At 71.2% G+C, this 230686-nt stretch carries 166 protein-coding genes and 1 pseudogene (2 of these 167 running past the window's edge); 90 read left to right on the top strand and 77 right to left on the bottom strand.

Features of this window, described 5'->3' with window-relative positions; translation table 11 throughout:
- Positions 1-1935, bottom strand: the 5' portion of a protein-coding gene (locus WMF26_RS44335; protein ID WP_437997649.1) for a hypothetical protein. Its footprint begins 2115 nt before the window's first position; the window shows 1935 of its 4050 coding nt (coding positions 1-1935); it begins with the start codon at positions 1933-1935; the stop codon falls past the left edge of the window.
- A 364-nt stretch (positions 1936-2299) separates the two neighbouring features.
- On the opposite strand from WMF26_RS44335, the gene WMF26_RS44330 reads away from it, so the two are divergent.
- A complete protein-coding gene (locus tag WMF26_RS44330) occupies positions 2300-3136 on the top strand; it encodes an NAD(P)H-binding protein (protein ID WP_437315853.1) in 837 nt (278 codons plus the stop codon).
- Positions 3137-3172: 36 nt separating this feature from the next.
- On the opposite strand, the gene WMF26_RS44325 is transcribed toward WMF26_RS44330, so the two are convergent.
- Together WMF26_RS44325 and WMF26_RS44320 are read right to left on the bottom strand one after the other, a co-directional pair.
- Positions 3173-3643 (bottom strand): MarR family winged helix-turn-helix transcriptional regulator, encoded by a 471-nt coding sequence (locus WMF26_RS44325; RefSeq protein ID WP_437315852.1) that lies wholly within the window; start codon positions 3641-3643, stop codon positions 3173-3175.
- A gap of 167 nt (positions 3644-3810) precedes the next feature.
- Complete coding sequence (locus WMF26_RS44320) at positions 3811-4977, bottom strand: PAS domain-containing protein (RefSeq protein ID WP_437997648.1); 1167 nt, start codon at positions 4975-4977, stop codon at positions 3811-3813.
- Positions 4978-5491: 514 nt separating this feature from the next.
- Here WMF26_RS44320 and WMF26_RS44315 point away from each other — a divergent pair.
- Positions 5492-5647 (top strand): annotated as a pseudogene (locus tag WMF26_RS44315) (DUF6210 family protein); the annotation flags it as partial.
- A gap of 52 nt (positions 5648-5699) precedes the next feature.
- On the opposite strand, the gene WMF26_RS44310 reads toward WMF26_RS44315, so the two are convergent.
- Both WMF26_RS44310 and WMF26_RS44305 read right to left on the bottom strand, forming a co-directional pair.
- Positions 5700-6473, bottom strand: a complete 774-nt coding sequence (locus tag WMF26_RS44310; RefSeq protein WP_438002514.1) for a hypothetical protein — start codon at positions 6471-6473, stop codon at positions 5700-5702.
- 692 nt (positions 6474-7165) lie between these two features.
- Positions 7166-7753 carry a hypothetical protein gene (locus WMF26_RS44305; RefSeq protein ID WP_437997647.1) on the bottom strand — a complete coding sequence of 196 codons (588 nt, stop codon included), beginning with the start codon at positions 7751-7753 and terminating at the stop codon, positions 7166-7168.
- Positions 7754-8334: 581 nt separating this feature from the next.
- Between WMF26_RS44305 and WMF26_RS44300 the strand changes: the two genes are divergently transcribed.
- Both WMF26_RS44300 and WMF26_RS44295 read left to right on the top strand, forming a co-directional pair.
- Complete coding sequence (locus WMF26_RS44300; protein WP_437997646.1) at positions 8335-9309, top strand: FG-GAP repeat domain-containing protein; 975 nt, start codon at positions 8335-8337, stop codon at positions 9307-9309.
- 288 nt (positions 9310-9597) lie between these two features.
- Positions 9598-10293 (top strand): hypothetical protein, encoded by a 696-nt coding sequence (locus WMF26_RS44295; protein WP_437997645.1) that lies wholly within the window; start codon positions 9598-9600, stop codon positions 10291-10293.
- A gap of 122 nt (positions 10294-10415) precedes the next feature.
- On the opposite strand, the gene WMF26_RS44290 is transcribed toward WMF26_RS44295, so the two are convergent.
- Positions 10416-12221 (bottom strand): carbohydrate binding domain-containing protein, encoded by a 1806-nt coding sequence (locus WMF26_RS44290; RefSeq protein WP_437997644.1) that lies wholly within the window; start codon positions 12219-12221, stop codon positions 10416-10418.
- Between the two features lie 216 nt (positions 12222-12437).
- Positions 12438-13064 (bottom strand): hypothetical protein, encoded by a 627-nt coding sequence (locus WMF26_RS44285; protein ID WP_437997643.1) that lies wholly within the window; start codon positions 13062-13064, stop codon positions 12438-12440.
- Positions 13065-13082: 18 nt separating this feature from the next.
- On the opposite strand from WMF26_RS44285, the gene WMF26_RS44280 reads away from it, so the two are divergent.
- Complete coding sequence (locus WMF26_RS44280; protein ID WP_437997642.1) at positions 13083-14147, top strand: DUF4423 domain-containing protein; 1065 nt, start codon at positions 13083-13085, stop codon at positions 14145-14147.
- Between the two features lie 81 nt (positions 14148-14228).
- Here WMF26_RS44280 and WMF26_RS44275 read toward each other — a convergent pair whose 3' ends face one another.
- From WMF26_RS44275 to WMF26_RS44245, 7 genes are all read right to left on the bottom strand, one after another.
- Positions 14229-15353 carry an LLM class flavin-dependent oxidoreductase gene (locus WMF26_RS44275; protein WP_437997641.1) on the bottom strand — a complete coding sequence of 375 codons (1125 nt, stop codon included), beginning with the start codon at positions 15351-15353 and terminating at the stop codon, positions 14229-14231.
- Between the two features lie 367 nt (positions 15354-15720).
- Positions 15721-16194 carry a cupin domain-containing protein gene (locus WMF26_RS44270; protein ID WP_437997640.1) on the bottom strand — a complete coding sequence of 158 codons (474 nt, stop codon included), beginning with the start codon at positions 16192-16194 and terminating at the stop codon, positions 15721-15723.
- A 65-nt stretch (positions 16195-16259) separates the two neighbouring features.
- Entirely contained in the window at positions 16260-16724 is a 465-nt protein-coding gene (locus WMF26_RS44265; RefSeq protein ID WP_437997639.1) for a hypothetical protein, read from the bottom strand.
- Positions 16725-16799: 75 nt separating this feature from the next.
- Positions 16800-17585, bottom strand: a complete 786-nt coding sequence (locus WMF26_RS44260) for a hypothetical protein (protein ID WP_437997638.1) — start codon at positions 17583-17585, stop codon at positions 16800-16802.
- A gap of 62 nt (positions 17586-17647) precedes the next feature.
- Positions 17648-18349: a hypothetical protein gene (locus tag WMF26_RS44255; protein ID WP_437997637.1), complete on the bottom strand. Its 702-nt coding sequence runs from the start codon at positions 18347-18349 to the stop codon at positions 17648-17650.
- Between the two features lie 115 nt (positions 18350-18464).
- Positions 18465-18746, bottom strand: a complete 282-nt coding sequence (locus tag WMF26_RS44250) for a hypothetical protein (RefSeq protein ID WP_437997636.1) — start codon at positions 18744-18746, stop codon at positions 18465-18467.
- Positions 18747-18855: 109 nt separating this feature from the next.
- Positions 18856-19380 carry an alpha-ketoglutarate-dependent dioxygenase AlkB gene (locus WMF26_RS44245; RefSeq protein WP_437997635.1) on the bottom strand — a complete coding sequence of 175 codons (525 nt, stop codon included), beginning with the start codon at positions 19378-19380 and terminating at the stop codon, positions 18856-18858.
- Positions 19381-19654: 274 nt separating this feature from the next.
- Between WMF26_RS44245 and parA the strand changes: the two genes are divergently transcribed.
- From parA to WMF26_RS44225, 4 genes are all read left to right on the top strand, one after another.
- A complete protein-coding gene (gene parA / locus WMF26_RS44240) occupies positions 19655-20338 on the top strand; it encodes a ParA family partition ATPase (protein ID WP_061624607.1) in 684 nt (227 codons plus the stop codon).
- Complete coding sequence (locus WMF26_RS44235) at positions 20289-20951, top strand: hypothetical protein (RefSeq protein WP_437997634.1); 663 nt, start codon at positions 20289-20291, stop codon at positions 20949-20951. Before parA ends, WMF26_RS44235 begins: the two co-directional genes overlap by 50 nt.
- A gap of 573 nt (positions 20952-21524) precedes the next feature.
- Positions 21525-24419, top strand: a complete 2895-nt coding sequence (locus WMF26_RS44230) for a PAS domain S-box protein (protein ID WP_437997633.1) — start codon at positions 21525-21527, stop codon at positions 24417-24419.
- Positions 24420-24696: 277 nt separating this feature from the next.
- Positions 24697-25119 carry a response regulator gene (locus WMF26_RS44225; protein ID WP_020740846.1) on the top strand — a complete coding sequence of 141 codons (423 nt, stop codon included), beginning with the start codon at positions 24697-24699 and terminating at the stop codon, positions 25117-25119.
- A gap of 79 nt (positions 25120-25198) precedes the next feature.
- Here the strand turns inward: WMF26_RS44225 and WMF26_RS44220 are convergent, their stop codons facing one another.
- The gene (locus WMF26_RS44220; RefSeq protein WP_437997632.1) at positions 25199-28168 is read right to left on the bottom strand and encodes a HEAT repeat domain-containing protein; all 2970 of its coding nucleotides are present in this window, start codon (positions 28166-28168) and stop codon (positions 25199-25201) included.
- 424 nt (positions 28169-28592) lie between these two features.
- Between WMF26_RS44220 and WMF26_RS44215 the strand changes: the two genes are divergently transcribed.
- From WMF26_RS44215 to WMF26_RS44195, 5 genes are all read left to right on the top strand, one after another.
- Positions 28593-29015: a winged helix-turn-helix transcriptional regulator gene (locus tag WMF26_RS44215; protein WP_437952061.1), complete on the top strand. Its 423-nt coding sequence runs from the start codon at positions 28593-28595 to the stop codon at positions 29013-29015.
- Positions 29016-29243: 228 nt separating this feature from the next.
- Positions 29244-30932 carry an ATP-binding protein gene (locus WMF26_RS44210; protein WP_437997631.1) on the top strand — a complete coding sequence of 563 codons (1689 nt, stop codon included), beginning with the start codon at positions 29244-29246 and terminating at the stop codon, positions 30930-30932.
- The gene (locus WMF26_RS44205) at positions 30929-31369 is read left to right on the top strand and encodes a response regulator (protein ID WP_044986901.1); all 441 of its coding nucleotides are present in this window, start codon (positions 30929-30931) and stop codon (positions 31367-31369) included. The genes WMF26_RS44210 and WMF26_RS44205 overlap by 4 nt, the downstream gene beginning before the upstream one ends.
- A gap of 116 nt (positions 31370-31485) precedes the next feature.
- On the top strand, positions 31486-35817 hold the full coding sequence (locus tag WMF26_RS44200; RefSeq protein WP_437997630.1) for a HAMP domain-containing protein: 4332 nt from the start codon (positions 31486-31488) through the stop codon (positions 35815-35817).
- Positions 35818-35833: 16 nt separating this feature from the next.
- Positions 35834-38023, top strand: a complete 2190-nt coding sequence (locus WMF26_RS44195) for an ATP-binding protein (RefSeq protein ID WP_437997629.1) — start codon at positions 35834-35836, stop codon at positions 38021-38023.
- A gap of 853 nt (positions 38024-38876) precedes the next feature.
- Here the strand turns inward: WMF26_RS44195 and WMF26_RS44190 are convergent.
- A complete protein-coding gene (locus WMF26_RS44190; protein ID WP_061629686.1) occupies positions 38877-40118 on the bottom strand; it encodes a VWA domain-containing protein in 1242 nt (413 codons plus the stop codon).
- Positions 40119-40386: 268 nt separating this feature from the next.
- Here WMF26_RS44190 and WMF26_RS44185 point away from each other — a divergent pair, with 268 nt between their 5' ends.
- On the top strand, positions 40387-42756 hold the full coding sequence (locus tag WMF26_RS44185) for a DUF4215 domain-containing protein (RefSeq protein WP_437997628.1): 2370 nt from the start codon (positions 40387-40389) through the stop codon (positions 42754-42756).
- Positions 42753-43772, top strand: a complete 1020-nt coding sequence (locus tag WMF26_RS44180; RefSeq protein ID WP_437997627.1) for a hypothetical protein — start codon at positions 42753-42755, stop codon at positions 43770-43772. The genes WMF26_RS44185 and WMF26_RS44180 overlap by 4 nt, the downstream gene beginning before the upstream one ends.
- 98 nt (positions 43773-43870) lie before the next feature.
- Here WMF26_RS44180 and WMF26_RS44175 read toward each other — a convergent pair whose 3' ends face one another.
- From WMF26_RS44175 to WMF26_RS44155, 5 genes are all read right to left on the bottom strand, one after another.
- Positions 43871-44566, bottom strand: a complete 696-nt coding sequence (locus tag WMF26_RS44175) for a UPF0158 family protein (protein WP_437997626.1) — start codon at positions 44564-44566, stop codon at positions 43871-43873.
- A 230-nt stretch (positions 44567-44796) separates the two neighbouring features.
- On the bottom strand, positions 44797-46182 hold the full coding sequence (locus tag WMF26_RS44170) for a sigma-54-dependent transcriptional regulator (RefSeq protein WP_437334062.1): 1386 nt from the start codon (positions 46180-46182) through the stop codon (positions 44797-44799).
- Positions 46179-47642 (bottom strand): sensor histidine kinase, encoded by a 1464-nt coding sequence (locus tag WMF26_RS44165; RefSeq protein ID WP_437997625.1) that lies wholly within the window; start codon positions 47640-47642, stop codon positions 46179-46181. Before WMF26_RS44165 ends, WMF26_RS44170 begins: the two co-directional genes overlap by 4 nt.
- A gap of 254 nt (positions 47643-47896) precedes the next feature.
- Positions 47897-48259 (bottom strand): hypothetical protein, encoded by a 363-nt coding sequence (locus tag WMF26_RS44160; protein WP_437997624.1) that lies wholly within the window; start codon positions 48257-48259, stop codon positions 47897-47899.
- A gap of 835 nt (positions 48260-49094) precedes the next feature.
- Entirely contained in the window at positions 49095-49415 is a 321-nt protein-coding gene (locus WMF26_RS44155) for a putative quinol monooxygenase (protein WP_437997623.1), read from the bottom strand.
- A 153-nt stretch (positions 49416-49568) separates the two neighbouring features.
- Here WMF26_RS44155 and WMF26_RS44150 point away from each other — a divergent pair, with 153 nt between their 5' ends.
- The 3 genes from WMF26_RS44150 to WMF26_RS44140 all read left to right on the top strand — a co-directional run bounded on the left by WMF26_RS44150 (position 49569) and on the right by WMF26_RS44140 (position 52949).
- A complete protein-coding gene (locus tag WMF26_RS44150) occupies positions 49569-50498 on the top strand; it encodes a LysR family transcriptional regulator (protein WP_437997622.1) in 930 nt (309 codons plus the stop codon).
- Positions 50499-50688: 190 nt separating this feature from the next.
- A complete protein-coding gene (locus WMF26_RS44145) occupies positions 50689-51609 on the top strand; it encodes a hypothetical protein (RefSeq protein WP_437997621.1) in 921 nt (306 codons plus the stop codon).
- Between the two features lie 419 nt (positions 51610-52028).
- Positions 52029-52949, top strand: coding sequence for a transposase (locus WMF26_RS44140; RefSeq protein WP_438002485.1), 921 nt, complete (start codon positions 52029-52031; stop codon positions 52947-52949).
- A gap of 738 nt (positions 52950-53687) precedes the next feature.
- Here the strand turns inward: WMF26_RS44140 and WMF26_RS44135 are convergent.
- The 3 genes from WMF26_RS44135 to WMF26_RS44125 all read right to left on the bottom strand — a co-directional run bounded on the left by WMF26_RS44135 (position 53688) and on the right by WMF26_RS44125 (position 57937).
- Positions 53688-56102, bottom strand: a complete 2415-nt coding sequence (locus WMF26_RS44135; protein WP_437997620.1) for a DUF5682 family protein — start codon at positions 56100-56102, stop codon at positions 53688-53690.
- An 11-nt stretch (positions 56103-56113) separates the two neighbouring features.
- A complete protein-coding gene (locus WMF26_RS44130; RefSeq protein WP_061626934.1) occupies positions 56114-57199 on the bottom strand; it encodes an ATP-binding protein in 1086 nt (361 codons plus the stop codon).
- 111 nt (positions 57200-57310) lie between these two features.
- Positions 57311-57937, bottom strand: a complete 627-nt coding sequence (locus WMF26_RS44125; protein ID WP_437952046.1) for a LysE family translocator — start codon at positions 57935-57937, stop codon at positions 57311-57313.
- 384 nt (positions 57938-58321) lie between these two features.
- On the opposite strand from WMF26_RS44125, the gene WMF26_RS44120 reads away from it, so the two are divergent.
- Complete coding sequence (locus WMF26_RS44120) at positions 58322-58933, top strand: hypothetical protein (protein WP_437997619.1); 612 nt, start codon at positions 58322-58324, stop codon at positions 58931-58933.
- A gap of 104 nt (positions 58934-59037) precedes the next feature.
- On the opposite strand, the gene WMF26_RS44115 is transcribed toward WMF26_RS44120, so the two are convergent.
- Positions 59038-61341 carry a sulfatase-like hydrolase/transferase gene (locus tag WMF26_RS44115; RefSeq protein ID WP_437997618.1) on the bottom strand — a complete coding sequence of 768 codons (2304 nt, stop codon included), beginning with the start codon at positions 61339-61341 and terminating at the stop codon, positions 59038-59040.
- A complete protein-coding gene (locus WMF26_RS44110) occupies positions 61338-62501 on the bottom strand; it encodes a tyrosine recombinase XerC (RefSeq protein ID WP_437997617.1) in 1164 nt (387 codons plus the stop codon). Before WMF26_RS44110 ends, WMF26_RS44115 begins: the two co-directional genes overlap by 4 nt.
- A 668-nt stretch (positions 62502-63169) precedes the next feature.
- Here WMF26_RS44110 and WMF26_RS44105 point away from each other — a divergent pair.
- The gene (locus WMF26_RS44105; RefSeq protein WP_437997616.1) at positions 63170-64693 is read left to right on the top strand and encodes an MFS transporter; all 1524 of its coding nucleotides are present in this window, start codon (positions 63170-63172) and stop codon (positions 64691-64693) included.
- Between the two features lie 67 nt (positions 64694-64760).
- On the opposite strand, the gene WMF26_RS44100 is transcribed toward WMF26_RS44105, so the two are convergent.
- From WMF26_RS44100 to WMF26_RS44080, 5 genes are all read right to left on the bottom strand, one after another.
- Positions 64761-65654 (bottom strand): hypothetical protein, encoded by an 894-nt coding sequence (locus tag WMF26_RS44100; RefSeq protein WP_437997615.1) that lies wholly within the window; start codon positions 65652-65654, stop codon positions 64761-64763.
- Between the two features lie 169 nt (positions 65655-65823).
- Complete coding sequence (locus tag WMF26_RS44095; RefSeq protein WP_437997614.1) at positions 65824-66444, bottom strand: hypothetical protein; 621 nt, start codon at positions 66442-66444, stop codon at positions 65824-65826.
- The gene (locus WMF26_RS44090; RefSeq protein WP_437997613.1) at positions 66441-69473 is read right to left on the bottom strand and encodes a hypothetical protein; all 3033 of its coding nucleotides are present in this window, start codon (positions 69471-69473) and stop codon (positions 66441-66443) included. Before WMF26_RS44090 ends, WMF26_RS44095 begins: the two co-directional genes overlap by 4 nt.
- The gene (locus tag WMF26_RS44085; protein WP_437997612.1) at positions 69470-73120 is read right to left on the bottom strand and encodes a protein kinase domain-containing protein; all 3651 of its coding nucleotides are present in this window, start codon (positions 73118-73120) and stop codon (positions 69470-69472) included. The genes WMF26_RS44090 and WMF26_RS44085 overlap by 4 nt, the downstream gene beginning before the upstream one ends.
- Positions 73121-73360: 240 nt before the next feature.
- Positions 73361-76900, bottom strand: a complete 3540-nt coding sequence (locus WMF26_RS44080; protein ID WP_437997611.1) for an AAA-like domain-containing protein — start codon at positions 76898-76900, stop codon at positions 73361-73363.
- Between the two features lie 521 nt (positions 76901-77421).
- On the opposite strand from WMF26_RS44080, the gene WMF26_RS44075 reads away from it, so the two are divergent.
- The 6 genes from WMF26_RS44075 (at position 77422) to WMF26_RS44050 (ending at position 87834) form a co-directional block, all read left to right on the top strand.
- Entirely contained in the window at positions 77422-79419 is a 1998-nt protein-coding gene (locus WMF26_RS44075) for an alpha-amylase family glycosyl hydrolase (protein WP_437997610.1), read from the top strand.
- 43 nt (positions 79420-79462) lie between these two features.
- Positions 79463-80542 carry an ABC transporter ATP-binding protein gene (locus tag WMF26_RS44070; protein ID WP_437997609.1) on the top strand — a complete coding sequence of 360 codons (1080 nt, stop codon included), beginning with the start codon at positions 79463-79465 and terminating at the stop codon, positions 80540-80542.
- Positions 80543-80550: 8 nt separating this feature from the next.
- Entirely contained in the window at positions 80551-82815 is a 2265-nt protein-coding gene (locus WMF26_RS44065; protein WP_437997608.1) for an extracellular solute-binding protein, read from the top strand.
- A complete protein-coding gene (locus tag WMF26_RS44060; RefSeq protein ID WP_437997607.1) occupies positions 82812-83672 on the top strand; it encodes a sugar ABC transporter permease in 861 nt (286 codons plus the stop codon). Before WMF26_RS44065 ends, WMF26_RS44060 begins: the two co-directional genes overlap by 4 nt.
- A 203-nt stretch (positions 83673-83875) precedes the next feature.
- Entirely contained in the window at positions 83876-86917 is a 3042-nt protein-coding gene (locus WMF26_RS44055; RefSeq protein WP_437997606.1) for a response regulator, read from the top strand.
- A complete protein-coding gene (locus tag WMF26_RS44050) occupies positions 86911-87834 on the top strand; it encodes a response regulator (RefSeq protein ID WP_437952033.1) in 924 nt (307 codons plus the stop codon). The genes WMF26_RS44055 and WMF26_RS44050 overlap by 7 nt, the downstream gene beginning before the upstream one ends.
- A gap of 304 nt (positions 87835-88138) precedes the next feature.
- Here the strand turns inward: WMF26_RS44050 and WMF26_RS44045 are convergent, their stop codons facing one another.
- Positions 88139-88597 (bottom strand): hypothetical protein, encoded by a 459-nt coding sequence (locus WMF26_RS44045; protein ID WP_437997605.1) that lies wholly within the window; start codon positions 88595-88597, stop codon positions 88139-88141.
- Between the two features lies 1 nt (position 88598).
- On the opposite strand from WMF26_RS44045, the gene WMF26_RS44040 reads away from it, so the two are divergent.
- From WMF26_RS44040 to WMF26_RS44030, 3 genes are all read left to right on the top strand, one after another.
- Positions 88599-91409, top strand: a complete 2811-nt coding sequence (locus WMF26_RS44040; RefSeq protein WP_437997604.1) for an outer membrane protein assembly factor BamB family protein — start codon at positions 88599-88601, stop codon at positions 91407-91409.
- A 451-nt stretch (positions 91410-91860) separates the two neighbouring features.
- Positions 91861-95133, top strand: coding sequence for a hypothetical protein (locus WMF26_RS44035; protein ID WP_437997603.1), 3273 nt, complete (start codon positions 91861-91863; stop codon positions 95131-95133).
- Between the two features lie 78 nt (positions 95134-95211).
- A complete protein-coding gene (locus WMF26_RS44030; RefSeq protein ID WP_437952029.1) occupies positions 95212-95445 on the top strand; it encodes a hypothetical protein in 234 nt (77 codons plus the stop codon).
- 172 nt (positions 95446-95617) lie between these two features.
- Here the strand turns inward: WMF26_RS44030 and WMF26_RS44025 are convergent, their stop codons facing one another.
- On the bottom strand, positions 95618-96046 hold the full coding sequence (locus tag WMF26_RS44025) for a DUF6184 family natural product biosynthesis lipoprotein (RefSeq protein WP_129579747.1): 429 nt from the start codon (positions 96044-96046) through the stop codon (positions 95618-95620).
- Between the two features lie 641 nt (positions 96047-96687).
- Here WMF26_RS44025 and WMF26_RS44020 point away from each other — a divergent pair.
- Both WMF26_RS44020 and WMF26_RS44015 read left to right on the top strand, forming a co-directional pair.
- The gene (locus WMF26_RS44020; protein WP_129579746.1) at positions 96688-97248 is read left to right on the top strand and encodes an NADPH-dependent FMN reductase; all 561 of its coding nucleotides are present in this window, start codon (positions 96688-96690) and stop codon (positions 97246-97248) included.
- An 80-nt stretch (positions 97249-97328) separates the two neighbouring features.
- Positions 97329-97802, top strand: a complete 474-nt coding sequence (locus WMF26_RS44015; protein WP_437997602.1) for a hypothetical protein — start codon at positions 97329-97331, stop codon at positions 97800-97802.
- Positions 97803-97830: 28 nt separating this feature from the next.
- On the opposite strand, the gene WMF26_RS44010 is transcribed toward WMF26_RS44015, so the two are convergent.
- The 4 genes from WMF26_RS44010 to WMF26_RS43995 form a co-directional block, all read right to left on the bottom strand.
- Positions 97831-98577: a class I SAM-dependent methyltransferase gene (locus WMF26_RS44010; protein ID WP_437997601.1), complete on the bottom strand. Its 747-nt coding sequence runs from the start codon at positions 98575-98577 to the stop codon at positions 97831-97833.
- An 87-nt stretch (positions 98578-98664) separates the two neighbouring features.
- Positions 98665-99426 (bottom strand): SDR family oxidoreductase, encoded by a 762-nt coding sequence (locus tag WMF26_RS44005; protein WP_437334032.1) that lies wholly within the window; start codon positions 99424-99426, stop codon positions 98665-98667.
- A 151-nt stretch (positions 99427-99577) separates the two neighbouring features.
- Positions 99578-101965 (bottom strand): hypothetical protein, encoded by a 2388-nt coding sequence (locus WMF26_RS44000; protein WP_437997600.1) that lies wholly within the window; start codon positions 101963-101965, stop codon positions 99578-99580.
- 111 nt (positions 101966-102076) lie between these two features.
- Positions 102077-103243 carry a serine hydrolase domain-containing protein gene (locus WMF26_RS43995; protein WP_437997599.1) on the bottom strand — a complete coding sequence of 389 codons (1167 nt, stop codon included), beginning with the start codon at positions 103241-103243 and terminating at the stop codon, positions 102077-102079.
- A gap of 194 nt (positions 103244-103437) precedes the next feature.
- Between WMF26_RS43995 and WMF26_RS43990 the strand changes: the two genes are divergently transcribed.
- Positions 103438-103911, top strand: coding sequence for a MarR family winged helix-turn-helix transcriptional regulator (locus tag WMF26_RS43990; RefSeq protein WP_437997598.1), 474 nt, complete (start codon positions 103438-103440; stop codon positions 103909-103911).
- A 17-nt stretch (positions 103912-103928) separates the two neighbouring features.
- The gene (locus WMF26_RS43985) at positions 103929-104438 is read left to right on the top strand and encodes a DUF3291 domain-containing protein (RefSeq protein WP_437997597.1); all 510 of its coding nucleotides are present in this window, start codon (positions 103929-103931) and stop codon (positions 104436-104438) included.
- 58 nt (positions 104439-104496) lie between these two features.
- On the opposite strand, the gene WMF26_RS43980 is transcribed toward WMF26_RS43985, so the two are convergent.
- The gene (locus tag WMF26_RS43980; RefSeq protein WP_437997596.1) at positions 104497-105426 is read right to left on the bottom strand and encodes a LysR family transcriptional regulator; all 930 of its coding nucleotides are present in this window, start codon (positions 105424-105426) and stop codon (positions 104497-104499) included.
- Positions 105427-105494: 68 nt separating this feature from the next.
- Here WMF26_RS43980 and WMF26_RS43975 point away from each other — a divergent pair, with 68 nt between their 5' ends.
- Positions 105495-106088 carry an NAD(P)H-dependent oxidoreductase gene (locus WMF26_RS43975; protein WP_437334026.1) on the top strand — a complete coding sequence of 198 codons (594 nt, stop codon included), beginning with the start codon at positions 105495-105497 and terminating at the stop codon, positions 106086-106088.
- 27 nt (positions 106089-106115) lie between these two features.
- Here the strand turns inward: WMF26_RS43975 and WMF26_RS43970 are convergent, their stop codons facing one another.
- From WMF26_RS43970 to WMF26_RS43950, 5 genes are all read right to left on the bottom strand, one after another.
- Positions 106116-106736, bottom strand: a complete 621-nt coding sequence (locus WMF26_RS43970; protein WP_437997595.1) for a DUF1349 domain-containing protein — start codon at positions 106734-106736, stop codon at positions 106116-106118.
- A 118-nt stretch (positions 106737-106854) separates the two neighbouring features.
- Positions 106855-107229, bottom strand: coding sequence for a response regulator (locus WMF26_RS43965; protein ID WP_437997594.1), 375 nt, complete (start codon positions 107227-107229; stop codon positions 106855-106857).
- Between the two features lie 14 nt (positions 107230-107243).
- Complete coding sequence (locus tag WMF26_RS43960) at positions 107244-108713, bottom strand: sensor histidine kinase (protein ID WP_437997593.1); 1470 nt, start codon at positions 108711-108713, stop codon at positions 107244-107246.
- Positions 108714-108886: 173 nt separating this feature from the next.
- Complete coding sequence (locus tag WMF26_RS43955; RefSeq protein ID WP_437997592.1) at positions 108887-110188, bottom strand: c-type cytochrome; 1302 nt, start codon at positions 110186-110188, stop codon at positions 108887-108889.
- 5 nt (positions 110189-110193) lie between these two features.
- Complete coding sequence (locus tag WMF26_RS43950) at positions 110194-110877, bottom strand: hypothetical protein (protein ID WP_437334021.1); 684 nt, start codon at positions 110875-110877, stop codon at positions 110194-110196.
- 231 nt (positions 110878-111108) lie between these two features.
- Here WMF26_RS43950 and WMF26_RS43945 point away from each other — a divergent pair, with 231 nt between their 5' ends.
- From WMF26_RS43945 to WMF26_RS43870, 16 genes are all read left to right on the top strand, one after another.
- On the top strand, positions 111109-112143 hold the full coding sequence (locus WMF26_RS43945) for a BMP family lipoprotein (protein WP_437997591.1): 1035 nt from the start codon (positions 111109-111111) through the stop codon (positions 112141-112143).
- Between the two features lie 27 nt (positions 112144-112170).
- Positions 112171-113268, top strand: a complete 1098-nt coding sequence (locus WMF26_RS43940; RefSeq protein ID WP_437334019.1) for an ABC transporter permease — start codon at positions 112171-112173, stop codon at positions 113266-113268.
- Between the two features lie 9 nt (positions 113269-113277).
- Entirely contained in the window at positions 113278-114360 is a 1083-nt protein-coding gene (locus WMF26_RS43935; protein ID WP_061621958.1) for an ABC transporter permease, read from the top strand.
- Positions 114357-115946 carry an ABC transporter ATP-binding protein gene (locus WMF26_RS43930; RefSeq protein WP_437997590.1) on the top strand — a complete coding sequence of 530 codons (1590 nt, stop codon included), beginning with the start codon at positions 114357-114359 and terminating at the stop codon, positions 115944-115946. The genes WMF26_RS43935 and WMF26_RS43930 overlap by 4 nt, the downstream gene beginning before the upstream one ends.
- Complete coding sequence (locus WMF26_RS43925; RefSeq protein ID WP_437997589.1) at positions 115943-117871, top strand: DUF1585 domain-containing protein; 1929 nt, start codon at positions 115943-115945, stop codon at positions 117869-117871. The genes WMF26_RS43930 and WMF26_RS43925 overlap by 4 nt, the downstream gene beginning before the upstream one ends.
- Positions 117871-118620: a hypothetical protein gene (locus tag WMF26_RS43920; protein WP_437997588.1), complete on the top strand. Its 750-nt coding sequence runs from the start codon at positions 117871-117873 to the stop codon at positions 118618-118620. Before WMF26_RS43925 ends, WMF26_RS43920 begins: the two co-directional genes overlap by 1 nt.
- Positions 118621-119010: 390 nt before the next feature.
- The gene (locus WMF26_RS43915; RefSeq protein WP_061624434.1) at positions 119011-119283 is read left to right on the top strand and encodes a hypothetical protein; all 273 of its coding nucleotides are present in this window, start codon (positions 119011-119013) and stop codon (positions 119281-119283) included.
- Complete coding sequence (locus tag WMF26_RS43910; protein ID WP_437997587.1) at positions 119280-119675, top strand: type II toxin-antitoxin system VapC family toxin; 396 nt, start codon at positions 119280-119282, stop codon at positions 119673-119675. Before WMF26_RS43915 ends, WMF26_RS43910 begins: the two co-directional genes overlap by 4 nt.
- 245 nt (positions 119676-119920) lie before the next feature.
- The gene (locus tag WMF26_RS43905; protein ID WP_061624437.1) at positions 119921-121288 is read left to right on the top strand and encodes a DUF1501 domain-containing protein; all 1368 of its coding nucleotides are present in this window, start codon (positions 119921-119923) and stop codon (positions 121286-121288) included.
- The gene (locus WMF26_RS43900) at positions 121285-122508 is read left to right on the top strand and encodes a c-type cytochrome (RefSeq protein WP_437997586.1); all 1224 of its coding nucleotides are present in this window, start codon (positions 121285-121287) and stop codon (positions 122506-122508) included. The genes WMF26_RS43905 and WMF26_RS43900 overlap by 4 nt, the downstream gene beginning before the upstream one ends.
- Before the next feature lie 96 nt (positions 122509-122604).
- A complete protein-coding gene (locus WMF26_RS43895; RefSeq protein WP_437997585.1) occupies positions 122605-124296 on the top strand; it encodes a metallophosphoesterase family protein in 1692 nt (563 codons plus the stop codon).
- 136 nt (positions 124297-124432) lie between these two features.
- Positions 124433-125209, top strand: coding sequence for a BPTI/Kunitz domain-containing protein (locus WMF26_RS43890; RefSeq protein WP_437997584.1), 777 nt, complete (start codon positions 124433-124435; stop codon positions 125207-125209).
- A gap of 324 nt (positions 125210-125533) precedes the next feature.
- Positions 125534-126355, top strand: a complete 822-nt coding sequence (locus WMF26_RS43885; RefSeq protein ID WP_437997583.1) for a BPTI/Kunitz domain-containing protein — start codon at positions 125534-125536, stop codon at positions 126353-126355.
- 265 nt (positions 126356-126620) lie between these two features.
- Complete coding sequence (locus WMF26_RS43880; RefSeq protein WP_437997582.1) at positions 126621-128324, top strand: DUF1592 domain-containing protein; 1704 nt, start codon at positions 126621-126623, stop codon at positions 128322-128324.
- Positions 128321-129730 carry a DUF1552 domain-containing protein gene (locus WMF26_RS43875; RefSeq protein ID WP_437997581.1) on the top strand — a complete coding sequence of 470 codons (1410 nt, stop codon included), beginning with the start codon at positions 128321-128323 and terminating at the stop codon, positions 129728-129730. Before WMF26_RS43880 ends, WMF26_RS43875 begins: the two co-directional genes overlap by 4 nt.
- Positions 129731-129920: 190 nt before the next feature.
- On the top strand, positions 129921-130937 hold the full coding sequence (locus WMF26_RS43870; RefSeq protein WP_437997580.1) for an aldo/keto reductase: 1017 nt from the start codon (positions 129921-129923) through the stop codon (positions 130935-130937).
- 148 nt (positions 130938-131085) lie between these two features.
- On the opposite strand, the gene WMF26_RS43865 is transcribed toward WMF26_RS43870, so the two are convergent.
- From WMF26_RS43865 to WMF26_RS43855, 3 genes are all read right to left on the bottom strand, one after another.
- Positions 131086-131337, bottom strand: coding sequence for a hypothetical protein (locus WMF26_RS43865; RefSeq protein WP_437997579.1), 252 nt, complete (start codon positions 131335-131337; stop codon positions 131086-131088).
- 475 nt (positions 131338-131812) lie between these two features.
- A complete protein-coding gene (locus WMF26_RS43860; RefSeq protein WP_437997578.1) occupies positions 131813-132781 on the bottom strand; it encodes a D-2-hydroxyacid dehydrogenase in 969 nt (322 codons plus the stop codon).
- A 291-nt stretch (positions 132782-133072) separates the two neighbouring features.
- A complete protein-coding gene (locus WMF26_RS43855; protein ID WP_437997577.1) occupies positions 133073-134938 on the bottom strand; it encodes a protein kinase domain-containing protein in 1866 nt (621 codons plus the stop codon).
- A gap of 460 nt (positions 134939-135398) precedes the next feature.
- Here WMF26_RS43855 and WMF26_RS43850 point away from each other — a divergent pair, with 460 nt between their 5' ends.
- On the top strand, positions 135399-137936 hold the full coding sequence (locus tag WMF26_RS43850) for a DUF6531 domain-containing protein (RefSeq protein WP_437997576.1): 2538 nt from the start codon (positions 135399-135401) through the stop codon (positions 137934-137936).
- A 24-nt stretch (positions 137937-137960) separates the two neighbouring features.
- Here the strand turns inward: WMF26_RS43850 and WMF26_RS43845 are convergent, their stop codons facing one another.
- Positions 137961-139385: an IS110 family transposase gene (locus WMF26_RS43845; RefSeq protein ID WP_437996646.1), complete on the bottom strand. Its 1425-nt coding sequence runs from the start codon at positions 139383-139385 to the stop codon at positions 137961-137963.
- Positions 139386-140255: 870 nt separating this feature from the next.
- Between WMF26_RS43845 and WMF26_RS43840 the strand changes: the two genes are divergently transcribed.
- From WMF26_RS43840 to WMF26_RS43825, 4 genes are all read left to right on the top strand, one after another.
- A complete protein-coding gene (locus tag WMF26_RS43840; protein WP_437997575.1) occupies positions 140256-141599 on the top strand; it encodes an RHS repeat-associated core domain-containing protein in 1344 nt (447 codons plus the stop codon).
- A 10-nt stretch (positions 141600-141609) separates the two neighbouring features.
- Positions 141610-142521: a hypothetical protein gene (locus tag WMF26_RS43835; protein ID WP_437997574.1), complete on the top strand. Its 912-nt coding sequence runs from the start codon at positions 141610-141612 to the stop codon at positions 142519-142521.
- Between the two features lie 314 nt (positions 142522-142835).
- Entirely contained in the window at positions 142836-145136 is a 2301-nt protein-coding gene (locus WMF26_RS43830; protein WP_437997573.1) for a helicase-related protein, read from the top strand.
- A 210-nt stretch (positions 145137-145346) separates the two neighbouring features.
- A complete protein-coding gene (locus WMF26_RS43825) occupies positions 145347-145979 on the top strand; it encodes a glutathione S-transferase family protein (protein WP_437997572.1) in 633 nt (210 codons plus the stop codon).
- A gap of 165 nt (positions 145980-146144) precedes the next feature.
- Here the strand turns inward: WMF26_RS43825 and WMF26_RS43820 are convergent, their stop codons facing one another.
- Positions 146145-146648 carry an SRPBCC family protein gene (locus WMF26_RS43820; protein WP_437997571.1) on the bottom strand — a complete coding sequence of 168 codons (504 nt, stop codon included), beginning with the start codon at positions 146646-146648 and terminating at the stop codon, positions 146145-146147.
- Positions 146649-146940: 292 nt separating this feature from the next.
- On the opposite strand from WMF26_RS43820, the gene WMF26_RS43815 reads away from it, so the two are divergent.
- From WMF26_RS43815 to WMF26_RS43800, 4 genes are all read left to right on the top strand, one after another.
- Positions 146941-147705 carry a hypothetical protein gene (locus WMF26_RS43815; RefSeq protein WP_437997570.1) on the top strand — a complete coding sequence of 255 codons (765 nt, stop codon included), beginning with the start codon at positions 146941-146943 and terminating at the stop codon, positions 147703-147705.
- 595 nt (positions 147706-148300) lie between these two features.
- On the top strand, positions 148301-149377 hold the full coding sequence (locus WMF26_RS43810) for a TauD/TfdA family dioxygenase (protein WP_437997569.1): 1077 nt from the start codon (positions 148301-148303) through the stop codon (positions 149375-149377).
- Positions 149378-149383: 6 nt separating this feature from the next.
- Positions 149384-150610 (top strand): MFS transporter, encoded by a 1227-nt coding sequence (locus tag WMF26_RS43805; RefSeq protein WP_437997568.1) that lies wholly within the window; start codon positions 149384-149386, stop codon positions 150608-150610.
- Positions 150594-151988, top strand: coding sequence for a hypothetical protein (locus WMF26_RS43800; protein ID WP_437997567.1), 1395 nt, complete (start codon positions 150594-150596; stop codon positions 151986-151988). Before WMF26_RS43805 ends, WMF26_RS43800 begins: the two co-directional genes overlap by 17 nt.
- Before the next feature lie 131 nt (positions 151989-152119).
- Here the strand turns inward: WMF26_RS43800 and WMF26_RS43795 are convergent, their stop codons facing one another.
- Positions 152120-152830 carry a glycoside hydrolase family 11 protein gene (locus tag WMF26_RS43795; RefSeq protein ID WP_437997566.1) on the bottom strand — a complete coding sequence of 237 codons (711 nt, stop codon included), beginning with the start codon at positions 152828-152830 and terminating at the stop codon, positions 152120-152122.
- A gap of 1394 nt (positions 152831-154224) precedes the next feature.
- Between WMF26_RS43795 and WMF26_RS43790 the strand changes: the two genes are divergently transcribed.
- On the top strand, positions 154225-155328 hold the full coding sequence (locus WMF26_RS43790) for an alpha/beta hydrolase family esterase (protein WP_437997565.1): 1104 nt from the start codon (positions 154225-154227) through the stop codon (positions 155326-155328).
- Between the two features lie 217 nt (positions 155329-155545).
- On the opposite strand, the gene WMF26_RS43785 is transcribed toward WMF26_RS43790, so the two are convergent.
- Positions 155546-156424, bottom strand: a complete 879-nt coding sequence (locus tag WMF26_RS43785; protein ID WP_437997564.1) for a hypothetical protein — start codon at positions 156422-156424, stop codon at positions 155546-155548.
- Positions 156425-156935: 511 nt separating this feature from the next.
- Here WMF26_RS43785 and WMF26_RS43780 point away from each other — a divergent pair.
- Positions 156936-159929, top strand: a complete 2994-nt coding sequence (locus WMF26_RS43780; protein WP_437997563.1) for a penicillin acylase family protein — start codon at positions 156936-156938, stop codon at positions 159927-159929.
- 54 nt (positions 159930-159983) lie between these two features.
- Here the strand turns inward: WMF26_RS43780 and WMF26_RS43775 are convergent, their stop codons facing one another.
- Genes WMF26_RS43775 through WMF26_RS43765 form a run of 3 tightly spaced genes read right to left on the bottom strand, consistent with a single transcriptional unit; the run spans position 159984 to position 162830 of the window.
- Positions 159984-160973 (bottom strand): HvfC/BufC N-terminal domain-containing protein, encoded by a 990-nt coding sequence (locus tag WMF26_RS43775; RefSeq protein WP_437997562.1) that lies wholly within the window; start codon positions 160971-160973, stop codon positions 159984-159986.
- Positions 160970-161830: a DUF692 domain-containing protein gene (locus WMF26_RS43770; RefSeq protein WP_437997561.1), complete on the bottom strand. Its 861-nt coding sequence runs from the start codon at positions 161828-161830 to the stop codon at positions 160970-160972. Before WMF26_RS43770 ends, WMF26_RS43775 begins: the two co-directional genes overlap by 4 nt.
- A 7-nt stretch (positions 161831-161837) precedes the next feature.
- Positions 161838-162830: a c-type cytochrome gene (locus WMF26_RS43765; RefSeq protein ID WP_437997560.1), complete on the bottom strand. Its 993-nt coding sequence runs from the start codon at positions 162828-162830 to the stop codon at positions 161838-161840.
- A gap of 346 nt (positions 162831-163176) precedes the next feature.
- Here WMF26_RS43765 and WMF26_RS43760 point away from each other — a divergent pair, with 346 nt between their 5' ends.
- Positions 163177-164040 (top strand): hypothetical protein, encoded by an 864-nt coding sequence (locus WMF26_RS43760; protein WP_437997559.1) that lies wholly within the window; start codon positions 163177-163179, stop codon positions 164038-164040.
- 121 nt (positions 164041-164161) lie between these two features.
- Complete coding sequence (locus WMF26_RS43755; RefSeq protein ID WP_437997558.1) at positions 164162-165172, top strand: DsbA family protein; 1011 nt, start codon at positions 164162-164164, stop codon at positions 165170-165172.
- 72 nt (positions 165173-165244) lie between these two features.
- Here WMF26_RS43755 and WMF26_RS43750 read toward each other — a convergent pair whose 3' ends face one another.
- Positions 165245-166543: an SBBP repeat-containing protein gene (locus WMF26_RS43750; protein WP_437997557.1), complete on the bottom strand. Its 1299-nt coding sequence runs from the start codon at positions 166541-166543 to the stop codon at positions 165245-165247.
- Between the two features lie 906 nt (positions 166544-167449).
- Between WMF26_RS43750 and WMF26_RS43745 the strand changes: the two genes are divergently transcribed.
- The gene (locus WMF26_RS43745) at positions 167450-168526 is read left to right on the top strand and encodes a response regulator transcription factor (RefSeq protein WP_437997556.1); all 1077 of its coding nucleotides are present in this window, start codon (positions 167450-167452) and stop codon (positions 168524-168526) included.
- Here the strand turns inward: WMF26_RS43745 and WMF26_RS43740 are convergent.
- The gene (locus tag WMF26_RS43740) at positions 168498-169283 is read right to left on the bottom strand and encodes an iron-containing redox enzyme family protein (protein WP_437997555.1); all 786 of its coding nucleotides are present in this window, start codon (positions 169281-169283) and stop codon (positions 168498-168500) included. The genes WMF26_RS43745 and WMF26_RS43740 overlap by 29 nt on opposite strands.
- A 30-nt stretch (positions 169284-169313) precedes the next feature.
- Positions 169314-170111, bottom strand: a complete 798-nt coding sequence (locus WMF26_RS43735) for a GNAT family N-acetyltransferase (RefSeq protein ID WP_437997554.1) — start codon at positions 170109-170111, stop codon at positions 169314-169316.
- Between the two features lie 586 nt (positions 170112-170697).
- On the opposite strand from WMF26_RS43735, the gene WMF26_RS43730 reads away from it, so the two are divergent.
- The 3 genes from WMF26_RS43730 to WMF26_RS43720 all read left to right on the top strand — a co-directional run bounded on the left by WMF26_RS43730 (position 170698) and on the right by WMF26_RS43720 (position 174485).
- Positions 170698-172362: a protein kinase domain-containing protein gene (locus tag WMF26_RS43730; protein WP_437997553.1), complete on the top strand. Its 1665-nt coding sequence runs from the start codon at positions 170698-170700 to the stop codon at positions 172360-172362.
- A gap of 296 nt (positions 172363-172658) precedes the next feature.
- The gene (locus tag WMF26_RS43725; protein WP_437997552.1) at positions 172659-173477 is read left to right on the top strand and encodes a PEGA domain-containing protein; all 819 of its coding nucleotides are present in this window, start codon (positions 172659-172661) and stop codon (positions 173475-173477) included.
- 9 nt (positions 173478-173486) lie between these two features.
- Complete coding sequence (locus tag WMF26_RS43720) at positions 173487-174485, top strand: hypothetical protein (protein WP_437997551.1); 999 nt, start codon at positions 173487-173489, stop codon at positions 174483-174485.
- Between the two features lie 653 nt (positions 174486-175138).
- On the opposite strand, the gene WMF26_RS43715 is transcribed toward WMF26_RS43720, so the two are convergent.
- From WMF26_RS43715 to WMF26_RS43690, 6 genes are all read right to left on the bottom strand, one after another.
- Positions 175139-176449 carry a thrombospondin type 3 repeat-containing protein gene (locus WMF26_RS43715; RefSeq protein ID WP_437997550.1) on the bottom strand — a complete coding sequence of 437 codons (1311 nt, stop codon included), beginning with the start codon at positions 176447-176449 and terminating at the stop codon, positions 175139-175141.
- A 163-nt stretch (positions 176450-176612) separates the two neighbouring features.
- The gene (locus tag WMF26_RS43710; protein WP_437997549.1) at positions 176613-177368 is read right to left on the bottom strand and encodes an Hsp20/alpha crystallin family protein; all 756 of its coding nucleotides are present in this window, start codon (positions 177366-177368) and stop codon (positions 176613-176615) included.
- A gap of 260 nt (positions 177369-177628) precedes the next feature.
- A complete protein-coding gene (locus WMF26_RS43705) occupies positions 177629-178009 on the bottom strand; it encodes a response regulator (protein ID WP_061626751.1) in 381 nt (126 codons plus the stop codon).
- Positions 178006-183435 carry an AAA family ATPase gene (locus tag WMF26_RS43700; protein ID WP_437997548.1) on the bottom strand — a complete coding sequence of 1810 codons (5430 nt, stop codon included), beginning with the start codon at positions 183433-183435 and terminating at the stop codon, positions 178006-178008. The genes WMF26_RS43705 and WMF26_RS43700 overlap by 4 nt, the downstream gene beginning before the upstream one ends.
- A gap of 280 nt (positions 183436-183715) precedes the next feature.
- Entirely contained in the window at positions 183716-184810 is a 1095-nt protein-coding gene (locus tag WMF26_RS43695) for a type VI secretion system protein (protein ID WP_437997547.1), read from the bottom strand.
- 4 nt (positions 184811-184814) lie between these two features.
- Positions 184815-185456: a DotU family type IV/VI secretion system protein gene (locus WMF26_RS43690; protein ID WP_437997546.1), complete on the bottom strand. Its 642-nt coding sequence runs from the start codon at positions 185454-185456 to the stop codon at positions 184815-184817.
- 302 nt (positions 185457-185758) lie between these two features.
- Between WMF26_RS43690 and eno the strand changes: the two genes are divergently transcribed.
- Complete coding sequence (gene eno, locus WMF26_RS43685; RefSeq protein WP_437333981.1) at positions 185759-187054, top strand: phosphopyruvate hydratase; 1296 nt, start codon at positions 185759-185761, stop codon at positions 187052-187054.
- 192 nt (positions 187055-187246) lie between these two features.
- Here the strand turns inward: eno and WMF26_RS43680 are convergent, their stop codons facing one another.
- On the bottom strand, positions 187247-187621 hold the full coding sequence (locus WMF26_RS43680; protein WP_437569191.1) for an RNA recognition motif domain-containing protein: 375 nt from the start codon (positions 187619-187621) through the stop codon (positions 187247-187249).
- Positions 187622-187965: 344 nt separating this feature from the next.
- Between WMF26_RS43680 and WMF26_RS43675 the strand changes: the two genes are divergently transcribed.
- Positions 187966-189942 carry a TolB family protein gene (locus WMF26_RS43675; RefSeq protein WP_437997545.1) on the top strand — a complete coding sequence of 659 codons (1977 nt, stop codon included), beginning with the start codon at positions 187966-187968 and terminating at the stop codon, positions 189940-189942.
- Positions 189943-190003: 61 nt separating this feature from the next.
- Here the strand turns inward: WMF26_RS43675 and WMF26_RS43670 are convergent, their stop codons facing one another.
- Both WMF26_RS43670 and WMF26_RS43665 read right to left on the bottom strand, forming a co-directional pair.
- Complete coding sequence (locus tag WMF26_RS43670; RefSeq protein WP_437997544.1) at positions 190004-191119, bottom strand: S8 family serine peptidase; 1116 nt, start codon at positions 191117-191119, stop codon at positions 190004-190006.
- 191 nt (positions 191120-191310) lie between these two features.
- A complete protein-coding gene (locus WMF26_RS43665; RefSeq protein WP_437997543.1) occupies positions 191311-192213 on the bottom strand; it encodes a helix-turn-helix transcriptional regulator in 903 nt (300 codons plus the stop codon).
- Positions 192214-192355: 142 nt separating this feature from the next.
- Between WMF26_RS43665 and WMF26_RS43660 the strand changes: the two genes are divergently transcribed.
- Entirely contained in the window at positions 192356-193831 is a 1476-nt protein-coding gene (locus tag WMF26_RS43660) for an alpha/beta fold hydrolase (protein ID WP_437997542.1), read from the top strand.
- 117 nt (positions 193832-193948) lie between these two features.
- Entirely contained in the window at positions 193949-194527 is a 579-nt protein-coding gene (locus WMF26_RS43655) for a nuclear transport factor 2 family protein (protein ID WP_437997541.1), read from the top strand.
- Between the two features lie 705 nt (positions 194528-195232).
- On the opposite strand, the gene WMF26_RS43650 is transcribed toward WMF26_RS43655, so the two are convergent.
- Together WMF26_RS43650 and WMF26_RS43645 are read right to left on the bottom strand one after the other, a co-directional pair.
- Complete coding sequence (locus tag WMF26_RS43650) at positions 195233-197851, bottom strand: metallophosphoesterase family protein (RefSeq protein WP_437997540.1); 2619 nt, start codon at positions 197849-197851, stop codon at positions 195233-195235.
- Between the two features lie 665 nt (positions 197852-198516).
- Entirely contained in the window at positions 198517-199650 is a 1134-nt protein-coding gene (locus WMF26_RS43645) for a PAS domain-containing protein (RefSeq protein WP_437333974.1), read from the bottom strand.
- Positions 199651-199848: 198 nt separating this feature from the next.
- On the opposite strand from WMF26_RS43645, the gene WMF26_RS43640 reads away from it, so the two are divergent.
- The 3 genes from WMF26_RS43640 to WMF26_RS43630 all read left to right on the top strand — a co-directional run bounded on the left by WMF26_RS43640 (position 199849) and on the right by WMF26_RS43630 (position 200744).
- A complete protein-coding gene (locus tag WMF26_RS43640; protein WP_437333973.1) occupies positions 199849-200178 on the top strand; it encodes a hypothetical protein in 330 nt (109 codons plus the stop codon).
- A 72-nt stretch (positions 200179-200250) separates the two neighbouring features.
- Positions 200251-200484 (top strand): hypothetical protein, encoded by a 234-nt coding sequence (locus WMF26_RS43635; RefSeq protein ID WP_437997539.1) that lies wholly within the window; start codon positions 200251-200253, stop codon positions 200482-200484.
- Between the two features lie 11 nt (positions 200485-200495).
- Complete coding sequence (locus tag WMF26_RS43630) at positions 200496-200744, top strand: hypothetical protein (RefSeq protein ID WP_437997538.1); 249 nt, start codon at positions 200496-200498, stop codon at positions 200742-200744.
- A gap of 58 nt (positions 200745-200802) precedes the next feature.
- Here WMF26_RS43630 and WMF26_RS43625 read toward each other — a convergent pair whose 3' ends face one another.
- On the bottom strand, positions 200803-201645 hold the full coding sequence (locus WMF26_RS43625) for a fibro-slime domain-containing protein (RefSeq protein ID WP_437997537.1): 843 nt from the start codon (positions 201643-201645) through the stop codon (positions 200803-200805).
- A gap of 530 nt (positions 201646-202175) precedes the next feature.
- Between WMF26_RS43625 and WMF26_RS43620 the strand changes: the two genes are divergently transcribed.
- The 4 genes from WMF26_RS43620 to WMF26_RS43605 all read left to right on the top strand — a co-directional run bounded on the left by WMF26_RS43620 (position 202176) and on the right by WMF26_RS43605 (position 206495).
- Positions 202176-202457: a hypothetical protein gene (locus WMF26_RS43620; protein WP_437569173.1), complete on the top strand. Its 282-nt coding sequence runs from the start codon at positions 202176-202178 to the stop codon at positions 202455-202457.
- Between the two features lie 215 nt (positions 202458-202672).
- Positions 202673-204229 (top strand): YncE family protein, encoded by a 1557-nt coding sequence (locus tag WMF26_RS43615; protein WP_437997536.1) that lies wholly within the window; start codon positions 202673-202675, stop codon positions 204227-204229.
- Positions 204226-205638, top strand: a complete 1413-nt coding sequence (locus tag WMF26_RS43610; RefSeq protein ID WP_437997535.1) for a hypothetical protein — start codon at positions 204226-204228, stop codon at positions 205636-205638. The genes WMF26_RS43615 and WMF26_RS43610 overlap by 4 nt, the downstream gene beginning before the upstream one ends.
- Positions 205639-205850: 212 nt before the next feature.
- On the top strand, positions 205851-206495 hold the full coding sequence (locus WMF26_RS43605) for a DUF2267 domain-containing protein (RefSeq protein ID WP_437333967.1): 645 nt from the start codon (positions 205851-205853) through the stop codon (positions 206493-206495).
- Positions 206496-206588: 93 nt separating this feature from the next.
- On the opposite strand, the gene WMF26_RS43600 is transcribed toward WMF26_RS43605, so the two are convergent.
- Entirely contained in the window at positions 206589-206951 is a 363-nt protein-coding gene (locus WMF26_RS43600) for a hypothetical protein (protein WP_437997534.1), read from the bottom strand.
- A gap of 285 nt (positions 206952-207236) precedes the next feature.
- Between WMF26_RS43600 and WMF26_RS43595 the strand changes: the two genes are divergently transcribed.
- The 4 genes from WMF26_RS43595 (at position 207237) to WMF26_RS43580 (ending at position 212293) form a co-directional block, all read left to right on the top strand.
- Complete coding sequence (locus tag WMF26_RS43595) at positions 207237-208661, top strand: hypothetical protein (protein WP_437997533.1); 1425 nt, start codon at positions 207237-207239, stop codon at positions 208659-208661.
- Positions 208662-208775: 114 nt separating this feature from the next.
- Entirely contained in the window at positions 208776-209789 is a 1014-nt protein-coding gene (locus WMF26_RS43590) for an expansin EXLX1 family cellulose-binding protein (protein ID WP_437997532.1), read from the top strand.
- A 196-nt stretch (positions 209790-209985) separates the two neighbouring features.
- Complete coding sequence (locus tag WMF26_RS43585) at positions 209986-211089, top strand: alpha-hydroxy acid oxidase (protein ID WP_437997531.1); 1104 nt, start codon at positions 209986-209988, stop codon at positions 211087-211089.
- Between the two features lie 289 nt (positions 211090-211378).
- On the top strand, positions 211379-212293 hold the full coding sequence (locus WMF26_RS43580; RefSeq protein WP_061627196.1) for a metallophosphoesterase: 915 nt from the start codon (positions 211379-211381) through the stop codon (positions 212291-212293).
- A gap of 79 nt (positions 212294-212372) precedes the next feature.
- On the opposite strand, the gene WMF26_RS43575 is transcribed toward WMF26_RS43580, so the two are convergent.
- Together WMF26_RS43575 and WMF26_RS43570 are read right to left on the bottom strand one after the other, a co-directional pair.
- Entirely contained in the window at positions 212373-212786 is a 414-nt protein-coding gene (locus tag WMF26_RS43575) for a hypothetical protein (protein WP_437333962.1), read from the bottom strand.
- A 299-nt stretch (positions 212787-213085) separates the two neighbouring features.
- The gene (locus WMF26_RS43570; RefSeq protein WP_437997530.1) at positions 213086-214021 is read right to left on the bottom strand and encodes a Kazal-type serine protease inhibitor family protein; all 936 of its coding nucleotides are present in this window, start codon (positions 214019-214021) and stop codon (positions 213086-213088) included.
- 996 nt (positions 214022-215017) lie between these two features.
- Here WMF26_RS43570 and WMF26_RS43565 point away from each other — a divergent pair.
- On the top strand, positions 215018-216244 hold the full coding sequence (locus WMF26_RS43565) for an ROK family protein (protein WP_437951955.1): 1227 nt from the start codon (positions 215018-215020) through the stop codon (positions 216242-216244).
- Between the two features lie 184 nt (positions 216245-216428).
- On the opposite strand, the gene WMF26_RS43560 is transcribed toward WMF26_RS43565, so the two are convergent.
- Together WMF26_RS43560 and WMF26_RS43555 are read right to left on the bottom strand one after the other, a co-directional pair.
- On the bottom strand, positions 216429-216857 hold the full coding sequence (locus WMF26_RS43560; protein ID WP_437997529.1) for a membrane spanning transport protein: 429 nt from the start codon (positions 216855-216857) through the stop codon (positions 216429-216431).
- A 17-nt stretch (positions 216858-216874) separates the two neighbouring features.
- Positions 216875-217654 carry a helix-turn-helix domain-containing protein gene (locus WMF26_RS43555; protein WP_437997528.1) on the bottom strand — a complete coding sequence of 260 codons (780 nt, stop codon included), beginning with the start codon at positions 217652-217654 and terminating at the stop codon, positions 216875-216877.
- A 361-nt stretch (positions 217655-218015) separates the two neighbouring features.
- On the opposite strand from WMF26_RS43555, the gene WMF26_RS43550 reads away from it, so the two are divergent.
- The 3 genes from WMF26_RS43550 to WMF26_RS43540 all read left to right on the top strand — a co-directional run bounded on the left by WMF26_RS43550 (position 218016) and on the right by WMF26_RS43540 (position 220837).
- The gene (locus WMF26_RS43550; protein WP_437951952.1) at positions 218016-219035 is read left to right on the top strand and encodes a hypothetical protein; all 1020 of its coding nucleotides are present in this window, start codon (positions 218016-218018) and stop codon (positions 219033-219035) included.
- A gap of 182 nt (positions 219036-219217) precedes the next feature.
- Entirely contained in the window at positions 219218-219397 is a 180-nt protein-coding gene (locus tag WMF26_RS43545; RefSeq protein WP_020740710.1) for a heavy-metal-associated domain-containing protein, read from the top strand.
- A 45-nt stretch (positions 219398-219442) separates the two neighbouring features.
- Complete coding sequence (locus tag WMF26_RS43540; protein ID WP_437997527.1) at positions 219443-220837, top strand: GH1 family beta-glucosidase; 1395 nt, start codon at positions 219443-219445, stop codon at positions 220835-220837.
- A 190-nt stretch (positions 220838-221027) separates the two neighbouring features.
- Here WMF26_RS43540 and WMF26_RS43535 read toward each other — a convergent pair whose 3' ends face one another.
- Both WMF26_RS43535 and WMF26_RS43530 read right to left on the bottom strand, forming a co-directional pair.
- Positions 221028-221336, bottom strand: coding sequence for a hypothetical protein (locus WMF26_RS43535; RefSeq protein ID WP_061623993.1), 309 nt, complete (start codon positions 221334-221336; stop codon positions 221028-221030).
- Between the two features lie 239 nt (positions 221337-221575).
- Positions 221576-223738: a protein kinase domain-containing protein gene (locus WMF26_RS43530; protein ID WP_437997526.1), complete on the bottom strand. Its 2163-nt coding sequence runs from the start codon at positions 223736-223738 to the stop codon at positions 221576-221578.
- A 326-nt stretch (positions 223739-224064) separates the two neighbouring features.
- On the opposite strand from WMF26_RS43530, the gene argS reads away from it, so the two are divergent.
- Positions 224065-225798: an arginine--tRNA ligase gene (gene argS / locus WMF26_RS43525; RefSeq protein WP_437997525.1), complete on the top strand. Its 1734-nt coding sequence runs from the start codon at positions 224065-224067 to the stop codon at positions 225796-225798.
- Positions 225799-226573: 775 nt separating this feature from the next.
- Positions 226574-227806: a choice-of-anchor L domain-containing protein gene (locus tag WMF26_RS43520; RefSeq protein WP_437997524.1), complete on the top strand. Its 1233-nt coding sequence runs from the start codon at positions 226574-226576 to the stop codon at positions 227804-227806.
- Between the two features lie 81 nt (positions 227807-227887).
- Here the strand turns inward: WMF26_RS43520 and WMF26_RS43515 are convergent, their stop codons facing one another.
- Both WMF26_RS43515 and WMF26_RS43510 read right to left on the bottom strand, forming a co-directional pair.
- Positions 227888-228325 carry a hypothetical protein gene (locus WMF26_RS43515; protein ID WP_437997523.1) on the bottom strand — a complete coding sequence of 146 codons (438 nt, stop codon included), beginning with the start codon at positions 228323-228325 and terminating at the stop codon, positions 227888-227890.
- Positions 228326-228833: 508 nt separating this feature from the next.
- The gene (locus WMF26_RS43510) at positions 228834-229202 is read right to left on the bottom strand and encodes a hypothetical protein (protein WP_437997522.1); all 369 of its coding nucleotides are present in this window, start codon (positions 229200-229202) and stop codon (positions 228834-228836) included.
- A gap of 354 nt (positions 229203-229556) precedes the next feature.
- Here WMF26_RS43510 and WMF26_RS43505 point away from each other — a divergent pair, with 354 nt between their 5' ends.
- Positions 229557-230686, top strand: partial view of an ABC transporter ATP-binding protein gene (locus WMF26_RS43505; RefSeq protein WP_437997521.1) — the 5' portion only. Its footprint extends 721 nt past the window's final position; 1130 of the gene's 1851 nt are visible here — the first part of the coding sequence; it begins with the start codon at positions 229557-229559; the stop codon falls past the right edge of the window.

The following is a 230686-nucleotide window of genomic DNA, read 5'->3' as shown; positions in this document are numbered from 1 at the left end:
CACGGCGAGCGCGCCGCGCAGGTCGCCGCGGGCGACCCGCTCGCGGAGCTCGACGTCGCGCAGGGCGTCCGGCGCGCGGCGGAGCCGGCGCAGCCGCTGGATCTCGGCGAGGACCGCGGCGCGGTCGCCGCTCGCGCCGAGGAGCGCGGCGAGGCACGCGTTGCCCGAGCGGTCGAGCCCGCCGCCGCAGGCGGCCTTCACCGCGTCGACCCCGGCGCGGCCGTGGACGCGGTCGTCGACCGCGGCGAGCAGCGCCGAGCCCGGCGCGGCCGCGGCGAGCCTCGCGTACGCGGCCTCGGCGACGTCGGTGACGCCGGCGCGGTGGGCGACCATCGCGAGCTCGGCGAGGACCATCCGGTCGGCGTCGGGGACCGCGGGCGCGCTCGGCCCGGACGGCCCTGTCGGAGGAGCGACCCTGACCCCGAGCTCGCGGAGCGCGTCCATCGTGCCCTCGCCCTGGCCGCCCCGGCGCTCGGCGAGCTCCGCCCGGTAGAGGCGCGCCTCCCACGACGCGGGCCAGGCGGCGAGCGCGCGATCGACGGCGGCGCGGGTGCGCTCGACGACCTTGGTCTCGGGCAGATCGCCCACGCGGCGGACGGCCCGCGCGTAGAGCAGGTCGAGGCGCGGCGAGCGCGGGGCGGCCGGCGCGGCGCGGGGCGACGACGCGGACGCCGGCGCGGGCGCGCCGCCCTGGTCGAGGCGGCCGTCGCCCTCCGGGTCGAGGAGGCGCTCGGCCGCGCGTGCGTCGCCGAGCGCGAGCAGCGCGGCGGCCGCGACCTCGACGGCGGCGGGGCCGAGCCGCTCGCCCGGGGCGCTCGGCGCCGGGACCACGCTGACCGCGGCGGGCCGCGCCGCCGTCGAGGTCGCGGCGGCGCCGGGGCGCGGCGCGCGGGCGCGGAGCGGGAGGCCGTTCTCGCCGAAGGCGCTGAGCTCGATGGCGCCGCCGTCGCGCTTCTGGGCCACGCGCACGACGACGCGCAGCGTCCCCGGCTGGGCCTCCACGGTCGCGAAGCGCGTGACCTGCGCGCCGCCGGCCGCGTAGTCGCGGTGGAGGGCGGGCACGCCGCCCACCTCGAGCGCGGCGGCGGACGACGAGGCGAGCGCGAGGCTCACCCGCTGGGCGACGGGGTTGTGGAGGTCGACGACCACGGCGCGCGTGCCCTGGAGGGCGCTCACCGCGTCGACGTCGATGGCGCAGGCGTCGGCGCGGACCACGATGGGCGAGACGGCGGTCGCGAACGGCGCGATGCCGGGGTACGAGCGCGCGAGCGGCGCGCCCTTCGCGGAGCTCACCGGCGAGGGGCGGGTGAGGCTCTGGAGCGGCGCCGCGTCGAGCGGGCCGACGAGGGCGGCCTCGTTCGCGCAGCCGCGGCGCGCGCTCCACGTCGCGGCCGCGGCCTCGTCGCCGACGTGGAGGGCGATGCGGTGGAGGGCGCTCGCGAGCGCGCCGCGCAAAAAGGGCATCTCCGGCGCGCCGCGGCCGGAGACGTCCGCGAACGCCCAGGCGCGCTGGAGGCGGCGTGCGACCTCGGGGAGCGCCTCGCGCGAGCGGAAGGCGATCGCCGAGGCGTCGGGGGCGGAGCCGCCCGCGGTGCCGGCGCCGAAGACGAGCGCGTCGAGCGACGCGACGGCGGTGGCGAGCGCGCCCTCGTCGCCCGGCGCGTCGACGGCGGCCTCGATGGCGGCGAGGTACGGCGCCGCCGCGGCGGAGCTCGCGATCTCGGCCTCGAGCGCGGCGCCGAACGCGGCGGGCAGGGGCGCCTCGACGGCCGACGGGGCGGCGGCCCCCCGCGGCGCGCACGCGGCGGGCGCGGCGCCGGCGAGCGCGAGGGCGAGCCCGAGGGCGGCGCGGCGCGCGAGGGAGGCGCGCCCAGCGCGGCGCGGGCTCCCGGGGCGCTGGCCGACGTTCGTGGGGCTCTGGGGCGGGGTGGTCACGGTCGGCGTCTCCCGGCGCCGCGCGGGGCGCCTGTCCGCCGTTCCTTACGGGGCTGGGATTGCCGAAGCAAACGCGAACTTCGGGCGGCGGAGCGATCCGGCCGACCCGCGGCGCGCGCTCGGCGTCGCCGCCCCGCCGCGGGCCGGGCGGCGCCCGGGGCGCCCCGCGCTCGTTCGAGCTGGTGCTCGATGAGCCTGCCGGACCTCACGGGCCCCGGCTCCGGCCGATGGCATGTCGCCAGCCTGAGCTGGCGCGGTGGACCGAGGTTTGACACGCCGAGCGCCCGTCCATATATTACAAAAATTGTAACATACAAAAATTAGACTATATGCGCGGTAGCTCGGGGAAAGGATGGGAAGAACGATGATCCTGGTGACAGGAGCAACTGGCAGCGTCGGACGGCACGTCGTGGACGGGCTCCTTGCCGAAGGTCACACGATCCGTGCGCTGACCCGGAACCCCGGCTCGGCCTGCATCCCGGAGGCGGCGGACGTCGTGCAAGGCGATCTGGCAGAGCCAAAGAAACTGGCTTCCGCCCTCGACGGGGTCGAGGCCGCGTACCTCGTCGCGATGGGCGGCGCTCCAGCCGATTTCGTCGACACGGCCAGGCGCGCCGGCGTTCGGCGGATCGTCCTTTTGTCGACGGGCGACGTGCTCGACGACGTCGAGCGGCAGCCGGACGCGGTCGCCGAGCTCCACGGGGCCTTCGAACGAGCGATCAGGCTGTCGGGGTTACAGTGGACATTTCTGCGCCCGAACGAGTTTGCCGGCAACAGCCTGCACTGGGCGGCGCAGATCAAGGCCGGCGACGTGGTCCGCGCGCCGTACGGCGGCGCGTGCACGGCGCCGATCCACGAGCGGGACATCGCCGCCGTCGCCGTGAGGGCGCTCGTCGACGCGGGTCACGACGGCGCGAAGTACCGGCTGACCGGCCCTCAGGCGATCACCCATGCCGAGCAGGTCAGCCTCATCGGGCAGGCCATCGGACGGACGCTGCGGTTCGAGGAGATCCCGCCCGGAGAGGCGCGACAGGCGATGATGAGGTACGCGCCGGCGGCGATCGTCGATGCCGTCCTCGGTCAGCTCGCGGCGGCGGTGGCGCACCCGGCCGAGGTGACGCGCGTCGTGGAGGACGTGACAGGCCGGCCCGCGCGTACGTTCCTCGAATGGGCGATCGATCACGCCGCCGATTTTCGCTAGCACACGGCTGCGACACGCCGGCGCACGATCGGCTCGTCAGCGGCGTTGACCCCTCTTCCTGCCGATGACCGCGGCTGGATCACCGGACGCGTCACGAAGGCGAGCCGCTTGACGCCGCTGCAGATCGACCTGGCCCCGAACGAAATCGATGAGCACCTGGAGCTGCTCGAGCGTGTAGCCCGAGAGTGTGGCCTCTGCTTCCCTGCTGATCTCGCCCCAGAACTCCTCGGCCACTTGGCGGGCCTGGTCGGTGGGTTCGACCTTCACGCGCCGGCGGTCGTCGGGATCGCGCGCTCGTTGGACGTACCCGGCCTGCTCGAGCCGATCGACGACGAACGTGAGCGCTCCCGGGGTCAGCCCGGAAGCGTCGCCGAGCTCACCGATGGTCATGGGGCCGCGTGTCATCAGGTACGCCACGCAGCGGGCGTCGGTGCGGTTGAGGCCGAACCTATCGGCCGCCGCAGCGCCGACCATCTCGGAGGCGTTCTGCAAATCGGTCACCGCCACGAGCAGCTCTTCGACCAGCCGCCGCTTAGCTCCTCTGCCAACGGAAGGTGCCAATGTCGGCCCTGTCTAGCACTCAACGTAGCGGTCGGAAACACGCGGGCGGCGCGGCGCGCAGGGGCGGCGAGGCGGTCCGCCCGACCCGCGAGGCCGGATCCACCCCCTCCGCCTCAGCGCGAGCCGCCTCCCGGGAGCCTCGGCGGGGCGCTTCTTTCGGGCGCGCCGCTCGCCGCCGCGCGCTGCATGCACAGCTTCAGGCCAGCGCGGAGGTTTCCCACGGTCGCGATGCCCGACAGGTCGAGCCCGAGGGAGACCATGGTCTGCGCCACGTTGGCTCGGATGCCCGTGATGACCCCCTCGGCGCCGAGGAGCCGGATGGCGCGGACGAGCTCGATGAGGTAGCTCGCCGTCTTCGTGTCGACGACCTCGACGCCGGTGAGGTCGAGGATCGCGAAGCGGGCCTGCTTGTCCACGATGGCGGCCAGGAGGTCGTCCATCACGTCGGCGGCCCTCGTGCTGTCGACGACGCCGACCATCGGGAGGGTCAGCACGCTGTCCCAGACCTCGATGATGGGCGTCGACAGGTCGCGGATCACCTGCTGCTGGCGCTCGATCAGCTCGAGCCGCGATTTCAGCTCGTCTTCCCTGAGCTTCGCCTCCGTGGCGTCGACCGTGAAGCTGACGGCGCCGTCGGGCTCCCCGCGGGCGTCGCGGAGCGGGACGACGCACGTCTCCCAGGCCATCCCGAACGCCTCGACGCGGGTGCGGACGAGCTCGCCCCGGACCGCTCTTCGCATCGGCTCCATGTCCATCGGAGCGGGAGGCTCGTCGAACACGTTCATTCCGACGAACTGGCCTGGCGTCAGGCCGAGGGCCTTCAGGTTCTTGCCCTCGTGAAAGGTGCAGAACCCGTCTCGATCCATCCGGGTCACGGCCGTGTCCACGTTGTCGAGGATGGCCCGGAGGATGACGTCGCTCTCCCTCAGCCGCTCGACGGCCTTCTCCTGCTCCGTGACCTCCAGCCCGAAGCAGAGCAGCCGAATCGGCGCGCCGCCGTCGTCGAGCACCGGCGCGAGTCGCCACTCGCACACGACGGCGCGCCCGTCCTTGCGGGTGTGGGCGCAGCGGATCGGGGCGCCCGGCTGCTCGAGCGAGCGCCGGAAGGCCTCTGCGTCCGGTCCGGTCACGATCGTGTCCGTGAGGCGGCGGCCCACCGCTTCGTCAGCGGTAATTCCAAAGATGCGTTCCGCCTCGCCGTTCCACGCGTCGATCTCGAGATCGCCGAGGTCCCCCGCGCACTCGATCACCGCGAAAGGCGCGCTGCGGACTGCCCTCATGGTGCTCGCGGGGAGCCCTGGGGATGGGGGAGCGATCGGTGTGCTCGTCATCGTTGGTCCTCAAGCTAACGTGGGCCGGCGGTCGGTGTCGAGGGCGACCGACGAGCGGCCGGCGAGGGACGAGAGGGGTGAGCCGAGCGTGTGAGGTGAAGTTCGATCGCGGCGTCGCCGGGCCGGTGGGATCCGGTGTGCTGTTCACCGCCGTGCGGAGAGCTCCCTTACGCTTGCCGAGGTGTTGGGCGGGATCGGCTTGGCGAGAGGACCCCGGCGCGGTGGGGGTGCCTGCGAGGAAGCGGGCTGCGCGGCGCGGGTTCTGCCGGGGGAGGAGAGGCGAGGGCGGGGGAGGCGCCGCGACCTGCGGGCGGCGCCGCAACCTGGGTCGGGTCGCTGCGCCGCAGCGGTTCCCCTGGGGGCGTCTGCGGATCGCGGCTCCCTGTGGTAGCCTGCCGGCCGTTCCGCCCTGCGATGCAGGCGCTTCCGGCGGTGGTCCGGGCTGCTCGTGGAGACGGGGATCATGACGGCGCGCATCCGACTTTACGACGCAGGACTGGGGGTCATCATCCAGCACCCGAGCGGAGTGCTCTATACGAACCAGACCTGTCGTGTTTGCTGCGCGCAGCCGGAGATGGAGGGGGTCTTCGTCCCGTTCGACGCCAAGCGCAAGGTCCTAGCGCGTGTATCCTGTACAGACGCAACGCCACAATGGGCTGCCGTACCGGCTGTTAAAAATCCGAACGCGCAGCATCGAATGGAATCGTCGGCTTCTGTGCTGGCTGGAAAATTTTGCGTCCTGGTCGGTTATCACCGGCGTGAGGCGGACTACGCTGAGCGGTGGTTGGCGCCGCCGCGCGAGCGAACTGCGCTGATCGATCGGAAGACGCAACCACCGGAGTCTGCGCCGCTGATATTGATTCGGGAACGTGCGCCACTGATATTGGTTCGGGAGTCTGCGCCACTGGTGTTGGTTCGTATGACGACACGGGGTCCAACGAAGGCAGCTCCGGCACGCCCTGAGGCGGATCGAGGCTCGCGCAGTCGGTGAATCTGGCAGACACATACTTTTGCGCATCGACCAATGACTCGCCTGGTCTCGCGAACTGGAACTGGTTCCTGATCTTCGTTCCAACCAGACGATGTTTCTCGGCGGAGCTCAGTGATGCCAACAAATGCTCCTTGTCGGGAAGCACCTTCGGCGTCACCGTCAAAACAGCCCCAAGTGCCCCAACGATCGCTGCTGCCTTCCTGCGTGAGTTACTGTTGAGGAAGCCGGCGAGAGCGCTTCCCGTCGCGGAGATGACTGCGCCAGTGATCATGAAGATGCTCGACCACATGACGACGTTGTCGACTCTCGATCGAAAGTACGTGACGTTATCGTTGCAGGCCTTCTCCTGCTCCTCGAGCCCGTCATCCTCCGGTTCCGCGAAGACGTCGTGAACGGCAGAGATGGACGCCGCCATCACCGCAGCGGCGAGCGCTGCCCTCAAACGCGATCCCATGGCCTTACCCCCTTCCTGCGATCTCATGGCCCCACATGTGATCGCGGATGTGCCATTGTCTCTTATCACAGGGCACGTCGCTGGCACAGGGCGGAATTTTGCTGCTGTGCCTAACGAGCCCCGACGCCTCGTGGATGCCTTCGCGGTCCGCCTCTGCGCCGAGGGCTGCATCCACGTGGAGCTGCGGCCCGCGGGGGGACACCGAACCCGAGCTGAGGGCCGCACAGGCCGCGGGTGCGTCCAGGGCGCCCTCGCATGACGCCCTCCGCCGGCATGCCGCGCTGGTTGCTCGCGGCTGCCGGTGCGCGGCGACGACGGCGGCTGGCCCTCCTCCATGCCGGATAAAGAACGAAGCCGGCGCTCCGTCCCGGATCTGTCTCGACGGGACGACTCCAGACGTCGACCGCGCGCAAGGCAGCCTGGCGCCGCCTGCTCACCGGAAGCTCACCTCGACGGCATCCGTCGCGCGGCATCTACGACATGCTCCGGGTCGCTGATGACCGGGAGACACCCGGCGCTCGTCGCGCCGATGCTGGGCGTCGGTCCCCGCGGGGCGATGGGGGAGCGAGATGGGGGGACCGCGCGCCTCGACCGGCCGGTGCGGGGACGGCGCCTGCTCCTCGGCGATGCGGTGCGGAGCCGCGAGCGCAGCCTCCTGACATCGGCTTGGAGACCCGGAGCGCTCCACCTCGTCACTTGGGTCCGAATCCCGAACCAAGCTCAGAAGTCCTGCAGACGCGCGCCTCGATCACATCGTAAACGCAGTGCACGCGCGCCGGGTAGAAATCGCGTCCCACCAGCCCAGAAAGCCTCTCGCCGGCCTCGTTCCATTCGCGCTTCCCATCCTCCGCGGAAGGATCATCCACGAGCGCGTCGCTCAGCTGTTCTTCGGTCAACATGGCGGGACAATCGGCGGGCATCGTGGCCAGGGCGGCATCCAGCGTCGTCACCTCGTGGACGATGGTATGGCCGTAAAGCAACCCCTCGGCGTCGCATGCGATCGGATAACCAGTTCTTTCGTCCGAAAAGCGCTTGGATTCCGCCCAGAGGTCGTCGCGCCCGGTCTCTTGAACCAAGGCGAGGCGCAGCGTTCTGGACTGCAGACTGTCGTCCTCCACGATGCTCGCGTCGTCAGCGCAGTGGTACTCGAGAGGAGAGCCCTCGACGCGGTACCAGCAAACCGTCCACGGTCGGTCGGCGAGCTCCCCGAAGCCAGCATTCCTCTCGTTGAACGTGACCGAAATGTCGTATTCGTAGTGCGGCGTGGCGGCCTCCTCCACTTCTTGAACCGAAGGGCAGCTGAGGTCCGCCCGGACTGCGTATCGTAATTGCTCCTCCGAAGGACACGGATGTTCTGCGCCGCATGCTGAAATTGCGATCGCAAATCCAGCATGCAGCGCGAACAAGGCCCGTGAGCAGCTCGACACCACGGCCGAGGGGCGAGACATGGACCGCATCGAATCGATTCTAAGCATTGGCATCGTCATCTCCGCAAACCTGAAAAATGAGAACAAAATGCTTTGAGGATGTCAAGGGCGAGGCACCATGCCCGGTTCAGAGTAACCACCCAGCCATCGCCATGGGCGAGACTCCTTGCGGCCCTATCGCCATCGTCGGGCGACTCGTAGGACGGCCCGCGGACGAGGCCGACCCGTTCGTCCGCTCTCTGCTCGACCTCACGCGTGACGTGCACGACGTGTGAGGGGATCGCCGCGCCGCGGTGAAAAATCGCGCGATCGTCTCCGGCAGGGGAGGACCGTCGACCGTCGTGACCGGCTCCGCGACGCGATGCGCCGAGCAAGAACGCGCCGCCGAGCCCCTGGTGACGCGCTTCGTGAGCACGGATCGCAAAGAGCTGTATTTGCAGACGCATCCGCGGGTGCGGGACCTGAACGGCGAGGTCATCTACACCCCTTCCACGCCGGCCAACTCGGTCGAAGACACGTTGCTGCTCGACGCGGACGACGACGGCGCGCTCGACATCGTCGTCGCTCAGCAGGAAGGGCTCGTCTTCCTCCACAACCAGGGCGGCGGCGCCTTCGAGCCCCCGAGGACGATCGCCGGGCCGACCACGTTCTCCTCGAGCGCCGTGGATCATGACGGGGATGGCGTCCTCGACCTCGTCGGGCTCGGGTACGACAGCAAGATCCTCGTCTACCGGGGGGACGGCGACGGCGGCTACGAGCTCACCCACGATCTGCCGGCCGGCGTGTTCATGTCCGGCATCGTCACCGGCGACGTGACCGGGGACGGGCGCCCGGACGCGGTGATCGGGATGGACGGCGTGGGCGCGGGCGTCGCGGTTTTTCCGCACGACGCCGAGCGCGGGTTCGACACGTCCGGGCAGCAGGTCTTCTTCGAGACCACGCCGCCGAGTTCGGGCGTCTCGTTCGTCTCCGTCGCGGTGGGCGACGTGAACAACGACGGACGCCAGGACGTCGCCGCCGTCACGCACGAGCACAGCGACGGGCCGATGCGGGTCTGGATCCTGCTGCAAGACGACCTCGGCAAGCTGACGGCGCCGCAGCCGCTGCTCACCATCGATGACCCCCAGGTTTTCGCCTCCGGAGGCCTGCAGATCGCGGATCTGAACCTCGATGGGCGGAGCGATCTCGTCGTGGTCAGCCCAAACACCGCCGAGATGTGGTCGTTCCTGCAGACCGCGGAGGGCACGTTCGAAGGCCAGCCGGCGCCATTCCCCGGCACCTCCCGGGACATCGACGGCTTCGGCATCGGCATCACCGATTTCGACTGCAACGGGTGTCCTGACGTCGTGGGCGTCCAGGTCGACGGTCTGGTCGTCTTCCGCGGTCGCGGCTGCGCGACGGCGCCCTGAGCGCTGCCGCGCGCGCACGACCGCGAGGAGCGAGGGACGTCTTCGACGCCCGCGAACGGTCCGTCCGCCGCTCCGGGGCACGTTCACGCCAACTTATTGAAATAATTTATGTTTCCGGCGCATCGAGGCGGCGCCGCGCTCCGGGTATGACGTCAACGGGCATGTGGGGCACGATGGTATCGGAGCGCCGGAAGGCGTTTGGACGCGCTACCCTCCTACCTTGCTACCCCCTCTCCGCGACGGCGTTCGGCGCGCGCGCGAGGGTCGATCGGCGCTAAGGTCGCGCTCATGACGTCCACCGTGACCCGCAACACGGGCTCCACCATCAAGTACGCCGTCATTACGGTGGTGCTCGCCGGCCTCTCATTCCTCTGTTTCCGCGCGATGATCGGCCGCTCCGGTTTCCTGTGGGCGCTCTGCCTCGTCGGCGGCATCGGGCTCGCGGTGTTCGCGCTCGGGGCGCTCCTCGCCGCCAAGGACCTGGCCGGCACCGCGACGTGCCCGCGCTGCCAGGCGGCGCTCGCGGAGATCGAGCTCAACCACACCGACGAGCCGGCGTTCTGCGACAAGTGCCAGGCCGCGTACCTCGTCGACAAGCGCGTCCTCACCGTGCTCGCCGACGACTACGTCCACCCGACGCCGGTCTTTTCGGCGCCGGTGGCGGGCCAGACGATCAGCTGGCCGGAAGGCTGCTGCTTGTGCGCGAGGCCGGCGACTCGCGGCGTCGAGGCGAAGGCGCACGACGGCCAGACCGGGACCAACGTGGCCGTCGCCGCGGCCGGGCTCGCGCTCGGGGGCATCGCGGTGCGCACCGGCGGCGGCACGACGTACACGCTGCGCATCCCGCACTGCGCCGAGCACGACGACGGCGCGAAGGTCGAGATCCAGAGCGGCAACGATCCGCCGCTGCAGATCCGCTTTCGCTCCTACGCCTACCAGCGCCGCTTCCTCGCGCTGAACCCGAAGCCGGCCAAGGCCGCGTAGCTCCGCTTCAGCCCATCGCGAGGAGCGCCTTTTGGCGCCCGCGCGCCCGCGCGCGAGCTCCTCGTGCACGATGTGAAGGGCCAGCCTTCGCTGGCCCCTCGTCTGCGGCTCGCGCGACGTGGCTACTGCGCCAGACGAACGAGCTTCACGCTGTCCACGGTGACGGCCGCGGTCCCTGCGTTGCCGACGTTGATGTCGAGGAGCGCCGCGGAATCCTGCGGGACGTTCGGGAGCTCGAACGCGTAGACGACCCACGCGGGGCCCGCCGCCGCGGTCACGCGACCGTAGCTCGCCCAGTTGTTGTCGCTGTTGCCGTTGCGTCCCAGGTTCACCACGAACGTGCGCACGTCGTCCGCCTTGGCACGGAACGTCAGCAGGTAGCGCCCCGCCTGCGACAGGTTGACCGTGGTGCGAGCCTGGATGTGCCACATGTCGGAGCCGGGCTGCTGCACGTTGATGCGCATCTGGCGGCCGGTGAAGTCCGCCCATGCCGAGGCGCCGTTCCAGTTGAGGAGCTGCCAGCCGCTGCTGCTCTGGCTCCCCGCGAGCGAGGTGTTTGTCACATTGTCGAAAGAGCAGTTGGTCACGAGGTTGCGAGGATCGCGGCAGGCGTCGATCAGGCTGACCTTCTCGTGGACCACGCCGCCCAGGAGGCCCGAAAAGGCGCGCCAGCCGAGCGACAGGTCATCGCCGACGAGGCCGATGGGATCGATGCCGCCGTACCCGGAGTTGGAGCTGTTGACGCTCTTGTAGAAGTCGCGGATCAGGCCGGTCTCGTAGGCCCACTGGCCCGACGTGGCGTCGCGCTTGTAGAGCGAGAGGCCCTCGTCTCCACCGCTGACCGTGCTGGCCAGCGTGTCGCCGTGAAGCGCCAGGTGCACGTGAGGGTGGTCCGTCGCCAGCGATTGGCTCGCCGTGATCGTGCCGTCGGCCGCCACCCGGTAAAACGAGAGGTGCTGCTGCGGCATGACGTCGTTGACGAGGTACGTCGCGCCGGACGTGACAGCCAAGTTCCCGGAGGCCATGGCGAGGCTCCGCCCGAAGGCGCCGCTCGAGAAATAGCCGCTCGCGAGGGCCACGGCGTTCCAGGTGACGTCGCTGGCATTCCTGCGGAAGATGCGGACCGAGCCGAGCTCGGCCCCGGCCTCGCCGCCGTCGGACCACGGCGATCCGACCGCGACGAGGTCGCCGTCGATCGCGACCGCGGCGCCGGTGAAGCGCTCGTCCGGCTCGTTGAGGAAGTGCTCGAGGACCCACGTGTCGTTCGAGGAGTTGTAGCGGTAGATCTCGAGCACGCTGTGTCGCTTGTAGCCGATCACGAGGTAATCGTCGGACAGGGCGAGCGCGATGTCCTTGAAGCTGCTGAGCGCGGGGTAGCTGAGCGGGATGCGGGTGAGCGCGTGGCTGATGTTCTGGCCGTTCTCGCGCACCGCGCCGTTGCAGTTTCGCTGACCGCCGACCAGGGGGCACTCCGCCCATGAGCCGTTGGTCTTCCGGGCGATGAACACGGAGTTCGCGTGCGGCGAGGTGGAAGGGTTCGGGCCTCGCGTCGCGAACGCGAGGAAGCGGCTCGAGATGGCGAGCTGGCTCCCGGCCTGGAGGCTGAACTGGGCGACCCCCGGGAACTGGTAAACGCGCTCGGGCGTGGCGCTCGTACCGTTCATCAAGTAGACGGCCCCCTGCATCGTGCTGGGGAACGTGGGCTCTGCCTCCCCGCTGATCTTCACGTGCTCCTGGAGCGCGCCCACCAGCGTGTAGGTCCCTGCCCGCGCCAGGGTCGTCCCGGCCTCGGGATAATCGGTGTTGCCGTGCGGCGTGGGCTTACCCACGACCACGCCGGCCGACGCTTGAGCGGCGACCAGACCGACACAACCAGCGAGCACCCCGGCGAGACTTCGGACCTTGATCTTCCTGGAAACGAAACTCATGAATCAACCTTCTTCTTTGAAACGAGGAAAGCGCCGGCTCAGGCTCGCGCACACGGGAAGCGTGCGTCGCGAGCCCAAGCTGCGTCGATCCTCTCCGTCACTACATCCGTGAATCGCCGCGTCGCACCGACGCGGGGAGAAGCCGCTCGCGCCGACCGCGCGCTCCGCGGGCCGCTTCCGTGGGTGAAAGACGGGCGCGCGCGCCGCGGAGCTGGCTTAAAAGGCGCCGACTTCGCCGAGCAGCGCCCCGTCCTCGAGCAGGTACACATGGCCTCGAGGGGTCGACTCGCCCGCCTCCCAGCGCGATTCGACGGAGAGGTCGAAGGCGCCGCCGCACCCCGTGCAACCGTCTCCGGAGCCACCGCCGGTGTACACGTCCGGGAACGGGTTCTCGTCGAAGACGAACGACAGGCGAAGGCGCGCGGCCCCGTCGTCGCCCCGATAGAGCGCCCCGCGCTGCTCGTGGTGGAGGATGCCGTCGGCGCTCGATAGACGCCCGATCACGAGGATCTGCAGATACGCGTCGTCACACTCGCCGCTGCGGTCGACGTACCCCACGGCCGGTGAGCTCTCGATGTCGGCGACGAGCGACCAGCTCACGGCGCTCATCATCCCGTTGGCCCATGCCACGTCGAAGCTCCCGGCCCGGCCTGTCGCGTCGAGGGCATCCTGGCCGCTCACACCGAGGGGCGTCGGGTCGGTGAGGCCATGCTCCACGGCCGGACCAGCCGCCAGCGGAAGGGAGTCACAGGGATCGGAGCCGACCTCCCCCGTCTGTCCCCCGGCGTGCGAGCACCCCATGAGCAGCCCCGCCAAGAGCCAGCAAGCGAGTCGTACGTTCATCGAAATCTCCGCTCCCATTTGCCGCAGCGAACGAGCCAGCGCAAGCGCCGCGTAGCGCAGCCACGCATTATTCTATCGCTCCGATGTGCTACCATCGATGCAGATATGCGATACAAGAGGTCGCAATATGATGAAATCGCAAGGGATTTCTGCCGTGCGCTCCGCGGCCGGCGCTCGCAGCGGCAGCTGAGCGTCCGGCTCGGGTACGGCACGAACGTCGCCTTCGGCTGGGAGTCCGGGCGGCGCTTTCCCACGCTCCCCACCCTGCTGCGCGTCGCGGCCTACAACGGCGTTGACGTCCATCGCGAGCTCTCGGGCTTCGTACGCCAGGAGTCGGCCTTCGGCGCCGACGTCGCCGTCTCCGACCCGGCCCTCACGGCCACCTTCTTTCAGGTCATCAAGGGAGGGCTGAGCAACGCGGAGATCGGCGCCCGTATCGGGCGCAGCGCGTCCCAGGTGTCGCGCTTCATCGCGGGCGCGTCCCAGCCCCGGCTCCCCGATGCGCTGGCCCTCGTCGACGCGACCACCGAGCGGCTCCTCGACTTCCTCGCCCTCTTCGTGCATCCGGGGCAGTTGCCCTCGGTGGCGCGCGACTTCCGCGTGCTCGAGGAGCGCCGGCGGATAGCGACGGAGCTACCCTGGTCTCACGCCGTCCTGCGCGTCCTCGAGCTCGCGAGCTACGCGGCCCTCCCCCGCCATGACGACGCCTGGGTCGCCGCGCGCCTCGGGCTCCCGAACGACGAGGTGCGTGCGTGCCGCGAAGCCCTGTCGCGTGCGGGCCTGATCCGGTTGCGCGAAGGGCGGTACGCCACCACGGCCGAGACGGTCGACATGACCCGCGGCGCCGCCGAACCGCGACAACGACTGAAATCGCACTGGCTCGACGTCGCCGCGAACCGGCAGCGTCGCGGCGATCCGGGGCTGTATTCCTACAACCTCGTCAGCGTCGCGCGCCGCGACCTCGAGCGTCTGCGGGCCTTGCACGTGCGGTATTTCCACGAGCTTCGTCAGATCGTGTCGGATTCGCGCGAGCCCGATTGCGTCGCGCTGGTGGCGATGCAGCTCTTCGAGCTGGGCGCGTGAGGCACGAGCCGGGGCGCGCCCTTCCCCCTGGGCATGTCGACGGCGATCCGCCGCCGGAGAGCGTTCGTGACAGCGGCTGGCTCACGACGCGGAGACGATGCCGAGCGGCGCGCGAGCGCGGCGCGGGGACGAGACGAGCGGCAACAGATCCTCGCCCACGCGCACCGCCTCTTCGAGGTTCGGATACCCGGAGAGGATGAAGGTATCGATGCCGAGCGCCTCGTACTCGGCGATGCGCTCGGCCACCTGCCGATGGCTCCCGACGAGCGCCGTGCCGGCGCCGCCGCGCACGAGCGACACGCCCGCCCAGAGGTTCGGCGACACCTCGAGCTCGCGTACGCCGAGCTTCTTGCCTGCGTGCAGCGAGAGCATGCGCGCCTGACCCACCGACTCCATCGAGCCGAGCCCGCGCTGCGCCTCTTCGATCGCGCCGGGCGGGATGCCGTCGAGCAGCCGCTTCGCCTCGCGCCAGGCGTCCTCTTCGGTGTCGCGCGTGACGACGTGGACGCGCAGCCCGAAGCGGATCGTGCGGCCGAGGCCCTCCGCGCGGCGGCGCACCGAGGCGATGCGATCGCGCACCATGCTCGGCGTCTCGCCCCACAGCAGATAGACGTCCGCGTGCTTGGCAGCCACGCGCTCTGCGGCCTCGGAGGCGCCGCCGAAGTAGATGGTGGGACGCACGGCGAGCGGCTCCACGAGCCCGCCGTTCTCGACGCGGAAGTGCGCGCCTTCGTGGTTCACGCCGGGTCCGCCGAACGCCTTGTCGACAACGTCCAAGAACTCGGCGGTCCGGTCGTAGCGCGCGTCGTGATCGAGGAAGTCGCCGTACGCCCGCTGCTCCTTCGCGCTCCCGCCGGTCACGACGTTGAGCAGGAGACGATCGCCCGTGATGCGCTGCATGGTGGCGACGCTCTGCGCGGCTACAGCCGGGTACATCTGCCCGGGCCGGAACGCGACCAAGAGCTTCAAGCGACGCGTGTGCTGCGCGACCGCCGCGGCCACGAGCCACGCATCCTCGCAGCGCGAGCCCGTGGGGATGAGCGCCGCGAGGAAGCCCGCGCGCTCCGCCGCGAGCGCGACTTGCGTCAAGTAAGCGATGTCCGGCGCTCGCTGGCGCTGCGCTTCGGCCTCGAGGTGGTGTGCGCTGCCGATCAAGTCGCGACCGTCGCCGTGCGTCGGCAGGTACCAAAGAAAGTCGCTGCTCACTGGAGTCTCCTAGCCGCGCCTCCATGCCATAACGACCTCTCGTTCGGATCTTCGTGGATGGTCGCTCATGGATGTCCTCGCGTTCGCGCGTAGGCGCGGGCGCGACCGCCGTGCGGCCGCGCCGCACGCTGCAAGCGGCGTGCCCGGGGGCGGAGCCACGGGCGCGCCGGCCGGGAGCAAGGCATCTCTCCTCCCCTGCAACGGGGCTGTGCTGCGAGAGCAGCACTGGACCGCCCGCGCTGCGGAAGCGTTGCTGCCAGGGCACCACCCGGCCGCGGCCAGCCCGCCGCTCGACGGTCGTCCTCCCGCTGGCCGTGCGATGAGTCCATGGTGAATGTCTCCCCGCGGTGCTTGGGTGCGCTGATCGTCAATAGGGCGTGCCGTCTTTGCGCTGGAACTGCCACTTGCCGTCGGCCCCCATGACGGCCTTCAGATCATCGTCCGGGTACGACCCGGAATCACCGGGCAGGCGATCCCCGATCTCCAGGTATACGACGTCCTCCGACGACCGGTTCACCAGATGGTGCCCGTCGGGATCTCCCCCCTTGAACCCCATGCACATGCCAGGGTCGAGCGTTGTCTCTCCGGCATCGGTGATGAGCGTGGGATGACCCGAAAGAATGTAGATGAGCTCGTCTTGGACCGAATGCCAGTGACGCAGCGCCGACATCGCGCCCGGCTTCAACGTCGTGCGATTCACGCCAAAGCTCCTGAGCCCGAATACATCGCCCAGGGGCTGCTTCTGCCGGCCGGCGACGCGCGAGGCAAACGGCTCGGGGTAGTTGGACGGCTTCGCTCGGGGCGGAACATCCGAGGCGATCACTGGACCTGACTTCGTCACGTGCTTTCTCCTTCCTTGCGTATTCAGTCGCGCGTCGCTCTGAAAGCGTCGCCTGCAAGCATTCGTTATGGCCGATGCGCTTCATACTGTGAGAGCAGCGTGCAGATCTGCGCTCGCTCTTCATCGGATACTTCGCTCGTCGAGTCGTCCGCGATGCCCTTCAGTAAGTAGAGCTCTGTCTCGTCCCTGATGGCTCCCCGTTTCAAGACTGCTCGATACTTCGACCAGTACCGCCTCCTGACTTCCGAGAAGGTAAGCAATCCATTCGCTGCGAGAGCGGCGTCCGCTCGACGGATGTCTTCGCCGCTCAAATGTCCGTATTGCTCCACGATGTCATGGATGGCCTGCTTCAGGCCTTGCAGGGCCTTCGAAGGGCCGAGCTTCTCGGCGATTTGCTCCAAGGCGTTGGCAGGATGGCGTGGATCGTCCAGCGGCATGAAGCTGGGGAACAGGTGGCGCTCCCAAAAGTCGAAGAATCCCCTCAACTCTTGCCACTCGCGTTGCCTCTCCGGTGACATTTGACGAGCCACGGTCATCGCCTCTCGCGGGTAGTGCGACTTGCGGGTGTGCTTGCGGCGCGGGGCGGGGTCAGTGCCAGCCGCTCGTCAGACTGTATACTCGGGCTCGCTTTCATAGTCCAGCGGCTCCTCCTGAACATGGCGAAGCCATTGAGCGAGCTGGGGCGCGTAGTGCACGTAGCCGAGATCGCCGCACAGTACACCCGTTGCGGCCATCGGCAACGTCTCCTCCAGCCACCTTTGGAGCGCGGCCACGGAGGGCATCCGCGGTGAGCGCGCGTGCTTGGTGTAACCTTCGACGTCGCCGTACAAGGAGAAGTAGACGTCGTGGACGGCGTATTCGACGGTCCCGTCGCTCCTCGCATGCCGCATCACGCGGGGCTGGTAGTACTGGCCCGAAGCCTCGACGCGCAGCTCGGTAGCACGGCCCCGCGCCACGGACGCAGCGGCATGGTGCGCTGCCGACGCTCGCACGTCGGCCAGCCGTTCATACCATGCGGCGCCCCGCTCCAGCGTACCTCGTGACGACGCGCGCCAAAGGCTGAGCGCCTCCTCGAGCAGCTTCGCGGCAGATTCCATGCCGCCGGCGCTCGCCTCGAGCTCGGCACGGCGCGCGAGCCGCGCTGCGAGCTCGTCCGGTGAAGCGCGATCCTCTCGCAGCAGGTCGATCAGACGACCGTAGAGCGTGGACGCCTCTGCCCACCGCTCCCGGCCGCAGAGGTAGTCGGCGATCGACTCGAAGGCGCGTACGCGCTCCGCGCCATCGGCCTCCGCCTCCGCGCAACGGATGGCCTGTCGAGCGAGCTCGTCAGCGCGCGTCGGGTCGTCTCGATGGTTCCATCGAGCATCATCCAGCAGCGCCTTCCATGCCATGTTTCACCAAATCACCGGTACCAGCCCAACGCGCCAGTAAGAATGCGGCGCACGCGCTGCGCTCAGTGCGCCTTGGACACCCATGCTTCCAGTTGCGCCCGCTTTCGAGGAGCCATGTTCAGAGCGGGGTTCGCGAGCGCTTCGCGAGCCAGGGGCCCCACCTTTGCTGCAATATCGTATATCCACGTGCTTCCGCCGCCGTCGGCATCACCAAGCGCCACCGAAACAATCTCGGTGGCGAGCCGCAGGCGCTCGATCTCGCCCGAGCGGAACAGCTCGCACAGACGCCACGGAGCGATGGGAATACCAGCGAGGACGTTCGCGGCGACGTGCCAACGAATGCGCCCAGTGCTGGCTGCGTCGAGAAGAGCGGCCTCCGCGCTCGGCGATCTGATGCGCGCGAGCCCGCAGGCGGCACCTTCGCGAGACGCCTGCTTCGGGGCGTCGCGGACGAGCGTGCAGAGGTCCGAGAGAGCATGTTCTCCAAGGATCTTCGCAAGCGCGGGGCCAGCGTAGCTCTCGGCGAGCATCCCGGGTGCGCTCAACAGAATCTCGCGAACCAAGGCGTAGCCAACCTCGTGGCCGATGCAGCCGAGAAGATGCGCGACCAACCAGGGTGGGGCCTCCCCGGCGCGATAGGCGTCCACAAGAGCGCCGGCCGCGCCGGCATCGGGCGCACGTCGCTCAAGCTCTGCCGCGACGTGCTTGAACCTGCCATGATCCGCGAGCGCGGCGGCAACGAGCTTGGTGGACGTGTCTGACATCAAGGATTCACCTTCGTCTGCTCGCTGCCGCGCCATGCCCGTGCAATGAACACCCTTGGCGCCGCGAGCGGGCATGGCCCGCCCGCCGGATCCAATTCGATGTTCGGCGGCTCTCTCATGTCGCCGAATCTTCGAGCGCCTGCTCGTAGATCCCTCGCAGGTGCGGAGATGGCCATTTGTGGTTGTATTCGTCCAAGTACATGAGCAGCTCCCTCTCTGCGCCGTCGCGCCAGCGGCAAAGGAGGTCCGGGATCTCGTGTATGGCTTCCCAGAGGTCGTTGACCCGTCGCCGGTAGACCTCCTCGTGAAGCGTCCAGTTGCGCGTCGTGTACGATGCCACGTAGAGAACCCGTAGGGCCGCGCGCAGGGTCGGCTCTGGCGCCATTCTTCTCATCATGCGTCCGCCTGCGTCCCCTCGAGAGAAGCCGTCGTGCTCGCTTCGGATCGGAGCGGCCGCTCGGATGAACAGCTGGTCCCATCGGCCGCCTGCTGCAATCGATGCCGACTCATCGAGAGAGCGACCGGAAGGTGAGGCTGATCCGCGGGCCCGCGGCCTCGACGGCGAGGACCGCATGTTGCCACCCCTCCTGGACGCTGGCGCGCATGATCAGGAGCGAGCCAGGCGCCAGGGCCATGTCGTGCCGCTCTCCCCGGCGAGAGCGCCGGCGGAAGGTGAGGACGCGAGGCGCGCCCAGCGACACGATCGAGGTCGTCGTCCCGGCGGCGACGCCGGCGCTGGAGTCCGAGTGAAAGCCCATCTTCGCCGCCCCATCGGCGTAGAAGTTGGCGAGGCAGTTGTTGATCCCGTGCCCCGCCACGCCGGCGATGCGGGCCGCGAGCTCCTGCACGAAGGGCGGCATCTCGCAGTCCGGGTAGGAGATGCCCGAGTAGTTGTACGCCACCCCGCACGAGGCGGTTCGGCGTGAATGCATCCGGTCGTCCCACGCGAGGCTCCGCTCCGCCATGTCGAACAGGGCTGTCGGATCGGCGACGAACCCCGCCAGGTACTGAGCTTCTAGGTCTTCCGGCATGAGTCGCTGCGATGGAGCCAGCCGTCGACGCCGTGGAGGTGGCGCGCCCTACGGCTCTCCGCTTTATCTTAACCTTGAAACGGCAGATGGAGGACGGCTCGCGCGGCTGGCACACCGCGATGAAAATCGCCTCCGCGCGCGCCGGCCGCTCGGCGCAGGCGAGGGACGCGCGCTCCGTCCACGCTCTACGCTCCACGCTTCTCGCGACATCCCCGCCGGCCGGGGACCTCCAGAAATTGGGCGGCGCCGCGAGAATTCTGCTAGGGGGGGGCTCATGATCATCGCGCTCACCGGACAGAAGGGTGGGATCGGCAAGAGCACCACGGCCGTGAGCCTCGCCGTCGCCGCGCTGGCGAAGGGCCGGCGCGTGCTCCTCGTCGACGCCGATCCCCAGGGGACCGTCCGTACGTGGGGCGACGTGGCCGCCGAGGCGGGGCACGAGACCCCGACCGTCATGGCCATGGGCGCCTCGATGCACAAGCCGGGGCAGCTGCCGGACGTCGCCGCCGCGTACGACCTCACGGTCATCGATTGCCCCCCGCGTCACGGCGAGATCGCGCGGTCGGCGCTGATGGTCGCCGACGTCGCCATCTACCCTTGCGGCCCCACGGCCGCGGACGCCTGGGCCCTCACCGCCGCGATCGAGGTGTTCCGCGAGGCCGCGGCGCTGCGGAGCGCGCTCAAGGGCTGCATCCTCATCACGCGCAAGCAGGGCCGCACAGCCCTCGGCAAAACGGCGCGCGCGGTGCTCGAGACGTCGGGCCTGCCGGTGCTCGCCACGGAGCTCGGCTATCGCATCGCCTACCAGGAGTCCCTCGCCTGCGGGCAAGGGGTGACGGGCTACGCGCCGCGGGACGCCGCGGCCAAAGAGATCACCCACCTTCTCGAAGAACTGGAGAAGCTTCATCATGGCGAAAAAGCAAGTCGCGGTCTCGCTAAGAAAGCCGCCGTCGCCTGAAAAGGTCGACGCGTTCGTCGCGGGCGGCGAGGGCGGCGCGCCGGCCCCCGACGCGGTGAAGTCGAGGCCCGCCGCCGACAGGCGAGCGCACGACGACAAGACGGCCGAGGCGAAGCAGGAGCGCGCGCCGGAAGCGCGGGCGCCCGAAGCGCCGCCGAGCGCCGAGCCGCCGTCGTCCGTCGCCCCGCCGCCGCCGCAGGCCGGCGCGGCCGCCGAGCCGCAGCCGCTCGCCACCACCTCGGAGCCGCCGGCCGTCCCGCCGGTGCTCGTCGGCAACGACGGCCGCGCGCGGCGCGCGGTCACGGTCTACCTGCCCGACCCGCTCGCGGACCGGTTGCTGCTCCACTGCATCGAGCACGACCGCGACGTGAGCAACCTGGTCGGCGAGGCGGTCGAGGTGCACCTCGACAAGCGCCTCGGGCCGGCGCCGGTGTCCGCCGCCCCCGCCGGCGGCGGCGCGGCCGCCGCGCACGAGGCCGCGCCGCCGGGCCCGAGCTACCGCGCCGAGCCGTTCCGCGCGGCGGACACCCGCCCGACAGGGCGCGTCGGCCGGATGGTCCAGGTCGGGCGGGTGCTGATGACCCTGTGGCGGCAGCGGCCCAGGGCGAGCTGACGCGCGCGCCCGGACCCGCCGCGCGACTCCCCCGCTCGAACTCGAACGAACCCCTGCGCCGACCCTGAACGAACCCCGGCGCGCCGCCGCTCCGGGGTGGCCGGACGGCCCTTGGCAGGCGCGCGGGGGGGAAAACAAGGATCTTCCTGTCTACCCGCTATCTCGAATCGGCAGTGAGCCTCTCCGGTCCAAACAGGCCATCCGCGGTTCTGCCGAGTCCCAGCGCACAGCCCGCGTCCGCCCTCCAGACGGCATGACGCGCGTCGCGCCGCGGGCGCGGTCGCACAGGCCGCTCCGCCGGCGCGGCCGCGGAAAAGCGCTCTGCCGCGCGCGCGCCGGCCGCTCGCCGCCAGACGCGGTGAGCGCTATCACCGCGCTGTCGTGAGCGCGCCGCGCCCGCCGGGCCGACGCCGCGACTTCCGGGGGGGACGTTGACATTCATGGGGTGAGCGGGCAGGCTCTGAGTCGCCGCGACGCCGCGCGAGAAGCGCACTGCTCCCGCCGCCGAGCGCGCCGTGGCTCCAGCGTCACGGGGCCGTTCGCCGCGGCGGCGATTGACCACCAGGACGAGCGATGACCCAGCATGTTCGGGACGAGGGGACGACCGCGCGTGGGCTCAACCAGAAGGAGGCGCAGGTCACGTCGGACGCCGGGCGCTCCGTCCACGCGATGTTCATGGAGGCGCCCACCGCCATCGCGGTGTTCCGCGGCCCCGACTGGGTGATCGATTTCACGAACCGGCTCGCGCAGCGGCTCTTCCGCGACCGCACCACCGTGGGCAGGCACCTCTTCCAGTGCGCCCCGGAGCTCGCCGGCTCCCAGGTGGCCGAGCTGCTCGAGCGGGCCTACGGCTCGGGCCAGCCCGCCGCCGCGTGCGAGCTCCTCATCCTGCTCGACCGCGGCGCCGGCGACGGGGCGCTCGCCGAGGGCTATTTCAACGTGACGCTGCAGCCCATCCCGGCCGGCGCCGGCGGGGCGCACAGCGTGGTGCTCTTCGCGGTCGAGGTCACCGACCAGGTGCTCGCGCGGCGCCGCATCGAGCAGCTCGCCGAGCAGCTCGAGCACGAGCGCCACAAGCTGGAGCAGGTCATCCAGCAGATGCCCCACGCGGTGTACATCGCGGAGGCCCCCTCGGGGCACCTCGTGATGGGCAACGCCCAGGGCGCCGCGCAGCTGGGCCGCCCCTTCGTCGCGTCGGAGGACGTCGAGGCGTACAGCGCGGCCTACCGCGGCTTCCACGGGGACGGCCGCCCCTACGCGCCGCACGAGTGGCCGCTCGCGCGCGCGGTCCTGAGCGGCGAGCTCGTCCGGGCCGAGCCGGTGGAGATGCTGCGCGCCGACGGCACCCGCGCCATCATCGAGTACAGCGCCGCGCCCATCCGCGACGGCTCGGGGCAGATCGTGGCCGGCGTCGCGGTGGGCGTCGACGCGACGGAGCGGATCCGCGCCCTGCGCGAGGAGCAGCGCCGCAGCGAGCAGCTCAAGGGGCTCGCCGAGGCGTCGCTCGCCGTCAACTCGGCGACGTCGCTCGACCGGATGCTCGCGGAGATCACCGAGCGGGCGCGCGCGCTCATCGGAGCGCACCAGTCGGTCATCAGCATGACCGACGACCAGAACTGGGCGCACGCCATCAACGCCGTCAGCCTCTCGGACAAGTACGCCGCGTACCGCGGCTACGACGCGAGGAGCGACGGGAGCGGGATCTACACGCTGGTCTGCGAGACCAACAAGCCGCGCCGCATGACGCAGGCCGAGCTCGAGGCGCACCCGGCGTGGCGGGGCTTCAGCGGCGAGGCGGCGCGCCACCCGCCGATGCGCGGCTGGCTCGCGGCGCCGCTCATCGGCCGCGACGGCAGGAACCTCGGGCTCGTCCAGCTCTCGGACAAGGAGGAGGGGGAGTTCAGCGGCGACGACGAGTCGATCCTGGTGCAGCTCGCGCAGCTCGCCAGCGTGGCCATCGAGAACGCGCGGCTGCGCGAGGAGGCGCTCGCGGCCGAGAAGCGCTTCCGCTCCATGGTCGAGGCGACCGCGGTCGTCGTCTGGCGGACCGATCCGCGCGGCCACGTCGTGGAGGACTCCCCGTCCTGGCGCGGCTTCACCGGGCAGCGCTACGAGGAGTGGGTCGACTACGGCTGGCTCGACGCCGTCCACCCCGACGACCGCGCGCGGGCGAACGCCGCGTGGCGAGGGGCCGTCGCGTCGAAGACCCGGTACGAGGTGGAGTACCGGCTGCGCCGGCGCGACGGCTCGTGGGCCGACACCGTCGCGCGCGGCGTCCCGCTGATCGCGGACGACGGCTCGATCTACGAGTGGGTCGGCTGCAACGTCGACGTGAGCGACATCCGGCGCGCCGAGGAGGCGTTCCGGGTCCAGCACCGGCTCGTGCGCACCATCGCCGAGAACGCGACGCTCGGCCTGTTCATGATGGATGCGCACCAGCGCTGCACCTTCATGAACCCGGCGGCCGAGAAGATCACCGGCTTCACGTTCGACGAGATCCGGGCGCTCGATCGCCCCCTGCACGAGATCGTGCACCACACGCGGCCGGACGGCAGCCGCTATCCCATGGAGGAGTGCCCGATCGACCGGGCGCTGCCGCGCAAGAGCCAGGAGCAGGGAGAGGACGTCTTCGTCCGCAAGGACGGCTCCTTCTACCACGTGGCCTTCACCGCGAGCCCGATCCTCGACGGCGACGTCCCCGTGGGCACGGTCATCGAGATCCGCGACATCACCGAGCAGAAGCGCGCCGAGGCGGAGCGCGAGCGCCTCATCGCCGCGCTGGAGCGGAGCAACAAGGAGCTCGACCAGTTCGCGTACGTGGCCAGCCACGACCTGAAGGCGCCCCTCCGCGGCATCGCGAACCTGGCGCAGTGGATCGAGGAGGACCTCTCGGGGACGCTCGAGGGCGAGTCGCGCGAGCACATGAGCCTGCTGCGCGGCCGCGTCCGCCGGATGGAGGCGCTCATCGACGGGATCCTCGACTACAGCCGCGCCGGCCGGGTGCGGCACGCGGTGGAGCCGGTCGACGTGGGCCAGATCCTCGCGGACGTCGTCGAGCTGATCGCGCCGCCGTCCGAGGCGAGCGTCGAGGTCGCGCCGGGGCTGCCGGTGCTGCGGACCGAGCGGATCCCGCTGCAGCAGGTGTTCATGAACCTCGTCAGCAACGCGCTCAAGCACGCGCGGCGCGCCGACGCGCGCGTGCGGATCGGGCACCGCGACGCCGGCCTGCTCCACGAGTTCTTCGTCGAGGACAACGGGCCAGGCATCGCCCCGGAGTTTCACGAGCGCGTCTGGGGCCTCTTCCAGACGCTCGAGGCGCGCGACAAGGTGGAGGGCACGGGAATCGGGCTGTCCGTGGTGAAGAAGATCGTCGAGAGCCGCGGCGGACGCATCTGGATCGAGTCCTCCCCAGGCCAGGGCGCGATCTTCCGCTTCACCTGGCAGAAGCGCGATCCGAGCGACTCCTGAAACGCGGCGCTCGCGCGGCAGAGCGCGAAAGCAGCAGGCTCAGCAGGTGTTCGGAACGCGTCATTGGAGTTGAACCCGACGGACCGGTGGTCCAAGCTCGAACGATGAGACGCCTCGACAGCGCCTGCGCGGGTAGGGCCAGGTCGGAGTGCGTCCGGGCTCACCGGCGGCCGCGAGACCTCCGCGGCGGTCGCCGTGCTGCACTGGGAATTGCCGCGGCGGCGATCGCGCGGAGGTTGACGTTCACGTCCTCCTCGCCAAGGAGATCCAGGAGACCATGAGCGTCGAAGAAAAACTGCTCAACATCCTCCTCGTCGAGGACGACGAGGTCGATGTGATGAACGTCCGACGGGCGTTCAAGCGCAACAACATCTCGAACCCTCTCTGGGTCGCCGGCAACGGCGTCGAGGCGCTGGAGATGCTGCGCAGCGGCTCCATCCCCGTGGAGCGCCGGCTGATCCTGCTCGACCTGAACATGCCGAAGATGAACGGCATCGAGTTCCTCCGCGAGCTGCGGGCCGATCCGGATCTCGTGGCCACGTCGGTTGTCGTGCTGACCACGTCGAACGACGATCGCGACAAGGTGGGTGCCTTCAACCTCAACGTGGCCGGTTATCTCCTCAAGCCCGTCACGTTTCTCAGCTTCGTTGAGCTCATGGCAGCGCTCAACAAGTACTGGAGACTCGTGGAGCTACCGTAGCGAAACTCGCCGTCTTTCTGCCCCCCTTCGCGAGGGGCGGTGAGGCGGCGCCTCGCGCGTCGCGATGGAGCGGCGCTGGCTATTTGCTGCGCTTGACCACGCCGAGCGCCTTCTGCGCCGCCTTGATCGCCGCCTGCGCCTCCTTGCCCTCGGCGCCCGCGAGCGCCGCCGCGATCGCGGTCGCGACCTCGCGCCGGCTGTGCGGGTGCACGTCGGCGAGCTTCAGGTAGAGCTGCGCCTTCTCGGCGAAATCGGCGTCGCCGCGCCGCGCCTCGATCCGCTCGAGCAGGCAGCCCGCCACCGCGGTGTCGTCCATCTTCTTCAGCGCGTCGAGCGCCGCCGCCCGCTTCGCGAGCTCCGGCCGCGCCTCGATGAGCTCCACGAGCGGCGCGAGCGCCACGGGGCCGAACGCGCGGATCGCGTCCGCCACGATGCCGGGCTTGTACCCCTCGGCGTAGGCCGACAGGAGCTCGCTCAGCCCCCGGACGTCGCCCAGGTAGCCGAGCGCGTACGCGGCGATCTTCGCCTCCCGGTCGTCCTCGCCGCGGCTCGCCAGCATCCGCGCGAAGGTCTCGACCATCTCGACGTCGCCGAGCTGGGCGAGCGCGTAGGCCGCCTCCTCGCGCACGCCGCGGGCGGCGTCCGCGTAGAAGGCGCGGCGGAGCGCCGGGAGCGCGGCGAGGTCGCCCAGCTCGGCGAGCGCCTTGAGCGCCTCGAGCCGCTCCTCCTTGGTCGGCGCCGCGCCGAGCGCCTTGGCGAGCTCCTGCACGCGCTCCATCCGCGCGGCGCGGCGCGCGCGCACCGCGGCCCCGCCCGGCCCGGTCGAATCGGCCACGTCGAGCGCGTCGCGGGCGAGCGCCCGCAGGCCGGCGTCCTTGGCGTGCTCCGCGACCCGGCCGAGCATCGCCGCGGCCTCGGCGCGGGCCGGGCCGCCGTGCTGCACGACCGCCTGCAGCACCCGCACCGCGGTCAGCTTGGCCACGCGGCCGGCCTTCACGGTGAGCGCCTTCTCCGCGGCCGCGATCGCCTCGGCCCCGAGCGGCGCGAACGTCCGCGCGATCGTCGGCGTCGCGGTGCCGTCCGCCCAGATCGGGAAGATGCTCCCGACGAGCTCGCCCGGCGGCAGCGACGCGTAGTAGCGCGCGTGGTGGACCGCGGCGACGTAGCGGTTCATCGCGCCCGCGGCCCGGCGCCGCGCCACCTCGTCCGGGGGGAGCGTCTCGTCCGGCCGCGCCACGGCGACGCTCTCGTAGGTCGGCACGCGCTCGATCGCCCCGTCCTCGCGATCGACGTGCGTCGCGCCGGCGAGGCGCACGAGCGCCATCTCGAGCACCTGGTAGAGCTTGATGAAGTCGTCGAGCCGGTCGGCCGGATCGGGCCGCTGCGGCAGGCCCTGGAGCAGCGCGGCCTGCTTCTCGAGGCGGAGATCGCGGAGCCGCTCGGCGAGCGGGTCGGTCACGCGGGCGCTCAGCCCGGTCAGGCCGGTGGCGAGCGCGTCGGCGAGCTCCTCGCGGACCTCGCCGAGCGCGATCGCCGCGGGCGAGGCGCCCGCCTCGCGGGCGGCGGCGTTCCACGCGGAGCCCTCGAGCGGCCCGCTCCGCGCGGCGGCGCCCTGCTCGACGACCGGGAGCAGCGAGAGGCCGAGCGGGCCCTCGACGATGGCGGCGAGCGGCCAGAGGGTGGGCAGCGCGGCGTCGATCCCGACGTCGCCGAGCAGCGCGCGCAGCCGGGCGTCGCGGAGCGAGCCGGCGAGCCGCTCCTCGAGCGCCGGGTCGTCGGGCAGGTGGAGCGCCTCCCCCTTGTCGTCGACCGCCGAGAGCCGCGCGCCGCGCGCGAAGAGCGTGTCGATGCGCACGGCCACGGGCACGAGGTCGGGCGCGAAGACGTCCTTGCGGTGCTCCTGGAGGGCCGCGAGCGCGGCGCCGACGTCGGGCAGCGCCCGCGCGAGCACGGCGTCGAGGGCGCCGGCGTCGAGCGGGCGCTTGTCGCCGAGGTCGGTGAAATCGAGCCGGAGCGGCGGGTAGCCGGGGTAGGTCGTCGCCCGCGCCCCGGCGAGCACCTCGCCGGCGAAGCTCCGCTTCGGCTCGGTCCGCTTCGCCATGAAGGCGGGGAGGATCTGCTTTTCGCTGAAGTGCCGGCCGGACTCGAGGTCGAGGAAGCGGCTCTCCCGGATGACGAAATCGTCGCTCGTGGTCCGCGTCGAGAAGGCGTACTCGACGAGCGTGAGCGCGCCCGCGGGCTTGCGGTCGGACGCCTTCCACGTCTTGCCGACGAGCTCCTCGACGTGGCGGTCGTCGAGCGGCTCGCCCGCGAGGTGCTTCTCGAGCTTGCGGGCGGTGAGCAGGAGGTCGGCGATCAGGTTCGCGTAGGCGACCGCCGGGAGCGCGCCGCGGCGAGCGCCCGCCGGAGGACCGGCCGCGGCCTGCGGGCCCCGCGCGGCTGGCGCGGAGCCCGCGGCCTGCCCCCGCAGCAGCGCGGCGAGGTCGAGCGTCCTGGCCGAGAGCCGCCGGAGGCGGTTTTCCCGGAGCCCCTCGGCGAGCTTCTCCATCTGCTCGATGCGGTCGGCCCCGATCGTCGCGACGCCGGCCACGCCGAGCTCGCGCACGAGCGTGCTGACCTGCTCGACGCCCGATTTCATCAGCGCCTGCGCGTTCGCGGCGCCCTTCTTCACGCTCTTGCGCGCGGTCTCCCCGCCCGGCGCGCCGGGCGGCGCCGCGTCGCTCACGGCGAACGACTCGGGCGCGCGCGCCCAGGCGACGAGCAGCGCCGCCGCGTGCTTGCAGAACGCGGTGTTGAAGGTGCGCGCCGGGCAGGTGCAGCGCCCCTTGAACCCGGGCGCCGGCGCGTCGCTGTAGACGAGCGTCACCTTGTAGGGCGAGGCCCCCGAGCCTCGGGCCTCGCAGAACAGCTTGTTCTCGTAGCGCGCGAGGTTCAGGAGCTGCCCGCCGTCGTAGAGCAGCGTGCCCTTCTTGAGCTCCCCAGCGTCCTGGATGAACGCCCGGAGCTCGGCGGCCCCGATGCGCTGCACCTCGCCCGGCGCCGCGCTCACGGGGCCTCCGCGGGCGAGCGCGCCGGGCTCGGCGCCGGGGGAAGTCCATCGTTCGGGAGCGGGGGAGCGGCGGCCGGCATCGGCCTCTGAGCCTACCATGGGCCACGGCGCGGGAGCTCCTGGCCCAGGCGCCCGGCCGGGGCCGCGGATCCCGGGCTCATGCCATCACGCCCTCGGGTCAGAGCGCGGCGCTGGCGGCCTGCGCCTGGCCGCGAGGCGGCTCGGCAGCGACAGGGGGCCGAGCGCGAAGGGGCTGAACAGCAGGTCAGAGGCGGTGGTCAAAATCGATGCTGTTTCGAAAGGAAACGTAACTTCCGAAAGGGAAATAACCTCCGCCGGAGGCGCGTCCTGCGTCGCTGCGACCTCGTGTCGACGCACTTCCTTTTGGGTAGTGACGAGGTCATGCTGCGCGCGAGGACGAGGAATGAAGCGCTCTTGTCAGCACCTCTGCCAAAGGTTCCAGACGGCGATGAGCGTGCTCGCCAAGCCGTGGAACGGCCTGATCATCGCGACGCTCGAGGAGGGGGCGCTGCGCTTCGGCGAGATCGGCGAGCGGATCGACGCGATCAGCGATCGGATGCTCTCCAGCCGGCTGAAGGAGCTCGAGGCGCTCGGCCTCGTCGAGCGGCGGGTGCTGCCCGGCCCCCCCGTCCGCGTCGAGTACGAGCTGACCGCCGCCGGGCGGGGGTTCGGCGAGGTGGCGCAGGCGATCTCGCGGTGGGGGGAGATGCTCGCGGAGAGCGCGGCGCGCGCCGGCGGGGCGAAGGGCGGCGCGCGCGGGGCGAAGCCCGGCCCAGCGGCGAAGCGCGCTCGGCCCCGCGCCGCGCAGCCACGCAAGGGCCCGTGACGGACGTCACGAGGAGTCCGCGAGATCCTGAGCGTCACTCAGGGATATCCTGATGCCGAGCCCTCGTATGGCGAGGTAGCGAGATGAATGCCTCTGTCGAGCCCGTGGAAGGCCTTGCCGATCCGGGGAAATGATGATGTGATTCCAGGGCTTCGTACGATCGGAAGCCGCCGATGATGCGAAGCGTTAACGCGGTGGCGTCCTCCGGGCGCCGCGGTGGATCGTCGTATGGCACCGAAGCTCCAGCGCCGACCCGCGGGGATGAGGCTCGCGCACCAGTTCTGGCTCTCGCTCGTTGTCCCGATCGCGATGGCGATCGCGCTGTATGGCCTGTTCTCCTCGGCGCACCGCAAACAGGTCCTGCGGCAGGAGGCCACGGCGGAGCTCCGGAATTACGCCACGCTGCTTCAGGCGTTCGTCGAGAGCGCGCTGCAGCGCAGGGACATCGCGCTCGTCCGGCGGCGGGCGGAGCACTTCGCGAGCGCCGAGCGCATCCAGGGCGTCGCCGCGTTCACCCGGGAGGGCGAGGCGGTCTTCATCACGGAGGGGGTCAAGGGGGAGCAGGAGCGCCTCGAGGCGCTCGCCCGCCGGGCGTTCCTGGAGGGAGGGGACATCGAGGAGCCCACCAACGTGGGCGGGCAGCCGGTGCTGGTCCGCACGGTCGACATCCATCCGAGCAGCGCCAATCCACCGCTGGTGGCCGTCCTGGTGCGCGACCGTCATTACATCGAAGTGCTGGAGAGCTCGTTGAATCGGGGCCTCGCGGCGACAGGCGTCGTGCTGCTGCTGGTCAGCGCGGTCGTGGCCGGGGTCGTGGGTCGCTTCACCGTCGCGCTCCCGGCGAGGGCGATCCTCTCCGGCGCCGAGCGCGTGGCGAGCGGCGATCTCGACGCGGCCGTGCCCGAGAAGGGCGCGGAGGAGCTGTCGCGCCTGGCCCACGCGTTCAACACGATGACCTGGTCGCTCAGGGAGGCCCGGCAGCGCGCCGAGCGGGAGGAGATGGCGCGGGTGAACATGGAGCGCAGGCTGCAGCAGGCGCAGGCGCTCGCCGCCGCGGGGCAGGTGGCGACCTCGCTCGGCCACGAGATCGGCTCGCCGCTGAACGTGATCCAGGGCCGCGCGCGCCGGGCGGCCGACCTGCCCGGCTGTCCGGAGCACCTGCGCGCCGAGCTGGAGACGATCGCGCGGCAGTCCGAGCGGATCACGCGGGTCGTCTCCCGCCTCGTCTCCCTCGCTCGGCCGTCGCGGCAGCAGCAGGGGGACAGCGATCTGCGGCGCGTCGTCGACGATGTGGTCGCCTTCCTCGGCCCGGAGTGCAAGAAGCGCGACATCGAGACGAGCGTCGAGTGCCCGCGCGACAGCGGGTCGTGGGCGCGCGTCGCCCTCGACTCCGATCGCCTGTTTCAGGTGGTGTTCAATCTGTGCCTGAACGCCATCGAGGCCCAGGACGGCGGGGGCGAGCTCGTGGTGCGCGTCCTCCCCGAGCACGACGGCCCGGCGGGCTCTCGCGCGGTGTGCTTCGAGGTCGAGGACGCGGGGCCCGGGGTGCGCGCCGAGGACCTGGGCCAGATCTTCGAGCCGTTCTTCACGACGAAGTCGACCCGCGGCGGGAGCGGCCTCGGCCTCGCGATCGTCCACGGGATCGTCCAGGAGGCGGGCGGCTCGGTCGAGGTCGGGTCCTCGCCGACCGGCGGGGCGCGCTTCCGGGTCACCCTGCCCACGGTGGCGCCCGACTCGCCGTCGAGCCGGGACGCGAGCTCGGCTGCGAGCTCATCCGTGGACATGCAGGCGAGGCAGGGGGAAGAGGCGAGCTCTACAGGTGGCGAGGGGGCGAGCCTGGCCGCGGGCCCAGAGGCGAGGAGAGAGGCGAGGAGAGAGGCGAGGACAGGGGGCACGGAGGAAGGACAGAAGGGATGAGTTCGAGCTCACCGAACGTATTGATTGTCGAGGACGACGACGACCTTGGCCGGTTCGTCGTTGACATCGCAACGGACCACGGTTACCAGGCGACGCACGTTGCCGATGCCCTGTCGGGCCTCCGCCTGCTGCCGTCGGGCAAATTCGAGCTGCTGATCACGGACATCCGCATGCCGGGCATGGACGGCATCGAGCTGATCGCCCGGGCCAAGCAGCACGACCCGTCCCTGGCGGTCATCGCCATCACCGCGTTCGGCTCCGTCGAAACGGGGATGCGCGCCCTCCGCGTCGGCGCCTCCGATTACCTCTCGAAACCTTTCCGTTCCGATGAGCTAAGCTCTCGCATGCGGCGCGCGCTCGAGCGGCGCGCCCGCGAGATCGAGCACGCTCGTCTCCAGCGACAAGTCGAAGAAGTTCTGCGCCGCGGCAAGTCGTGAGACGGCGGCGCACCAGGGGCCTCGCGACGCCGCCCACCCCCGGCGCCGCGCGGGCCTGATCAGCCTCCAGCGGGACCGAGATTTCCAGGCGCGCACTCGTCGTCAGGAAGGTATCCATGCAACCGAACAACATCGCGGCGACCAAGGACAAGAACGGGAACGGCGCCAGCAAGAAGAAGCCGCCGTCCCGCAGGCGCGGCGCCGACGGGAACCACCTGGATGTGCGTGAGATGCAGCTCCAGGCGATCCTGGAGGTGCTCAAGGCGGTGAAGGCGGGCAACTTCTCCGCGCGCGTCGGCATCGGCGAGGTGCCGGGGACGATCGGTCAGATCGCCGACGAGGTGAACGACGTCGTCCAGCAGCTGCAGACGGTCGGCTCGGAGATCACCCGCGTCGCGCGCGAGGTAGGCACCGAGGGCAAGCTCGGGGCGCAGGCCGAGGTCCAGGGCGTCAGCGGGACGTGGAAGGACCTGACGGACAACGTCAACGTGCTCGCGGGCAACCTGACCAACCAGGTGCGCAACATCGCGGTCGTGACGACGGCGGTCGCGAACGGCGACCTGTCGAAGCAGATCACGGTCGAGGCGAAGGGGGAGATCCTCGAGCTGAAGAACACCATCAACAAGATGGTGGAGCAGCTGCGCGCGTTCGCGTCGGAGGTGACGCGCGTCGCGCGCGAGGTAGGCACCGAGGGCAAGCTCGGGGCGCAGGCCGAGGTGCGGGGCGTCAGCGGGACGTGGAAGGACCTGACGGACAACGTCAACGTGCTCGCGGGCAACCTGACCAACCAGGTGCGCAACATCGCGGTCGTGACGACGGCGGTCGCGAACGGCGACCTGTCGAAGCAGATCACGGTCGAGGCGAAGGGGGAGATCCTCGAGCTGAAGAACACCATCAACAAGATGGTGGAGCAGCTGCGCGCGTTCGCGTCGGAGGTGACGCGCGTCGCGCGCGAGGTAGGCACCGAGGGCAAGCTCGGGGCGCAGGCCGAGGTGCGGGGCGTCAGCGGGACGTGGAAGGACCTGACGGACAACGTCAACGTGCTCGCGGGCAACCTGACCAACCAGGTGCGCAACATCGCGGTCGTGACGACGGCGGTCGCGAACGGCGACCTGTCGAAGCAGATCACGGTCGAGGCGAAGGGGGAGATCCTCGAGCTGAAGAACACCATCAACAAGATGGTGGAGCAGCTCCGGACCTTCGCCGCGGAGGTGACGCGCGTCGCGCGCGAGGTAGGCACGGACGGCAAGCTCGGCGGTCAGGCGCAGGTGCCCGGGGTCGCCGGCACGTGGAAGGACCTGACCGACAACGTGAACCAGCTCGCCGGCAACCTGACCAACCAGGTGCGCAACATCGCCCTGGTGACGACGGCGGTCGCCAAGGGCGATCTCTCGCAGAAGATCACCGCCGAGGCGCGGGGCGAGATCCTCGAGCTGAAGGACACCATCAACAAGATGGTGGAGCAGCTGCGCGCGTTCGCGTCGGAGGTGACGCGCGTCGCGCGCGAGGTAGGCACCGAGGGCAAGCTCGGGGCGCAGGCCGAGGTGCGGGGCGTCAGCGGGACGTGGAAGGACCTGACGGACAACGTCAACGTGCTCGCGGGCAACCTGACCAACCAGGTGCGCAACATCGCCCTCGTCACGAAGGCGGTCGCGAGCGGCGACCTGTCCCAGAAGATCGCGGTCGAGGCGAAGGGGGAGATCCTCGAGCTGAAGGACACCATCAACAAGATGGTCGATCAGCTGCGCGCGTTCGCCGCGGAGGTGACGCGCGTCGCGCGCGAGGTAGGCACGGACGGCAAGCTCGGCGGTCAGGCGCAGGTGCCCGGGGTCGCCGGCACGTGGAAGGACCTGACCGACAACGTGAACCAGCTCGCCGGCAACCTGACCAACCAGGTGCGCAACATCGCCCTCGTCACGAAGGCGGTCGCGAGCGGCGACCTGTCCCAGAAGATCACGGTCGAGGCGAAGGGGGAGATCCTCGAGCTGAAGGACACCATCAACAAGATGGTCGATCAGCTGCGCGCGTTCGCCGCGGAGGTGACGCGCGTGGCGCGCGAGGTAGGCACCGAGGGCAAGCTCGGCGGCCAGGCGCAGGTGCCCGGGGTGTCGGGCACCTGGAAGGACCTGACGGAGAACGTCAACGTCATGGCCTCGAACCTCACCTCGCAGGTGCGCGGCATCGCCAAGGTCGTGACCGCGGTCGCGAACGGCGACCTCCGCCAGAAGCTGGCCCTGGAGGCCAAGGGCGAGATCGCGTCGCTGGCCGACACCATCAACGACATGACCTACACGCTCCGGGTGTTCGCCGAGCAGGTGACGACGGTGGCGCGCGAGGTCGGTATCGAGGGCAAGCTCGGCGGCCAGGCCAAGGTGCCCGGCGCGGCCGGCACGTGGAGGGACCTGACCGACAACGTGAACCAGCTCGCCGGCAACCTCACCACGCAGGTGCGCGCCATCGCCGAGGTCGCGACCGCCGTGACCAAGGGCGACCTGACCCGGGCCATCTCGGTCGAGGCGCAGGGCGAGGTCCTTCAGCTGAAGGACAACATCAACCAGATGATCTCGAACCTGCGGGACACGACGCGCGCCAACCAGGAGCAGGACTGGCTGAAGACCAACCTGGCGCGCTTCTCCGGGATGATGGCCGGGCAGCGGACCATCGAGGCGCTCTCCCGCCTCATCATGTCCGAGGTCACCCCGCTCGTCTCGGCGCAGCACGGCGCCTTCTACGTGCTGGAGTCCGAGGACAAGCACCCGACGCTGAAGCTCACGTCGAGCTACGCGTTCCAGAAGCGCAAGGGCATCTCCAACCGGTTCGCGCTCGGCGAGGGGCTCGTCGGGCAGTGCGGCCTCGAGAAGAAGAGCATCGTCGTCACGGATCTGCCGGACGACTACATCCGGGTGAGCTCGGGCCTCGGCGAGGCGCCGCCGCGCAACATCTGCGTCCTGCCGGTGCTCTTCGAGGGCGGCCTCAAGGCGGTGATCGAGCTGGCGAGCTTCCAGAACTTCACGCCCATCCACCTCACGTTCCTCGAGCAGCTCACGCAGTCGATCGGCGTCGTGTTCAACATGATCGGCGCCAGCATGAGGACGGAGGAGCTGCTCCAGGAGCTCCAGAGGTCGAACACCGAGCTCGGCTCGCGCTCGCAGGAGCTGGAGGAGAAGGCGTCGGAGCTCGAGATCAAGAACCGCGAGATCGCCCGCGCCAGCGCCTCCCTGGAGGAGAAAGCCAGGGAGCTGTCGCGCACCTCGAAGTACAAGTCCGAGTTCCTCGCGAACATGTCGCACGAGCTGCGCACGCCGCTCAACAGCCTGCTCATCCTCGCCAGGATCCTCGCGGACAACGAGGAGCACACGCTCACGCCGAAGCAGGTCGAGTACGCGAAGACGATCGCCGCCGCGGGGCAGGACCTCCTCCAGCTCATCAACGAGATCCTCGACCTCTCCAAGATCGAGGCCGGCAAGATCGACGTGAAGACCCAGCGGGTGTCGCTGTCCGAGCTCGCGGAGTACGTCGAGCGGAGCTTCCGGCAGATCGCCGAGCAGAAGGAGCTCGAGTTCTGGGTCCGGGTCGCCACCGGCGTGCCCTCGACGATCATGACGGACCTGCAGCGGCTGCAGCAGATCCTGAAGAACCTCTTGTCGAACGCCTTCAAGTTCACGTCGTCCGGGCGGATCTCGCTCGAGATCGAGGTGGCCAGCCGGGGGCTCTCGTTCAAGCGGGACACGCTCATCAAGGCGAAGACCGTCCTCGCGTTCGCGGTCACCGACACGGGCATCGGCATCCCGCCGGACAAGCAGACGCTCATCTTCGACGCGTTCCAGCAGGCCGACGCCTCCACCAGCCGCACCTACGGCGGCACGGGCCTCGGCCTGACCATCAGCCGGGAGCTGGCCAGCCTGCTCGGCGGCGAGATCTCGCTGAACAGCACGCCCGGGCTCGGCAGCAAGTTCACCCTCTACCTGCCGGCGGAGCGGCCCGAGCAGAAGGCCGCGCGGCCGGTGCGCGCCGACCTGCCCGAGCCGATCGCGCCGCTGCTCACGAACGGCTCCGCCGGGGTCGCGCTCACGGGGCGGAACGTGCTCGTCATCGACGACGACGCGCGCAACGTGTTCGCCATCACGAGCCTGCTCGAGCGGCGTGGGGCGCAGGTGCTCCTCGCCGAGAACGCGCGGCACGGCATCGAGCTCCTGCGCGAGTCCGACGCGAGCATCGATATCGTGCTCATGGACATCATGATGCCCGAGCTCGACGGTTACGAGGCGACGCGCGAGATCCGGAGCGATCCCCGCTTCAACGAGCTGCCGATCATCGCGGTGACGGCCAAGGCGATGCCGGAGGACAGGCAGAAGTGCCTGGACGCCGGCCTGAACGACTTCGTGGCCAAGCCCGTCGACGAGGGGCGGCTGATGTCGGTCATGCTGCACTGGCTGCGGCCCGACTGACCCACGGAGCCGCACGGTGTCCACCGCTCCAGCGACGACCAGCATCCTCCTTGTCGACGACCAGCCCGAGAACCTGGCCGCGCTCAAGGCGATTTTGGTCGACGAGAGCTACCGCCTCGTGACCGCCGCGAGCGGGAAGGACGCGCTCCTCAGGATCCTGTCCGAGGATTTCGCGGTCATCCTGCTCGACGTGCGGCTGCCGGACATCGACGGCTTCGAGGTGGCCTCGCTGGTCAAGCAGCGGGAGCGGTCGCGCCACACGCCGATCATCTTCCTCACCGCGGCGACGGACGATCTCTCGGCCATCTACAGGGCGTACGCGGTCGGCGGCGTCGACTACCTCCTGAAGCCGCTCGAGCCGGAGGTCGTGCAGGCGAAGGTCGCGGTCTTCGTCGAGCTCCACCGGCGCGGCGAGCAGATCAAGGAGCAGGCCGAGCTCCTGCGCAAGGCCGAGCAGCGGCGGCGCGACGCCGAGGTCGAGGACCTGCGGCGCGCCGCCCAGGCGAGGTACCAGAACCTGGCCGACGCCATCCCGCAGTGCGTCTTCACGGCGAAGCTCGACGGCAGCGTCGATTACGTGAGCTCGCGCTGGCTGGAGTACACGGGGCTCGCGTTCGAGGCGCTCCGCGGCTGGGGCTGGCAGGCCGCGGTGCACCCGAACGACCTGAACCAGTTCGTCAGCAAATGGCGCCGCTGCATCGAGGCCGGCGAGCCGCTCCAGGGCGAGTGTCGCCTCAGGTCGCGCCACGGGGCGTACCGCTGGCACCTCTGCCAGGCGGTCCCGGAGCGGGACGTGTGGAAGCGCGTGGTCGGCTGGCTCGGCAGCTTCACCGACATCGACGACAGCAAGCGCCACGAGCAGGAGCGCATCCACCTCCTGACGCGCGAGCGGGCGGCCCGCGCCGAGGCCGAGGCCGCGGTGCGCCGCTCGGAGCTCCTCGCGGAGGCGTCGAGCGCGTTCTCGGCGTCGCTCGACGAGGCCAGCGTCGCGGCCGCCCTGGTGCGCGTCGCGGCGGAGCGCATCTGCACCTGGTGCGTGCTCGACCTGCGCAAGGAGGGCGGCGCGTGCAGGGTCGCCGCCGCGCATCGGGCGCGCGACGCGGCGCGGTTCGCGGAGCGGTTCGGCCCGCGGGAGCTCCCGCTCGCCGAGGGCGGCGTGGGCGCGGTGCTGACGAGCGGCCGCCCCGACCTGCGCGTCGAGTGCGCCCCGCGCGACGTGGCGAGGGCGCTCGACATCGACGATCCGGGCCAGATCCAGGAGCTCGGGGCGAGCAGCTACCTGTGCGTGCCGCTCGTCACGCGCGGCAACGTGCTCGGCGCGCTCAGCATGGTCTGGGTGGAGCCGGGCGAGCGCTTCGAGCCCCCGGATTTCGCGGTCGCCCTCGACGTCGCGCAGCGGGCGGCGCTCTGCCTCGAGAACGCCCGCCTGCTGCGGCTCACGCGCGAGGCCGTGCAGATCCGCGAGGATTTCGTGGCGGTCGCCTCGCACGAGCTCAGGACGCCGCTCAGCGCGCTGGTCTTGCAGATCCAGGGCCTCACCCGCGCGATCGGCCGCGCGGACGGCGGGCTGCCGGCCGAGCAGTCGCTCGCGAAGCTCGCCCAGGCGGAGGCGCAGATCGAGCGGCTCACGCGGCTCATCGACACGCTGCTCGACGTGACGCGCATCAACAGCGGCCAGCTCGAGCTCAGCCTCGAGGACGTGGACCTGTGCGACGTGGCGCGCGAGGTGGCGGGCCGCCTCGAATCGGAGCTGGAGCGGGCCGGCTGCTCGCTCGACCTGGACGTCCCGGAGTCGGCGATCGGCCGGTGGGACCGGCTGCGCATCGATCAGGTGATCACCAACCTGCTCACGAACGCCATCAAGTACGGGCGCGGCAAGCCGATCCAGATGCGGATCTCGGTCGACGGCAAGTCCGCGGTGCTCCAGGTGATGGATCAGGGCATCGGGATCGCGCAGGAGTACATCGCCCGGATCTTCGGGCGCTTCGAGCGGGCGGCGCCGACGAGCTCCTACGGGGGCCTCGGCGTCGGCCTGTACATCGTGGACCAGATCCTCCGGGCCCACGGCGGGAGCATCCAGGTCGAGAGCGCGCCGGGCATGGGGGCGAGGTTCCAGGTGGCGTTGCCGCTCCCGCCCCGAGCGGCTGGATCCCCGGGGCCGCTGGGTGAGCGCCCTGGATCTCCGTTGACCGGCCCTGCCGGCTGAGCCGAGATCCACCCTCCGAGCGTGCGAGGCGCTCCTGGAGGTGCGGGCGCCGCTGCGTTGCGCCACGGTTGCAACCGGTGGTTTCAACCATGAAAGGCGGCCCACGCCCATCCCGAGAAAACGGGCGATGCCGGCATCCAGGCATCGTTGGCCTGCAACGTGCAACATGATCGTAACAGAGCGCCCGGTGCAACCACCGGGGGCAGTCCCTCGCCGATCACCACGGAGACACGGAGGCACGGAGCGAACCCAGACCCGTGCCTTCGTGCCTCCGTGGTGCGTGCATCCGCCGTGAGAGGCGGAGAGGCGAGTGGATCTCCCGGGTGGACATGTTCACGTCCGGACGGGCGCTCCAGGGCTCGTGATCTCCGCACTGCGACGCTGCGTAAACGATCGAAACAGTTTATAGGTTGACGAGCCCTCCGCTGAGCGACGTGATCGGTCCGCCACCCCATCGGAAGTTCAAGTGAAGCTTTCTATCAGCCTAGTCGGCCCCTCGATCAGCACTGGTGCGCTGATGGCCCAGCCCCCCTCGCTGGAGGTTGTGGGTCGCGCGGCCGGCACCCGCCGGCGGGTCTCCGCGAGCGCTGCCCGGGGCGCCACGTCGCGCAAGCGCGCCGCCGCGCGGCGGACGGACGAGCGCGCCGCGAAGGCGATCCGTCGCGCGCGATAACGCGGCGACGCGGCGACGCGGCGCGGAGGTCGAGGGCGCGCCTTCGCTGACGAAGGCGCGCGTCCGCGAGCGTCGCCAGGCGCGCCGATCGGGCTCAGGCCCCGCCAGGCGGGGGCCACGGAGGCACAGACGACGCAGAGGAAAGAGAAGAGCCTCTGTGTCCTCTGTGCCTCCGTGGTTTTACCGCGCCTCGGCCTCCAGCAGCGGGCCGAGGTCCTGTCCTCTCATCAGCCGCTCCACCACCTTGACGAGCAGCTTTGGCGTGCAGCCGAAGCAAGGGGTCCCGAGGGCGGCGAGCTTCTGCGCCATCTCGTGGTCGTAGGAGGGCTTGCCGCTGTCGGACAGCGCGAGCAGGCAGATCGACTTCACCTTGCTGTCGGCGAGCTGGCGCATCCGGGCGATGAGCTCCTCCGCGTTGCCGCCCTCGAAGAGGTCGGTGATCAGGATGAGCAGCGTCTTCTCGGGGCGCTCGATGAAGTTCGCCTGAGCGTAGGCCACGGCGCGGTTGATGTCGGTGCCGCCGCCGAGCTGCGCCGTGAACAGCACGTCGACCGGATCGACGAGCATGGGTGTCACGTCGACGACCTCGGTGTCGAAGAAGAGGAGCCGCGTGCGGAGGACGTCGAGCGACGCGAAGATCGCGGCCATGATGGAGCTGTAGACGACGCTCTCGCCCATGGAGCCCGACTGGTCGACGAGGATGGCGACGTCCCACTCGTGCCGTCGCGTCTGGTTCGCCCAGAAATAGAGTTTGTCGGGGACGATGCGGCGCCGGTCCGCGTCCCATCCTTTGAGGTTCTTGCGGATGGTGCGTTTCCAGTCGAGGTTCCTGAGGACGCGCAGGGGGCTCGTCGTGTTCCGCCGCAGCGCGCCGAGGACGGCGGTGCGGACCTCGGACTCCAGCGCGCGCCGCACCTCCTCGACGACCTCGCGCACGATCTGCCGGGCGGTCTCCCGCGCGGCGTCGGGGATGAGGCCTCGCGCGCTCATGAGGGTGGCGACGAGCTCGACGTTCTTCTCGAGGAAGGGGAGCGTCTCGGGCTCGAAGAGGAGCTGAGTCAGCCCCTTTCTCTCGATGGCGTCCTTCTGGACGAGCGCGACGATGTCGTGGCTGAAGAACTCGCGCACGGCGGACAGCCACTCGGGCACGTAAGGCCGCGAGCCGCCGAGGTTCCCGGCGCGCTCGTCGTAGATGAACGAGAGGGCCTTGTCGAGGTCGCCGAGCCGCCGCGGGTCGACGTGGAGGGCGGGCGCCGCGCCGCCGAGGCCGCCGAGGGAGAGGCGCGGGTCGACCCGCTCGGCCTCCGGGCCGAGCGCGAGCCGCCAGCGCAAGAGCGCGTCGCGGTCGGCGTCGGAGAGGTCGTCCGGCGCGGCGGCGGGGGAGGGGGGCGGAGGGGCTTTTCCGGGCTTGCGGGCGCTCATCGCGGCGGGGTGTCGAGGGGGTCGCGAACTGTCCAGAGGACCTGTCTGGCGGAAGCCCGTTAAGCCGTCCCGGGGCGCATGCAACGAGCCGTCGAGCGCGCTGTGCGCGCGCGCTGCACAGAGGCAGAATAGGGGGCGCGGCGGACGGGCACAAGGAGATCGGGCGCGCCGGATCAGGCGCGTTCGGCGGCGTCCCGCGCGCCGCGGGCGGGGGCCGGAGCGAGCGGCCGGGTGGGGCGGGCGCGCGGCGGAGGAGGGCGAGGGGACGATGCGGGCGCGGACGGGGAAGCGGGGCATGCGGTCGGGCGGGGGCGCCGCGGGACGCCGTCGCGGCGGGGCGCTCCGCCGTGCGGCCCTGATGGCGCTCGCGGCGGCGCCGGTCGCGGTCGCGGCGGCGTGCCTCGAGGGCGGGGTCCCGTGCGGCGACGGCTTTTGCGCCGTCGATCACGAGTGCGTGTTGACCCGGGAGGCGACGCACCTGTGCCTCGCCCCCGGCAAGCGCGACCTCTGCGGCAACGGGGTCGTCGAGGGCGTCGAGATCTGCGACGACGGGAACACGGCGGACGGCGACGGCTGCAGCGCCGACTGCCGATCCGACGAGCAGTGCGGCGACGGCGTCGTCGATCCCGCGCTGGAGGAGGTCTGCGACGACGGCAACGCGCGGGACGGCGACGGCTGCAGCGCCGACTGCCGGTCCGACGAGCGGTGCGGCAACGGGGTGGTCGACAGGGTGCGCGGGGAGACGTGCGATTGCGGCGCGGGCGACGTCCTGCCCGTCGAGGCGCAGTGCCGCGGGGCGCAGAACGCGGCTTCCGGCGGGTACTGCCGGGACGACTGCCAGGTCCACTGCGGCGACGGGCGGGTGGCCGAGGAGGAGGCGTGCGATCCGGGGGCGCTCATCACCACGCCCTGCGCGGCGCTGCGCTATGATTTCGGCCGGCCCGGCTGCACGAGCGCGTGCGATGGGCTCTCGACGGCGTCGTGCGGGGACTGGAACTGGCGTCTCCAGGAGCCCGGCACGACGGCGCCGCTGCTCGCCGCGTGGGGACACGGGCCGAACGACGTCTTTGCCGTCGGCGACGCCGGCGCGATCGTGCATTACGACGGCCAGCGCTGGGAGCCCATGGACTCGAGCTCTCCGATGTGGCTCGGCGGCGTGTGGGGGAGCGGGCCGCGCGACGTGTTCGCCGTCGGCAATCGCGGCACGATCCTGCATTACGACGGCGAGCGCTGGGCGCCCATGGACTCGTCCACGACGGCGGTCTTGCTCCGCGTGTGGGGGAGCGGGCCAGAGGACGTCTTCGCCGTCGGCCTGGCAGGCACGATCCTGCGCTACGACGGCGAGCGCTGGGAGCCCATGGCGTCGCCGGCGTCCGCGGCCCTGTACGGCGTGTGGGGGAGCGGGCCGCGCGACGTGTTCGCCGTCGGCGATCGCGGCGAGATCGTGCGCTACGACGGCGACGGCTGGCAGCGCATGGATTCGCGCACACCGGCGGCGCTGCTCGGCGTGTGGGGGAGCGACTCCAACGATGTCTTCGCCGTCGGTGAGGACGGCGAGATCGTGCATTACGACGGCGAGCGCTGGGAGCCCATGGCGTCGCCGGCGTCCGTGGCCCTGTACGGCGTGTGGGGGAGCGGGCCGCGGGACGTCTTTGCCGTCGGCCTGGCAGGCACGATCCTGCGTTATGACGGCGAGCGCTGGGAGCCGATGGTGGTCCCCTCGAAGCTGCTGTACGGCGTGTGGGGGAGCGGCCCGAGCGATGTGTTCGCGGTCAGCATCGACAGCGCCATCGTGCATCACGACGGCCAGAGCTGGCAGCCCATGGAATCGCCCACGCCGGAGGCGCTGGTCAGCGTTTGGGGGAGCGGGTCGAGGGACGTCTTCGCCATCGACGACAACGGCATGATCGTGCATTACGACGGCGAGCGCTGGGCGTTCATGGATACGCCCCTGTCGTCCGGTCTATCGGGCGTGTGGGGGAGCGGGCCGGCGGACGTCTTCGCCGTCGGCGAGAGCGGGACGATCTTGCACTACGACGGCGAGCGCTGGGAAGCCATGGAGTCGTCCACGCTCGACCTCTTGTTCGGCGTGTGGGGGAGCGGGCCAGAGGACGTGTTTGCCGTCGGCGTGGCGGGCACGATCGTGCACTATGACGGCGAGCGCTGGCAGCCCATGGCGAGGCCCGTGCAGGTGAACCTGGGGCCCGTGTGGGGGAGCGGGCCGAACGACGTCTTCGTCGTCGGCGAGAGCGGAACGATATTGCGCTACGACGGCGAGCGCTGGGAGCCGATGGCCTCGCCCGAGTTCGCGCTCCCGCGCGCGGTGTGGGGGAGCGGGCCGGAGGACGTCTTCGCCGTCGGCGAGAGCGGGACGATCCTGCGCTATGACGGCCGGCGCTGGGGGCCGATGGAGTCGCCCACGTCCGCGCGCCTGCTCGCGGTGTGGGGGAGCGGGCCGAAGGACGTCTTCGCCGTCGGCGAGCGGGGCACGCTCCTGCACTATGACGGCATCTCCTGGTTGAAGCTCAATTCCACGACGGACCGTCACCTCCTCGACGTGTGGGGCGACGGCGGCACCTCGTTCATCGTCGGCGAGGGCGGCGTCATCTACCGTCATACCCGGATGGCGCCGCCGTGAAGGCCGCGCAGGCTCCCTCCTTCCAGAGAGCGCGCCGCCGCCGCGCGGCGTCGCTCGTGTCGCTCGCGCTGCTGGCCGCGGTCGCCGCGCCCGCGCGCGCCCAGGCGCCGCCCGCGCTGCCGCCGTGGCACCAGGGCGTCTCCGAGGAGCGGAAGCAGAGGGCGTACGCGCTCTTCCAGGAGGCGCGGGACCTGCACCGGCGGATGATGCTGGCGGAGGCGCGGGAGAAGTACCAGGAGGCGCTCGCTTCCTGGGAGCACCCCGAGCTCCGGCTCTACCTGGCGCGGGTGCTCCGGAGCATCGGGCTGCCCCTCCTCGCCCACGAGAGCCTGCGCCTGTCGCTGCAATGGGGGCCTGGCTCGCTCACCCCCGAGCAGGAGCGGGAGGCGCGCTCAACGTTGCGGGCGCTGGTGCAGCACGAGCTCGCCGCCATCGAGATCCGCTGCGATGAGCGGGGGGCCCGCGTGCTGCTCGACGGCAAGCCGTGGTTCGTCGGCCCGGGCGCCGCGCGCCGGATGATCACGCCCGGAGAGCACGTGATCACGGCGAGGAAGGAGGGGTATTTCACCGTCGTGAAGCCCGTCCTCGTGCTCGCCGGCAAGGAGGCCTCGGGCCGCGTCACGCTGAGCGTCGACGCCGTCATCGCCGAGCGGCGGTGGGCTCCGTGGGTCCCCTGGGCGACGCTCGGGGCCGGCGCGGCCCTGGGCGTCGCGGGCGCCGGCCTGTGGTGGCAGGCCGACGTGCACCACCGGGACGCCGACCGGCGCCTCGGGGGCGGGTGCGACCCGTGGTGCACGCCGTCGGCCCGCGACGCGTACGACGCCAGCGTCGTCGAGAACCGGCTGGCGATCGGCGCGTTCATCGCGGGTGGGGCGGCGATGATCACGGGGACGGTGCTGCTCCTCATGAACGGGCCCCAGTCCCACCGCACCGACGATCGAGGCGGTGTTCGGATCGAGCTCTTGCCCGTGCTGCCGGGCGACGTGGCCGGCCTTTCAGCTCGGCTCGCCCTCTGATCCGGCGGCGGCGCGGCGGGCAGGGTGGAGCGTCGTCGGGCGCCGGCGCTCGTGCGGCGCGTGAGCGCTCATCACACCTTGTTGGTCATGGATACCCTTCATCCTCGCGTCTGCATCGCGCGCCGTGGCGGGCCCAGGCCACCGGGTCGCCCTGCGCCTCTCCTCGACGAGACCACGGGCGTGTGAAGGCCAGAGCGCGTCGCGCGCAGGAACTCCGCGAGCGCCGTGACCGCGTGGAGATCGCCGGGCGCGAGGTCGCTCGTCACCGCGTGGAGCTGCTGGCGAGCCGAGTCGACGTCGCGAGATCGCATGGGCTCGCTGCCGGCGCCGGGCCAGGCGCGCTCGAACGACGCGGGTATCAGGCCGCGGGCCTCGAACCATTGGAGGATGGCGGCGTGGATCCGCTCCATCCGGAAGGCGCGCCATCGGCGGAGCTGGTCCGGCCTGCCGGAGAGCACGGCCTTGAACCGCCGAAATGAACCGGGCCCCTGGAGGCACTGCAGGAGCAGCGCCTGGAGCTCGATCTCGTCGACCGTCGGGATGAACGCCTGCAACCATCGATACTGGTCCCGCGCAGCGATGGCCTCGACGCGCACGCAGGCCGGATCCGCCTCGACGCGGACGCGCGTGTCCGGATCGGCGAGCCCGTCGACCAGCCGGATCAAGGCGCCTGTCTCGAGGTGGAGAAAATAGCGGATGTGTTGAGCAGTGTTATCGAAGGCGCTCGCGAGCGCGCTCCAATCGACAGGGACTCTCCGACCCGCAGCAGCGGACTCCGTCGTGGTCGTGCTCATGTTCGCGCGTGGTCCATAGGCAGCTCTCATGCCACCCACGCAGGAGGCGCGCGCCCCCGCTGCGCAGCGCGATCGAGGGCCAGCCGTCCTGCGCTGGCCGCCGTGGGTGTCGCGTTGTGCAACACGTCGACGAAGCGCGGAGTCGCGTGCCTCGCGGCGCCTTCAGCGACCGCCGCTCGCGTCGGGCGGGGCGCGGCGCAGGCGCGCTCGGCGGCAGGGCGGCCGGACGATCACGGCTTCGGGTCGCTCGAACGCCCGCCGCGCATGCCGTACCGCTCGAGCTTTCGATACAAGGTCGCGCGGTCGAAGCCCAGGATCTGCGCTGCCTGGCTCTTGTTCCCGCCGACCACCTCCAAGACGCGCAAGATGTAGCGTCGCTCGACCTCCTCCATGGGGACGAGCTCGGTCGGATCGTCGCTCGAGACGAGGACATGGGAGCGCGCGTAGGTCCGGATCTTCTCGGGCAGATCGTCGACGGTGATGTGATCGTACCGCGCGAGCGCGACCGCTCTCTCGATGCAGTTCTGGAGCTCGCGCACGTTGCCGGGCCACGCGTAGGCCATGAGCTTCTCCGCCGCGGGCGCCGAGAGGCCCTCGATCGGCCTCGCCTTGACGGCCGCGAAGTGCTCGAGGAAGTGCTGCGCGAGCAGCAGCACGTCGGCGCCGCGTGAGCGGAGCGGCGGCAGGTCGACGTGGACCACGTTGATCCGGTAATAGAGATCCTCGCGGAAGCGGCGCTCTTCGATCGCCGTCTCGAGGTCGCGGTTCGTCGCGGCGATGAGCCGGACGTCCACCGGGATCTCCTCGTCGGCGCCGACGGGCCGGACGACGCGCTCCTGGAGGGCGCGCAGGAGCTTCGGCTGGAGCCCGATCGGCAGCTCGCCGATCTCGTCGAGGAACAAGGTCCCGCCGTGAGCTCGCGCGAACAGGCCGCTCCTCGCGCCCTTGGCGTCGGTGAACGCGCCTCGCGCGTGGCCGAAGAGCTCGCTCTCGAGGAGGGCGTCCGGGACCGCCGCGCAGTTCACCGCCACGAACGCGCCCTCGCTCCGCCGGCTGCGCTGGTGGACGGCGCGGGCGACGAGCTCTTTGCCGGTGCCGCTCTCTCCCGTGATGAGGATCGATGTGTCCGAGTCGGCGACCCGATCGAGCAGATCGAACACGCTCCTCATGACCGGGCTGCTGCTGAGGATCTGCTCGTACCCGCGGGCGTCGGCCACGGCGCGCCGCAGGCGGCGGACCTCCTCGCGGAGGGCGCGGTGGCGCAGGGCGCGCTCGACGGTCAGCCGGAGCGCGTCGAGCTCGAAGGGCTTGGTCACGAAGTCGTACGCGCCCGCGCGGATCGCCGACGTGGCGGTGTCGAGGCTGCCGAACGCGGTGATGACGATGACCGGCAGATCGGGCCGGTTCTGGACGATCCGCTCGCAGAGCTCGAGGCCGTTCATGCCGCGCATGGTCATGTCGGTGACCACGACGTCGAAGTCCTCGACCCCGAGGAGCTCGAACGCCTCCGCGGCCGACGTCCGCCACGCCGTCCGGAATCCACGCTTCTTGAGCCCGGCGTCGAGGAGCTCGCAGACGCCGCGCTCGTCGTCGACGATCAGGACGCGCCCCGTCATGGCTTCCACTGCGGCAGGAACATCGTGAAGCAGCTCCCCGAATCCACTCGGCTGTCGGCATGGATCCAGCCGCCGTGCTCCTTGATGATCCCGTAGGTGACCGACAGGCCGAGCCCCGTCCCTTCGCCGACCGGTTTGGTCGTGAAGAACGGCTCGAAGATGTGCTCGAGGATGTCGGCCGGCATGCCTCCTCCCTGGTCACGAACGGACAGCGCGACGTAATCCCCTTCTACCCCACCGCCCTGGTCGTCGGGGGGACTGGCGCGCTCTGCCCGGACTCCAACCGTCAGCGTGCCGCCGGACGGCATGGCCTGGATGGCGTTGACCACCACGTTCGTGAGCGCCTGCTGGAGCTGGTCAGCATCCGCGTGGACGATCAGCGCCGACGTGTCGCCTTCCTGAACGATCGTGACGCCCTGCTTCTCCGCCAGTGGCCTCAGCATCGTGAAGGTGCTGCGGAGCACGCTCCCCAGCGGGGTTTCCTGCTTCTCCGCGCTGCGGCGCCGGGCGAAATCGAGCAGCTGGCGGATGATCTGGGTCATTCGTTGCGCCTGCTCGAGGATGATCTGTCCGTTGGCTGGCACCTCGTCGCCGGAGACGTCCCCGTCCACCAGCATGCGTGCGCGCCCCGCGACGACCTGGAGAGGCGCGCCCAGCTCGTGCGCGATCCCGGAGGCGAGCTTGCCGACGGTGGCGAGCCGCTCGGCGTGGCGGAGCTGCTGGAGCGCGGCGAGCCGCGCGGCCGCTTCGGACTCGAGCTTCTGGTTCGCCGCAGCGAGGCGATCGCACATCGCGTTCATCTCCCGTCCGAGCTCGCCGATCTCATCCTTCTGGTGCAGCGACAAGCGTCGGGAGAGGTCACCCGCGCCGATCCGCCGCGCCTGGTCGATCAGCGTTCGCATGGGACGTCCCACCAGCCCGACTCCGAGGGACGTGGTTAGCAACCCGCATACCAGCGCCAGAGCGGCTGTCGTGGCGGTCGTGCTCAGGATCATGCTCCGGAGGGTCCGGCGCGCGCCCGCCAGCGATTCGGAGAGCAGCAACGCGCCGACGCGGTCGCCGGGCACCGGCACGGGCATGCAGGTGATGAGCACGTCCGCGTCTTTGCGGGGGATCCTGTGCACGACGGTTTGCCCCATCGAGACGGGGACGAGCAGCTCTGGCGCCAGTCCTGGCCGATGCGCTTCGCTCGCGTGCTCGTCGAGCCAGACCCACCGGATGTCCACCTGTCGCTCGCGCTCGTTTGCATCGTCGACCAGGCGCAGCGCGCGGGCCTGCCCTTCGGAGCGCCACACCTCGGTCACGGCGGCGGCCAGCACGCGGCCCATCGTGTGGTGGTCCCGCTGCACATCGTTCTCGAAGATCCTGGCCTCTCTGCGGATCTGGACGTAGGCGCTCAGCGCAAGCACGAGGAACACTCCGAACACGAGAGCGAGCGTCAGCTTGCGCGCGAGCTTCATGCCGGAGGCGTAGCGCAGGTGGTGCGCGGGGAGCTACCCGCACGAGGCCGCCGCAAAGTACGACATGCCGCATTTTGCGACACCAGCGCAAGGCGTCGGCTCGGGATCGGGAGCAGGCCGCCGAGCGCGTCGGGCGTCATGAGCGGCACGACTCCCCGGCGAGATCCGGCGCTCGCTGGGCTGACGCCGTGCTCGTGCCCAGAGCCGATCACCCGGGGAGGCGGAGCTGCGGTGGACGGCTCTGGCGCGCGATGTCACCTCGGCTTCTCGGCTGCCTTTTCCGGGCAGCAGAACAGGTGATCGGGCACCAGCATGGCGCAGCCGTCTTTCCAGGGGTCGTCGGGCGCGTAGTCCGTCCGGTTCTCCGCAGGATAGAAGTACGCCCTGGGCCTCTCTGGATCCGTGCAGGCCCTGTCGCGCTCCGGCGCTGCCTCGCGGCGCTTCGGCGCGCCTGCGCCCCTGGAGCAGGCCGCGAGCGCGGCGCCGGCCACGACGAGCGCGAGGAGCGCGGCGACGGACCTGCGAGCCCAGGGCGACGCGCCCCTCGACGGCTGTCGCGGGGATGGTCGCCGGTGAGCGCTGACGGTGTTCGGGCCTTCCGAGGGTGTGGAGATCATCGTTCGTGTCCTTCCCGCGTCCGGCGCGGCGGCCTGGCGCCGTCCGGCGTGGCGGCCTGGCGCCGTTCTCGCCTGGTCAACCTATGGAGACGGGCGTACCGTTTCCGTCTCGGCGCAGCCTTGCACGTCGCCTCCGCTCGCGTGCTCTCCGGCGTCGACGCGCCGCACCGATTCGTTCTTCAACGATTGCATCGGGCCTGCAACGGGCTCGACTTCAGGCGCACGCAGGCCCGCGGAGGGCAGCCGAGACCCGCGCAGGCCGCTTCGAAGCTCGGATAGCAGCAGCCGTCGGCGAAGACCTCGCTCGCGCCGCAGTCGCCGAAGCTCTGAGCGGGATGCGCCGGAGCAGCGCATCGTGCGGGCTTGCTGGGCGGTTTTGGGTGCGCCCTGGGCGCGTGACTGGGAGCAGGGCTCCGGTCTGGCTCGGACGCCGGCGCGCTGCCCGCCGCGGGTTCGGCGCCAGGGGCCGGCCCGTGGTCGGACGTGGATGCCGGTGTTGGCTCGGAGCCGTGCGTCGGCTCGGGCCCGTGTGTCGGCTCGGGGCGTGGCGCTCGCTCGGCGGTCGAATCAGGCCCTCGACCGGTCGGCGCGGCGCCGGGCTCGCGCCGCGGGGGCGAATCAGGCTCTCGACCCGGCGCAGCGGCCGGGGCTGCGGTCGAGGCGGTCGGGCTCGGCGTGCTCGCGCAGTGGACGAGGAGCAGAAGCAGCGAGAGAGGGCGCCCGAGCGCGAGCGTCCGGACCGATGCCAGCTTGCGTGCCACCGAGGGAGCATCGCACGATGGCCCGCGCGAAGCCAGGAGGGCTCCCATCGCACGCGCGTCACACACGCGATCGATCAGCCGGTGGCGCCGCCCCCCGCGCCGGCGATGTCGGTCGAGGCGTAGTGTCTCATCTCCTGGATACGCTCATAGAACGGCTTCACCTTGGCGAAGAAGGACGGGAACGACGCCGCCTTGCGGAACCCCTGGAGGTGGCCCTCCAGCGAGCCCCAGCGGATGCGGACGACGAAGCTCGCCGGATCCTCGATGCACCGGGAGATCTCGTAGTCGAGGCAATGCTCGGAGCCGCGCAGCTCGGCGGCTGCGTCGCGATAAGCGGCCAGGAACGCCTGCTCTTGGTCCGCGGGGATGGCATAACGAATATACTCGATGATCATGGAAGCTCCCTGGGTCGGGTGGCCGGGGGCGCTCCGTGCGGCGGCGCGCGCTTCGGAGAGCAGGGATACGTGGCCGCGGCCCTGCCGTCGAATCGACAGTCGGCGCGCCCATCCATCGATGGTGTCTATGGGTTGGCGTGCTATCCATCGATCATGCGCCTGCAGTCGGTGGACACCCACCTCGTCGTCGCCTTGCACGCTCTGCTCCAGGAGAAGAGCGTCACGCGCGCCGCGCGCCGCGTCGGCGTGACGCAGCCCTCGATGAGCCACGCGCTCTCACGGCTGCGCGCCCATTTCGGGGACCCGTTGCTCGTCCAGGTCGGCAGGCAGATGACGTTGAGCGAGCGAGCGCGCGACCTTTTGCCGAGAGCAGCGGAGGCCGTCGAGCGCCTCGAGCAGGTCTTCAGCCCGGCCGAGCGGTTTGACCCGGGGCGCTCCAGGCGCACGTTCCGGCTCGTCGCGACCGACAACCTCGAGCTGCTCGTGCTCCCGGCCTTGGCCCGGCTCCTCGCCGCGGAGGCGCCGCGCGTCGACGTGCGGTGCCGCAACATCCCGGCGGATTTCGCGGAGCTCCTGCGCTCCGGCGAGCTCGACGGCAAGCTGGGTCGGGGCGGGCCGGTGCCCGACGGGTGTCGGTCCATGTTGCTGGCCGCCGAGCGGCTCGTCTGCGTGATGCGGCGAGGCCACCCGGCGTCCCGGAAGCCGCTCACGGCGGCGCGCTACGCTGCCTGCGAGCACCTGATGGTCTCGCCGCATGGAGAGGATCACGGCGTCGTCGATCGGGAGCTGGCAGCGCGGGGGCTGCGCCGGCGGGTGACCGTGACGGTGTCGCATTTCCTCGTCGCTCCGTTCATCGTCTCTGGCTCCGACCTGCTGCTCACCGTGTCCGCGCGGGTCGCCGAAGCCGTGGCGTCGAAGCTCGACCTGGTGGTGCGGCCGTGTCCGGTCGAGATCGCGGGCTATGCGCTGACGCTCGTCTGGGCGGAGCGCTCCGAGCGCGATGAAGGGCACCGCTGGCTTCGGGCTGCCATTGCGAGGGCCGTCGCCTGCGAGCCGATCGAAGGCCCGGGCGCGTCCGGGTGAGGATCGGCGCGGGCTGCGCGCGCGCCGGTGCACGCCGGGGCGCGATGGGGCCGGCCTGCCACGCGGCGTGGGCCTGCGATGACACGTGCCTCAGGCGCGGCGCGGGTTTTCCGGGTCGTGCTCTGCGGCACGCGCCGTGCTCCTCCGGGCCGGCATGCCGTGCATCCGAGCCGCTGCGCTGATCGCCCTGGTGACGCTGACTTCCGGCTGTGCCGCCCGGTCGCAGCCCGCATCTCCCGTTCCCGTCGAGATCCCGGTCGCGCCTGCGCAGCGCACGGCCGAAGCCGAGGCGGCCGGGAACGCGGCGCCCGGCGGGGTCGTCCTGGTCTGGGGCAGCGTGAGCGACGGAGCGCCGCGGACGTGGCATCTCGCGGAGGGCGGCGCGGTGATCCGCGAGGAGCCCGGGATCGTCGTGGCGACCCGGCGAGGGGAGTGGCGCTGGGAAACGCGCGAGGAGCAGGTGGCGACGTCGGCCTGCGAGATGGGGCTGGGGGAGATGCGCGAGCCGGGCGAGGGCACGGCGACCCGCGCGGCGCTCGTGCTCCGCGGGAAGGGCGAGCGCCAGGAGGTGATTTCGCCGCCCGATGGGGACGAGAGCAACGAGATCCACCACACGGCCGCGCTGATCGGGAGCGTGGGGCCGTACCTGTTCATCGAGGAGCGGACGTATACGGACCTCTGCGGGGCGCACGGCTTCGAGGGCGCGGGGTTCGTGGCGTGGGACGCCGAGCGGCGCGCGGCGGTCGATCTGCTGGCGGAGGTGCGCGGCGTGACCGGGTTGCAGAGCGCGGCCGAGGCGCTGCTCGACGACGGCGAGGACGGCGCGGAGGCCACGGGGCAGGAGCGGGATGCACCGGAGCTCGTGCAGATCGCGCCAGCCTATGATGAGCGGGGGGCGCTCCGGCTGACGGCGCAGCTCGCGCGATCCGCGTGCTACGCGTGCAGCGACGGGGCGTGGAGCTCGTACTCGCGCTCGGCGGTGGTGCCGGTCGAGAGGACGCCGGCGCGCCTCGCGGCGTGGGCGTCGACGCCGCCCGATGTGCGGGCGTTTCTGGAGCGGACGCCGGGGGTAAGGCTCGGTGGATGGTCGCAGGCCGGCCAGGAGGAGTGAGCTGGACTGGGACTACGCACCCAGGTTGGCACGAGTGCTCGATCCCCGGGACCCGCCGCCGCCGCCGGACCTGCCGCCGGACCCGCCGGACCCGACCCAGGTTGACGCGGGCGACTACTACCCGACCCAGGTTGGCGACCCGACTACCCGACCCAGGTTGGCGCACCCCTAGGTTGGCGCACCCCTCAGATTGGGACCCGAACCCAGGTTGGAGCTAACCCAGGTTGGACCCCATCCAATGTTGGACCCGATCCAGGCCATCAACGCGGGTTACGGGCGTAAGTTGGGCTAGGTCGCGGCGCGCCGACTCAGAGTGGCGGAAACTGGCGGAAAACCGCTGCCGCCACCCATGCGACCGTGCAAGTCCTTGAAATGATTCATGCCGACTCATGGCGCGGCGTTTGTATCTGCGCGCGGCCATGAGCCAGCCTCGCCAAATCGCTCCAGGTGCGACCTACCTACTCACCCGCCGGGTCATCCGTCGGCACTTCCTGTTGCGCCCCGATGCGGCCACGAACCAGCTGTTAGTCTACGCCCTCGCTATATCGGCTCGCCGCTACGGAATCGAGGTTCATGCCATTTGCGCGATGTCAACACATCTGCACTTGGTCGTGACCGATGTGCAGGGCGTGCTGCCGCGCTTCTTGCAATTTTACCATCGACTGGTCGCATTGGGCACCAAGGTGCTGCGGCAGTGGGAAGGGCCAGTATGGGACCATGAGGCCACGAGCGTGGTACAGCTCGTGACGCAGGCGGCGGTGGTAGAGAAGATCGCCTACGTGCTCGCGAACCCTGTGGCTGCTGGCCTGGTTCGGCACGCGAGCGAATGGCCGGGCGTCAAGGTGGATGTGGGTGACCTCGGTCGTGGAGTGCTGCACGCGCTGCGCCCGTCCGCATATCTCAATCCAAAGAATCCGCAGTGGGTCGAGCAAGCGACACTCTCGCTCGCGCTGCCGCCTAGCATCGAGCAGGAGAACGCGGAGGCCTTTCGCCTGCAGGTCGCGGCAGAGCTTGAGCGCCAGGAAGCTCAGGCCCATGCAGAGGTGGAGCAACAAGGCCGCCGCTTTTCGGGCGCCGAGCGAGCCAGCGAGCTCTCCCCGTACGAGCGAGCCACGAGCCGCGAGGAGCTCGGTGCACGCAATCCAACGTTCGCCGTGGGCCGCAACCAGGGCGACGCTTGGCGAACCGCTACGGCCGCTGTACGTGCGTTTCGCATATCCTATCGCACGGCGCTTAAGCAGTGGTGTGCTGGCGTGCACAACGCCGTATTCCCGGTGGGGACATGGTGGATGCGCACGTTCCACGGTGCCAGGGTGAACGACGCGACGCTTGCAGCGTAGAACGGCGATCGGGAGCGCGACAGCGACTCGGGCAGGGACGGCGTTGTCTCGACGCGTTGTGGGGCGGATATGCCCGTGTCGGCGAGGCGGGAGCGGCCGGCGGATGCTCGGCGCTGCATCACGCGCCTTGCGCGCATATGGCGTGCCGGGCCAAGCGGACACGAAGCGGCGCCCATGCCAGGCTGTCGAAGCCTCTGATCGATGGCAGGAGACGGATCTTTGCCGGCCGTCGCGTCTCGCTCACCAGGTCAATCCGGGTCGTTGCCCGGCAGCCCGCGGACTGGAGCAATCCGCATGGGCAACCCGTAGCAACCCGCAACCCGGGTCGGGTCGACCAACCCGGGTCCGCAGGTGGTCGCACAGGTGGTCGCAACCTGAGCCTGGTCGCGGCCGCCGTCGTGGCAGGTCGCCACCGCAGGTCGCCCGCCGCTCCGCTGCTGGTCGCAACCGGGTCAGGTCGCCGCCGCCGCCGGCCCGGTCGCCCCGCGCAACCAGGGTCAGGTCGCTCGCGCAACCAGGGTCAGGTCGCCCGCCCCGCTGCTGGTCGCAACCGGGTCAGGTCGCCGCCGCCGCCGCCGGCCCGGTCGGCCCCCCACGCAACCAGGGTCAGGTCGCCCCGCAATCCGGGTGTGCCCAACAGGTCGCAACCCGGGTCCGGTCGGCCCGCGGGTGTGCCCAACAGGTCGCAACCCGGGTCCGGTCGGCCCGGGTCCGGTCGGCCCGGCCAGCGGCCCTCCGTCAGAGCAGGTCGTCCAGTTCGTCCATCGCCTGGGAGAGGTCCTCGCTCATCTCCTTCAGCTTCTCGCGGTCCTTCTCCAGGAGCACGGCCTGCGCGGCACGCGCCTTGTCTCCGAGCTTGCGCGCCGCGAGCACGTTCTCGAGCAGATACCGCCGCTCGGTCGCGCCGAGCGTCGTGAACGCGCGCCGCAGGATCGGCAACGTGTCTTTGAAGCGCTCCGGCGCGATCCCCCCGAGGAAGGCGTCGAGCGCCTCAACCACGGTCCGGCTCTTGACGAGGACGAGCGCGTTCACCTCGAGGAAGCCGGCCAGGAACGACGCCGCCGGCTCGGGCGGAGCCGCGCCCCCGAGCCGCAGGCCGACCACCCTCGCCACCTCCGCATCGTCGATCGCCTGCGCCAGGTAGAGCAGCCCGCAGGCGAAGCCGGACGCCGTCGGGTTCACCGCGTCGCTGTCCACGAGCCCCCGCGCCGCGGCGAGCCACGCCGCGCGGTCGACGATCGGCTGCGACAGCGCCACGTCGTGCAGCGTGCGCAGCGCCTCCTTGGCCGTGGCGACCGCCTCGTCGCTGCCCGTGCAGCCTCCCTGCACGCGCAGCACCGCGCGCGCGAACGTCTTCTCGAGCATCGGCGCGATCACCCCGTCGCCGAGCGACGACAGCGACCGGGACGACCCGAACGACGCGAGCCCCGCGAAGGCGCGGCACGCCCGGGCGAGCGACGGCAGATCGCTGTCGCCCGCGGCGAACTGGTCGCACGCCCTCAGCGCCGCGGCCACCGCGCGGGCGCTCGACGCCAGCACCCCGTTCAGCAGCACGTCGGCGGCCTCGCCGGTCGTGTGGCACGCCGCGAGGTCCTCCTCGAGCAGCCGCGTCGCCACCTGCTCCAGCGTGTCGCCGAGCACGATCTTCTCGACCAGCGCAACGTCGGTGGCCGGCGTCCACTGCGCCTCCCAAGTCTCGCTGAGCTGCCCGAGCAGCTCGTCGGGCGGCGTCTCCTGGGTTGCCTGGCCGCCGCGCCGCCTCGCCCCGCCGCCGGCGCGCCGCGCCCCGGCGTAAGCCGCGTAGGGAATCTTGGCGATGCGGAGCCGGTGCAGGAGCACGCTCGTGCCGACCTCAACCTGGTTGGTGAGCGACAGCCGGAACGACTCGGGCGCGTCCGTGGCGGGGAGCCTGCGCTCGCGCACCTCGCGCCAGAACTCCTCCTGGAGCGAGTTCTTCCCGATGCCGCCGCCGACGCGACCCACGTTGCGCCCGATGACCGCCGGCCACAGAAATCCGTCCACGTGCGTCGCGTCGCCGCGGCACATCGTCGCGATGGTCGCCTCGCGCACCTCGTCGAGGCCCGGCTCTGCCTTGCCGCGGAGCTCGGCGAGCGTGACCGCGAGGCGGAACGCCTCGATGGTGTCGGCGAGCGAGGCCATGAAGCCGCGGAGGCGGAGGTGCTCGGTGAAGTCGATCAGCACCTCGAGCGTCGCGCGGCGGAAGTCGCCGCCCGCGTCGTGCGCGCGCTGGTAATACTGCGGCGCCCGGTTGCCTGCGCCGTAGCCGAGCTGCTCGGAGAGCCGCGGGAAGCTGAACGGGATGAGCGTCACGGCGCACGGCACCGGCGCCGGCAGCCGCGCCTCCAGCGCGGGGTCGACGTCGCGCGCCGCGAACGCCGCCGCGTGCGCCGCGCCGAGCACGGCCGCGACCTCGTGCGGGGCGAGGTCCGGCCCCATGCGCTCGAGCAGGCACCGCGCCATGTACGCGTCGCGCGCCCGGTGGACCAGCCGGTCTCCGTCGCTGCGCGCGAGGTCCGCGTACGCGAGGAGCGCCTCGCGGAACGACCTCGGGTCGTAGCGGGGCGCCTCGAACGAGGCCTCCCAGAACTCCTCGAACGAGCGGAAGCCCCGGGCCCGCGCGCACGCCTCGTAGATGCTCTCCTGCGCCCCTTCCGCGGACGCCGGCGCATCGCCGCCCTCCTCGCCGTCCTCGCCGCTTGCGCCGTCCTCCGCGCGCCCACCGCCTTCCGCGTCGCTCTCCCGCGCGTGACCGCCGGGGTCCTCGACGTCGTCGTGGCCGACCACGGCGCCCTCGAACGGCGCGAGCGTCATGCCGACGGGGACGTCGATGAGCTCGACGCGCACCCCGTGCTCGAAGGCCCATTTCACCGCGACGTACTCGGGCGAGTAGGCGGCGAACGGCCACAGCGACGACGCGGGCGTCCCGTCGGTGCGGTAGCCGAGGATCGCGACGGGCGGGACCGTCTTCGGGTCGACGAGCGCCTCGAGGAGCGGCGTCGCGTCGCTCGGGCCCTCGACGAAGATCGCCTTCGGGCGCACCTCGTCGAGGTAGGCGCGCAGCGTCGCGCTGGAGCGCGGCGAGTGGTGCCGCACCGGGAAGAGGTGGACGGCGGCGAGCCGGGCCAGGTCCATCGGGGGCTCCTTCAGGGCGCGAGGCGCTTCTTGGCGGCGGCGTAGAACTCCTTCCAGAGCCCGGTGCGCCCCTTGGCCACGGTCTCGCAGTACTCGCGCACCGCCTTGAGGTCGTCGCCGCCCTCCTTGCTCACGGCGCCGAGCAGCGAGCGGGACAGGTCGTCGGCGGTCACCTTCCCGGTGCCGAAGTGCTGCGCGAGGATGCCGCTGTTGAAGAGCACGCTGATCGCCTCGGCGGTCGACAGGACGGACCCTGGCGCCTTCACCTTGGTCTTGCCGTCCTTGGTGACGCCGGCGCGGAGCTCCTGGAACAGCGTCACGAGCAGCTTCGCGAGCTCGGCCGGCGGCTCGACGCCGACCTGGTAGTCGCCGCGGAGCTCGGCCTCACGCTTCTGCACGATGCGGATCTCCTGCTCGAGGTCGTCGACGACCGGGACGGTGATGAAGTTGAAGCGGCGCTTGAGGGCGGCGCTCATCTCGTTGACGCCGCGGTCGCGGGTGTTCGCGGTGGCGATGAGGTTGAAGCCGCGCTGGGCGGGGACCACCTGGTCGAGCTCCGGGACCGCGATCTGCTTCTCGGACAGGATGGAGATCAGCGCGTCCTGGATCTCGGACGAGGTGCGGGTGATCTCCTCGAAGCGCGCGAACCGCCCGTCGCGCATGGCGCGGAGGATGGGCGAGGGCACGAGCGCCTTCTGCGACGGCCCTTCGGCGAGGAGCAGGGCGTAGTTCCAGCCGTATTTGACGTGCTCCTCGCTGGTGCCTGCGGTCCCCTGGACGACGAGCGCGCTCGTCCCGCTGATGGCCGCCGACAGGTGCTCGGAGAGCCAGCTCTTCGCGGTGCCCGGCTCGCCGACCAGCATGAGGGCGCGGTCGGAGGCGAGCGTCGCGAGGGCGACCTGCACGAGGGCGCGGTCGCCGATGTACTTGGGGGTGATCGCGACGCCGCCGACGGGCTTGTCGCTCCCGAGGATGTAGGTCTCTACGGCCCTCGGCGAGAGGCGCCACCCGGGCGGCCTCGGCGCCGTGTCCTCGGCGGCGAGGGCGGCGAGCTCGTGGGCGTACTTGGTCTCGGCGGGCTGGCGGAGGTCGCTCATGGGCGGGGGAGAGGCTACCGCAGAACGGGGTGGGGAGAGAACGACACGGGCGGAGGTCGAGGATGCGCTCGGAAGCTTCGTGCTCGATCTGCTCCCGGGAGCGCGAGGCGCTCAGGCACGCCGCTCGAAGGCGAGCTTGACGCCCATGCCGACCATCATCGCGCCGCTCGTCCGGTAGACGCCGGTGAGGGCCCTCGGACGCGCGCGCAGCCACGCGGACAGGGCGCCGGCGAAGTAGCCGACCAGCCCCTTCACCAGGAAGGTGAGCAGCGAGAACGCCACCCCGAGCCCGCTGATGAGCAAGGTCGGGTGCTCGGCATCACCAGGGACGAACTGGGGGAGAAAGGCGAGATAGAAGATCGTCACCTTGGGATTGGACAGGTTGGACAGCGCGCCCTCGGCGAACAGCCTGGCCAGGCTCGACGGCCTCGCCTCCAAGAGATCGAGCGCGGCAGCGCGCGTGCGCAGGAGGCGTACGCCGAGATAGACGAGGTACGCAGCGCCGACGAGCTTGAGGATCAGAAACAGGGTGGCAGACGCCATCAGGATGGAGCCGAGCCCCAGCGCGGCCAGCGCCGTGTGGCCCACCAGGCCGAGGCTGATGCCGCCCGCGGTCGCCATGCCCGCGGACGAGCCCTGCGCGAGGGAGCGCGACATCACGAGGATCATGTCCTGGCCCGGAGTCACAATGACGAGGAGCGAAGTAAGCAAGAAGAGAACGATCTGGGTCTCCGACATCGCATCGATCCTCTGCGTTGGGTTCCTTACATGGTCGACTGTAACCGAGCCCGAACGCCGCAGCTACATGACAGGGCTCCGCTGAGCAGGATCGCGGCGAACCACAGGCGTGTCGCGCGGTGGTCAGAGCACGTCCCGGAGGCCGCGACGAGGTCGCTATCACCTCTGCCAGTATGTGCCAAATTGCGTCAATCGGAGGCGGCTCGGGTCTTACTGAGCTCCGTGCTCTGCTACACACTGGCGCATCGTGGGCAGCGCTAGATCGAGCGCGACGGCGTGATCGCAACCCCATGGGGCAGATGAGCACGCAGCTTGCACTGACCGCGCTCGAGGACGGAGCCGCACTCACGGACGGCTCCCCCACCCCTTGGAAAGATGATGATCATGAAAGCACATCGACTCGCCTGGGTCGCGCTCCTGCTGGTCGCCGCACAGGTTCCGTTCGTTGCCGCCTGTTCGGGCACGGTCGACGGCTCGGGCGATCCCGAGCCGAATACCGGGAACGATCCCTCCGGCGAAGGCGGCGGCGACGTGAGCGCGCCCGAGACAGCGCCCGACCTGTTCGCATGCGGCCTCGAGCTGAGCTGTGAGAAGATCTCGCGGCACCTCGGCCCGGAACCACGAGAGGCGCTGGAGTGCGCGGCCAGGCTCCTGCTTTCGGGCGACACGGGCGTCCTCGCGGCGCTCGATACCCCCGGACCGTTCATCGACGAAACAGAGTCGCTCATCGTGGTGCTGGGCGACGGCACCGCGCTCGTGCAGACCCGCGAGAGGCACTGCGGAGCCCCCGACGAGCCGCCCTGCCAGCCCGACACGTGGGAGGCGCCGTCTCTGCATCAGATCTGCGACGTCGAGATCCCTGAGTCCATGGCAGAAGCGTGCGAGGAAGACTCCGAGGAGGGGTGTGTCTGGGTGCCGTGGTCAGGGCTGAGCAACTGCCAGGCCGTGGACGACACCACCTGCACCGACATCGCTGAGCGGCTCGCACCGAGGTGATCGCCCGCCTCGCCCGGCTCCGGTGAGCCAGACACCTGGCTCCGTGGCGGTCAGGCGAGCGGCGGATTCATGTGCTCAGGCGGCCGGTCACGTACGCGCGCCGGTCACTTCCGCGCGCCGGTGACCTGGATCTCGCGCAGGCGCGCCCGCGCCGCCGCGTAGTACGGCTCGATCTCCTTCGCCGCCGGCGTCCCCCAGAGGTTCTTCCGCTCCTCCGGGTCGCCCGCCAGATCGTACAGCTCGAACCGGGCGCCGCCCGAGATCGTCAGCTTCAGATCGCCGCGGATGAACGACCGCCGCGCGTCGTTGTATGGCCCGGCCGGCATGTCGATCAGCACGTCGCGCGCCGCGGCCTGCTCGCCGGGCGCGAGGAACACGTCGGGCAGGAGCGACACGCCGGACAGGAAGTCGGTCGCGGGCGCGCCCTCCCCCGGCCCGGGGACCCGCATCAGATCGAGCAGCGTCGGCGCGAGGTCGATCAGGCTCCGCCGCGCCGAGACGCGCGACGGCGTCGCGCCCGGCACATGGACGAGCAGCGGCACGCGCACGAGCTCCTCCCAGAGCTCGAAGCCGTGGCGGAACATCTTGTGCTCCCCGAACGCCTCGCCGTGATCGCTCGTCACCACGATCGCCGTGCGCCCGCCGTACGGCGCCGCCGCGACCGCGTCGAGCAGCCGGCCGATGTGCTTGTCCGTGAAGGCCACCTCGCCGTCGTACAGGTCCCGCTGCGACGACGCGCCGAAGCCCGGCACGTCGTCGTGCCGGAGGTAGTCGGCGTGCGGATCGAGGTAGTGGACCCACAGGAAGAAGCGCCCGCCCGTGTTCTCGGGCGACCCGAGCAGCCGCAGCGCGGCGTCGGTCAGCGCGGGGCTCGTCGCCTTGTTGTCGACGTCCCACGGCGCGCCCTCGGGCGGCGCCGCGGACATGTCCACCACGTCGAACCCGCGATCGAGCCCGCCGAAGCTGCCGAAATAGCGGTGCCCGTGCACGCTCATCGTGCGCACCCCCGCCGCCTTCAGGCGCTCCGCGACGAACGTGTCCTCCTCGCCGAACTTGTTGAAATGCCCCCAGTTTCTGTGGGTCTCGCTCCCGTACTTGCCGATGAGCATCGGGCCGATGCTCTTGCCCGTGTAGGACGCGAGCGCGTACGCGCGCTCGAACGCCGTCGAGCGGGCCGCGAGCGCGTCGAGGTTCGGCGACACGGGCCGCGGGTTGCCCGCGTAGCCGAGATCCCAACGGAGCGTGTCGATCGTGATGAGGACGACGTTCAGGTCCTGGGGCAGGCGCGCCGCGGGCGACTCGGCGGGCGCGGCCGCCTTCGGGGCCGGGGCGAGCGCGGCCAGCGCCGCGGCGGTCAGGTCGCCGCCGGAGCAGTCGTCGTCGACGCCGTTGTCGAGGATCTCCTCGGCCAGCGGGTGGACGCGCGCGTCGCGGTCGTCGCAGTCGCCGCCGCCGAAGAGCCCGGCCGAGCGGTCGCCGTCGCGGTCGGCCAGGCGGCGCAGGACCGCGAGGCTCTTGCCGCCGACGGGCGCGCCGCGCTCGAGCGCCTGGCCCACCGCCGGCGCCGCGTTGAGCGCCGTGGCCGCGCGCGCGGTGAGCGCGAGCGGCAGGAGCGCGACGAGGAGCGCGACCGGGGCGCGCACCGTCCGGACGGCGGCCGGCGCGAGGAAGGCGGCGAGCGCGACGACGAGCAGGAGCGCCGGCGCGCGCAGGTCGAGCTCGGGGCGCTTGAAGATGCCGTAGATGCCGAGGAAGCCGCCCTCGCCGGAGACGCCGCCCGTGGCGACGCCGACCGCGAACAGGGCCGCGGCGATCCCGAGCGCGACGCCGCCGGTGACCGCCGGGTCGACGCAGGCGGGGCGCCCGTCGCTCGCGTTGGCGAGCGCGCGCCGGAGCGGCGGCGTCAGGGCGAGGACGGCGAGCCCCGCGATGAGGCCGACGCCGAGCGAGCCCGCGGCGACGGCGGTGCCGACGAGCAGGGGCGCGGCCTCGAGCCCGAGCAGCGCGCGGGCGAGGTGCGCGCACAGGGTCATCCAGAGGAAGGCCGCGAGCACCGCGAGCGGCACGAACGCCGCGATGTCGGCGGGCCGGCCGATCGCCCGCACGCGGAGCGAGGCGACGAGCGTGGCCGGCGACGGCGGGCGCGACGGGTCGACCACGATCGCGCCGAGGCCGCCGAGCAGGCCGACGGCGAGCGCGACCGGCGCGAACACGCCGATGTCGGCGAGGTAGGTCGCGCGCTGGAAGGCGGGGTCGTCGCCGGCGAAGGCCGCGGCCCAGCCGGCGTCGAGCGACGCGGCCACGACGCCGAGGACGCTGGCGCCGAGGGCGCTCGTGGCGAGCCGCCCTGCCCACGCGCGGGCCAGCGTCGGGACGGCGGGCCCCGGCGAGCTGGGGGTGCGCTTCACGCGGGGCTCCGCTTCCGCGCCATCGGGTGGGCGTTCCGCGCCATGGGGTGGGCGGCGTCGTAGACCTTGAGCAGGTGGTCGATCGACACGTGCGTGTACCGCTGCGTGGTGGCGAGCGACGCGTGCCCGAGCAGCTTCTGGATGGCGCGGAGGTCGGCGCCGCCGTCGAGCAGGTGGGTCGCGCAGGTGTGCCGGAGCGCGTGCGGGTGCAGGTCGGACCGGCCGGCGCCGAGCGCGCCGTAGCGCTGGACGAGGGCCTGGACGCGGCGCACGCCGATGCGCGCGCCCCGGCGGGACAGGAAGAGCGCGCGCGGGTCGCGGGCGCCGGTCGTCGGGTCGGTGAGCTCGTCGCGCCGCTCGAGGTAGCGCTCGATGGCGGCGACGGCGTGGGAGCCCAGCGGGACGATCCGCTCCTTGTCGCCCTTGCCGATGACGCGCACCGAGGCCCTGTCGGCGGGCTGCCGGTCGACGTGGGTGAGGTCGAGCCCGCAGAGCTCGGAGACGCGCAGGCCGGCGCCGTAGAGGGTCTCCAGGATGGCGCGGTCGCGGAGCCCCTCGGCGGTGTCGGCGCCGGGGATCTCCATGACCTCGGCGGCGGCGTCGACGTCGAGGAAGGTCGGCAGGGGGCGCCGGACCTTGGGCAGGGCGAGCTGGGCGGCCGCGTTCTTGTCGACCTCGCCGCGCCGCTCGAGGTAGCGGAGCAGGGCGCGGGCGGCGCCCACCTTGCGCGCGATGGAGGCGGGAGCGTGGGTGCGCGCGAGCGAGCCCAGCCAGCTGCGCAGGAGGAGCACGTCGAGGCCCGTCACGGCCGTGTCCTCCACCGCGGCCGCGTCCTCGCCCGCGGTCGGGGCCTCGCCTGCGGCCTTGCCGGCGGCGGGGACCTTGCCGGCGGCGGGGACCTTGCCGGCCGTCGGGACCTTGCCGGCGGCCGGGGCCTTGCCGGCCGCCGGGGCCTTGCTGCGCGTCGGCGCGGGTCGGTGGTCGGCGTTCGCGGCCGCCTTCTCGCGGGCGAAGCGCGCGAGCTGCTCGAGGTCGCGCCGGTACGCGGCCACGGTGTGGCGCGACGCCCGTCGCTCGGCCGTGAGGTAGGTGAGGAAGCGCGCGATCGCCTGCTCCAGCGTGGTCTCGCCGGATCGATCGCCGCCTCGCCGCACGTGCATCACCGGTTTGCCCTACCACCAGGACGCGGCGGCAGGCAAAGACTCGCCGGCGGCCCGCCGGGGCGCCGCGCTCCCGCCGCGCGGGCGCGCCGGGAGGCAACCCGCAGGCCGGGTGGCGGCGGCTGCCCGACTCGGGCCCCGTCGAGCCGACTCGGGCCCCGTCGAGGTCGCGGCGCGCGCTGCGCAGGGCCGGTGCGCCGCTCGCCGCGGCCGGCGCGGCGTACGGCCCTCGGGGGGCGCGGACGCGCCCGGCGCGCGTCCCTGCTGCTCAGGCCGTTCGGTGACCATCGCTGTGGCTTCGTGACTTGAGTTACCGAACCGCGCTTCGAACATGGGCTGTTTCGCTGTGGCGCGGCGGACATCGGCCTTTGTTTCGCTGCGGGAAGGCTGCGGGAAGATCGACGGCTGCGGGCTCGCGCGCGGGCGCCGCTCAATCGGCGTTGCGGTGGCGGGCTGCCGGCCGGATTCCGGACATGACGGGGAAGACGAAGAGGAAAGGCCGAGGATCTCCCCGCCTTCCGCCCTCGCGCCCCTCTCCTGGGCAGCTCGGCTGCCGCCTGTCATGGACGTCCGCGGATCGCGCGCGTGATCCCGATACGTGCGCCGCTTTCGGTGTGGTACGAGGGCCGGCGCGCTGGCGACGACGCGCGGGGCGTGAGGAGCATGAAATGACGAATGCAGTCGTGAGCGAGCCGGCCACCGAGGTCCCGCCGAAGCTCTCCTTTGCCCAGACCCTGAGGAGCCTGCCGCGCTCCTTCTGGATGGGCTGCATCATGGAAATGTGGGAGCGGCTCGCTTACTACGGCGTCCGCGTCGTCATGCCCATCTACATCGCCCAGGCCGACGAGCCTGGGGGGCTCCACTTCAGCCAGCAGGACAAGGGCACCATTTACATGGTCTGGGCCCTCATCCAATCGCTGCTCCCGATGATCACCGGCGGTTACGCGGACCGGTACGGCTACAAGCGCACGATCTTCGTCACGGTCTGGCTGAAGATCATCGGTTATCTGCTGATGGCGACGCAGCGGAGCTTCACCGGCTTCCTGCTCGGCGTGGTCGTCCTCGCGACGGGCACGGCCCTCTTCAAGCCCGGGATCCAGGGCACGCTGGCCCAGTCGATGGATAAGTCGAACTCGTCGGTCGGCTGGGGGCTCTTCTACTGGCTCGTGAACGTGGGCGCGGCGGTCGGCCCGCCGCTCGCCGGCTACCTCCACGGCAAGGGCTGGCCGTGGGTGTTCTACGGCTGCGCCGGCATCATCTCCCTGAATTTCCTGATGCTCTTCACCTACCGGGAGGTCGACTCCGGCGCCGACAAGACCGCCGACGCGTGGAAGGTCTTCAAGGACACGATCAAGAACATCTGGGACGCGCGGCTCATCACCGTGATCCTGCTGCTCTCGGGGTTCTGGCTGATGATGTATCAGCTCTGGGACCTGATGCCGAACTTCTACACGGACTGGATCAGCAGCACCTCGTTCGTGCAGAACAATTCCTGGCTCCCGTCCTCCTGGCTCGACGTCAAGGATGCGCGCGGGGTCCAGCTGAAGCAGGAGAACGTGCTCAACCTGAACGCGGTGTGCATCGTCCTCTTCCTCGTGCCGTTCTCGTACCTGGTGGCGAGGATGAAGGTGCTCTCGGCGATGACGCTGGGCATCCTCGTCGCGACCTTTGGCATCATCGTCTCCGGGACCACGACGTCGCTCTATGTCCTCTTCCTGGGCATCCTGCTCTTCTCCATCGGCGAGATGCTGACCGGCCCGAAGAAGAGCGAGTATTTCGCGCTCATCGCGCCGAAGGGGAAGAAGGCGCTCTACCTCGGTTACATCAACATCCCGGCGGCGATCGGCCCGGCGATCGGCGCGCAGATGGCGGGGATCCTGTATGGCACGCGCGGCGAGAAGGCCACGCTGGCCCTGCGCTACCTCGCCGAGAAGACCGATGTCGCCAAGGGGAAGGCCTGGAACGGCGACGTGGCGTCGCTCCCGGAGCTCCTCGGGGTGTCGCGCCAGGAGGCCTTCCGGAAGCTCCAGGAGGTGCTGCAGATCGACGCGACCCAGGCCACGCGCCTGCTCTGGGGCACCTATCAACCCTACGAGATCTGGTACTCGTTCGCGGCGGTCGGGGTCGCGTCGCTCGTGGGGATGCTGCTGTTCTCCCACCGATCGAAGCGGTGGAAGGATCTCGACGTGTAGGCTCTGTCTGCCGAGCTGCTGCGCGGCCCGATCCATCGGTCGGGCCCGCGGGCAGGGCGGTCCGCAATTATTCCAACGCTTCGGCCGCCGTCGTGGCGGTCACGGCGCGCTCGAGCCACCGTTCCAGGACATCGAGCTCGGCGCAGCCCTCGATGCGTGCGTCCTCCTCGGGGCGCAGCGCGAGCTGCCGCTGCGCGAGCACCCTTCGCAGCGCGGTCCGGGCCTCGGCGATGCGGCCCTTCTCGACCAGCTTCTGCTGCACGTCCGGGTTCGCGCCGAGCAGCGCCTGGAGGATTTCGCGCTCCCGCGCCTTGCCCTCGGGGTCCTCTGCCTTGCCAACCCACCACAACAGCTCTTCGCGCACGGTCGCCGACATCGCGGTGGATCTTACCATGCCGAGCAACCACGCGAGCGACATTCGCGGAGCGACCCACCGGGCGAACTCGTCGAGCGCCCGTCCCGAGCGGGCCACAAGAAAGGGCACGAGCTCGTCGCGCAGCGGCAGGTCGTTCGCTGCGATCCACAGGAAGGGGAAGAACGACGGCTCCACGCGGTAGCAGCCCGGCCCGATCGCGACGAGCGCGCGTTGCGTCCGCAGCCAATCGGGCACGTGCGGCGCGACAAGCCAGAGCGGCTCCTGGCCCAACCACTTACGTGCGCTCTCTTCCGCTCGCTGCACCTGCCTCGCCTGCCGCCGGAGCAATGCGCGCTCCACCGCCGGGAAATCCAGATGGTCACCCGGCATCTTCAGCTCGACCAGGATCTCCTCGTGCATCCGGGCTTCCGGCCACGGCGCAGACAGCCCTGCGATGCGATCGGGGTGGCGTACGAGCAAGAGCCCATCGCCCTGCACCTTCACCAGGCCGATCTCGGGCGGATCCTGCCACGTGACGGCACCGCCAGTGATCCGCTCCGTCTCGTCGGCAAAGGTGCGCTTGGCGAACTGATCCGGCTGGCCCACGCGCGGCGCAGTACCAGAGCGGGTTCACCGGAACCAGCGCATATCGCCGTGTTCATCGGCCCTTCGGCCTTTACGCACGACGATATCTGCGCGTCTGAGAATCGCATGTGCCACGAGTTTTTTTAGGTTGTGGACCGCTCGCTCTGCCGCTGGATTGGCGGGGGACCGCCTACTCGCACGCCTCGCCGAGGATGTACCCATGCTTGCAGATGCACCGACACTCGACCTCGAGCTCCGGCTCGTTGCACGCCGGCCGAACTTGCCTCGTGTGGCTCGCCGTCCGGCCCTCCCGGTCCTTCACCTGCACCACGATCTCGTAGTCCTGATCGAAGATGTCGCGGCTCGACCAGTTGTTCGGACAGACGCCCACGTTCGCGAACGTCGAGATGTCGACGTCGACGCTCGCGCCCCAGCCGTCGCCGGTCGGCTTCAGGTTGACCGTCCTCGACTCGGACATCACCCGCCCCGACCCGAGGTCGCGCAGCGCGCCGGAGAGCTGGACGCCGCACGCGCCCAGGTTCGTCGCGCGGACGCCCAGGAAGAGCACCCGCCCGCCCTGCGGCGGCATGACGATGTCGACCGGGTCGCCGTCGCTCACCGGGCGCGATACGCCGCTCGAGTCGAGCGCGATGACCTCGATCTGGATGGGCGCGCCCTCCTCGCCCAGGGTTCCGAGCTTGCACATCTCCTCGACGACCGGCGGAGGAGGCTCCCCGTCGTCGCCGCACGCCGGCGCGACGAGCAGCAGCGCCGCGAGCGCTCGCCGCGTCGCAGCGCGAGCGGCCGTCATCGATCCCGCCGCTCCGGCGCCGGCGGAGGGCCCTCGTCGTCCTCCGGCTCCTCCCGCGGGATGGGCGCGCGTGGCGGGCGCCTCGTGGCGCCGAAGGAGCTCGAGCTGATCGGCGGCGCCGCGCGCGAGTCGGGCGCCGCAGGCTGGGACGGCGCGCCGCCGCGCCACGGGCCGCTCGCCTCCGGCTCGGCCGGCCCCGGCGGTCCGCCGGACGCCGCGCTCCCCTCGATCAGCCCCGCCTGGGGGAACGGCGTGCGCTCGGCCAGGTAGGCCGCGAGCAGCCGGTCGCGCTCGAGCTCCTCCGTGCTCGGCGGCGGCGGGGGATCGAGCGTCGGCAGCTCGTCGGTCCAGGTCAGGTCCGCCTCCTCCAGGCTCGGGACGGAGCTGGCGCTGCTGGAGAACCTCCGCGGCGCGTTCCGCTCGGTCGGGACAGGCTCCGGCGCGTAACTGGGAGCAGCGCGATCTAGCACGTGGCTGGACGGACGGTCGGGCGCGTACCCGGGCGCGCGGTCGAGCGTGTGGCTGGGCGCGCGGTCCGAGGCGTACCCGGGCGCGCGGTCGAGCGTGTGGCTCGACGCACGCTCCAGCGCATGGCTGGACGTCCGCTCCAGCGCATGGCTGGACGCGCGGCCCGGCGCGACGCTGGGCGCCTGGCTCGGCGCATGGCTGGGCGCGCGGCCCGGCGCGTTGCTGGGCGCGCGGCCCGGTGCGTTGCTGGGCGCCTGGCCCGGCGCGTTGCTGGGCGTGCGGCCCGGCGCGACGTTGGGCGCCTGGCCCGGCGCGTTGCTGGGCGCACGGCCCGGCGCGACGCTGGGCATGGGCTCCGGCGGGAAGGAGGGGCTCCGCGACGTCGGCGGCGGCGGCGGGGGCGGCGGATCGATGGTCGGCAACTCGTCGTCCCAGTCCCAATCCTCCGGATCCACTCGGGAATCCGACCGGCGCGACGGCGGGCCCAGCCGCAGCTCGGCCGACCTCCGCGAGATCGGAAACCCCGCCGGCGGGCCGATCGTCGGCAGCTGGCCCACGCCCGGATCCCGCGGGGGCGCGTCCTCCCGGCGCTCCATCCGCCGCGACGGGCGCGTCGGCTCGGGCGCCGGCACGGAGTACCTCGTCGACGCGACCTGCCCGAACGGCCGCGAGTCCCGCGGCAGCCGCGGCGGCGGCGGGACCGCCATGGCCGCGCGCGCCGCCGCCGTCGAGGGAGGCGGCTGCGTCGAGATGAGGTTCTCGTCGCGACCCCGCTCGGCCGACGGCGGGCGATCCGCCGGCGCAGGCTGCCGGGGCCGCACGCTGGTCGGGGACGACGCGGCCTGCGCCGAGCCAGCGAGCGGCCGGCCGAGCCACGCGGCGTCCTTGCGCCCCTGCGACGAGCGCGCGCCCTCCTCCGCCGGCCGCACCGCGCGCGGCGCGAGCGTGTCGCCCGGCTCGGTCGCCGGGACCTCGTCGCCGAAGAGGAGCGGCGCGGCCCCGGCCCCGCGCGACTCCACGCCCGCCGCGCCCCGCCCCGAGCGGAAGCCGAACGCGGCGCGGATCGCCCGCTCGTGGTGCGGCTCCACCTCGACCGGCCGGACGATGAAGCACGGCTCCGCGCCCGGCGCCCGCAGCGACAGATCGACGTCGAACGGCGCGCTGACGAGGTGGCCCTGCTCGTCGAACAGGATGCGCACCGGCGGCTGCGCGAAGTGCGCGGGCGACGACGGCGTCGCGAGCACGACCCCGAGCTCGCCGGTGCTCAGCTGCACGAACGTCCCCGTCGGGATGATGCCGAGCGCGCCGATGAGCAGCTTGCCGATCGCCCGATCGGTCGCGCTCTCGGCGCCCGAGACCATGCGCTGGAGCACGGCGTCGAGCGACGCGCCGCCGCCCGACGCGCCCTCGAGCGACGGGAACGGCGCGGCCCGGAGCTCGGTGAACTGGCGGGCGGCCGCGAGGATCCGCGCGAGCACCGTGGGGCTGCGCCGGCCGCCGTAGAGCGGGCCCTGCCGGCCGCCCGGCCGCAGCGCGAGCGCCTCGTAGGCGATCACCGTGCGCGTGATCGACGGGGCGTGCAGCTTGCCGAGCGCCGTCAGCATGACCGCCGCGCTCGCGGGCTGCCGCTCCTTCTCGTCGTCGCTCAGGCTGCGCTCGAGCAGCGAGCGCCCGGCCAGCTCCTCGCCGCCGGCCGAGCCCGCGAGCGCCCCCGTGAGCCGCAGCCTGCCCACGTCGTAGAGGAGCGCCGCCGTGACGAGGCTCCCGAGCATCCGCCGGTCCGTCGTGAGCTGGCGCGCGATCCCCAGCGCGACGATCGCCGTCGACACGCAGAGGCCCGCCTCGTCCGGGTCGGCGACCTTGCCCGCGGCGACCGAGAGCAAGAGGCGCGCGTCCTCCTCGGCCGCGGCGACGAGCTTCTGCGCGACCCGCTTCACCCGCTGCGGCAGCGTCGGCTCCGACGAGCGCAGGGCCGCGTAGAACCCGCGCATCACGAGGATCGCCGCGGCGTAGGTGCGGCTGATGCGGCCGATGCGGGTGCCGTCGCCCTCGATGGCCCCGGCGGGGAACGGGTTCGTGAGCTTGCGGACCCGGACGCCGCGCAGGCTCGACTGGAGCAGCCGCGCGGCGATGCTGCGGTCGCGCTGCGCGTCGGCGAGGAGGCGGGCGAAGGCGGCGAGCTCGGCGCGGCGGACCGTCTTGTCGAGCACGAGCTCCGAGACGTCGCAGGCCTCGAAGAAGCTGCCGAGCTCCAGGGCGACCTCGTACGTCTCGCGCGAGGCGCGGAGCATCTGGCCGTTGATGAAGAGCGTGTTGCCCGCGAACACCAGCGTCGCGGCCTCGCTCCCCGACAGCTCGCAGAACTGGACGATGCTGTCGATCGCCGACGGGACGAGCGACAGCACCGCCTGGTTCGAGTCGCTGTGCAGGAGGCACGCCTTCGCGAGCCGGTAGATCATCTGCACCAGGCCGAGCGCCGCGCGGCGCCGCCCGTCGGCCTTCACGCCCGAGATCGCCATGTCGCCGGTGCTCTCGTGGAGGTTGGCCTTCTCCTCGCTCACGGCTTCCTCCCGCGGGGCGACGGCGACGGCGCCGGCTTCGTCGACGGCACCCCGCTCATCGGCGCGGGCTCGATCGCCGGCGCCGGCGCCGGCGCCGGCCGGGCCGACGGGCCGAGCGGGAACGACGCGGGGCCCTGCCGCACGCTGTACGGCGGAGCGCTGGGGCCCGACGGCGGGGCGGGCGACCGCGGCGGCGCGACCGGGCGCGGCATCGACGGCGGCATCGGGGGCGGCGCGGCGGTCGGGGTGGACGCCGCGGCGGCGGAGGACGGCGGCGGGCCGCGCCTGCTGAACGGCACCGAGTTGGGGGGCGCCGAGGCGGCGCTGGTCGAGGAGGGCACCGGCGAGACCATCGGCGGCCGGTACGCGGGCCGGCCGGCGTCGCCGCTGCTGTACGGGCCGACGGAGCTCGGGCGCGGGGTGCTCCACGGCTCGAGCTGGTCGGGCAGGCTGAGCGGCCCGCCCGGGCTCACGCGCCGGACCGAGACCGGCGAGTGGGAGCGCGCGGCGCGGGAGGGCGGCGCGCTCGCCTCGGGGGCGGGCGGCGACTGCAGCGACGCCTGCGCCGGCGGGCGCTCGCTCGGGCGGGTCGGCGCGACGAGGCGCGCGGCGATCGCGACCGCGGCGCGGGCGGCGGCGTCGCGCACCGGCGGGGTGTTCCACCAGCGCGGCTTGGTGGCCTCCTTGACCGCGCGGAGCGCCTCGTAGCTCCGCGCCTGGCAGAGGAAGTGCGCGGCCAGCTCGCGGGTCTGCTCGATCGCCTCGGACGGGATGAGCTGGCGCTTCTCGAGCAGCTCGATCGCGAGCTTCTCGGCCCGCGCGGGGTTCAGCTGCGCGACGGTCTCGAGCCACTGCCGCCGCTCCGAGCCCGGCAGGTCGTGGAACGACGGCGCGACGATCCGCCGCACGAGCGTCGGGCCCGCGGCGAGGACGCCGAGCTTGCCGATGAGGCGCAGCGCCTCGCGGCGCACCGGCGGCGCGGGATCGTCGAGCAGCTTCTGGAGCTCCTCCCGGACGCGCTCGGCGGCGGAGCCCGGGCCGTTCGCGCCGTCGCTGCCCGCGGCGTCGGGGAGCTCGGCGAGCGCGCTGATGCGCACCTCGACGTGCGGGCTCGCGAAGCCGGCCTCCAGCGCGGCGAGCGCCTCGGGGGTCTTGAGCTGCGCGAGCAGCTGGATGGTCGTGAGGGCGAGGGGGGCCGGCGCGCGCGAGAGCAGGTCGCCGAGCTCGGCCTCGCGGCCCGGCGCCCACCGCCGCATGTACGCGAACAGGACCTCGCGCAGGCGCTCGGACTGCGCGGCGCCGTGGCACTGGCACGCCGCGCTGAAGAGCGCGCCGTCGTCGAGCGCGTCGAGCGCGTGGGCCAGCCCCTCGACGATCGCCGGGTCGAGCGGCACGAGGCTCCGGCCCGCGCCGGGCTGCGCCGCGCCCCGCCCCGCGCCGGGCTGCGCCGCGCCCCGCCCCGCGCCGGGCTGCGCCGTGACGCTGGCGCCGCCGTGGGCCGCGCCGGCGCCCGCGGCCGCGCCGTAGACCGCGCCGGCGCCCGCGGCCGCGCCGTAGACCGCGCCGGCGCCCGCGCCGCCGTGGCTGGCGCCGGCGCGGGGGGCCGCCGGCGCCAGCGTCGCGGGGCCGATCGCCGCCGGCTCCTCCGGGTGGGTCGTCGCGAGGTCGTCGAGGATCGCCTTCAGCGCCTCGACCGGGAACATCGACTGCGCGAGCGCCCGGTCGATCGCGCGCGGCGAGAGCTGCGGCATGGCGGCGAGCTGCCGGCTGCTCGCCGCGCCGGCCGCGCCGCGCTGGACGCCCTCGAGCCGCGTGGAGAACGCGCGCCGGAGCATCGTCTGCACCTCGAAGGCGAGCTCGTAGCTGTGCAGGACGATCTGGTCGGCGGTCCACGCGGTGAGCGCCCCGGTCATACGATCGGCGTCGCCGTGCCTCACGGCGTCGACGTAGCCGTCGACGAACGCCTCCATGTACCGCTCGGTCCACTGCTCCGAGGGCAGCGCGATCTGGGCGCCGAGCGTGCTCCGGGTGAGCGGGTCGACGGCGAGCGCCGAGGCCGCCGCGCCCGTCTCGGCGAGCGCGGCCTCGACGTTCCGCTGGAGCGCCCTGCCCGCGAGCGAGCTCTCGTCCCAGAGGCTCTCGATCTGCGCGAGCGCGCGCGCCCCGATCGCGATCTCGCGGCACTGGTCCTCGAAATCCTCGGGGTCGACGTCGCCTTCGGCGAACTGATCGATCGCCATGTAGGCGATGTGCTCGAAGCGGCGGTCCCAGAGCGCCGTCACCGCGTCGTCGTCCTCGCCGATGCCGAAGCTCTGGTCGCGGAGCAGGATGGCGGCGAAGTCGCGGAGCTCGGCCTCGGTGACGCCGGCCTTGATCTGGATCTTCCGGACGCCGTCGGCGAAGAGCTGGTAAGGGATGCGATCGAACGGCGGCCTGTCGGGCTGCCAGATCGGCTGGCCGCCCGAGGTGAACGCGTTCGGCGTGACCTCCCAGCGGACGCCGAGCGGGTTCTGCGACAGCGTGCGCGTGATCTCGTCGAACGCGAAGTGGATCCCCTTGTTCACATGCGGGTGGTTCCACCCGTACTGGCGGATGTTGCTGAGCACCAGCGCGAGCTGCTTCCAGACGCCGACGAGCCGCTGGCAGGTCTGCTCGACGAGGGACGAAGGCTGCGGATCCGGGTCCTCGTCGATGGTGTCGTTGCCGCGGACGAGCACGCGCGGCACCTTCTTCTCGCGCGAGGGGGTCAGCTGGCCGGCGGCGTTCGCGGCGGTCAGCCGGCGGAGCTCGGCGCGCATCGCGCCGGCGCTCTGGAAGCGGCTCCCGCGCTCGAACGCGAGCGCCTTGTCGACGAACGCCACGATCTCGACCGGCAGGTCGGGGACCTCGGTCGCGATCGACGGCGCGGTCTGCGTCGCCGCGAGGAAATACGACTCGGACTCGCTCCGGCCGCGGTTGAGCCGCTTGCCCGACAGCAGGGTGAACAGGCACGCGCCGACCGACCAGAGATCCGACCGGCCGTCGATGCCGGACACCCCCATCGCCTGCTCGGGCGACATGAACGCCGGCGTGCCGAACGTGAGCCCCGCGCGCGTCGCCTGCCGCTCGGGGTCGCGCATGCGGGCGATGCCGAAGTCGAGGACCTTCACGTGGCCGGCGCTCGTGACGAAGATGTTCGCCGGCTTGATGTCGCGGTGGACGATGCCGATCGAGTGGCACTTGTCGAGCAGGTCGAGCACGACGTCGAACACGGGCAGCACCTGCGCGAGGGCCAGGGTGCCGCCGTGGTTGCTCGCGAGCCGCTGGAGGGTGGTGCCCGCGAGCAGCTCCATGACGAGGAACGGCTCCCCGCGATCGCTGAGGTCGTCCTCGACCACGGCCACGCGCGCGGGGTGGTCGACCCGGTTCGCGATCTTGCCCTCGCGCAGGAAGCGGTCGCGCAGCTCTGCGTTGCGGGCGAACTCGATGTGAAGGACCTTCACCGCGGCGCGCGAGCCCCGGCGGTGGGTCGCCGCGAACACCGCGCCCATGCCGCCGACCCCGAGCAGGTCGTCGAGCCGCCACTTGGCGTTCAGGGCCGTCCCGATCCGCGCAGCGGCGGTATCTACGAGGTTCGGCTCCTCGGCGTGCGGGTCGAGCGGGGCCATAGACCGGGCGGCGGACAGAGGCCGCGCCGTGCGCGGCAGAGGGCGGGTAAACCAGGGCGAGCATACATGGTTCCCGGTGAAGCGCGAACCAGGACAAGCTCGTCCGCCCCCACCGAACAAAGGTGGGAGAGGCGTTCGTAAGGTGGCAGCGAGGCTGCGTGCGACGCACGCGCGCGACCCACGACGGACGATATCGGCCGACGCCGGACAGCGCCGGACAGCCACCGACGGTCGCGCGCTTCAGCGCACCGTCTCTCTCGGGCGCGGCGCTGCGCCGGCGTCCGGCTCGGGCGCGCCCGGCCACTCGGGGCAGGTGACGCGGTAGGCGATGTCGGGCATGAGCAGCGCCCACTCCTCGCGCGTGAAATTGCGCCCGGCGTAGGCGCACGCGCGCGTCATCAGCGGCTCGGCCGCGATCGTGAAGACGCGCGCCGCGCCGTCGTTGGCGGCGGTCACCACGCGGGTCGCGTCGGGGCTGAACACCGCGTCCGTCAGCGTGACCCCCTCGGCCCGGAGCGTGATCGGCTCGCCCTGCCCGTCGACGGGGAGCACCCGCGCGATGCCGTCGCTCGACACGGCCACCACGCGCGCGCTGTCGCTGCTGAACGACACGGTCCGGACGGAGGTGCCAAGGCCGCTCAGGACGAGCGGCTGGCCCTGGCCGTCGGCGCGGAGCAGCCGCACGGCGTCGTCGAGGGCCGCGATCGCGATGTGGCTGCCGTCCGGGCTCACCGCCAGCGCCGCGATCGCGCGGTCCTCGTACCCCGAGGCGAGGACGCGCGGGGCCCCGCGGCCGTCCGCGGGCCACACCTTCACGTTGGGCCCCGACGTCGCCACGATGCTCTTGCCGTCCGGGCTGAACGCCGCCTTGAGCAGCCCCGCGCGCTCATCGCGCAGCACCACCGGCTCGCCCGGGACCCCGTCCTCGAACACGCGCAGGATGCCGTTCCACGAGGTCGTCACGATCCTCGTGCCGTCCGGGCTGAACGCGACGCCCACCACCCGGTCGTCGTGGGCGCCGAGCACGACCGGCTGGCCTTTGCCGTCGGTGCGCCACACCCGCGCCGTCCGATCGGCCGAGCCGGTGACCAGGCGGCTGCCGTCGGGGCTGAAGTCGACGCTGAGCAGGTGATCCTCGTGCCCGCGCAGCACGACGGGCTCGCCCGAGCCGTCGGCGCGGAAGATGCGAACCGTCTTGTCCGTCCCGGCGGTAGCGATCTTGCTGCCGTCGTGGCTCACCGCGATGCTGGTCAGCGGCCCTGTGTGGCCGTGGAGGAGCAGCGGCTCGCCCGGCGCCTCGAGGCGCCACACCCGCGCGGTGCCGTCCTCCGAGGCGGTGACGACGCTCCTGCCGTCGCGGCTGAAGGCGGCGCTGTTCACCGCCCCCTCGTGGCCCACGAGGACCGTCGACGTGCCCTTGCCGTCGCAGCGGAAGATGCGGGCCGTCCCGTCCGCGGAGGCGGTGACGACCGACGTGCCGTCGGCGCTGAAGGCGGCGCTGCGCACGGAGCCCTGGTGCCCGCGGAGGACGACGGGCTCGCGGCGGCCGGGCTCGAGGATGCGCGCCGTCCCGTCGCCCGCGGCGAGGGCGACGCGGGCGTCCACGGGGCTGTAGCTCGCGCCCTCGACGCCCTGCCCGAGCCCCTTCAGCGCCTCGGGGGCGCCGTGCCCGTCGGCGCGGACGACGTAGACCGTCCCGCTGATGGCCGTGGCCAGGATCCAGGTGCCGTCGTGGTTGAACACCGCGCGCCGGATGAGCCGCTCGCCCAGCGGGACGACGAGCGGCGGCTCGTCCCCCATGCCGGGGCGCCACACGTAGATCGCGCCGTTCGTGGTCCCCGCGACGACGCGGCTGCCGTCCGGGCTGAACGCCACGCTGGACGGCGCGGCGTCCCGCGTGGGGAGCGCCCCGTCCTCGCGGCCGTCGGGGCGCCACAGGCGCACCGTGCCGTCGGTCGATGCGGTCGCCAGGCGGCTGCCGTCGTGGTTGAAGGCGACGGCGACCACCCCGCCGGGGTCGTGGGCGCGCAGCAGGACCGGCGCGTCGCGCGCGCCGAGGCGGAAGAGCCGCGCGGCCCCGTCGGCCGAGGCGGTGGCCACGAAGCGGCCGTCGGGGCTGAAGGTCGCGTCGTGGACGGCGCCGCCGTGGCCGGTGAGCACCTCCTGGCCGACGGCGGGGCCCCGGACGGCGTCGCCGAGCGCCTGCACCACGGTGGCGGCCGCGGGGCGGCCGCTCGCCCTGGCGGCGAGGCCCGCCTCCACGGCGAGGAGGCGCGCGCGCGGCAGCAGGCCGTCGGACAGCTCCTTCGCCGACTGGGCCGCGAGCCGCCGGGCGTCCTTCTCGCGCGCCTCCTGCTGCGCCCGGACGAGCGCCTGCTCCTCCTTGCCCATCTGCCAGAGGAGCACGAGGACCATGCCGCCGAGCAGCGTGACGGCGACGGCGAGCACGGTGAGGAGCCGCCGCATCGACCGCTTCTGGCCCTCGGCCCGCGCGCAGGCGGTCAGAAACGCCCGCTCCTCGGCCGAGAGGTCGCCCCGCCCGTCGCACCACGACGTGAGCTCCGCGAGCGCCGCGCCGCCCACGAGGAAGTCGTCCTTCCGCCCGTTCGACAGCCAGCGCAGGAGCGGCTCCGTGACGGCGCGCTCCACCTCGCGCGACCCGGCCCACGCCCGGTCGAAGGCGCGGCGGAAGATGCGGTTTCGCACGTCGAGGCACGGCGCGCCCGCGGCCGTCGCCCGCTCGGCGCAGAGCCCCGAGAGCCGCAGCAAGAGCTGGATCGGATCGCCGCTGTCGACCGACACCGGGTGGCCGTCGAGCAGCCGCGCGTACAGCCGGAGCAGCTTCGGCGCGTGGGCGCGGTGGGGCCCGTGCGGCTCCAGGCACCGCTCCGCGTAGCGCAGGTTCGGGTCCTCGGCCCGCCCCTGGCCGAGGAAGCGCCGCTCCACGGCCTCGTCGACGCTGAGGCCGCGCCGCTCTCCGACGAGATCCGCGCAGAGCCGCTGGGTCATGTAGGGGTGCCCCGAGGTCCACGCGAAGATCGCGTCGAGCGCCGCGTCGGGGTCGGCCACGAGCCCCTCCAGGCCCTCGCGGAACCCCCGCACCTCGGCGCGGGTGAAGTCGTCGAGCCGGATCGCGCGGCCGATGTTGAACGGCGTCCGCGTCGGATCGGAGACGAGCTCCGACGGCGCCGCCACCCCGAGCAGGCAGAAGGTCAGCCGGGCGTTGGCCGGGCGCTCGGCGCGCCGGTTCACGAAGGCGCGGATGGCCGCGAAGAAGTCGTCCCGCGAGAACGGCAGAGACAGGGTGGCGTCGACCTCGTCGATGAACAGGACGATGCCGGAGGAGATCTCCACGAGCACGACGTCCTCGAGCCAGCGCAGCCAGCAGTGCACCGGCCCGAGGTGCCAGTGCGCGTCCCAGAACTCGTCCGGCGGCTCCAGGCCGAGCTGCTCGGCGATCTCGGACGCGATCCCGAGGTACCAGCCCACGGGCGTGGCGGTGTCGGTGCCGAGCGCCCCGAGATCGACGCTCGCGCACTCGATCTGCTCGGCGCGGAGCCGCATCGAGACCCGGAGTCGCAGGCTGGACTTGCCGATCTGCCGGGTCGACAGCACATAGCAGAGCTCACCGCCGAGCAGCGCCTCGAAGAGCTCCGTGTCCGCGGAGCGCTCGATATAGATGGCGCCGTCGCCCACGGTCCCGCCCGCCTGGAACCGGCGCCTGTGATCACCGGCGCTGGCCTTCGCCTGATCGAGGTCGGGAGGCGCCGAGAAGGTCACGAATCAGACGGTGCCATGCAGCGCCGGGACCGTCAACGGAACGACATCCCGCGTCGCTAGCGTCCGCGGTGGAACAACAGGTCTCGCGACGGCGCGTGAACTTCACGAGAGCGTCACGGGGGGAGGGGCGGAGCGGGGCAGGAGCGGGGTTGGAGCGGCGCTGGAGCAGGGCAGGAGCGCACCCTCGCGCGCGGCCGCCGGCTTCTGTCGGCGCCGCGTCGCGCGGCTCGGCCGCGGCCGCGCGCCTCCGCTCCTCCCTTCCTTCGCCGTGCGGCGATCACGGTTGCGCCCGTTGCGCCGCGCCCCAAAACCCACTTGCCACGTCCAGAAATCGTGGACCGGGCCACTCTGGCTGGTGTAGCGTTCGCGCCGTGCGAGGGGCGTTGAAGGCGATGGGGCATGGCGTCGTGGCCGCGCTGGCGGCCCTGTCGCCGCTCGGCTTCGCTTGGCGCTCTGCGGCTCAGCAGATTCCTGCGGATACTACGGCTTTGCCCGATACTCCTGAAGCACCTTCCGGAGAGATGCAGAGTCCGCCGTCGACTGCAGGGGCGGCCCTCCTGCCGGCGGCCGCCCGGCCCGAGCTGCGCGGCGGGGCCGCGGCCGCCTCGTCGCGCGGGGCGGCGCTCTGCCGGGCGGCCGGGGCGGCCCTCCTCGCGCTCCCCGCGGCGGGGTGCATGCAGCTCGACGACGGGCTCGCGCAGCGGGCCGCGCTCGCGGCGCACGCGAGCGACTGGCGGGAGGAGATCGTCTATCAGGTGCTGATAGACCGCTTCGCCGACGGCGACGCGAGCAACAACTACCGGGTCTCCTCGGCGCTCGGCAGCTGGCACGGCGGCGATTGGAAGGGGCTTGAGGACCGGCTGCCCTATCTCGAGGAGCTCGGCGTCACCGCGCTCTGGATCTCGCCGATCGTCAAGAACGTCGAGACCGACGCCGGCTTCGACGGGTACCACGGCTACTGGACGCAGGACTTCACCGCGCTGAACCCCCATTTCGGCGATCTCGCGTCGCTGCGCCGGCTCGTCGCGTCGGCCCACGGCCGCGGGATGAAGGTGATCCTCGACATCGTGACGAACCACGTCGGCCAGCTGTTCTTTTACGATATCAACCAGAACGGGCGCCCCGACGACGCCGTTTACGGCGGCGGCAAGGGCGCGCACCCCCAGAGCGAATACGACCCCGATTTCGACCCCCGCGGCGTCCAGGCGCGGACGTCGCTCGGCGCGTCGGGCCCGGCGCCGATCGTCTTCCGTCACGAGCCCGCGACCAACCACCTCCCGCCGCGGCCCGAGCTCTTCCAGCGCCCTGAGGCTTACAATCGCAAGGGCCGCACCTTCGATTTCGACGATATCGACCAGCTCGTACACGGCGATTTCCCGGGCGGGCTCAAGGACATCGACACCGCCCGCTGCGACGTGAAGCGGGCGATGGTCGACGTGTTCGTGCGCTGGGTCGAGCTCACCGACGTCGACGGGCTCCGCGTCGACACGGTGAAGCACGTCGAGCACGAGTTCTGGCGCTATTTCACGCAGAACGTCCGACTGCGGCTGAAGGAGAAGGGCAAGACCAACTTCTTCATGTTCGGCGAGGTCCTCGACGGCAGGGACGATCTCGTCGGCAGCTTCACGAGGCACGACGTCCCGGCCCACCCGCACGACGCGGCGCTCGGCGGCGATCTGGAGCGCGAGAACTCGAGCGAGGCGGAGGGCGGCTGTCCGGGCGCCGCGCCGATCACGGGGGATACGCTCGACGGCGTCTTCTATTTCTCCCAGTACTACCAGGCTTTCCGCGACGTCTTCCGCGACGCGCGGGGCACGCGGCGCATCGAGGAGCTCTGGGCGGCGCGCGAGGCCAACTACGGCACGGAGCCGAACGCGAACGGCACGGGCCTGCCGCCGGTGAAGACGCTGGTCAACTTCATCGACAACCACGATGTCCCGCGCTTCCTCTACGACGGCCCGGGCGTCTCGCCGTTCAAGGCCGATCCCGAGGCGGCGCTCAGGAACGCGCTCCTGTTCCTCTTCGCGGAGGACGGCATCCCCTGCCTCTACTACGGCACCGAGCAGGGCTTCAGCGGCGGCCACGACCCGGCGAACCGCGAGGACCTCTGGGCGAGCGGCTACGACACCCGGCATCCGCTCTTCCAGTGGGTCAAGCGGCTCACGGCGCTGCGCCGGGGCTACCGGGCGCTCACGGTCGGCGAGCAGCGGGTGCGCTGGTCGACGGAGCGGACCGGCGACGGGGACGAGGACGCGGGCATCTTCGCCTTCGAGCGGGGCGAGCCGGGCGGCGATTACGCGCTCGTCGTGCTCAACACGCACCCCACGAAGCGGAGCGCCACGCGCTTCGGCGGGTCGGTCATGACGACGGAGCTCCGGCCGGGGACCGTGCTCGTCGACGTGCTCTCCTCCGGGAAAACGACGTATAGGGTGGGCGCGAACGGCGCCGTCGCCGTCGAGCTGCCCCCCGTGAGCGGGGCGCTGCTCATCCCGGAAGACCAGGTCATCCAGGATCTTTGATCCCCACGAGCTCCCCTCCGACTTCCCTCCGAGAACCTTGATTATGGCCTCTGTCAAAGTGCGCGGACTCAACAAGCGATTCGGCCAGACGCACGTGCTGCGCGGCGTGTCCGTCGACGTGCCCGACGGCTCGTTCGCCGTCCTCGTCGGCCCGAGCGGCTGCGGCAAATCGACCCTGCTCCGGCTGCTCGCCGGCCTCGAGGAGGCCGACGAGGGCTCGATCGCGCTCGGCGGGCGCGACGTCACGCGGCTGGAGCCGCGCGATCGCGACATCGCCATGGTGTTCCAGTCGTACGCCCTCTACCCGCACCTCACGGTGCGCGAGAACCTCGCGTTCGGCCTGAAGCTCCGGAAGACGCCGCCCGCCGAGATCGAGGCGCGCGTGAAGGAGGCGTCGGAGATGCTCGGGCTCGGCCCGCTCCTCGACCGGCACCCCCGGGCGCTGTCCGGCGGCCAGCGGCAGCGCGTCGCCATGGGCAGGGCCATCGTGCGGCGGGCGCAGCTCTTCCTGTTCGACGAGCCGCTCTCGAACCTCGACGCCGCCCTGCGCGCGCAGGTCCGGGTCGACATCCGCAAGCTGCACGACCGGCTCGGCGCGACGAGCGTCTACGTCACCCACGACCAGGTCGAGGCCATGACGCTCGCCGACGAGATCTTCGTGCTCAACAAGGGCGTCGTCGAGCAGTCGGGCCCGCCGCTCGAGGTGTTCGCCCGGCCGCGCACCCAGTTCGTGGCGAGCTTCCTCGGCAGCCCGGCCATGAACTTCGTCGAGGCGCGCATGGAAAACCGCGGCGGCCGGTGGGTCGCGGCCCAGGGCGAGCTCTCGGTCGAGGTCGACGCGGCCGAGTTCCCGGGCGCGCTCGCGTCCGGCCGGCGGGTGATGGTCGGCGTGCGCCCGCACGAGGTGGAGCTCGCCGGGGGCGAGGGCGGCGCCCCGTTCCACGTGGCGATCGTCGAGGCGCTCGGGGCCGAGTCGTACGCCCACGGCACGGTCGCGGGGGCGCCGTTCGTGGCCCGCCTCGACCCCTCGGCGCCCGTGGCGAAGGGGGACACCGTGACGCTCGCGCTCCGCAACGTGCACCTGTTCGACGCGGACTCGGGGCTGACCCTGCGGGAGGCGTGAGGCGCGCCATGCCGAGCCGCCGCCCCGCGCCCGCGCTCGCCGCGCTCGCCCTGGTCCTGCTCCTGCCCGGGCTCGCGGTCGCGGCGCCGATCCGGCTCTGGCACGCCTACCGCGACGACGAGGCCAGGGCGCTCGGCGCCATCGTGGCGGCCTTCCAGGGGGCGGAGGTCGAGCTCCTCGCCGTCCCGTTCGACGCCTACGCCCCGAAGCTCCAGGCGGCGGTCCCGATGGGCGAGGGGCCCGACCTGTTCATCGACGCCCACGAGCGGCTCGGCGACTACCGCGCGCGCAAGATCGTCGCGCCCGTGGGCGACGCGCTCGAGCCGGGCGGCGAGGCGGTGTTCCAGGGGCCGGCGCTCGCGGCCGTCCGGCTGGGCGGCGAGATCTTCGGGCTGCCGATCAGCCAGAAGTGCATGGCGCTCTACATGAACACCGCGCTCGTCCAGGAGGCCCCGGCCTACCTCGAGGACATCGCGGCGCTCGCCGGCGCGCTGCCGCAGGGCGCGTATCCGCTCGCGTACGAGGCGTCGAACGCCTACGCGCACATGCCGATCCTCGCCGCGTTCGGCGGCGCGATGCTGGACGAGCGCGACCAGTTCGGCTTCTTCGGCCCGGGGCCCGAGCGTTCGCTCGAGCTCGTCCGCTCGCTGATCGCGCGGCGGATCGTGCCGGAGGACGCGAACGGCGCGCTGGTGACCGACCTGTTCAACGCGGGCCGCGCGGCGTTCGTGATCAGCGGGCCGTGGTTCGTGGGCGGCCTCAAGGACGAGGCGAAGCGGCGCGCGCGCGTCGTCCCGCTCCCGAAGGTGCGCGAGACCGGCCAGCCGATGCGGCCGTTCATGACCGTCGAGGCGGTCATGCTCTCGCCCCAGGGCGCGCAGCGGGCCGAGGCGCGGGCGCTCGCGCGCCACATCGCCGGGGCCGCGGCCGCGGCCGCGCGGATCGAGATCGCGCGCACGCCGCCGGTGCGGACCGACGTGGCCGTCCCGGCCGACGACGCCTTCATCGCGGCCTTCACCGAGCAGGCCAAGGTGGCCATCCCGATGCCGACGTCGCCGGCGATGCGCTCGACCTGGGAGCCGGCCGCGCGCGCGATCCGCAAGGTGCTGCGGGGCGACGCGCCGCCGGACGTCGCCCTCGCCGAGGCGAAGCACCGCTTCGACGACGTGCGCCGGCCGCTGCCCCCGCCCGCCTCGCCGGCGCCGCTCCTCGTCGGGCTCGGCGCGCTCGCGCTCGTCCTCGTCCTCCGGTGGGTCTCCGCCGCGAAGGGCGCGGTCCAGGGCCCCGCGCTCCGGCGATCCCTCGAACGCTCGCTCTCAGCCTACAAGTACGTCGCGCACGCCGTCGTCGCGATCGGCGTGCTCGTGATCGTGCCGCTCGTCATCGGCGCGGCGACGTCGCTCTTCGCCGGCAGCGGCGAGAGCCTCCGGTACGTCGGCCTCGCCAACTTCATCAGCATCCTCACGGCGCGCGGCGAGCCGCTCTTCTCGAGCGGCTCGTTCTACCTGGTGCTCGCGGTGACCGTGCTCTGGACGGCGGTGAACGTCGTCTGCCACCTCGTCCTCGGCGTCTCGCTGGCGCTGCTCCTGCACCGCCCGACGCTGCGCCTCCGCGCGCTCTACCGGGTGCTGCTCATCGTGCCCTGGGCGGTGCCGAGCTACGTGACCGCGCTGTCCTGGAAGGGCATGTTCCACCGGCAGTACGGGGCCGTGACCGGCCTCATCGAGGCGGTGAACGCCGCCTTCGGGACGAGCATCGAGCCGATCGCCTGGTTCTCGAGCTTCACCACCGCGTTCACGGCCAACGTGACGACCAACGTCTGGCTCGGCTTCCCGTTCATGATGGTGGTCACCCTCGGCGCGCTCACCGCCGTGCCCGGCGAGGTGCTCGAGGCGGCCGAGGTCGACGGCGCCTCGCGCTGGCAGCGCCTTCGGATGATCACGCTGCCGCTGATTCGACCGGTGCTCGCGCCGGCGGTGACGCTGGGCGCGATCTGGACGTTCAACATGTTCAACGTGGTGTTCCTCGTGTCCGGCGGCGATCCGGACGGCACCACGGACATCCTCGTCTCCGAGGCGTACCGGTGGGCGTTCACCCGCGAGGCGCAGTACGGCTACGCCGCGGCGTACTCGGTGCTGATCTTCCTGCTGCTCACGCTGGCGACGCGGGACTGGCGATGGCGGCGGCGGACGCCGGGGTCGTTCATCCCGCAGGGCGGCGGGGCGGCGGACGGGTCGGCGCCCGCGCCGGTGGCGGCGACGGAGGCCGTATGACGCGGCGGCCTTCTCCGGTCGAGTCGGTCGCGGTGCACGTCTCGCTGCTCGCGGCGGTCGCGTTCGCGCTGTACCCGGTGCTCTGGGTCGTCTCGATCGCCTTCTCGGGGGCGCGTCCGCCGGTGCCGGAGGTGCTGCCGATCCCGAACCAGCCGACGCTCGAGCACCTCGAGGCGGTGGTCACCACGTCGCAGAAGGTTGGGGGCGAGACGATCTGGCTGTTCCCCCGCCAGCTCGCCAACTCGGTCGCCGTGGCGCTCGCGACCGCGGCCGTCGGGGTCACGATCGCGATCCCGGCGGCGTACGCGCTCGCGCGCTTCGAGTTCGTCGGCAAGCGCCGCGGCCTGCGGGCGCTGCTCGCGACGCAGATGTTCCCGACGGTGGCGAGCGCGATCCCGCTGTACCTCCTGCTCGACGCGCTGGGCCTGCTCAACTCGCGGACGGGGCTCGTGCTCTGCTACGCGTCGACCGCGGTGCCGTTCTCGATCTTCCAGCTCCGCGCGGCGTTCGAGGCGATCCCGGTCGACCTGGAGGAGGCGGCGATGGTCGACGGGGCGACGCGCTTCGAGGCCTTCGTCCGGGTGGTGCTCCCGGCGGCGCGGCCGGCGATCGCGGTGACGGCGCTGTTCGCGATCATGACGGCCTACAACGAGTTCATCCTCGCGGCGACGCTGCTCTCCAAGGAGGAGATGTTCACGCTGCCGGTGGTGCTGCAGCGGTACATCGGCGAGCACGACGCGCAGTGGGAGCGGTTCGCGGCGGGGGCGCTGCTCGTGTCGCTGCCGGTCATGGCGGCGTTCTACCTGGTGCAGCGGCACCTCGTGGCGGGGTTGACGACGGGCGGCGTGAAGGGGTGAGCGGACCTGCGCGCGACCCCGCCACAGAGGTGCAGCGCGGGCTGCCGGCGCGGCCGCGCCGCTCGGTGGCGCGACGCGCGCGGCGCGCGGGGGCGTACGGCACCCCCGGCCCGCCCCCCCGGCCGCCCCGGCGGCAACCGTCCGCCTGACCCCACCTCGCGGCCATGGACGCCCGATCGCGACCCCGCTATCTCCATAAAGCCATGCCGAAGGCCGAGGATCCCCCGCCTGCCGCCGCGCCGGGGACCGCCCACCCGGAGCCCCGTCCGCCGCTGGGCGGCGACGGCCGGCCTTCGCTCAGCGGCGACGGCCGTCCCTCGCTGAGCGGCGACGGCCGCCCGTCGCTGGGCGGCGAGGCCCGCCCGTCGCTCGGCGGCGAGCCGCGGCTGTCCCTGGTCGGCGAGGCGCGCCCCTCCCTGGCCGGCGACCCCCGCCTCTCGCTCGTCGGCGACCCCCGCCTCTCGCTCGTCGGCGACCCCGACGGCCGCGGCACCTTCCTGCCGGCCGGGGCCGTGCCGCAGCGGCGCCACAGCCGGACCTCGTGGGAGAAGCTCTGGCTCCTGCCGCTGCTCGGGCCCCTGCTCGCGCTGCTCGTCATCGGCGCGGTCGCCACGCTCGAGGCCGCGTTCGACTGGAACATCCCGAACCCGCCGGCGATCCTCTCGATGATCATCGTCTTCGCGGCGTTCAGCGGCGGCCTGTGGAGCGGCATCGTCACCGCGCTCATCTCGTGCGTCTACTTCGCGCTCTACTTCTCCGAGGACGGCGTGCCGTTCTCGTACAAGGAAGACAACCTGCTCCGCGTCATCGTCTTCGCCGTCACCACGCCCGCCATGGCGGTGATGGCGAGCATCGCGAAGCGGCGCGCGGACGCCATGGGCGCGGCCTCGCTCGAGAACGAGCGCGAGCACTCGGCGAGCCTGCGCGCCCTGCTCATGCAGCGCCAGGCGGTCGAGGCCGAGCTCCAGCAGGCCAAGGAGGCCGCCGAGGCGGCGAGCCGCGCCAAGAGCGAGTTCCTCGCCAGCGTGAGCCACGAGATCCGCACCCCGATGAACGGCATCATCGGCATGACGTCGCTCGCGCTCCAGACCGAGCTCACCCAGGAGCAGCGCGAGTACCTCGAGATGGTCAAGATCTCGGCCGACGCGCTCCTCGCCATCATCAACGACGTCCTCGACTTCTCGAAGATCGAGGCCGGCAAGCTCGAGATGGAGCCCGTCGTCTTCGACCCGAGCGAGATCATCGGCGACGCCGTGAAGACGCTGGCGCTCCGCGCGCACGAGAAGCGGCTCGAGCTCGCCTACGACGTGGGCCCCGACGTGCCCGAGGCGCTCGTCGGCGACCCGCTGCGCCTGCGCCAGGTCCTCGTGAACCTCGTCAGCAACGCGGTGAAGTTCACCGACGCCGGCGAGATCGTCGTCCGCGCCGGGGTCGACGCGCGCGCCCCCCTCACGCCCGAGGAGGAGGCCAGCGCGGACCGCCAGAGCGCGCCCAGCCTCTACGCGGGCGAGGCGCTCGGCGACCTCGTGGTGCTCCACGTGCGCGTGATCGACACGGGCATCGGGATCGCCCCCGACAAGCAGCAGCTCGTCTTCGACGCGTTCGCGCAGGCGGACGGCTCGACCACCCGCAAGTACGGCGGCACGGGGCTCGGCCTCACCATCTGCGCCCGCCTCGTCGAGATGATGGGCGGCAAGATCTGGATCGAGAGCGAGCTCGGCAAGGGCAGCACGTTCCACTTCACCCTCCAGCTCCGGGCGCTCGAGGGCGCCGCCCGGTCGCGCCGCCTGGAGATGCCGCGGGACCTGCTCGGCACGCGGGTGCTCATCGCCGACGACAACGCGACCGCGCGGCGCATCCTCGCCGAGACCATCGAGGGCTGGGGGATGAAGGCGGTCCCGGTCGACTCGGGGGCGGCGGCGATCGCGGCGCTCTCGGAGGACTCGGGCACGTGGGCGCTGCCCTGGGGCAAGCCGGGGGGCAACGCGGTCGGGCCGACCTCCTCGTTCGGCCTCGCCATCGTCGACGCCCGCATGCCGAAGGTCGACGGCTTCGCCGTGGTCGAGCACTGCCGGCGGCGCGAGATCCTGAAGGGGCGCACCATCATGATGCTCAGCTCCACCTCGGCGCAGGCGGACGCCGCGCGCTGCCGCGATCTCGGCGTCTTCGCGATGGTCACGAAGCCCGTGAAGACGTCGCACCTCCAGGAGGCCGTGTTCCACGCCTTCGGCATCCCGACGCGGAGCGCGCTCCGGTCGGCCGACGTGCGCCGCGCCGTGCCCGGGCCGCGCGCCCGCGGCCTGCGGGTCCTCGTGGCCGAGGACAACGCGATCAACCAGAAGCTGATGCGCCGCTGGCTGGAGCGGCAGGGCCACCACGTGCACATCGTCGAGAACGGCCGGCTCGCCGTCGAGAAGATCGCGACCGGCCAGTACGACGTGGCCCTGCTCGACGTGGAGATGCCCGAGATGGACGGCCTCCAGGCCGCGCGGGCGGTCCGCGCGCGCGAGCGGCGCGAGGGCGGGCACATGCCGCTCATCGTCGTGACCGCGTACGCGATGAAGGGCGACCGCGAGCGCTGCCTCCGGGCGGGCTTCGACGGCTACGTGTCGAAGCCGGTCCAGGTCGAGGAGCTCTACGACATGATCGACCGGCTCGCCGCCGGGCCCTCCTCGCTGGAGATCGAGGACCCGGCGCGCCTGTCGCTCGGCGCGCCGAATTCGTACCCGTCGGTGCCCTCGTCGCCGCTCGACAACGGGCCGCCGAGCACCCGGTCGTCGGACGAGCGGCCGCAGGGCACGCCCTCGTCGATCGCGAGCCGGCCGATGTTCGACCGCACCCGGGCGCTGGAGCGGACGGGCGGCGACGCCGACCTCCTGCGCGAGCTCGCCGAGGTCTTCCTGGAGGAGTGCCCGCGGTGGATGGCCGACATCGACGAGGCGGTGACCGCCGGCGACGCCCGCAAGCTCCAGCGGGCCGCGCACAGCCTGAAGGGCGGGGTCGACAGCTTCGGCGCCCGGGGCGCGTTCGAGGCGGCCTTCGCGCTGGAGAAGATGGCGCGGTCGAACGAGCTCGGCAGCCTGGCCGAGGCGCAGTTCGCGCTGCGGGCGCAGATCGATCGCCTGATCCCCGAGCTCGCCGCGTTCGTGCGCGAGGGCTCGCCGGCGGACTCGGCGCCGCTTGTGGACGCCGCGCCGCCGGTGCAGGGCGAGCGGCGCTCTGATAACGAGGTGACGCGATGGTGAGGGTGCTCGTGGTGGACGACTCCCCGTTGGATCGGCGCCTCTCCGGGAGCCTGCTCAAGAAGCGCGCCGGCATGGAGCCGATGTACGCCGAGAACGGCGTCGAGGCGCTCCAGACGATCGCGAAGGCGATGCCCGAGATCGTCCTGACCGATCTCCAGATGCCGGAGATGGACGGCCTGGAGCTGGTCGAGGCGATCCGCCGCGAGCACCCGTACCTGCCGGTGATCCTGATGACGGCGCACGGCAGCGAGGAGATCGCGGTGCAGGCGCTCCGGCGCGGCGCCGCGAGCTACGTCGCGAAGCGGAGCCTCGCGGCGGAGCTCGTGAGCACGGTCGAGAACGTCCTCGCGGTGGCGCGGCTCGACCGGCGGGAGCAGCAGCTGCTCGCGTGCCTGACGGCGACCGAGTCCCATTTCGAGCTCGACAACGACGTGGCGAAGGTGCCCGCGCTGGTGGGCCACATCGAGCAGAGCCTGGGCCGGATGCGGCTGTGCGACGAGACGGGCCGGATCCAGGTCGCGGTGGCGCTGCGCGAGGCGCTGGTGAACGCGATCGTGCACGGCAACCTCGAGGTGAGCTCGTCGCTGCTCGACGAGGATCCGAGCGCCTTCTCGGCGCTCGTCGAGCGGCGCCGGACCGAGAGCCCCTACCGGGATCGGCGGGTGGTCGTGGTGGCGCGGGAGACGCGGACCGAGGCGACCTACGTGGTGCGCGACGAGGGCCTCGGCTTCGACCCGCGCGACCTGCCCGACCCGACCGACCTCGCCAACCTGGACAAGCCGAGCGGCCGCGGACTGATGCTGATCCGCACCTTCATGGACGAGGTGTGGCACAACGAGAAGGGCAACGAGATCCACATGATCATGCGGTGTCGCTCGCCGGAGTCCGACCACGAGCCGAGCGATCCTGGCGGCTGAGGCGGCCGCGATCGGGTCGGCTTCGAGCGCCGACGCAATCTGTCCAGCCATTGCCCCATCGCCTCGGCTCTGCTCGGGGCCCGTCGCGGAACGTGAATATCCCGGCCACGCCGGGCAACGAAGCCGCCATGACCAGAGACGACGAGTCGATGGCTCGAGCGCGCACTCGGGCAAGTCGGGGTGGAACGGCCGCCTTGGCCATCGCAGCTGTCCTCGCCTCCACGGCGTGCGATCTCGTCGTGCGCGGGGGCACGGATGGTGACGGTGGCGGCGCCGGAACGGACAGCGGTGCCACGACCAGCGCTCACGGCGGCGGCAGCGGCGGCGACGGGGGCAGCGGGCTGGCCAGCAGCAGCGGCGGCGAGGGCGGCAGCGGCGCCGGGGGCAGCGGCGGCGCCGGGGGCAGCGTCGGCGCCGGGGGCAGCGGCGCCGGGGGCAGCGGCGGCGCCGGGGGCAGCGGCGGCGCGGGCGGCAGCGGCGCCGGGGGCAGCGGCGCTGGGGGCAGCGGCAGCGGCGGCGACGAGGGCGGCAGCGGCGCGGCCAGCAACGGCGCCGGGGGCAGCGGCGAGGGCGGCAGCAGCGGCGGCGGCGAGGGCGGCAGCAGCGGCGGCGGCGAGGGCGGCAGCAGCGGCGGCGGCGAGGGCGGTAGCGGCGCGGCCAGCAGCAGCGCCGGGGGCAGCGGCGGCGGCGAGGGGGGCAGCGGCGCGGCCAGCAGCGGCGCCGGGGGCAGCGGCGGCACGCCGGGCACGTGCGTGCCGGGCACGGTGCTCACCTGCTACACGGGCGCCACCGGGACCGTCGGCATCGGGCCGTGCACCACCGGGACGCAGACGTGTCGCTCCGATGGGCTCGGCTATGGCCCGTGTGACGGCGCGGTGGCGCCGGCCGCAGAGATCTGCGCCACGCCGGTGGACGAGAGCTGCGACGGCGAGCCTCGGTGCCCCCGCCTCGCGCCGTGGGCGCGAGGATACGGCGGCCCCGGCGACGACAACGGCGTGTCCATCGTGAGCGACGCGTCGGGCAACTACTACGTCTCCGGCGCCTTCGAGGGGACGGTGGACTTCGGCGCCGGCCCTCTCACCAGCGCAGGGGGCTCCGACGTCTTCGTCCTCAAGCTCGACCCCTCCGGCTCGGTGATCTGGAGCAGGCGCTTCGGGGCCGAGTACGACGATGAGAGCGCTACCGTGGCCCTCGACGAGGGCGGAAACATCTTCCTTGTCGGAGCCTATAATGATGGTCCAGCCCACGCTTCCGTGCCGGGCCCAGATTTTGGAGGGGGTCCCCTCCCGCCCACCGAAGGGGCCGCGCTCTTCGCGGCCAAGCTCGACCCTGAGGGTAATCACATCCGGAGCAGGGGATCTTATCATCTGTGGTTCGGCAGGAAGATCAAGGGAGCTGCCGTCGATGGCGACGGAAATGGGTACTTGCTTTCTGGAGAGGTCGGTGTGGTGTATCTCTCCAGGTTGCTCGCCGGAACCCCCACCTGGATGACTATGCCTGGAGGGATCCGCCTCGATATCGCGGGAGCAGATCTCGCGATCGATAGCGCAGGAAACGCGATCCTGGTGAGCGCGATAGACTCGACCAGTTTCCCTCCGCCGTATCATCTCATTATCTCCAAGATTGATCCTGATGGTATTGAGTTGTGGCAGCGATCGCTCGTGCAAAGCTCGCTCGACGAGTCCGCCGAGAAATCGGTCTCCTCGGTGGCGGTCAACGCGGCGGACGAGATCTTCGTGACGGGCTTCACGGACGGAACCCTCGATTTCGGCGGCGGCGTGCTCCCTCGTGGGCCCATGCTCGTGAAGCTGGATCCTGAAGGCCAGCATCTCTTCAGCCGCCCGGTCCGCTCCGGCGGCAAGATCGCCCTGGACCCAGCCGGCGGCATGGTCATCGCCGGGGGGGACCTGGCCGGGCTTGACGCGAGCGGGACGGAGACGTGGACGAGCGACGTCGATGCGATCTTCGGGGACATCGCCGTTGCTCCGAATGGCACGATTGCAGCCACCGGGCGCGTGCTCGCGCCGGTGGACTTCGGGACGGGTCCGATCGCGTACGCGGCGGGCAGCGACATCTTCGTCGCCACGTTCAATCCCTTGGACGAGGGCGGCGGGGGGAGCGGCGGCGAGGGCGGCAGCGGCGGCGAGGGCGGCAGCGGCGCGGCCAGCAGCGGCGGCGGCGAGGGCGGCGGCGCGCCAGGCACGTGCGTGCCGGGCACGGTGCTCACCTGCTACACGGGCCCCACCGGGACCGTGGGCATCGGGCCGTGCACCACCGGGACGCAGACGTGTCGCTCCGATGGGCTCGGCTATGGCCCATGTACGGGCGCTGTGGCGCCGGCCGCAGAGATCTGCGCCAGCCCGGTGGACGAGGACTGCGATGGCGATCCCCAGTGCCGTCGCCTCGCGCCGTGGGCGCGGGCATACGGCTTCCCCGGCGACGTGTACGCCACGTCCATCGTGAGCGACGCGTGGGGCAACTACTACGTCTCCGGCGACTTCGCAGGGACGGTGGACTTCGGCGCCGGCCCTCTCACGAGCGCAGGGGGCTCCGACGTCTTCCTCCTCAAGCTCGACCCCTCCGGCTCGGTGATCTGGAGCAGGCGCTTCGGGTCCGAGTACGACGATCGGTACGCCACCCTGACCGTCGACGGAAGCGGAAACATCTACTTTGCCGGCCTCTATGACGGCCATCCGGTCTACCTTTCCAGTCCAGATTTTGGTGGGGGTCCCATCCCACCCGCCGAATATTCTGACGCGCTCTTCTTGGTCAAGCTCGATGCCGAGGGCAACCACATCTGGAGCAATGGCTTGCAGATGGAGCGCGAGTTTGTGGGCGTGGGGGAGATCATCATCGATGGCGTCGGTGATGTGTTCGTCCTCTACATGTACGCTCAAGGCTGTGCCGTGGCGAAGGTGAGCGCCGGAGGGGCGGCCGTCGTCCAGAGGTACGGTGTGCCAGGATGCGACGACGGGTCGGCAGACATCGCGGTCGACAGCGACGGCAACTTGCTCGTGGCAGGCGACGAAAGGGCTGCTTTTGATAGACTCACTACGGCGTTCAACGTCGCCAAGTTCTCGCCGACAGGCGCTACGCTCTGGTGGCGGCAGTTCCCATCCAAGGAGCTCGAGAACCCCATCGCCGCGGCCTTCTCGGTGGCGGTCAACGCCGCGGGCGAGGTCCTGGTGATGGCCGGCGTGGATGGCACCGTCGATTTCGGCGGTGGTGCGCTAGGATCTGGCGACGAGCTGTTCAGCGTGCTGGTCAAGCTGGACGCCGCAGGGGACGTCATCTCCACCCGCACGACTCCCTACCCCGGGCAGATAACCCTAGATCCTTCTGGTGGAATGTTCGTCACCTTCGGCTCGTCGGTCGCCAAGCTCGACGACAGCGGGACCACGCTCTGGTCCGGCAACTTCCCCATCCCCACGGGTTATCGAGGCGGCGCGGCGGACATGGTTGTCTCTCCGAGTGGCACGATCGCAATCGCCGGTACCACCTACCCGTCGATGGACACCGGCCCGGGCCCCTCCACGGCGCGTCGCGGTGTCTTCGTCTCCACGTTGAATCCCTGAAGAGATCGGGGGCTCGCGGCTGCGGTCCAACGCTTCCGGAGCGCGCGGCTTCCCGCCGCCGCTCAGGCGGAGGCGCCGCCGTCGATCGTCAGGTTGGCACCCGTGACGAAGGCGCCCTCCGAGCGGCCGCGGTCTGATGCGGATCCGCGCCTTCATGGACGAGGTGTGGCACGACGAGAAGGGCAACGAGATCCACATGATCATGCGGTGTCGCTCGCCGGGGTCCGACCAGGAGCTGAGCGATCCTGGCGGCTGAGGCGGCCTCGACCGGGTCGGTTTCGAGCGCCGACGCAATCTGTCCAGCCATCGGGCCATCGCCTCGGCGCTGCTCGGGGGCCCGTCGCGGTACGTGAATATTTCGACCGCGCCGGGCAACGAAGCCGCCATGACCAGAGACGCCGCGTCTGTTGCTTCAGCGCGATATAGCGCGAGCCGGGGTGGGACGGCCGCCTTGGCCATCGCAGCTGTCCTCGTGGCCACGGCGTGCGATCTCGTCGTGCGCGGGGGCACGGATGGTGACGGCGACGGCGGAGCGGACAGCGGTGCCACGACCAGCGCTCACGGCGGCGGCGGCGGCGCCGGGGGCAGCGGGCTGGCCAGCGGCGGCGAGGGCGGCAGCGGCGGCGGGGGCAGCGGCGGCGGGGGCAGCGGCGCCAGCGGCGGCGAGGGGGGCAGCGGCGTGGCCAGCAGCGGCGGCGGGGGCAGCGGCGCCAGCGGCGGCGAGGGGGGCAGCGGCGGCGAGGGCGGCGTCGTCGGCAGCGGCGCCGGCGGCGAGGGCGGCGTCGTCGGCAGCGGCGCCGGCGGCAGCGGCGGCGAGGGCGGCGCGTCAGGCACGCCAGGCACGTGCGTGCCGGGCACGGTGCTCACCTGCTACACGGGCCCCACCGCGACCATCGGCATCGGGCCGTGCGTCACCGGGACGCAGACGTGCCGCGCCGATGGGCTCGGCTACGGCCCGTGTGCAGGTGCGGTGGCGCCTGCCGCAGAGATCTGCGCCACGCCGGTGGACGAGAACTGCGACGGCGAGCCCCGGTGCCCCCGCCTCGCGCCGTGGGCGCGAGGATACGGCGGCGCCGGCGACGACAGCGGCCTGTCCATCGTGAGCGACGTGTCGGGCAACTACTACGTCTCCGGCGCCTTCGAAGGGACGGTGGACTTCGGCGCCGGCCCTCTCACGAGCGCAGGGGGATCCGACGTCTTCGTCCTCAAGCTCGACCCCTCCGGCTCGGTGATCTGGAGCAGGCGCTTCGGTGCCGAGTACGACGATGAGAGCGTCACCGTGGCCATGGGCGATGGCGGAAGCATCTTCGTCGCCGGATTCTATAACGCTGGTCCAGCCCACGCTCCCGTGCCAGGCCCCGACTTTGGCGGGGGCCCCCTCGCGCCCGCCGAACGGTCCACGCTCTTCGTGGCCAGGCTCGACCTCGAGGGCAACCACATCCGGAGCAAGGGCTTTCCGGGTCATCCGTTGTACCACAGGGAGGTCAAGCGAGTCGCCCTCGATGGATCCGGCACTGGGTACGTGCTCTCTGGAGACGGTATACTGTATATCACGAGGTTGCACGCCGGAAACTCCCTCACCTGGCAAGAATTCGTCATTCCGTATGCCGACAGCGGCACGGGAGCGGATATCGCTATCGATGGATCAGGAAATGCGATTGTGGTGGGTGGAGGACCGTCCTACTTCATCCTGTCCAAGTATGCACCTAATGGTCGGTTGTGGGGACGAGAGTTCTACCCCGAATCCTACGATGGCCCGGCCTCCTCGGTGGCGGTGAACGCGGCGGTGGCGGTGAACGCGGCGGACGAGATCTTCATGACGGGCTTCACGGACGGAACCATCGATTTCGGCGGCGGCGTGCTCCCTCGTGGGCCGATGCTCATGAAGGTGGATGCTGCGGGCCAGCATCTCTTCAGCCGCTCGGTTCGCTTCGGCGACGACATCGCCTTGCACCCGGCCGGCGGCATCGTCATCGCCGGGGGTGGCCTGGCCGGGCTCGACGCGAGCGGGACGGAGACGTGGTCGATCGACGTCGATGCGATCTTCGAGGACATCGCCCTCGCTCCGAATGGCACGATCGCAGCCACCGGGCGCGTGCTTGCGCCGGTGGACTTCGGGACGGGTCCGATCGCCTACGCGGCGGGCAGCGACATCTTCGTCGCCACGCATCATCCTTTCGACGACGGCGGCGAGGGCGGCGGAGGGAGCGGCGGCGGCGGCGGCGGTGGCAGCGGCGGCGGTGGCAGCGGCGGCGAGGGGGGCAGCGGCGCGGCCAGCAGCGGCGTCGGCGGCAGCGGCGGCGAGGGCGGCGGCACGCCAGGCACGTGCGTGCCGGGCACGGTGCTCACCTGCTACACGGGCCCCACCGGGACCGCGGGCATCGGGCCGTGCACCACCGGGACGCAGACGTGTCGCCCCGATGGGCTCGGCTATGGCCCGTGCACAGGTGCGGTGGCGCCGGCCGCAGAGATCTGCGCCAGCCCGGTGGACGAGGACTGCGACGGCGATCCCCAGTGCCCCCACCTCCCGCCGTGGGCGCGGGCATACGGCGGCCCCGGCGACGAACGCGCCAACTCCATCGTGAGCGACCCGTGGGGCAACTACTACGTCTCCGGCGACTTCGCAGGGACGGTGGACTTCGGCGCCGGCCCTCTCACGAGCGCAGGGGGATCCGACGTCTTCCTCCTCAAACTCGACCCCTCCGGTTCGGTGATCTGGAGCAAGCGCTTCGGGACCAAGTACGACGAGGTGTCCGCCATCCTGGCCGTCGACGAAAGCGGAAATATCTACTTTGCCGGAACTTATGGAGGGAATTCTCCGTGGTTGTATGATGACGGTCCGGATTTCGGTGGGGGTTCCATCCCGCCTGCCGACTATGATTCTCCCTGGCTTTTCCTGGTCAAGTTCGACCCCGAGGGCAACCACGTCTGGAGCAGCGGCTGGCGGATGAGGGGATTCTATTTATACACTGTGGAGGACATCGCCGTCGATGGCGCCGGCGATGTGTTCGTCCTCTACACGACTGCTGGCAATGAAGCTGTGGCTGCGTCCCATAACGTGGCGAAGGTGAGCGCCGGAGTGCCGGAACCCCTCTGGATGCGCAGTGTGCCAGGATACGGCAGAGGGTTGGGCGGGCTCGCGGTCGACAGCGACGGCAACGTGCTCGTGGCGAACCCGGACGAGAATTTTGTCTTCGACCCCGGTGAGGATTTCTGCGTCACCAAGCTGTCGCCGACAGGCGCTCTGCTCTGGCGACGGGAGTTCCCCTCGACGCATCACGATTCCCCCTTTGCATGGGCCGACTCGGTGGCGGTCAACGCCGCGGGCGAGATCCTGGTGACGGGCGTCGTGGATGGCACCGTCGATTTCGGCGGTGGCGCGCTAGGATCTGGCGACGAGCTGTTCAGCGTGCTGGTCAAGCTGGATGCCGCAGGGGAGGTCATCTCCACCAGCACGATTCCCTCCACGGGGCTAACCCTGGATCCTGCTGGTGGAGTATTCGTCAACGGGGGCTCGACGGTTGCCAAGCTCGACGACAGCGGGACCACGCTCTGGTCCGCCAGCTTCCACATCCCCACGGGTTATCAAGCCGGCGCGGCGGACATGGTTGTCTCTCCGAATGGCACACTTGCAATCGCCGGTTACATCTACCCGTCGATGGACACCGGTCCTGGCCCCTCCACAGCGCCTCGCGATGTGTTCGTCGCCACGCTGAATCCCTGAGGAGGCTCGCCACAGCTCCGGGCTCCCTGTGACCGCGCCGCGTGGCGCCGCCGCGGGAATGCGGCTAGGCTCGCCGCCATGAGGGATGTCGTTCGGCTGGTGATCGGCGCCGCGGTCGGGGCCGCGGCGGGGGCGCCCTTGGGGCTGCTGCTGGGGGCGCTCTTCGGGGGCAACTTCGCGAGCGGGTTCGAGTTCCAGGGCCTTCGGGGCTACGAGGCGACAGGCCGGCTAGGCTTGCTGCTCGGTGCGGCGATCGGCGCGGCGATCGGCGCAGCCGTGGCTCGGGCACGACGAGCGAACGCGCGACCCTAGGGCGCCGCTCCGCTTGAAACGCCCGAGAATGAAGGGACTGAACCGCATAGGCACAGAGGGCACAAGGGTATTTTGTTGTTCCTCTGTGCCTATGCGGTTCATCTTCTCGGGGCTTCAACCCGTTCGGGGACCTACTCGGCGGGCTGCCGGTCGAGCAGCCCGCCGAGAGGGGTCACTTGTCCGCGGGATCCGTGCACACGCTCTCGGCGCTGCACTCGTCCAGCGCGGCGATCGCGTCGAAGACGCCCTGCGAGCAGGCGACCGCCTTGGCGCGCTCTTCGCACACATCGTAGCGGCTATCGTTGATCTGCCCCGAGCCGCACTCGCTCGCGGGCCACAGCTCGGCCGCGCGGTCCTCGAAATCGCGCTGGCAGTCCTCTTCCGTTTCATAGGTCTGGTCGTCCCCGGTGCCGTAACCAGGGCAGCCCGCCTCGGTGTCGGCGTACCGGTCGCACGCCGCCTCGGCGATCTGGGTGATGCGCGCCTCGCGCGACTCCTCGCCGGGCAGCACGTCGTTCACCGTGTCCGCGGCGTCGTCACAGCCCGCGGCTCCAACCAGGACGATCGTCGTCGCCAAAGAAACCCAGAGACACTTTTGCATCGTTGTTTCCTCTCTCGCGGCTCGCCAGAATGTCGGATGGCGGCCTCACGCGTAGCCCGCTTCGCGGTTATGCGCCGCGGGCCCGCTATCATGTACAACCCGCTCAAGCACCGTCCGTGCCAGTCGCCTTCCGTCGCGTCCGCGGCCGCTCGGAGGCGCTCTGCGCCGAGGATCGCGCGTGTCCGCTGCGGCGCGCCGCCATGCGCCAGGCGCACGCGTGTGGCAGATTGCGACGCTGCGTGCGCGCTCGCAGCAGGCGGCCGGCCCTTGCCGGGGCTTCCTGCATTCTCCGCGCTTGCCACCTGGCCGCTCGCTGTGCTCGCGCTGCGCTCAGCGCTCGGCCTGATCCTCGAGCCTATGGCGCTGGCTCTAGCGCCGAGGCTGCCGTTTCATCGCCGAGCACGCCGTGACGCGCTCGAGCTCGCCAGCGCCGCTGCTGCGGCGGCCACGCTCCGGCCGGCCTGCGCGACGCGTGGGCGCTACCGGGCGTGCATTCGCGCGAACGCGCGAGACCTGGCTGGTGGCAGCGTCGATCTGGCAGTAACGTCGAAGGTCCCTTCTCTCCGCCGGGGTGTCGTGGGAATGAGCATCACGCCGCCCGCTGGGGCGACCGGAGAGGGGCCATTGACAGGAGCGGAGACATGCTGAAGGTGGCGATCATCCTCGGGAGCACGCGGCCGGGCCGGAACGGCGAGGCCGTCGCGAAGTGGGTGCACGGCGTGGCGACGAAGAAGGGCGGCGCCGATTACGAGCTCGTCGATATCAAGGATTTCGATCTGCCGCTGCTCGACGAGCCTGCGCCGCCGTCGATGGGACAGTACACAAAGCCGCACACCAAGGCGTGGGCGGCGAAGATCGACGCGTTCGACGCCTTCGTGTTCGTCACGCCGGAGTACAACCACGGCACCTCGGGCGCGCTCAAGAACGCGATCGATTACCTGTACAAGGAGTGGAACAACAAGGCGGCCGGCTTCGTGAGCTACGGCAGCGCGGGGGGCGTCCGCGCCGTCGAGCACCTCCGGCTGGTGATGGCCGAGCTTCAGGTCGCGGACGTGCGCGCGCAGGTCACGCTCTCGCTGTACGACGACTTCGAAAATTTCAGCGTGTTCAAGCCCCGCTCCCGCCACGAGGCGTCCGTCGGAACCCTGCTCGACCAGCTGCTCGCGTGGGCCGGTGCGCTGAAGACCCTCCGCAACAAGTGAGCGACACGCGCTCGCGGAGCGCCAGCCGGCGGGTGAGCCTCCTCGGCGAGGAGCGGGCGTGGAGTGGATGTGGCGTAGCCGTGGCGCTCGAGGAATTCTCGTGGAGCCTGCTCGCCTCGGATTGCCCGCGCGCGCTCCGCCGTTACGCCGTGCACATGACCGCCGCACGGATCAGCCAGTTTCGTCTCCTGCTCTGCGCCCAGCTCGCGCTGGTCGCCGCCGCCTCCGCGGGCGCCTACCTGGGCCTGCTCCCCACCTCGCACCCCTCGTTTCCGCACGCCGACCTCGTCGGACACGCGCTGGGCTTCGGCCTGCTCGCGGTCTGCGTCGACGGGGCGCTCGGCCAGCGCCCGATCCGTCGCGGGGTTTCGTTCCCGCGCCTCGGACCGGCGCTCGTGCTCGCCGGCGCCGGCCTGGAGGAGCTCGCGCAGGGATTGTCGCCGCGCCGGACCTCGTCGGTCGCCGACTTCGCGGCCGACGCCGCGGGCGTGCTGCTGCTCTCGTGGATGGCACGACGGCTGACGGGCGGCGGGCGCCCGTCGGAGTCGAGGTGAGCGGAGCGCTCTCCGCCCGGGTGGTGCGTCACGCCAGCTCGGCGACCAGCGCGCGGTGACCCAGGTCGAGCGACTCCAGCCGTCGCAGCTCTCCATGCTTGCGGTCCCATTCCCCTGACGCGAGGTCCGCCCTCAAGAGCGCGAGCCCTTCCTCCACGGTGTTCCCCTCCGCGAGCGCGAAATTCGAGATGTTCCGCCGGACCTCGCCGTCCAGGTACATCTCGGGCCGCCCCCAGTACGCGACGAACAAACCGTCGGCGCAATCGCGAGGCAACGCGAAGGGCAGCGCCTTGACGGACGGGAGCTCCTCTCGGATCGCGTCGGCGATGGCGGAGTACTTGCGTGACGGGTCGAGCGAGGGGAGGTACTCCTCGGTCAGCCAGAAAGGTCGACCGCTCCTCGGGTCGCGCATGAAGATGACGATTCGCTTGCGCGCGACCCTGCGGAGCTCGCGCAGGCCTGCCCGCAGGTCGGTCCAGTGATGTAGCGTGTTGACGGCCAGGGCGGCGTCGAAGCTCTGGTCGGGCAGGGGGAGGCTCTCGGCCCTGGCCTGGACGGCTGGCGCCGAGCCGCGCCGCCGCTGCGCGATCATGGTCGCCGAGGGCTCGACGGCGAGCACCTCTCGATCGGTCGGCTCGTACGCGCCCGTGCCCGCGCCGACGTTGACCACCGAGCGGGCATCGCCAAGGGCGTCCTTGATCAGCGCCTCGATACGGGGATCCGTCCTTCGCGTGGCGGAATAGCACGTGCCGATGCGATCGTAGAGCGCGCTCATGGCCTTCGGTCCTCTCGCTGGCGTTGTATCACGAACGCTGCGCGGAGGGGGCCAGGCGCCCTCGTGAGCAGAAGGGGAGCAGGAGAGCTACCCGAGCGACACGCCCCCTTCGACGTCCAGCGCGGTCCCGGTGACGAACGACGCGTCCGCGCTCGCCAGGAACACGGCCGCGCTGGCGATCTCGTCGGGGGACGCGACGCGCTTCATGGCATGGAGCTGGGCCGCGAAGGCGCGCTTCTCGTCGGTGTCGTTCCAGAGCCGGAACATGGGGGTGTCGGCGCCGCCCGAGATGAGCACGTTGGCGCGGATGCCCTGCGTCGCGTACTCGGCGGCGACCGTGCGCGTGAGGCCGATGAGTCCGGTCTTCGCCGCGGCGTACCCCGCCGTGCCGGGGAGCGCCTTCGTGCGGCCGACGAAGGTGCCCACGTTGATCACGCTGCCTCCGCCCGACTGCAGCATCGCGGCGACCTCGTGCTTGGTCGACAGGAACGCGCTCACCAGGTAGCTATCGAGCCAGGCGCGGAAGTCGCCGACGTCGAGCTGGTGGGTCGGCGCGCCGTTGAAGGTCCCTCCCGCGGCGTTGAACCCGATGTCGAGGCGACCGAACCTCTCCATGGCGAAGCCGACGAGCGCCCGGACGTCATCCTCCTTGGTGACGTCCGCGGCGCGCGCGACCGCCTGCCCGCCTGCCCTGGCGGCGGCCTGCACCGTCGCCTCGAGCTCGGCGGGGCGTCGGCCGGCGACGACGACCTTCGCGCCCTCCCGCGCGAACGCCACGGCGGTCGCCCGCCCGATCCCCGAGCTCGCGCCCGTCACGATGCAAACCTTGCCCTCGAGTCGCATGGTCATGGAATTGCTCCTTTGGCGAGGCGGTCCGCTCACAGGCGCTCCCTCTGGATCGCGCCGCGCGTGACCGCGTCACGAGGGAAGCTAGCGACCGCCGGGGCGGGCTGCGCTCCGGATCTTGCCATCGAATCCACGCGCCGCCGTCGCGGCCTGCTCAGTAGGTCTCCGCGCACACGCCGTGGCCGCACGGATAGACCATGAAGGCGCCGGCAGGGGCGCTCCGCCAGGCCGGGAAGGTCGCGAGCGCCGCCCCTGTGTCGATGTCGTAGAGGACGCCGTCGCCGCGCGAGTAGAACAACGTCGCCGAGACCGGCTGGATCCCGTAGTCGTTGTACGAGGACGAAAAGTTGAGGTCGGTGCGGATGGGGATCCTCGGCAGCGGCGGCGCGGTGACGGGATTGCCGAGCTCGTCGTAGATCGTCGAGGCTTGGTACTCCCAGCGGATGCGGTCGCTGTTGAAAACGTAGGTCTGGACGAGCACGCGGGTGTCGTCGATCCAGCCGATCGCGCAGCCGGGCACCGCGTTGACGAGCGCGCCGTCCTCGTAGAACTGCGTGAACCCGCAGCCCTCCGTGGGGACGGCGTCGGTGACGACGAAGTGGTGACCGTCGGGGGAGACGAGCGGCGCCGGCCGAAGGATCCCGGTGTCCTGGAAGAGCGGCGCGCCGCCCGACCAGTCGCTCACGACGCGCTCCGTCATGCGGCCGTCGATGAGGTAGGTGCGACCGACCGTGCTGCCGTCGAACGACATCGAGAAGTCTTGAACCACCTTGTCGTGCGAGAGCGAGGCGAGCTCCGCGCCGTCCGGCAGCGAGAAGAGCCGGAGCGATCGGTCCTCCGTATACGAATCGATGTCAGCGCGCGCCGCGAGCAGGCTGCCGTCCGACGAGAGCAGCACCTTCGAGCTGTGGAACGGGGCGATCACCGAGGGCCCGGCGTCGAGCGCGGCCGTATCATGGATCAACGTCTTCCCCGAAGCCGTCGCGAGGGCCACGTGCCCCGAGGGAGAGCCCGTGACGGCCTTGAGCGCGCCGCAGCCGAGCAGCCCCGCGCCCTCCGGATCGGTGAGGGTGCCCTTGTGCGCGATCGCGCCGAGCCCATTCGAGACCGCCCAGCGCAGGTCCTGGTCGATGGTGACGCTGCGGTTGTTGGCCAGCGGCAGCGGGTGTTCGCTCAGGCTCACCTCGGCGCCGTCGAGATCGATGATATCGAGCCTCGGCTCTCCCTGGTGAAGCAAGGCGAGCGCGCGCTCGGTCGGCACGAACGTGTAGCGGTAGTCGGCCCTTTCAGGGTACTCGGCGACGGGGACGGCTCCGCCTCCGACGCGATAGATCACGAGCGGGTCGTCCGGTCTGCCGTCCACGATCGACCAGAAATAGTCGCGCGTCCCCGCGAGGTACTTGATCGACGGCATGTTGACGATGCTCTCCTGGATCGCCGCCTTCGAGTACACGCGCACCGTGGTGCCGGCGGTGGTGAGGAAGCGCTCGCCGTCCTGGAACCACGAGTGGAATGTGCCCGAGAATTCGGGGGTGACCGTGGGAGGCGAGCCGTCGGCGGGGAGCACCGCGATGCTGTTTTGCAGGGGGGCGATCCCCGGGCCGATGCGCAGCGCGTCCGGCGCCGCGTGGACGTCGCCATAGTGGCTCACCGCCGCGGACCAGCGCTCGACCCCCGCGGTGCTAAAGAGGGTGATGGTCCTGGCGGACAGGTTGCGCGTCCAGGTGTAGCTTCCGTCGGTCGCGAGCCCCGCGTCGTCGTACTCCGCGGTCACGGAGGCCAGGAGGGAGCCGTCGACCGCGCTGCGCAGCTCGAAGGCGTGCTGTGGGTTCGTCTGGACCAGCACGACGTCTCCGCGGAGGGCCACGCCGCCCGGCAGCTCGGACTCCGGTTCTCCGGCCAGCGGGTTGCCGGGGTCGATGCCGCCCGGCGCGCGGCCGCCGGTGATCGCGGCGCCGGTGTCCGTATCCCAGAGGATCCAGCGTTCGTAATCCCAGCTCAGGACGCGGCCTCCGGAGACGAAGAGCCGGGCCAGGCGGCGCTCGTGACCGAGATCGAGAAATGCCTCCGGAGCGCCGAGCGAAAGGGATGACGTGCCGCACGGCCCGAAGGAGGCGGCGCCGCCGCCTTCGCCGCCGGAGCCCCCGACGCCGCCGCCTTCGCCGCCGGAGCCCCCGACGCCGCCGCCTTCGCCGCCGGTGCCGCCGGTGCCGCCGGTACTGCCGGTGCCGCCGGTGCCGCCTTCGCCGCCGGTGCCGCCTTCGCCGCCGTTGCCGCCGAGCCCTCCGTTGCCGCCGAGCCCTCCGTTGCCGCCGAGCCCTCCGTTGCCGCCGAGGCCGCCTCCAGTTCCTCCGCCCTCGCCCCCGGAGCCGCCTCCAGTTCCTCCGCCCTCGCCCCCGGAGCCGCCCTGGTGGCCGCCGCTGCCCTCCGTCCCCGTGGTTGCTGAAGGAGCAGCTCCGCCTCCGCCGGGGTCGCCGCCCCCCGCGTCGGAGCAGCCGAGGAGCGCGACGAACGATACCGCGACAAGCGTTGTGGGTCTCATGCGCATGGCCTCATGGATGCCTCCGGTCCCCGGGCCATTCATCGACGAACCAGCGCCCAGCGACGTGCCTTGACCCCGGGGCGGCCTCATCGTTCCGGGGCGCGGCGGGGCTCAGAGGCAGGCGTACGCCGCGTCGATCAGCGCCGGCCACCGCGGGTCGCCGCCCTCGCCGCTCGCGATGGGCTGGTTCGGGGTGTAGCCGAAGCCGAGCCCCGCGTCGGGATCGGCGAAGCCGAGCGCGCCGCCCGCGCCAGGGTGGCCGAACGTCCGCGGGCCGCGGCCGAAGGGGCGCAGCGCGCTCGGGAGCATGAAGCCGAGCGAGAACCGGCTCTCCGCGAGGAGCACGGCGTCGGGGCCGCGCGACCGCTCCGCGAGCGCGGCCTCGACGCCCTCCGGCGAGAGCACGCGCGCGGCGCCCGCGAGCGCCCCGCCGTTCGCGAGCGCGCCGTACATCCGCGCGAGGGCGCGCGCGTTCGCGTGGCCGTTCAGCGCCGGGATCTCCGCGCGCCGGGCGCGGGCGGTGTTGACCAGGCCCGGCGACACGAGGTCCCGCGGCCGGGTGAAGGCCATCGAGGTGAGCGACGCCGGGTCGCGGAAGCTCGCGGCGAACGCGCCGCCCAGGCCCGAAGGGCCCGCGATCGTCGGCGGCACCTCGGCGATCCGCCCGTCGTGCTCGGCGCCGGTGCCGATGCGGAAGTCGAGGTCGAGCGGCCCCGCGACCGCCTCCCGGAGGAACGCGCCCACCCGCCGGCCGCTGGCGCGCCGGATCACCTCGCCCACGAGGAAGCCGAAGGTGACGGCGTGATAGCCGTGCCGGGCGCCCGGCTCCCAGAACGGCGCCTCCGCGGCGAGGGCCGCGGTCATCGCCCGCCAGTCGTAGAGCGCGCCCTCCGCCGGCTCGGCGCGGAGCGCGGGCAGGCCGGCGCTGTGGTCGAGCAGCTGGCCCACGAGGACGCGCTCCTTGCCGGCCGCGGCGAACTCCGGCCAGGCGGCGGCGACCGGCGCGTCCACGTCGAGCGCGCGCCGCTCCGCCAGCGCGTGGGCGCACAGCGCGACCGCGCCCTTCGTCGCCGAGAAGACGTTCACGATCGTGTCGCCTCCCCACGGCGCGGTCCTCGCCGCGTCCCGGAAGCCGGCCCAGAGGTCGACCACCACGCGGCCGCGCACGGCGACGCTCACGGCGGCCCCGAGCTCGGGGAACCGCTCGAAATTCGAGGCGAACGCCGCGCGCACGGGCGCGAACGCGGGGTCGCAGGAGCCTTGGATCGCGAGGCGCATCGCTCGTCCCTTCTTCCTTTCCTCGGAGCCGCACGGGCGGGGCGCGCGGGCGATCCCGCCCGGCCCTCGATCCCGAGCGCCGACCCCGGAGATACACAACTTCAGTTGCGCAACCTTGGTTGATGAATAGGACCGCCGCCCGAGACCGTCAACTCCATTTGCGCAACCTTGGTTGCGGGGTACAGCCTCCCGCCGTGAAGCCTGCGCCGCCGGACGAGGACCTCGTGCTGCTGTTCGCCGCCCTCGCGGCCGCGACCAGCGACGAGGTGATGCGCCGCGTGGAGCGGGCCGGCCACGGCGATCTCCGGCCGAGCCACGGGTACGTGTTCCAGCACCTCATCCCGGGCCCGGTGAAGGTGAGGGAGCTCGCGGAGCGGCTCGGCATCACGGCGCAGGGGGCGTCCAAGGCGGTGGCGGAGCTGGAGGAGCTCGGCTACGTGCGCCGGCGCGTCGCCGAGGACGATCAGCGCAACCGGCTCGTCGAGCTCACCGACCGCGGGTGGGCCGCGGTCGAGGCGGGGCGCGCCGCGCGGGCCGCGGTGAACCGGCGGCTCCGGGCGCTGCTCGGCGAGGAGCAGGCCGCCGCGCTGCTCGCGTCGCTCCAGCGCATCGCGGAGCGCACCGGGGGCCTCGCGCTCCTGTCCTCGCGGCGGCTCCGCCAGCCGTAGCGAGGTATCCTCCCCGGATGCCTTCCTACCACCTCGCTCAGGTCAACATCGCCTTGCCGCTCGAGCCGCTCGACTCGGCGCGGCTGGCCGACTTCGTGTCGGCGCTCGCCCCGGTCAACGCGCTGGCCGACGCCGCGCCAGGGTTCGTGTGGCGCCTGCAGGGCTACGGCGGCGACGCCACCGCGGTGCGGGCGTTCGGCGACGACCGGATCCTCGTGAACATGTCGGTGTGGGAATCGGCGGAGGCCCTGTCCGACTTCGTCTTCCGCAATCCCGAGCACGCCGCCGTGCTGCGCCGTCGCCGGGAATGGTTCGTCCCGATGAAGGAGGCGATCGCGGTGCTGTGGTGGATCCCGGCCGGGCACATCCCGACCGTCGCCGAGGCCGAGGAGCGGCTCGACCACCTGCGCCGGCACGGCCCGACGGCCCACGCGTTCACCTTCCGCCGCCCGTTCCCCGCGCCGGACGCGCCGGACGCCGCCGTCCCCGCGCCCGCGGACGACGCGCCGCGCTGCCCGGCCGGCTGAGCCGTCGGCGCCGGGCGACGACGCCGGCGCCGCCCGCGCCGCGGGGGCTCACGCCGGCTCACCGCGGACGTGCCCGCGCGCGTCGCGCGCTGCTCAGGAACTGGAGCTGCTCTTCGAGCGCGTCCCACACGGCGGCGATGCGCGGCACGTGGCGCAGGCTGCGCGGCGTGACGAGCCAGAGCTCGAGCACCGGACCTGCGGGGAGACCGAGATCGAGCTCCACCAGGCCGTCGTCCAGGTCGAGCACGCTGCGCGGCAAGACGGCGGCGCCGAGGCCCGCGCGCACGGCCTCGAGCTGAGCGATGTAGCTGCTCACGACGAGCTTGGGGGCCTTCCGCACGTGCCGCTTCTGGTAGTCCTCCTCGACCGCGGGGATGCGGCCCAGGTCGACGCCGATCCAGTCGAGCTCGTCGCGGCTCTTCTTCGCGTGCTTGCGGTGCGCGACAGGCACCGTGGGCAAGGTGACGATGCGCGCGGCCACCAGATCGCCGCTCCTCGGCCGGAAGAAGCGCACGGCGATCTCGGCCTCGCGATGGCCCAGATCCGCCGCCTCGTAGCTGGTCAGCAGGTGGAGCGACACGCGCGGGTGCCTCTCGGCGAGCACCGGGAGCACGCGCGGAATGACGCCGTGCACCGCGATCGACTCGGTGAGCGCCAGGCGAACCAGGCCCTCGACCTCTCTCTCGTGGCCATTGGCCTCGCGCACGAGCCGGTCGGCGCCGGCCTCCATCGACTCGACGTGGCGGCGGAGCTGCTCGCCGAGCGGGGTGAGCATGGAGCCTCCCGGAAGCCGATCGAACACGGCCGCCCGGAGCGTTCGCTCGAAGGTCGCCATGCGCCGGCTCACCGTCGATTGCTCGATCCCGCGCTTGCGGGCGGCGGCCGAGAAGCTGCCCGCGCGCGCCACCTCCAGGAAGAGGCGCAGATCGTCCCAATCCACGTCGGCGGGCGGCCTGCCAGCCGGCGCGGAAGCGCGAGAGCGTGCCATGCATCCACGCATGGCACGCCTGCCCAGGTCCGTCTACCCAGCGGCTGCTGCATGTCCAAGATCGGCGCATGCACCTCATCATCCACGGTCACCCAGCGCCCGACAGCTTGAGCGACGCGCTCGCCCAGGCCTACGCCAGCGGCCTCCAGAGGGGCGGCGCCAGCGTCGAGCACCTGGCCCTGCGCTCGCTCGCCTTCGATCCGCACTTGCGCGCCGGCTTCAGCGGTCGACAAGACCTCGAGCCCGATCTCCTCGAGGCCCGGACCGCCATCGAGCGCTCGAGCCACGTGGCCTGGTTCTTTCCCACGTGGTGGGCGGGCCCGCCCGCGCTCGTCAAGGGCTTCGTCGATCGCACCTTCTTGCCCGGCTGGTCGTTCGCCTATCGAAAGCGCAGCCCGCTGCCCGAGGGGCTGCTCGCCGGTCGCAGCGCGCGCGTCGTGACCACGATGGACAGCCCGAGCTGGTGGTACCGCTTCTGGCACCGGCGCTCCGTCCATGCCTCGTTCGTCAACGCGACGTTGCGCTTCGTGGGCTTCGGGCCCGTCCGCGAGACCACCTTGTTCAACCAGAACACCCGGAACCCCGAGCAACGCGCGGCCTGGCTCCGGGACATGGAGCGCATCGGCGAACGGGACGCGCGGCGGTTCAGCGCCGGGCGATGACGGCGGCGCCGCCCGCGCCGCGCGGGCTCACGCGACGCGCCCCGGCGCGATCCGGAGCAGGTCGAACTCGGCTACGAAGCCCTCGCCCACCGGGCTGCAGGCGTAGAGGCCGCACTCGACCTCGCGCGCGCCGTCGTCCTCGTGCAGGTGGGCCATGCGGATCTGCGTCCAGGCCCCGCCGTCGTCCGAGCTCTCGACGAGGTAATCCGGCCCTTCCCGCCGCACGCGCAGCCAGACCTCGCGGCGATCCGAGGGGAACGGCTGGGTCGACCAGTCGCTATAGCCCGCGTTCGTCACCACGGCGCCGAGGCGGCTCGGGCCGTCCGGCTCGAACTCCACCGACGTCTTCAGCCAGCACGACTCCGCGATCCGCACCATGAGCCCCGCCTGATCGTACTGGTGCGCCGGCCGGAACCGCACATGGCACGTCATCACGAAGTCGCCGCCGGCGCGGGTGAAGAGGAAAGGCCCGTTGTCGGTGCGGAAGCCGTAGTGCGTCCGCTGCCAGTAGTCCGTCTTCGCGCCGGGCTCGACCACGAGCGCGCCCCGCTCCGGCTCCACCACCCAGCGCGAGGGCGGGTTGCGCCACGTGAGCCGCGGGTCGATCCCGATCCTGGTAAAGCCCTCTTCCAGAAGCTGCCCTGTCATGACGCCGGCCTCCACACGTCGCGCCCCGTGAGATCCGCCCCCGCGCGGGCGCGGGCCGGGAGCCTACCACGGAGCGCGCCGCCGCCGGGCGCGCTCCTGCGCGGCCCGGCGCCGCCGCTCACGCCGAGGGCGCGCGCGGGCCGAGCACCGCGTCGTGGAGCTCGTCGAGATCGAAGGGCTTGGCGAGGAACCGCGCGAGCCCGAGCTTCGCGGCGAGCTCCGCGACGTCCACCGCCGCGCTCACGAGCACCACGCGCACCACGGGGTCGATCCGCTCGCGGATCGCCTTGGCGCACTGGCAAGGAGAGAGCCCGGGCATGAAGTAGTCGCACAGCACCGCCCGCAGCCGGTCGCGCTCGCGCTCGAGCAGCGGGAGCGCCTGAGCACAGTCGGCGACCTGGAGGCAGTGGAGCCCCCACTCGCCGAGGCTGAGGGCGACGAGCTCCCGGAAATCGGGGTCGTCGTCGATGACCAGCACGCGGTTTCGCAGCATGTTCCCTCGGCTCGCTAACGTCGGAGTTCCAGTGAAAAGACCATGAGATCTCCGGGCCTCCGCTCGATCCGGAAGCTCGCGCCGTGCAGCCGGGCGATCCCCTGGACGAGGTGGAGGCCGATGCCCGTGCTGCGCGGCTCGTCGCGCCGCCCCTCGAACGTGACGACGGCGAAGGGCTCCAGCAGCTCCTCGAGGTCCTCCGGGAGATCCTTCCCGCCCCGGACCTCGATCGTGATGAGCACGCGCGAGGCCGAGGCGGCGTCGATCGTGACCAGCACCGGATCGCGCTCCATCGCGACCGCCACGGCCTGGACGAGCAGGCTCCAGAGGGCCTCCTCGAGGAGCTCGGGATCGCCCAGGAGGTGCGCGTCCCCGCGGGGCACCAGGCGGATGACGTGATCCTTGGCCACGAGCTCGAACTCCCCGATCACGCGGCGCGCGAGGTCCTCGACGTCGATCGCTCGGGGCTTGAAGGGGAGCTCGCCCCCGGACATGCGCGCCGACCACAGGAGATCCTGGACGAGGCGGGCGAGGCGCGTCGCCTGGCGATCGATGATCGCGAGGGCGCGCTCGCGGACGGCCGCGTCGTTCCGCTGGGCGAGCGCGACCTGCGAGAAGCCCTTCATGATGGTGAGCGGCGTCTTCAGCTCGTGCGCGGCGACGGCGAGGAACCGGTCGCGCTCCTTGTCGCGCTCGGCGATGGTCTTGAAGCTCGTGTTCAGCGTGTGCGCGAGCACGGCGAGCTCGTCGTCGCCCAGGCTCCCGAGCGGCTCGTAGACGCCGAGCTCGCGAAAGCGCTGGACGGCGGACACCATCCCGCGGATGCGCGGAACGATCGCGCGGCGCACGGCGAGGCCGAAGAGCGATGCCGCCGTGACCCCCCCGAGGCCGACGGCCAGGAAGACGAGGAAGATGATCTGCCGGTTGTGCTCGTAGGCGACGTAAGCGACTTCCATGTAGCGCAGGTTGATCTTGTTCAGCCGGACGAGCGCGGCGCTGAGGTCCTCCACGTCGGTGCGGTGCACATAGGGCGCGGCCGGCGCCGGGCCGACGAGCCCGGTCGTGCGCTCGAGGCTCGCCACGACGGAGGCGACGATGTTCGCCGCGTCGCGCTCCTCCTCCAGCAGCTTGAGCTTCCCGGCCCGCTCGAGCGCGACGCGGAGGTGGATGGCCTCCGGCAGGGTCGACGTCGCCGTCAGCCAGTCGCGCTGGTACCGATCGATGAAGAACCGGAGCTCCATGATCGGCCGCCGGGCCTGCTCCGGGACGTTCGCCGAGGGCCGAGCGAGCAGGGCGAAGAGCGCGTTCGACGACTCGATGCCGCTGTTGATGACGACGAACGGCTCGAAGATGTAGTGACGCAGGTAGGCGGTCTCGGCAGAGAGCCGCTTGAACGCGACGATGGATACGACGATGCCCAGGGCTGCGAGGAGCAGCTCGCTCAGCACGAGCAGAGAGAGGCGCCTGCCGATGGACATCCCCATCGGATACGCGTCGCCCCCGCCGCTCGGAGGCGAGCCCGCGTGCTGAGCACGTTGAGACCACCGAGACATCGGCCAGCTCCTCGGTGTCGCCTGGGAAGCAAGGTGGGCACCACGACGACGTCGACGCGGTCCTCGCGAGCGCCCGGCCGCCCGCCGCGCCGCGCCCCGTCGCGCTATTGCGGCCGTCCCTGCGCGATCCAGCTCTCGACGAGCTGGATCTCCTCCGGGCCGAGCGCGGGCAGCCCGAGCGGCATCCCGCGCACCGCCGGATCCGCGCGGCCGGCCTCCTCCGCTTGCCGCGCCGCGAGCGCGGCGACGAGGCGCGGCACGCCGTCCGGCCCGCGGGCGAAGACGCTCCGCCGCTCGCCCTGATCGTCGACGTAGCCCGCCGCGATCCCCTCGTACGTCGCGAGGTTCAGCCCGCGCGGCTTGAACCCGAAGCCGCCCGTGTTCCCGGGCCCGCCGTCGCCGAGCGCGTAATCGGGCTCGGAGTGGCAGTGCCTGCACGTGACGCGAAACACCCTGCGGTCCACCTCGGCGTAGGTCACCCGGCGCGAGAGCAGCGGCAGCCGCTCGGGCGCGCTCGCCGGCGCCGGCGGCGAGAGCGCCGTGGTCGCGACGAAGGCCGCGATGTCCCGCGCCTCGGCGGGCGACATCGGCACCTGGGGCATCGGCGTGCCCGGCTTGATCGCCCCGGGATCGAGCACCCACGCGGCGAGGTCCGCGGGCTCCATCCGGTCGCGCGCGTGCCGCAGATCCGGCGCCAGGGCGACCGCGGCGCGCGTCTCCTTCTCCATCGCCCTCACCGGCGCGACCGCCGTCAGCCCGGCCGCCCCGGTGAAGGCGTGGCAGGTGCCGCACCCCTTGGCCTCGTAGAGCTCGCGCCCCCGGGCCGCGCTCGCGCCGCCGAGCGCCTCGCGCGGCCGCTCGCGGCGATCGCGCGTGAGGTAGGCCGCGATGTCGCTCGCCTGCTCGGGCCCGATCGCGAGCCGCGGCATGGTCGCGTGAAGGCGCGGGCGCAGGTCGTGCGGCGCGAGCAAAAACCCGCGGATCCAGTCGCGCCGGAGCCGGTCGCCGGCGGCGGCGAGCGACGGGACGTCGCGCAGCTGCACAAGGTTCTCGTTCCACCGCTTCATCGCCGCGGCAGGCGCCTGGAACCGGCCCGCCGCGATGTCCTGGTGGCACTGGACGCAGTGCGCGTCGCGCGGCGCGGGCGCCAGTCCGGTCCCGTCGTGGCAGCGGTTGCACTGGAGCTCGGCGACGAGCCGCTGCCCGCGCGCCGGATCGCCGGCCGCCGCCGCGACGACGGCGGCCTGCGCGGCGGCGGCGGCCGGGGCGGAGGCGGCGGCCTCCGCGGCGCCGCCGCCCGCGGAGAGGGGCGCGGCGGGCTCGGGCCCCCGCGCGTCCTCGGAGGTGCACGCGGCGGCGCTCGAGGCGAGCGCGACCAGCGCGGCGAGCAGCGGACGGGCGCGCATCGGCGTCAGCTCTGCGGGCGCGGGTCGATCGCGCGGCTCGTCCGGCACAGGGCCGCGTCCTTCGCCATCGCCTCGCAGCGGCTCGCCGCGGCGTCGTGCCCCGCGGCGTCCCCCGACAGCGCGCGCAGCCGCGCCAGCGCCGCGTACGCCTCGGGGCTCGCCAGGAGGTCCTTCTCCGCCAGGCCGCCGAGCAGCTGCAGCGCCTCGCCGCGGTGCTCCGGCGACCGGGCGAGCGCCTCGCCGAGGTCGGTCTGCAGCGCGGGATCGCCCTTTCGGTGCTCGTTCAGCCGGCGCAGCGCGCGGATCGACCAGTCGACGTTCGCCTTGCGCTCCTCGGCCGACGCCCCGCCCCATGTCTCGAGCAGCTCGCGCGGCACCTCCGGCCGGACGTCGAGCGCGCCGCCCGCGCGCGCGGTGGCCACCGCGAGGACGCGGAAAGCCCGGTTGAGCAGCGGATCCTTGTCGTGAGAGATCCGCCGGATCTCGGGGAACATGCGGATCACGCTCCCGGCGGCCGCGGTGATCCGGCCGTCGCGCAGGGCCTGCTCGGCCTGAGCGACCCCCATCACGCGGTGATCGATCGCGGGCAGGATCTCCACACCACCGCAGGCGGCCGCGTCCCCCGAAGGAACCAGGGCGGACGCGACGAGAGCACAAACAAGCGTGAGTCGAACGGCGGGACCATTCATGGGAAGGACCTCCTCGGGCAGGCTGCGCCGGCGCGCCCCGTCGCTCATCGGGCGCTGCCGATCGACTGTGACAACGCCTCAGAAAAAAAAGTTGCTCCGCGATCGCGACACCTTCGCCGCGCGACCGCTCAGCCCGGCTGCCCGATGTAAGCAAAGGTGGGCGGATGCGAACGCTGGGTTGCCTTGGTGCGCTGCCCGGTGTCCAATGCGGGCCTTCCAAGGAGATCCGGCATGTTGAAGAAGCGGCGCCTCGCGATCGCGGTCCTGCTGGCCCTCGCCAGCGCGCTCCCGGCGTGCACCCGCAACAAGAAGGCGGACTGCGCGAGCCCCGAGGTGTTCTGCGTGGGCCTCGTGACGGACATGGGCAAGATCGACGACAAGTCGTTCAACCAGTCGGCCTGGGAGGCGATCCAGCGGGCGCAGAAGGAGCTCGGCGCCACGACGCAGTACATCGAGACGACGGATCCCAAGGATTACCCCAAGAACATCGCGACCTTCGCCGAGGAGCAGTACGACGTGGTCGTCACGTCGGGCTTCGGGCTCACCGAGGCGACGCACGCCGCGGCCGATCGGTTCAAGGACGTCAGGTTCATCGGCATCGACCAGTTCCAGGCCGCGACCAAGCCGAACGTGGTGGGGCTGGTCTTCCCCGAGGATCACGGCGGCTTCCTCGTCGGCGCGCTGGCCGCGATGATGACCAAGACCGGCAAGATCGGCGCCGTGCTCGCCACCGACGCCGTCCCGCCCGTCTACCGCTTCGGCGAGGGCTTCCGCGCCGGGGCGCGCCACGTCAAGCCGGATATCGAGCTCAGCGTCGTTTACCACAACGACGTTGGCTTCGATAAGACGTTCACCGATCCCGAGTGGGGGAAGACGACCGCCGTCTCGATGATCGACAAGGGCGTCGACATCGTCTTCGGCGGCGGCGGCAAGACGGGCAACGGCGCGCTGCTCGGCGCGGCCACGAAGGGCGTCTACGCGATCGGCGTCGACACCGACCAGTACTACACGGTGCCCGAGGCCCAGAAGGTGCTGCTCTCCAGCGCCGTCAAGCTCATCACCGAGGGCGCCTTCGACCTCATCAAGATGGCCAAGGAAGGCAACCTGCCGTCCGGGAACTTCCAGGGCAAATCGGGGTATGCGCCGTATCACGATCTCGACGGCAAGGTCCCGGCCGAGGTGAAGGCGAAGATGGAGGAGCTCCGCAAAGGGCTCCTCGACGGGACGCTCAAGACGACGGTGCCGCCCGCCAAGGACGCCAAGTAAAGCCGTGATCGCCCCAGGCTCCCGCGGATGCGACAGAAGCTGATCCGGCTCTTCGAGCCGCTGCTCCTGCCGGCCCTCTCGGTGTTCACCGCGATGGTCCTGGGCGGCGTCCTCATCGCCCTGGCCGGGGGCAACCCGCTCGAGGCGTACGCGGGCCTGCTCGAGGGCGCGTTCGGGTCGCCGCGGGCGGTGAGCGAGACGCTCGTGTGGGCGACGCCGTACATCCTGGCCGGCCTGTCGGTCTCGCTGGCCTTCAAGGGGGGGCTGTTCAACATCGGGGCCGAGGGGCAGCTCGCGCTCGGCGCGCTGTCCGCGGCGTGGGCCGGCCACTGGCTGCCGCGGCTCGTGGGCGGCGGCCTGCCCGCGGCGCTGCACGTGCCCCTGACGCTGCTCCTCGGCGCGCTCGCCGGCGGGCTGTGGGCCGCGGTGCCCGGGTGGATCAAGGCGCGCGCCGGCGGACACGAGGTGATCAGCACGATCATGCTCAACTACGTCGCCCTCAACGCGGTGAGCTTCCTCTTGAACGGCCCCATGAAGGATCCCGCGGCGTCCAACGTGCTGTCCCGCACGCCCCTCATCGACGAGAGCGCGCGCCTCCCCGAGCTCGTGGAGGGCTACCGGCTGCACTGGGGCTTCCCGCTCGCCCTGCTCGCGGCGGCGCTCGTGGGCTGGGTGCTGCGGCGGACGGCGTTCGGCTTCGAGATCCGCACCGCGGGGCAGAGCCCCGACGCCGCGCGCTACGCCGGCGTGCGCGTGGGCCGCACCGTGATCGTGACCATGGCGCTCTCGGGCGCCCTCGCCGGCGTGGCCGGCGCCATCGAGGTGAGCGCGCTCCACCACCGGCACGAGCTCGGGTTCTCGCAGGGCTACGGCTTCGACGCGATCGCCATCGCCCTCCTCGGCAAGGCGCACCCCGGCGGCACGGTGCTCGCCGCCCTCTTGTTCAGCGCGATGCGCAGCGGCGCGACCCGGATGCAGTACCTCACGCAGATCCCCATCGACGTGATCTCCGTCATCCAGGCGCTGATCCTGCTGTTCGTCGCGGCGGACACCCTGGTCCGCCGCATCTACCGGGTCCGCGGCGAGCGCGAGCGGCTCGTGCTCACGCGCGGGTGGGGCGGCTAGGGGGCGGCGATGGGCCATCGACGCTACGCCTTCATCGCGGTGGTCGTGAGCGTGCTGGTCGGCGTCGTGGCGCTCGTCGGCGCCTCCCAGGTGCCGCCGCTGACGATCGTGGCCAGCATGGCGGCCACGACCCTCGCCGTGGCCACCCCGCTCACCCTGGGGGCGCTCTCCGGCGTCTTCTGCGAGCGGAGCGGGGTCGTGAACCTCGGCATCGAGGGGATGATGCTCGCGGCCGCGTTCTCGGGCTGGTTCGGGTCGATCTACGCGAGCGCGGTCCTCGGCGTCCCGCCGTTGCCGAGCCTGCTGCTCGGCGTCGCGATCGCGGTCGCGACCGGCGCGCTCCTCGGCCTCCTGCTCGCCGTGCTGGCGGTGACCTTCTCCGTGGACCAGATCCTCGCGGGGACGGTGATCAACTTGCTGGCCGTGGGGCTCACCGGCTTCTTCAACCGACAGCTCTTCTTCGGGCCCGGGAGCTCGTTCGGCGGCCAGGTGCCGCACGCGCCCGGCGTCCTGCCGCGCCTGCACGTCCCGCTCCTCGCGGACGCCCCGATCGTGGGCCCCGTGTTCGAGCAGCAGCCGATCGCCGTCGCCGCCGTCGCGCTGGTCGGGGTGACGCACCTCGTGCTGTTCCGCACGCGGTGGGGCCTGCGCGCGCGCGCCGTGGGCGAGCACCCGCGCGCCGCCGCCACGGTCGGGATCGACGTGGCCCGCGTGCGCTACGTCAACGTCGTGATCGGCGGCGCGATCGCGGGGCTCGGCGGGGCGTACTTCACCCTGGAGTCGGTGCCGTCCTTCGAGCCGATGATGACGAACGGGCGCGGCTTCATCGCCCTCGCGGCGATGATCTTCGGCGACTGGACGCCCTTCGGCGCGTGGGCCGCGGCGCTCGTCTTCGGCGCGGCGCAGGCGTTCCAGATCAACCTCCAGCTCTTCCGCGACCAGATCCCGCCGTCGTGGTCGTTCCTGCAGCAATCGTCGGTCGTCGGGCTCGTGCCGTACCTCCTGACGCTGCTCATCCTCACCGGCGTCATCGGCAAGACCACGCCGCCGGCCGCCGACGGCCAGCCCTACGATCCGGAGGGCCGGCGGTGACGGCCGTCCTGGAGGCCCGGGGGATCACCAAGCGGTTCTCCGGCGTCGTGGCGAACGACGGGGTCGATCTCGACCTCCGCGAGGGCGAGATCCACGCCCTGCTCGGGGAGAACGGGGCCGGCAAATCGACCCTGATGAACATCCTTTACGGGCTGTTGCGCCCGGACGAGGGCGAGCTCCGCCGCGGCGGGCGCCCCGTCTCGCTGCGGTCGCCGAGCGACGCGATCGCGCTCGGGATCGGCATGGTGCACCAGCATTTCATGCTCATCCCGGTGTTCACGGTCGCCGAGAACGTCGTGCTCGGCGCCGAGCTCGTGCGCGGCGGCCTGCTCGACCGCCGGCGCGCGAGCGCCGAGGTCCGCGCGCTCTCGGCGCGCCACGGGCTCGACGTCGACCCCGACGCCCGCGTCGAGGACCTCCCGGTCGGCGTGCAGCAGCGCGTGGAGATCCTCAAGGCGCTCTACCGCAACGCGGAGATCCTGATCCTCGACGAGCCCACGGCCGTGCTCACGCCGCAGGAGTCGGACGAGCTGTTCCGCGTGCTGCGGGGGCTGACGGCGCGGGGGGTCTCGGTCCTGTTCATCACGCACAAGCTCCGGGAGGTGCTCGCGGTCGCGGACCGGGTGACGGTGATGCGCGCGGGCAAGGTGGTGGGCGCCGCGATCCCGGCCGAGACCGACGAGCGCGGCCTGGCGGCGACGATGGTCGGCCGCGAGGTGGCGCTCCAGGTGACCAAGGCCCCGGCGAGCCCCGGGGCGGTCGTGCTCGAGGTCGAGCGCCTCAGCGTCGCGGGCCGGCGCGGGGCGGGCGCCGACGTGGTCCGCGAGGTGAGCTTCTCGGTGCGCGCCGGCGAGATCCTCGGGATCGCCGGCGTGCAGGGCAACGGCCAGACCGAGCTCGTCGAGGCGGTCACCGGCCTCACGCCGCCGCGCGCCGGGCGCGTGCTCCTCCGGGGCCGCGACGTCACCGGCGCATCGCCGCGCGACCTCATCGAGCGCGGCGTCTCGCACGTGCCCGAGGACCGCCAGCGCCACGGGCTCGTGCTCTCGTACGCGATCGCGGACAACCTCGTGCTCTGCACGTACCACAAGCCCCCGTTCGCCGCGCGCGGCGTGCTCCGCGACGACGCCCGCGAGGAGAACGCGCGGCGATTGATAAAGACCTTTGACATACGCGCGCCCGGCCCGGGGACGCCGGTCTCGGCGCTCTCGGGCGGCAACCAGCAGAAGGTGATCCTCGCCCGCGAGATGAGCCGCCCGGTCGAGCTGCTCGTGGCGAGCCAGCCGACGCGCGGCGTGGACGTGGGCTCGATCGAGCACATCCACCGCGAGATCGTGGCGGCGCGCGACGCGGGGGCGGCGGTGCTGCTCGTGTCGGCGGAGCTCGACGAGATCCTCGCGCTGTCGGACCGGATCTCGGTGATGTACCGGGGCGGGATCGTGGCGACGCGGGACGCGGGCGCGGTCTCGCGGACGGAGCTCGGGATGCTGATGGCCGGGGCGCTCCCCGGCGAGGCGGCGCCGGCGCGCGATGGCGAGGCGGCGCCGGCGCGGGACGCCGGCGAGGCGGGCGAGGCGGGGGCATGAGGGGGCTCGGCGCAGTGGCCGCGGCTGCGGTCCTCGCGGCGGCGGCCGCGGCCCTGTTCGCGCCGCCGTCCGCGGCCGCCCCGACGCTGGAGCAGTACCGGTATTTCCGCGCGCTCTCCCTCGATCTGAAGGGTCGGCTCCCGACCCGCGAGGAGCTCGCGGAGATGGAGTCGCCGGGCTTCGACCTCGACGCCTGGATCGAGCGCCACCTCGACGGCCCGGGGTACGTCGAGCGGCTGACGCGCATTTACATGGATGTCCTACGGCTGGAGCTCGGCCCGGTGGGGCTGTTCGCGCCGCCGGAGACGACGCTCCGGAGGGCCGAGGTGCTCGGCCCGGACGGCAAGCCGCTCTACGTCTATTTCCGCTACAACCAGCGCCGCTTGAACCCGGTGATCGACGGCGAGCTCTGCTTCTCCGAGGCCGAGAGCGGGCTCCGCGGGAGCTTTCATGCGCTGACGGGGACGCCCAAAGCGATCTCCCAGAAGCTCCTCGACGAGCGGACCACGGTGGTGCGCCCGTTCTGGCTTTACCGCGATTACCTCTCGCTCTCGCCGACGCAGCGCTACGGCGCCGGGTGGAAGGACCCGGACAGCGCCTATGTCCCGCTGCCGCAGCTCCTGGTCGAGCCCGACGGCAAGACGCCGACGGTCGAGGTCCGGGTCTGCAAGGAAGAGGCGCAGACCGCCGAGGTCGGCCGCATCCATGCGAGCGACATCCCCCCGTTGCCCGCGGGGGCTCCGCTGCCCGCGGGGCGCGTTCGCCCGCCGATGCCCGAGGATCGCTATGCCAAGGAGCACCGGGGCGAGCCGATCTCGTGCCGGAGCGCGCTCGCCTTCGCGATGAGCGTCGATTGCGGCTGCGGCATCGGGCTCGAGCATTGCTTGCCGGGCGACAACTCCGGCAGGGATCCTCGCGCGTTCGTGCTGCCCGCCCACGTCCCGCTCGGCATCGAGAGCCCGATCGGCTCGGCGCCGCGCACGATCTCCGGCTGGAACAAGTTCTGGTGGTCGCAGGAGGCGATTCACCTGATGCAGCACGTCTTCCGGGCCGACCGCGATTTCCGGGAGATCCTCACCGGGCGTTACACGTTCATCAACGGTCCGCTCGCGCAATTCTATCGATCGAGCGCGCCCGCGGCGTGCTGCTCGCTGCACAAGTCCTTCGGGATGCGCGAGGACGAGGCGCCGCTGTTCTTGCCGGGCGCGGTGCCGCCGGTCGTCGCGCCGCACGACGTCTCGGAGTGGACGTACATCCCCGATCGCGGGCCGCGCGCGGCGGGGATCGTCACGACGCCGGTGTTCCTGACGAAGTACTCCTCGCGCCGCGCGCGCGCGGCGGCGCTCTACAGCGCGTTCTTGTGCAAGAGCTTCGCGGCCGAGCACGCGGAGCTCCCGCCGTCGGACGAGCCCGATCTCATGGTCCGGCCGGGCTGCTCCAGCTGTCATGCGACGCTGGAGCCGCTCGCCGCGTATTTCACGCGGGTCGAGGAGACGACGTGGACCTATCTGCCCGCCTCGCGATTTCCGATCGAGAACCCGGTGTGCAAGCTGGACGCGGAGGGCAAGACGGGCGGGTCGTGCCGGCGCTTCTACGATCCTGACTTCTCGAGCAGGGAGCGCGGCGTGCTCCGGGGCGCGTATGCCTCGCCGGATCACGCCGACCGCGGCCCGGCCGGCGCCGCGGCCGATCTCACGCGCATGCCGGAGTTCGCGTCGTGCGCGGTCGCGCGCGTCACCGAGTCGTTCCTCGGGCGGCCGCTGCGCGACGAGGACGAGGCCCTGCTCCGCGCGCTGCGGGAGCGGTTCGTGTCGCGCGGCTACCGGATGCGGCCGTTGGTCGAGGCGATCGTGCGGTCGCCGGCCTACGCGCGCGCGAGCAACGTGCGGCCAGCGCTGGAGCGCGGCGGCGGGGGCGCGCGGTGATGCGCGGCGGGGGCGCGGCGATGCGCGGCGGGGGCGCGGCGATGCGCGGCGGGGTGAGGGCCTTCGCCCTTGCCGGGGTGGCCGCGGTGGCGGGCGCGTGCGCCCCGCCGGAGGCGGTCGCGCCGCGGCCCGCGGCGCCGCTCCGGGAGACGGGGCGGGTCGCGCAGAGCCGGACGCCGAAGCAGGATCTGCGGCTCATCCCGGCCGAGGCGTACCTGAGGACGTATCTCCGGCTCTTCGGCGGCCTCTCGCCGGCGGCGGTCGAGCGGCGCGCGCGGGGGGACGACAAGGCGGCGCTCTTCGACGCCTGGGAGGACTACCTCACGGCGCTCGGGCTCCCCGATCACGGCCTGGATCTCCCGCGCGGCACGCAGACCAACGCGCTCATGATGGCGGCGTTCGAGCGGCTCGGGATCGCGCTGTGCGACCGCGCCCTGGAGCACGACCTCAAGGCGAGCGCGCCGGTGCCGATCGAGCGCCGGCTGATCTTCGCCTTCGACCTCCCCGCGGAAGACCTCGACGCGGCGGCGTTCGCCCCGCGGTTCGACGTGCTGCACCGGACGTTCCTGAGCTACCCGGCGCGCCTCGCGCCGCCGGACCGGGAGGCGAAGTTCTTCGCGCTCTACCAGGGCACGGTCGCGCGGCACCGCGCGAAGGGCGCGCCGAAGTCGCGGTTCTCGCCGGGCGAGGCGGGGTGGGCGGCGGTGTGTTACGGGCTGGTGAGGCACCCGGAGTTTCACCTGTATTAGCGGCGGCCGGTCCGTGCCGACCCGTCGCGCGCACAGCCGTCAATGCAGGCTCCAGCGCGCTTCCGGGCTCGCCAGCCGCCCGGGAGTTCCGGAAAGCATGCCCAGCCGCGCCAGGACCGTGTCCATCCGCGCCGGGGAGCACACCCAGCCGCGCCGGGGATAAACCCAGCCGCGCCGGGGAGCACACCCAGCGACCACTGGCACGCCTCTCCGAGCTGCTTGCTGCCCGCATGACGCGGACGAGAGCGTCCGGCGTCAGCCGGTCCGGCGTCGGGGTGACCTTCGGCAGGCACGCGGGACGCCGTCCTGTCCGCGCGCTCGGGGCAGCGCAGGAAGCTGACTCCGCGGATGGCGCCGGATGGAGCGCCGACGTATGCTCCACGAAGGGCCATGCACGCACACAAGCTCATTGTCCGCGTTCCCAAATCGCGACGCGTCGAGATCAGCCTTCCAGAGGATGTGCCGGAGGGAGAAGCCGAGATCATCGTGCTGACTCAGGAACAACGAGACGTGCACCCGATGGAGGGTGGACGCAATGAGAGGCTCTTGGCCGCGTGCCGCGCGGTAGACGCGTGGCGCGACGACAACCCGGAACGAATCTTGTCGAAGGAGCAGGTGGATGCCGCGCTGAGCGCGGAGCGCGACAGCTGGGGAGAGCCGTGAGTCGAGTCTATCTGGACTCCTGTGTTGTCATCTATCGGGTCGAGGGCGCGGAGCCCTACAGGAGTGCATCGGATCGCGCGCTGCTGTCGCTCGGCTCGGCCGATGCATACATATCGCCACTTGTTCGACTGGAATGCCTCGTGAAGCCTGTTCGGTTGAATGATCACGGCCTGCGAGCGACGTATGAAGGGCTGCTCTCCGCGTTCGACCTCTTGCCGCTCTCTGCGGAGGTCTTCGACCTCGCGACTGAGCTTCGGGCCCTACACGGGCTGAAGACTCCCGACGCTCTCCACGCCGCGTGCGCCATCCACCACAAGTGCGAGCAGCTCTGGACGAACGACGATCGTTTCCGGCAGGTGAGCAGCAGGATCGCTGTCAGGATCATCGGCTGATTCCCGTCGCCGCGTGCACGGCCATCTGCTTGCCGTCGAACGTCACGGCGGGTGCGTGCACCGGAGACGCGCCGGCGGCCCGGACCCGGAGCTCGGCCATGTAATTCTTGAGGTCGCTCGGACCGGAGACCGCCGCCTTGCCTTGCGCGGCGATCGCGCGCTGGCGTCCCGACGCTCCCCGGCGGCCCCGAGCGACCCCGCGCTCGCTTGCACGCCGCCATCCCCGAGCGCAAACTGCGCTCGCGATGGCCCATGGTCTCCCGCGCCGCGCGCTGCTCCAGGCCGCCGCGGGCGCGGCGCTCTCCGGCCTCCTCGGCCTGCCGGCGCGCGCGCTCGCCGCGCACGGCAAGGCGGCGGAGGGCGAGTTCTTCCTCTTCATCCACGCGTCCGGCGGCTGGGACGTGACGCTCTGGGCCGACCCGCGGAACGAGAGCAAGGGGCTCGTGACCCCGGCGACGACCGACAACACCGACACGGCGCCGCTCCGCCTCTGGGTCGACGCGCCCGCGGCCGGCGGCGCGAAGAGCTTCGCCCCCGTCACGCCGAAGGGCTCGAGCCTCACGTTCGGCCCGGGCATCGGCGCCCTCGCGGACCTCCACGACCGGCTGTGCATCGTCAACGGCCTGGCGATGAACACCGTGAGCCACCCCGACGGCACCGCCTTCGCGACCACCGGGCGGCACCTGAGCGGCGGCCGCGTCATGGCCTCCAGCCTCGACGCCATCTGCGCCAGCGAGCTCGGCGCCAGCCAGACCTTCCCCGCCGTCTCCGTGCAGTTCCCCTCGGCGTTCGTGGGCGACCGCCTCGACCGGCGCGCCGTCCCGCTCACGGTCGGCGACATCGGCACGATCAGCCGCTCCCTCGCCCGCGCGCGGCACTACGACACCGACGAGGACCGCGCCGCGGTGACCGCGCTCCTCTCCGAGGAGGCCAGGTCCCTCGCCGCGCGATCGCGCTACACCGAGGCCCTGAACGGCTTCGCGATCCAGTCGGAAGCGCTGGGCAGGATGCTGAACGCCGGGCTCCAGGACGTGTTCTCCAGGGGCAAGCTCATCCAGGCGCACCCGGAGCTCGACCACAAGGCCCGCTTCGCCCGGCAGGCGGCCGTCAACGCGGCGTTCGCGATCGAGGCCATGCGGCGGAACGTGGTCCGCTGCGTGAGCTTCGCGAGCGACGGGTTCGACACGCACACGAGCAACTACCGCCAGCACGCGGCCACGCAGCAGGAGCTCTTCGACCTGATCGCCGCCCTCCTCGGCTCGCTCGACAAGACCCCGCACCCGACCCGGGCCGGCAAGAAGCTCTCGGATCACACGCACATCCTCGTGACGAGCGACTTCTGCCGGACGCCTCAGCTCAACACGGCGATGGGCCGCGACCACTACCCCAACAACTCGGCGATGGTGATCTCCCCCCGCTTCCGCGGGGGCATCTCGTTCGGCAAGACCGACCCGGAGCAGCTCCTGCCGGCCCCGGCCAAGACGTTCCAGGGCGGGCCTCGGCCGATCGCCCCGCCGGATCTGCTCGCCACCTTCCTGTTCGCCTTCGGCATCCCCCCGCTCGAGCACCTGCGCGACGGCGAGGTGGTGCCGGAGCTGCTCCGGCGGTCGTGACGCCCCTGCGCCGAGCGGCGCCCCTCGCCGCGCTCGCGCGCGCCCGCCTCGCCGCGCTCGCCTGCCTCGCCGTGCTCGCGCTCGCCGGCTGCGCCTCGCAATCCGCGCCCCCGCGCCCGCCGCTCGCCGTGCGCCCGGTCGCCTGGCCCGCGCCGGGGGAGCTCGGTCCGGTCCGCGCGGTCGCCGACGATGGCGACCGCGTCGTCCTGTTCCACGACGGCGCCGCGGCGGTCTTCGTGAACGGCGCGCTCGCCCGGGTGGAGCGCGCCCCCCATCGCTGGGTGAGCGCCGCGGTGGTGCCCGCGCCCGACGGCTACGGCACGTGGATCGTCGGCGCCGACGCCGAGGGCCGGCTGCTCAGGCTGCCGAGCCGGGGGTCGTTCGAGCCTGTCGCCGACCACTACGGCCTCGAGCGCGCCGCGGTCCGCGCCGCGGCCGGCCTCGGCCTCGGCGGCGGCGCCGCCTTCGCGCTGGACGGCGAGATCGCGGTGGCGGACGGCGAGCGCGTCACGCGCTACGCGACCGGGCCGCTCGCGGCGTTCGCGGCGGGCGGAGGGCGCGTGGCGTTCGCGCTCGGCGGCGACGAGGTCCTCGCCCTCGACGTGGCCCCGAGGGCGCTGCGATCGTACCCGCTCGAGGCCGACGGCCCCGCGCCGCTCCTCGCCGTGACGGGCGCGGGCGCGCTGCTCGCGGCGACGCCGGCGGCGCTCTACGCCGAGGACAGCGCCGGCGTGCTGCGCCTCCGGCTGCGGGCGAGCGCGGCGCTCCACGGGCTCGCCGTCTCCGGCGAGCGCGTGTGGTTCGCCGACGGCGGCGAGCTCGGCGTGCTCGACGCGTCGGGCGCGCGCGCGACCCGCGGCGCGCGCCTCCCGGAGGCCGGCCGGCTCATCGGATCGCCGAGCGGCGACGTCTGGCTGCTCGCGGCGGGCGCCCTCCGGCGCTTCGCCGCCGACGACGCCGGCGCCGGGCCCGCCTGGGACGACATCGCGCCGGTGTTCGACCGGGCGTGCGCGCGCTGCCACCGCCCGCGCGGCGAGGGCGGCGTCGACCTCTCGACGCGCGCGGCGTGGGCGTCGCTCCGGGAGGCCATCGCGCGCCGGGTCGTCGAGGAGCGGACCATGCCGCCCCCGGGGCACGCGCTGTCCGAGGCCGATCGTGCGCGGATCCGCGGTTTCGTCGAGCGCCTCGCGCCGCCCGCGCGCCCGTCGGCGCGGCCGTGACGCACCCGCCCGCGCGACGGTGACGCGCGCGGCTGCAGGCGCGGCGCGCCCGTCTTGCGCTACCCTGGGGCCCCACCGCCAGAGGAGAGCTGCCTGATGATGACGTTCAGCCCTGATCCGCGCCTCGCTGAGCAGCAGATGCACGCCATCATCTATTACCTCACGGGGTTCGGGTACATCGACGGCGAGCTCGATCCGACCGAGAAATCGTTCATCCGCGGCCACATCCAGGAGCTCGTCCAGCAGCGCGCGCGCGACGCCCTCGGCGACGAGGCCCAGGCGAACCAGGACGTCATCGCGCGGTGGACCAAGCACTTCCACGAGGTGTTCTCCGAGATCGACCACCAGATCCAGGGCCTCTTCACCGAGAGCGTCCCCGACGGCGAGGACCCCAAGGACTTCGTCCTCGCGAAGATCAAGCTCCGCTGCTTCGAGCTCCTCGACGGCTTCGACGACGACAACCGCGAGGCGCTGCTCGCCACCGTCGACGGGCTCATGCTCGCCGACGGCGTCATCCACCCGAGCGAGCAGAAGTTCCGCGACGAGCTCTCCGCGCTGCTCGCGCTCGCGGTCGAGATCGACGACCTGGAGATCGAGCCCATCGAGCAGGGCGCGGTGGTGATCGATCCGGCCACGCGCAAGCAGGCGCGCGAGCTCGACCACCCGTTCTTCAAGGCGTTCGAGTGGGACTACGCGACCGATCCGGCCACGTTCGCGGAGCAGGCCAAGGTCGATCTCGACCTGATGCGCCGGTTCGAGGAGAAGCTCGCCGAGCAGCGCGCGCGCGGCGCGGGCCGGCTCGACGGCGCGGTGGACCTCGCGAGCTTCGCCGGGCAGGCGCCGTTCCTCGACGGCCACGTCTACGTCGCCTCGCCCGATCCCGCCCACGAGGTCGAGCTCCTCGTCGTCGGGGATCTGCACGGCTGCTACTCGTGCCTCAAGGCGGCGCTGATGCAGGCGGATTTCTTCGCCAAGCTGCAGGCGTACCGCGAGGACCCGGCGCACAACCCGCGGATCATGCTGGTGTTCCTGGGCGACTACATCGATCGCGGCAGGTTCAGCTACAACGGCATCCTGCGCACGGTGATGCAGCTCTTCCTCGCCGCGCCCGACAACGTCTTCGTCCTGCGCGGCAACCACGAGTACTACGTCGAGCTGAACGGCCGCGTGCTCGCGCCGGTGCGGCCCTCCGAGGCGATGAGCTCGCTCGCGGCCATCGCCCCGAACGAGGTGTTCGCCGCGTACATGCGCCTCTTCGAGGCGCTCCCCAACATGCTGGTCTTCGACCGCATCCTCTTCGTCCATGCGGGCATCCCCCGCGACGACACCCTCGCCGCCCGGTGGCAGTCGGTGTCCTCGCTCAACGACCCCGAGATCCGGTTCCAGATGCTCTGGAGCGACCCGAGCGAGGTCGACGCCATCCCCGCGGAGCTCCAGAAGTCCACCGCCCGCTTCCCCTTCGGAAAGCGGCAGTTCAAGAGCTTCATGCAGAAGCTCGGCTGCACCACGCTGATCCGCGGCCACGAGCGCATCCAGGAGGGCTTTCGCGTGGTCTACGACGACCCCGACGGCGTGCTCCTCACGCTGTTCTCCGCGGGCGGGAGGACCAACGACGACCTGCCGCTGACCAGCAACTACCGCGAGGTCACCCCGATGGCCCTCACCATCCGTTACAAGGGGGGAGTCAGTCAGCTCACGCCCTTCGTGATCGAATACGAGCGGTACAACGACCCGAAGTACAACGCGTTCTTCCGGGAGCAGCTCCCGTCGCTCGAGATCAGCGTCTGACGAGCGAGGCGGCCGCCCGTGACCGACGCGCCGCGCCTGGCACACCGTGGCCAGGCGCCCCCCTGCGCCCCGGGGCGCGTCAGCCGCGGTCCGAGCGGCCGGCAGCCCACGGCACATCGGTTGCAGCTCCGCTGGCATGCTCCGAACCTCCTCCATCGCGGTCGCTCTTGGCTTGCTCCCCTCCCTGCTGCTCGCGGCAGGTTGCTTCGTCACGGTCAACCAAGACGATCCAGGCGACGGGGGATTGCCGGCCCTGTGCTCGCTGCCCCAGAAGGTTGGTCCGTGTGAGGCGGCGATCCCGATGTACTGGCACGACCCGGACACGGGCGTGTGCAAGCTGTTCTCGTATGGCGGCTGCGATGGCAACGCGAACCGCTTCGACTCCTTCGAGGCGTGCCAGGAGGCCTGTCACGGCGGGAGCCCGGACATGGACGCGTGCGAGGCGCCGGGCGACTGCGTCCTCGCGGCCGCGGGCAATTGCCCTCCCTGCGACACCACCGGAGCCGGCTCGCTCGTGGCGGTCAACCGCGCGATGAAGGACGAGTACGACAGGGTGAACCCCGTCTCGAGCGTCGTGTGCGAAGCTTGCCCGGACGTCAGCGAGCCCGAGCGCAGGTTGCAGTACGCCGCCGCCACGTGCGAGAGCGGGCGCTGCGTCGTGCGCGACGTGCGCGAGTCGCCGCTGACGGAGTGCACGGAAGACGCGGAGTGCGCGCTGCGCGACGGCGTCGGCTGCTGCGAGGGGTGCGACGGGACTGGCATCGTCGCGCTGAACCAGAGCGCGGACCTCCGGAGCCTGGTTTGCCCCGCCGACGCGGGCGCGTGCCCTCCGTGCGCGCCCGTCTATCCGGACGGGATGACGGCGGTGTGTTCGGCGGGCCGGTGCCAGCCGCGGCTCCCCGCGGCGCCGTGAGCGACGAGCGCGCCGGCGAGGGGCGCGCCGCGCCTCGACGATGTCGTCGCGGTGCGCCGCGTCCGGTAGTGCTCAAATTTGCCCGGAGAGAGTTCACATGAAGGCGGGAAGGCGGGAAGAAAAGATCAATGATCTTCCTGCCTTCCCGCCTTCCCGCCTTCATGTTCAATTTTGAGCACTGCCCCGCGTCGCCTGGCACTCCGCGGCCTGGCATGCCATCGCATGCGTATGAATACCCTACGATCGATCGCCTTCTCGGGCGGTCGAGGGCGCGCCGGTTGCAATGTCTCTGGATTGCGGCGGCGCTTCTCCCTCGGCCTTGGCTTGCTTACCTCTCTCCTGCTCGCCGCGGGCTGCAGCGGCGCGGACGCGGGCGGCGACGGCGGCGCGGGCGGCGCGGGCGGCGCGGGCGGCGGCGGCCCGGTCGCCGGCAGCGGCGGCGGCGGCCCGGTCACGAGCAGCGGCGCCGGCGGCGAATTGCCGAACCGCTGTTCGCTGCCGCAGGACCCCGGGCCCTGCGACGCGGCGATGCCGCGCTACTGGCACGACCCCAGCTCCGGCGTGTGCGTACCGTTCACCTATGGCGGTTGCGAGGGCAACGAGAACCGCTTCGAGTCGCTCGAGGCGTGCCAGGAGGCCTGTCAGGGCAACGTCCCGGACATGGCCGCTTGCGCCGCGCCGGGCGATTGCGTCCTCGCCTCGCCGCGCTGCTGCGCCGCCTGCAACCCGAACGACGTCCATGAGTTCGTCGCCGTCCATCGCGACATGGCGACAGATTTCTGGAACACCCTCGGGTGCGGCGGGGGCGTGGCGTGCGCGCCGTGCCAGGACGTCAGCGAGGCCGAGAGCACCGGCCAGTACTTCGCCGCCGCGTGCGAGGCCGGGCGCTGCGTCGTCCTCGACGTGCGCGAATCCCCGCTGACGGAGTGCACGCAAGACGCGGACTGCGCGCTGCGCGACGGCGTCGGGTGCTGCGAGGAGTGCAGCGGGAAAGGCATCGTCGCCCTCAACCAGAGTGCGGACATCGAGTCCATCGTCTGCCCCGAGGGCTTCGGCGCGTGCCCCCCCTGCGCGCCCGTGTACCCGGAGGGCATGACCGCGGTGTGCCTGGAGGGCAGGTGTCAGCCGAAGCTGTCCTCGCCGTGAACGCCGGCGTCCCCGCCCTGCGCCATCAGGCGCAGCTTCATGCATTGTAGATACGGCTCTCCCCAGTACCCACCACGGCGCCTCCCGCGCGCAGCGCGTCATGAGCGCGCCGGGCATTCGCGCTGAACGAAGTCCAGAAACTGCGCGGGAAATGCCGTTCGCGCGGTCGCCGCGCGTTGACGCTGGACGGCTGCGCCCGATAGCCTGGGCCTTGAAGCTCTTGTAGATTCTTACATCTTCGACCTCTTCACGAAGGGAGCTGCCCGTGAATCGACGCACCCCGAGGATGCTGCTCGTGGCCCTCGCGCTCTCCAGCGCGGCCGCGTGCTCGGGCTCGAATGGAGACGGCGGGACCGGCGCGGGTGGTGGCGGGACCGGCGCCGGCGATGGCGGATCCGGCGCCGGCGTCCAGTGCGCGCCGGGCGTCACCGCGCCCGGACCGACCCCGCGCCTGACGCGGTTGACGCACGCGCAATACGACAACTCGATCCGGGACCTCTTCGGCAAGGACATGAAGGCCTCGGCGTCGTTCCTCGCGGATCCGGCGTTCGAGGGGTTCGACAACAACGCGAAGGGGCTCGTCGTGTCCGACCGGCTCGCCCGCGATTACCGGCGCGCCGCCGAGGCCATCGCGGCGGACGTCGTGGTCGACCAGGCCGTGCTCGGCGACATCCTGCCGTGCGCCCCGGAGGGCGACGGCGCCGCGTGCGCCCGGCAGCTCATCCGGGAGCTCGGCAAGCGCGTCTACCGGAGGCCGCTCTCGGCCGAGCAGGAGGCGGCGTACGTCGCGGCCTACGCGCGCGGCGATGGCCTGTTCGAGTCGGGCACGCCGTTCGAGCAGGGCGTCCGCCACGTCATCGAGGCGATGCTCCAGTCGCCGCATTTCCTCTACCGCGTCGAGCTCAGCGAGGAGCTCGACGGCGAGCAGATCATCCCGCTCGACGGCTACGAGGTCGCGACCCGGCTCTCGTACCTGCTCTGGAACAGCCTGCCCGACGACGCGCTCCTCGCGGCGGCGGAGCGCGGCGCGCTGGGCTCGCCCGAGGGGATCGAGGCCGAGGCGCGGCGCATGGTCGACGATCCCAAGGCGGTGAGCGCGCTCGACGACTTCCACCGCCAGTGGCTGCACATGAGCCGCTACGCGGATCTCTCGAAGGATCCGGCGCTCTACGAGGGCTTCGACGCCAGCGTGTCCTCGGCGATGCTGGCCGAGACGCAAGCGTTCATCCGGCACGTCATCCTGGAGATGGAGGGCGACTACCGGACGCTGATGACCGCGCCCGTCGGGTTCGTGAACGACAAGCTCGCCCCGATCTACGGCGTGGAGGGGTCGTTCACGAGCGAGCTCGTCGAGACGCCGCTCGACCCGGCGTCGCGCGCGGGGCTCCTCACGCAGGCCGGCTTCCTCGCCTCGCACGCGTTCGCGCGCGAGACCTCGCCGATCCACCGCGGCGTGTTCATCCAGCGCCAGATCCTCTGCGCGGACCTGCCGGACCCGCCGGCGAACATCGACACGGAGCTGCCGCCCAAGCAGGGCGAGATCCGGACGACGCGGGATCAGGTGGAGGCGCACACGTCGGCGAAGGCGTGCAGCTCGTGCCACGGCGTGATCAACCCGCCGGGCTTCGCGTTCGAGCACTACGACGCGGTCGGGCGGTACCGCGAGGACGAGGGCGGCGAGCCGATCGACGCGAGCGGCACGATGACGGTCGGGGAGGCCGAGATCCGCTTCGACGGCGCCGTCGACCTCGTGAAGCAGCTCGCGGAGAGCCCCGTCGCAGAGCGTTGCTATCTGACGAACTGGTACCGTTACGGCAACGCCCGCCAGCTCTCGCGCGAGGACGCGTGCACGATCGACGACCTCGACGCGAAGCTCGGCGCGTCCGGGTACAACATCAAGGAGCTGCTCGTCGCGCTCACCCAGACGAAGACGTTCAGGTATCGCGCTGTGGAAGAGGTGGACCAATGAATCGCAGAACGTTCTTGCGGGGCGCGTGCGGGGTGATGCTCGGCCTGCCGTTCCTCGAGTCGTTGCGCGCTCGCGACGCCAAGGCCGGTCCGGAGGCCGCGCCGCGCCGGTTCATCGCGTTCTTCATGTGCAACGGCGTGAACATGGGCCGGTTCTTCCCGAGCACGCGGTACGGCGCCCTGACGGACGCCTCGTTCGGCGCGGATCGCGCGATTGCGCCGCTCGCCTCGTACCGGGACAAGCTCCTGATCCCGCGGGGCATTCACATGGCGCCGCGCGGCTTCGGGTGGGATCCGAGCGCGGGCGACGATCACGCGAAGGGGATCGGCTGCAAGCTCACGGCGCAGCCGCTCGTCCAGGGCAGCCAGTACGCCGCGGGGATCTCGCTCGACCAGTTCATCGCGAACAAGCTCAACCCGCCGGGCACGCCCGCGCTCACGCTGATGGTCGGGGCGCGGGTCCCCAACGTGCGCGGGCACATCTCGTACAGCGGCAGCGAGCAGCCCGTCTCCGGCGAGAACAACCCGTGGCTCGCGTACCAGGACCTGATCGGCGTGACGAACGTCGAGGAGGAGGCGCTCGAGCGGCTGACCAAGCGGCGCCAGAGCGTGCTCGACCTTGTCGGGGCCGAGTACGAGGGCCTGCTCAAGAAGAAGCTCAGCAAGGCGGACCGCGACAAGCTCGAGATGCACTTCCAGACGGTGCGCGACCTCGAGGTGGCCATGGGCAACGCCGGGCTCATCCCGCGCGAGCTCCCGCCGGCGCGGGCCGCGGAGATCGAGGCGGTCGACCCGGCGACGGTGTCGTTCGACGCCGAGTTCAAGAAGATCGGCCGGATGCAGATGGACATCCTCGCGCTGGCGATCGCGACCCGCGCGACGCGCTCGGCGACGCTGCAGTGGGGCGCGGGCGCGTACGGGCCCATCTTCAAGTGGGATGGGATGAACCACGAGTACAACCACCACAAGCTCTCTCACGGCAACACGAGGGACGACGACACCGGGAGCGTCGTGGACGGCTACGAGGAGATGCTCTTCGACATCGATCGCTGGTTCATCGGCGAGTATGTCTATCTGCTCGACCGGCTCGCGGGCTACGACGAGGGCGGGACGTCCGTGCTCGACAACAGCGCCGTCGTGTTCATGAACGAGCTCTCCAACGGCAAGATCCACGATTTCCGCGATTTGCCGTACATCATCGCGGGGAGCTGCGGCGGCTACTTCAAGACGGGGCAGTACATCAAGGTGACGCGGCAGCAGAACACGCTTCAGGACGAGGACGCGCCTCACAACAAGCTGCTCACGACGCTCGCGAACGCGGTCGGCTGCACCGAGGAGGGCGGCGGGCCGATCGAGAACTTCGGCGCGTTCGGCGAGCCGGGCGAGTTCGACGAGCTCAAGGCCTGATCGGCGCGGCCAGGGCGCGGCGCGCTCGCGTTCACGCGTGCCGCGCCGCGCCGCGTGGCACACGCCCTGCACACGGGCTTCGTCTTCAAAAGGAGCGCTGCCTTTTATGACGAAGCGACCTTCTCGACGGGCATTTGTACAGACCGTGGGCGCGGGCCTCGCGCTCAGCGCCTGTGGAGGAAGCGCGCAGGTGGGGCAAAACGCCGCATCTGCGGGCGGGGGCTCTCAGGAGCCGCCGCAGGGGCCGGCGCCTGGCGCGCCCGGGGAGAAGGACGTCGAGCTGCCGGCCGGCGGGGTGATGCCGACGAGGCCGCTCGGGCGGACCGGCGTGAACGTCAGCCTCCTCGGGCTCGGCGGGTACCACATGGCGGTCCCGGACGACGAGCAGGAGAGCCTCCGGATCGTCCGCTTCGCGATCGATCACGGGGTCACCTTCCTCGACAACTGCTGGGATTACCACGACGGCAAGAGCGAGGAGCGGATGGGCAAGGCGCTCCAGGACGGCTATCGACAGAAGGTCTTCTTGATGACCAAGCTCGACGGCCGCGACCGCGCTTCCGCCGAGGCGCAGCTCGAGCAGTCGCTGCGTCGGCTGCGCACCGACGTCATCGATCTCGTGCAGATGCACGAGATCATCCGGATGAGCGATCCCGAGAAGATCTTCGGGCCTGGCGGCGCGATGGAGGCGCTCGTGGCCGCGAAGAAGGCCGGCAAGATCCGGTTCATCGGCTTCACGGGCCACAAGGACCCGGACATCCACCTCGCCATGCTGAAGATGGCGGAGCGGCAGGGCGTCCCGCTCGACACCGTGCAGATGCCGCTCAACGTCATGGATCCGCATTACCGGAGCTTCGAGAGGAATGTCCTCCCGGCGCTGACGCAGCAGGGCATCGGGGTGCTGGGGATGAAGCCGTTCGCCAGCGGGGAGATCGCGAAGACCGGGGCGGTGTCGCCGATGGACTGCCTGCACTATCCCATGAGCCTGCCGACGTCGGTGGTGATCACCGGCTGCGACTCGATGGGCATCCTCAAGCAGGCGATCAAGGCGGCGTACACGTTCCAGCCGCTCAGCAGCCAGCGCGTGTCGGAGATCCTCGCGCGGACCGCGCCGCTCGGGGCGAAGGGGGAGCACGAGCAGTTCAAGACCACCGAGCGATTCGATGGAACGACCAAGAACCCCCACTGGATGACGTCGGCGAAGATTTGAACGGCGCGGGGGGCTGGTACCCGCGTCACCGAGGCTGGATCTCCTTCCCTGGACGCGCGAGAGGACTCGCCGAGCCGCCCAGCCGCCGAATGTGCTGCTGACCCAATACGTCAGATCGGGCTATCGGTCGTACCCCTGCGAGATGTCGTCAGCGCCGCCCGTCCACGACGAGCGCTCCGGTCTGAACATAGCGCTCATAGACGGCACGCAGCTCCGCGTCGTTGAGCCGCTGCTCGAAGCCGTCGATGACGGTGAGCCCACTCTCCTTGTCGCGGTGGGCGTTCGCCTGGAACTCCTCCCAGCTCATGTCGGTGTTTTCGTTCGGCGTGGATTCTTCAGCCTCGGAGTCGGATGAAGAGGAGGGCTCCTCGCCGCCGCAACCGGCGAGCGCGAGCACCACCAGGGGCGCACAGAGGAGGACAGACAGGGAGCGCCCGATGCGGCTCCTGGACAGACGCCCCGAAGACGAACCTCGATTCATTGGAACACCTTTCTCGGTCATGCCACACGTTGTTCGCGATCAGCCGAATCTCGCCAGCGGCGATTCGGCATCCAGCGCCGCCAGCATTGAGCATGATGACACAGGAATCGAGAAACATGGAAGTCCCAAGCGGGAGCCGCGGCGCGCGTTGTCTGCCGCGTCGCCGCATCGCCGCCGGCGGGGGTTGCGGTGATGGCGGTGGCTGCGCCCTCTGAGCCAAGAGGATAACGAGAAGCTCGCGCCGCACCTGCCACGGGTCGTGCGGATCGAACGAATCCGGCGCGCCTCGACCACCTCGGCCCCATCACGGCGAGCGGCGGAGCGCGCCGCGCCGCTGCGCTGCTCGCCGGAAGCCCGTGCGGCGATCGCGGGGGCGGAGCGCAGGCTCGGGCGCTCAGTAACCCCCCTGCTTGTCGACCACGTTCACGAGCGGCTCGCCCCGCACATAGCGCTGCAGGTTCGAGAGGAAGAGCTCCCCGAGGTGCTGGAAATAGCCCGGATGGGCGCCGGAGTAGTGCGGCGTGATGATCACGTTGGGGAGCTTCCAGAGCGGGTGCTCGGCGGGCAGCGGCTCCGGCTCCGTCACGTCGAGCCCCGCCCCCGCCAGGTGACCGGAGCGCAGCGCCTCGACGAGCGCGTCGGTCTGCACCGTCGCGCCGCGACCGACGTTGACGAGGAACGCGCCGCGCGGCAGCGTCGCGAGCTCGCGCCGCCCGATCCAGCCGCGCGTCTTCGCCGTCAGGGGGAGGATGTTCACCAGCAGCTCGGACTGAGCGAGGAACGCCTCCAGGTCGTCCGGGCCGTACACCTCGGCGACGTGCTCGACGGGCTCCTTCGTGCGCTTCAGGCCGATGACCCGCACGCCGAAGGCGGGCCCGATGCTCGCGATGCGCTGACCGATGGCGCCGAGGCCCAGCACCCCGAGGGTCTTGCCCCGAAGGCTCCTGAGCGTCTCCCGGTACGTCTGGCTCTGCCAGACGCCCTCGTGCTGCCGAGCCGCGGCCAGGTGCAGGTTGCGCGTGAACATGAGCAAGAAGCCCCAGACGTGCTCGGCGATCGGCTGCGCATGCACCCCGCTCGCGTTGGTGATCACGAGCTCGGAGCGCGCCACGACCTCCGGAGAGAGCAGGCGCTCCACGCCGGCCCCGACGGTCTGCACCCAGCGCAGCTTCCGGGCCTCCCGCAGGTGCGCCTGCTCGAGCCAGCCCGTGATCAGCGCCACCTCGGCCTCCCGATAGCCGCTGGGATCGCGCTCGAGCTCGGCAGCGGTCCATAGCTCGACGCCCGGCGCCACCTTCCGCGCCCGTTCGACGATCTCCGCAGGTAGCTCTACGCCGAGCGCGATCGTGAGAGATGCAGACATGTTCAGGCCTCCAGGTGCTGGCGAAGCGCGGCCGCTCGAGCGGCCGGCGCTGACAAGGGCAGGAGCATCCCCGAGGATGGATCGTTTGTCTACTATAACGGATACGTGTCTGCTATGAGAGAAGATCGACAGGAACGGAGCCTCGTCGAACCCCGGTGCGCGCGCTCGTGCCTGGCGAGAGCCTCGTCATGGGCACGATCGAGCGGGAGCAGGGGTAAGCGTGGCTGTGCGCGTGGAGCTCGAGCTGCGGGGAGCGAGCGCGGTGCGGTGACGCTCTCCGCTTCGTGTCGATCAGAAGCCGAAGGTCGGATCCTTCTCGGGGGCACCCTTGCTGGAGGGCGCGGCCGGAGAGGGTCGCTTGGCGGGCGGGCGCGCCGGCTTGAGGGGGGCCTTCCCGGCGCCGGAGGGGGGGCCGGCCGAGGAGGTGGGGGCGGGGGCGGAGTCGACGGCAGCCGGGGAGGGGTCCGCGGCGGCCGGGGAGGGGTCTGCGGCGGCCGGAGAGGGGTCTGCGGCGGCCGGAGACGATGACGCCGCAGCGGCGGGAAGTGCGCTCGCGGTGGGAGGCGGAGGGGAGGGCTCTTCCGGCACGCGGTCCGGAGGCGCGGCGGCTTCTGTGGCGCCGAGCGGGGGCGCGGCCGCCGGCGTGGCGGGCTCGTTTGGAGCAGGCGAGCGGAGCAGGACGACGGCGGCGACCCCTACGCCGACCGTCAGCACGCTGGCGGCCACGGCGAGCAACGCCCGCGATGACGGGGGGCGGCGGTCTGGCTGCGGGGGCAGGGCGCCTCCCACGGCCTCCAGCGTGCCGCTCGCCGTCAACGTGCCGCCCGGGCCTGGGATGCCGCCGGGAACCCGCATTCGGTCCGCGACCACCGTTCCGCCTGCTACCAGCGTGCCGCCGGGGACCATGGCGTCATCGAGGGCCACCGTGCCGCCCGAGCCCGGGGCGCCGCCCAAGCCGGGAGTACCGCCCGAACCCGGCGCGCCGCCGTGAGCCGCCGCGCCGCCGTGAGCCGCCGCGCCGCCGTGAGCCGCCGCGCCGCCGTAAGCCGGCGGCCCGCCGTGAGCCAGCGCGCCGCCGTGAGCCGCCGCGCCGCCGTAAGCCGGCGGCCCGCCGTGCGCCAGCGCGCCGCCGTAAGCCGGCGGCCCGCCATGAGCCACCGCGCCGCCGTGAGCCAGCGCGCCGCCGTGAGCCACCGCGCCGCCGTGAGCCACCGCGCCGCCGTGAGCCGGCGCGCCGCCCTGAGCCACCGCGCCGCCCTGAGCCAGCGCCTCGGCGGAGTCCAGCGAGTCGCGCGAATCCGGGACCGCCGCGCGCTGCACGGCCGAGGCGAACGCGCGGGCGAGCTCGCTCGCGCTCTGGAAGCGCTCGCCGGGCTCGCGCTTGAGCGCGCGCTCCAGGAACTGATCCAGCTCGGGCCAGAGATCCGGCGCGAGCTGCGAGGCGACCGGGATGTCGCCCGTGCAGATCTCCACGAGCACGTCGCCGAGCTCCTCGCCGGGGAAGGGCAGCTGGCCCGTGAGGCATTGAAAGATGATCACCCCGAGCGACCAGAGATCGCTGCGGTGATCGACCGTCTTGCTCCGGCGCACCTGCTCCGGGCTCATGTAGTGCGGCGAGCCGATGAGCGTTCCGGTCTTCGTCGCGTCGGCGGCCAGCCCGGTGCCGGTCGTCTTGGCGACCCCGAAGTCGAGGATCTTGACGATCTCCTCGCCCTGGCGCGCGAGGAAGATGTTCGCCGGCTTGAGATCGCGGTGGATGAGGCCCACCTCGTGCGCGCGGCGGAGGGCCTTGCAGACCTGGCTCACGATGCCGAGCAGCTCGGCCGGCGCGACGCGCCCGCGGCGCACGAGGTACGCGGCGAGGTCCTCGCCCTCGAGGAGCTCCATCGCGAGGTAGGGCGTGTCGCCCTCGAGCCCATAGTCGTAGACGTGGACCACGTTGGGCGTCCGGAGCTGGGCGGACGCCTTCGCCTCGCGCTCGAACCGCGCGCGCGCGACCGGGGAGTCGGCGTGCTGCGGCATCATGAACTTGATCGCGACCTCGACCTCCAGCTGGAGGTGCCGGGCCACCCAGAGCAGGCCCATGGCGCCGCCCGCCAGCGGCCGCTCCAGGCGATACTTCCCACCGACGACGCTCCCCGCTTCAAGCGACAGCATGCGTTCGAGCCTTCTGCGTCCCCGTGTCCTTGGGTTCGGGCCTTCGGGCTCTAGCAGAGGCGGGGCCCACTGTCGCGGTACTTACAGCTGCCGGCATCTCGAGCCATCATGCCATGGGCGCGGCGACGGGACGAAGACCGAGCGCGAGCGGTCGCTGTCGCATCTTCTCCTCCCCGGATTCACGGCTCCCCGGACCCGCGGGCGCTCCGCGGCGTCGATGCGAGCAGGCTCGATGGCGAACGACCCTCGCACTGCTCGCGCCAGGTGTCGATGTGCATGCCCCTGAAAATCTAGTGTCGGTGTAGAATTTTCTTGCGTCCGAGCGCAGCTCGATGGCCGCCCAGGTGGACGCCGCCCGAGGTCGGACCGTCCCGCTGGGGTGGCGTCACCTGCCGCGTCTGGATAGCCTTCTCAGGTGGCCCGAACTGCACCATTCCCGAATATACCAGCGATTCCCGGCATGAACCCCGGCGTGTTCGTCATGGGTGGAGGGGCCGGCGGCGGCGGCCCCGGCGGGCCGAACGGAGGAGCGGGGGAGAACGGACAGGGCGCCAACGGGCAGCGTGGTGGCAACGACGGTCAAGGCGGCGGTCGCGGCGCGAACGGCTGCGGCCAGGGCAGCGGCGCGGGCTGCCCGAACCCGGCCCATGGGGGCGGCGGAGGCACTGCCGCGGGCGATCCGGTCGATGTCGCGGATGGGCGAGTCTTTACCGTCCCGCAGCTCGATCTAGTCCTGCCAGGCCCACTGCTCCTGCTGGTGCATCGGTCGTACTCGACCTCGGCCCGCGAACGCGACGTTGGGCTCGGTCCCGGGTGGTCCCACTCTCTTTCCCAGGAGATCGAGGTGCGCCGGAGGACAATCGCTGTCTACCGACCGAACGGGACCGTCGCCGTTCGGCCCCGCCCGGACGTGGGCTCCGAGGTGGATCTCGGCAGCGGCGTTCGTCTCAGGCGCGATCCTGAAGCGTATGTGCTGGTCGATGCGGACGGGCTCGTCCACCTGTTCGAACGCGTTCCAGGCAGCGATGAGCGATGGATCCTCGGCGCCATCGCCGACCTCAGCGGAAACCGGATCGTGCTCGCATACCGCGGGCGCGACCTCGTCTCCATCACCGACAGCGTCGGCAGGATCGTGCACGTCCGGCGCGATGCGCGCGGGCATATCATCGCCTTCGACATCGATGGCGGCGGTAGGAGAATTGTCCGGTATCGGACATATCAGTACGATTCCGCCGGCGACCTCGCGGTCGTGTACGATGGCGATGGTCATGCAGTCCGCTTCGCCTATGACGAGCACCGGCTCACGCGCGTCGCATATCCGGGCGGGATGCAGGTCCACTATCGATATGATGAGCGAGGGCGGTGCGTCGAAACATGGTGCGATTACCCGGACGGGGCCGATCCGGCGCTGGCCAATGACGTGCCAGAGTACCTCGCCGATGGCAGGACCCGGGCGAAGGGAGTCCTGCACTGCCGGTTCGACTATGCGGACGGCTATACCGAAGTCATCAATTCGCTGCAGGTGCGCCGATACGAGATCAATCCTCTCGGCAAGGTTGACAAGGCGACGAACGGACGCGGCGTGGCCACGGCCGCGTACGACGAGCATGGACACCTGAAGCAGTACGCGGACGAGAACGCTGCATCGACGACATATCAACGGGACGCCGAGGGCCGCCTCATCGGCACCACCGATCCGATGGGAGCGATGACGCGCTTCTCCTACAATCAGCGTGGTAACCTCGATGAGATCGTCGACGCGCTCGGCCAGTTCTCGCGTTATTCTTACGATGCTTACTCGCGTCTTATCGAAACGGTCGACGAGCTCGGCAGCGTTATTCGCTTCGACTACGACGATCGAGGCCAGCGCGTTCGCGCCACGATGCCAGATGGCGCCGAGACGGTATTCCGGTACGATGCCCACGGCAATCTCGTCGAGCTGATCGAGCCGCACGGCAAACCGCGAAGACTGTTTTATGACGAGGTGGGTCGAGTCGTGTCGTTCGTGAACGAGGAGGGGCACGCCACCGAGTTCTTCTACGACGGCCGCGGCCTGCTCACCACCGTCCGGATGCCCAACGGCGGCATCCAGCGCGTCGATCATGACGCGGACGGCCGTCCTGTCCGGATCTGCGGCGCCGACGGCGGGGTCTATCAGCTCTCGTGGGGCGGCTACGGCCTCGTGCACGAGGTCCGCAAACCTACAGGTGAGTCCGTCCGCTTTCGCTATGACCGCGAGTGCAGCCTCGTGCAGGTCATCAACGAGCGCGGTGAGGTACATCGGATCGTGCGCGACCTGGCCGGGAGGGTGGTCGCGGAGCGCACGTTCGACGGTAGGCACTACGAGTATCGTCTCGACAATGCGGGGAACCTCGTCGGCACCCGGAGCGACGGCGGGATGACGGTCGAGATATCGTGTGATGCGTGCGGGCGCGTCGCGGAGCGCCGGTATGCGGACGAGACCGCCGACAGGTTCGAGTACGATCCGCTGGGTCGTTTGATTGCCGCCGAGACGGAGCACGTCCGGTGCGAGTTCACGTACGACGCGCGCGGCCGCCTCGTCCGGGAGAAGCAAACGTACGATGGGCAGACGCATGCGGTCGAGAGCGAGTATTCGCCTGCGGGGCACCGCCGGGCGCTGCGCACCTCCCTCTGCCTCGCAGCGAGATTCGAGCCGAACGGCATGGGGCTTCCTGCGCGGGTGCTCCTTGGCGGGGACGCCGCGGTCGCGTTCGAATGGGACGCGCTCGACTCCGAAACGGCGCGTCTCCTTCCCGCGGGAGGGACCGTGCGGAGCCGCTTCGACGCCATGGGCTACTTGACCGAGCGTCAGGTGGTCGCGCCCGGCGCGCGGGCGGTCGCTCCTCAGGAGCCGCGGTGGGTTGGTCGTCTGCCGCCTGGCACGACGTTCGCGGCTGCCTATGCCTATTCTCCTGGCGGCGACGTGATCGCGGAGCACCGGGCGGACATAGGCCGACGCGATTTCTCATACCTATGAACGTGTCAAGCTCGGGACAACGATTCACGTCGATCTCCGGCCGGGAGAAGGGGCCTGCGTGGACTTGGCCCGTCGCGTCGTCGCTGGCGCTTGCCGGGCGGATGCCGGCCGGGCGGACCGCAGAGACGAGGCGGACGCCCCAGCAGCTTCGGGCCGCGCGGGGGCCGCTGCGCGACGAGGCAGCCGCTGAGGGCGGCTGGTCTGCGCGACGTGCTTGAGCACCTTCTGCTGGCGCAGCATCCGCAGCTCGCCGTCGGCCAGCGGCGCGATCGGCGGCAGCCCCTCGCGCTCGTAGATCGTATCGAGCGCGGGCACGGTGCGGGTGCGCACGCCCGAGCCGTACGCCTTGGGGCGCGGCTGCCCCTTCGGCAGCCCGGTCCGGCGCCGCTCGCCGGTCGCCTTCACGCGCATCCGGGCCAGCTTGGTGTCGGTCGAGCGCGGCACCGCATAGCGATACGGCTCGTTGTTCTTGAGCATGTGGTAGGCGATGGTCACCAGCTTGCGCGCGGTGGCCACCACAGCCACGTTGCGGTTCTTGCGCTTGGCGAGCCGTCGAAAGAAGTTGCCGAGCGGTCCTGGGTGGTTGCCGACGTGCTGCGCGGCTTGCACCAGCATCCAGCGCGCCTGCCCCTTGCCCTGCTTGGTGATGCGCCCGTGGTAGACGTGTTCGGGATCGCCCGACTGATAGGTCGAGGGCACCAGCCCGAGGTAGCTCGCGGCGTGGTCGGGCGAGCGAAAGCGCTGGATGTCTCCGAGCGCCGCCAAGAGCGTTTGCGCCACCGCCACGTCCACGCCCGGCAGCGTCATCAAGAGCCGCACGCGCGGCTCGTCGTACCCGTCGACGGCCAGCTCCTCGTCGAGCCGCGAAAGCTCCGACTCCAGCTGCCCGAGCAGCCGCAGCTCGCTGTCGAGCGCGGCGCGACCTGCGCCATCCAGCTCCAGCGTCTCCAGCCAGGCGCGTCCCTTCGTTCCGAACAGCTCGTTGACCATCGGGCGGATCAGACGCTGGTGCAAGACGGCGTGAATGCGATTCTTCACCCGCGTCCTGTCGGCCACGAGCGACGCTCGACGGTTGGTCAGCCGGCGCCGTCCTTGCGTCGCCTGATCGGGCTGCCACACCCGCGGCAGGTAGTCGGCGCGCAGCAGCTGCGCCAGCACCAGCGCGTCGACCTTGTCGGTCTTGACCTTCGCGTCGGCAATCGCCCGCGTGCGCAGCGGATTGGAGACGACGATCTCGGCCGCGAGCGGGCGGAGCACCTCCACGATGCTCCAGGTGTGGCTCGTCGCCTCCAGCGCCGCACGGGCGTTCGGGCCCAGGTAGCGCTTGGCGAACCGCACGAGCTCCTCGCGGGTGCAAGGGAAGCGGACGCGACGGCGCAGCTTGCCTGCCTCGTCGATCACGGCCGCTTCGACCGCATCCTTGTGGACATCCAGGCCGACATAGTCCATACGCTCTCTCCAGCGGTGCGAGGAGGGTCGTGCTGCCCGGGTGCCCAGGCGAGCGAGTCCTTCGATGAGGACCCGGCGAGGTGGTTGACCTTCGCGGTCGACTGGCCACCACGCCGACGGAAAAACGGGTCGTACGGCACCTACCTATCCGAGCTCGAGGCTCAACCGGGTGGGCCGGTGGGGCGGTCACATACGACAGCGGGCTCATGGCCCATATGCGAAAGCGACCGACCCCGGGGTGAACGACCCCCTCGCACCGCACTTTCTGGGGAGACAGCGTCTCACCCCGTCCCATGCCCGGTGCGAGGAAGGCCAGCATGGGACGAAATTTTTGCAACCTCCTTGATGCATGAGCTGGGCACTGGCGTGCGTCCCGCAACGCGCTCGCTTCCTGCCAATCCCTGCTCGCCTCACCTCTTGATCGGGGCGTCCGGCGGCCGAGGCGCGCCGCTCCGAGCGCTTGCTCATCACTCAGCTCACCGGCGCGCCTCGGCCGACGGACGCCGGCGCGCGGCAGACGCTGCCTCCAGCCGGCGCAGCCTGCTTGCCGCGCGCTCGCGCTCTTCCGTCTTCGCGACCACCGGAGCCGCTGCGATTCCACTCGCGCGACGCTCGTTGCCGGCACAGCCGCTGCTGCACACCGACGTATCGAGAGCGAATGCAGGGCGGCGGTCACACCACGTTCATAACCGGTACGATCCGATGGGGCGCATCCTGGCGAGCTCCACCGCGCATGCGAGCGCGGAGACTTATGTTTATGATGAGGCCGGCGCCGTGTACGAGACGTCGCCTGGCGCACCAGGTCGCTCGTATGGACCGGGCGGTGTGCTCGCGCGGCACGGTACGGCGGAGTACCTGTACGATAGGGAGTTGCGCTGCATCGAGAAGCGGGAGCCTTCGCGGGCAGCCACGCGATACGAGTGGAACGCTCGCGGTATGCTCGCCGCGGTCGTCCGATCGGACGGGACGCGAGTGGAGAACGTCTACGATCCCTTCGCCCGGCGGATTGCCAAGCGGGTCCTGATGCCCGACGGAAAGGTCGTGACGACGCGATTCGTGTGGGACCGAGATGTCCTTGTCCATGAGGTAAAGGAGTCGGACGCAGCTGATGGGAAGCTATTCTATCGCACCTACGTTCATCGGGCGGAGGGGCCCTATCCCCTCGCTCACCGGGACACCGAGGTAATCGGCGGCGAGCGGCGGGACTCGGAGTGGGTCCATTACATCCAAGGGCACGGCGAGCATCCAGCGGTGCTCGTTTCGGGCAGGGGAGAGGTCCTGGCAGACCTCCGCCCAACGATCTGGGGCCACCTCGACCCAACAGCGAGCGCGCGTGCGGATACACCCTTCCGTTATCCCGGGCAGTACTTCGACCGGGAGACCGGGCTCTGCTACAATCGCTATCGCTTCTACGACCCGCGGATCGGCCGGTACGTGAGCCCTGATCCGATCGGCCTGCTCGGTGGTCTGGACCCGTTCGCTTATTGCTACCAGCAACCCTTCCGGTTTCACGACCCCCTCGGGCTCGCCCCGCCCGTCACCACCGAGGTCACGGGCAGCGCCGGGAGCTTCCGTCAGGACAGCGGCGGTCAGCCGGGCAGGATACATCCGGTGGTGGAGTCGGCGTTCCCTCCGCGCGCGCCGGACAACAACGGCATCTACCCGGGCCACCGCAGTGGTAGCATCCCACCTGGTCAGTCGCCCACCGCGTGCGGCGAGCCGCGTGCGCTGAGCAGGTACATCGAGGCGTGGGAAGGGCAGCACCGCAGGGATCCTACGACGGGGCAGGTCCGGCCGCTGGATCCGTCGAACCCGAGCGACCACGCGGACATCCAACGCTGCTTGCAATCCATCGATGGCATCAGCTCGACCCAGCCTCGGAGCGACCGCACGGTCGGCACTCGGGCGCCGTGCCCTAACTGCAGCCAGCTCCTCGCGAACCTGCACCAGCAATACGGTCAGCCCAATCCCTCGGTCATCCGGCCCGGCGCGACGTCGAGGGATGGCACGGACAACACGAACTTCTCGACACCCAGCATGGACTGGGTTGCCGCCCAGCAAGCGGCCATCGCGGCTGGACGCGGACGGAGCGGACCCCAGCCACCTGTCACGCACGCGCGCGCCCCAGACGGAAGCCTCGTGCCGAGCGCGGTACCGGCACCCACCGGGCCCGCGTACCCTCCGCACTCCGGCTACGGTACAGTCTACCGGTGAGGCAGCTGAGATGTCTGAACGCGGCGTAGATTCGTCCGAGCGACCGAGGGCGAGCCTGTCATTGCTTGATGTGCTGAGCGAGCACGCGGTGGCTGCGCTCGATCGGCTGGACATCCGGCGCGATCTGTCCGAAACCTGCCCTCCGCACGAGCTCGCCAGCATGCTTGCAGAGCGCGGATTGCCCATTTACGGGCCCGTGCTGGAGCTCGAGGCGCGCGCGGGGGGCGTCGTCATCGGCGACAAGACACAGCTTGCCACGTTTCGTGCACTGAAGAGCCGCCCCGGCTTCGGGCGTTCGGATGCGCTCGTGTGCAGCGGGGAGGTGCTCCTGCCAATCCATGGCTCCGAGCTGATGGAGTTCTGGATGGACGGCGAGGGCACAATCTATCGAGGCTGGCCAGCGAGCCCTCCGTGGGATCCGGAAGATTCCGGCTTCTGCGCGCCTGTTTATGCATCCTATGTCACCATGTTCGAGCGTTACGCTTTCCAGCGTGAGCCGTGGTGGAGCGGGACGGGGGGAGCCGACGACGGATACCGTTGCTCGTTGACGATCCACGGGCACCTGATGGGCGACGCGATGGCGCAGGCACTTTCCGTGCAGGCCTTCAATCCGGCGTGGGATCGGTACGCGCGGATCTGGCATGGTCACGCAGCGCACATCGAGGAGGCGAACATCCCTGGATATCATGTGCACACCCGGGCTGAGCTCCGGTCCGTCGACCAGCTGGTACGGGCTCTCGAGACGATCTCCCCCATCATGGATCGGGCGCCGCTCGAGATTGGCCTCCCCGAGCGCGCCGTCGTGCAACCCGGCGAGCGCGCTGCCCTACATTTCCGCGGTCTGCAGCCGGGCGACCGCCCCATGGACGTCCTGGTCTACGGCCGACCGGGCAGCTACCGCATCCAGGTTCGCCGGAGCTGAGAGCTGGCGGGGGGGTGTCCCGCGGCACCTCGGGCTCGCCGACTGGCCGTCGCGGGTCCTCGCAGGTGCTGACTTCCCGTCCCCCGGCACCATCGTGCGCCGCGCACGTGTACGTGCGTCCGCTGGTGCATGCGCTCCGCGCGGTCCCCGCCGCCGCAGGCCCTCAGCCGCCGCTCGCTCCGCCGCCGCTCGCTCCGCCGCCGTGCGCTCCGCGCCGCAGTTTACGGAAGAGCCCGTCCAGCCGGAAGCACCGGCGCGCCCCCGGTCCCGCCCGGAGGCGTCTTTCCGGCATCCGGTACTAAGCTGCGCGCGGCATGGTCGACGCTTCCCCGATCACCGCCGTGCTGGGCCCGACCAACACCGGCAAGACCCACCGCGCCATCGAGCGCATGCTCGCGCACGACTCGGGCATGATCGGCCTGCCGCTGCGGCTGCTCGCGCGCGAGGTCTACGATCGGGTGACCACCCGCGTCGGCGAGGCCCGCGTCGCGCTCGTGACCGGCGAGGAGAAGCGCGTCCCGAGGCGCCCGGACTACTGGGTGTGCACCGTCGAGGCGATGCCGATCGACCTGGAGGTCGACTTCCTCGCCATCGACGAGATCCAGCTCGCCGCGCACGACCAGCGCGGCCACGTGTTCACCGAGCGGCTGCTCCTCTCGCGCGGCCGGCGCGAGACCTGGTTCCTCGGCGCCGACACGATGCGGCCCCTCATGGCCGAGCTCGTGCCCACCGCCAAGCTCGTCCAGCACCCTCGGCTCTCGCGGCTCGCCAGCGCCGGCGCCGGCAAGCTCTCGCGGCTGCCCCCGCGCAGCGCCGCGGTCGCGTTCTCGACCCCCCAGGTCTACGAGATCGCCGAGCGGCTGCGCGCGCAGCGCGGCGGCGCCGCGGTCGTGCTCGGCGCGCTCTCGCCCCGCACGCGCAACGCGCAGGTCGCCCTCTTCCAGTCCGGCGAGGTCGACTACCTCGTCGCCACCGACGCGATCGGCATGGGCCTCAACCTCGACGTGCGCCACGTGGCGTTCGCGGCGCTGCGCAAGTTCGACGGCCGCGCCGTGCGCGACCTCGACCCCGCCGAGCTCGCGCAGATCGCCGGCCGCGCGGGCAGGCACCTCGCCGACGGCACCTTCGGCACCGTCGCGCCGCTGTCGCTCCCCGACGGCGTCGCGGCCGCCATCGAGGCGCACCGCTTCCCCCCCGTGCGGCGGCTGCTCTGGCGCAACAGCGAGCTCGACTGGAGCTCGATCGACGCGCTCCTCGCGTCGCTGCGGGAGCGCCCGCGCTCCCGCAGCCTGAGGCTCGTCGACGACGCCGAGGACACCGCCGCCCTGATGCGGCTCGCCGAGGACCCGGAGGTGCGCGCCCGCGCGCGGGGTCGCGAAGCGGTGGCGCTGCTCTGGGAGGTCTGCCGCATCCCGGACTTCCGCAAGCTCCTGTTCGAGTCGCACGTCGCGCTCCTCGCCGAGATCTACGGCCAGCTCTCGGGCCCGAGCGCGGCGCTCGACACCGACTGGATGGCCGCCCGGGTGGCCGAGATCGACGACGTGGGCGGCGACATCGACACGCTGATCACGCGGATCGCGTCGATCAGGACGTGGACCTACATCTCGAACCACGGCCGCTGGGTCCGCGACGCGGCGGCGTGGCAGGACCGGACGCGGTCGATCGAGGACCGGCTCAGCGACGCGCTCCACGAGCGGCTCGTGCAGCGCTTCGTCGAGCGGGGCGGCGGCGCGCGGGCGTCGTCGGGCGCGCGCGCGGTCGCCCGCGGGGGCCAGCGCCGGGCCGAGGCCGAGCCGGAGCCGGTGGACCCGGGGCACCCGTTCGCGCGGATCGCGGCGCTCCGGGCCCTGCTCGCGCCCGGGCCCGCGGCGCCGGCGCCCGAGGACGACCGGGCGCGCTGGGTCGAGGCGATCGTGGGGGCGCCGCACGAGCGCTTCTCCGTGGACGCGGCCGGGCGGATCGCCCACGGCGAGCAGCCGCTCGGGCAGCTCGCGCGCGGCCCGACGCTGCTCCTGCCCGACGTGCGGCTCGCGGAGCTCGACGACCTCGGCGCCGGCGCGCGGTCGCGCGTCCTCCGGCGGCTCGTGGCGTTCGCGCGCGATCTGGTCGAGGAGCTCCTCGCGCCGCTGCGCTCGCCCGAGGTGCGCGCGCTGCCCGGCGCGGCGCGCGGGATCGTCTACCAGCTGGAGCAGGGGCTCGGGACGGCGGCGGCGCGCGACGCGGAGGAGCAGATCGCGGAGCTCGCGCCGGAGGACCGCGCGCTGCTCAAGGCGCACGGCATCGAGGTGGGCGAGCGCGTGCTCTACGTGCAGCAGCTGCTCCGGCGCGGCGCGCTGGAGCGGCGCCTCTCGCTGTGCGCGGCCTGGTTCGGCCGGGGCCGCGTGCCCGCGTGCCCGGCGCCCGGCGCCGTGTCGGTGCCGGTCGCCCGGGGCGTGGATCCCAAGGCCTACGCGGCGATCGGCTACCCGGTGTTCGGGACGCGGGCGCTCCGCGCGGACGTGGCGGAGCGGGTGCACCGCGCGCTCGCGAGCGGCGAGCCGGCCGCGCGGCTCTCGAGCTGGATGGGGTGCTCGGCGCGGGAGGCGCCGCGCGTCGCGGCGTCGCTGCTCGGGTAGGCGTCGCGGCGTCGCGGCGCGACCGGCTCCGCGGGGCAGAAATCCCGCCAGAAAAGCCGGTCGATGACGAGCGGTCGCCGAAATAGTGGCGATCGCCACCGCTTTCCAAATCTGCCGCACCTGGCGCCGCGCCCAACGGGGCCGGCCTCTGGTAGCCTCCGCCGCGCCGCCGACCGACCGGCGGAGACGAACGGAGAAAGAGACACCACCATGGCCATCGTTCTTTACCACCACCCGTTTTCGCGCGCCGCCAACACTGTGTGGATGCTCGAGGAAGTCGGCGTCGAGTACGAGCTCAAGTTCGTCGACATCATGGCCGGCGACCAGAAGAAGGCGGACGTCACGAAGCTCAATCCGATGGGCAAGCTGCCGTTGCTCGTCGACGGCGACACCGTCGTCACCGAATCCGCGGCGATCGGCCTCTATCTCGCGGATCGTTATGCCCCGGGCCGCCTCGCGCCGAAGCTCGACGACGCGGCGCGCGGCACGTATTTTCGCTGGTCGCTCTTCGCCCCCTCGGTCATCGAGCCCGGCTCGATGGCCAAGGCCAGCAACTGGGAGTTCCGCGCCGGCTCCGCCGGTTGGGGCAACTACGACGACATGATCGCGACGATGGAATCGGCCATCTCTGGCCGTGACTTCGTCCTGGGCAAAGAGTTCTCGATGGCCGACGTCATCTTCGGCGGCACCATCGCGTACATGCTCGACTTCAAGATGCTCGAGCCGCGCCCGAGCTTCACCGGATATGCCGAGCGGGTCAGAGCCCGCCCGGCGTACGCGAAGAGCGAGGCGCGCAACAAAGCCGTGATGGACGAGCGCGGCCTCAAGATGCCTGGGGCTTAGCCCCCTCGTCACCGGCTTCTCGCAGGGCGGCATCATGACCTTCGCCCTGGCGGTCACCCACCCGAGGCGCTGGCGGCCGCCTTCCCCATCAGCGGCCTGCTCCCGCCGTCGCTCTATCCGTCGGCGGCGCTGAGCTCGGCGCGTGGATCGTACAGAGAGCTGCGGTCAGGGAGCCGGTTTCGCGTTGTTCATCGGGAAAGCGCGCTGCGCCGGGCGCGCGAGGTGCTCTGCCTCGATCAGCGTCTTCAGCCGCCCCATCTCCTCGCGCACGTCCCTCGCCAGCCATTCACGCAGGAACGGATCCATCACCCAGCGCCACGGCGCGAAGAAGCGGAAGCGCTCGGTATGCACCACGCGGGTGCCCACGGCGGTCTCGTCGAGATCGAAGCCGCCCTCGAAGGTGAGGAACAGACAGGCGGGGAACGAGCGCAGGCTGCGATAGCGCACCGCGTGGCGGCCAAGGATCGTCATCTCGAGCGTCACCGGCGGCCCCGGGAGGCCGCGCAGCTTGCCGTCGTGGCGCATCCAGATGCGGTCGCCCTCGCGGCGCATGCCGAGGACGCGGCCGATCTTCCGGTCGGCAAGCTTGTATCGATGGAGGTCCGTCACGAAGTCGATGATGGCTTCCGGCGGTCGCTGGATGACCGCCTCGCTGATCCCCTCGATCATGCCGCCGTCATAGGGCCCCCCGCGCTGCGAGGGAAGGCCTGTAGACGGCCATCACGATCCGCGGGTTCCGGACGCGATCTCGCCGTCGGCTGACGAGACCGCGCCCGGGTTCCGCGTCGTCACGGCCGCGGCCTGGGCGTGCGGCCTCTCTTCTCCAGCGCCGCCGCGCCGCCAGCATCGAGGCCGTAGGAGCTCCTGCCTTCCCCCTGCCGCTGTCCTACGATAGGCTCGCGTATCCGTTCGCGACAGGTGATATATGCGTTTTCGGCGGCATGGAACAGATGTTACGGATGTGACTATTCACATATCGAGCACCGAAGGGAACTCTCCGGCCAGCATCGTGATCGCCGATGTTCCACGCTCGGATGGTGTTCCCATAATAACGAGCAGTGATCCTGATGTGGTTAGCGTCGATGGCAGACCTCGCGTACGCGCCGTTGGCAATTTTTCGTTTTCCCTCAGCGCGCTCGCCACGACATCAGGTAGTGGCGCTGTAACGGTGACTGCGGCGACACGGTCCGGAATCCAGGCGACACTAAGGGTCGTGGTTGACGTTGCGATAGAGTTGCCGGATCCTGCTACTGAAGCTGGAGCTGTCGCCAGGCTGTTGATGTCGGAGGCCCGCGATCCTTCCCACACAGACTACCTAGCAGCAGACACATTGGATAGTATGGGGTGGATGCAACGGGTTCTGGAGAGTCGATTGGCGATCGATCCTTCTCGATTCGGGGCACGCGGGGCGAGAAATTTGATCGACATCATTCGCGCCGCCAATCAGTTCGATGGTTTTTCCGATTATCCGAACTACGATCAGGGGGTTCGTCGGCGGCTGCAGCGGATGGTTAATATCGCGAATAATGACAATGATAGAATGCAGTCGGATTTTCAAGCTTTTATACAGAATGCTATTGATGTGGCTCGGTTGCGGGTCGCCATCCGGGACCCAAGCTCAACAGGCTTGTTCGGGTGGAGAGCCGCAGGGACTGGAAGTCCAGGGCCCAAATTCGCGAGATTTCGCACGTTGGCTGGAAACACGTTCTTTACGTTGCGGCCATGATTGAAGCATTGACATGATCTGAGATTTTTTTTTGTTGCCTGCATGCACGGACGCGCTCCGTGCTGTGGCCAGTATATTGCGCGATGATGGCGGGGTCGTGGGTGCCGAGGTTGCCGGTGACGTTCAACGACGCCGGCGGGTCGCTCGGGTCGTGGACGCCGACGTCGCAGCGGTCCTCTGCGGAGCCGCGGGCGAGCGCCCTCCTCGCTCTCCCTTGTTCTGCTCGTCCTCCACGCCATCCCAGTACTCCTCGCGCCGGGGGCAACGATCCCTTACGCGGTCGCGCAACACGTGACTGCCGCTTTTGCGTGATCGGCCCACGCCCCGCGCCGCCTCCGCGCCGCCCGCCTGCGGATTCCCGGCGCGATCGGGCCACCGGGTGGGCTGCGGACGCCTTGATGAGCCCCGATGGAGCATCGCTGCGCTCTGGTATGCGGGTTGCCAAGCCCGCCGCGTCGACTGCCGACGAGGCGGGGCCGCGATGGGCCGACCTCGTCGATGAACCCATTCACCGCCAGTGCCGGCCGGCCGCTCGCGGAGCGCCGACTCCTCTGCGACGGTATCGCGGCCGCCGTGCGTCGACGGAAGGAACATCGTGGCATCTACGCAAATCTACACGAAGACGCTATCGAACGGCGAACGGGAGCTGCTGGAAGAGACGCTCGCCGGTATAACGTATCCAGAGAACGGCTACGCGGAGTACCTCGCGCAGCTCCGGAAGGCGCGGGATCGCGTCGCGGGCATGTTCTCGGATCTCTCGGCGCTCGCGGATCTCGGCCGCTCGCCGCCGGTGTTCTGCGGCGCGCTCAAGGTCGGGAATCTGCCGACGAGCGCGAACGTCCCTGTGCCGCCGCCTCAGGCGGGGCTCGCGAAGAGGATCGAGAAGCCGAGCTATCTTTCCGAGAACCTCCTGACGATGATCGCCTCGTTCTTCGGCGAACCGTACTCGATGTACTGCGAAGGGCGCGGCCTCGTGAACAACCTCGTGCCGTCCAGGGAGACGTCGGGCGATCTGAGCGGGCTAGGCACGACCTCCGAGCTCAGGCTCCACATCGAGAACGCCGCCCTCCGCTTCATGACCGGGCGCGACTGCTCACCCAAGGCGCTCTTCCTCACCGGGGTCCGTCAGGACGCCTCCCCGCCGTACACGCGCGTCAGCGACGCGCGGTTGGCGCTATCCATGCTGAGCCCGGAAGAACGCGCGGCGCTGGCGAGCCCGGCCTATCAGATGAAGCTGCCTTACAGGTGGAGGAGGTCTCGCGGCGCCTACGCGAACGTCACCACGCGCCCGATCCCGCTCGTCGAGCGGACCCCCGCTGGCCTCGTGGTGAACGCGGCGTTTTACGGAGACATGATCGCCGACATCCTGTCCCCTCGAGCGGAGCGCGCGGCGAAGCGCTTCGAGGCGGCGCTGGAGGAGGTGGCCATCGACGAGATCGTGTCGCCCGGCGAGCTCCTGGGCATCGACAACCGCGTCACGCTCCACGCCAGGACAGCCTTCAAGGCGTCGTTCGACGAGCAGGGGCGCGCGTCCCGGTGGGTGCAGCGCATCTTCGTGACGGACGCGCTGGAGAACTTCGACGGCTGGGAGAGGATCGACGACGCGGTCTTCGCTCCCACGTTCACGGTCGAGCAGCCCACCTCCCGCCCGACGGCTCAGCTCCACGGTTGAGCGCCGATGGCGATCGTCGAGCAGCGCATGAGCCAGGTCCCGCTCCTCGTCGCCGTCTTCGCGTCCTATGTAGCGCGCGGCGCGTTCCTCGTCGCCGCGTCGTGGGAGCTCGTGAGGGCGACCGGCGCCGTCAACGCCGTCGGCTGGCTGCTTGTCTGGCAGAGCGCCGCGGATATCGCCGTCGGGCCGTTCCTTGGGATCGTCATCGATCGGTGGGACCGCAAGCGGATCGGCATGGCCGCCGACGCGGGGAGGGGCGCGCTGCTCCTGCTCCTCTTCCTCGCGTGGAGCGTCGACCTGGCGCCCAGCGCGACCGCCATGATCTACACCTTCGGCGTCCTGTCCGCGCTCGGCGATCGCCTGTTCATGGGGTCGGTGTACGCGCTTGTCATGGAGATCGCCCCGGAGCACGAGCTCTTGCGGTTCAATTCGCGCACCGCCTCGATGGTCCAGCTCGGCAACATGCTTGGGGCGGGCGTCGGCGGCGTCGTCGTGGCGAGCATCGGCTATGGCGCGTCGCAGCTCGTGAGCGCCGTCTGCTTCTTCATCTCGCCGCTCGCGCTCTCCCGGCTCAGCGACCGGCGGGCACGCCCGGCGGCGACGAGCGCCCGAGCCGCGGCGTCCTTCCGAGACTCTCTCATGGAGGGCGTCGCGGCCCTGCAGCAGAGTCGCGGGATCCAGGTCAACATCGTCCTCCAGGCCACGCTCATCGGCCTGCTCAGCGTGACGAACACGCTCCTGCCGGGCTTCGTCGCGCATACGCTGGAGCGCGACGGCTCCGCGTACGGCGTCATCGACGCGGCCGGGGCGGTCGGAGCGATGGTCGGCGCGGCGCTCTTCAGCGCCGCGAGCAGCCGGGCGCTCCAGAGGTTCTCGATGCGCCACAGCCTGCTCCTGCTGTGCCTCTCGACCGGCGCGTTCAGCCTGAGCCGCGGCCTCGCGGGCGCTGCGGTGCTCTACGCCGCCATGGGGCTCTGCATCGTGACAGGCCGGGTGTCCGCGGACTGCGACCTGCAGCAGCGCAGCGGTGTCGAGAGGATCGGCCGCATCAAGAACCTCGTCCAGGTCGGGGTGGCGGTCCTCTCCGGCGTCCTTTACTTGAACCTGGGCGCCTTTGGCCACCTCGCGTCGCCAGCGGCCATCTACCGCGGCTACGCCGTCTTTTTGGGCGTGGTCTGGGCCGGGCTGTCAATCACCGCATTCAGAAGGTCATCCCATGGATTTTCTCGATAGCCCCCGCCTGCCCGAGGACGCGGCGTTGCTGGCGCTGCGCCGCGCCGTGCCCGAGGTCGGCCAGCCGCTGTCCGCGCTCTACGACGCGCCGCTCGTCGACTACGCCCGCCACGTCTACCGACCTGCGCGGCCCCCCCGCAGCCGGCTCGGCCTGGAGGCGCGCGCCCTCTTCGCCGACGCGCTTCGACCCGAGCTGCGCGCGCAGCTGCCGCCAGAGGACGTCCCGGCCGCGCTCGCCGAGCTCGAGCGCTCCGGCGTGATCCAGACCGGCCCTCATGGTCAGCTCATGCTGGACCATGACGCGTTCTACACGGCCATCTTCTCGCGCATCGGCCTGCTGTCGCGGGGATGCAGGCATTATTTCTGGTTCACCTGCTTCACCAACAAGCTCGAGGTGAGGCCCGGCCGTGGCGCCGGCTGGCTGGGTGTTGCGGGCACGTGCATCAACGTCTTTGGCCTGTCGCGGAGGCTCATGACCAGGAGCAGCGCCATCGCCGCCCCGGGGCCCGTCCGCTTCGCGCTCGAGGAAACGGGCGCGCTGTCTCCTGCGGTCGCCGCGGAGCTGGCCCACTTGCGTGATCTCCTGGGCGGCGCCGCGCATCACAGCGTGCCGGAGGCAGTCGACGCAGCCAACCGCCTCCTCTGGCAGGAATGGGAGCCGGAGGGGCGGGCGCGGCTGGTCGTCTTCGCCGAGGGGTTCTGTACGCGCCTCGTCGCGCGGCACCTCGAGGTGGAGGACGGCCTGCTTGGCCGCCTGCTCTTCGAGCCCCGTCGGCGCGCGGCCGGCATGCGCGTCATCGAGCGGGCGGCTGGAGCGACCATCGGCAGCATGCTCCCGTCTGGCACCGACTTTTTCTGGCGCGTGCGCGACCATCGGATCCGCGCCATGGCGCTGAGCGGCGGACACCTCGTGGAGCAGGAAGCTCCGGACGTGGCGCCGGTTCCATTCGAACGAGGCGCCGTGATCGAGGAGCTGCGCCGCGGCGCGCTGCTGCCGAATGTGTTCCTGCTCTTCCTCGCGGCGACGTTCTTGCCGGGCTTCCGCGCGCTGGGCGGGTTCTTTCAGATCGCGTACATGCCGGTATACCGAGCCGCCCTGCTGGCCATGCTCGATGGGTCGGACAGGGACGAGCGCGCGTTGGTCGAGGACATCCTCGCCGATGACAACCACGGATGGGGGATGCACGTGCTGGAGGAGCCGGACGAGGTCCTGCCGCTCATCGCCCAGACGGGGCGCGCGGGGATACTCCCGGTGCTCGCGGAGCGTTACGCGCGGAGGAGCACGCGGTCGATCACCCGGAACCTTGCGTTGTTCCGCACACATGGCCGCTGGCTCCCGGTCATGGAGGAGGCGCTGGCCAGGGCGCAGGTGGCCTGACGGTAGGGCTCGTCTCCCTGCGCGGACGCGTTGCCTGCGGTCTGCGGTACACCGCCCTCTGCGACCGGCACCGGGCGTGGCGCGCGCGGCGCGGCCTGGGATGGCGCCGTCGATGGCCCCGTACGTTGCTTCTACCACACCGTCAGGTTGGAGCTGCCGCTGCTCGAGGGGTTGAACACCTCTGTCGCCATCACCTGGTAATTGTGAGTGCCGAGTTTCCACCCCTTTGACGCCCAAGCATTTACGTGATTGGAAAACGTGATGGTGCTGTTGGTCCCGGTGGGCCTCTTCGACGTTCGGACGCTCCAGTACTGGTAGAACGTCGCATTGCCTATGATGGAGGGCGCGTTGACCCGCTGCATCCTGTACAGGTCGTAGGTGCCCCCGTCCGTGGTGACTGAGCCCGCCGGCGTTCCGCCCGGCGGTCTCCAGCTGCCCCAGCTGTCAACGACGTAGTATTCTACGAGTGGGTTTGTCGTCCACCCATAGAGCGTCAGATATGCATTGCTGCTGCCCGTCGACCAGACGCCGGCATTGTAGCCAACGTTCCTGCTCGACGACCCAGTGCTCCAGCCCTTGCCGCCAACGAAATTATAGTTGCCGTTTGCCCAATTGACAGCGTAGTTGCCGCCGCCGTTCAAATTCATGCTGACCGACCCGCCATCTTTCCAGAACGTGTACCACTGGCCGTCCGTTCCTGTTTTATTCGCGCTTATCGTGAGAGCGCTTTGATCGGTGGTCAGATCGGTCTCGTTCATGTCCACTTCTGCGCCATCCATGACGCAGTTGGTCAGTAGGAGCCCAAGGGCGGAGCACATGCCGAGACGGGTGATGTTGTTCATGGCGATCGCCTTTCTTGGCCTATCTATTGTTCGGGGCTGGCAGTTGCGTCAAGCCGATTGAGCAATGCAACCGGGCCTGGTCATCAAGAAGGTGCGATATTATCAGATGCAGAGTGACGAGGGTGGCTTGACGCCGACAGGGGGCCGAGGCCTCGACGGGCGCGATCGCCCGGCGTGCCAGGCGCGCGAACCTCGGCGTGAAGCGACTCGATCTGCTCGAAGCTGAGCGGCCACGCGAGAAATGCACAGTGGACCTGTCGTGGAGGCCTGTGCGCGGCGCCCGCGAACGCGCCGCCGCATGTGTCCGCGACGACCGAACAATGGGAGCCGGTGAAGAGATCGATCCCGATCCCGATGACGGAGGTCCCGGTGCTCATGACGGCCCACTCAGGGGAAAGCGTAAGGATGAGGTCTCATCGTGAACGTTCACGTAGCGGCTGTCAACGCCGATGCCGCCGCCCGCCGCGATCCGCCAGCTCGACCACCCCCGAGCTCCGTGGCGCGGGCGCTCGTCACCGGGCGTCGACACCGAGCGCCTTGCGGCGCACAACGGTGCTTTTCCAGTACGGTGGTCCCCGGTTGGGAGAGCGCGCTGGAACGTCGGTCGGCTCGCCGAGCGCGGAGAGGAAGCGGACGATGTTCCGGGGCTCAGTGACCATGGCGGCACGGTTTCCGCATCGGCCGCGGCGACATGACACGCTGGCAGTACGATTGTGGTCGTGCCGTCCGGCGATGGCCGCGGTCCGGCGCCCACCCCTCTTAACGCGGCGCTCCGAAGGAGCCCTGCCCGCCATGTCCTCCCTCGGGCCCGAAGATACCCGCGGGCCGGTCGATTGGAATTGACACCGGCAATGTTAACGTTCACATTCCAGTCGAGGGCCATCCTTTTGTTTCGGTTTGGTCGGGTCCTCCTGAGTACCGAGCTCTTCGTCAATCTGATCCATTCGGTCGATTTTTTACACCGATCCTGTTCGCTCGGTCGTCGCGGAAGCGATCGCTGATCGATGGTGATCGGCGTTTTGCCAAGAGCGATCCAATCGAGGACGCGACAGCCCTCGCTTGTTCGACGGCTGTCGTGAAATCCTGCGCGCTGTCCACCGGAGATGATTTTTTTCAAGAATCCGGCGATGCTGGCGAAGCGACCGGACGGCAAGCTCGGGAACGAGGGAACCTATGTCGCGGCGGGCCGCGCTGAGACGCTCCTCGGGCGCACCGGTGTCATCACATCGGCCCCGTCCGGGGGCTCGTCTGAGCCGGGTGGGAGGCACTTTGCCAGGGAGGCGGATCCCGTGAGGAACGCTCTGTCACCTGAGGTGCGTGTGGCGGGTCGCCGTTGATACGCTCGGATCGTTTTGTTTCATTCTCACCTGATTCCGGTACGTAGGAGACCTGTGATGCAAGATCAAACGTTCAGCCGACTCGCCTTTTGTGTCACCCTTGCCAGTTGGGTCGCGATCTCGTGCGCCCCCGCCGAGTCCGACTCGAACAACGAGGGAGGGGGGGGAGCGACGGCGACCAGTGGTTCCGTTAGTAGCGCGAGCGGCAGCGGCGTTACGACGTCTAGCAGCAGCGCGAGCGGCAGCGGCGTTGCGACCTCTGGCAGCACCACCGCGGCTGGGACCGGCGGTGACAACAGCGGCGGGGGTGGCGGGGCTGAGCCGACCGGCACCGGCGGTAATGGCATGGGTGGCTGGCCCGAAGGAGCCATTCCCATGGGGAACGCGCCTGTACCGAGCGCGGGGTGCGGCAAGGCAACCACGTTGACGAGCAAGGAGTATACGATCTCTAGCTCGGGCCAAAATCGCGTGTACTACGTCGATATGCCCCGCAACTACGACATGAACAAGCCCTACCGGCTGTTCTACACGTCACATTGGATCGGCAGCCGCTACCAAGACGTCAAGAATCAAGACTTCTACTTTCTCAAGCCGCAGTTGGAGGCCGACGGAGAGCAAGCCATCTTCGTGGCCCCCTCCTCGGACGGTGCAACGTGGCAACAGAAGGACCACGCGCTGTTCGACGACATCATGGCGTTCATGAATGAAAACGTCTGCTACGACACGACCCGCGTGTTCGCGACCGGCTTCAGCTTCGGAGGGATGATCACCTATTCGCTGTCGACGAACCATCAAGCGGAAATCCGTGCGGCCGTGGGCATCGCCCCGGCCAACTACAACATCTGGTTGCCTGAAAAGACACATAAGCCCATTGCTTGGATGCACACGACGGGCATGAGCGACGGGACTTGCCCCTGGGTGAACAACGAAGGTCAGAAGAGAGGGGCCAAGTTCATCGCCCTCGAAAAGGCCGAAGACAACGGCTGCACGATTCCGGACAATATCCCGACTTCAAACGGCGCGTACAGCTGCTACGATTTCAAGGATTGCGATCCGGAGCATCCGACGCGGGTGTGCACCTTCGGCGGCGGGCACACGAACATCGACGGCAATCCGAACTGGATTCCCATCGAGTCGTGGAAATTCTTCAAGCAGTTCTGACCGACGTCCTCGCCGCGGGCGGGACCCTCGCCCGCGCGTAGCGCCGCGCTCGGGGCGCCTCGCCTGCAAGGGGAATAGGGGCCGCCTCCGAGCGCGTGGGCAAATCAAGCCTGAGGCAAATCAAGCCTGATCGAGCGGCTGCTCGGTGCGCCCTCGAGCGCATCCCGGTGCACGTGCACGCGCTCCGACCTCACGCTCCCTGACCGAGGACCCTCGTTCAGTGGAAGGCGAAGCGGTCGACCGTGATCTTGTAGCTGAGTTGTTCGCCGCGCTCGATGCGGCCACCGAGCGACATGTTGTGCTCCTCGCCGCTCGTCGCCACGTACTTCGCGTCGGCCGCCACGAACGTGCACGCACCCTCGATCGGCTGCGGGCGCTCGATGAGGCAGCCGTAGCCGTCCTCGGCGACGGGGCGACAGATGCGGGTGTCGATCTTCAGCGCCTCGACCTCCTCGGGCGAAAACATGCGCTCCTCGTAGGTGACCTTCATGGGCTCCTCGCAGCGAACGTAGATGGGCAGGTACTGGTGCTGCGCGTCCCGGTACACGACGCCGTCTTCGATCTCCTCGCGCGTGCCCGTGGCCACGTCCAGATAGCCCTTCAGGCGGACCGGCGCCTCGACGGCGGCGGGGAGACCCTCGGCGGGCATCGCCTCGGCGTGCGGGTGATCGCCGGCGTAGACGAGGACGTTGAGGAAGCGCTGCCGCGCGCCGTCCCCGGCGGGGCCGAAGATCTCGCCGACCGCGTCGCATCGTGCGGCCTGCTCGGCGGAGCGGCTCTCCATGTTGTCCGCGCTCGACGCGAACCCGAGCGCGTAGACGCCCACGCTCGCTCCCCAGCCATTGTCGTCCTTGGACGCGGCCAGGCCGGCGGCGTCGTCGTCTGGGGCGATCCAGAGGTTGTTGGTGGCGAGCGCGGGGACGTGCGCGAGCGAGCGAACGAGAAAGCCGTTGTCGCCGCAGCCGCGCCCGATCTGTTCATAGGTGGTGTCTACCTCCGCCGGAGTCGACGGGGTTGCCGGCGCCGCGGTGGGCTCGGCGAGCGCGTCGCCGTCCGATCCGCCGCAGCCCGCGACGAAGATGAAAGGAGCCCCCACGAGAACCAGCGAACGAAAGTAGTTACTCATGACGGCGGTGGGAGCAAAGCTCGTACCTCCCCAATCCATGCGGATTTTCCGCCCAAATCGCGGCGCGAGACGCGACGCGTGAACGGGGCGCCACACCTCGGCCGCTCACGAGGAAGCGCCGTAGCCCCAACGTCGGTCAGCTGGTGCAGGATGGGCGCGATGGAACCGGCCCGGTCAGCTCATCGCGCGCTGCTCTTCCGCGGGAAGCGGGGGCGGGGCCCGCCGCTTTCCGACGAACGCGAACAGCGAGCAGACGGCTTGGCGTGGCGGCGGTCCGGCACGGGCCGCGGCGGCGCCTGCGTGTCATGCTGGCCCAGACACCGCGCCAAGCCACGCTCCCTCTTGCCCGGTCGTGCCCTGGCCCATGCTGCCGCGAAAGGAGCTCCGAACCCTACCTCGCTCGACGACGCGCCGTTCCAGCCACCGCGTCGCGCGACGACACCGCCGAGGTGGCTCGCTTCCATCCTATGAAGGAGCGTTCATGCGACTGTCATTCTCTTCGGCACATTGCGTCCTCGCCTTGGTCACCGGGCTCACGGGCATGATCGGCTGCTCGGACGACCCTGGTCCCGGCAGCAGCGCGCCCGACGCGGGCGCGCCGAGCGATCCCGACGCGGGCCCCGACGCGGGCGCGCCCGACGGCAGCCCGCCCTCCTCCGCGACGTTCGGTCCGCTCGGCGATCGGCCGGATCTGCCCGTCGACGGGCGGCTCACCATCGACGGCCTGCTCTCTGCCGTCGATGTCGTCCAGGACAGGGACGGTAGGCCCCATATCTATGCCGAAAACCTCGTGGACGCGATGCGCGTCGAAGGGTATCTGACGGCGCGCGACCGCGCGCTTCAGCTCGAGATCCTGCGGCGCACCGCCGAGGGGAGGCTCGCAGAGCTCTTCGGCGACCTCGATCCCACCACCATCGATCAGGACATCGCTCTCCGCCATGTCGGGCTCGGTCGGATCGCCAGGGCCCAGTACGACGCGCTCCCGGAGGGGGAGCTCCGCCAGATGCTCGACGCGTACGCGGACGGGGTGACCCAGGTGTTCAGGAAGATCCGCTCCGGGGACATCCTCCTCCCCGGCGGCGCGACGGGGATACCCGCCAAGGCGTTCACCGACTGGAGCGGCGTCGACTCGCTCGTGATCAGCCGCTTCCACAGCTACCTCCTGTCGTTCGACGCCGAGCTGGACATCACCACGCAGCAGTTCTTCGACGCCGCCCGGACGACGTTCGCGTCGAGCAGCGCCGATCCGCTCGCGCAGAAGCGCGCCGGCTTCGAGCGGGACTTCCTGAGGTTCGCCCCCTCCGAGCCCGCGGTGACCAGCAGCGGCTATCCCGCCTCCCCGGCGCGGGAGAAGGCGCAGAAGGCGGAGGACAAGGCGGCGAAGAGAGCGCCTCGCGCGCGACGACCGGGGCGCGCCGCGCCGGGCCGCGCGAAGCTCATGTCGTCGCTGACCGGCTACCTGAGCGCGGTCCAGCGCGCCAGGAGCAAGGTCGCCCCGGAGGGCTTCGGCTCGAACAACTGGGCCATCCACGCGAGCCGGAGCGCGACGGGGCACGCGCTCGTGGCCAGCGATCCCCACCTGTCGCTGAGCGCGCCGGCCGTCTGGTATGCCGTCTCGATCCATGTCGCCGCGCCCGAGGGCAAGGACGCGAGCCGCGATGTTCACGTCGGGGGCGTCACCTTCCCCGGGATTCCGGGGATCATCCTGGGCCACAACGAGCATGTCGGGTGGGGAGCGACGGTCGCGATGTACGATGTCACCGATGTCTATGCCGAGACGCTCACGCCCGACGGCAAGGCGGTGCTCTTCAAGGGCAATCCAGTGCCCCTCCAGACGGTCGAGGAGGTCATCGCGATCGCTGGCAGGGAGCCCTATACCTACCGCGTCCCGATCGTGCCCCATCACGGCCCGCTCCTGCCGACCATCGTCGACCACGCGGTGGTGGATCCGGACCCGGCCGTGGGGGCGCTCAGCGTCCGCTGGACGGGGCTGGAGCCGACGAAGGAGCTGGAGGCCATCTTCGGCCTGCTGCGCGCTCGCTCGGTCGATGAGGCGCAGGAGTCGCTCTCGAAATTCAGCGTCGGCGCGCAGAACTGGGTGATGGGCGACGCCGCGGGCGACATCCTCTGGACGACGCACGCGGCGATCCCGACGCGGTCTCGTGAGGCGTTCGCCTGGGACGCGGCCACCTATACGGGCGTCCTCCCCTGCATGGTGCTCCCCGGCGACGGGACCGCGGAGTGGACCGGGACGCTCCCCGAGCACCTCATCCCCCGGGCGAAGAACCCGCCGGCGGGATACATCGCCACGGCGAACAACGACCCCATCGGGGACTCCCTGGACAACGATCCATCGAACGGCGCGCTCCCCGACGGCACCCCCATGTACCTGGGCTGCAGCTTCGACATCGGGTTTCGCGAGGGCCGCATCCAGGAGCGGATCGATGCCCACGAGGGTCCTCTGTCGCCGGAGGATTGCGCGGCGATCCAGGGAGACATCAAGTCGGCGCTCGGCGCGAGGCTCGTGCCTCACCTCCTCCGCGCCATGGACCGCGGCGAAGCGGAGCGCAAGTCGCCCGGTACTCACCCCGATCTGAGCGCGATCGTCGCGGACGCCGCATACGAACCGCAGCGCCTCGTCGCCCTGCGGGCGCTCCTCGACGGCTGGGGCAAGGAGGCGGACTACAAGGCGGCCGCCGGCGTCGATCTCGATACCGCGATGCCGCTCGCGGACGAGGGCGATGGCCCCGGCGCGGTCGACGCCCGCGCCTCGGAGGCGACCTTGGTCTTCAATCTCTGGCTCGTCCGGGTGGTGCGCCGGGTGCTGGGCGACGAGCTCGGCCAGATGGGCTTCTCGTCGTTCTCCCGGGAGATGTCGGCGAAGGCGCTCCTCCACCTGTTCTCCGCCGATCGGGAGCAGCTCGCCACCTTTGATCCGGCCGTGCAGGACAGCGCGCTGTGGGACGACATGGGCACGCCAGCGGCCGAGTCCAGGGACGATCGCGTGCTGCGCGCCCTGCTCGACGCCCTCGCCTGGCTCGATCGACAGGGCGGCTCCGGGGGTGCGGCGCCCCGCTGGGGCGCCTTTCACACGGTCACCTTCGACGCGCTCGTCCCCCTCCTCAGCAGCCTCAGCATCCCTCCGCCGAGCGATCCCCTCTGGAGCGGCGGCTTTCCGCGCGGCGGCGACGAGTTCGCGGTGGACTCCTCGGATTACCGCCTCTCGTGGGCGCTCGACGAGTCACCGAATTTCCAGTACGTCCACGGCCCGTCGCAACGGCTCGTCGTGGAGCTCGACCCGGCGGGCCCGAAGGCGTGGAACGCCATTCCCGGAGGCAATGTCTGGGACGCCGAGAGCCCACATTTCCGCGATCAGGCGGAGCTCTGGCGAAAGAACCAGACGCACCTGGTGCCGTTCCTGCTCCCCGACGTGATCCAGGCGAAGGAGTCGCGCACGGTGGTGGAGGCGCCGTAGCCGGCGTCCTCCGAGGCCCACCCCGGGACGGCGGGCGGAGCTCGCCGGGGAGGCTCACGCCCGGCCCGGCGCCTCGCTCGAGCCCTCCGGCCGCGCGCCGGGCTCGCCGCCGGCGAGGCCGGTCCACCAGCCGCTCGCGAGGGCGAGCGCGATCCAGCCTTGCAGGTTCGCGCGCAGCTGCGCTGCCTCCGCGGCCGTGCAGCCTTGCTCGACAGCGGCGAGGGCCTGCCCGAACGGCAGCTCCCGGCAGCGCTCGAGCAGCCGGGCGAACAGCGGATCCACGGAGGTCGTGGTCGTGCCGGCGGCGCTCCGGGCGAAGACCCAGGTCCGGGTCGACGGGTGGCGACGGATCGGCTCCGGCGCGCCCTCGTCCCGATCGGCCCCCGCGAGCCGCGAGAAGCGGGCGAGGTCCCAGTCCTCCTCGGCCAGCGAGCAGGACACCGCGAAGCGCAGCCGCGATCCGGCCAGCCGGGAGAGCTCCTCCGGCGTCGGCTGCCACAGCCCCTCGAAGGGCGACTCGTAGGCGCGCCGCTCGGCCTCGTCCATGCGGAGCGCCTGGCGGATCATGGCGAGCGGAGCCCTGGAGAGCTCGACCCGCCGGCACCACGCGTCGCCATGCGGCGGGCGCTCCGGCGGTCGGCGCGGGCCCGCACCGTCGAGGCGCTCGAGCGCCCGGTGGAGCCGCTCCGCGAAGCCGCGGGTCGCCTCGTCGAGGTCGGCGTGGCGGGGCGGGCGCTCGGCGAGGTGCAGCGCGGCGAGGTGGTTGAAGTGCCAGTGGCTCACCGCCCGCGCCACGCGGGGAAAGCTCGTCTGGAGCGCGGTGAACAGCCGCATCCAGTACTGGCGGTGATAGACCGCGAGCCGCTCCGCCGGCGCGGGCCCCCCCGGGCCGCCCTTCAGCTGCGCCACGAGGCGCGCGGGATACCGCTCCTGCCGCTCGCGGAAGCGCCCGGCGCCCGGGTCGAGCGGCGCGCGGAGGACCGCGGTGAAGTCGCGCTGGAGCTCTCGCAGCCAGCGCGGAGGATCTCCGCCCCTCGGGCTCATGCCGATCGCACCCGCCGCGCCTTGTCGAGCTCCGCGAGCGCCGCGGACAGGGGCGGGATCTCCGCGTCCCACTCGAGGAGCGTCGGAAAAGGGCCGCCCCGGCGCCACGCTTCCTCGTAGAGCGACCAGACCTCGTCGCATACCGGACGATCGTGCGTGTCGTGCCGCAGGCCCGAGGGCAACACCTGGTGTCCGGCCAGGTGCACCTGCAAGACCCGGCTCCACGGCACGCCGTCGAGGTACTCGCGCGGATCGAAGCCGTGGTTGTCGCTGGAGACGAAGATGTTGTTGACATCCAGCATGGCCCAGCAGCCGGACTCCTCCACCACGCGGCGATAAAAGTCCCACTCCGGCATCGTGTCGCGCTCCCAGGCGACGTACGACGACAAATTCTCGATCCCGAAGGGGACGCCGAGGGCCTCCTGGACCTCGGACGCCCGAGCGGCGGCGTAGGGGATCAGCTCCGGATCGTACGGCGCCGGCAGCAGATCGTGGTGCGTCATGCCCTCGAACGCCGTCCAGCAGAGGTGATCCGTGAAATAGGGAATGCGAAACTCCTGGATCAGATCCCGGAGCCGGGACAGGTGATCCCGGTCGAGGGGGGCTTCGCCCAGCAGGTTCAGGGAGACGCCGTGGGCGACGATCGGGTAGCGCTCGGCGATGCGCCGGAGCCGCTCCCGGGGCAGCGGCGACGCGCCGAGGTAGTTCTCCGCGATGATCTCGAAGAAGCCCAGCCGGGGCTGGAGCCGCTCGATCGCCTCGTAGTGCGGCGGGCGCAGCCCGAGGCCGAGCGCGTCGCGCGGGAGAGCGCGCGCGTCGGGCGCTCGGTCGTCGTCGGCGGCTCGCGGCGCGCTCATCGGCTGGCTACGGGCTCGGGTCGATCGGCTCTGCAGTCGGCAGCTGCTCGAAGGGGTGGCCCTCCGGCGTCAGCGTGCGCAGGTAGGCGATCAGCGTGTCGATCTCGGCCCGCGAGAGCAGGTGATAGGCGCCGGGCATGTTCGAGTAGGCGATGCCCTCGGCGGCGACGACGCCGTCGATCCCGAACGCGATGATGGACTGCAGGTACGTGTCCGAGCGGCGCTCCCAGAAGCCGGCGACGAAGGCCTCCACGTCCTCGCCGGGCGGCACCTTCACGCCGAACGTGCCCGCCGGGCCGGAGTGGCAGTGGGTGCACCCCCCGTCCCCGAACGCCGCGGGGCCGTCGCGATCCTGGTCCTCGGCGGTCTCCACGCAGCTCCAGCCCTTGCAGCTGTTCATGGCGCGGCAGGCGTGCTCGTAGAGCTCGTTCCATGTCTGATAGACCATGCCGCGGCAGCTGTTCGTGCCGGCGCAGGACGCGTGGACCTGCACCAGGCCGGGGCGCGCGGTGCCCGACAGCATGGCGGACTCCGCGCACGCCGCGGCGAACTCCTCGAGGGAGATCTGGCCATCGCCGTCCTCGTCCATGACGTCGATCGCGTCCACGAGATCGTCGTCCGGGCCGGCGCTCCACACGAGCGTAGTGACCGGCGCGTCGGACTCATCGCAGTTCGAGTCGACGTTATCGAGATTCCGCTCCTCGGCGTCGGGGTGGACGGTGTTGTTGAAGTCGTCGCAGTCGCCCTCGCGCGGGGTGAAGCCGTCCCTGTCGTGGTCGCTGTCCTCGTCATCCACGGGCTCGCCGCCGCCTGCGTCGGAGCCGCCGGTCCCGGCGGGGGAATCGCCGCCGGAGCCGCCCGTCCCGGCGGGCTCCTCGCCGCCGGCGCCGCCGGTTCCGGAGATGGGGTTGACGCTGTCGTCGCCGCCGCAAGCGGGCGCGAAGGCGGCGAAGCTGGCGAGCGCCAGCGCAAGCAAGGTGGATCCCGGCGATTGGGTCATGGTGGTCGTCCTGCCTCCGAAGGAGCGCGCTGCGCGCGCTTGCCGGCTGCCCGGCGCAGGGCATGTAGGCACGGCTGGCGCGCGCGGAATATGTGGCAAGTTGTCGCAGGCCTACCGTCCGATCGCTGGTGCATCGCGTTCGAGGAGCGGCGGCTGCGCGCCCGTTCGGCGCCGCGTGCGAGACCTGCGCGCGGTCGGCGTGGCGCTGGGGTCGACGGCGCGCGCCGTCGCAGGAGCCGTCCTCGCCGCTCGCGCGGGCGCGGGCGCGGGGCCCGATTTGCGTGCAGCGGCCGAGCGAAAGGAAGTACAAGGGCTGCGAGCGTCGAAGAAGGAAGAGGAACGCCGGATGACAGGCATGCTTCGCGGGGGGCTGCGGCTCGGTTGTGCAGCGGCCGTGGTGTTCGCGGCGGGACCGGTCGCCGCCATGCAGCCGGCGTCTGGTCCCGCGCCCCGGGTCTCGCCAGCGCCTGCCGCGTCGCAGTCAGCGCCTGCCGCGTCGCAGGGCGGCCCAGCCGGCGCGCCGTCAGCGTCGCCGACGGCGCCGGCGCCGGGCGGCGCGGCGGACATGCCCCTGGCGCCGGCGACGGACGTGTCTCCTCCGCAGCCAGCTCCGGGCGACGGCGTCGCGCCGCCGTCGGGGGCGCCACCGACCGGGGTTGCGCCGCCGGGAGCTCCCCAGGCGCTCCCGGCCTGGACGACGAGCTCCTGGGTGCTCGAGGGCGCTCCCGCGGGCGAGCAGCCCGGGCCGAAGCGCGTCTGGTACGGCTGGCAGCACCTCCTCGTGCTCGGCGGGACCGCCATCCTCGTGCCCATCGCCGTCGGCACGGAAAACGAGGTGCTCGCCTGGTGGTCCGTCAGCACCTTCGCGCTCGGCGGTCCGGTCACCCACTGGGCCAACGGCAACCTCGGCAAGGGCTTCGCCAGCCTCGGCCTCAACGCCGGCTGCACGCTCGGCGGCGGCATGGTCGGCCTGCTCGCCGGCAAAGCCGTGGACGCCCGCGGGTGGGACGAGGTGGCTGGCATCATGCTCGGCAGCAGCGCCGGCCTCCTCACGGCCAACATCATCGACATCGCGGTCCTCGAGCGCGAGGAGCGCTCGATCGCCGACAGCTACGAGTACATCCGTCTCCGCTCGCCTCGGCTCCGGCTCGCGCCGCACGTCGCCCTCGCGCCGGACCGCGCCACGCTCGGCCTCGGCGGCGCCTTCTGAGGCGGCAGCGGCGCCGTGGGCGCGCCGGCGAGGTGCCGCGCCGCCGCGAGGGCGCGCGGCGCGCGCGACCCGGGCAGCGCTTCGGCCTGGCTCGGCCGCCGCGGGGGTGTAGCATCCGCGCGTGTTCATTCCGAAATCAGGTGCACGACGGCTCGCGCTCGCCGCGCTCGCCGCGCTCGCCGCGCTCGCCGCGTGCGGCGGCGCGGAGCGGCAGGATCCCCAGTTCGCGGACGCGCCCGCGGTCCCGCTCCCCGGTCCTCCCGGCGCCGCGCCGCTCGACGCGCCCGGCGGCGAGCCGGAGGAGCTGCCTGGTGTGAACACGGCCGAGCTCGTCCGCCGCGAGCGCCACACGTGGTGGCAGCTCGTCTCGCAGCTCTACGCGCCGTGCGCCGAGCAGGCGGTGTCGCTCGCGCAGTGCGTCCGCGAGTCGCGCCCCTGCGCGGCCTGCGTGCCCGCCGCGCAGCTCGTCGCCGACAAGATCCGCGGGGGCGCGAGCGCCGCGGAGGCGCAGGCCGCGTACGGCGTGCGGTTCGGACCGAACGTGAAGAAGATCGACCTCGCCGACTCGCCGTCGCGCGGGCCGGAGCGCGCGCCGGTGCAGATCGTCGTGTGGTCGGACTTCGAGTGCCCCTCCTGCGGCCGCGCGGTCCCGCTCCTCGACGAGATCTTCGAGCGCCACGCGCCGAACGTGCGGTTGATCCACAAGGTGTACCCGCTGCGGTCGCACCCGCACGCCGAGGCCGCGGCGCGCGCCGCCATCGCGGCGCACGCGCAGGGCCGCTACTGGCAGATGGAGCGGCTCCTGTTCGAGAACCAGCAGCGGCTCGAGGAGAAGGACCTGCTCGGCTACGCGCAGCGGGTCGGCCTCGACATGGCCCGGTTCCGCGCGGACATGGCCGGCGAGGCGGCCGCCCGGGTGATCGCGCGCGACAAGGCCGAGGCCGACCGCGCGGGGCTCTCGGGGACGCCGTTCATCGTCGTCAACGGCCGGGAGTTCGATCTGGCGCTGTTCAGCCTGCAGGGAGAGCTCGACCGGTGGATCGCGACGGAGCTCGCGATCCTCGGCGGGGGCGGGGGCGCGGCGGCCGGGGGCGCGGCGGCCGGGGGCGCCGGAGCGCCGGGCGCGCGGTGAGATCCGCGGGCCAGCCTGGGCGCGATAGCACGCGATCGCGGTCGTGGACTGGCGGTGCCCATCGCGACCGCCTCAAGGTCGGAACCTGGCCAAGAATATATCCGACGACAGATCGCCAGCAGCCGCTAACGGGTGGAACTTCAAGCCGACTGCCCCCGACACCACGCCGGTGACAATGACGCCCCCACCGCGGGCGCCGCTGATCCCCATCCCTGCCTGCGAATCCGTATCTCCCATCGCCCAGCTCCACAGGGTGTCGCCGTAAGGGTCGAGCTTGGCCGCGAACGCATCGGTCTTGCCTGCGCTGACGAGCGGGCTGCACCCGAAGTCCAGGCTCCCCTCGAACGAGCCAGTGAGCAGCACGGCGCCGGCGCGGTCGATAGATATGGCGATGCTTGACTGGTCCTGAGCGTCGCCGAACTGGCGGTGCCACAGGAGCTCGCCGGCAGCGTTGAACTTGGCGACGTAGAGATCGTAGCCGCCGGCGCTATGAAATGATTTGTCTGGAAAATCGATGGATCCGCGCGCCGCGCCCGCCATCACGACGCTCCCCTCGTCGTCGACGCCCACGCTGTGGCCGAGCTGCGTGCCATCGTCCCCGAACCGGTGACTCCAAAGCGTCGAGCCGTCCCTGTCCAGCTTGACGAGGATCGCGTCCGGCATGCCCGCGCCCACGGTCGGGCCATCGCCGAAGTCAACCACGCCCAAGGCGTAGCCCGTCACCACGACGTTGCCTTGTCCGTCGACCGTCAGATCCGACGCTTCCTGCGTCTCCTCATCGCCGTAGGTCCGGGCCCACAGGTATTCGCCGCTCCTGTCGAGCTTGGCCACGAAGAGGTCATCCCATCCGGCGCTCTTCATCATCCCACCGCCGAAGTCAACAGAGCCCCAAAGGGTGCCGGCGATCAGCACGTTGCCGTCTCGATCCGCTGCGATGCCGCGTCCGAGCTGATCGTGGGCGCCGCCGAAGCGCTTGCTCCACACGTGCCTCCCCGAAGGGTCCAGCTTTGCGACGAAGATGTCCCGCGCTCCCGCGCTCACGAGCGGACCTCCGCCGAGATCGATCGTCCCCCGGAAATGGCCGATCAAGAGGACGTTCCCGTCCGCGTCCGTGCTGATTCGCTGAACGTGCTGGATGTTGTCGTCGCCGAAGCTCTTGCTCCATACTGGAGCACCGCTCGGGCCGAGCTTGATGACGAATATGTCATCCGTCTCATGACCCACCAGCCGCGCTCCCCCGATGTCGAGAGAACCGTCGAAATTGCCGGCGATGATCGTGCTCCCGTCGCCGTCTACAGCGATGTCCGTGGGGACCTGCATGCCGGCGGCTCGGATGCGGTGGACGTGGGCGGAAAGCTCGCCGCGATCCATGGAGGCACCGCAGCCCTCGTTGCCCACCGACGTGCAGCCGTCGGTCGCCGGAGCGTCGCAGGAGGAGGTGCCGCTCGCGCCGAGCTCAGCGCCGCAGCCCCCGCTCGCCTCATGACCGTCGTAAAGGTGGTTGCCCCCGATCCCTCCCGACGCCGCTGAAACATTGGCAGACGAATAATCGTCATACCAAGTCGTCGCTGGAGTGCATCCTGCTGCGCACTGGAGGAGCAACGATATCATCGGCCTGAGCCGGCGTGTGTTTCTGCGCGCTGGTTTTGCTGGGCGATGCCCAGCGGCAGGAGTCGGGACGCTGAGCTCCGAGTTTGCGATTAGCATCATGCATGACCTCCGCCAGAGCGCGCCGTCGGTTGTGCCGGCCTGGCGCGTCGTGCGTGCCGTGACAATCGATCGACATCGTCAGGATAAGTCGCCGCGCGGGTCGCGTGAATGCCACTTTAGGAGTAGCGCGCCGAAGCGTTGGGGCAGGTACCATCGATATCCTGATCTTGGACGCCCTTCGCTCCTCGGCCCGCTTGTTGGCAGGATATATGTTGAAACGTTATCGTGGCGCGCAGGGCGCCACGCGTGTGCCGCGGGATTGATTCCATGGACAACCCCTCCATCAGCACCCGGAGCTCGGGGGTTGAAACAACCCTCGGGCCGATCGAGCACGCAGGGCTGCAGCGGCATCGGCGCAGCCGGGAGCGCGGCGTGGTCGCGCGTTGCGCGCTGCGCGGCGGCGACAGAATCCTCGATGCAACCGTGGGAACACGTCAGGGCTGTGGACCGGACGGATCGACCTGGTGGACCTCGAGGTCGGGCTTCCAAGCCCCAGGGGCGGCCCTGTACCCCTTTGGTGGTACGTGCGCGCACAACGCGTCGCGCATCGGATATTCTCCACCCCCGATGCGATCCTCGATCCACCTGACGGCGCGGGAGCAGCGGATCACGTGGGAGCTCCTCGAAACCCTGCACAGCTCGCTGGATCTTCACGAGGTCTTGCGCGGGGCGTACGGCGTGCTCTGCCAGCTCGTGCCGGCGGACCACGGCGCGCTCTGCGTCTCGCTCCCCGAGGATCCGACGGCGTACGACTGGGCCGTCGCCGATCTACCGCCGGAGCTGTTCGCGGGGTACGGCGCGCTCGCGCCGCACGACTTCGTCCGGAGCGCCGTGATCGCGCAGCCGAACGTGGTGCTGCGCGACAGCGAGATGCTCCCCCGCACGGCCATCGAGCGGAGCGTGATGTACCGGCGCAGCCGGGAGCTCGGGATGCGGCTGGAGCAGGCCATGGCGATCCTGTTCGCGGTAGAGCCGAGCTGGCACGGCGGGATCACCCTCTACCGCGACCGGCGGCGCCCGTTCTCGGATCGCGACCGGGCCCTCCTGCAGCACCTCGCCCCTTCGATCGCGGCCGCGACGCGGAGCTGCAGGCGCTTCGGAGACTCGATACGACGCGGTGACGCGCTGGAGGCGGCGCTCCGCCGCGAGGGCATGGAGGTCCTGGTGGTCGCCCCGCCGGCGTCCGTGCTCTCGCGCAGCGCGGGCGCCGAGGCGCTTCTCGGACGCTGGTTCACGCCCGTGGAGCGGAGCGCCAGCGCCCTCCCCGCGCCGCTCGCCACCGCGCTCGGCGCCGCCGCGGCCGCGCCCGCCTCCGGCCCGCCGGCCGCGCCCTGGGCGCGACGAGCATCCACCGGCGAGCTGCGCGCCGACTTCGTGCCGTTCGTCGAGCGAGGGCGCAAACTGTGGGTGGTGGAGCTGCGCGAGCGGGCGGTCGCGGCGGCCCCGGCGGCGTGGAGAGGGCGACTCACGGAGCGGCAGGTCGAGGTGGCGGAGCGCGTTCTGCGCGGCTGGGACAACGCGCTCATCGCAGAGGACCTCGGGTGCACGCCGGCGACCGTGAAAAAGCACCTGCAGCGGGTTTATGACGCCCTGGGGGTGCCGAGTCGTACAGGTCTCATGGCTCACGCGGCGCAGCGAGGCTGACGTGACTCGGCGCCTCCCACCTCGTCGCCGCCGCGCTCTGCCGGGCCGCGCCGGCCAGCGCGCCGGCGATCATGTCCGGATAGAGCGCCCGCGTGACCCGCGCCGACAGGAGGATGGCCTCGCGCGCGTCCGGGCAGGGGATCGTCGCGAGCAGCGCGGCGAGCTCGCGTACGTGCCCCTCGTCGGCGTCGGCGTGCCCCCGCAGGAAGCGCACCGCGCCGGCGATACCAGGGATGCGGGCGCGTGCCACGAGGCGCGCCGCGGCGTCTCCAGCGCGGCGGGCCGAGAGCGCCTCCAGCACGTAGGCCGTGCCCAGGAAGGCCTCGGGCGCGCCCGCCTCCACGGTGTAGCGGTTCCACGCGATATAGGCCTGTGTCGCCGGCGCGGGCTCCGCGCGCCTCACGGCCTCCGGATCGCGCCCGAGCGCGGCGAGATCGTCGAGGGCCCATTGCTCGTGCCCGGACTCCTCCTCGGCCTTGCGGAGCAGGAGGGGCGCCAGGATGACGCGTCCATCCGCCGCAGAGGCCTCGCTCGCGTGCCCGACGCACCTGGCCGAGAGCCGCGCGCCGGCCTGGGCGCACAGAGGGCGCGTCCAGCGCACGTAATGATAAATCTGCTCGAGGAACGCCGCGTACTCGCTGGCCGTCGTGGCGCCGTCATACAGCCGGCGGGCCGCGGGATCCGCATCGAGGCGGAGGAGCAGGGCCGCGACCTCCTGATCAAGGGTGGTGATCCAGTCCAACATTCTCGTTGCCATGGTGTTCCTCCGTTCAAGATGGGTGATTGCTCAGGCGGCCTTGCGCGTCATGGGTGTGGTCGTCACGGGTCGCGGCGCCCGCGCCTGCTCCTCCACCGAGGCGAACAGGGGCATGGCGAACCGGCGGAAGCGGCTGTCGTACCGCGCCGGGCCGATGAAGCGCGCGGTCATCCGGCGGGTGAACACCCGGAGCGGCCGGGGCAGTCGCAATCCGCGGACAGCGCCGGAGCGGGCCCGCGCGCGCTCCTCCTCGCTGTAGAAGGGGACTCCGGGCGAGGTCGGCGGCGGCTCGCCGCCGAGAGGGGAGATGCGGACCCGCGGGCTCACGAGCCCGAGCGCGGCGGCCACCTGGAGGATGATCGTGGCGTCCTCCGCGTGGTCGGTCTCCGCGTTCACGGCGGCGATCCAGTGTGTGATTCCGCGGCGGCGGCTCTCCTCGAGCATGGCCGCGTGGAGCGCGCTCAGGGCGCTGCTGCTCCGATGACGCGCGAGGACGCAGAAACGGGTGACCTCCGCGAGCGAGAGCCCTGGGACATGAAGGACTCCGAGATCGAACCTGGACTCGAGGTCCACGCCGAGGCAGCCGCGGCGGGCGAGCGCAACCTCGGGGTTGGGCAAGAGCAGCCGGGTGGTCGCGATGGGCTGCTCGTCCGCGTAGGCGACGAAATGGATCGTTGTATCGAGGGTGTCATACGGATCGACCTCACGCGGCGCGACAGGTGCGGCTGCGATGAGATTTAGCTCCTGACCAAAGACCTCCCAGCGGATGCGGAGCGCGTCGTCGAGCTCCTTGCGCGTGTGGGCGATACGGCAGTGAATCGAGATCATGATCAACTCCTCCGACACGGTGCGCAGGCATTCTGAGAAGGGTTCCGGGCTGCCGGCGCGGTCGCCGGCTCGTCCCCGCGGAACTCGCAGCGCGTGCTGCGCGTCCAGCGCGTACTTCGCGTTGCTCGCGGCGGGACTTGCAGCGGGCGTGCCACGCGATCTCGCGCCGCGTGGAGCGCACCTCCAGGTCGGGAGGCATCTCCGGCTCCCTGATCTCGACGGAGACGCGACACCTGCGCGCCGTTACGCCTGTTACGGCCGTTACGCCGGTGTGACAGCTGCAACCGCGCAGCTTCGAGCAGCTTTTCCAGCGGACTTCCTGGGAGGAGGGTCTGGTCAGCCAGCGGTTCCGCTGAGGCGCTCACCTGCTCTCGTTCCCGTCATTCTCGTACGGTGGTCTGGCGCACGTCGCGGCGCCATTGGCACCTCGGTCGGTCGGCGAACGACGGAGCGCCGCGTGTGGGTGCACGGCGGCGCGGTCGTTGCTTGCCGCTGCCGTTGACAGCGGCGCTTGCATGCATCGTTAACGCGGGCTCGTCATGGAGGATCGCATGAACACTCTGGTTCAACGCGCGATGACGCAAGCATGAGCGCTCCTCCGGAGTGCCCGGTGTCCGTCGGGGAGATCATCGCCGACAAGTACCGGGTGGAGGACGTCCTGGGCAAGGGGGGCATGGGCATGGTCGTCAAGGCCACGCACATCCAGCTCAGGAAAGCTGTCGCGATCAAGTTCCTTTTGCCGCAAGCCTCGTCGGAGGTGGTCGAGCGGTTCCGGAGGGAGGCCCGGCTCGCGGCCTGTCTCTCGAGCGAGCACGTGGTGCGCGTCATCGACGTCGCAGACCTGCCGAGCCGCCAGCCCTACATGGTGATGGAGTTCCTCGAGGGCAAGGACCTGTCGCGCGTGCTCCGGCAAGACGGTCCGCTGTCCATCCTCGAGGCCGCCTCGCATGTGCTGGGCGCGTGCGAGGCGATCGCGGAGGCGCACGCGATGAACATCGTGCACCGCGATCTCAAGCCGGCGAACCTGTTCCTCGCGAATGGAGCAGGCGGGCTCCGGACCGTGAAGGTCCTCGATTTCGGGATCTCGAAGGCCATCGGCGACGCCGGAGACGGGGAGCAGGAGCTGGGGCTCACCAAGAGCTCGGCCCTGCTTGGCTCACCTCTCTACATGAGCCCGGAGCAGCTGCGATCGGCCCGCCATGTCGATCCGCGAAGCGACATCTGGTCCGTCGGGGCGCTCTTCTACGAGATCTTGACGGGGCGAGCGGCGTTCCCTGCGCAGTCGCTCGCCGAGCTGGTCGTGTGGGTTCACGAGGAGCCGCCGACGCCGCCGAGCCAGCTGCGCCCCGACCTGCCGCAAGGGCTCGAGCAGGCGATCCTGCGCTGCCTCCAGCGGAACCCGGCGGATCGATTCCAGAACATCGCCGAGCTCGCATGGGCGATCGCGCCCTTCGGTCCACCGGAGGCCGCGCGGTGCGCCGTCCGTGCCTCGCGGCTCCTGGGACTCCCGCTCCCGCGATCCGCGGCGCAGGCGCACGACAGCAGGCGGCCGCCCCCGAGCTCCGCCGTCCTCGTGGACCCCTCCGCAGGAACGTCCGTGATCCCGCAGGAGCCCGCCCCGGACGCGGATGCGCCGATCGGCATGGAGTCGACCATCCGAGCAGACAATGCAGGCTCCGACAGATCGGGTACGCCGGCGGAACGTCGTTCTCCTGCGTTCCATGCGGACGGCGAGAGCACGCCGCCGAAGGTAGGACCCATGCGCACGCCCGAGCCGGGGAGGGCCTCGAGGGAGCAGAGCAAAGGCCGGCGTCCGGATACATCCAGAGAGAAGCTGGCCGCGATCATCGCCACCGTGGCGACGCTCGCCGGCGGCATCGCCGGCGCGTTCAGCTTCGTGCCGCGGCGAGCAGGAGACGTGGCCGAGGCGGGGCTGGTCGCGCCGACGATTCGTCATGCTGCTTCCGAGGTGCATCCCTCGAAACCGATGCCGGTCGCAGCGGAGGCCTCTTCCAGCGCAGATTTGGCGGCGCAGCAGGATGCCCCCGACGCGGAAGCACAATCGACAAAGCCGGAGAATGCCTCTCCGGTCAGACCGAGAGCCCCGGAAGGTATGCAGCCGAAGCCGCCTGTGTCGACATCTCACAGTGACGGTCCTGCGCCGAGCAGCCCCACGCCTCCACCTGAATCGACCGAGGACGCATTTGATAAGCTCGGCGAAAGAACTCGCAGCCAAGTCGGCGGCCCTTGAGACGAAGGTCATCAGAAATGAGATCATTGACACCCATGTGTCTGCGTTCTGGAATTCAGCTGAGCCTCGTCGCGGCCTCGATCGGGCTCTCAATCGGCCTCAGCGCTGCACTGGCTGGCGCGCAGGACCCCCCACCGGAGCCTCAGCGTGGGCTCGAGGGCAGCCCGCCAGCTCCTGCTGCGACCGCGGTGCCGCCTGCTCCGGCAGCAACCGGGGCCACGGCGGAGGCTGCTCCGCCAGCCGCGGCGCAGCTTTCGGTCGAAAGTCGTCTCCACGGCCCCGCGCGGGTCGATTTCATGGCCGGAAAGACGCTGCTCAAGAGTAAAGACTACGCCAACGCGCTCATCAAGTTCCGCCAGGCCTACGAGCAATCGAAAGATCCCGAAGTGCTCTGGTTCATGGCTCGCTGCGAGCAGCTCCTCGGGCACTATACGCGCGTGGCAGATCTGGCGTCCCAGATCGAAAAGCACCCCAGCTCGTTGGTGACCGCGGCAGACCGGCAGGACGCAAGAGAGCTGGCGCAGGCGGTGGCGCCGTACATCAGCCTGATGACCATCGCCGTCGACGAGGCAGGCGCCCAGGTCTTCATCGATGGCGAGCCCCGCGGGACGACTCCGATCAAAGCACCGCTCCGCATCGACGTCGGCACGCGGCGAGTTCGCATCGTCAAGGCTGGATTCAGGAGGTACGAGCGTGTCGTGGAGATCTCCGGTGAGAAGCCGCTCGACCTTCATGTGAGGCTCGTCAGGAAGGTGCAGAGCGCTCGTTTGCTCGTCACAGCCGGTCCCAACGAGCTGATCGCCCTCGACGGCAGGGTCGTCGGCCGGGGGCGCTGGGAAGGCACGGTGCCGGTGGGCGGGCACACCCTCCTCGTGACCGCGCCTGGCATGCTCCCGAAGGAACGTGAAATTTCGCTGCTGGACGGCGAGGCCCGACGCGTCGCGATGCCCCTCGACACAGCTCGCCCACCGCGTGGAGGACCGGTCTGGGTGTGGACCGCGGCCGCTGCGGTCCTGACCGCCGTGGCGGTGGGCGGCATCGCCAGCATCGTACATTCAGAGCTGGAGCCGTCGAGGAGCAGCCCTGACGTGAATGTTATCTACCCATTGCGATGAGGAGACGACGTGATGACGCGAAGCATGATGACACCGCAGCGAATGGCGCCACTGGGCTGCCTGCTCGGCGCGCTTGGAGCCGCAGCGTGCGCTCCGTCAGGAAAGCTGGAGGTTTACATCGACACAGATATGGGCATCCCCAACAACGTGGATACCGTCTCTTTGATGGTGTCGGTGTCCGGCTCGGTGAAATATCACAACTCTTTCTCGGTCTCGAGCACGAACGAGCTCTACCCCAGGCTCGTCATCCCGGGATCGATCGTCTTCGACGCGCCGGAGCCGGATCCGCTCGAGCCGGTGACGGTGGAGGTGTCAGCCTGGAGCGGCGGCGAGGACGGGGAGATTCTAGGTTACAACAAAAGGGTCGTCACGGTGCCCGAGCATGAGTCGTCGACCACATTCGTTCCGCTCGAATTCCTCTGTGCGACGAAGGCGCTCAAGCGAAAGGATGTGATCTTCAAGTTCGGGAAATCTGCTTGCTCGGACCAGGAGACCGATCAGGCGTGCGCGTTTTCGACCTGCCTGCCGGTCGATGTACTATCGGAGATCGCTGACTATGACGCAGCCAAGGGCGCGCTCGACTGCTTCGACGTTCACAAATGCTTTGACGCCTCGCACACCCCCACGGACAGGATCGACATCCCGGCGGAGGGGGAGCCGTGCGTGTTCCAGCTGAAAGGCGACAGCTCGCTGCGGGAGAGTTTGCTGGGCAAGAAGTTCAGCGATATCAATGTGGCGATACAAATGAAAGATAAAGAGTCTGGAGGGCGCTGGGGGATATGCGATGAGCGAGATAGGAATTGCCGGGTCGCCCCGATCATCCCCGAGTTTATTCACAAGGAGATCAAAGGGCGCGAGATCACCGACAGCGTGACTTTGCCGGAAGACGTTTGTGCTGAGCTCCGCAAGTACAAGGACGACGTCTTGGGCGTGCTGTTTGCTCACGCGACGCCTGAATGCCCACATCGGACGCAGCAGCGGCCCTTGTGTCGTTCGCAGCTGGACTAGCCTGGCACCACCGTCTGCTGACGGACCGTCAGGAGGGCGCTCGAGGAGGTCGACGCGCTCGTCTCCCGTACGCCGCCACGGCGACGAGGAGGAGCGTCGAGAGGTAGGCGCCCTCCTGCGGCTGTGCGGCCGACGCGCAACCGGCGCCCCGGAGGATCAGCTCAGGCGTGCACTCACCCGCCTGACACGTACCTCCCGGGCAGAGAGTACCGTCGGGCACTGCCCTTGGCAGGCACATTCCGTATACGCAGGACGTCTGCTCCGCACATTCAGCAGGGCAGTCTTCGGCGGTCTCGCAGCTCGTCGTCGTATACGGTGCATCCTCGCCCGTCTCGCCGCTCGCCGCCGCCGGCGTGGAGGCCGCCGTGAGGAGCGCCGCCCCGCCAGCCGTGGCCCAACGAAGCGCGCGTCGGACGCGGATCCGCCATTGGTCTGCCCGTCCGCGCGAGCTGGCGATCGTTTCCGCCGAACATCGCCGGAGCGATGGCTCTCTTGTCTCTGCGGCGTACGAGCGTCGTTCTGAGTCGATGACCCTCTCCATGTGACCTCTCATTGGCGATGAGAACACCGATCCGCTGGACGCCCATGTCGAGCGCCTGCGTGCTCCTGCGCGTCGAAGTGGTCGCGCGCGGACGGCGTCGACGTCGACAGACCTAACCCGGTCCCGGGCTCACGCCCGTCGGTGGGCCGCCACCTGCCGCGTCCGGGCAGCCGTTCGTCGTGCGATCCTTGCTGGGCTTGCCCCTTCGATCAGGGCAGGCGTCCACCGCGTCGGGGATGCCGTCGTCGTCCGGATCGTCCACGGAAGGGCACCCGTTGCTGTGCCAGCTCTTCGTCCGGACGCCCCGTTCGTCGGGACACGCGTCGTCCGGAGCCTTGACGCCATCGCCGTCGGGATCCACCTCCGGGCAGCCGCTCTGCGCCGAAGCGGAGCGCTGCGGCCCGGATGCGTAGGGGCAAGCATCGGATGCGTCGGCGACGCCGTCGCCGTCGGCGTCCGGGACCCGCTCCTCTTCATCCTGGGGCAACTCCCAGCTCAGCGCCGCGACGATACGGGAGGCGGGGGTCCCGATGCCGCTCGTGAGCCCCGGACCGGCCGCCAGGCCCGCCGAGACGCCCGCGAGCAGACGGACGCGCGCGCCAAAGAGAAGCTCGATGTTGTGTCCGATGTCCTGCCTGATCGAGCGATTCGCGTCCTTGATGTAGACGAACTCTCCCGGGAGCTGGGGCTTGTACTCACGGCCCTTGAACGCCGCCGTCACCATCGCCTGGAATGTGGTCGCCGCGCTCAGCTCCGTCGACAGGAACAATCTCCCGCCCCAGAAGGACAACCCGGCGCCGCCGCCATACGTCAGCGCGGAGGCGCTCGCGGAGTCGTGGAACAATCCGCCCAGACTGATGGTCCACGCAAAGATCTCGCCTCTGCCTCCGAAGAGCAGGTGCGGCGCGAGGCATAGACCGCCATTGCTCACGAACATCCCCGCCTCGCCGGTAGGGAGGTACACGTCGGTCCCCAGGGAGAATTGAGAGAAGTCTCCATCCTCCGTCCCGCTCAGGCGAACGCGGGCTCCCACACGGATATCGCTCATCGCGGCCGAGGGCGGCGAAGGCAACTGCATGTTGAAGGCCGTCGGCCGCTCGCCGCCCTGGTCGACGACGACCGGGATCACCGCAGAGACGAGCAGGCGGTCCCAGAGCGAGAACGAACCGCTGAAGTGCAGGAACGTCTGGTGGGTGACGACGGCGCCGCGCTCGGAGCCGAGCTCCAGCACGAGCGGCTCATCGGCATGGTCGATGAACACCGCGGCTCGCGGGACGATGTGCCCGCCGATCGTCGGGGACTGTACCTCCTGAAAGGGATCTCCGACGGGAGCAGGTGAGAACCGGTTCAGCCCGATGTCGCCGAGCTCCTGGGCGTGGGCCTGCGCGCCGCCCAGGAGCAGGGCCGAACCAACGAGTGCCATCGCTCGACCGAGGCGTCTAATCATGCCCCAACATGCTAGCGCGCCGCATCGCTGGCCTACAATCAGGATTCAGGGCCTGGCCTGTCTACCAAAGTGGTACGAGCTCCAGAGCTGGAATGCGGCGAGGGGCGGCGCGCCGCCGCCCCTCCGAATCCGAGCCGGCTCAGCTCGGACGATTCGCCTTCTCGGACGCCGTCGTGCCTCCGCCCGCCGTCGCCCCCTGCCCGCCGGCCATCTGCGCCGCGGACCCGCCGCCGCTCTTGATCTGCACCGTGCGGCCGCGCTGCTGTTGCTGCGGCAGCTTCAGGCAGACCTCGAGGACGCCGTTCTCGAACCTCGCGTCCACGTCGTCGGCCTGCACGCCCTGGGGCAGCGGGATGGAGCGCATGAACGAGCCGTAGCTGCGCTCGCTGTAGCTCACGCCCTCGCGCTGCTCCTGCTGCTCCTGCCGGCGCTCGCCCTCGATGATCAGCGCGTCGTCGTGGAGCTGCACCCGGATGTCGTCCTTCGTCACGCCCGGGAGATCGGCCTTCACGACGAGCTGACCGTCGCGCTCGCCCACCTCGATGTGCGGCGACCAGAGGCCGCCGCCGAACGACGAGAGACCACGACCGCCGCCCTGCTCGGCAAGCGAGCGAGGCTGCCTGAACGGCGACAACGTCCCACCGAAGCCGAAGTCCTCGAAGATGCGATCCATATCCTCCATCATCCGGCGCATCATCGTGAACGGGCTGAAGACCCCGCCCGCCCCGCCGTACCGCCCGAGCTGACCGCCGCCTTGCTGGCGCTGCAGCCCGGTGGACGGACCGCCGGCCCCCAGAGAGGATGTCTGTCCCGTCGCCTGGCTGCTGGGCTTGCCCTGCTGCGACCTGGCCACAGGAACGTCTTGACCCGCTTGCTGACGCTGCTGCTCCGCCATGGGAACCTCCTTTCAACGAGGAGTCATTGCAAACATAAGGCCGCATCGCCATCGCGAAAGGGCGCGCCGATGCGACGGCTCCCGTCGTGCGACGTCACATGGCCGAGCGCGCGCCGTCGCAAACAGCCGCCATGAGCCCGCCTGCGGGGAGCGCACCCCGCGCGCCGGCGCCGGACCGGGCACGACGGGCGCGGACGAGCTCGACGCTGCGCACGCGCGACGCGCGCTCGCGCCAGGCATCGCCGCGCAGGGGTGCCCGGCTATCGCCACCGCCTGGCGATCTCCACGAAACGGTGGAGGCTGTACGGCTTCTGCAGCACCGGACGGCTGAGATCGGACTCGCGCAGCCCTGCCTTCCCGTACCCCGTCACGAAGACGAACGGGATGCCCCGTTCCATCAGGATGTCGGCCACGGCATAGACCTTCTCGCCAGCGATGTTGATGTCCAGGCTCGCCCCATCGATCGGCGCCTCGCGGGCCAGGCGGATCGCGTCCTTCATGGTCAACGCCGGGCCGATCACCACGCAGCCGAGGTCGGTCAAGACATCTTCCAGGGACGAGGCGATCATCGGCTCGTCCTCGACGACGAGGACGCGCAGCCCCTCCAGCTCGCGTGGGCCCTCGGGATCCGGGAGCATCATGCGGCCACGCGCTCCAGCGGCAGATGCATCACGCAGCGCACGCCCTCGGGCACGAAGTCGAGGCGCACTTCCCTGGCGAGCTGGCGCCCGAGGTCGCGCTCGATCAGGCGCGAGCCGAAGCCCCGGCGGCGCGGCGGCCGTACCGGCGGCCCGCCCATCTCCCGCCATTCGAGCCAGAGCAGCGGCTCGCGCCCGTCCGCGCTCACGTCCCATGCGATCTCGACGCGGCCGGACGGCTGCGACAGCGCCCCGTACTTGGCCGCGTTGGTCGCCAGCTCGTGGATCGCCATGCCGAGCGTCACCGCCGCCTCGGGGCGGAGGCGCACGTGCTCGCCGATCACGTGAACCCGATCGGCGTCGCAGTCGGCGTGCGGCGCCAGCTCGGCGCACACGATGTCGCGGAGGCTCGCGCCCTGCCAGGAGGTCTGGTTCAGCAGGTTGTGGGTCTGAGACAGCGCCAGGAGCCGCGCGAGGAACGCCTCCGTGAACGCCCTGGGCGAGTCCGCCATGCGGAGCGTCTGCGCGGCGATCGCCTGCACGATCGCCAGCGTGTTCTTCACCCGATGGTTCAGCTCATTCAACAGGAGCCGCTGGCGCTCCTCCGCCTGCTTGCGCTCGCTCACGTCGAGGATGAACGCCACCCCCTGGTCGTCCGACCCTTCGAACCGCACGCCGCCGAGCAGCACGGGGACGCGGCTGCCGTCCTTCCGGCAGAACTCCTTCTCGAAAGGCCGGAACTGGCCGGTCAGGGCGATCTCGTCGACCGCCCGCTGGGTCACGTCATGCGACTCCAGCGGTGTGCTCTCCGTCCAGTAGATCTTCTCCGAGGCGAGCTCCTCCCGGCTGTAGCCCATCATGGCCAGAAAGGCGTCGTTCGCGTCGAGGATCCTGCCGTCGAGGTCCCAGAAGGCGATCCCGATGATGTTGGCGTCGACGAGGCGCCGGATCCGCGCCTCCCGCTCGCGCAGCGCCAGCTCCACCCGCTTGCGCTCGCTGTTCTCGCGCTGGAGCTCGGTATAGAGGCGCGCGTTCTCCAGCGAGATGGCGGACTGGGAGGCCAGGAGCTCCAGCATCGCGATGCGATCGGCGGTGAAGGCGCGCGGGGTCAGGTTGTTCTCCAGATAGAGCACGCCCACGAGCGTCCCCTGCTTCACCAGGGAGAGGCAGAGCACCGAGCGGGGTCGCCGCTCGCGCACGTAGGCGTCCTCCGAGAACTGGTTGGGCACGGCGGCGTCGTCCAGGATCACGCTCTCCCGCGAGCGGGTCGCGTAGTGCAGGAGGGAGATGGGGAGATCGGCCGGGGTGACGGGCGCCTGCCGGAGGGTGACCTCGACCCGGCCGCGCCGGGTGACGACCTCGGCCTCGACGTCGTGCTCGGCGCCGCGGGGGCGGATCAGGAGGCCTCGCTCGGCGCCCGCGTGCTCGATCACGATCGTCAGCAAGGTCTCGATGAGCCGGTCGAGGATCAGCTCGCCCGAGACCGCCTGCGACGCCTTGAGCACGGTGATGAGGTCGAGCCTCGCGTGCGGCGCATCGAACGGCGGAGCAGGCCCGGCCGCGGCCTGCATGCGCATCGCCTCCGGCCGGAGCGCGTGCGAAAAATCCCTCTCGAGGCGCCGCATCGCGCGCGCGGCGCCCCAGCGACCATAGAGGCGGTGCGCCTCGGTCATGTAGGCACACGCGACGAAGGTCCTGCCCAGATCGAGGTAATGGCGGGCGCAGAGCTCGTTGGCGAGCGCCGCGTCATGCAGGAACTGGCTCTCCCGGGCGGCCATGATCCCCTGATCGTACAGGGCGCCCGCGCCCTCGCGCCGCTCGCTCCGGGCGAGCTCGGCCTTCAGGATCGAGGCGCGGTGACGGTGGCTCTCCGGCCCGAGGGCCGCCCAGGACTCCACCTTGCGCGCGCACTCCCGGAGCCTCGCGAGGTAGGCTTCCCTGAGCGCAGGGGCGGCGGTCCCGGCGGCCCGCGAGAAGGCCAGTCCACCATAGAAGTAATAGCAAGGGCTCGCGTGCCACGCGGCGAGCATCCCGAGGCTGCCGGGGTCGGCCCTGCCCCAGAGCGCCGCCACCTCCTCGTACGCGCCCTCGAAGACGCCGGCGATGACCTCGAAGACGTTCAAGAAATAGAGCGACGCCCGGTTGTCGATGCGGCGGGCCTCCTCGGCGACCGCGCCGATGTCGACCCACGCCCCCCGCCTCCAGTCGCCCCCGGCCGGCGCGCCCAGGTGCTCGCTGAGCTGCGCGACGGCCCCGACCATCCACGTGATCGTGTTGAACTCGTCGAGCTTGCAGAGCGGCGCGTGCAGCCTCGCCTCCTCGAGGACGTCGTGGAGGTGCGCCCCGCGGAGCAGGGCGTTCACGCTCGCGTTGCACGCGTTGTAGAAGGCCCAGATGTACTGTCCTGTCTCGACGCCGGCGTGGATGCCCTTGCGCAGCGACGCCTTCGAGCTCTCGTAGGTGTCCATCCAGTGCTGCACCCACGCCCCCCACATGTTGCACAGCATGGATTCGGACTTCGCGTCCGGGCAGCGCTCGTTCAGGCGGACCGCCGCCCGCCCGAAGGCGTAGCCCTTCTCGATGTCGAGCCCGGCGCAGAGGAACGTCCCGAAATTCACGTAGGCGTAGATCGAGCTCTTCGAGATGCCGTGCAGGAGCGAGCCCTGGAGCGCCTTCATCACCGTGATGCCGAAGTTGTTCGTGCCGAGCTGGTAGGTCGGCGAGAACATCTCCTGAAGGAGGTCCTGGAGGGCGGCGATCTCGGGGTCGTCCAGCGCGGGCAGGTCGACCAGAGACGCGATGGGGCGGTCGCCGATGATCTCGAGGGTCCGCGCGAGCTCGGCGGCGAGCGCGCCGTCGTCCGGATAGGGCGGCAGGTGGATGTCGTAGGCGCGCAGCGCGGCGAGCCCCTCGTCCATGGCGGCGGGCAGATCGTTCTTCAGGATCTCGACCTTCATCTTCAGGCGCCGCACCTCCGTCTGGTGGCGGCGCCCCTCCGCCCTGTCGAAGGTGACCGTGAGCGTCGCGAGCGCGTCGTCGTGCCGCCCGCACAGCGACTGCAAGAGGCCCTTCTTCGTGTGATAGAGGAACGCCAGCTCGTAATCGGTGGTCCACGCGTCTGCAGGCAGCATGGCCATGCCGTGCTCCAGGTACTTCAGCGCCGCGGCGAAGGCCGCCGACTCCTCGGCGCGCGCGGCGGCCTGGAGGTTGAGCCGGGCCGACTCCATGCGCTCCTCCGGGTCCTTCATCAGATCGCCCGCGCTGTTCAGGTGATCGACGACGTCGAACAGGTCGTGCCCCCTGTCGGAGCGCAGCTTGCCGAGCAAGAGCCTCCCGATCCGGTAGTGGAACGCCGGCCTGTCGCGCTCCGGGATCAGCGAATACGCGGCCTCCTGGATCTTGTCGTGCGCGAAGCGAGCCTGCCCGTTCGCGCTCACGATCAGGCCCTCGCCGAAGGCGTGGTCGAGGCTCGCGTACGTCTCCTCGGGGGCGCGCTCGCTCACGGTGTTCAGGACGTCGAGCTCGAACGTGTTGCCGATCGCCGAGGCCAGCCGGAGCACCCGCTGCGTCGCCGGCGGCAGGCGCCGGATCGTCTCCGCCATGAGGCAGAGGACGTTGTCGGTGCACCCGAGCCGCTCGATCTGCCGCAGATCCCAGCCCCAGCCCCTCGCCGGATCGAAGACCAGCGCCTTCGCGTCGTAGAGGTGCCGCATGAACTGCTTCACGAAGAACGGATTGCCTGCGGTCTTCTTCAGGACCGCGGCCGCGAGCGGGCCCCCGTCGGCGGTCTGGAGGCTGTCGCGCACGAGCTCGGTCAGGTGGCCCAGCCCGAGGGGCGCGAGGACGATGCGCCGCACCCCGAGGCCGCCCTTCTCGAGCTCCTCCAGCGCGACGAGCACGGGGTGGGTCGGGCTCACCTCGTTGTCGCGGTAAGCGCCGCAGAAGAAGAGCGACTCCACGCCGTCCTTCGCGAGGATGCTCTCGATCACGCCGAGGCTGGCCGAGTCCACCCACTGCAAATCGTCGAGGAACACGGCCAGCGGGTGGGCGTGCCGGGCGAACACGCAGACGAATTTCTGGAAGTAGAGGATGAAGCGGTTCTGGGCCTCCACGGGGCCGAGCGCGGGGACGGGCGGCTGCTCGCCGAGGATGTGCTTCAAGGACGGGAGCACGTCGCAGAGGACCTGCCCGTTGCTCCCCAGCGCCTCCAGGATGGCGCCGCGCCACGCCGCGATCCGCTCCTCGCTCTCGGAGAGGAGCTGCTTGATGAGCCCGTCGAACGCGTGGACGAGGGCGCTGTAGGGCCTGTCGCGGTTGTACTGATCGTACTTCCCGCTGATGTAATAGCCCTTCTCGCGCGCCAGCGGCTTCAGGATCTCCTGGACGAGCGACGACTTGCCGATGCCCGAATAGCCCGAGACGAGGACGATCGTGCGCTTGCCCCGGAGCACGTCGTCGAACGAATCGATGAGCGCCCGGATGTCCCCCTCGCGGCCGTAGAGCTTCTGGTGGAGCCGGAAGAGGTCTCTCCTGTCGTGCTGGCCGGGGCTGAACGCCCCCGAGAGGCCGCTGCTCCGCCGCCGCGACCGGAGCTCTTCCAGATCGGCCTTCAGCCCCTCGGCGCACTGGTAGCGATCCTCGGCGTTCTTGCTGAGGAGCTTCATCGCGATCGCCGAGAGCGCGCCGGGCACCGCCGGGCTCGCCTCCGACGGCGGGACGGGCGCCACCGCGATGTGGGCGTGCATCAGCTCGAGCGGGTCCGCCGCCTCGAACGGCCGCCGCCCGGTGAGCATCTCGTAGAGCACGACCCCCAGCGAGTACATGTCGGTGCGGTAGTCCACGCTGCGGTTCATGCGGCCGGTCTGCTCGGGCGACGCGTAAGGGAGCACCTCCGTGAGGACGTGGCGGGAATAGATCTCCTCTTTCTCGCGCGTCACGAGGGCGTCGACGTCGAAGCCGGTGAGCTTCACCTGGCCGCCCTCTCCGAGCAGGATGTTCGGGGGCCTCACGTCGCCGTGGATGAGGCCGTGACGGTGGATGTCGGCCAGCGCTTCGGCCACGGGGATCACGGCGTCGAGCACCGCGAAGACGTCGAGCTCGCCTGCCGCCGCCGAACTCCGCGTCGAGGAGAGCGGGGCGCCCGGGAAATACTCGGTGAAGAGCACCAGCCCGTCTCCGTGCTCCTCGACGGCGTGCACCTTGAGGACCCTCGCCGAGTCGATGCGCTGGATGACGCGATAGGCGTGCTTGAAGCGGAGGATATCGCCGATCCGCGTGTAATCGGCGTACAGCATCTTCATCGCCACCTCGAGCCCGTCGGCGTCGCGGCGGGCCCGGTACATGGCCGAGCCCGCGCCCTCGCCGATCTTCGCGGTGACGTGGTGCCCTCGGATGCGGGTCGCGCCTGGCTGGATCGGGAGGTGCGTCATCGCGCCGTCCTCGCGCCCGCCGCCCCGGTCCCGCCGGGGCAGCGCCGCGCACCGAGCCGTGCGCCGCGCGGCGAGCGCCCTGATCGGTGGATCGATCCCGCAGGCGAGACGCGCCCCCCCATCGCGTGCGTATGAGCCTTCCGCACGCCCTGTCAACCGGGCGCGCGGCGCCGGCGGCGCTGCGCCTCAACAGGCGCGGGGCGGAGACGGGCGCGGTCGCCGCGGAGGAGGCGCGGCGGCCGCCTCGCCGGTCACCCTCCTCCGCGCCGCGGGCGTCACGTCACCCAACGAACCGCAGGATCAGCTCCGTCAGACCCGCCGCGAGCAGCAGGAGCAGCCCGCCGACGAAGCCGAACAGCGTGAACCGGTCGTCCCGCCACCGCGGCCGGAGCGGCACGATGTCCCGCTCCGGCAGCACGACCACCCTCATGGTCGCGTGGATCGGCAGCCCCCCGGGCCGCTGCGCGACCGCCACGTGCGGCGGCTGCGCCAGCCCCATGTTGATGAACCGCGTCACCCCGGCGCGGAGCCGGTCCCCCATGCCGGGCAGCGCGCTGCCGATCGCCACCGCGCGCAGCCACGGCGCCCGCTCGAACGCGTTCTCCATGGCGAGCGCCCCGAACAGCTGCCGCAGCCGCGCCATCAGCGCCCGCACCTCGGCCAGGTGCTGGAACGCCCGCATCCGCGCGTCGGGCGGGTCCTCCGAGCTCACCCGCGCCAGACAGTACGACTCCAGCCGCGCGTTCAGCCCCTCGAGCTCCTGGAGGATCCGCGGGGCCGCGGCGCCCGGGCCCGCCTCGAGCGGGAGCGTGAAGCCCCAGGGCTCCTCGCGACCGCGCTCGTGCGTCCACTGGAACACCTCGGCGAAGCCCCACAGCGTGTCGTAGCGCGACAGCACCACGTAAGCCGGCACGTCGGCGCGCAGCGCGCGGCCGACCTCGATGAGGTACGCGCGCATCCGGTTCGCGTACGCCTCGACCCCCTGCTCGTCGAGCTCGGCGAAGTCCGCGATGCTCAGGACGAGGAGGATGCCGTCGATCGGCTCGCGCTTCCGCGAGCGGCGCAGCTCGTCGCAGAGCTGCGCGAGCTCGGCCGGCTCCCGCCGCGGGCCGAGCACCGACGCCTCGGGCTCGATGAAGAGCGCCTCCTTCGCCAGCCAGTACGAGCACCGCGCCCCGGGCACGCCGATCTGGAGCGGGGCGCCGCCCGGGGGCCAGGTGAGGTTCATCGCGCGGATCACCGTGGAGCGGCCCGAGCCCGGCTCGCCGAGCACGAGGTAGCAGGGGACCGCGTAGATCCCCTGGTCGCTGTCCGGGTTCGCCTGCTGGACCAGCGCGTGGACGCTCGCCAGCTCGTACACGAAGGAGCCGCTCATCCGATCATCCGACCTTTTGCGCGATCGTCCACCCGAGCGCGACCGCGCCGCCGATCGCGACGAGCGCCGCGAGGGCGCGCCCGACCAGCGCGGATTGCCACAGCGGCAGGTTGGGGAGGTGCTGCGCGTCCACGCCGTCCACGCGCGCCGGCCGGAGCACCCCGCCGCTCCAGTCGCGGTCCGGATCCACGCCGAGCTTCAGCGAGAGATCGCGGCGGATCCGCAGGAGGTCGTCGGCGCTCTGCCCCGGCAGCCCGTAGCGGCCGCGGAAGCCGAGGCCGAGCACGCAGGCGTAGGTCGCCATCACCGGCAGCGGGCCGCTCCGGACGCGCTCCAGCCGCTCGAAGAGCTCGACGCCCGCGTTGTTCGTCATCCACCGCGCCGCCTGGAGCGGGCGCTGGGCCCAGACCGGCCGGAGGTCCGGCAGCGACATCGCGAGCTCGTCCGCGAAGGCGGCGATCGCGAACATGCCGTCGTCGACCGAGGCGATCGGCATGTCCTGCGCGAGCTTGGACCCCTTGAGCTCCTCGAGCAGCAGGTTCGCTTGCCGCAGCACGTGATCGGCCGGCGGCCGCCGCGGGGATTGGCGGAGCATGCAGAGCCAGAGGAGCATCTCCTCACCGAAGACGCCGATGGAGGTTTCCACGCGGCCGCGAGCTTACGCCAGGCGCGCGTGGCCCGTCGACCCGGGCGCGCGTGCGCGTCCGCGCGCTCGGGCCGACGGCGCGGCGAGCGCCCGCTCCGTCCAGCCGCGTGTCGGCTCCGCGTCAGCCGCGAGGCGCGCCCCGCCGGCCGTCGGCGGCTCCGGCGCGGCGCGGCGCGCTGGAGCGCCGCGGGTGCACCGGAGCGTCGACATCCGGGGAGGGCCGTGCCTATGCTCCCGCCGCTTCTCGAGCCCCCTTCGAGAGCTGCCGGGGTCGCGCGGAAGCGGTCCCTTGAGGAGAGGTCATGTCGGAGATCCAGAGCGTCATCGCCCGCGAAGTCATCGATTCGCGCGGCAACCCCACCGTCGAAGCCGAGGTCACCACGCTGAGCGGCACCGGCCGCGCGGCCGTGCCGAGCGGCGCGTCGACCGGCGAGCACGAGGCCGTCGAACTCAGGGACGGCGACAAGAAGCGCTACCTCGGCAAGGGCGTGCTCACCGCGGTGAAGAACATCGAGACCGTCCTCGGTCCGGCCATCCTCGGGATGGATGCGCTCGATCAGGCCGAGCTCGACCAGGTGCTCATCAAGGCGGACGGCTCCGCGAACAAGTCGAAGCTCGGGGCCAACGCGATCCTCGCCGTCTCGATGGCCGCCGCCCGCGCCGCCGCGGACACGGTCGACCTCCCGCTCTGGCGCTACCTCGGCGGCGCCGCGGCGCGCGTCCTGCCGACGCCGCTCATGAACATCCTGAACGGCGGCGTGCACGCCGACAACGGCCTCGAGATCCAGGAGTTCATGATCGTCCCCTACGGCGCCGAGTCGTTCGCCGAGGCGCTGCGCACGGGCGCCGAGATCTTCCACACCCTGAAGGGGCTGCTCAAGAAGGACGGCATGGTCACGGCCGTCGGCGACGAGGGCGGCTTCGCCCCGCGCCTCGCGTCGAACCGGTCGGCGCTCGAGTACGTCGTGCGCGCCATCGAGGCCGCCGGCCACCGCCCGGGCGAGGACGTCGGCGTCGCGCTCGACTCGGCGCTCAGCGAGTTCTACGACGCGAAGACCGAGCGGTACACCTTCGACAAGCAGCAGAAGACCCGGGAGGAGATCGTCTCGATCTACGAGGAGCTCAGCAAGGCGTTCCCGATCGTGTCGATCGAGGACGGCGTCGCGGAGAACGACGAGAAGGGCTGGCGGCTGCTCACGGAGCGGCTCGGCAAGAAGGTCCAGCTCGTCGGCGACGACCTGTTCGTGACGAACCCCGCGCGCCTCTCGAAGGGCATCGAGGACGGCCTCGCCAACGCCATCCTCATCAAGCTGAACCAGATCGGCACGGTCACCGAGACGCTCGAGTGCATCCGCCAGGCGGCCGAGGGCGGCTACCGGTCGATCATCTCGCACCGCTCGGGCGAGACCGAGGACACGTTCATCGCCGATCTCGCGGTCGCGACGAACGCGGGCCAGATCAAGACCGGCTCCGCGTCCCGCTCGGATCGCGTCGCGAAGTACAACCAGCTGCTCCGGATCTCGTACGCGCTCGGCGATGGCCAGATCTTCGCCGGCCGCAAGCCGTTCCGCCGCCCCGCGGCGCAGCGCGCCAGCTAGAGCGCAGGGCGGCGCGGCCTGGCGCGAGGCCGCCGCGCCGCCGGGTCGGGGCGCCTCCGCCCAGGAGAGCGCCACGACGAAAGCGGGAAGGCGGGAAGATCGTTGATCTTTCTTCCTGCCTTCCCGCCTTCGTGTCCCCCCGCCGATCCGATCACCCTGGCGAAGCGCCAGGGGGGCTCGACCTCGCTGCGGCTACCAGCGGTCGCGCCCGCCGCCGCCGCGGCCACCGCCACGGCCACCGCCGCCGCCACGGCCACCGCCGCCGCCGCCGCCGCCGCGGAAGCCGCCCCCGCCCCCGCCGCCGCCGCCGGGGCCGCCGGTGCGCTCGCGCGCCTCGTTGACCGTCAGGGTGCGGCCGTCGAGGTCCTTGCCGTGCAGCGCGTTGATGGCCGCCTGCGCCTGCGCGTCGCTCACCTCGACGAAGCCGAACCCGCGGGACTGCCCGGTCATCCGGTCCGTCATCAACTGAATCGACAGAACCTCGACGCCTGCCGACTCGAACGCGTTGCGCAGGTTGTCTTCCGTCGAATGGAACGCCAGGTTCCCCACATAAAGCCGCTTGCTCATGTCTGCCGCCAATCCCGTTGCACGATCCCCGCTTCCCTCGCGGACGGCCCGGATCGTGCCGCGGGCCGCACGCGAAAACGCTCCCCGACGACCGGCCGTCACCCCACGTTCGGAAGAGGCAACCACGTTGCAGCAGGCGGCCGGATCAGAGGTCGAGGACGAACGAGCCTTGAGGCGTCTCGAAGCTACCGGCCGGCGGCGGGGTACGCAAGGTATTCCCCCAGGCTGGCCGCGTCTGCCTGGTCATGCTCCCCCCCCCGGGCGGGCGCTCGGCGGCGGCGCGCGGGGGCCTGCAGCCGGGCATGGTAGCCTGCCCGTTCGACGCTCAACCTGGAGATCACACCATGAGATCACGCGCGTTTTCCGCGAGGACAGGCTCGCGCACGGGGCACCGAGCGACGCTCCTCCTTGTCCTCGCGACGGCGATCGCGGCGTCCGGGGCGGCGTGCTCCTCGGGCGACGGGGTGTCCGGGAGCGGCGCGCAGGGCGGCGGCGCGTCGGGGAGCGGCGCGCAGGGCGGCGGCGGCTCCTCGAGCAGCGGCGCGGTGGAGGGGCTCGTCGCGCTGCGCATCGAGCCGGGCGCAACCTCGGTCGAGCTCGCGTTCCGCGAGACCGCTTCGGCGCAGCTCAAGGCCGTCGGCCGCTTCCAGGACGGCGCCGAGCGCGACGTCACCGCGCTGGTGACCTGGACCGCCGACGACCTCTTCGTCCACGTGAACGAAGGCCAGCTCACGACCAGCTCCCCCGGACGCGTCCGGGTGACCGCCGCGGACGGCTCCCTCAGGGCGAGCGCCGACGTCACCGTGAAGCTCGCCGGCGAGGTCGCGCTGCCGGGCGCTCCCCCCGGGGCGAGCGCCGCGTTCGGCGGCGCCCCGGCGGCGGCGAACGCCCCCGCGATCGCCTATCCCCTCGACGGCGCGCTCTTCCCCTCCAACATCGGCACGGTCGAGCTCCAGGTCCGCAAGGGCAGCGCCGGGCAGAGCGTCGGCCGTATAGAAATCTTCGGCGATTTCATCAACTTACGCATCATCGGCGCCTGCGAGGCGATCCCGGACGCGGGCGGGTGCGCGATGGCGCTCCCGGCGGAGATGGTGCCGATGCTCGTGCGCACGAGCGAGGGCGAGGCGATGGAGACGCGCGTCCGCCTCGCCGCCGAGGACGGGAGCGAGCTCGGGGTGAGCGCGGCGATCGACGTCCGGTGGGCGAGCGCGGCGCTCTCGGGCGGCCTGTACTACTGGCGCACCGACGGCACGTCGCTCCAGTCGGCCGCCATCTACCGCTACGATCTCGACGACGCGGCGAGCCCGCCCGAGCTGTTCTGGGAGAACGAGCAGTCGCCGCCGCTGGCGAACGGGCAGGAGATGCCGTGCATGGGGTGCCACGCCCTCGCGCAGGCCGGCGACAAGATGGCGCTCACGTTCGGCGGCAGCGGCCCGTCGTCGTTCGCGCTGGTGGACGTCGCGACCGCGGAGATCATCGCGCTCCGCAACACCGACCCGGACGGGTTCGCGACGATGACCACCTTCTCGCCGGACGGCGAGCTCATGGTCAACGCCTTCCGCGGCGCGCTCACGCTCCGTCGCGCCAACGAGACGCTCGAGGCGTTCGGCGACCTGTTCGGCGAGGTGGGCGAGCGGCTGACGCAGCCGTTCTGGTCGCCGGACGGCAAGCACCTCGCGTTCGTCGCGTGGCAGCCGGGGGAGAACGGCGCGGGCCCCGAGCTCTACGGCGACACGGTGCGGGGCGCGCAGATCCTGGTCGCCGCCTCGGACGGGGAGGGCGAGTTCGACGCGCCGCGCGTGCTCGTGCCGCGCGAGCAGGGCCGGACCCATTACTATCCCGCCATCTCCGATGACGGCGCCTGGGTGGTGTTCAACACGTCGAGCTGCGACGGGCCTCCGGGCAACGGCGCCGCCGGCAACGACCCGTGCGACGCCTACGACGACAACTCCGCGCGCCTCCAGCTGATCCCGGTCGCGGGGGGCGCGCCGGTCGACCTCGCGCGGGCGAACGGCGGCGACACCTGGGCGAACTCGTGGCCTCGCTTCGGGCCGGGCCACGACATCTACCGCGGCAAGAACATCTACTGGGTCGCGTTCTCGTCGCGGCGCCCTTACGGCCTGCGCCTGCCCGGGTCGACCGACGGCACGACGAAGCCGCAGCTCTGGTTCGCGGCCGTGACGCTCGCGCCGGGCGGGGCGATCCAGGGCGACCCGAGCTTCGCGCCGGTGTGGATGCCCCAGCAGAACGACGACATGACGGACCCGACGGGGAACCACATCCCGCAGTGGGCCGAGAAGGCGCTCCCCGTGCCGCGGTGAGGGCGGCTGGGCGGGGCAGGCCTCGGCGCCGCGGCCGGGCGCGTCCCGGAGCGCGGCCCGCTCAGGCGGCGCGCGCCGCGGCCACGGCCGCGCGGGGCTGCACGACGCCCCAGCCTTGCCGCTCGAGCGGGATGCCGGGCAGCCCGCGCGCGGTCTTCATCAGGATGCGCCGGCACTGCTGCGGGGACAGGCGCGGGTTCGCCTCCAGCATCTGCGCCACGACGCTGCTGACGATCGGCGCGGCGAAGCTCGTCCCGTCCACGTGCTTGTAGTGGCCGGAGATCACCTTCTGGTCGCGCAGCTTGGCGGCCGCGAGCTGGCGCACGAGGTACGGCTCGCGCCCGGCGACGGCGTCGAGGTCCGGATCGACGCACGCGTGCTCGACGAGCAGCCCCGGCAGATCCTCGTCCCGCGCGCCGTCGAGCAGCGACAGGAGCTGCGCCTGCGCCGCGGTCGGCGTCCCGGGCAGGATGGGCGCCGCCAGCCAGATCGCCGGGGCGATGATCTCGGGCTTCTGCAGCCCGTCGAGGGTGAGCCCGTACGACGAGTGGTAGTGCCACGTCTGCTCCCCGGCGCCGCCGTCGTCGAGCCCCCCGACCGCGATGACGCTCGGCGCGCTGGCCGGCGGGAGGACGTTGTGCGCGGCGTCGTGCCCGGCGTTGCCCGCGGCCGCCACGACGACGATGCCGTGGCGGGTCGCGTCGTCGGCCGCGCGCGACAGGCCGCCGGTCAGGTACGACTCCTCGTAATCGCCGCCGCACGAGATGTTGAGCACGCGAATCCGGTGCTGCTCGCGGTGGGCGATCACCCACTCGATGCCCCTGCGGATGTCGTCGTGGACGATGCGGTGCGCGGAGCCGACCTTGACCAGCACGACGTTCGCCTCCCAGGCGAGCCCGCGGAAGCGCCCCCCCGAGAGCGCGCCGTTCCCGGCGGCGACCACCGAGGTCATCATGCCGTGCCACGACGAGACGTCGGGGCGCTCGAGCGCGGAGAGGTCCGCTTCGGGGGCGAAGAGGTCGTGGTAGGCGAGGATGCGGCTGCGCGGCGTGACGAGGTCCGGGTGGGCGTAAAAGCCGGAGTCGAGGAAGGCGATGGTCACATCCCGGCCTGCATAGCCGGGCTCCGCGTGGAGCCGGTCCGCGATGGGCAGGATGCGCCGGTGATCGAGCGGCATCGGCGCCATGCTAGCTCAGCGGCTCGCCGCCGAGGCCCTCGCCCGCGCCGTGGAGCGCGGGATTCCGTGCGGGGGAGCGAGCTGAGCTGCGGTGGCGACGAGGGTGATGGCGATGAGGACGATGCGAGTCGTCGCCACGGCGGCGCGAGCCACAAGGCTGCTCGGCCCGTCGGGCCTGGGCGCCTGTCGCGTCAGCGGGCGCGATCGCGCATGTACTGTCCGGGAGTCACGCCGAACTCACGCTTGAAGAGCCGGGTCAGGTGGGCCTGGTCCGCGAAGCCCAGCCGGCGCGCGACGTTGAGGATATCGGCGTCCCGCGCCTCGAGCGCCTGCCGGGCGCGCTCGAGGCGCCGCCGCATGACGTACTGGTGCGGGGCGACGCCGAGGGATCGGCGGAACGCGCGGGCGAAGTGCGCCGCGCTCAGCCCCGCGGCGCCGGCCATGCGCTCGACCGTGAGCCCCTCGCCGAGCTCCGCGTCGACAAGCTCGAGCGCGCGCTGGAGGGCGCCCCGCGACAGCTTCCCGCCGCGCGCCGCGAGGGCGGGCGCCGCCTTCACGGCGAACGTCGCGGCCATCTGCACGGCCAGCGCCGTGGCGAGGGCGTCGACGAACACGGCCCCGCTCGGGCCCCCGCGCTCGGCCTCGGCCGAGAGGGCGCGGACGAGGTGCTCCAGCTGCGGGGAATCGACCGAGTAGGCCCGCCTGAGCTCGCGCTCCTCGGGCTCCCCGAGCACGCGGAGCACCTTCTCGGGCTCGAGCGTCACGATGGCGAAGCTCGCGGGCGCCGCCACGCGGTGCGTGAACGACTCCCCCGCTGGGCAGAACCAGAGCTGCCCTGGCGTGAGGGTGATCTCGCGGGGGCGCCCGTCGACGACCGCCTCGAAGGTCAGCGCGTGAGGGTCGGTGTTCAGCGCGAGGTAATGCGCGCGCACGGTGAGATCGTGCACGTCCCACGACGGGTTTTCCCCCACCTCGACGTGCACCTCCGGCCAGCCCAGGTGCGCGCTGGAGACGTGGATGCGCGCCGACGCGAGCGCGTCGACGGGCTCGGACGAGCTCGAGGCGACGAACGGAACCGCGCTGCGACCTCTCACCCGCCCGACTTTACCTGCCCTGGCGGCGCGAGGCGAACGGCGCAGGTCCCCTCCGCGCAGGTTTCTTCAACGGCGCGCGCGGGCTTCGTTCAAGCGCGGGGCGCCGCGCGGGCGCACCCTCACGGCGCGATCAGGAGCCCCTATGACGACCACCGGAGCCCGCGCCGCCATCGCCGCTCTCGCCCTGGCGCTCACCGCCTGTGGCAGCCCGACCAGCGCCGTCCAGCCCGGCGCGAAGGAGAACCCCATGCAGAACGCGACGAGAGACCGATCCGCCATCCTGGAGACCATCCACAACGTCGCCCGAGGCGCCGATCTGCGCCAGTGGGACACGGTGCGTTCGGCGTTCGCCGGGCGCGTCGTGCTCGACTACGGCATCCCCGAGCTGCTCACGCCCGAGGAGATCGTCTCCCGGTGGCAACCGCTCCTGTCGGCGTTCGACAGCACCCAGCACGCGATCCGCGACGAGCAGGTGAGCTTCGTCGACCCCGATCTCGCGCGCGTGCGCTCGCGCTTCCAGGCGGCTCACCACCTCGCCGGCGCGGCGGGCGGCGAGCTCTGGAGCCTGGCCGGCCGCTACGAGCACGAGCTCGCGCGCACGGCCTCGGGGTGGAAGGTGACGCGCATGCGCATGATCCCCGGCGAGTCGACGGGGAACGCCGCGCTCCTCGAGCGCGCGCGCGAGCGGGCGGGCCTCCCCGCCCCGCGGGCGCCCGACTACCGCGTCGAGCACGTGCGCTTTCCGAGCGAGGGCGCGGAGCTCGTGGGCGTCCTGCACCTGCCGGCGAGCGCCCGGGAGGGAGAGCGCGTGCCCGCGGTGGCGGTGCTCGGGTCGTGGACGACGGTGAAGGAGCAGATGCCTTCGCTGTACGCGCAGCGCCTCGCGGCCGCCGGATTCGCGGCGCTCACGTTCGACGTTCGCGGCTTCGGCGAGAGCGAGGGGGCGCCTCGTCACGAGGAGTCGCCGGCGCGGAAGATCGAGGACATCCGCGCCGCGGTGGCGTTCCTGTCGGCGCACCCCGCCGTCGACGGTAACCGCCTCGGGCTCGTGGGCGTCTGCGCCAGCAGCGGATACGTCGCGGCGGAGGCGGCGGACGACCCGCGCGTGAAGAGCGTGGTGATGGTCGCCCCGTGGCTCCACGACGCGGCGCTCGCCGCCTCGGTGTACGGCGGGCCGGAGGGCGTCGCCGAGCGGGTGCGCAAGGGGAGGGAGGCGCGCGCGCGCTTCGCGGCGACGGGCGAGGTCAGCTATGTGCCGGCCGTGAGCGTGACCGACTCGAGCGCGGCGATGGTCGGTCAATTCGACTATTACCTGGACGTGCGCCGCGGCGGGATCCCGCAGTGGGGGAATCGATTCGCGGTGATGTCGTGGCCCGGGTGGCTGGAGTTCGACGCGCTGGCGAGCGCGCCGCGCCTGCGCGCGCCGACGCTCATCGTCCATTCCGAGGAGGGCGCCATTCCGGACGGGGCGAAGCGCTTCGCGGCCGCGATGCCGGCGGCGCCGCGCGTGGTGTGGACGGCTGGAACGCAGTTCCATTTCTACGACGACCCGGCGACGGTGGAGCGCGCGAGCCAGGAGGCCGCCGCGCACCTGCGCGCGACCCTGGCTGCGCGCTGAGCCGGCGGCCGGCGCGCCGGGGAAGCGCGACCGGCGCCGATCAACCCTTTTTGCATCACGCCCGTCCGGCGGTGCGGCGTGCCGGTGTCGCCGCCGGCCGCCACGCTGGCTGGCGCCATGGAGGAAGCCATGCGACGCGCGCTCAAGTTTGCGGTGTTGTCTCTCTTCATCATCTCGACCCCCAGCTGCGCCTCGCCGCAGCGCAGGCCCACGGAGGAAGTCATGTCCAGCTCGAGCTCATCGGAGGTGCGGGAGAAGAACCGCGCCGTCGTCCACGCCTTCTTCGCCCGGCTGGAGGCGTTCGACATCCGCGGCTTCTCCGAGCTCTTCGCCGAGCAGGGCACGCAAGTCATGCCCTTCTCTCCGGAAGGCTTCCCGAAGCGGCTCGAGGGGCGGGCCGCGATCTTCAATCAATACCGGGGCATGCCCGACAACTTCGCCAGCATGCGGTTCCCCGACCGCGTCGTCCACGACATGGTCGACCCGTCCCGGTTCTTCGTGACCTACCGCGGCGAGATTCGGCTCAAGTCCGGGGGACCCTACAACAACACGTACGCCGCGATGTTCGTGATCCAGAACGGGCAGATCGCGGAGTATTACGAGTACTTCGATCCCATCGTCCTGCAGCGTGCGTTCGGAGACGCGCTCGGATCGAATTATAACGTGGCATCGCCAGGACCAACAATTGGTCTCTAAAGAAAGGCAGGATTCCGAAGGCGGAGGCCTGTGGAGACCGTGTTCATGGCGCGGCGCGGGATCAATTATAATAATACGTATAGTTGCCGTTCATCAGGGAAAAAATGATGAGCTTGAGCGTTGGAATCGTCAGCGCGTCGTGGCCGTGATGCCAGGGTACGACGGTGCACTTCTGATTGGTGCGGCGCTTAACTGGCGGACTTTGCCAATTCTCCTTCGATGCGTGCTCGACCGACGATCAGGGCGCCGAGGTCAAGGCGACGTCGCGATCGCTCCTGCAGCGAACGGCAAGCGCGTTGAAGGAACTCGAACTCCACCACGAGGTTAATTTACCCTCGGCACGAGGAAGGCACTCCTCGCCAGCGCCGGCGTCGACGTTCAACACGATGATGTTCATTATGAGGCGGTCTGCGGCGCGCACCGGGGGATTGCGCGTCGCGCTCCTTGACCGCAACCGTGCACTCCCTTAATGTCCATCAGAGGGCCTGTTCGGCGTTCCATCAGCCAGCCTGCGCGTCAACAGGATTGTGATGCACGGAGTCGGACTCAACATGATGCGCATCAGCACGTCGTCTGTGTGTTACGCATGCTGGATTTGCTCGTCGACGTCGTCGACGAGCTTGCCGTGAATATCAGCCAGAAGCCGCTCGCCTTGTTCACACTTATGGCCCGCTCTCTCGTCGCAGGTTCTCTCTGATTCAGAGATCAAGAGGTCGGCGGCAATCCGTCTCGGTTCTCTTCAGCTCGTTTAGTCTGAAGTAAGAAGTCGCGATAGGCCGGATTGATCTCCCATATTACGGACTGCATTTCGTTCCATCGCTCTTGGCACACCAAATTGGGATCCTCGAGAGGGTCAATGTGACGGTACCCTTCGCGTTGGCGGGCGTCTGCGATGCGTGCGTTGAGCACACCCGACTCGTACAGCAATCCCCAGAGCCGAATAGCATCTTCCAATTCACCTGGACGTAGTATCGTGCCGCGGACTTGGATTCTCATGGTAGACGGCAAACGTTGCAGGTGCTCCCGCACGTCTTCTATGTTTGCCTTAAAGGGCACCCGCCATAGCGATTGAACAACCTGGAAAAACTGCGGGCATTCCTCGCCAATCTCCGCAGCAATGTCAGAAACACGGCCTCTGGAAAACTCCAGCATTCCAGTTGCAACATGATCGGAATTTACCTTCGGCGCATCACACTCGATCGCAATCCTTGTAACATGAGACACTAGCTGAATGACGTCACGGGGGCGCCCTCGCGAACGCACCAGAAAGAACTCTTTCCAACTACTCGTATCATTGGTGGTCGGTATGGTCACCGAATGACCATCAAAAAACGGTGCGTACAACGATGATCCGTCCACTCTCCGAATGCGGCGACTTGCAAGCTCCAGTCGCTTTTCTAGGATGTTCTGAATATGCGTCTTTGATGGATTGAGATAGTGCACCAGTAAGCGAAAATGATCTGTTTGATCTCGCTGCCCGAGCGGATCAACCTCCAGTCTTCGCCATATCTCGCTCCGGATACTCACGATGCATTTTACATTTGAGCATTCTGAGGTTAGCTTTCGAACAGCGAGGAGGAATCCCCATATGCGATTAAGATGTCCGGGAGTGGCTACCGCTGCGAGTTGGTCAGTATCATCAAGTAGCAAATAAAATACGTTGCGACTTGAAGACAAGAGGACGTCGAATTGCCCCGTGGAATCTTCGTTCAATGCGCCTTTGAGTGCTGCGTGCGTGTCTACATTGTCGGCGGATGCTCCAAGGTTCGCAACCAGTCTACTCAATCGGGCCAGTTGAAACTCAGAAAGCTGATGGTGTCTCTCAATTTCGCGGAGAAATATTTCATCTTCTGGGGTAATAATTCCCGGCAGACGTGCCCATGCATTGAATGAAATGGCCCTCAGTAGCTTACTATACGCTCTGGATTTTAGCTGGGCGACTGTTTCTACTTGATGCTGCTCGTCCAATTGAAGATCGTCCGGGCGCAACAGCAACGCGGGAATTTTTGCGGGAGCGAGTCGTTCGAGAAGGTAATTGATGAATGCGGACTTCCCACTGCCCTTTTTGCCGACCAAGATTCTAGGACTCGATGCTGGCGGTGTGATTATTTCCAGATAGTCACGAGGTGTAACGAAGGCATCTTTTAAAAATGTACCCTCACCCTCAGCAGTTCCCGTGGAAACAAATTGGCGAAGTACTGTTAGCGACTTTACGGCACGACTCGACGGAACTTGGGACTGTCGACCGCGTAAGGTTGATGCAGGTTTTTTCTTTGGAACTTGGATGTTCTTGATTCGATGCTTAGAAAATGTATCGCTTGTGCTTTTTGCGGTATACGTCTCGCGGTGTCGCCAATTATTCCCGTCCGGAGAAATTCGATTGTCTCCCATCCACCTGGATTGAGTTGGTACGTACATCCTGGCGTACTGCTCAATGTGCGTTGGGTAAATTCGTACAATCTGATACTGGTTTGGCACCTCTTCAGGTCTAGCTTCCTTGATTACTCCAGCGCTTCCTGTGGACACTACAGCCGTGGAACCAATATATGAAATCCGGCCACCATTGTGCGTGTGGCCGTGGAAGAGAATATTCAAGTGAGGGGCGAGTATCCTCTGAAGCGCATCAGCATCGCGCATGTTCTCGTCGTCGGATTGTGCTCCGCGATGAACGTTATGGTGAACGGCCGCTATCCGGAGCCACTGCTTGGCTTCGTAGGATCTCATGCGGTCGGCAGCCCAAATGAGCTGCTTCTCACCAAGCCAACCGTAATGATCCTCCTCGAGGTGACTCTCTGCCATGTCTGAATTTAATGCAGCGATTGCTACTCGCAGCTCCGGAATCTCGAACAGTGCCCATGATTGCTCTTCGCTGATCTGTGCTGCCCGAAATCCCTCGTAGAATTGATTGTGAAATTGTGCATAGTTTTCTAGCTTTGGCCAATATGGGCCCACTGGAGATGACTCCATTGATTGGCATTTGAGGAAGTATGCGTGGCAGGCGGCTCTGTTGACGTCATGGTTTCCTGGAACCAAGACGACGTGACGTTGCTGGAGGTGTAGCGCAGACATTATGCGATTGATGAATGCTGTGGCGAGTTGAAACTCGGTTGGGTTGCCCCACTCTGATATGTCGCCTGTCAGTATGATAATGTCGGGACTAAGTCCAGGGGAGCGACGCAATGTGTCCAAATCGGAGATTATCCTTTCGGCCAATGCGTCGGCGGCTTTGTCGGTCGGAAGAATTCCGCTTCTTCCGAAGACGTGGTTTCGGCCAAATTGTGTGTCGGAGATGTGAAGGATAGTGACCGGGTCCGCGCTTTTCATCTGTATGTGGCCTGCCTGGTGATTGATCGTATAGCAGTGCCTTTTGTTCGGCAAGCGTGCTGTAAGTGGCTGATTTTGCTAGATTTTCTGTTGTGTCTCGTTTGTTTGACGTGAATTCCGCGCTCAGGGGTCGCGGGCGGGTCTAGGGTGATGTGCGCGGGCGTTTCAGAATGCAGTCCCCACTACAAGTGCGTGCGTCCAGAGTGTCAGGAAGGCACACGCCCCCTTACCCCCACGACGATATCGGCTAGCTCCGGGCTCAATCCAGGCGCCGAGGAGCTCTGAACCAGTGCGCGCGGCGATCTGGGGGGTCGTGAGGTCGCCTGCGGCATCGGCTGCGACGATCGTCTGCGCAGGTCGCGCGACGAATGCCCTCGTGCGGGCTGGTCGCCGCGGGCATGGCTGGCGTGGTCGAGGTCGCGGTAGTAGTCACCGGAGCCGCGCCGTCGCCGGCAGTCGAAGGCGCTGCCGGCAGCGTCACGGACTCGTCCGGCCGACCAGCGATCGCGGGGGTAGCGTCTACAATTGCCGAGTTGACGCCGACCTTGACCCTTTCGAAACCTGCCCGTCCGTGGCGTTCGGCTTCCCCGCGCCGCGCGACAACCCCCTCTTCTCGGTCCGATCAGTTCGGCAAGCCCTCCCTGACACCCCTCGGCGCCCCAGCCCTAGCCCCACCCCCGCGCCGACGCCCGTATCCCATCCCGCAGGCTCCGCAGCAGCACCACCCCCGACAGGTCCGCCCCCGCCTCGGCGAACGCCTGCGCGAGCGCCGGCTGCACCCCGGTGACGATCGGCCTCGCCCCCAGCAGCCGGATCGATCGCACCAGCTGCGCGATGTGCTCCGCGACCGCCGCGTCCGCCGTCGCCGCCCCCGTCAGGTCCAGGATCACGCTGCGGCTCCTCCGCTCCACGATCGCCCGGAGGAGCCGCGCCCCCATCTCCTCGCTCCGCCCCCCGTCGAGCGCGCCGATCACCGGAAGCGCCAGCGTCCCCGTGGCGACCTCCAGAATGGGCGCCGACAGCGCCAGGATCTCCTCCTTCTGCTGCTCGACGAGGTCGAGCGCCCCCGCCAGCTCCGCCACCAGCTTCGCCCGCGCCTCCGCCGTCTCCTCGGCTTCCCGCAGCTCGGTCTCGTCCGTGTGCTGCACCAGCATCGCGGCCTCGCCGGTCGCCGGATCCGGCACCGGGCGCGCCTCCACCACGTGCCACCGATCGCCCTGCAGCGTCCGCACCCGCGTCTCGCGCGAGATCACCTGTCCCTGCGCGACCGCCTCCACGAGCGCCGGCGCGAGCGACTCGTCGACGAAGCGCTCCGCGAACGGCGCGCTCTCGCCGAAGGCGCGCAGCGCCGCCGGGTTGTGCAGCAGCACGCCCCCCTGCGCGTCGAGCAACGTCACCATCACCGAGGAATGGCGCAGCGCCTCGACGCTCCGGGCGCGCTCCGCCTCCGGCGCCCCGTCGTCGGACAGCGCCTGGATCAAGATGCCCTGGCGCCCGTCATCCAGGTCAATGCCAGAAAAAAACGCCCGGAGCGGCACAGGCTTCCCGCCCGGGTACACGGTCCACGTCTCTTGTGCCGTCTGGCCCTCTCGAAACCGGGCGGTATACCCCGCGAGACGCGTCTGCGCCGCCGGCGACATGTCCGAGAGATCGCGCGCCAGGAGCTCCTCCACGCTCGCGGTGTTCCAGAGCCGCACCGCCGCGGCGTTGGCCCAGCGAAAGCGCAGGTGCTCCGGATCCAGGACCAGCGTGACGAGGCTGGAGGAAGCGAGCGGGGCAAGGCGTTCATCAAGCGTCATTCGGCACCCCCAGCTCGATAGAGCCGCTGGCCGTAAAGGCATAAGCTCGCTTACGTTCGAATGCAACCCGGCGATCGGGCGAGCGGGACGGGCGCCGCTGCGCCGCACGGCGCTCGGCTGACGTCCGCGCGTCCGCGCGTGCGCCCCGCAGCGGCCGCCGTCTGGACGGGCGGGCGCCGCTCCGGCAGGCTCGGGCGCATGAGGTCATTCATCGCGACGATGGTCTACGAGCTTCACCCGGATACGCCCGCGGACGCGAGGAAGCTCCTCCGGGCGCACCTCGTCGGCAGGCGCTGGCAGGACAGGCACGAGGGCGCGGCGATGCCGTCGACCGCGGTCTGGATCCGCCGCTCGGCGGAGGATCACGAGACGACCGACGACCTGCACGCCGCGTGCGCGCGCGATCTCGCGGAGGCGGCCGCCGCCGTCGCGCGGGCGGGGCGCCCCATCCAGGTGACGCGCGCGTGGATTCAGGTGAGCGGCGCAGGGACGTACGGGCTCGCCCCAGCGGCGCGGCCGGCGGGCTGAGCGCGCCGCGCGGAAACCCGCGCCCCGCCGCGACATTTCGGTTACGCTCGGGGGACTCGAAGGGAGGCGACGATGGCTCGAAGGCTGGGTATTGGCACGGTGCTGCTCTCGCTGATCACGCTCGCGTCCGGCTGCGGGGGGTTCTCGACGCAGGCGTCGCAAGAGCGCTGTGATCAGCTGCGCGACGCGGTGCCGTCCTGCGCCACCGACGAGAGCTACCAGGCGTGCGTGAGCTGCTACGAGGAGTGCGGCGACGACTGCGAGCCGTCGGGGGCCTGCCCCCAGACATTCACCTGCGCGGAGTGAGAGGGAGCCTCATGAGCAAGAGCAGAGCAGCTTCGTGGGGCGTCGCGGTCCTCTTCGCGGGCGCGCTCGGGGGCGCCGCGCTCGGCTGCGGCGGCGGCTACGACGAGGACGAGGCGAGGGCGGCGTGCGACGCCCTGGTCGGCCAGGTCACCACGTCCGACGAGGCCGCGCACGACGATTGCATGGACTGTCACATGGAGTGCGGCTCGGACTGCGTCGTACAAACGAGCTTCCCCCCCCAGTTCGTCTGCGAGGACTAAGCGGGACCTGGCGAGCCGCCGAACGGCCGCGTCGGCCGACCGCGCTCGCTCGCCGGCGTCACTTGACCTCGACGCCGCAGTTGATGAACTCGATCGAGGTCTCGATCCGGAAGTGCGAGTCGGTCACGTGGCGCTCGGCGAAGAAGAAGTCGAGCTGATATGTCTGCCCGACCTCGAGGCCGAGATCGTCGAGGTTGACGACCTCGGTCTGCTCGACGTGGACGCCGCCGAGGTCGACCACCTTCTTCCCGTTGATGTACGTGAAGACGTCGTCGTCGCCGGCGAACGTGAACCGCTCGCCGCCCTTGTACTCGAAGCCCATGTGCATCTCGAAGGTGAAGTGGTAGTTGTGCTGCCGCCCCTCGTTGCCGAACAGCGCGTTGTCGATCGGGAAGAACTCCTGATCGCTGTACGTCCACACGCCGTCGTTGTCGGGGTCCTCGAACTGCAGCGTAATGTTCATCGGCATGTTCACGCCCTCCAGGTCGCGGAACCACTGGTCGAAGGCCTCCTTGCCGGTCGTGCTCCTCGTGCCGTCCGCCGCGCCGGCGTAGACGGGCTTCAGGTCCGGTCCGAGGGTGTCGGTGACGATCTCATGGTCGTCGCAGCCGACGCACTTGCCGGAGTCCTGCGGCTCCATGTCGGGGTGCTCCTCCTTGAAATCGCGCACCCGGCCGGTGAACCTGCCGTCGCACGACTCGCCGGTCTCCTGGTTCCCGCCGGGCATCTCGCCGCCGCCGCCGACGCCGCCGCTCGGATTGACCGAGCCGAAGCTCTCATCGTATCCCCCGGTCCCCGTGGGCCCAGGCCCGCCCGGGCCGCCGGGGCCGTTCGCGGACGTCCGGCCGCCGCTGGTCTCGCCCTCATTCGGCGCCGCGCTGCACGCGCTCAGCAAGCCCACAAGCGCAATCGCCGCCAAGCCACCCACAGTATTTTTCATCGCCAACCTCGCGTTAAGATGCCGTCCCGAAGCCCTGACGGTAAAATAGCATGAGGCCGCCTCGCATGTACGCTGACGTTGTGCGTCATCCGATAGAATCGCACAACGTAGATGCGCCTGGGGCTTCGCTGAAGCTGGTATTTTCTATCATCGCTGCTCGCCGCACGATCGTGGCCAGAGGCCCCGCGACCCGAGGGGCGGGATTGTTTGATCCCATACGATAATTTCATCGCCGTTGCGAGGACCGGTGTCGACCCGGGCGGCGCCTCCCGGAGAGCCGCCACGGGGCGAGCGCTCGCTCGGAGCGGGCTGCCGGGGCGGGCCGTCCGGCGCGGGCGTGCGGCGCGCGCCGCCGAGCTCGCGGGCCGGCCTCGACCGCATGCGCGGCTGTGTCCGGCGTCGCGGGCGCGCTTCGCCCGCAGGGCGCGCCGCGAGCCTGGATCCAGGATTGCTTGCGGAGAACGAGACGCGGAATGCGGAAGGAGGAAGCGATGATGATCGATCAACGACGTGACGCCGCGGAGCGGACGGCCGCGCAGACCGGGGCAGAAGGTCACGCCGCGCACGGCGCGCCGCCGGAGGACATCGGGCACGGCCCCGGGCTCGATCCGCCGGCCGAGCCCCCCGACGACGACGCGGAGCCGGGCGATGAGGCGTATGCGGACCGACCCGCCGGCATTTCGCCCTCCGCGCCCAAGGACGGGCGCGAGCCCGTCGGGCAATCCGACTACACCGATGTTGCGGCGATCCAGCGGCCGCCCGCCGACTCCTGAGCTGGCGGCCACAGCCACGCTCGCCTGATCCAGCGGTAACGCTCGTCCGGCCGCACGTCTTCCCGACAGCAGCGCGGTTTCTCCGTGCGTCATCTTCTACGCGGCACGCGGCACGCGGCGTCGCTGCGCGCGCCGCGCTGCGACGAGGGGCTCGACATCCGGGTACGCTCGGAGTACTCGGGGACCGCTCGTCACGGAAAAGACGCAGGTGCGCAGTGGACCACGAGACGCGGAGCGATATCGAGCCCGCCTCCAGCGCCGCGGACGCGCAGGAGGCCCGCCACGCCGCCGAGGCGACCCCGCTGCCCGCGCAGTGGTCGGAGCCGGAGCCGCCGTCGCGCCGGTCGCCCGCCGCGCCCGCCGCCGATGAGGCGAGCTGCCCCGTCTGCCTCGAGCGCATCGCCGCCGGGGTCGTCCTTTGCCCCGAGTGCGGGGAGCCGACCGACGGGTCGAAGCGGTCGGTGCGCGCGCCCTCGGTCCCCGACGCCCCCCCGGACGCGAGCTGGCTCTCCCTCCACTGGCGCCCGCTCGTCACGATCGGCGCCATCCTCGGGCTCATCAGCACCGGCGGCGCCCTGCGCTACCTGGCGCCCCACCGGTTCGCGCCGTCCCGGGCCGCGTCGGCGGTCCCTCCGCCGGCCCCCGTGTGCGGGGCGCCGTGCTGGAGCGGCGAGTCGTGCCAGCTCGGCCGCTGCGTCTGGCAGCGCCCCAACAACGTCGGCCACCTCGTCGACGCGCCCTCGGTCGCCGGGCCCTTCTCGCTGCCCAAGGACGCGTTCGACGCGCTCCCGCTCGACCGGGATCGCTTCGCGGTCGCGCTGTCCTCCGGCCTGGAGGTGCGCAGCTCCCGGACCGGCGAGGCGCTGAGCCTCGTCACCGAGGCGCCCAACGTGCGGCGCCTCCACCGCGTGGGCGAGGTCGTCTACGCGACCTCGCCGTCGCGCATCTACGTGATCGACGCCGCCACGACGCGGCTGCTCAAGACGATCGAGCTCGGGGAGGCCGTGGGCGACATCCAGGTCGGCGCCTCGGGCCGGCGCGCGCTCGCCTCGCTGCCCGAGGCGCACGCGGTGGCGATCCTCGCGACCGAGTACCACGCCGAGATCGAGCGCATCCAGTTCGGCGACGACCCGGTGCGCCCGGTGGCGGTCGACGACAGCGGCACGCGGGCGATCACGACGACGGGCCAGCTCCCGCTGCCCGGCCAGCGCGAGCCGTCGGGGGGCGTCGCCTATCCGTTCGACCCGAGCCGGCTCGGCTCGGAGCAGGATCGCGTGCGCACCTCGATGGTGGGCAACCCGGCCAGCGCGCTGATGAGCCCGGACGGCTCGGTGGGGTTCGTCGCCCTCCGGGCCGAGAACACGCTGGTGCCGCTCACCTGGCTCCCGTCGGGCGCGGTGCGGCAGGAGGCGCGCATCACGACGTGCCGCGAGCCGGAGCAGATCGAGCTCGTCCGGAGCGACCGGCGCGCCATCGTGCGGTGCAACGAGGGGCGCGCGATCCAGGTCTTCGACCTCTCGAAGCGCGAGCTCCTCCGCGCCGTCACGTTCCCCGGCCGCGCCCTCGACATGGCGGTCGCGCCGGACGGGGCGCAGGCGGTGGTGGCGCTGAGCGGCGACGAGGCGGGCTCGGTGGCGCTGGTCGATCTGAAGACGTACGCGGCGAAGGTCCACCCGCTCGGCGGCGAGCCGACGCGGATCCGGCTCGCCCCGGACGGCGGCTCGGCGCTCGCGCTCGGCGACCGCGCCAAGGTCGCGTGGGTGCTGCAATGAGCGAGCGTCGCGTCCCGTGCCCGAGCTGCGGCGCCCGGATCGTCGAGGGGGCGCGCAAGTGCCGCGCCTGCAAGGCGTGGCTCGGCGAGCGTCACCGCGGGTCCGCCGCCTCGCTCTCCGGCCGCGAGCCGCGCCTCGCGCGGGCCGCGGTGTCGGTGGCGAGCGGCGTCGCGGCCGTGATCATCGCCACGATCACGAGCCTGAAGTCGCCCGTGGGCGAGGCGCCGCCGCTGACCTCGCTCGAGCCGGAGGGCGACGCCTCGGTGAGCGCGCCCGACGACGCGCCGAACCCCGCGGCGTTCGGCCCGGATCCGGTGCCCCCGCCGCCGCCCCCCGAGCCGAAGGGCCGCTGGCGCGCCCGCGATTTCCGGATCGGGGACGTGCACCCGCTCGACGTCGTCTTCAACCCGAGCGGCACGTCGGTCTACGTCAGCGGCGACGACGCCTCGCTGCGCGAGTACACGCTGGAGAGCGGCGAGATCATCCACAAGGCGTCGGTGCCGGCGCAGGGCGATCACATCCGGCTCCTGTTCGATCGCTACGTCGCGGTGCTGCGGCACGAGGACGCCGCGCGGATCCCGGTGATGGACACGACGGCGTGGGACCGCGATCCGGTGCTGCTCGACGTCGGCCGGACGCCGGGCGACATCGTGGCGCTCCCGGATGGCCGGACGGTGGTCGCGGCGACGACGGACACGAAGCGGGTGACGAAGTTCGAGCTGCCGACGGGGGTGCGGCTCGCGAACATCACGCTCCCGCACGCGACGGGGCAGCTGTTCTTGGTGCAGGCCGAGGGGCGCCCCTACATCGCGGCGCTCGGCGCGCTGACGCACGCCGGCCGCCCGGCGGGCGCCTGGATCGACCTGTTCGACCCGAGCGAGTCGCCGTTCGGCGCCACGCGGCGGAGCATCGCGGTCGGGCGCGAGCCGCGCGAGGGCGACATCACGCTGGACGGGGGCGCCGTGTTCTTCCCGGATCGGCTGTCCAACACGGCGATCCTGCTGAGCGTCGCCGGGGTGACCGAGACGCGGAAGGCGCCCGTCGGCGTCGGTCCGACGGCGGGCTTCCTGCTCCACGAGGATCGGTACGGCATCACGCTCAACGCCGACGCGCGGACGGCGAGCGTCATCGACCTCTCGACGATGGCGGTGAAGAGCACGCTGCAGCTCAGCGGGGTCCCGCGGACGGGGGTGACGTCGCCGGATCGGAAGACGCTCTTCGTGGCGCTCGGCGGGACGCAGTGGCCGCCGACGGGCAGCGGGGTCGCGGTCATCGCGGGGGATCCGCCGAGGGTCGTCGCGTCGCTGCCCACCGGCAAGGGCGCGTGCGCGGTGGCGGTCTCGAAGGACGGCGCGCGGGCGGTGGTCGCGTCGTACTGGGACCGGTCGATCACGGTGCTCGAGCAGTAGGTCGGCCCGGGCGCATCACGAGAGACGGAGGACGGTGTCTCCGTCCCAGCCGAGAACCGCTCCAGATCCCGCTCCCGATCCGGAGTGCCGGCGAGCTGATGTGGATGTTCGGCTCGGGCTCAGCTCGCCGCTGCCCCTCCCGGGCTCGCGTCGGGGGACCAGTCCCGCCGTGGCACGGACATCACAAGATCACGCCACGAGGGAGGTGCATCATGGACTACGAGCGCTTCGTCGAGGAGGTGCAGCGCCGCGCCGGCTTCGAGGGCCGCGACGAGGCCGAGCGCGCGATCGCGGTGACCGCGCGGACGCTGGGCGAGCGGCTGCTGGAGCAGGAGGCGGTCGCGGTCGCGGGCGGGCTGCCGGGGCCGGTCGCCGCCGCGGTGCGCGGCGCGGCGTACCAGGGCGATTTCGATCGCGATGAGCTCTACGACCGGGTTGCCCGTCGCGAGGGCGCGCCGCGCCGCTTCGGCATGGAGCACGCCCAGGCCGTGTGCCAGGTGATCGGGGAGGCGCTGCCCGAGGCCGAGCGCCTGAGGCTCCAGCGGCACCTGCCGGACTGGGCGGACCTCTTCACGCCACGCGCGGCCGGAGCGCCCCCGCCGCGGCCGGTGCACGCACCGGCGCCGCCCGAGGTCGGTCATGGCTCGACGCTCGCCACGGGAAGGCCCGGAAGCCGTCACCCCCTGAGCGAGGCGCACCCCGCGACGGCGCACGCGGGGTCGGTCGCCCGATCGGACGAGCCGCACGCGGAGACCAAGCTGTCGAGCAGCCGGGGGCTGACGCAGGAGCGCCTCGGGGACACGCTGGCGGAGGGGCGGCCCGGCCCCGAGCGTCCGGTCAGCGAGACGCAGCGCTGATGACGCCGCCTTTGGGCACACGGTCCACGTGCTCGCGGACCCTACGTCTGCCGTCGCGCGCGTGCATGTCCGCACGTCGCGTGCATGGCGCTGTCATGGTTCACCATCCATCCAGATGTTCTTGAGCGCTCGGATGTAGACGGAGTCCGGCTCGTCCGTGTCCGCCCATTCGATCCCGTCATCTCTGAGTATCTGCGCTCCGATGAGCTCTTGAATGACGAGATCCGTGACGTCTGCGTACGTAAGAGCTTCCTCGAACGAGCCATGGGAGAACGGCCACTCTCCCTGATCGGGAGCGAATTGCACTTCGTCGCCTTGACGAGTGGCCAAGTACCAAGCCACGATCGATGCGGATACAGGGTTGCCGCAGATTTCTCTGCGAGTGTTCACGGGGAGGTGAGCGAAGCTTACTCGCTCTCTCCGGCTCCAGTTTACCAGCTGATACCCTACACCCATGCGCTGCTCCTCGACATGGCACCTTACCGCTCTGCCGCGGGCGCGCAACGCCCGTCGGCAGCAGCCTCTTGGGCGGCATGGCGTCAGCCGATCGAGATGGTGCCAATGGAGGGCCTCCCTCGCCGAACTCTCGATCTCTCGATCTCTCGAACCGGAGCCGGCGCGGCGCGCTCGGCGCCACCGTTCCGGCGATGTTTCCCGGGTTGACGCTACCCGCGCTCCGCCCGATAGCTACCGGATGCGTCCGGGGAACATCCTGGCCCTGCTCGGAGTCGGGCTGCGGCGATGAGCTACCCGTCCCTGCGCGCGTGCGTGGTCGTGCTGGGGGCGCTCGCCGCCTGCCGTGGCGGCTTGGATGCGCCGGGCGCCGGGCCGGCGCCGGACGCGGGCGCTGCCGCGCCGTCGCCCTCCGTCGCGCCCACCGTGAGCGCGGCGTCCGCAGTGATCGCCGCGCCGCTGGACGCAGGGGCGCCGGACGCCGCAGCCCCCGACGCCGCAGCCCCCGACGGCGCAGCGCCGGACGCAGCAGCCCCCGACGGCGCAGCGCCGGACGCGGCAGCCGCGGCCCCCGGCGCGGGCTGCAAGCTCCGGCGCGGGCCCCTCTCGCTCTCGCTCCGCGGGCCGGCCCTGCTCTGGACCCCGGACGACGCGGCCCGCGCGGATTTCCGCGTGATCTTCAACCGCGACGGGGTGGCGCAGCACGTCGCGCCGGCGCTCGGCCCGCTCGCCATGCCGGCGTCCAGCGGGCTCGCCGCCCCGGGCTCGCCGCCCCGGGAGGCCGCGCCCGACGCCGGCGCCGCTGACGCCGGCGCCGCTGACGCCGGCGCCGCCGGCGGAGAGCCGGCGCGCGCCTCCTGGCCGGCGTGCGCGGTGGCCTCGCGGTTCGTGTTCTGCATGGATCACGGCGGCACCATCCGGAGGACCCCGCTGTGGGGAGGCGAGGGGCCGCCCATCGGGGCCGGGCGCCGCGGCACCGGGATCTCCGCCATCCCGCTGCCCGGAGGGCACACGCTCCTCGCCTTCCTCTCGGACCGGAAGACGAGCGAGGGCGCCGTGACCCAGGCCTTCGCGGTGCTCGACGACAAGCCCGCCGTGCCGCTCTCCGAGGAGGGCAGCGGCGCCACCTTCGTCGCGCTGTCGCCGTGGAAGGGCGGCGCGCTCGCGATGTACATCGACGCGCGCTCGGCGCTGACGCCGGTGCACGCCTGCACGGTCGGGGTCACGCCGGAGGGCAAGCTCGAGCTCGGGCCCGACGCGGTGCTCTTCGTCGGCGACGCAGGCGAGTCGCGCATGGGCGGCGCGCTCGCGATCGGCGCCGACGGGCCGGCCTTCGCGCTCCTCCCGGCGTCCAAGGACATGTCGGCGTTCGGCATGGCGGCGATCCGCATCGACCAGGCGCCGCGCGACGACATGCCGGCCGTCTGGTCGCTCTACCCCAACGGGCTGAGCCCCGCGCCGATCGCGGCCACACAGGGCGTCTCGCCGATCCGCGTGGCCCGGGTCCGGCCGACCGCGCGCGAGCCCGGATCGCCGCACGCGCTCGAGCTCGGCCAGCTCGACGCCGAAGGGCGGTTTCAGCCGCGCTGCCTCGCGGTCGAGGGCAAATCGTTCAAGCACGTCGCCGTCGAGGCGGATCGCGACGGATCGCTGTGGATCGCGTACACGACGGGCGCCGGCACCTTCATCGAGCAGCGCGCCGTGGGGCCGTGAAACCCGCAGCCGTATTTGCAGCGCCGACGCGCTGTTGCGCGATTGGCCCTCCTGACGTAATCCAGTCGCGTTGATTCGCGGATCCACCCCTATCATAAACCTTAAGGAGCCGAGATGAAGCTGGATTACGTGCCCACGGGCATTTTATGGCCGCTCTTGTCGCTGATCGCGCTCGGCGTTGCGGGCTGCGGCGACGACGGGAATGGCGACGCTGGCGGTACGGAGAGCACCTCGGCCGCGAGCGCCACCGGCGGGGAGGGCGGCGCGGGCGCGGCCGGCTCAGGGGGCGCGAGCGGCGCAACGACGGGCGCCGGCGCTGGCCCGGGCAGCTCCACGACGACCGGCGCCACCTCGACGAGCAGCGGCGATCCCAGCAACACGACCGCCGCCACCACCACCGCCACCACGGGCGCGGGCGGCGCGTCGGTGAGCTGCGACTATCCCGCGGAGCACGCGAACGGCTCCATCACCTTCTACACGCTCGACATGGGCTCGACCGAGGTGAACTGCAGCTACCAGATCACGGGGCGGAACCCGGACGTCGTCGCGCACGTGCCGTTCGGCGGAGGCCAGTACTTCGCCGCCATGAACACCGAGGATTACAACAGCGCGGGGATGTGCGGCGCGTGCGTGGAGGTCTCCCGCGACGACGGCCGCAAGGTGCAGGCCATGGTCGTGGACCAGTGTCCGATCGCCACGAATCCGAAGTGCGTGCGGGGCCACATCGATCTCAGCAAGAACGCCTTTCTCAAGATCGGCGAAGAGCGCGAGGGGTACCTCGGGACCACCAACGGCGGCGCGGCGGGGAAGATCTCCTGGCGGTACATCCCGTGCCCGACGACGACGCCCGTCACCTTCCGCCTCAAGGACGCGACCAACAGGTACTGGAACGAGATCCTCGTCGAGGGGCACGCGCACCCGATCGAGAAGGTCGAGGTGGAGATCGACGGCACGTGGCAGACGGCCACGCGGCAGTCGTACAACTATTTCGTCGTCGGCGACGGGGACATGGGGAATGCGCCGTACCATGTCCGCGCCACCGACATCAACGGCTCCACCGTGGAAGCGATGCTCGAGCTCAAGGGCGGGGAACAGCCCGCGAGCGCTCAGTTCCCCGCCTGCAACTGACGACTGACCGATCGCGCCTCCGGGCCGCCGCTCGAGGGCGTCCGCCCGGAGGCCCAGTGGTGGACGCGCCCCGCGTGCAGCGCGGCGTGGATCGCGTCGCGCAGCGCGTTCGCCTGTTCGTGCTTGAGCGTCGCTCCTGGTAAGATGGTCGCCGCCCGCGGCCAGGACGCGTCGCCGCGCTTTTCAGGAGAACGCCGTGCAAGAGCCTCGCCCCGCCCCGTCGCTGCTCACCGTCGACGACTTCGAGCGCGCAGCGCGCGCCCGCCTGTCCAAGATGGCTTATGACTACTACCGATCCGGCGCCGACGAGGGCAGGACGCTCCGGGAGAACCGCAACGCGTTCCGGCGTCTCCAGATTCACTATCGCGTCCTCGTCGACGTGGCCGAGCGGGACATGAGCGTGACCCTGCTCGGCACCACCGTCCCGTTCCCCATCGTCGTCGCGCCGACCGCCTATCAGCGCCTCGCGCACCCCGACGGCGAGATCGCCTCTTCGCGGGCGGCCTCCGAGCTCGGCACCATCTTCACGCTCTCCACCCTCTCGACGACGAGCCTCGAGGCGGTCGCCGAGGCCTCGCCGGGGCCGAAGTGGTTCCAGCTCTACGTCCACAAGGACCGGGGCCTCACGCGCGCGCTGGTCGAGCGGGCCGAGTCCGCGGGCTACCGGGCGCTGATGCTCACCGTCGACACGCCGCTCCTCGGCCGCCGGATCGCGGACGTGCGCAACGGCTTCGCGCTCCCCGAGGGGCTCGTGATGGCGAACCTCCTCGACGTCGCCGCGGCGGCCCCCGCCGCGGAGCGGGGCTCCCTGCTCGCGGCCTACGTCGCCTCGCGACACGACGCCTCGCTCACGTGGCGCGATGTCGAGTGGCTCGGCTCGATCACGAAGCTCCCCATCCTGCTCAAGGGCATTGTCCGGCCCGACGACGCGGTCCGCGCCCTCGGGGCCGGCGCGGCCGGCGTCGTCGTCTCCAACCACGGCGCGCGGCAGCTCGACGGCGCCCCCGCGACGATCGAGGTGCTCCCGGCCGTCGCCGACGCGGTCGCCGGGCGGTGCCTGGTGCTGATGGACGGCGGTGTCCGGTGGGGTACGGACGTGCTCAAGGCGATCGCGCTCGGCGCCCGCGCGGTGCTGGTCGGGCGGCCAGTCCTGTGGGGACTCGCCGCGCTCGGCGGCGAGGGGGTCGCGCGCGTGCTCGGGGGCTTGCGCGATGAGCTGTCGATGGCCATGGCGCTCGCCGGCTGTCCCACCCTGGCTTCCATCGATCGCGACCTGATTCGCCGGGCTCAGGCCCGATGAGGGATGCCGAGTCGCACGAGCGCGGAGTTTTCCAAGATCAGCGCTGCCGAGCGCGCTCGTCAGACCAGCGCGCGCGCTCGTCAAGACTAGCGCGCGCTCGTCAGATTGCTGCGCTCCCCGGCATCAAGGCGTCTTCGACGAAAGAAAAGGTGGCGGCCACTCGACCTCACCCGTACACTCGGCGGCCGTGAGCGGTGCAGTACCTGCGAGGGAGCGGTGGCGGGGGCTCTTCCAGCGAGGCGCTGGCGCCTCGGGTGGGGGGCCGGACTCCGAGGGAGCGGACACGACCATGGGGATTCGCCTCCGGCGCTTCGCCGGGCCGGCGGCTTACCTCGAGCAGGTGTCGTCGCTTCGCATTGCCCACCTGACCGACCAGCACGTCGGCCGGGTGACGTCGGTGCGGGTGCAGCGCGCGGCCGTGGCGCTGACGAACCTGCAGCGGCCCGATCTCGTCGTGCTCACGGGCGACTTCGTGTGTCACAGCCAGCTCTACCTCGATCAGCTGGAAGAGGTGGTGCGCGGCTTCGAGGCGCCGGTCATCGCCGTGCTGGGGAATCACGATCACTGGTCGGGCGCGGACGCGGTGAAGCGCGCGCTCGAGCGGGGCGGCGCCGCGGTGCTCTGCAACGCGAGCACGGTGATCACGCTGGGCCACGAGCGGCTCCAGGTGGTGGGGCTCGACGACGCCTATACCGGCCACGCGTCGCGCGAGAAGGCGGTGAAGGGGATGCGGCGCGATCTGCCGACCCTGGGGCTCTCGCACATCGCCGAGGAGGCGGACGGCCTCTGGCGCCACGGCATCCCGCTCGTGCTCTCGGGCCACACGCACGCGGGCCAGGTGACGGTCGCGCGCCTGAACGAGCTCTCGATCGGCAAGATCGCGGGGCACCGGTACATCCACGGGCTCTACGGGACGCGCAAGCGGGGCGAGCCCGGCCAGGGGGCGGTCTATGTGGGGGCGGGGATCGGCGCGGCGGTGATGCCGCTGCGGCTCGGCGAGCGCGGCCAGCGCGAGGTCGCGATCTTCGAGCTGGGCAGCGAGCCGGGGTCGTTCGACGAGCACCACGCCGAGCAGCTGCCGCTCCGCGGGCGCAAGCCGTCGCCGGAGCTCGTGGCGAGCCGGGCGGCGCGGGTGGCGAGGAACCGGGAACGGCGCGCGCGGGCGCACCGGCACGGCGAGGGGAGCGCGGGGGGACAGCCCTAGGTCGCACCAGGCTGGCCCGGCCCCCTCTCCGGCGGCTACGGTTGGGGCGGGGGAGAGGTTTGCGGCGGCTCGCGCGGCGTCAGCTCGGGTAGAGCGCGCGGCCGAGCGCGGCCTCGAACGCGGCGCGATCGTGGTAGATGTCGATGCCGCCGGCGGCGAGCTTCGCGAGCCAGACGCCCAGGGTCACGATCTTGGTGCCGACGAGCACGTGCTGGAGCACCGAGCCGCTCTCGCGCGCGGCGCGGAGGTACTCGACCATGCGGACACGGACGATCGAATCGTAGCCGGTCATCCGCGTGCAATCGATGAACTCGTCGATGTGCCCGTGGAGCGCCATGGCGTGCAACGTGGGCTTGACGAGGCCGGGGACGAGCGATGCGTCGATGTGCCCCGCGAGGCGGTAGTAGATGAGATGGCGCCCCGGATACGAGATCTCGATGCTGCCTCGCTCGGACTCGTGGCGGACATCGACAGGAAGCGGCGATACGAGCATGTCGTTCTCCTGCGCTTCGCGCCCCCAGAGAGCCAGGAAATGGACGTCGAGCGCTGTACCCAATCAATCTACGCCGCGTGCGCCGCGCGCGCGAGCGCCAAGGGACACACGCCCCCGCCGGACGAGGCGACGACGCGCCGATCGGACAGGCAGATAGAAATGGGGCTGGAAAAATTCAGATTGCCTGGAGCGCGGCCCCGGGCGGCGCGGGCGCGTGCCGTTTGGCCGCGCCGTAGCGGGGCGGCGTCAGGGGGCCCGCGGCGCCGCCGGGGCGGGCAGGGGCGAGGCGCCGGGGGCGATCACTCGACGGGCGGGGTGTCGCACGCGCCCCGCGCGTCGACGGAGATCCCGCTCGCGGCGGCGACGCACGCGTTGGAGTACGTCTGGCCGTCGCAGCCGCACACGGGCGCGAGCTCCTTCGTGCAGACCTCGGGCTTCTCCGCGCAGGTGCCGGCCGCGTCGGCGCGCCCGCAGATCGCGTCGGGCGCGTACTTGCAGTAGAGGCCGTCCCCGCAGACGCGCAGCCCGCCGAGGGTGAAGCCGCCGCAGCTCTCGCCGAGACCCACCACCGTGGGGCCGCACTCCCCGAGGCTCCTCACCGAGACGCCGGCCGTCGCCGCGACACAGTCGTTGCCGTACGTCAGGCCGTCGCAGCCGCAGACCGGGTCGTAATCCTGCCTGCACACCTCGGGCACGAACTCGCACGTGCCGCTGCGGTCGTAAGCGCCGCAGTTCGCCTCGGGGGCGAAGTCGCAATACAGTCCCTCCGCGCAGCGGATGCCCGCGATACCGGCGCACATCTCGCCCGGCTGCGCGACGGGCGAGCAGACGTCGGCGCCGCAGGAGAGCCGGAGCTCCACCTCGACGGGCGCCCGCGGCGCGAGGACCTGCACGACGTACGACCCGGTGCCCCGGCTCTCCCACGTCGCGAGGGCCTGCCCCCGGCCGTCCCTGAGCCGCCGGATGTGCCTCAGCCTCCCTTCGCTCGTGACCTCGTGGAGCCTGAAGTCGACCGCGGCGCTCCGGCCCCCGGCGATCGGCTGCAGCTCGAGCGTGAGCGTCCTGCCCGGATGGCTCGTGAAGTGCGCGTAGACCGACCGCTCCCGGTCGACCGTGAAACGGTTCTCGTGATCGAAATACACGGGGACGACCGCCACGTCGCTCAGCCTGAGCGCGCCCTCCGCTGTCCCGGTCTCCTCTAGATCCGCGCCCTCGGCACCGTTGGATGATGCCATGCAGCCAGCGAGCGTTACAGCGAGAACAGCTCCCAGAACATCTACCATCTTCATGATCGTGCACACTCCTCGTGAAGAGACACGCCCAGCGCTCCGGGCGTCTCCTCGGAAATGCGAATCGCGCGCGAGCGGCAGCGCCAGCGCAGCCGCCGGGCGAGCCGCCTCGGCTGCCCTCTCAGGCAGACGGTCGCCAGGACCCCATCGAGGACCCGTCAATCGCCCCTGAAAAAGCGCGCCGAGCCGCCTCGCGCGACGGCCCCCATGCGCGACGCGCCTCACCGCGATGTCGCCCTATCCTCCATGCCGTCGAGTCCTCGCCCGACCTGGGGCGGTAGTGCGTCTGTATGTCCGCACGCCAGCGCCTTGACGATCGCTCTCCCTCACTCATCCACGTCGTCAGCTCTCATCGACTCAACGTCTGCTCGCCTCCCGCGTGGGCCGTTTGCAATCAGCGTTCCCCGCGAGAAGAGATGAGTCCGCTCGCCGCCGATTTTTGCGGCGTCACGGCACGGCGGAGCGCGGTGGTCGTCGGGTCCGGGGAGGGCCGGGCGGGGCGGACGGCGAGAAGACCGCGCGCACCCCCTGTTCCCACCTCACACGCGGGGATGAGGCGTTCCGCCACACAGGGGGCGCTCATCGTACGATCGCATCCCGCGCTGCGGGGCAGTTTGCTACGCGGAAGACCTGGAGGGGGCACCCGCGACGCATGCTCGATCTCAGCAAGTGCGATGATGACATAACCGCTCCGGCGATCCGCCGGCGCCCCGGGGTGTGGAGCGCAGTGGCGCGCGGCGAGCGAGGGAGGAAACCAAGGGAAGTGAGCGGGAGGAGAGGGGGAGGGCAGGGGAGGAGAGGGACGCGGGGCGCGAGGGGAGGCCAGGTGCGGTCAGCGCGCGGGTTGCCCGGCGGCGGCGCGCCGCGCGCGCTTCGTGGCGGCGCGGTGGTGACGCCCCTTGCTTTCACTGCGCGAGAACGGCTAAGTCTCGGTCTGCTCGAATGGCCCGTGCGAACGACAAGACGGCTAGCAACCGCACCCCTCGGGAGCTGAACCGCTCCCTCGTCCTCGATCTCGTGCAGGAACACGGGCCGATTTCCCGCACGAACCTCGCGCGGTTGAGCGGCCTGACCAAGCCGACGGTCTCGGCCATCATCGAGGAGCTGCTCGAGAACGGCAGCGTCCGCGATGTCGGGACCGAGTCGCGCGGCGGGCGGCCGGCGCGGCTCCTCGAGTTCAACGATGACAGCGCGGCGTACCTGGGCATCGAGATCGGCGTCGAGCAGACGACCGTCGCCGTGGCCGACGCGCGCGGGCGGCTGCGGGCGCGCCTCGACCAGCCGACCGTCCTCCGCGATCCGCAGCGGACGGTCCGCGACGTGGCCGAGCTGCTGCCGAAGGTGCTGCAGCTGAGCGGGGTGCCGCGGAAGCGGCTGCGCGGCGCCTGCGCCATCGTGCCTGGGCTCATCGAGCGGCCGAGCGGGGTGTGCGTGCTCGCGCCCAACCTGGGCTGGGAGCGGTTCCCGCTGCGCGCGGAGCTCAGCCGCGCGCTGCGCATGCAGGTGCCCGTGTACAACCTGCCTCAGGCGGCGGCGGTGGCGGAGGGGGAGCTCGGCGCCGCGCGAGGACAGGTGTCGTACGTGTGGATCTACGTCGGGCTCGGCGTGGGCGCGGGCCTCGTCGTCGATGGGCGCCTGTTCTTCGGGATGCAGGGGTACAGCGGTGAGATCGGCCACTGCCGCGTCGCTGACGACGGCCCGCCTTGCGGCTGCGGTCGCCGGGGCTGTCTGGAGACGTTCGCCTCGGTCATGGCGCTCCGGCGCGCCGCCGAGGTCGCGTCGGCGCGCTCTCCCCAGCTGGCCGGGCTCCCCCGGCCGCACGCGGTCGGCGCCGTCGCGGGCGCGGCGCTCGCCGGCGACGAGAGCGCCCGCGCGATCTTCCACGAGGCGGGCGTGCGGCTCGCGCGCGGCATCGGGGTCTTGCTGAACCTGCTCAACCCGCAGCTCGTCGTGCTGGGCGGCGAGCTGCTCGCCGCGCCCGACATCCTGCTCGAAGGCGTGCGCGAGGAGCTGCCGCGCCACGCCGTCCGCGCGGGGGCGGTGCCGGTGGTCGCCTCTCCGCTCGGCAGCGAGGCCGGCCTGCTCGGCGCCGTCCTGCTCGCGCGCGAGGGCGCGGTGCGCTCGCTCCGCCTCGTGCCCGACGGCGTGCTCCAGGACAGCGCGCCGTAGCGCGACAGCGCGCCGTAGCGCCGGGGCTCCACGGGGGGAAGAGAGCTGGAGCCACAGAGGCGCAGAGGGCACAGAGGGAGAGAAAAGGAGAGATAATATCTTCTGCTCCCCAGCTCTCTCTCTCTTCCTCTGTGCTCTCTGTGGTTCCAATCCTCTTCATTCGTCTCCCCCATGCGTGGCGTCGCTACGCGGGCGAGGCGCGCTCCACGCCGGCCGGGCTGCCCGCGGGGGACGCCGATCCGGGGCGGCGCTCGGCGAAGAGCGGCGCGAAGGCGCGTCGATCGTGCCACGTGAGCGCGCCGAGCAGGCCGAGCAGGATGACGGCGTTGATGCCGGCGCGGGGGTCGAGCAGCAGGTGGAACAGCGCGATGTTCACCACGACCGGCCAGAGCAGCGCGAGCGCGAGGGGGCGGCGGCGGTCGAGCAGGAGCAGGACCGCGGCGGTGATCTCCACGGCCTTCACGGCATAGACGTAGCCGCTGTCGAGCAGCAGCTGGACGAACGGGTGGAGCGGCTCGGGGACCGGCACGATGCGGACGAATCCGTTGATGCCGCCGAGCAGCACGATGAGACCGAGGGCGACGCGGGCCGCGCCGACAGCGCGAGGGGGCATGGGTCCTCCTTGGGGTTTCAGAGGACCACGATGGGCCCGGCCGAGGCCGGCGCTTGTACGAAGTGGCTGCGCGCCACGGAGCCCGGCGTGCGGCCCAGCGTGGCCGCGACGGCGCGCGCCAGGTGCGCCTGGTCGTGGAAGCCGCCGGCGAGCGCCGCCCGGGCCGGCGCGGCGCCGTCGACGAGCGCCCGGACGGCGGACATGACGCGCAGGAAGGTCACGTAGTCGCGCAGCGGGTGGCCGAAGGCGTCGTGAAACAGGTGCGAGAGCCGCGAGCGCGAGAGCCCCTCGGCCGCGGCGAGCGGGCCCAGCGCGGGGCGGGCCGGCGCCTGCTCCGCGAGGCGATGCATGGCGCGCAGCACGCGGCGGTCGCACGGCGGGCCGCCCGGCGCGAACGCCCGGGCGCACGCGCGCATGAGCTCGCGCGCCGCCGCGTGGTCGAGCCGGCCGCGGAGCACGTCGCGCGCCGCCGCGCGCACCCGATCGGCCTGCGCCCCCTCGAGGATCAGCGCCCGCCCTCGGGCGGCCGCCTGCGCGCCGGCGCCGAGCCCGTCGGGCGGCAGGAACACCGTGACCGTCGCGCCCGGCGCGCCGACGGAATGGGCGACCCCGGCGCCGGTGAGCACGGGCGCGCGCACCCCGAACGGCCGCCCGCCCCCGACGTCGACCTCGAGCGGACCGTCGACGGGCACCATCAGCTTGACGAGGTGGAGCGCGTGGCGGCGCGTCGCCCCGGCGCCCTCGACGACGTGCACACCGCCGTGGCCGACAAGCGCCGTGTGCTCGCGCGCGGTCACGCGCAGCAGCGAACCACTCCGGCGCGGGCGGCGCAAGCGCGGAGCCGCGGAGCGCCGCCGCGAGCAGCCGAATCCGAAATGGGACGAGACGCACGCCCGTAATCACGTTGGGCGCCGGCGCCGGCGCCTCGATGCCGGGTTGATCGAACGTGTCGAAAACTGTCGTCAGGACTGGCAGACCTGTGCCGGGTCCGAGTAGGATCGTCGCGAGTTGGAAGCGACATCACGGCGGATTGGGGCCGCCGGGGTGTCGGCGCCATGGCCTCGTGCCCGGAGGACTGGACGCATGATCAGGTTCCTTAAGCATTCCGTTGTCAGCTCCATATTTCTCATCTTCGTGGCGGTTTCTTCATGCGAGCGAATGAGCCAGATGGGAGGGCGCTGCGAATCGACGGCCGACTGTGAGTCGGACACCCAGTACGCGCCCGGCACGGAGTGCACGGACAACGAGTGCACGTGCGTCCAGGAGGGGCACACGCTGTGCTGCGCGCCCGAGGACACGGCGCCCGACTGCTTTCTCGCCTGCAGGCCGTGCAGCGAGTGCCAGGAGGGCTGGTTCAGCTGCGCGCCGGGGACGGCCGGGACGGCGTGCGACAACGACGCGAAGTGCGCCGGGCCGCCGGACCCGCGCTGCGGCGCCGGGCGGTGCGTGGACCGGGTGTGCCAGCTGGAGATCTACCCGGGCCCGCTGCCCTCCCAGGTGCGCGGCGACTGCGCGCAGCTGGAGTGCACGCACGAGGGAAAGGTCGTCTCCAAGCCGGATCCGGCCGACTTCTACAACGACGGCAACCTGTGCACCTCCGATGTCTGCTCGGCGGAGAACAGGCCTGTCAACGTGCCTTTCGACAACGGGATCAGCCTCATGGATCTCTACTCGGTCGACCAGATCTGCTACGAGGCGCAGCCGTTCGACTGCATCGTCGAGGACGACCAGTGCGGGAGCCGGCGCATCTGCGTCCCGACCGTGGGCGCGCAGCACGGCGGGGGCTTCTGCGCGCCGAGCCACTGCATCAACCTGCGGCGCGACCCGGACGAGGCCGACGTGGACTGCGGCGGCATCTGCAGGCGGCCGTGCGAGGACGGGTCGCGCTGCTCCGTCCCGCAGGACTGCATCTCCGGGGTGTGCCTCGGGGACCCGAAGACGTGCCAGAGGCCGTCGAGCTCGGACGGCGTGCGGAACGGCTCCGAGACCGGCGTCGACTGCGGCGGTCCGTGGGCGCCCTGTCCGCCGGACGAGGGCTGCGCGACGGGCGCGGACTGCGAGACCGGCGTCTGCTGGGCGAGCGTCTGCGAGGAGCCGACGTGCATCGACGGCGTGCGGAACGGCGGCGAGCTCGGCGTCGACTGCGGCGGGCCGGCGTGCCCGGAGTGCCCGCGGTGACGCGGCGCGGTCGCTCGACGCTGCGGGGCCGCTCGTCGCCGCAAGGCCGCTCGACGCTGCGCGGCCGCTCGACGCTGCGCGGCCGCTTGACGCTGCGCGGTTGCTTGACGCTGCGCGGCTTCGTTGACGCTGGTGCGTGGTGGGGGCATAGGGGGGAGGTGCGCAGACTCGCTATCGAAGGAATGTCCTGCGGCCACTGCGTTCGGGCGGTCTCGAAGGCGCTCGCGAAGGTCCCCGGCGTCACGCGGGTGTGCGAGGTGAGCCTCGAGCGCGGAGAGGCGATCGTCGAGGGGAGCGCGACGGCCGAAGCGCTCGTGGCGGCCGTGCGCGAGGAGGGCTACGAGGCGCGCGAGGCTGGCTGACGTCGCGGTGCGGCGCTCGGCCGCGTTTGGTATGGTGCGGCCACCATGACGCGATCACCAAGCGAAGAGGCACCGAGCGAAAAGGGCTTTCCGGAAGGGTTCCTGTGGGGCGCCGCGGCGGCGTCGTACCAGATCGAGGGCGCCGCGGACGAGGACGGCAAGGGGCCGTCCGTGTGGGACATGTTCTGCAAGAAGCCGGACGCGATCTGGAACGGCCAGACCGGCGATGTCGCGTGCGACCACTACCACCGGTACCGGGAGGACGTCGCCCTCATGCGCGATATCGGCCTCCGCGCTTACCGACTCAGCATCTCGTGGCCGCGCGTCTTGCCGGAGGGCACGGGCGCCGTCAACGAGCGCGGCCTCGAGTTCTACGATCGGCTGGTGGACGCGCTGCTCGAGGCGGGGGTCGCGCCCCACGTCACGCTGTTCCACTGGGACTTCCCGCTCGCGCTCTACCACAAGGGCGGCTGGCTGAACCGCGACAGCGCCGACTGGTTCGCCGAGTACACGGGCGTCGTGGTCAAGAAGCTCGGCGATCGGGTGAAGGACTGGATGACGCTCAACGAACCGCAGGTGTTCGCCGGCGCCGGTCACTACGAGGGGCGCCACGCGCCCGGGGACCGGCTGCGCTTCGCCGAGGTCCTGCGCGTGTGCCACCACGTCCTGCTCGCGCACGGCAAGTCGGTGCAGGCCATCCGCGCGGCGAGCCCGGGGAAGTGCAACGTCTATTATGCGCCGGTCGCGCAGGTGAAATACCCCGCCAGCGCGTCACCCGAGGATCTGGAGGCCGCGCGCGCGGCGACGTGGTCGGTCAGCGCCCGCACCACGTGGACCAACACGTGGTGGATGGATCCCGTGTTCTTCGGCAGGTACCCCGAGGACGGGCTCCGCCTGTTCGCGAGCGAGCTGCCCGAGATCCGGGGCGGCGACATGGAGATCATCGCGCAGCCGGTCGAGTTCTGCGGCGTGAACGTCTACTGGGGAGTCCCGGTGCGCGCCGGGGCGAACGGCGGCGCCGAGGTCGTGCCGCACCCGGTGGGACACCCGATCACGGCCTTCGAGTGGTCCGTCACCCCCGAGTGCCTCTACTGGGGGCCGAGGTTCTTTTACGAGCGCTACAAGCGCCCCATCGTGATCACCGAAAATGGGCTGTCCACCCGGGACTGGATCTCGCTCGACGGGAAGGTGCACGACCCCCAGCGCATCGACTTCATGGCGCGCCACCTGATCGAGCTCCGCCGGGCCATCGCCGAGGGCGCCGTCGTGAACGGCTACTTTCACTGGTCGATCCTGGACAACTTCGAGTGGGCCCACGGCTACAAGCACCGCTTCGGCCTCGTCTTCGTCGACTACCCGACGGGCAAGCGCGTGCTCAAGGACTCGGCGCACTGGTATCGCGAGGTCATCGCCTCGAACGGCGCGACCCTCGGGGGCTGAGCGGGCCGCTCCCCGGCGCCTCCCCGGGAGGCGCCGGTCGTGGTGACGTGCCTCCGGAGAGAGCCTTTCAGGAGAGCGGTAAAGCAGGAAGAACGTTCATCCTTTCTTCCTGCTCACCGCCTTCCCGTCCTTGCCTGGCCACCGCCGGCCGCGCGTCGCGAGGGGAGCCCGCGGCCGCGGCGGCGCGGGCTCAGGAGGCGATCGGCTCGTCGCCGTCCTCTTCGTCTTCGTCGTCGAGCGCCTCGTCGTCTCCGGTCGCCAGGTCGTACCCGTGCGGATCGAACTCGTCGAACATGGCCTGCAGGCGCTCGGTCAGCGAGTCCCACGTGTCCGGCGGCTCGCCCGCCTGGCGATCGCGCTCCGCGAGGGCGAGCGCGGCGGCGACCGTCGCGGTCAGCGGGCGCGCGTCCTGGAGCACCGCGACCTTCGAGGTGTCGCCGCTGCACGCGTACGCCAGCAGGTAGGCCCTGTAGATCTCCTCATTTGTCTTGTCGCTCATTCCTCTTCCCTGTTCTCGTCGTCCGCGCGCCGTTCGCCGCCGTGCTCGGGCCTGCTCAGCGCTCGGGACCGCGGGCGCGAGCGTAGCCCATCTCCCGGCCGTCGGGGGTGGCCCGTGTCCCGCCGGCAGCCCGGGCCCTCGGGGAGCGGCGGGACGGGCGCCGGCGGAGCGGCGCAGCGGCGCAGCGCGGGCGCAGCGGCGCAGCGCGGGCGCAGCGGCGCAGCGGCGGGCGCAGCGGATCAGTAGCGCAGCCGGTCGCGCAGCGAGCGCACCGCGCGCTCGAGCCCCGCGTGGTGGTGGAAGCAGCATTGCCCGATGCGCGGCTGGCACTGCGACGAGCGGAGCATCTCCAGGAACACGAGCGCGCGCGCGTCCCCCTCGAGCGCCGCCCGCTCGAAGAGCGCCTGCTTGCGCCGGCAGGGGGCCTCGCGCAGCTCCACGGCGATGCGCAGCGGGGCGCTCGCGCGCTCCAGCACCTCGGGGCGGCGGAGCAGCGCGGCCGCGCGCTTTCCGCCCTGCGTGCCGCCGTAGCCGCTCACGATCTCGTAGGCGATGTCGAGGCCCTCCTGGCCGAGGCGGCTCTCCAGCGCCTCGAAAATCGGGTCCGCGCGGCCGTCGGGCCGGTACGAGCTCTTCACCGCGACGGCGGCCGCGGCCGTCATCACGTCGCGCTGCTCGAAGGCGGCGCGATCCTTGTCGAGCAGCACGAAGAGCGCGCTCTCCGCGTCCTCCCATCGCTTCGCCCGGACCGCCCCCACGAGGCGCTCCCGCTCGGCCGGGAGCTCCGCGCCCTCGAGCGGAGCCGGCCCGGCGAGCGCCGCGACGTCGGCCGACGCCGCCCCGGAGCCGGCCGGCGCGGGGGCCGAGGCGCTCGCGGTCGGCGCCGCGGACGGGGCCGGCGGGGGCGCGCCGAGGGGCTCAGGCACCCGGGTGGCCGGCGCCGCGGCGGCCGGCGCGTGCATGGCGGCGGTCGCCTCCTGGAGCTCCGGGCCGGCGACCGCCGGCGCCGGGGCGCCCGCGACCGCCGGCGCGCCCGCGGGCAAGCGGCGGAGGAGCACCGCGCCGCCCGCGACGCCGGCGGCGACCAGCGCGGCCACCGCGACGAGCCAGCCCCGGGCGCGCCTCCGCGGCCGTGGCCGGCGCTCCGCCGTTCCGCGCGCCGCGTGCGCCTCGTGGGCCGCGTTCCCGCGCGCCTCATCCCCGCGCGCCGCGAGCGGCGCGCCGGACGCCGCCATCGCGGCGCCGCCGGCCGCGCCGTCGAGGGCCGCGACCCCGCCGGCGGCTGCGGCCCCGCCGCGCGCTGCGCCTTCGAGCGCCGCGGCTCGGTCGTGCCGCGCCGGCGGCTCGGGCGGCGTGGCGGCCTGGAGCGCGCGCAGCGGGTCGCCGAGGGACCACGACCCGCTCGAGAGCGGCTCTTTCCACGGGAGGAGGCCGAGGGCCTCGGACCGCGGCACGGCGGCGTCGAGCGCGGCGAGCAGCGCGCGCGCGCTGGCGGGGCGCGCCGCCGGGTCCTTGCGCAGGAGGCGCATCACGAGCGCCTCCAGCTCGCGCGGCACCTCCACGCCCGGAGCGCGCAGCCGGAGCGGCGGCGGCGCGGTCTCGCATTGATCGCGGAAGAGCTCGACGGGCACGATCGAGTCGAACGGGTGCTTGCCCGCGAGCATCTCGTAGAGGATGAGCCCGAGGGCGTAGAGGTCGGAGCGCTCGTCGACGTGCTCCATGCCCTGCGCCGCCTCCGGCGCCATGTACGCGAGCGTGCCGAAGACCATGCCGCTCAGCGTGATGCGCATGGGCTCGGGCCGCTCCTCGCCGCCGTGCGCGGTCGTCGTGGCGAGGCGCTCCAGCGGGACCTTCGCGAACCCGAAGTCGATGAGCTTCACGGCGTCGGTGCCGTGCTCGACCATGACGTTGCGCGGCTTCAGATCGCGGTGGATGACCCCGCGCTCGTGCGCCGCGGCGAGCGCCGCCGCGATCTGCCGCGCGAGCTCGGCGGCGCGCGGGGCGGGCACCGGCCCCTTCTTGATGATGCGATCGAGCGTCGTGCCGCGGACGTGCTCCAGCACGAGGAACCGGGAGCCGTCGGGGAGCGTGCCGAAGTCGGTCGCCGACGCGATGTTCGGGTGCTGGATGTGCGCGCCCGCGATCGCCTCGCGCTCGAAGCGCGCGGTGAGCTCCGGCGAGCCCTGCGCCGCGGGCAGGAGGATCTTCACCGCCAGCCACTTGCGCAGGAGCAGGTGCTCGGCCTTGTAGACCGCGCCCATCCCGCCGGTCGCGACGAGCTCCACGATCCGGTACCGGTCCGAGATGACCGTCCCGACCATCCGGGCGGCCGCGCTCTCCGCGGGCGCGTCGCTCGCGGCGGGCTTCGGATCGCCGGGGGCAGGGGGCAGGGAGGCGCTCACGGGAGGCGTGAACTGTCCGGCCTAGCCCGATTTTTGTCAAAGGGGGATCGCCGCCGCGCGCCGCGCCGGCGCGCGCGCACGGAGGCCCGTTTTCCTCGGTGGATCCGCGGGTCGCCGCGCAATCGGCGCGCTGCCGCGCGCGGCGGCGCGAGCGCCCGGCCGAGACGGCCGCGCCGCGGGCGGCGGCGCGCGGTTCGGCGCGCTGTTCGGCGCGCGGTTCGGCGCGCGGTTCGGCGCGCGGTTCGGCGCGCGGTTCGGCGCGCGGTTCGGCCATGGAGCGCCGGCTTCCTATTGAATTGGCCGCGGGGCCGGGCCAAGGATGCGCCATGGCCGATCCCGTCCACGTCCTTTCCCGCGCTTTCCAGGAGGCGATCACCGCCGCGTTCGGCGCCGAGCACGCCGGAGCCGACCCCTCCCTGCGCCGCTCCAGCCACGCCGATTACCAGGCGAACGCCGCGATGGCGCTCGGCAAGCGCCTGGGCAGGCCGCCGCGCGAGGTCGCGGCGGCGATCGTGGGGGCGCTGCAGCTCGGCGGGATTTGCCGGAAGGTGGAGATCGCCGGCCCCGGGTTCGTGAACCTGACGCTCGAGGACGCCTACCTGACGCGCGAGCTCGCCGACACGGCGAGCGGCGGGCGGCTCGGGATCGCGCCCGCGGCGCAGCCCGAGACGGTGATCGTCGATTACTCGGGCCCGAACGCCGCGAAGGAGATGCACGTCGGCCACCTGCGCAGCACGATCATCGGCGACGCGCTCGCGCGCGTGCTCGAGGCGCTCGGCCACCGGGTGATCCGCCAGAACCACCTGGGCGACTGGGGCACGCCGTTCGGCATGCTGATCGAGCACATGCTCGATCTCGGCGAGGCGGCCGCCTCGCAGGAGCTCTCGGTCGGCGATCTCGACGCGTTCTACAGGCAGGCGCGCGCCAAATTCGACGGGGATCCGGCGTTCGCCGAGCGCTCTCGCCGGCGGGTCGTGCGGCTCCAGGGCGGGGACGAGCAGACGCTCGGGCTGTGGCGGCAGCTGGTGCGCGAGTCGACGCGCTACTTCGAGTCGGTCTACCGCCGGCTCGGCGTGACCCTGACCGAGGCCGATTTCGCGGGCGAGAGCTTCTACAACCCGATGCTGCTCGACGTGCTCGCGGAGCTCGGCGAGAAGGGGCTGGCGCGCGAGAGCGAGGGGGCGCTCTGCGTCTTTCCGGCGGGCTTCACGGGCAAGGGCGGCGAGCCGCTGCCGCTCATCGTGCGCAAGCAGGATGGGGGCTACGGCTACGCCACGACGGATCTGGCGGCGATCCGCCACCGGCTCACGACGGTCGGCGCGCAGCGGCTCATCTACGTGGTCGGCGCGCCGCAGAGCCAGCATTTCGCGATGGTCTTCGCGACGGCGCGGGAGGCGGGCTGGCTCAGGTCGCCGGCGCGGGCCGAGCACGTGGCGTTCGGGTCGGTGCTCGGGGCCGACAAGAAGATGTTCAAGACGAGGAGCGGCGACACGGTGAAGCTGTCGGATCTGCTCGACGAGGCCGTGGAGCGCGCGACCAAGGTGGTGCGGGAGAAGAACCCGGAGCTCGACGCCGAGGCCGCGGGCGCGGTGGCGCGGGCGGTCGGCGTGGGGGCGGTGAAGTATGCGGATCTCTCGAGCGATCGGATCAAGGATTACGTGTTCGACTGGGATCGGATGCTGGCGTTCGAGGGGAACACGGCGCCCTACCTGATGTATGCGCACGCGCGCATCCGGTCGATCTTCCGGAAGGCGGGGGTGGAGTCGCCGCGCGGGGTGGGGATCACGGTGGGCGAGCCGGCGGAGCGGGCGCTCGCGCTGGAGCTGCTCCGGTTCGGCGCCGTGCTCGAGGACGTGGCGGCCACGCTCGAGCCGCATCGGCTGTGCGGTTACCTGTTCGAGCTCGCCGGGTCGTTCACGACCTTCTACGAGCGCTGTCCGGTGCTCCGGGCCGAGAGCGAGGAGGTGCGCCGCTCGCGGCTCGCGCTGTGCGATCTCACGGCGGAGGTGCTGGCGAAGGGCCTCGGCCTGCTCGGGATCGAGGCCCCGGAGCGGATGTAGCGCGCCCGGGGGGCGGGCGGGTTACCCGCCGGGGGGGGAGCCGACGGTGGTGACCGGATTTGAACATGAAGGCGGGAAGGCGGGAAGAAAAGATCAATGATCTTCCTGCCTTCCCGCCTTCATGTGAATCACTCCGGGGCAAATTGGGCCACCACCGAGGCGACCGGGGTTGGGCCAACCCGACCGGCAGGTTGACCCGACCGTGGTTGAGCCGACCTGACCGGGATTGGGCCGACCTGACCGGGGTTGAGGCCGACCCGGCCGACCCGACCGGGGTTGAGGCCGACCCGGCCGACCCGACCGAGGTTGACGCCGACCCCGACCGGGGTTGAGGTTGACCCGACCGGGGTTGGGCTGAAGCCGCGCCGACCGAGGTTGCGGCCGACCCGAGCCGATCGAGGTTGCGGCCGACCCGAGCCGATCGAGGTTGCGGCCGAGCCGACCGGGGTTGACGCCGAGCCGACCGAGGTTGCGGCCGACCCGAGCCGACCGGGGTTGCGGCCGAGCCGACCGGGGTTGACGCCGAGCCGACCGAGGTTGAGGCCGACCCCGACCGAGGTTGAGGCCGACCCCGACCCGACCGGGGTTGAGGTCGCCCGGCCGGCGCTGGGCCGACCCGACCGGGGTTGAGGTCGCCCGGCCGAGGTTGAGCCGACCCGTCCGAGGTTGAGGCCGTCCGAGGCCGTCCGAGGTTGAGGCCGTCCGGTGGGCGCCTGATCCGACCGGGAGTGCGTGCAGGCCCGGGCTCGATCCTGTCCCCATGGCAAAGTGCAGTATGACTGATCGTCAGCTCGCTCCCCCCGTCCCCGGCGTCGCCGCCATGACGGCGCTCCTCGTCGCGCTCGGGTGCTCGGCCGTCGGTGGCTCCCCCGCGCCGGGCGGCGCGGACGACGAGCGCGCGCAGCCCCCGGACACCGGCGGCGAGGACGGCTCCGGCGGGCTCGATGCGCCCGGCGCGCCCGGCTCGGGCAGCGGCGGCGCCGGCCCCGTCACCGACCCCAACGCGGACAGCGACGGAGACGGCTTCACGCCCGCCGCCGGCGACTGCAACGACGCCGACGCCAACGTGAACCCCGGCGCCATCGAGGTCGAGGTCACCGAGCCCGACGCGAGCGGCCACATCCCCGCGCCCGCCGACGAGGACTGCGACGGCGCCATCGACAACGTCGCACCCCCCTGCGACGACGGCCTCTCGCTCGAGGACTTCGACCCGGCGAACGGCGCCCGGGCGATCGACCTCTGCGCCTTCGCCTCCCGCGACGACCGCCGCTGGGGCGTGCTCTCCGCGAGGTACGTCCGCGGGGACGGCTCGCCCGCGGCGCGGTCGCCCGCCGTCGGCCTCTTCGACGGGTTCGGGCCCAACGTGCGCGTGCAGGGCGGCGCGCGCCTGCTCGCGCTCTCGACGGGGCGCGCCCGCCTGCCGGACCACCCGAACGCCTGCCGGTCCGAGAGCTGCTCGAGCTACGGCCCCGGCGCCGCGCCCCCCGGGTTCCCCCAGGACAACCCCGACTGCCCTCCCTCCGACTTCATCAACGACGACATCGGCCTCGAGGTCGTCCTCCGCGCCCCGCAGAACGCGACCGGCTACGAGTTCCTCTTCAAGTTCTATACGTACGAATATCCGGAGTGGGTCTGCGAGGACTTCAACGATCAATTCGTCGCGCTGGCCACGCCGGCGCCTCCCGGGTCGTACAACGGCAATCTCTCGTTCGACGGCGAGGGCAGGCCGGTCAGCGTCAATATCGCGTTCTTCGATGTCTGCGACGGATGTCCGCTCGGCTCGAGCGAGCTCGTCGGGACGGGCTTCAGCCCGCGCCGCGACGGCGGCACCCGGTGGCTGAAGACCCGGGCGCCGGTGCGCGGCGGCGAGGAGATCTCGCTCCGGTTCATCCTCTTCGACACCGGCGACGATCGCTTCGACTCCACCGCGCTCATCGACGGATTCCGCTGGATCGCGACCGGCGGCACCGTGAGCGTGGAGACCACGCCGGCCGTCGATCCCCGCTGAAGCCGGAGGCGCTCCCCGGCCGCGCGCGCACCTGGCCGCGCCGCGAGCGCGCCCTCCGGCCGCCTCGCCCCGCTCCTCGCGCTACCGGCAGCTCCGGCACTCCCCGCCGCAGTCCACGTCGAGCTCGCTTCCGTTCATGACCCCGTCGTCGCACGACGGCTCCTGGCAGACACGCTCCCTGCACACGCCGGACCCGCAGTTCTCGCCGGCGACGCACCCCTCGCCCGCGGCGCAGAGCGGGCACGAGCGCGTGCCGCAGTCGACGCCGGTCTCGAAGCCGTTCGCCACGCCGTCCACGCACGTCGGGGCCTGGCACGCTCCCAAACGACAGACGCCCTCCTTGCAGTCGATTCCCGTCTCGCAGGAGGCCCCTAAGCGACAAGGCTCGCACGAGCCGCCGCAGTCGGTGTCGGTCTCACCTTCATGACCATCCTTGATCCCATTGCTGCAATGCGGCGGGATACAAGTGTTCTCGGTGCAGGTCCACCCCTCGGGGCATTCGTTGCAATCCCACATCATGACGGCACCATCCTCCCCGCACGAAAGGAAAAAAGTCGCCGTCAGCCCCAATGCAGTGACGCGTCGAAGCATGGTGCTCGCTCTTCTGGTAGTTGATGGTCCGGTAACGACGACAGTACATCAAGCACGGCCGGCAAGGGCACCGATCTGGCCGTTTACGCGCGGATTTCTAGCATTCCGGACTGCTGGCCCAGATTGTCAAAGAATCGACATGAGGGGATTCTCCGGCGGCGCGGGGGCCTGGATCCGACGCGCGGAGATGGGACATACGGAGATGGGACGTGCAGAGTAAGGCGAGGGGAGGGAGCTCATCGGCGCGCGGGGGCCGCCGCACCGGCCGTTCTCTACGGATTCGACAGGAGCCCATCGCTCGATGGCTCCGATGGCGCGCGCGGCCGACAGGACCGCTCGAAGCGCCCCGGCTGGGGGAGTGAGGGTGAGAGGGGCTCTGCGACGGCGCCTGGCTCGGCGGCCGGACGGCGGCGCGCTCGGGGGCGGCGCGCCGCGCTCAGGGGCGGGCGGGGGCGCGCCGCGCTGCGACGAAGGAGCGCACGCAGAGGGCGACGTAGCCCGCGGAGAGCACGGCCATCAGGGACTGCGCGATGACGGCCGCCGGGCGCTCGACGTCGCCGCCCGAGAGCAGGGCCGGCAGCTGGGACAGGCCGCGGGCGGAGCCGAGGACGCCGAGGACGCCGACGAGCGCCGACGCGTGCATGGCGTGCATGCGGTACTTCTCCTGACGCGCGAGCACGCCGAGCCCGATCGAGACCACCCCGAAGCCGGCAGGGATGAGCGCCGTCGGCGCCCTCGTGGCCGCGAAGCCGCCGACGCCGAGCGCGGTGAGCAGCGCTCCGTAGCCTATCGTCGTAGTGGACATGCTCGACATGCACAGCCTCCTTGTTCGGAGCCCCCGGGATACCGCGCCCGGGGCGCGCCCGCCACCGCGGCCGCCCGCGCGCGTGCCCCGCGGCGCGGGTGACCTGGGGCCCGAGCGCCGCCGCCGAGCGCGCGCCGGGCGCGTCCCCGTCCCGGCGAGGCCGGCGGAGCTCGCTGCGCCGCGCGCCCCTCCCACGCCAGCGCGCGCCCCTCCCGCGCCAGCGCGCGCCCCTCCCGCGCCAGCGCGCGCCCCTCCCGCGCCAGCGCGCGCCCTCGCGGGCCTCCCCACGCCTGCGCGCTCGCTCGCGGGCGCCTGCGCGGGCAGCGCGCGGCGGCGTGGTTAGAATCCGCCCTCATGCTCGGCCTCTCCCGCCTGCGGGACAGCTTTGCCTACACCCCGCGCACGCTCCAGCTCGTCTGGCGCTCGTCGAAGGCGGCCAGCCTCGCGCTCGCCGCGCTCACGCTGGCGGCGGCGGTGCTGCCGCTCGGGGTCGCCTACGTGGGAAAGGCGATCATGGACGCGGTGGTCGCCCGCGAGGAGCGCGCGGCGCTCGTGTGGGTCTCGGTCGAGCTCGGCCTCGTCGCCGCGCTCGCGCTCGCGCAGCGCGGGCTCTCGCTGGCGCGACAGCTGCTCGGCGCCCGGCTCTCCATCGACATCCACGCGATGATCCTCGGGAAGGCGCTCTCGCTGGAGCTCCGCCATTTCGAAGACCCCGAGTTCTACGATCAGCTCACCCGGGCGCGGCGCGAGGCGTCGTCGCGCCCCGCGTCGGTCGTGACCGAGAGCTTCTCCCTCGTGCAGAACCTGATCACGCTCGCCGGGTACGCCGCGTTGCTCGTCGGGTTCAGCGGCTTCGCGGTGCTCGCGCTCGTGCTCGCGGCCGTCCCCGCCACGGTCGCCGAGGCGCGCTTCTCCGGCGCGGCGTTCCGCCTCCGCAACTGGCGCTCTCCCGAGGCCCGCCGGCTCAACTACCTCGAGTACGTGCTCGCCAACGACGGCCACGCCAAGGAGGTGAAGCTCTTCGGGCTCGGGCCGATGTTCCTCGATCGCTACAAGGCGCTCGCCGCGTCGTTTTACCGGGAGGACAGCGCCCTCGCCGTCCGCCGCGCGGGGTGGTCCTATGCCCTGTCGCTCCTCGGGACCGCCGCGTTCTACGGCTGCTATGCCGCCATGGCGGCCTCCGCCGCGGCGGGGCGCCTCTCGCTCGGCGCGATGGTCCTTTACGTCGCCGCCTTCCGGCAGGGCCAGCAGGCGTTCCAGGCCGTCCTCGGCGGCATCGGCGGCATGTACGAGCACAACCTCTACATGTCGAATCTCTTTCAGTATTTGAGCATCCCGACCAGCGCGCCGCCCGCGCTGCCGGCCGGCGAGGCGCCCGCGTTGACGAACGGCGGCGCGCCCGCGGCGTCGAACGGCGGCGCGCCTGCGGCGCCCACCGACCGCGCGCTCGACAGGGGCGTGCGGTTCGAGGGCGTGGGCTACCG

This window comes from Sorangium sp. So ce185, assembly GCF_051526825.1.
Lineage (GTDB): Bacteria > Myxococcota_A > Polyangia > Polyangiales > Polyangiaceae > Sorangium > Sorangium cellulosum_D.
Note: the sequence above shows the minus strand (reverse complement) of the source record. Positions and strands in the feature narration are given on the sequence as shown.

What these genes read in the sequence shown, in the direction of transcription:
- WMF26_RS44330 (WP_437315853.1), top strand. Translation starts at nt 2,300, where the DNA reads ATGATCCTGGTGACAGGAGCAACTGGCAGCGTCGGACGGCACGTCGTG.
- WMF26_RS44320 (WP_437997648.1), bottom strand. Translation starts at nt 4,977, where the DNA reads ATGAGGGCAGTCCGCAGCGCGCCTTTCGCGGTGATCGAGTGCGCGGGG.
- WMF26_RS44310 (WP_438002514.1), bottom strand. Translation starts at nt 6,473, where the DNA reads ATGGGATCGCGTTTGAGGGCAGCGCTCGCCGCTGCGGTGATGGCGGCG.
- WMF26_RS44295 (WP_437997645.1), top strand. Translation starts at nt 9,598, where the DNA reads ATGACGTCCACCGTGACCCGCAACACGGGCTCCACCATCAAGTACGCC.
- WMF26_RS44290 (WP_437997644.1), bottom strand. Translation starts at nt 12,221, where the DNA reads ATGAGTTTCGTTTCCAGGAAGATCAAGGTCCGAAGTCTCGCCGGGGTG.
- WMF26_RS44285 (WP_437997643.1), bottom strand. Translation starts at nt 13,064, where the DNA reads ATGAACGTACGACTCGCTTGCTGGCTCTTGGCGGGGCTGCTCATGGGG.
- WMF26_RS44260 (WP_437997638.1), bottom strand. Translation starts at nt 17,585, where the DNA reads ATGGCATGGAAGGCGCTGCTGGATGATGCTCGATGGAACCATCGAGAC.
- WMF26_RS44255 (WP_437997637.1), bottom strand. Translation starts at nt 18,349, where the DNA reads ATGTCAGACACGTCCACCAAGCTCGTTGCCGCCGCGCTCGCGGATCAT.
- WMF26_RS44250 (WP_437997636.1), bottom strand. Translation starts at nt 18,746, where the DNA reads ATGATGAGAAGAATGGCGCCAGAGCCGACCCTGCGCGCGGCCCTACGG.
- WMF26_RS44245 (WP_437997635.1), bottom strand. Translation starts at nt 19,380, where the DNA reads ATGCCGGAAGACCTAGAAGCTCAGTACCTGGCGGGGTTCGTCGCCGAT.
- parA (WP_061624607.1), top strand. Translation starts at nt 19,655, where the DNA reads ATGATCATCGCGCTCACCGGACAGAAGGGTGGGATCGGCAAGAGCACC.
- WMF26_RS44235 (WP_437997634.1), top strand. Translation starts at nt 20,289, where the DNA reads ATGGCGAAAAAGCAAGTCGCGGTCTCGCTAAGAAAGCCGCCGTCGCCT.
- WMF26_RS44230 (WP_437997633.1), top strand. Translation starts at nt 21,525, where the DNA reads ATGACCCAGCATGTTCGGGACGAGGGGACGACCGCGCGTGGGCTCAAC.
- WMF26_RS44225 (WP_020740846.1), top strand. Translation starts at nt 24,697, where the DNA reads ATGAGCGTCGAAGAAAAACTGCTCAACATCCTCCTCGTCGAGGACGAC.
- WMF26_RS44215 (WP_437952061.1), top strand. Translation starts at nt 28,593, where the DNA reads ATGAAGCGCTCTTGTCAGCACCTCTGCCAAAGGTTCCAGACGGCGATG.
- WMF26_RS44210 (WP_437997631.1), top strand. Translation starts at nt 29,244, where the DNA reads ATGGCACCGAAGCTCCAGCGCCGACCCGCGGGGATGAGGCTCGCGCAC.
- WMF26_RS44205 (WP_044986901.1), top strand. Translation starts at nt 30,929, where the DNA reads ATGAGTTCGAGCTCACCGAACGTATTGATTGTCGAGGACGACGACGAC.
- WMF26_RS44200 (WP_437997630.1), top strand. Translation starts at nt 31,486, where the DNA reads ATGCAACCGAACAACATCGCGGCGACCAAGGACAAGAACGGGAACGGC.
- WMF26_RS44190 (WP_061629686.1), bottom strand. Translation starts at nt 40,118, where the DNA reads ATGAGCGCCCGCAAGCCCGGAAAAGCCCCTCCGCCCCCCTCCCCCGCC.
- WMF26_RS44185 (WP_437997628.1), top strand. Translation starts at nt 40,387, where the DNA reads ATGCGGGCGCGGACGGGGAAGCGGGGCATGCGGTCGGGCGGGGGCGCC.
- WMF26_RS44175 (WP_437997626.1), bottom strand. Translation starts at nt 44,566, where the DNA reads ATGAGCACGACCACGACGGAGTCCGCTGCTGCGGGTCGGAGAGTCCCT.
- WMF26_RS44170 (WP_437334062.1), bottom strand. Translation starts at nt 46,182, where the DNA reads ATGACGGGGCGCGTCCTGATCGTCGACGACGAGCGCGGCGTCTGCGAG.
- WMF26_RS44165 (WP_437997625.1), bottom strand. Translation starts at nt 47,642, where the DNA reads ATGAAGCTCGCGCGCAAGCTGACGCTCGCTCTCGTGTTCGGAGTGTTC.
- WMF26_RS44160 (WP_437997624.1), bottom strand. Translation starts at nt 48,259, where the DNA reads ATGATCTCCACACCCTCGGAAGGCCCGAACACCGTCAGCGCTCACCGG.
- WMF26_RS44155 (WP_437997623.1), bottom strand. Translation starts at nt 49,415, where the DNA reads ATGATCATCGAGTATATTCGTTATGCCATCCCCGCGGACCAAGAGCAG.
- WMF26_RS44150 (WP_437997622.1), top strand. Translation starts at nt 49,569, where the DNA reads ATGCGCCTGCAGTCGGTGGACACCCACCTCGTCGTCGCCTTGCACGCT.
- WMF26_RS44140 (WP_438002485.1), top strand. Translation starts at nt 52,029, where the DNA reads ATGAGCCAGCCTCGCCAAATCGCTCCAGGTGCGACCTACCTACTCACC.
- WMF26_RS44135 (WP_437997620.1), bottom strand. Translation starts at nt 56,102, where the DNA reads ATGGACCTGGCCCGGCTCGCCGCCGTCCACCTCTTCCCGGTGCGGCAC.
- WMF26_RS44130 (WP_061626934.1), bottom strand. Translation starts at nt 57,199, where the DNA reads ATGAGCGACCTCCGCCAGCCCGCCGAGACCAAGTACGCCCACGAGCTC.
- WMF26_RS44125 (WP_437952046.1), bottom strand. Translation starts at nt 57,937, where the DNA reads ATGTCGGAGACCCAGATCGTTCTCTTCTTGCTTACTTCGCTCCTCGTC.
- WMF26_RS44120 (WP_437997619.1), top strand. Translation starts at nt 58,322, where the DNA reads ATGAAAGCACATCGACTCGCCTGGGTCGCGCTCCTGCTGGTCGCCGCA.
- WMF26_RS44110 (WP_437997617.1), bottom strand. Translation starts at nt 62,501, where the DNA reads ATGCACGTGCGGCGAGGCGGCGATCGATCCGGCGAGACCACGCTGGAG.
- WMF26_RS44105 (WP_437997616.1), top strand. Translation starts at nt 63,170, where the DNA reads ATGACGAATGCAGTCGTGAGCGAGCCGGCCACCGAGGTCCCGCCGAAG.
- WMF26_RS44095 (WP_437997614.1), bottom strand. Translation starts at nt 66,444, where the DNA reads ATGACGGCCGCTCGCGCTGCGACGCGGCGAGCGCTCGCGGCGCTGCTG.
- WMF26_RS44085 (WP_437997612.1), bottom strand. Translation starts at nt 73,120, where the DNA reads ATGGCCCCGCTCGACCCGCACGCCGAGGAGCCGAACCTCGTAGATACC.
- WMF26_RS44075 (WP_437997610.1), top strand. Translation starts at nt 77,422, where the DNA reads ATGCAGAGTCCGCCGTCGACTGCAGGGGCGGCCCTCCTGCCGGCGGCC.
- WMF26_RS44070 (WP_437997609.1), top strand. Translation starts at nt 79,463, where the DNA reads ATGGCCTCTGTCAAAGTGCGCGGACTCAACAAGCGATTCGGCCAGACG.
- WMF26_RS44065 (WP_437997608.1), top strand. Translation starts at nt 80,551, where the DNA reads ATGCCGAGCCGCCGCCCCGCGCCCGCGCTCGCCGCGCTCGCCCTGGTC.
- WMF26_RS44060 (WP_437997607.1), top strand. Translation starts at nt 82,812, where the DNA reads ATGACGCGGCGGCCTTCTCCGGTCGAGTCGGTCGCGGTGCACGTCTCG.
- WMF26_RS44055 (WP_437997606.1), top strand. Translation starts at nt 83,876, where the DNA reads ATGCCGAAGGCCGAGGATCCCCCGCCTGCCGCCGCGCCGGGGACCGCC.
- WMF26_RS44050 (WP_437952033.1), top strand. Translation starts at nt 86,911, where the DNA reads ATGGTGAGGGTGCTCGTGGTGGACGACTCCCCGTTGGATCGGCGCCTC.
- WMF26_RS44030 (WP_437952029.1), top strand. Translation starts at nt 95,212, where the DNA reads ATGAGGGATGTCGTTCGGCTGGTGATCGGCGCCGCGGTCGGGGCCGCG.
- WMF26_RS44025 (WP_129579747.1), bottom strand. Translation starts at nt 96,046, where the DNA reads ATGCAAAAGTGTCTCTGGGTTTCTTTGGCGACGACGATCGTCCTGGTT.
- WMF26_RS44020 (WP_129579746.1), top strand. Translation starts at nt 96,688, where the DNA reads ATGCTGAAGGTGGCGATCATCCTCGGGAGCACGCGGCCGGGCCGGAAC.
- WMF26_RS44010 (WP_437997601.1), bottom strand. Translation starts at nt 98,577, where the DNA reads ATGAGCGCGCTCTACGATCGCATCGGCACGTGCTATTCCGCCACGCGA.
- WMF26_RS44005 (WP_437334032.1), bottom strand. Translation starts at nt 99,426, where the DNA reads ATGACCATGCGACTCGAGGGCAAGGTTTGCATCGTGACGGGCGCGAGC.
- WMF26_RS44000 (WP_437997600.1), bottom strand. Translation starts at nt 101,965, where the DNA reads ATGAGACCCACAACGCTTGTCGCGGTATCGTTCGTCGCGCTCCTCGGC.
- WMF26_RS43995 (WP_437997599.1), bottom strand. Translation starts at nt 103,243, where the DNA reads ATGCGCCTCGCGATCCAAGGCTCCTGCGACCCCGCGTTCGCGCCCGTG.
- WMF26_RS43985 (WP_437997597.1), top strand. Translation starts at nt 103,929, where the DNA reads ATGCCTTCCTACCACCTCGCTCAGGTCAACATCGCCTTGCCGCTCGAG.
- WMF26_RS43980 (WP_437997596.1), bottom strand. Translation starts at nt 105,426, where the DNA reads ATGGCACGCTCTCGCGCTTCCGCGCCGGCTGGCAGGCCGCCCGCCGAC.
- WMF26_RS43975 (WP_437334026.1), top strand. Translation starts at nt 105,495, where the DNA reads ATGCACCTCATCATCCACGGTCACCCAGCGCCCGACAGCTTGAGCGAC.
- WMF26_RS43970 (WP_437997595.1), bottom strand. Translation starts at nt 106,736, where the DNA reads ATGACAGGGCAGCTTCTGGAAGAGGGCTTTACCAGGATCGGGATCGAC.
- WMF26_RS43965 (WP_437997594.1), bottom strand. Translation starts at nt 107,229, where the DNA reads ATGCTGCGAAACCGCGTGCTGGTCATCGACGACGACCCCGATTTCCGG.
- WMF26_RS43960 (WP_437997593.1), bottom strand. Translation starts at nt 108,713, where the DNA reads ATGGGGATGTCCATCGGCAGGCGCCTCTCTCTGCTCGTGCTGAGCGAG.
- WMF26_RS43955 (WP_437997592.1), bottom strand. Translation starts at nt 110,188, where the DNA reads ATGCGCGCCCGTCCGCTGCTCGCCGCGCTGGTCGCGCTCGCCTCGAGC.
- WMF26_RS43950 (WP_437334021.1), bottom strand. Translation starts at nt 110,877, where the DNA reads ATGAATGGTCCCGCCGTTCGACTCACGCTTGTTTGTGCTCTCGTCGCG.
- WMF26_RS43945 (WP_437997591.1), top strand. Translation starts at nt 111,109, where the DNA reads ATGTTGAAGAAGCGGCGCCTCGCGATCGCGGTCCTGCTGGCCCTCGCC.
- WMF26_RS43940 (WP_437334019.1), top strand. Translation starts at nt 112,171, where the DNA reads ATGCGACAGAAGCTGATCCGGCTCTTCGAGCCGCTGCTCCTGCCGGCC.
- WMF26_RS43935 (WP_061621958.1), top strand. Translation starts at nt 113,278, where the DNA reads ATGGGCCATCGACGCTACGCCTTCATCGCGGTGGTCGTGAGCGTGCTG.
- WMF26_RS43925 (WP_437997589.1), top strand. Translation starts at nt 115,943, where the DNA reads ATGAGGGGGCTCGGCGCAGTGGCCGCGGCTGCGGTCCTCGCGGCGGCG.
- WMF26_RS43920 (WP_437997588.1), top strand. Translation starts at nt 117,871, where the DNA reads ATGCGCGGCGGGGGCGCGGCGATGCGCGGCGGGGGCGCGGCGATGCGC.
- WMF26_RS43915 (WP_061624434.1), top strand. Translation starts at nt 119,011, where the DNA reads ATGCACGCACACAAGCTCATTGTCCGCGTTCCCAAATCGCGACGCGTC.
- WMF26_RS43905 (WP_061624437.1), top strand. Translation starts at nt 119,921, where the DNA reads ATGGCCCATGGTCTCCCGCGCCGCGCGCTGCTCCAGGCCGCCGCGGGC.
- WMF26_RS43895 (WP_437997585.1), top strand. Translation starts at nt 122,605, where the DNA reads ATGATGACGTTCAGCCCTGATCCGCGCCTCGCTGAGCAGCAGATGCAC.
- WMF26_RS43890 (WP_437997584.1), top strand. Translation starts at nt 124,433, where the DNA reads ATGCTCCGAACCTCCTCCATCGCGGTCGCTCTTGGCTTGCTCCCCTCC.
- WMF26_RS43875 (WP_437997581.1), top strand. Translation starts at nt 128,321, where the DNA reads ATGAATCGCAGAACGTTCTTGCGGGGCGCGTGCGGGGTGATGCTCGGC.
- WMF26_RS43860 (WP_437997578.1), bottom strand. Translation starts at nt 132,781, where the DNA reads ATGTCTGCATCTCTCACGATCGCGCTCGGCGTAGAGCTACCTGCGGAG.
- WMF26_RS43855 (WP_437997577.1), bottom strand. Translation starts at nt 134,938, where the DNA reads ATGCTGTCGCTTGAAGCGGGGAGCGTCGTCGGTGGGAAGTATCGCCTG.
- WMF26_RS43850 (WP_437997576.1), top strand. Translation starts at nt 135,399, where the DNA reads ATGAACCCCGGCGTGTTCGTCATGGGTGGAGGGGCCGGCGGCGGCGGC.
- WMF26_RS43845 (WP_437996646.1), bottom strand. Translation starts at nt 139,385, where the DNA reads ATGGACTATGTCGGCCTGGATGTCCACAAGGATGCGGTCGAAGCGGCC.
- WMF26_RS43835 (WP_437997574.1), top strand. Translation starts at nt 141,610, where the DNA reads ATGTCTGAACGCGGCGTAGATTCGTCCGAGCGACCGAGGGCGAGCCTG.
- WMF26_RS43830 (WP_437997573.1), top strand. Translation starts at nt 142,836, where the DNA reads ATGGTCGACGCTTCCCCGATCACCGCCGTGCTGGGCCCGACCAACACC.
- WMF26_RS43825 (WP_437997572.1), top strand. Translation starts at nt 145,347, where the DNA reads ATGGCCATCGTTCTTTACCACCACCCGTTTTCGCGCGCCGCCAACACT.
- WMF26_RS43820 (WP_437997571.1), bottom strand. Translation starts at nt 146,648, where the DNA reads ATGATCGAGGGGATCAGCGAGGCGGTCATCCAGCGACCGCCGGAAGCC.
- WMF26_RS43805 (WP_437997568.1), top strand. Translation starts at nt 149,384, where the DNA reads ATGGCGATCGTCGAGCAGCGCATGAGCCAGGTCCCGCTCCTCGTCGCC.
- WMF26_RS43800 (WP_437997567.1), top strand. Translation starts at nt 150,594, where the DNA reads ATGGATTTTCTCGATAGCCCCCGCCTGCCCGAGGACGCGGCGTTGCTG.
- WMF26_RS43795 (WP_437997566.1), bottom strand. Translation starts at nt 152,830, where the DNA reads ATGAACAACATCACCCGTCTCGGCATGTGCTCCGCCCTTGGGCTCCTA.
- WMF26_RS43790 (WP_437997565.1), top strand. Translation starts at nt 154,225, where the DNA reads ATGCAAGATCAAACGTTCAGCCGACTCGCCTTTTGTGTCACCCTTGCC.
- WMF26_RS43780 (WP_437997563.1), top strand. Translation starts at nt 156,936, where the DNA reads ATGCGACTGTCATTCTCTTCGGCACATTGCGTCCTCGCCTTGGTCACC.
- WMF26_RS43775 (WP_437997562.1), bottom strand. Translation starts at nt 160,973, where the DNA reads ATGAGCCCGAGGGGCGGAGATCCTCCGCGCTGGCTGCGAGAGCTCCAG.
- WMF26_RS43770 (WP_437997561.1), bottom strand. Translation starts at nt 161,830, where the DNA reads ATGAGCGCGCCGCGAGCCGCCGACGACGACCGAGCGCCCGACGCGCGC.
- WMF26_RS43765 (WP_437997560.1), bottom strand. Translation starts at nt 162,830, where the DNA reads ATGACCCAATCGCCGGGATCCACCTTGCTTGCGCTGGCGCTCGCCAGC.
- WMF26_RS43760 (WP_437997559.1), top strand. Translation starts at nt 163,177, where the DNA reads ATGACAGGCATGCTTCGCGGGGGGCTGCGGCTCGGTTGTGCAGCGGCC.
- WMF26_RS43750 (WP_437997557.1), bottom strand. Translation starts at nt 166,543, where the DNA reads ATGGATCGCGGCGAGCTTTCCGCCCACGTCCACCGCATCCGAGCCGCC.
- WMF26_RS43745 (WP_437997556.1), top strand. Translation starts at nt 167,450, where the DNA reads ATGCGATCCTCGATCCACCTGACGGCGCGGGAGCAGCGGATCACGTGG.
- WMF26_RS43740 (WP_437997555.1), bottom strand. Translation starts at nt 169,283, where the DNA reads ATGGCAACGAGAATGTTGGACTGGATCACCACCCTTGATCAGGAGGTC.
- WMF26_RS43735 (WP_437997554.1), bottom strand. Translation starts at nt 170,111, where the DNA reads ATGATCTCGATTCACTGCCGTATCGCCCACACGCGCAAGGAGCTCGAC.
- WMF26_RS43730 (WP_437997553.1), top strand. Translation starts at nt 170,698, where the DNA reads ATGAGCGCTCCTCCGGAGTGCCCGGTGTCCGTCGGGGAGATCATCGCC.
- WMF26_RS43725 (WP_437997552.1), top strand. Translation starts at nt 172,659, where the DNA reads ATGGCCGGAAAGACGCTGCTCAAGAGTAAAGACTACGCCAACGCGCTC.
- WMF26_RS43715 (WP_437997550.1), bottom strand. Translation starts at nt 176,449, where the DNA reads ATGGCACTCGTTGGTTCGGCCCTGCTCCTGGGCGGCGCGCAGGCCCAC.
- WMF26_RS43710 (WP_437997549.1), bottom strand. Translation starts at nt 177,368, where the DNA reads ATGGCGGAGCAGCAGCGTCAGCAAGCGGGTCAAGACGTTCCTGTGGCC.
- WMF26_RS43705 (WP_061626751.1), bottom strand. Translation starts at nt 178,009, where the DNA reads ATGATGCTCCCGGATCCCGAGGGCCCACGCGAGCTGGAGGGGCTGCGC.
- WMF26_RS43700 (WP_437997548.1), bottom strand. Translation starts at nt 183,435, where the DNA reads ATGACGCACCTCCCGATCCAGCCAGGCGCGACCCGCATCCGAGGGCAC.
- WMF26_RS43695 (WP_437997547.1), bottom strand. Translation starts at nt 184,810, where the DNA reads ATGAGCGGCTCCTTCGTGTACGAGCTGGCGAGCGTCCACGCGCTGGTC.
- eno (WP_437333981.1), top strand. Translation starts at nt 185,759, where the DNA reads ATGTCGGAGATCCAGAGCGTCATCGCCCGCGAAGTCATCGATTCGCGC.
- WMF26_RS43680 (WP_437569191.1), bottom strand. Translation starts at nt 187,621, where the DNA reads ATGAGCAAGCGGCTTTATGTGGGGAACCTGGCGTTCCATTCGACGGAA.
- WMF26_RS43675 (WP_437997545.1), top strand. Translation starts at nt 187,966, where the DNA reads ATGAGATCACGCGCGTTTTCCGCGAGGACAGGCTCGCGCACGGGGCAC.
- WMF26_RS43670 (WP_437997544.1), bottom strand. Translation starts at nt 191,119, where the DNA reads ATGCCGCTCGATCACCGGCGCATCCTGCCCATCGCGGACCGGCTCCAC.
- WMF26_RS43660 (WP_437997542.1), top strand. Translation starts at nt 192,356, where the DNA reads ATGACGACCACCGGAGCCCGCGCCGCCATCGCCGCTCTCGCCCTGGCG.
- WMF26_RS43655 (WP_437997541.1), top strand. Translation starts at nt 193,949, where the DNA reads ATGGAGGAAGCCATGCGACGCGCGCTCAAGTTTGCGGTGTTGTCTCTC.
- WMF26_RS43650 (WP_437997540.1), bottom strand. Translation starts at nt 197,851, where the DNA reads ATGAAAAGCGCGGACCCGGTCACTATCCTTCACATCTCCGACACACAA.
- WMF26_RS43645 (WP_437333974.1), bottom strand. Translation starts at nt 199,650, where the DNA reads ATGACGCTTGATGAACGCCTTGCCCCGCTCGCTTCCTCCAGCCTCGTC.
- WMF26_RS43640 (WP_437333973.1), top strand. Translation starts at nt 199,849, where the DNA reads ATGAGGTCATTCATCGCGACGATGGTCTACGAGCTTCACCCGGATACG.
- WMF26_RS43635 (WP_437997539.1), top strand. Translation starts at nt 200,251, where the DNA reads ATGGCTCGAAGGCTGGGTATTGGCACGGTGCTGCTCTCGCTGATCACG.
- WMF26_RS43630 (WP_437997538.1), top strand. Translation starts at nt 200,496, where the DNA reads ATGAGCAAGAGCAGAGCAGCTTCGTGGGGCGTCGCGGTCCTCTTCGCG.
- WMF26_RS43620 (WP_437569173.1), top strand. Translation starts at nt 202,176, where the DNA reads ATGATGATCGATCAACGACGTGACGCCGCGGAGCGGACGGCCGCGCAG.
- WMF26_RS43610 (WP_437997535.1), top strand. Translation starts at nt 204,226, where the DNA reads ATGAGCGAGCGTCGCGTCCCGTGCCCGAGCTGCGGCGCCCGGATCGTC.
- WMF26_RS43605 (WP_437333967.1), top strand. Translation starts at nt 205,851, where the DNA reads ATGGACTACGAGCGCTTCGTCGAGGAGGTGCAGCGCCGCGCCGGCTTC.
- WMF26_RS43600 (WP_437997534.1), bottom strand. Translation starts at nt 206,951, where the DNA reads ATGGGTGTAGGGTATCAGCTGGTAAACTGGAGCCGGAGAGAGCGAGTA.
- WMF26_RS43595 (WP_437997533.1), top strand. Translation starts at nt 207,237, where the DNA reads ATGAGCTACCCGTCCCTGCGCGCGTGCGTGGTCGTGCTGGGGGCGCTC.
- WMF26_RS43590 (WP_437997532.1), top strand. Translation starts at nt 208,776, where the DNA reads ATGAAGCTGGATTACGTGCCCACGGGCATTTTATGGCCGCTCTTGTCG.
- WMF26_RS43580 (WP_061627196.1), top strand. Translation starts at nt 211,379, where the DNA reads ATGGGGATTCGCCTCCGGCGCTTCGCCGGGCCGGCGGCTTACCTCGAG.
- WMF26_RS43575 (WP_437333962.1), bottom strand. Translation starts at nt 212,786, where the DNA reads ATGCTCGTATCGCCGCTTCCTGTCGATGTCCGCCACGAGTCCGAGCGA.
- WMF26_RS43570 (WP_437997530.1), bottom strand. Translation starts at nt 214,021, where the DNA reads ATGGCATCATCCAACGGTGCCGAGGGCGCGGATCTAGAGGAGACCGGG.
- WMF26_RS43565 (WP_437951955.1), top strand. Translation starts at nt 215,018, where the DNA reads ATGGCCCGTGCGAACGACAAGACGGCTAGCAACCGCACCCCTCGGGAG.
- WMF26_RS43560 (WP_437997529.1), bottom strand. Translation starts at nt 216,857, where the DNA reads ATGCCCCCTCGCGCTGTCGGCGCGGCCCGCGTCGCCCTCGGTCTCATC.
- WMF26_RS43550 (WP_437951952.1), top strand. Translation starts at nt 218,016, where the DNA reads ATGAGCCAGATGGGAGGGCGCTGCGAATCGACGGCCGACTGTGAGTCG.
- WMF26_RS43545 (WP_020740710.1), top strand. Translation starts at nt 219,218, where the DNA reads ATGTCCTGCGGCCACTGCGTTCGGGCGGTCTCGAAGGCGCTCGCGAAG.
- WMF26_RS43540 (WP_437997527.1), top strand. Translation starts at nt 219,443, where the DNA reads ATGACGCGATCACCAAGCGAAGAGGCACCGAGCGAAAAGGGCTTTCCG.
- WMF26_RS43535 (WP_061623993.1), bottom strand. Translation starts at nt 221,336, where the DNA reads ATGAGCGACAAGACAAATGAGGAGATCTACAGGGCCTACCTGCTGGCG.
- argS (WP_437997525.1), top strand. Translation starts at nt 224,065, where the DNA reads ATGGCCGATCCCGTCCACGTCCTTTCCCGCGCTTTCCAGGAGGCGATC.
- WMF26_RS43520 (WP_437997524.1), top strand. Translation starts at nt 226,574, where the DNA reads ATGACTGATCGTCAGCTCGCTCCCCCCGTCCCCGGCGTCGCCGCCATG.
- WMF26_RS43515 (WP_437997523.1), bottom strand. Translation starts at nt 228,325, where the DNA reads ATGATGTGGGATTGCAACGAATGCCCCGAGGGGTGGACCTGCACCGAG.
- WMF26_RS43510 (WP_437997522.1), bottom strand. Translation starts at nt 229,202, where the DNA reads ATGTCCACTACGACGATAGGCTACGGAGCGCTGCTCACCGCGCTCGGC.